Source organism: Aeromicrobium panaciterrae (assembly GCF_039537165.1).
GTDB lineage: Bacteria > Actinomycetota > Actinomycetes > Propionibacteriales > Nocardioidaceae > Aeromicrobium > Aeromicrobium panaciterrae.
On the sequence record NZ_BAAAZZ010000002.1, the window covers coordinates 2,748,044 to 2,970,341 of the forward strand.

221 protein-coding genes and 1 pseudogene (1 of these 222 only partly in view) are annotated in these 222,298 nt (G+C 66.7%); 144 read left to right on the forward strand and 78 right to left on the reverse strand.

Annotation, left to right across the window (positions count from 1 at the left end; translation table 11 throughout):
- The first annotated feature begins 16 nt into the window (after window positions 1-16).
- The 8 genes from ABD683_RS14365 to ABD683_RS14400 all read left to right on the forward strand — a co-directional run bounded on the left by ABD683_RS14365 (window position 17) and on the right by ABD683_RS14400 (window position 11,265).
- Window positions 17-1,291, forward strand: a complete 1,275-nt coding sequence (locus tag ABD683_RS14365; protein ID WP_344771607.1) for an ammonium transporter — start codon at window positions 17-19, stop codon at window positions 1,289-1,291.
- A 9-nt stretch (window positions 1,292-1,300) separates the two neighbouring features.
- On the forward strand, window positions 1,301-1,639 hold the full coding sequence (locus ABD683_RS14370) for a P-II family nitrogen regulator (protein WP_344770647.1): 339 nt from the start codon (window positions 1,301-1,303) through the stop codon (window positions 1,637-1,639).
- A gap of 4 nt (window positions 1,640-1,643) precedes the next feature.
- A complete protein-coding gene (locus tag ABD683_RS14375; RefSeq protein ID WP_344770648.1) occupies window positions 1,644-3,905 on the forward strand; it encodes a [protein-PII] uridylyltransferase in 2,262 nt (753 codons plus the stop codon).
- Window positions 3,906-4,067: 162 nt separating this feature from the next.
- On the forward strand, window positions 4,068-5,633 hold the full coding sequence (ffh, locus tag ABD683_RS14380; protein ID WP_344770649.1) for a signal recognition particle protein: 1,566 nt from the start codon (window positions 4,068-4,070) through the stop codon (window positions 5,631-5,633).
- 32 nt (window positions 5,634-5,665) lie between these two features.
- Window positions 5,666-6,175 carry a gluconokinase gene (locus tag ABD683_RS14385; protein WP_344770650.1) on the forward strand — a complete coding sequence of 170 codons (510 nt, stop codon included), beginning with the start codon at window positions 5,666-5,668 and terminating at the stop codon, window positions 6,173-6,175.
- Window positions 6,172-7,557, forward strand: a complete 1,386-nt coding sequence (locus ABD683_RS14390) for a GntP family permease (RefSeq protein WP_344770651.1) — start codon at window positions 6,172-6,174, stop codon at window positions 7,555-7,557. The genes ABD683_RS14385 and ABD683_RS14390 overlap by 4 nt, the downstream gene beginning before the upstream one ends.
- Window positions 7,558-7,618: 61 nt before the next feature.
- Complete coding sequence (locus ABD683_RS14395) at window positions 7,619-9,352, forward strand: ABC transporter ATP-binding protein (protein WP_344770652.1); 1,734 nt, start codon at window positions 7,619-7,621, stop codon at window positions 9,350-9,352.
- Window positions 9,349-11,265, forward strand: coding sequence for an ABC transporter ATP-binding protein (locus ABD683_RS14400; protein WP_344770653.1), 1,917 nt, complete (start codon window positions 9,349-9,351; stop codon window positions 11,263-11,265). Before ABD683_RS14395 ends, ABD683_RS14400 begins: the two co-directional genes overlap by 4 nt.
- Before the next feature lie 61 nt (window positions 11,266-11,326).
- Here ABD683_RS14400 and ABD683_RS14405 read toward each other — a convergent pair whose 3' ends face one another.
- The 3 genes from ABD683_RS14405 to ABD683_RS14415 form a co-directional block, all read right to left on the reverse strand.
- Window positions 11,327-11,857 (reverse strand): septum formation family protein, encoded by a 531-nt coding sequence (locus ABD683_RS14405; RefSeq protein WP_344770654.1) that lies wholly within the window; start codon window positions 11,855-11,857, stop codon window positions 11,327-11,329.
- Window positions 11,858-11,981: 124 nt separating this feature from the next.
- Window positions 11,982-12,710, reverse strand: coding sequence for a DUF4190 domain-containing protein (locus ABD683_RS14410; protein ID WP_344770655.1), 729 nt, complete (start codon window positions 12,708-12,710; stop codon window positions 11,982-11,984).
- Between the two features lie 61 nt (window positions 12,711-12,771).
- A complete protein-coding gene (locus ABD683_RS14415; protein WP_344770656.1) occupies window positions 12,772-13,125 on the reverse strand; it encodes an arsenate reductase family protein in 354 nt (117 codons plus the stop codon).
- Window positions 13,126-13,190: 65 nt separating this feature from the next.
- Here ABD683_RS14415 and ABD683_RS14420 point away from each other — a divergent pair, with 65 nt between their 5' ends.
- On the forward strand, window positions 13,191-14,102 hold the full coding sequence (locus tag ABD683_RS14420) for a sterol desaturase family protein (RefSeq protein ID WP_344770657.1): 912 nt from the start codon (window positions 13,191-13,193) through the stop codon (window positions 14,100-14,102).
- Here the strand turns inward: ABD683_RS14420 and ABD683_RS14425 are convergent.
- The 3 genes from ABD683_RS14425 to ABD683_RS14435 are packed head-to-tail and all read right to left on the reverse strand — an operon-like array spanning window position 14,089 to window position 15,229.
- Window positions 14,089-14,454, reverse strand: a complete 366-nt coding sequence (locus tag ABD683_RS14425; protein WP_344770659.1) for a zinc ribbon domain-containing protein YjdM — start codon at window positions 14,452-14,454, stop codon at window positions 14,089-14,091. The two genes, ABD683_RS14420 and ABD683_RS14425, sit on opposite strands and share 14 nt — an antisense overlap.
- A gap of 17 nt (window positions 14,455-14,471) precedes the next feature.
- Window positions 14,472-14,768 carry a transcriptional regulator gene (locus tag ABD683_RS14430; protein ID WP_344770661.1) on the reverse strand — a complete coding sequence of 99 codons (297 nt, stop codon included), beginning with the start codon at window positions 14,766-14,768 and terminating at the stop codon, window positions 14,472-14,474.
- Complete coding sequence (locus ABD683_RS14435; protein WP_344770662.1) at window positions 14,765-15,229, reverse strand: hypothetical protein; 465 nt, start codon at window positions 15,227-15,229, stop codon at window positions 14,765-14,767. Before ABD683_RS14435 ends, ABD683_RS14430 begins: the two co-directional genes overlap by 4 nt.
- A gap of 107 nt (window positions 15,230-15,336) precedes the next feature.
- Between ABD683_RS14435 and ABD683_RS14440 the strand changes: the two genes are divergently transcribed.
- The 13 genes and pseudogenes from ABD683_RS14440 to dprA all read left to right on the forward strand — a co-directional run bounded on the left by ABD683_RS14440 (window position 15,337) and on the right by dprA (window position 25,259).
- Complete coding sequence (locus ABD683_RS14440) at window positions 15,337-16,128, forward strand: crotonase/enoyl-CoA hydratase family protein (protein ID WP_344770663.1); 792 nt, start codon at window positions 15,337-15,339, stop codon at window positions 16,126-16,128.
- Between the two features lie 171 nt (window positions 16,129-16,299).
- A pseudogene (gene rpsP / locus ABD683_RS14445) lies at window positions 16,300-16,746 on the forward strand (30S ribosomal protein S16); the annotation flags it as partial.
- A gap of 170 nt (window positions 16,747-16,916) precedes the next feature.
- Window positions 16,917-17,168 carry an RNA-binding protein gene (locus tag ABD683_RS14450; RefSeq protein ID WP_344770666.1) on the forward strand — a complete coding sequence of 84 codons (252 nt, stop codon included), beginning with the start codon at window positions 16,917-16,919 and terminating at the stop codon, window positions 17,166-17,168.
- 3 nt (window positions 17,169-17,171) lie between these two features.
- On the forward strand, window positions 17,172-17,690 hold the full coding sequence (gene rimM / locus ABD683_RS14455) for a ribosome maturation factor RimM (RefSeq protein WP_344770667.1): 519 nt from the start codon (window positions 17,172-17,174) through the stop codon (window positions 17,688-17,690).
- On the forward strand, window positions 17,687-18,370 hold the full coding sequence (trmD, locus tag ABD683_RS14460) for a tRNA (guanosine(37)-N1)-methyltransferase TrmD (RefSeq protein ID WP_344770668.1): 684 nt from the start codon (window positions 17,687-17,689) through the stop codon (window positions 18,368-18,370). Before rimM ends, trmD begins: the two co-directional genes overlap by 4 nt.
- Before the next feature lie 146 nt (window positions 18,371-18,516).
- Entirely contained in the window at window positions 18,517-19,770 is a 1,254-nt protein-coding gene (locus tag ABD683_RS14465) for an ammonium transporter (RefSeq protein ID WP_344770669.1), read from the forward strand.
- Window positions 19,771-20,083: 313 nt separating this feature from the next.
- Window positions 20,084-20,434 carry a 50S ribosomal protein L19 gene (gene rplS, locus ABD683_RS14470; RefSeq protein WP_344770670.1) on the forward strand — a complete coding sequence of 117 codons (351 nt, stop codon included), beginning with the start codon at window positions 20,084-20,086 and terminating at the stop codon, window positions 20,432-20,434.
- A 43-nt stretch (window positions 20,435-20,477) separates the two neighbouring features.
- The gene (lepB, locus tag ABD683_RS14475; RefSeq protein WP_344770671.1) at window positions 20,478-21,143 is read left to right on the forward strand and encodes a signal peptidase I; all 666 of its coding nucleotides are present in this window, start codon (window positions 20,478-20,480) and stop codon (window positions 21,141-21,143) included.
- Window positions 21,140-21,793 carry a ribonuclease HII gene (locus ABD683_RS14480; RefSeq protein ID WP_344770672.1) on the forward strand — a complete coding sequence of 218 codons (654 nt, stop codon included), beginning with the start codon at window positions 21,140-21,142 and terminating at the stop codon, window positions 21,791-21,793. Before lepB ends, ABD683_RS14480 begins: the two co-directional genes overlap by 4 nt.
- Window positions 21,786-22,097 carry a DUF2469 domain-containing protein gene (locus ABD683_RS14485; protein WP_344770673.1) on the forward strand — a complete coding sequence of 104 codons (312 nt, stop codon included), beginning with the start codon at window positions 21,786-21,788 and terminating at the stop codon, window positions 22,095-22,097. Before ABD683_RS14480 ends, ABD683_RS14485 begins: the two co-directional genes overlap by 8 nt.
- An 89-nt stretch (window positions 22,098-22,186) precedes the next feature.
- Window positions 22,187-22,549, forward strand: a complete 363-nt coding sequence (locus ABD683_RS14490; RefSeq protein WP_344770674.1) for a YraN family protein — start codon at window positions 22,187-22,189, stop codon at window positions 22,547-22,549.
- Window positions 22,549-24,129, forward strand: a complete 1,581-nt coding sequence (locus ABD683_RS14495) for a YifB family Mg chelatase-like AAA ATPase (protein WP_344770675.1) — start codon at window positions 22,549-22,551, stop codon at window positions 24,127-24,129. The genes ABD683_RS14490 and ABD683_RS14495 overlap by 1 nt, the downstream gene beginning before the upstream one ends.
- Complete coding sequence (gene dprA, locus ABD683_RS14500) at window positions 24,126-25,259, forward strand: DNA-processing protein DprA (RefSeq protein WP_344770676.1); 1,134 nt, start codon at window positions 24,126-24,128, stop codon at window positions 25,257-25,259. The genes ABD683_RS14495 and dprA overlap by 4 nt, the downstream gene beginning before the upstream one ends.
- Here dprA and ABD683_RS14505 read toward each other — a convergent pair.
- Window positions 25,256-25,597: a hypothetical protein gene (locus tag ABD683_RS14505; protein WP_344770677.1), complete on the reverse strand. Its 342-nt coding sequence runs from the start codon at window positions 25,595-25,597 to the stop codon at window positions 25,256-25,258. The two genes, dprA and ABD683_RS14505, sit on opposite strands and share 4 nt — an antisense overlap.
- Window positions 25,598-25,686: 89 nt before the next feature.
- Between ABD683_RS14505 and ABD683_RS14510 the strand changes: the two genes are divergently transcribed.
- Complete coding sequence (locus ABD683_RS14510) at window positions 25,687-26,622, forward strand: tyrosine recombinase XerC (protein WP_344770678.1); 936 nt, start codon at window positions 25,687-25,689, stop codon at window positions 26,620-26,622.
- Here ABD683_RS14510 and ABD683_RS14515 read toward each other — a convergent pair.
- Window positions 26,619-27,509: a peptidoglycan DD-metalloendopeptidase family protein gene (locus ABD683_RS14515; protein WP_344770680.1), complete on the reverse strand. Its 891-nt coding sequence runs from the start codon at window positions 27,507-27,509 to the stop codon at window positions 26,619-26,621. The genes ABD683_RS14510 and ABD683_RS14515 overlap by 4 nt on opposite strands.
- A 298-nt stretch (window positions 27,510-27,807) precedes the next feature.
- On the opposite strand from ABD683_RS14515, the gene rpsB reads away from it, so the two are divergent.
- The 10 genes from rpsB to rlmN all read left to right on the forward strand — a co-directional run bounded on the left by rpsB (window position 27,808) and on the right by rlmN (window position 37,802).
- On the forward strand, window positions 27,808-28,863 hold the full coding sequence (rpsB, locus tag ABD683_RS14520) for a 30S ribosomal protein S2 (protein WP_344770682.1): 1,056 nt from the start codon (window positions 27,808-27,810) through the stop codon (window positions 28,861-28,863).
- Between the two features lie 37 nt (window positions 28,864-28,900).
- Window positions 28,901-29,716 (forward strand): translation elongation factor Ts, encoded by an 816-nt coding sequence (gene tsf, locus ABD683_RS14525; protein ID WP_344770683.1) that lies wholly within the window; start codon window positions 28,901-28,903, stop codon window positions 29,714-29,716.
- Between the two features lie 36 nt (window positions 29,717-29,752).
- The gene (gene pyrH, locus ABD683_RS14530) at window positions 29,753-30,502 is read left to right on the forward strand and encodes a UMP kinase (RefSeq protein ID WP_344770684.1); all 750 of its coding nucleotides are present in this window, start codon (window positions 29,753-29,755) and stop codon (window positions 30,500-30,502) included.
- A gap of 39 nt (window positions 30,503-30,541) precedes the next feature.
- Entirely contained in the window at window positions 30,542-31,096 is a 555-nt protein-coding gene (frr, locus tag ABD683_RS14535; protein WP_425548535.1) for a ribosome recycling factor, read from the forward strand.
- The gene (locus ABD683_RS14540) at window positions 31,086-31,952 is read left to right on the forward strand and encodes a phosphatidate cytidylyltransferase (RefSeq protein WP_344770686.1); all 867 of its coding nucleotides are present in this window, start codon (window positions 31,086-31,088) and stop codon (window positions 31,950-31,952) included. Before frr ends, ABD683_RS14540 begins: the two co-directional genes overlap by 11 nt.
- A 29-nt stretch (window positions 31,953-31,981) precedes the next feature.
- On the forward strand, window positions 31,982-32,425 hold the full coding sequence (locus ABD683_RS14545) for a nuclear transport factor 2 family protein (protein WP_344770687.1): 444 nt from the start codon (window positions 31,982-31,984) through the stop codon (window positions 32,423-32,425).
- Window positions 32,422-33,144 carry an SDR family NAD(P)-dependent oxidoreductase gene (locus ABD683_RS14550; RefSeq protein WP_344770688.1) on the forward strand — a complete coding sequence of 241 codons (723 nt, stop codon included), beginning with the start codon at window positions 32,422-32,424 and terminating at the stop codon, window positions 33,142-33,144. Before ABD683_RS14545 ends, ABD683_RS14550 begins: the two co-directional genes overlap by 4 nt.
- Before the next feature lie 80 nt (window positions 33,145-33,224).
- Window positions 33,225-35,678, forward strand: coding sequence for a circularly permuted type 2 ATP-grasp protein (locus ABD683_RS14555; RefSeq protein ID WP_344770689.1), 2,454 nt, complete (start codon window positions 33,225-33,227; stop codon window positions 35,676-35,678).
- Window positions 35,675-36,550 carry a transglutaminase family protein gene (locus tag ABD683_RS14560; protein ID WP_344770690.1) on the forward strand — a complete coding sequence of 292 codons (876 nt, stop codon included), beginning with the start codon at window positions 35,675-35,677 and terminating at the stop codon, window positions 36,548-36,550. Before ABD683_RS14555 ends, ABD683_RS14560 begins: the two co-directional genes overlap by 4 nt.
- A gap of 124 nt (window positions 36,551-36,674) precedes the next feature.
- Window positions 36,675-37,802, forward strand: coding sequence for a dual-specificity RNA methyltransferase RlmN (rlmN, locus tag ABD683_RS14565; protein WP_344770691.1), 1,128 nt, complete (start codon window positions 36,675-36,677; stop codon window positions 37,800-37,802).
- A 15-nt stretch (window positions 37,803-37,817) separates the two neighbouring features.
- Here the strand turns inward: rlmN and ABD683_RS14570 are convergent, their stop codons facing one another.
- Entirely contained in the window at window positions 37,818-38,243 is a 426-nt protein-coding gene (locus tag ABD683_RS14570) for a hypothetical protein (RefSeq protein WP_344770692.1), read from the reverse strand.
- 127 nt (window positions 38,244-38,370) lie between these two features.
- Window positions 38,371-40,047, reverse strand: coding sequence for a TIGR03767 family metallophosphoesterase (locus ABD683_RS14575; protein ID WP_344770693.1), 1,677 nt, complete (start codon window positions 40,045-40,047; stop codon window positions 38,371-38,373).
- A gap of 182 nt (window positions 40,048-40,229) precedes the next feature.
- On the opposite strand from ABD683_RS14575, the gene ABD683_RS14580 reads away from it, so the two are divergent.
- Both ABD683_RS14580 and ABD683_RS14585 read left to right on the forward strand, forming a co-directional pair.
- Window positions 40,230-40,949, forward strand: coding sequence for an enoyl-CoA hydratase (locus tag ABD683_RS14580; RefSeq protein ID WP_344770694.1), 720 nt, complete (start codon window positions 40,230-40,232; stop codon window positions 40,947-40,949).
- A complete protein-coding gene (locus ABD683_RS14585; RefSeq protein ID WP_344770695.1) occupies window positions 40,949-41,389 on the forward strand; it encodes an AMP-binding protein in 441 nt (146 codons plus the stop codon). The genes ABD683_RS14580 and ABD683_RS14585 overlap by 1 nt, the downstream gene beginning before the upstream one ends.
- Here the strand turns inward: ABD683_RS14585 and ABD683_RS14590 are convergent.
- Window positions 41,382-41,843, reverse strand: a complete 462-nt coding sequence (locus ABD683_RS14590) for an Lrp/AsnC family transcriptional regulator (protein ID WP_344770696.1) — start codon at window positions 41,841-41,843, stop codon at window positions 41,382-41,384. The genes ABD683_RS14585 and ABD683_RS14590 overlap by 8 nt on opposite strands.
- Before the next feature lie 96 nt (window positions 41,844-41,939).
- Between ABD683_RS14590 and ABD683_RS14595 the strand changes: the two genes are divergently transcribed.
- Both ABD683_RS14595 and ABD683_RS14600 read left to right on the forward strand, forming a co-directional pair.
- A complete protein-coding gene (locus ABD683_RS14595; RefSeq protein WP_425548513.1) occupies window positions 41,940-42,353 on the forward strand; it encodes a helix-turn-helix transcriptional regulator in 414 nt (137 codons plus the stop codon).
- Between the two features lie 16 nt (window positions 42,354-42,369).
- Window positions 42,370-42,771 (forward strand): VOC family protein, encoded by a 402-nt coding sequence (locus ABD683_RS14600; protein ID WP_344770697.1) that lies wholly within the window; start codon window positions 42,370-42,372, stop codon window positions 42,769-42,771.
- A 33-nt stretch (window positions 42,772-42,804) separates the two neighbouring features.
- Here the strand turns inward: ABD683_RS14600 and ABD683_RS14605 are convergent, their stop codons facing one another.
- A complete protein-coding gene (locus tag ABD683_RS14605) occupies window positions 42,805-44,184 on the reverse strand; it encodes an aspartate aminotransferase family protein (protein WP_344770698.1) in 1,380 nt (459 codons plus the stop codon).
- Between the two features lie 112 nt (window positions 44,185-44,296).
- Between ABD683_RS14605 and ABD683_RS14610 the strand changes: the two genes are divergently transcribed.
- Complete coding sequence (locus ABD683_RS14610; protein ID WP_344770699.1) at window positions 44,297-45,733, forward strand: gamma-aminobutyraldehyde dehydrogenase; 1,437 nt, start codon at window positions 44,297-44,299, stop codon at window positions 45,731-45,733.
- 1 nt (window position 45,734) lies between these two features.
- Window positions 45,735-47,075, forward strand: coding sequence for a flavin monoamine oxidase family protein (locus ABD683_RS14615; protein WP_344770700.1), 1,341 nt, complete (start codon window positions 45,735-45,737; stop codon window positions 47,073-47,075).
- On the opposite strand, the gene ABD683_RS14620 is transcribed toward ABD683_RS14615, so the two are convergent.
- The 3 genes from ABD683_RS14620 to ABD683_RS14630 are packed head-to-tail and all read right to left on the reverse strand — an operon-like array spanning window position 47,062 to window position 49,707.
- Window positions 47,062-47,886 (reverse strand): class I SAM-dependent methyltransferase, encoded by an 825-nt coding sequence (locus ABD683_RS14620; RefSeq protein WP_344770701.1) that lies wholly within the window; start codon window positions 47,884-47,886, stop codon window positions 47,062-47,064. The genes ABD683_RS14615 and ABD683_RS14620 overlap by 14 nt on opposite strands.
- A gap of 16 nt (window positions 47,887-47,902) precedes the next feature.
- On the reverse strand, window positions 47,903-48,556 hold the full coding sequence (locus ABD683_RS14625) for a response regulator (protein ID WP_344770702.1): 654 nt from the start codon (window positions 48,554-48,556) through the stop codon (window positions 47,903-47,905).
- Window positions 48,553-49,707 (reverse strand): sensor histidine kinase, encoded by a 1,155-nt coding sequence (locus tag ABD683_RS14630; RefSeq protein ID WP_344770703.1) that lies wholly within the window; start codon window positions 49,705-49,707, stop codon window positions 48,553-48,555. Before ABD683_RS14630 ends, ABD683_RS14625 begins: the two co-directional genes overlap by 4 nt.
- 129 nt (window positions 49,708-49,836) lie before the next feature.
- Between ABD683_RS14630 and ABD683_RS14635 the strand changes: the two genes are divergently transcribed.
- The 8 genes from ABD683_RS14635 to ABD683_RS14670 all read left to right on the forward strand — a co-directional run bounded on the left by ABD683_RS14635 (window position 49,837) and on the right by ABD683_RS14670 (window position 58,494).
- A complete protein-coding gene (locus ABD683_RS14635; protein ID WP_344770704.1) occupies window positions 49,837-50,751 on the forward strand; it encodes an ABC transporter ATP-binding protein in 915 nt (304 codons plus the stop codon).
- Window positions 50,748-51,536, forward strand: coding sequence for an ABC transporter permease (locus ABD683_RS14640; RefSeq protein WP_344770705.1), 789 nt, complete (start codon window positions 50,748-50,750; stop codon window positions 51,534-51,536). The genes ABD683_RS14635 and ABD683_RS14640 overlap by 4 nt, the downstream gene beginning before the upstream one ends.
- Window positions 51,537-51,685: 149 nt before the next feature.
- Complete coding sequence (gene dxr / locus ABD683_RS14645; RefSeq protein ID WP_344770706.1) at window positions 51,686-52,888, forward strand: 1-deoxy-D-xylulose-5-phosphate reductoisomerase; 1,203 nt, start codon at window positions 51,686-51,688, stop codon at window positions 52,886-52,888.
- Window positions 52,885-54,183, forward strand: a complete 1,299-nt coding sequence (locus ABD683_RS14650) for a M50 family metallopeptidase (RefSeq protein ID WP_344770707.1) — start codon at window positions 52,885-52,887, stop codon at window positions 54,181-54,183. The genes dxr and ABD683_RS14650 overlap by 4 nt, the downstream gene beginning before the upstream one ends.
- A 1-nt stretch (window position 54,184) precedes the next feature.
- A complete protein-coding gene (ispG, locus tag ABD683_RS14655) occupies window positions 54,185-55,330 on the forward strand; it encodes a flavodoxin-dependent (E)-4-hydroxy-3-methylbut-2-enyl-diphosphate synthase (protein ID WP_344770708.1) in 1,146 nt (381 codons plus the stop codon).
- A 47-nt stretch (window positions 55,331-55,377) separates the two neighbouring features.
- A complete protein-coding gene (locus ABD683_RS14660; protein ID WP_344770709.1) occupies window positions 55,378-56,220 on the forward strand; it encodes a GNAT family N-acetyltransferase in 843 nt (280 codons plus the stop codon).
- Between the two features lie 125 nt (window positions 56,221-56,345).
- A complete protein-coding gene (locus ABD683_RS14665; protein ID WP_344770710.1) occupies window positions 56,346-56,708 on the forward strand; it encodes a DoxX family protein in 363 nt (120 codons plus the stop codon).
- Window positions 56,709-56,745: 37 nt separating this feature from the next.
- Entirely contained in the window at window positions 56,746-58,494 is a 1,749-nt protein-coding gene (locus tag ABD683_RS14670) for a proline--tRNA ligase (RefSeq protein ID WP_344771609.1), read from the forward strand.
- On the opposite strand, the gene ABD683_RS14675 is transcribed toward ABD683_RS14670, so the two are convergent.
- The 3 genes from ABD683_RS14675 to ABD683_RS14685 are packed head-to-tail and all read right to left on the reverse strand — an operon-like array spanning window position 58,491 to window position 60,186.
- The gene (locus ABD683_RS14675) at window positions 58,491-59,300 is read right to left on the reverse strand and encodes an aminoglycoside phosphotransferase family protein (protein ID WP_344770711.1); all 810 of its coding nucleotides are present in this window, start codon (window positions 59,298-59,300) and stop codon (window positions 58,491-58,493) included. The two genes, ABD683_RS14670 and ABD683_RS14675, sit on opposite strands and share 4 nt — an antisense overlap.
- On the reverse strand, window positions 59,297-59,698 hold the full coding sequence (locus tag ABD683_RS14680) for a DUF4439 domain-containing protein (RefSeq protein WP_344770712.1): 402 nt from the start codon (window positions 59,696-59,698) through the stop codon (window positions 59,297-59,299). Before ABD683_RS14680 ends, ABD683_RS14675 begins: the two co-directional genes overlap by 4 nt.
- A complete protein-coding gene (locus ABD683_RS14685) occupies window positions 59,695-60,186 on the reverse strand; it encodes a hypothetical protein (protein ID WP_344770713.1) in 492 nt (163 codons plus the stop codon). The genes ABD683_RS14680 and ABD683_RS14685 overlap by 4 nt, the downstream gene beginning before the upstream one ends.
- A 199-nt stretch (window positions 60,187-60,385) precedes the next feature.
- On the opposite strand from ABD683_RS14685, the gene rimP reads away from it, so the two are divergent.
- The 9 genes from rimP to ABD683_RS14730 all read left to right on the forward strand — a co-directional run bounded on the left by rimP (window position 60,386) and on the right by ABD683_RS14730 (window position 71,012).
- Window positions 60,386-60,838, forward strand: a complete 453-nt coding sequence (gene rimP, locus ABD683_RS14690; protein ID WP_344770714.1) for a ribosome maturation factor RimP — start codon at window positions 60,386-60,388, stop codon at window positions 60,836-60,838.
- Window positions 60,838-61,929, forward strand: a complete 1,092-nt coding sequence (gene nusA, locus ABD683_RS14695) for a transcription termination factor NusA (RefSeq protein ID WP_344770715.1) — start codon at window positions 60,838-60,840, stop codon at window positions 61,927-61,929. Before rimP ends, nusA begins: the two co-directional genes overlap by 1 nt.
- A complete protein-coding gene (locus ABD683_RS14700) occupies window positions 61,901-62,206 on the forward strand; it encodes a YlxR family protein (RefSeq protein WP_344770716.1) in 306 nt (101 codons plus the stop codon). Before nusA ends, ABD683_RS14700 begins: the two co-directional genes overlap by 29 nt.
- Before the next feature lie 168 nt (window positions 62,207-62,374).
- Entirely contained in the window at window positions 62,375-65,089 is a 2,715-nt protein-coding gene (gene infB / locus ABD683_RS14705) for a translation initiation factor IF-2 (RefSeq protein ID WP_344770717.1), read from the forward strand.
- Window positions 65,090-65,091: 2 nt separating this feature from the next.
- Entirely contained in the window at window positions 65,092-65,529 is a 438-nt protein-coding gene (rbfA, locus tag ABD683_RS14710) for a 30S ribosome-binding factor RbfA (RefSeq protein ID WP_344770718.1), read from the forward strand.
- On the forward strand, window positions 65,526-66,398 hold the full coding sequence (gene truB / locus ABD683_RS14715; protein ID WP_344770719.1) for a tRNA pseudouridine(55) synthase TruB: 873 nt from the start codon (window positions 65,526-65,528) through the stop codon (window positions 66,396-66,398). The genes rbfA and truB overlap by 4 nt, the downstream gene beginning before the upstream one ends.
- Before the next feature lie 11 nt (window positions 66,399-66,409).
- On the forward strand, window positions 66,410-67,654 hold the full coding sequence (locus tag ABD683_RS14720) for a phospholipase D-like domain-containing protein (RefSeq protein WP_344770720.1): 1,245 nt from the start codon (window positions 66,410-66,412) through the stop codon (window positions 67,652-67,654).
- A 187-nt stretch (window positions 67,655-67,841) separates the two neighbouring features.
- A complete protein-coding gene (locus ABD683_RS14725; RefSeq protein ID WP_344771610.1) occupies window positions 67,842-68,762 on the forward strand; it encodes a bifunctional riboflavin kinase/FAD synthetase in 921 nt (306 codons plus the stop codon).
- Window positions 68,763-68,798: 36 nt separating this feature from the next.
- Window positions 68,799-71,012, forward strand: a complete 2,214-nt coding sequence (locus ABD683_RS14730; protein WP_344770721.1) for a beta-glucosidase family protein — start codon at window positions 68,799-68,801, stop codon at window positions 71,010-71,012.
- Window positions 71,013-71,020: 8 nt separating this feature from the next.
- Here ABD683_RS14730 and ABD683_RS14735 read toward each other — a convergent pair whose 3' ends face one another.
- Window positions 71,021-71,878 (reverse strand): SGNH/GDSL hydrolase family protein, encoded by an 858-nt coding sequence (locus ABD683_RS14735; protein ID WP_344770722.1) that lies wholly within the window; start codon window positions 71,876-71,878, stop codon window positions 71,021-71,023.
- A gap of 46 nt (window positions 71,879-71,924) precedes the next feature.
- A complete protein-coding gene (locus tag ABD683_RS14740; protein ID WP_344770723.1) occupies window positions 71,925-72,758 on the reverse strand; it encodes a class I SAM-dependent methyltransferase in 834 nt (277 codons plus the stop codon).
- Between the two features lie 162 nt (window positions 72,759-72,920).
- Between ABD683_RS14740 and ABD683_RS14745 the strand changes: the two genes are divergently transcribed.
- From ABD683_RS14745 to dapB, 10 genes are all read left to right on the forward strand, one after another.
- On the forward strand, window positions 72,921-73,616 hold the full coding sequence (locus ABD683_RS14745; protein ID WP_344770724.1) for a winged helix-turn-helix transcriptional regulator: 696 nt from the start codon (window positions 72,921-72,923) through the stop codon (window positions 73,614-73,616).
- A 130-nt stretch (window positions 73,617-73,746) separates the two neighbouring features.
- A complete protein-coding gene (rpsO, locus tag ABD683_RS14750; RefSeq protein WP_344771611.1) occupies window positions 73,747-74,001 on the forward strand; it encodes a 30S ribosomal protein S15 in 255 nt (84 codons plus the stop codon).
- 242 nt (window positions 74,002-74,243) lie between these two features.
- Window positions 74,244-76,460, forward strand: coding sequence for a polyribonucleotide nucleotidyltransferase (locus ABD683_RS14755; RefSeq protein ID WP_344770725.1), 2,217 nt, complete (start codon window positions 74,244-74,246; stop codon window positions 76,458-76,460).
- A gap of 172 nt (window positions 76,461-76,632) precedes the next feature.
- Window positions 76,633-77,832, forward strand: a complete 1,200-nt coding sequence (kynU, locus tag ABD683_RS14760) for a kynureninase (RefSeq protein WP_344770726.1) — start codon at window positions 76,633-76,635, stop codon at window positions 77,830-77,832.
- 133 nt (window positions 77,833-77,965) lie between these two features.
- The gene (locus ABD683_RS14765) at window positions 77,966-79,252 is read left to right on the forward strand and encodes an extracellular solute-binding protein (protein ID WP_344770727.1); all 1,287 of its coding nucleotides are present in this window, start codon (window positions 77,966-77,968) and stop codon (window positions 79,250-79,252) included.
- Between the two features lie 140 nt (window positions 79,253-79,392).
- Window positions 79,393-80,307, forward strand: a complete 915-nt coding sequence (locus ABD683_RS14770; RefSeq protein ID WP_344770728.1) for a carbohydrate ABC transporter permease — start codon at window positions 79,393-79,395, stop codon at window positions 80,305-80,307.
- A 1-nt stretch (window position 80,308) separates the two neighbouring features.
- The gene (locus tag ABD683_RS14775; RefSeq protein ID WP_344770729.1) at window positions 80,309-81,148 is read left to right on the forward strand and encodes a carbohydrate ABC transporter permease; all 840 of its coding nucleotides are present in this window, start codon (window positions 80,309-80,311) and stop codon (window positions 81,146-81,148) included.
- Entirely contained in the window at window positions 81,145-82,506 is a 1,362-nt protein-coding gene (locus ABD683_RS14780) for a GH1 family beta-glucosidase (RefSeq protein WP_344770730.1), read from the forward strand. Before ABD683_RS14775 ends, ABD683_RS14780 begins: the two co-directional genes overlap by 4 nt.
- Window positions 82,503-83,522, forward strand: coding sequence for a LacI family DNA-binding transcriptional regulator (locus tag ABD683_RS14785; RefSeq protein ID WP_344770731.1), 1,020 nt, complete (start codon window positions 82,503-82,505; stop codon window positions 83,520-83,522). The genes ABD683_RS14780 and ABD683_RS14785 overlap by 4 nt, the downstream gene beginning before the upstream one ends.
- Window positions 83,523-83,609: 87 nt before the next feature.
- Window positions 83,610-84,341, forward strand: coding sequence for a 4-hydroxy-tetrahydrodipicolinate reductase (dapB, locus tag ABD683_RS14790; protein ID WP_344770733.1), 732 nt, complete (start codon window positions 83,610-83,612; stop codon window positions 84,339-84,341).
- Here dapB and ABD683_RS14795 read toward each other — a convergent pair.
- The 5 genes from ABD683_RS14795 to ABD683_RS14815 all read right to left on the reverse strand — a co-directional run bounded on the left by ABD683_RS14795 (window position 84,338) and on the right by ABD683_RS14815 (window position 87,257).
- Window positions 84,338-84,643: an AzlD domain-containing protein gene (locus tag ABD683_RS14795; protein ID WP_344770734.1), complete on the reverse strand. Its 306-nt coding sequence runs from the start codon at window positions 84,641-84,643 to the stop codon at window positions 84,338-84,340. The genes dapB and ABD683_RS14795 overlap by 4 nt on opposite strands.
- The gene (locus tag ABD683_RS14800; RefSeq protein WP_344770735.1) at window positions 84,640-85,314 is read right to left on the reverse strand and encodes an AzlC family ABC transporter permease; all 675 of its coding nucleotides are present in this window, start codon (window positions 85,312-85,314) and stop codon (window positions 84,640-84,642) included. Before ABD683_RS14800 ends, ABD683_RS14795 begins: the two co-directional genes overlap by 4 nt.
- The gene (locus tag ABD683_RS14805) at window positions 85,311-85,844 is read right to left on the reverse strand and encodes a GNAT family N-acetyltransferase (RefSeq protein ID WP_344770736.1); all 534 of its coding nucleotides are present in this window, start codon (window positions 85,842-85,844) and stop codon (window positions 85,311-85,313) included. The genes ABD683_RS14800 and ABD683_RS14805 overlap by 4 nt, the downstream gene beginning before the upstream one ends.
- A complete protein-coding gene (locus ABD683_RS14810) occupies window positions 85,841-86,482 on the reverse strand; it encodes a slipin family protein (RefSeq protein ID WP_344770737.1) in 642 nt (213 codons plus the stop codon). The genes ABD683_RS14805 and ABD683_RS14810 overlap by 4 nt, the downstream gene beginning before the upstream one ends.
- A 274-nt stretch (window positions 86,483-86,756) precedes the next feature.
- On the reverse strand, window positions 86,757-87,257 hold the full coding sequence (locus ABD683_RS14815; RefSeq protein WP_344770739.1) for a hypothetical protein: 501 nt from the start codon (window positions 87,255-87,257) through the stop codon (window positions 86,757-86,759).
- A 50-nt stretch (window positions 87,258-87,307) separates the two neighbouring features.
- Here ABD683_RS14815 and ABD683_RS14820 point away from each other — a divergent pair, with 50 nt between their 5' ends.
- Both ABD683_RS14820 and ABD683_RS14825 read left to right on the forward strand, forming a co-directional pair.
- Window positions 87,308-88,102, forward strand: a complete 795-nt coding sequence (locus ABD683_RS14820; protein WP_344770740.1) for a thymidylate synthase — start codon at window positions 87,308-87,310, stop codon at window positions 88,100-88,102.
- Complete coding sequence (locus ABD683_RS14825; RefSeq protein WP_344770742.1) at window positions 88,099-88,575, forward strand: dihydrofolate reductase; 477 nt, start codon at window positions 88,099-88,101, stop codon at window positions 88,573-88,575. The genes ABD683_RS14820 and ABD683_RS14825 overlap by 4 nt, the downstream gene beginning before the upstream one ends.
- 54 nt (window positions 88,576-88,629) lie before the next feature.
- On the opposite strand, the gene ABD683_RS14830 is transcribed toward ABD683_RS14825, so the two are convergent.
- Window positions 88,630-89,550, reverse strand: coding sequence for a hypothetical protein (locus tag ABD683_RS14830; protein WP_344770743.1), 921 nt, complete (start codon window positions 89,548-89,550; stop codon window positions 88,630-88,632).
- Window positions 89,551-89,697: 147 nt separating this feature from the next.
- Entirely contained in the window at window positions 89,698-90,477 is a 780-nt protein-coding gene (locus tag ABD683_RS14835; protein WP_344770744.1) for a thioesterase family protein, read from the reverse strand.
- Between the two features lie 49 nt (window positions 90,478-90,526).
- On the opposite strand from ABD683_RS14835, the gene dapA reads away from it, so the two are divergent.
- From dapA to ABD683_RS14940, 21 genes are all read left to right on the forward strand, one after another.
- Window positions 90,527-91,441, forward strand: a complete 915-nt coding sequence (dapA, locus tag ABD683_RS14840) for a 4-hydroxy-tetrahydrodipicolinate synthase (protein ID WP_344770745.1) — start codon at window positions 90,527-90,529, stop codon at window positions 91,439-91,441.
- Window positions 91,442-91,447: 6 nt separating this feature from the next.
- Complete coding sequence (locus ABD683_RS14845; protein WP_344770746.1) at window positions 91,448-93,127, forward strand: ribonuclease J; 1,680 nt, start codon at window positions 91,448-91,450, stop codon at window positions 93,125-93,127.
- Between the two features lie 296 nt (window positions 93,128-93,423).
- Window positions 93,424-94,986, forward strand: coding sequence for an MFS transporter (locus ABD683_RS14850; protein WP_344770747.1), 1,563 nt, complete (start codon window positions 93,424-93,426; stop codon window positions 94,984-94,986).
- Between the two features lie 7 nt (window positions 94,987-94,993).
- Window positions 94,994-97,078, forward strand: a complete 2,085-nt coding sequence (locus ABD683_RS14855) for a molybdopterin oxidoreductase family protein (RefSeq protein WP_344770748.1) — start codon at window positions 94,994-94,996, stop codon at window positions 97,076-97,078.
- On the forward strand, window positions 97,075-98,547 hold the full coding sequence (locus ABD683_RS14860) for an FAD-dependent oxidoreductase (RefSeq protein ID WP_344770749.1): 1,473 nt from the start codon (window positions 97,075-97,077) through the stop codon (window positions 98,545-98,547). The genes ABD683_RS14855 and ABD683_RS14860 overlap by 4 nt, the downstream gene beginning before the upstream one ends.
- A gap of 45 nt (window positions 98,548-98,592) precedes the next feature.
- Window positions 98,593-101,169, forward strand: a complete 2,577-nt coding sequence (nirB, locus tag ABD683_RS14865; protein ID WP_344770750.1) for a nitrite reductase large subunit NirB — start codon at window positions 98,593-98,595, stop codon at window positions 101,167-101,169.
- Window positions 101,166-101,513, forward strand: a complete 348-nt coding sequence (nirD, locus tag ABD683_RS14870) for a nitrite reductase small subunit NirD (protein WP_344770752.1) — start codon at window positions 101,166-101,168, stop codon at window positions 101,511-101,513. The genes nirB and nirD overlap by 4 nt, the downstream gene beginning before the upstream one ends.
- The gene (locus tag ABD683_RS14875; protein ID WP_344770753.1) at window positions 101,510-102,625 is read left to right on the forward strand and encodes a uroporphyrinogen-III synthase; all 1,116 of its coding nucleotides are present in this window, start codon (window positions 101,510-101,512) and stop codon (window positions 102,623-102,625) included. Before nirD ends, ABD683_RS14875 begins: the two co-directional genes overlap by 4 nt.
- Complete coding sequence (locus ABD683_RS14880) at window positions 102,622-103,338, forward strand: sirohydrochlorin chelatase (protein WP_344770754.1); 717 nt, start codon at window positions 102,622-102,624, stop codon at window positions 103,336-103,338. The genes ABD683_RS14875 and ABD683_RS14880 overlap by 4 nt, the downstream gene beginning before the upstream one ends.
- A gap of 109 nt (window positions 103,339-103,447) precedes the next feature.
- Window positions 103,448-104,161, forward strand: a complete 714-nt coding sequence (locus tag ABD683_RS14885) for a sirohydrochlorin chelatase (RefSeq protein ID WP_344770755.1) — start codon at window positions 103,448-103,450, stop codon at window positions 104,159-104,161.
- A gap of 89 nt (window positions 104,162-104,250) precedes the next feature.
- A complete protein-coding gene (locus tag ABD683_RS14890) occupies window positions 104,251-106,692 on the forward strand; it encodes an FtsK/SpoIIIE family DNA translocase (RefSeq protein WP_344770756.1) in 2,442 nt (813 codons plus the stop codon).
- On the forward strand, window positions 106,689-107,132 hold the full coding sequence (locus ABD683_RS14895) for a hypothetical protein (protein ID WP_344770757.1): 444 nt from the start codon (window positions 106,689-106,691) through the stop codon (window positions 107,130-107,132). Before ABD683_RS14890 ends, ABD683_RS14895 begins: the two co-directional genes overlap by 4 nt.
- A gap of 22 nt (window positions 107,133-107,154) precedes the next feature.
- Window positions 107,155-107,775 carry a CDP-alcohol phosphatidyltransferase family protein gene (locus ABD683_RS14900; protein WP_344770758.1) on the forward strand — a complete coding sequence of 207 codons (621 nt, stop codon included), beginning with the start codon at window positions 107,155-107,157 and terminating at the stop codon, window positions 107,773-107,775.
- Window positions 107,772-108,245: a CinA family protein gene (locus ABD683_RS14905; protein WP_344770759.1), complete on the forward strand. Its 474-nt coding sequence runs from the start codon at window positions 107,772-107,774 to the stop codon at window positions 108,243-108,245. The genes ABD683_RS14900 and ABD683_RS14905 overlap by 4 nt, the downstream gene beginning before the upstream one ends.
- A gap of 68 nt (window positions 108,246-108,313) precedes the next feature.
- Window positions 108,314-108,607 (forward strand): helix-turn-helix domain-containing protein, encoded by a 294-nt coding sequence (locus ABD683_RS14910; RefSeq protein ID WP_425548536.1) that lies wholly within the window; start codon window positions 108,314-108,316, stop codon window positions 108,605-108,607.
- Between the two features lie 59 nt (window positions 108,608-108,666).
- On the forward strand, window positions 108,667-110,166 hold the full coding sequence (locus ABD683_RS14915) for a YncE family protein (protein WP_344770761.1): 1,500 nt from the start codon (window positions 108,667-108,669) through the stop codon (window positions 110,164-110,166).
- Between the two features lie 38 nt (window positions 110,167-110,204).
- The gene (locus tag ABD683_RS14920) at window positions 110,205-110,399 is read left to right on the forward strand and encodes a DUF3046 domain-containing protein (protein ID WP_344770762.1); all 195 of its coding nucleotides are present in this window, start codon (window positions 110,205-110,207) and stop codon (window positions 110,397-110,399) included.
- A 204-nt stretch (window positions 110,400-110,603) separates the two neighbouring features.
- Window positions 110,604-111,680 carry a recombinase RecA gene (gene recA / locus ABD683_RS14925; protein WP_344770763.1) on the forward strand — a complete coding sequence of 359 codons (1,077 nt, stop codon included), beginning with the start codon at window positions 110,604-110,606 and terminating at the stop codon, window positions 111,678-111,680.
- 2 nt (window positions 111,681-111,682) lie between these two features.
- Complete coding sequence (locus ABD683_RS14930; protein WP_344770764.1) at window positions 111,683-112,177, forward strand: regulatory protein RecX; 495 nt, start codon at window positions 111,683-111,685, stop codon at window positions 112,175-112,177.
- 3 nt (window positions 112,178-112,180) lie between these two features.
- The gene (locus tag ABD683_RS14935) at window positions 112,181-112,708 is read left to right on the forward strand and encodes a GNAT family N-acetyltransferase (protein WP_344770765.1); all 528 of its coding nucleotides are present in this window, start codon (window positions 112,181-112,183) and stop codon (window positions 112,706-112,708) included.
- Between the two features lie 47 nt (window positions 112,709-112,755).
- Complete coding sequence (locus tag ABD683_RS14940; RefSeq protein WP_344770766.1) at window positions 112,756-113,214, forward strand: hotdog fold domain-containing protein; 459 nt, start codon at window positions 112,756-112,758, stop codon at window positions 113,212-113,214.
- On the opposite strand, the gene ABD683_RS14945 is transcribed toward ABD683_RS14940, so the two are convergent.
- The gene (locus ABD683_RS14945) at window positions 113,211-114,137 is read right to left on the reverse strand and encodes an SPFH domain-containing protein (protein ID WP_344770767.1); all 927 of its coding nucleotides are present in this window, start codon (window positions 114,135-114,137) and stop codon (window positions 113,211-113,213) included. The two genes, ABD683_RS14940 and ABD683_RS14945, sit on opposite strands and share 4 nt — an antisense overlap.
- 96 nt (window positions 114,138-114,233) lie before the next feature.
- Between ABD683_RS14945 and ABD683_RS14950 the strand changes: the two genes are divergently transcribed.
- Window positions 114,234-115,256, forward strand: a complete 1,023-nt coding sequence (locus tag ABD683_RS14950) for an esterase/lipase family protein (protein WP_344770768.1) — start codon at window positions 114,234-114,236, stop codon at window positions 115,254-115,256.
- Here ABD683_RS14950 and ABD683_RS14955 read toward each other — a convergent pair.
- A complete protein-coding gene (locus tag ABD683_RS14955) occupies window positions 115,253-115,948 on the reverse strand; it encodes a VOC family protein (protein WP_344770769.1) in 696 nt (231 codons plus the stop codon). The genes ABD683_RS14950 and ABD683_RS14955 overlap by 4 nt on opposite strands.
- Window positions 115,949-115,985: 37 nt before the next feature.
- The gene (locus tag ABD683_RS14960; protein ID WP_344770770.1) at window positions 115,986-116,606 is read right to left on the reverse strand and encodes a TetR/AcrR family transcriptional regulator; all 621 of its coding nucleotides are present in this window, start codon (window positions 116,604-116,606) and stop codon (window positions 115,986-115,988) included.
- Between the two features lie 105 nt (window positions 116,607-116,711).
- Here ABD683_RS14960 and ABD683_RS14965 point away from each other — a divergent pair, with 105 nt between their 5' ends.
- From ABD683_RS14965 to ABD683_RS15010, 10 genes are read left to right on the forward strand one after another with little or no spacing between them, the layout of a single operon-like run.
- On the forward strand, window positions 116,712-117,644 hold the full coding sequence (locus ABD683_RS14965) for an SCP2 sterol-binding domain-containing protein (protein WP_344770772.1): 933 nt from the start codon (window positions 116,712-116,714) through the stop codon (window positions 117,642-117,644).
- A gap of 4 nt (window positions 117,645-117,648) precedes the next feature.
- On the forward strand, window positions 117,649-118,455 hold the full coding sequence (locus ABD683_RS14970) for an MlaE family ABC transporter permease (RefSeq protein ID WP_344770773.1): 807 nt from the start codon (window positions 117,649-117,651) through the stop codon (window positions 118,453-118,455).
- Entirely contained in the window at window positions 118,455-119,273 is an 819-nt protein-coding gene (locus ABD683_RS14975) for an ABC transporter permease (protein WP_344770774.1), read from the forward strand. Before ABD683_RS14970 ends, ABD683_RS14975 begins: the two co-directional genes overlap by 1 nt.
- Window positions 119,270-120,469, forward strand: a complete 1,200-nt coding sequence (locus tag ABD683_RS14980) for an MCE family protein (protein ID WP_344770775.1) — start codon at window positions 119,270-119,272, stop codon at window positions 120,467-120,469. The genes ABD683_RS14975 and ABD683_RS14980 overlap by 4 nt, the downstream gene beginning before the upstream one ends.
- Window positions 120,466-121,467, forward strand: a complete 1,002-nt coding sequence (locus ABD683_RS14985; RefSeq protein WP_344770776.1) for an MCE family protein — start codon at window positions 120,466-120,468, stop codon at window positions 121,465-121,467. The genes ABD683_RS14980 and ABD683_RS14985 overlap by 4 nt, the downstream gene beginning before the upstream one ends.
- Entirely contained in the window at window positions 121,464-122,420 is a 957-nt protein-coding gene (locus ABD683_RS14990) for an MCE family protein (RefSeq protein ID WP_344770778.1), read from the forward strand. The genes ABD683_RS14985 and ABD683_RS14990 overlap by 4 nt, the downstream gene beginning before the upstream one ends.
- On the forward strand, window positions 122,414-123,442 hold the full coding sequence (locus ABD683_RS14995) for an MCE family protein (protein WP_344770779.1): 1,029 nt from the start codon (window positions 122,414-122,416) through the stop codon (window positions 123,440-123,442). The genes ABD683_RS14990 and ABD683_RS14995 overlap by 7 nt, the downstream gene beginning before the upstream one ends.
- A complete protein-coding gene (locus tag ABD683_RS15000; protein WP_344770780.1) occupies window positions 123,439-124,545 on the forward strand; it encodes an MCE family protein in 1,107 nt (368 codons plus the stop codon). The genes ABD683_RS14995 and ABD683_RS15000 overlap by 4 nt, the downstream gene beginning before the upstream one ends.
- On the forward strand, window positions 124,542-125,621 hold the full coding sequence (locus ABD683_RS15005) for an MCE family protein (RefSeq protein WP_344770781.1): 1,080 nt from the start codon (window positions 124,542-124,544) through the stop codon (window positions 125,619-125,621). The genes ABD683_RS15000 and ABD683_RS15005 overlap by 4 nt, the downstream gene beginning before the upstream one ends.
- A gap of 2 nt (window positions 125,622-125,623) precedes the next feature.
- Window positions 125,624-126,103 (forward strand): hypothetical protein, encoded by a 480-nt coding sequence (locus ABD683_RS15010; RefSeq protein WP_344770782.1) that lies wholly within the window; start codon window positions 125,624-125,626, stop codon window positions 126,101-126,103.
- A gap of 4 nt (window positions 126,104-126,107) precedes the next feature.
- On the opposite strand, the gene ABD683_RS15015 is transcribed toward ABD683_RS15010, so the two are convergent.
- Both ABD683_RS15015 and ABD683_RS15020 read right to left on the reverse strand, forming a co-directional pair.
- Window positions 126,108-126,707 (reverse strand): TetR/AcrR family transcriptional regulator, encoded by a 600-nt coding sequence (locus ABD683_RS15015; RefSeq protein ID WP_344770783.1) that lies wholly within the window; start codon window positions 126,705-126,707, stop codon window positions 126,108-126,110.
- Window positions 126,704-127,687, reverse strand: a complete 984-nt coding sequence (locus tag ABD683_RS15020; protein ID WP_344770785.1) for an oxygenase MpaB family protein — start codon at window positions 127,685-127,687, stop codon at window positions 126,704-126,706. The genes ABD683_RS15015 and ABD683_RS15020 overlap by 4 nt, the downstream gene beginning before the upstream one ends.
- Before the next feature lie 103 nt (window positions 127,688-127,790).
- Here ABD683_RS15020 and ABD683_RS15025 point away from each other — a divergent pair, with 103 nt between their 5' ends.
- Both ABD683_RS15025 and miaB read left to right on the forward strand, forming a co-directional pair.
- Entirely contained in the window at window positions 127,791-128,552 is a 762-nt protein-coding gene (locus ABD683_RS15025) for a hypothetical protein (protein WP_344770786.1), read from the forward strand.
- Between the two features lie 30 nt (window positions 128,553-128,582).
- The gene (gene miaB / locus ABD683_RS15030) at window positions 128,583-130,046 is read left to right on the forward strand and encodes a tRNA (N6-isopentenyl adenosine(37)-C2)-methylthiotransferase MiaB (RefSeq protein WP_344770787.1); all 1,464 of its coding nucleotides are present in this window, start codon (window positions 128,583-128,585) and stop codon (window positions 130,044-130,046) included.
- Here the strand turns inward: miaB and ABD683_RS15035 are convergent.
- Together ABD683_RS15035 and ABD683_RS15040 are read right to left on the reverse strand one after the other, a co-directional pair.
- Complete coding sequence (locus tag ABD683_RS15035) at window positions 130,043-130,759, reverse strand: hypothetical protein (RefSeq protein ID WP_344770788.1); 717 nt, start codon at window positions 130,757-130,759, stop codon at window positions 130,043-130,045. The two genes, miaB and ABD683_RS15035, sit on opposite strands and share 4 nt — an antisense overlap.
- A gap of 40 nt (window positions 130,760-130,799) precedes the next feature.
- Window positions 130,800-131,504, reverse strand: coding sequence for a hypothetical protein (locus ABD683_RS15040; protein ID WP_344770789.1), 705 nt, complete (start codon window positions 131,502-131,504; stop codon window positions 130,800-130,802).
- Window positions 131,505-131,559: 55 nt separating this feature from the next.
- On the opposite strand from ABD683_RS15040, the gene ABD683_RS15045 reads away from it, so the two are divergent.
- A complete protein-coding gene (locus ABD683_RS15045) occupies window positions 131,560-132,117 on the forward strand; it encodes a DinB family protein (protein ID WP_344770790.1) in 558 nt (185 codons plus the stop codon).
- Window positions 132,118-132,163: 46 nt separating this feature from the next.
- On the opposite strand, the gene ABD683_RS15050 is transcribed toward ABD683_RS15045, so the two are convergent.
- Window positions 132,164-132,589 carry a hypothetical protein gene (locus tag ABD683_RS15050; protein WP_344770791.1) on the reverse strand — a complete coding sequence of 142 codons (426 nt, stop codon included), beginning with the start codon at window positions 132,587-132,589 and terminating at the stop codon, window positions 132,164-132,166.
- 662 nt (window positions 132,590-133,251) lie between these two features.
- Between ABD683_RS15050 and ABD683_RS15055 the strand changes: the two genes are divergently transcribed.
- Together ABD683_RS15055 and ABD683_RS15060 are read left to right on the forward strand one after the other, a co-directional pair.
- Entirely contained in the window at window positions 133,252-133,812 is a 561-nt protein-coding gene (locus tag ABD683_RS15055; protein ID WP_344770792.1) for a hypothetical protein, read from the forward strand.
- A gap of 56 nt (window positions 133,813-133,868) precedes the next feature.
- The gene (locus tag ABD683_RS15060; RefSeq protein WP_344770793.1) at window positions 133,869-134,453 is read left to right on the forward strand and encodes an HhH-GPD-type base excision DNA repair protein; all 585 of its coding nucleotides are present in this window, start codon (window positions 133,869-133,871) and stop codon (window positions 134,451-134,453) included.
- Here ABD683_RS15060 and ABD683_RS15065 read toward each other — a convergent pair.
- Both ABD683_RS15065 and ABD683_RS15070 read right to left on the reverse strand, forming a co-directional pair.
- The gene (locus ABD683_RS15065; protein WP_344770794.1) at window positions 134,426-135,019 is read right to left on the reverse strand and encodes a hypothetical protein; all 594 of its coding nucleotides are present in this window, start codon (window positions 135,017-135,019) and stop codon (window positions 134,426-134,428) included. The genes ABD683_RS15060 and ABD683_RS15065 overlap by 28 nt on opposite strands.
- Window positions 135,020-135,037: 18 nt before the next feature.
- Entirely contained in the window at window positions 135,038-135,625 is a 588-nt protein-coding gene (locus ABD683_RS15070) for a hypothetical protein (protein WP_344770795.1), read from the reverse strand.
- 42 nt (window positions 135,626-135,667) lie between these two features.
- On the opposite strand from ABD683_RS15070, the gene ABD683_RS15075 reads away from it, so the two are divergent.
- The gene (locus ABD683_RS15075) at window positions 135,668-136,309 is read left to right on the forward strand and encodes a class III extradiol ring-cleavage dioxygenase family protein (protein WP_344770796.1); all 642 of its coding nucleotides are present in this window, start codon (window positions 135,668-135,670) and stop codon (window positions 136,307-136,309) included.
- Here the strand turns inward: ABD683_RS15075 and ABD683_RS15080 are convergent.
- Window positions 136,306-136,530 (reverse strand): Rv0909 family putative TA system antitoxin, encoded by a 225-nt coding sequence (locus ABD683_RS15080; RefSeq protein WP_344770797.1) that lies wholly within the window; start codon window positions 136,528-136,530, stop codon window positions 136,306-136,308. The genes ABD683_RS15075 and ABD683_RS15080 overlap by 4 nt on opposite strands.
- A gap of 74 nt (window positions 136,531-136,604) precedes the next feature.
- On the opposite strand from ABD683_RS15080, the gene miaA reads away from it, so the two are divergent.
- From miaA to hflX, 3 genes are all read left to right on the forward strand, one after another.
- Window positions 136,605-137,519: a tRNA (adenosine(37)-N6)-dimethylallyltransferase MiaA gene (gene miaA / locus ABD683_RS15085; protein WP_344770798.1), complete on the forward strand. Its 915-nt coding sequence runs from the start codon at window positions 136,605-136,607 to the stop codon at window positions 137,517-137,519.
- 74 nt (window positions 137,520-137,593) lie between these two features.
- Entirely contained in the window at window positions 137,594-138,412 is an 819-nt protein-coding gene (gene dapF, locus ABD683_RS15090; RefSeq protein ID WP_344770799.1) for a diaminopimelate epimerase, read from the forward strand.
- Entirely contained in the window at window positions 138,409-139,785 is a 1,377-nt protein-coding gene (hflX, locus tag ABD683_RS15095; RefSeq protein WP_344770800.1) for a GTPase HflX, read from the forward strand. Before dapF ends, hflX begins: the two co-directional genes overlap by 4 nt.
- Here hflX and ABD683_RS15100 read toward each other — a convergent pair.
- The gene (locus ABD683_RS15100) at window positions 139,782-140,258 is read right to left on the reverse strand and encodes a GNAT family N-acetyltransferase (RefSeq protein WP_344770801.1); all 477 of its coding nucleotides are present in this window, start codon (window positions 140,256-140,258) and stop codon (window positions 139,782-139,784) included. The genes hflX and ABD683_RS15100 overlap by 4 nt on opposite strands.
- Before the next feature lie 62 nt (window positions 140,259-140,320).
- On the opposite strand from ABD683_RS15100, the gene ABD683_RS15105 reads away from it, so the two are divergent.
- The 3 genes from ABD683_RS15105 to galE are packed head-to-tail and all read left to right on the forward strand — an operon-like array spanning window position 140,321 to window position 145,297.
- The gene (locus ABD683_RS15105) at window positions 140,321-142,264 is read left to right on the forward strand and encodes an ATP-dependent DNA helicase (RefSeq protein ID WP_425548514.1); all 1,944 of its coding nucleotides are present in this window, start codon (window positions 140,321-140,323) and stop codon (window positions 142,262-142,264) included.
- 54 nt (window positions 142,265-142,318) lie between these two features.
- Window positions 142,319-144,313 carry a hypothetical protein gene (locus tag ABD683_RS15110; RefSeq protein ID WP_344770802.1) on the forward strand — a complete coding sequence of 665 codons (1,995 nt, stop codon included), beginning with the start codon at window positions 142,319-142,321 and terminating at the stop codon, window positions 144,311-144,313.
- An 18-nt stretch (window positions 144,314-144,331) separates the two neighbouring features.
- A complete protein-coding gene (galE, locus tag ABD683_RS15115; protein WP_344770803.1) occupies window positions 144,332-145,297 on the forward strand; it encodes a UDP-glucose 4-epimerase GalE in 966 nt (321 codons plus the stop codon).
- A 1-nt stretch (window position 145,298) separates the two neighbouring features.
- Here galE and lexA read toward each other — a convergent pair whose 3' ends face one another.
- Window positions 145,299-146,021 (reverse strand): transcriptional repressor LexA, encoded by a 723-nt coding sequence (lexA, locus tag ABD683_RS15120; protein WP_344770804.1) that lies wholly within the window; start codon window positions 146,019-146,021, stop codon window positions 145,299-145,301.
- A 73-nt stretch (window positions 146,022-146,094) separates the two neighbouring features.
- On the opposite strand from lexA, the gene ABD683_RS15125 reads away from it, so the two are divergent.
- Window positions 146,095-146,400: a hypothetical protein gene (locus ABD683_RS15125; protein ID WP_344770805.1), complete on the forward strand. Its 306-nt coding sequence runs from the start codon at window positions 146,095-146,097 to the stop codon at window positions 146,398-146,400.
- On the opposite strand, the gene ABD683_RS15130 is transcribed toward ABD683_RS15125, so the two are convergent.
- A complete protein-coding gene (locus ABD683_RS15130; protein ID WP_344770806.1) occupies window positions 146,383-147,201 on the reverse strand; it encodes a YihY/virulence factor BrkB family protein in 819 nt (272 codons plus the stop codon). The two genes, ABD683_RS15125 and ABD683_RS15130, sit on opposite strands and share 18 nt — an antisense overlap.
- 248 nt (window positions 147,202-147,449) lie before the next feature.
- Here ABD683_RS15130 and ABD683_RS15135 point away from each other — a divergent pair, with 248 nt between their 5' ends.
- The 3 genes from ABD683_RS15135 to ABD683_RS15145 all read left to right on the forward strand — a co-directional run bounded on the left by ABD683_RS15135 (window position 147,450) and on the right by ABD683_RS15145 (window position 148,920).
- Window positions 147,450-147,839, forward strand: a complete 390-nt coding sequence (locus tag ABD683_RS15135; protein ID WP_344770807.1) for a LysM peptidoglycan-binding domain-containing protein — start codon at window positions 147,450-147,452, stop codon at window positions 147,837-147,839.
- Between the two features lie 215 nt (window positions 147,840-148,054).
- A complete protein-coding gene (locus ABD683_RS15140) occupies window positions 148,055-148,729 on the forward strand; it encodes a type 1 glutamine amidotransferase (RefSeq protein ID WP_344770808.1) in 675 nt (224 codons plus the stop codon).
- Complete coding sequence (locus ABD683_RS15145) at window positions 148,726-148,920, forward strand: hypothetical protein (RefSeq protein WP_344770809.1); 195 nt, start codon at window positions 148,726-148,728, stop codon at window positions 148,918-148,920. Before ABD683_RS15140 ends, ABD683_RS15145 begins: the two co-directional genes overlap by 4 nt.
- A 93-nt stretch (window positions 148,921-149,013) precedes the next feature.
- Here the strand turns inward: ABD683_RS15145 and ABD683_RS15150 are convergent, their stop codons facing one another.
- Window positions 149,014-150,288 (reverse strand): choice-of-anchor P family protein, encoded by a 1,275-nt coding sequence (locus ABD683_RS15150; protein WP_344770810.1) that lies wholly within the window; start codon window positions 150,286-150,288, stop codon window positions 149,014-149,016.
- A 416-nt stretch (window positions 150,289-150,704) separates the two neighbouring features.
- On the opposite strand from ABD683_RS15150, the gene nrdR reads away from it, so the two are divergent.
- The 5 genes from nrdR (at window position 150,705) to ABD683_RS15175 (ending at window position 156,919) form a co-directional block, all read left to right on the forward strand.
- Complete coding sequence (nrdR, locus tag ABD683_RS15155) at window positions 150,705-151,196, forward strand: transcriptional regulator NrdR (protein ID WP_344770811.1); 492 nt, start codon at window positions 150,705-150,707, stop codon at window positions 151,194-151,196.
- 78 nt (window positions 151,197-151,274) lie between these two features.
- The gene (locus ABD683_RS15160; protein WP_344770812.1) at window positions 151,275-154,187 is read left to right on the forward strand and encodes a vitamin B12-dependent ribonucleotide reductase; all 2,913 of its coding nucleotides are present in this window, start codon (window positions 151,275-151,277) and stop codon (window positions 154,185-154,187) included.
- Window positions 154,188-154,825: 638 nt separating this feature from the next.
- Window positions 154,826-155,416, forward strand: a complete 591-nt coding sequence (locus ABD683_RS15165) for a hypothetical protein (protein WP_344770908.1) — start codon at window positions 154,826-154,828, stop codon at window positions 155,414-155,416.
- A 29-nt stretch (window positions 155,417-155,445) separates the two neighbouring features.
- Window positions 155,446-155,835: a very short patch repair endonuclease gene (locus ABD683_RS15170; protein ID WP_344770909.1), complete on the forward strand. Its 390-nt coding sequence runs from the start codon at window positions 155,446-155,448 to the stop codon at window positions 155,833-155,835.
- Between the two features lie 25 nt (window positions 155,836-155,860).
- Entirely contained in the window at window positions 155,861-156,919 is a 1,059-nt protein-coding gene (locus ABD683_RS15175; RefSeq protein WP_344770910.1) for a DNA cytosine methyltransferase, read from the forward strand.
- Window positions 156,920-156,932: 13 nt separating this feature from the next.
- Here the strand turns inward: ABD683_RS15175 and drmB are convergent, their stop codons facing one another.
- The 4 genes from drmB to ABD683_RS15195 are packed head-to-tail and all read right to left on the reverse strand — an operon-like array spanning window position 156,933 to window position 168,149.
- On the reverse strand, window positions 156,933-158,765 hold the full coding sequence (drmB, locus tag ABD683_RS15180; RefSeq protein ID WP_344770911.1) for a DrmB family protein: 1,833 nt from the start codon (window positions 158,763-158,765) through the stop codon (window positions 156,933-156,935).
- Window positions 158,765-161,929 carry a helicase-related protein gene (locus ABD683_RS15185; protein WP_344770912.1) on the reverse strand — a complete coding sequence of 1,055 codons (3,165 nt, stop codon included), beginning with the start codon at window positions 161,927-161,929 and terminating at the stop codon, window positions 158,765-158,767. Before ABD683_RS15185 ends, drmB begins: the two co-directional genes overlap by 1 nt.
- On the reverse strand, window positions 161,926-163,446 hold the full coding sequence (locus tag ABD683_RS15190; protein WP_344770913.1) for an NERD domain-containing protein: 1,521 nt from the start codon (window positions 163,444-163,446) through the stop codon (window positions 161,926-161,928). Before ABD683_RS15190 ends, ABD683_RS15185 begins: the two co-directional genes overlap by 4 nt.
- A complete protein-coding gene (locus tag ABD683_RS15195) occupies window positions 163,443-168,149 on the reverse strand; it encodes a DEAD/DEAH box helicase (protein ID WP_344770914.1) in 4,707 nt (1,568 codons plus the stop codon). The genes ABD683_RS15190 and ABD683_RS15195 overlap by 4 nt, the downstream gene beginning before the upstream one ends.
- 273 nt (window positions 168,150-168,422) lie before the next feature.
- Between ABD683_RS15195 and ABD683_RS15200 the strand changes: the two genes are divergently transcribed.
- On the forward strand, window positions 168,423-169,133 hold the full coding sequence (locus ABD683_RS15200; RefSeq protein WP_344770915.1) for a calcium-binding protein: 711 nt from the start codon (window positions 168,423-168,425) through the stop codon (window positions 169,131-169,133).
- A 398-nt stretch (window positions 169,134-169,531) separates the two neighbouring features.
- Here ABD683_RS15200 and ABD683_RS15205 read toward each other — a convergent pair whose 3' ends face one another.
- Window positions 169,532-170,104 (reverse strand): DUF2238 domain-containing protein, encoded by a 573-nt coding sequence (locus ABD683_RS15205; RefSeq protein WP_344770916.1) that lies wholly within the window; start codon window positions 170,102-170,104, stop codon window positions 169,532-169,534.
- Window positions 170,105-170,207: 103 nt separating this feature from the next.
- On the opposite strand from ABD683_RS15205, the gene ABD683_RS15210 reads away from it, so the two are divergent.
- From ABD683_RS15210 to ABD683_RS15220, 4 genes are all read left to right on the forward strand, one after another.
- Window positions 170,208-171,446: a hypothetical protein gene (locus tag ABD683_RS15210; RefSeq protein WP_344770917.1), complete on the forward strand. Its 1,239-nt coding sequence runs from the start codon at window positions 170,208-170,210 to the stop codon at window positions 171,444-171,446.
- A gap of 70 nt (window positions 171,447-171,516) precedes the next feature.
- Window positions 171,517-171,735: a hypothetical protein gene (locus ABD683_RS15215; protein WP_344770918.1), complete on the forward strand. Its 219-nt coding sequence runs from the start codon at window positions 171,517-171,519 to the stop codon at window positions 171,733-171,735.
- Complete coding sequence (locus tag ABD683_RS18570; protein WP_425548515.1) at window positions 171,728-172,069, forward strand: type II toxin-antitoxin system PemK/MazF family toxin; 342 nt, start codon at window positions 171,728-171,730, stop codon at window positions 172,067-172,069. Before ABD683_RS15215 ends, ABD683_RS18570 begins: the two co-directional genes overlap by 8 nt.
- Window positions 172,070-172,130: 61 nt before the next feature.
- Complete coding sequence (locus ABD683_RS15220; protein WP_344770919.1) at window positions 172,131-173,405, forward strand: histidine-type phosphatase; 1,275 nt, start codon at window positions 172,131-172,133, stop codon at window positions 173,403-173,405.
- A gap of 7 nt (window positions 173,406-173,412) precedes the next feature.
- Here ABD683_RS15220 and ABD683_RS15225 read toward each other — a convergent pair whose 3' ends face one another.
- The gene (locus ABD683_RS15225; RefSeq protein ID WP_344770920.1) at window positions 173,413-173,538 is read right to left on the reverse strand and encodes a hypothetical protein; all 126 of its coding nucleotides are present in this window, start codon (window positions 173,536-173,538) and stop codon (window positions 173,413-173,415) included.
- A 37-nt stretch (window positions 173,539-173,575) separates the two neighbouring features.
- Window positions 173,576-176,167, reverse strand: a complete 2,592-nt coding sequence (locus ABD683_RS15230) for a DEAD/DEAH box helicase (RefSeq protein WP_344770921.1) — start codon at window positions 176,165-176,167, stop codon at window positions 173,576-173,578.
- Between the two features lie 138 nt (window positions 176,168-176,305).
- Between ABD683_RS15230 and ABD683_RS15235 the strand changes: the two genes are divergently transcribed.
- The 4 genes from ABD683_RS15235 to ABD683_RS15250 all read left to right on the forward strand — a co-directional run bounded on the left by ABD683_RS15235 (window position 176,306) and on the right by ABD683_RS15250 (window position 180,147).
- A complete protein-coding gene (locus ABD683_RS15235) occupies window positions 176,306-177,421 on the forward strand; it encodes a serine hydrolase domain-containing protein (RefSeq protein ID WP_344770922.1) in 1,116 nt (371 codons plus the stop codon).
- 28 nt (window positions 177,422-177,449) lie between these two features.
- A complete protein-coding gene (locus tag ABD683_RS15240) occupies window positions 177,450-178,268 on the forward strand; it encodes a dioxygenase family protein (protein WP_344770923.1) in 819 nt (272 codons plus the stop codon).
- 113 nt (window positions 178,269-178,381) lie between these two features.
- Window positions 178,382-179,329: an EamA family transporter gene (locus ABD683_RS15245; RefSeq protein ID WP_344770924.1), complete on the forward strand. Its 948-nt coding sequence runs from the start codon at window positions 178,382-178,384 to the stop codon at window positions 179,327-179,329.
- Window positions 179,330-179,370: 41 nt separating this feature from the next.
- A complete protein-coding gene (locus tag ABD683_RS15250; protein ID WP_344770925.1) occupies window positions 179,371-180,147 on the forward strand; it encodes an MBL fold metallo-hydrolase in 777 nt (258 codons plus the stop codon).
- Between the two features lie 2 nt (window positions 180,148-180,149).
- Here ABD683_RS15250 and ABD683_RS15255 read toward each other — a convergent pair whose 3' ends face one another.
- The 3 genes from ABD683_RS15255 to ABD683_RS15265 are packed head-to-tail and all read right to left on the reverse strand — an operon-like array spanning window position 180,150 to window position 183,709.
- Window positions 180,150-181,745, reverse strand: coding sequence for a protein kinase domain-containing protein (locus ABD683_RS15255; protein WP_344770926.1), 1,596 nt, complete (start codon window positions 181,743-181,745; stop codon window positions 180,150-180,152).
- Window positions 181,746-181,794: 49 nt separating this feature from the next.
- Window positions 181,795-182,181: a thioredoxin family protein gene (locus ABD683_RS15260; protein ID WP_344770927.1), complete on the reverse strand. Its 387-nt coding sequence runs from the start codon at window positions 182,179-182,181 to the stop codon at window positions 181,795-181,797.
- 55 nt (window positions 182,182-182,236) lie between these two features.
- Window positions 182,237-183,709, reverse strand: a complete 1,473-nt coding sequence (locus tag ABD683_RS15265; RefSeq protein WP_344770928.1) for a protein kinase domain-containing protein — start codon at window positions 183,707-183,709, stop codon at window positions 182,237-182,239.
- 52 nt (window positions 183,710-183,761) lie between these two features.
- Here ABD683_RS15265 and ABD683_RS15270 point away from each other — a divergent pair, with 52 nt between their 5' ends.
- Both ABD683_RS15270 and ABD683_RS15275 read left to right on the forward strand, forming a co-directional pair.
- Window positions 183,762-184,865 (forward strand): PQQ-dependent sugar dehydrogenase, encoded by a 1,104-nt coding sequence (locus tag ABD683_RS15270; protein ID WP_344770929.1) that lies wholly within the window; start codon window positions 183,762-183,764, stop codon window positions 184,863-184,865.
- A gap of 71 nt (window positions 184,866-184,936) precedes the next feature.
- Window positions 184,937-185,107 carry a hypothetical protein gene (locus tag ABD683_RS15275; RefSeq protein WP_344770930.1) on the forward strand — a complete coding sequence of 57 codons (171 nt, stop codon included), beginning with the start codon at window positions 184,937-184,939 and terminating at the stop codon, window positions 185,105-185,107.
- 115 nt (window positions 185,108-185,222) lie between these two features.
- On the opposite strand, the gene cspE is transcribed toward ABD683_RS15275, so the two are convergent.
- Window positions 185,223-185,426: a transcription antiterminator/RNA stability regulator CspE gene (cspE, locus tag ABD683_RS15280; RefSeq protein ID WP_056214575.1), complete on the reverse strand. Its 204-nt coding sequence runs from the start codon at window positions 185,424-185,426 to the stop codon at window positions 185,223-185,225.
- 214 nt (window positions 185,427-185,640) lie between these two features.
- A complete protein-coding gene (locus ABD683_RS15285) occupies window positions 185,641-186,102 on the reverse strand; it encodes a CAP domain-containing protein (RefSeq protein ID WP_344770931.1) in 462 nt (153 codons plus the stop codon).
- Between the two features lie 391 nt (window positions 186,103-186,493).
- Here ABD683_RS15285 and ABD683_RS15290 point away from each other — a divergent pair, with 391 nt between their 5' ends.
- A complete protein-coding gene (locus tag ABD683_RS15290; protein WP_344770932.1) occupies window positions 186,494-188,737 on the forward strand; it encodes an immune inhibitor A domain-containing protein in 2,244 nt (747 codons plus the stop codon).
- 69 nt (window positions 188,738-188,806) lie between these two features.
- On the opposite strand, the gene ABD683_RS15295 is transcribed toward ABD683_RS15290, so the two are convergent.
- From ABD683_RS15295 to ABD683_RS15310, 4 genes are all read right to left on the reverse strand, one after another.
- Window positions 188,807-190,036, reverse strand: coding sequence for an APC family permease (locus ABD683_RS15295; protein ID WP_344770933.1), 1,230 nt, complete (start codon window positions 190,034-190,036; stop codon window positions 188,807-188,809).
- A 167-nt stretch (window positions 190,037-190,203) separates the two neighbouring features.
- The gene (locus ABD683_RS15300; protein WP_344770934.1) at window positions 190,204-191,019 is read right to left on the reverse strand and encodes an exodeoxyribonuclease III; all 816 of its coding nucleotides are present in this window, start codon (window positions 191,017-191,019) and stop codon (window positions 190,204-190,206) included.
- A 42-nt stretch (window positions 191,020-191,061) separates the two neighbouring features.
- A complete protein-coding gene (locus ABD683_RS15305) occupies window positions 191,062-191,454 on the reverse strand; it encodes a DUF1304 domain-containing protein (RefSeq protein WP_344770935.1) in 393 nt (130 codons plus the stop codon).
- A 16-nt stretch (window positions 191,455-191,470) separates the two neighbouring features.
- A complete protein-coding gene (locus ABD683_RS15310) occupies window positions 191,471-193,123 on the reverse strand; it encodes an FAD-binding dehydrogenase (RefSeq protein WP_344770936.1) in 1,653 nt (550 codons plus the stop codon).
- 144 nt (window positions 193,124-193,267) lie between these two features.
- On the opposite strand from ABD683_RS15310, the gene ABD683_RS15315 reads away from it, so the two are divergent.
- On the forward strand, window positions 193,268-193,756 hold the full coding sequence (locus ABD683_RS15315) for a hypothetical protein (protein ID WP_344770937.1): 489 nt from the start codon (window positions 193,268-193,270) through the stop codon (window positions 193,754-193,756).
- Between the two features lie 139 nt (window positions 193,757-193,895).
- On the opposite strand, the gene ABD683_RS15320 is transcribed toward ABD683_RS15315, so the two are convergent.
- A complete protein-coding gene (locus ABD683_RS15320; RefSeq protein WP_344770938.1) occupies window positions 193,896-195,146 on the reverse strand; it encodes a geranylgeranyl reductase family protein in 1,251 nt (416 codons plus the stop codon).
- A 43-nt stretch (window positions 195,147-195,189) separates the two neighbouring features.
- Here ABD683_RS15320 and ABD683_RS15325 point away from each other — a divergent pair, with 43 nt between their 5' ends.
- The gene (locus ABD683_RS15325) at window positions 195,190-195,915 is read left to right on the forward strand and encodes a queuosine precursor transporter (RefSeq protein WP_344770939.1); all 726 of its coding nucleotides are present in this window, start codon (window positions 195,190-195,192) and stop codon (window positions 195,913-195,915) included.
- Window positions 195,916-195,967: 52 nt separating this feature from the next.
- On the opposite strand, the gene tgt is transcribed toward ABD683_RS15325, so the two are convergent.
- The 4 genes from tgt to ABD683_RS15345 are packed head-to-tail and all read right to left on the reverse strand — an operon-like array spanning window position 195,968 to window position 198,886.
- On the reverse strand, window positions 195,968-197,158 hold the full coding sequence (gene tgt / locus ABD683_RS15330; protein WP_344770940.1) for a tRNA guanosine(34) transglycosylase Tgt: 1,191 nt from the start codon (window positions 197,156-197,158) through the stop codon (window positions 195,968-195,970).
- Between the two features lie 4 nt (window positions 197,159-197,162).
- Window positions 197,163-197,807 (reverse strand): M50 family metallopeptidase, encoded by a 645-nt coding sequence (locus tag ABD683_RS15335; protein ID WP_344771613.1) that lies wholly within the window; start codon window positions 197,805-197,807, stop codon window positions 197,163-197,165.
- A gap of 3 nt (window positions 197,808-197,810) precedes the next feature.
- Window positions 197,811-198,215, reverse strand: a complete 405-nt coding sequence (locus ABD683_RS15340) for a tetratricopeptide repeat protein (protein ID WP_344770941.1) — start codon at window positions 198,213-198,215, stop codon at window positions 197,811-197,813.
- A gap of 47 nt (window positions 198,216-198,262) precedes the next feature.
- Window positions 198,263-198,886: a hypothetical protein gene (locus ABD683_RS15345; RefSeq protein WP_344770942.1), complete on the reverse strand. Its 624-nt coding sequence runs from the start codon at window positions 198,884-198,886 to the stop codon at window positions 198,263-198,265.
- A gap of 72 nt (window positions 198,887-198,958) precedes the next feature.
- Between ABD683_RS15345 and ABD683_RS15350 the strand changes: the two genes are divergently transcribed.
- From ABD683_RS15350 to ABD683_RS15360, 3 genes are all read left to right on the forward strand, one after another.
- Complete coding sequence (locus ABD683_RS15350; RefSeq protein ID WP_344770943.1) at window positions 198,959-200,284, forward strand: DNA recombination protein RmuC; 1,326 nt, start codon at window positions 198,959-198,961, stop codon at window positions 200,282-200,284.
- A gap of 80 nt (window positions 200,285-200,364) precedes the next feature.
- On the forward strand, window positions 200,365-201,852 hold the full coding sequence (locus ABD683_RS15355) for an APC family permease (protein WP_344770944.1): 1,488 nt from the start codon (window positions 200,365-200,367) through the stop codon (window positions 201,850-201,852).
- 1 nt (window position 201,853) lies between these two features.
- Entirely contained in the window at window positions 201,854-202,267 is a 414-nt protein-coding gene (locus tag ABD683_RS15360; RefSeq protein ID WP_344770945.1) for a universal stress protein, read from the forward strand.
- On the opposite strand, the gene ABD683_RS15365 is transcribed toward ABD683_RS15360, so the two are convergent.
- The 4 genes from ABD683_RS15365 to ABD683_RS15380 all read right to left on the reverse strand — a co-directional run bounded on the left by ABD683_RS15365 (window position 202,260) and on the right by ABD683_RS15380 (window position 205,939).
- On the reverse strand, window positions 202,260-203,432 hold the full coding sequence (locus ABD683_RS15365) for a cystathionine gamma-synthase (protein WP_344770946.1): 1,173 nt from the start codon (window positions 203,430-203,432) through the stop codon (window positions 202,260-202,262). The genes ABD683_RS15360 and ABD683_RS15365 overlap by 8 nt on opposite strands.
- The gene (locus ABD683_RS15370) at window positions 203,432-204,805 is read right to left on the reverse strand and encodes a cystathionine beta-synthase (protein ID WP_344770947.1); all 1,374 of its coding nucleotides are present in this window, start codon (window positions 204,803-204,805) and stop codon (window positions 203,432-203,434) included. The genes ABD683_RS15365 and ABD683_RS15370 overlap by 1 nt, the downstream gene beginning before the upstream one ends.
- 25 nt (window positions 204,806-204,830) lie before the next feature.
- Entirely contained in the window at window positions 204,831-205,331 is a 501-nt protein-coding gene (locus ABD683_RS15375; RefSeq protein ID WP_344770948.1) for a hypothetical protein, read from the reverse strand.
- Window positions 205,332-205,522: 191 nt separating this feature from the next.
- On the reverse strand, window positions 205,523-205,939 hold the full coding sequence (locus tag ABD683_RS15380; protein ID WP_344770949.1) for a DUF6318 family protein: 417 nt from the start codon (window positions 205,937-205,939) through the stop codon (window positions 205,523-205,525).
- 227 nt (window positions 205,940-206,166) lie between these two features.
- Between ABD683_RS15380 and ABD683_RS15385 the strand changes: the two genes are divergently transcribed.
- Window positions 206,167-207,123, forward strand: a complete 957-nt coding sequence (locus ABD683_RS15385) for an aldo/keto reductase (protein WP_344770950.1) — start codon at window positions 206,167-206,169, stop codon at window positions 207,121-207,123.
- A gap of 140 nt (window positions 207,124-207,263) precedes the next feature.
- On the opposite strand, the gene ABD683_RS15390 is transcribed toward ABD683_RS15385, so the two are convergent.
- The 4 genes from ABD683_RS15390 to ABD683_RS15405 all read right to left on the reverse strand — a co-directional run bounded on the left by ABD683_RS15390 (window position 207,264) and on the right by ABD683_RS15405 (window position 210,658).
- Window positions 207,264-207,860: a hypothetical protein gene (locus tag ABD683_RS15390; RefSeq protein WP_344770951.1), complete on the reverse strand. Its 597-nt coding sequence runs from the start codon at window positions 207,858-207,860 to the stop codon at window positions 207,264-207,266.
- A 48-nt stretch (window positions 207,861-207,908) separates the two neighbouring features.
- On the reverse strand, window positions 207,909-208,739 hold the full coding sequence (gene efeU, locus ABD683_RS15395) for an iron uptake transporter permease EfeU (protein WP_344770952.1): 831 nt from the start codon (window positions 208,737-208,739) through the stop codon (window positions 207,909-207,911).
- A 66-nt stretch (window positions 208,740-208,805) separates the two neighbouring features.
- Window positions 208,806-210,071 (reverse strand): ribonuclease D, encoded by a 1,266-nt coding sequence (locus ABD683_RS15400; RefSeq protein WP_344770953.1) that lies wholly within the window; start codon window positions 210,069-210,071, stop codon window positions 208,806-208,808.
- The gene (locus ABD683_RS15405) at window positions 210,068-210,658 is read right to left on the reverse strand and encodes a DUF3000 domain-containing protein (protein ID WP_344770954.1); all 591 of its coding nucleotides are present in this window, start codon (window positions 210,656-210,658) and stop codon (window positions 210,068-210,070) included. Before ABD683_RS15405 ends, ABD683_RS15400 begins: the two co-directional genes overlap by 4 nt.
- A gap of 83 nt (window positions 210,659-210,741) precedes the next feature.
- Here ABD683_RS15405 and hemE point away from each other — a divergent pair, with 83 nt between their 5' ends.
- Genes hemE through hemQ form a run of 3 tightly spaced genes read left to right on the forward strand, consistent with a single transcriptional unit; the run spans window position 210,742 to window position 213,796 of the window.
- Window positions 210,742-211,782: a uroporphyrinogen decarboxylase gene (gene hemE / locus ABD683_RS15410; RefSeq protein ID WP_344770955.1), complete on the forward strand. Its 1,041-nt coding sequence runs from the start codon at window positions 210,742-210,744 to the stop codon at window positions 211,780-211,782.
- Entirely contained in the window at window positions 211,782-213,092 is a 1,311-nt protein-coding gene (gene hemG / locus ABD683_RS15415) for a protoporphyrinogen oxidase (protein ID WP_344770956.1), read from the forward strand. Before hemE ends, hemG begins: the two co-directional genes overlap by 1 nt.
- Window positions 213,089-213,796 carry a hydrogen peroxide-dependent heme synthase gene (gene hemQ / locus ABD683_RS15420; protein ID WP_344770957.1) on the forward strand — a complete coding sequence of 236 codons (708 nt, stop codon included), beginning with the start codon at window positions 213,089-213,091 and terminating at the stop codon, window positions 213,794-213,796. Before hemG ends, hemQ begins: the two co-directional genes overlap by 4 nt.
- Here the strand turns inward: hemQ and msrB are convergent.
- Genes msrB through ABD683_RS15435 form a run of 3 tightly spaced genes read right to left on the reverse strand, consistent with a single transcriptional unit; the run spans window position 213,793 to window position 215,435 of the window.
- A complete protein-coding gene (msrB, locus tag ABD683_RS15425) occupies window positions 213,793-214,203 on the reverse strand; it encodes a peptide-methionine (R)-S-oxide reductase MsrB (protein ID WP_344770958.1) in 411 nt (136 codons plus the stop codon). The genes hemQ and msrB overlap by 4 nt on opposite strands.
- Window positions 214,204-214,255: 52 nt before the next feature.
- Window positions 214,256-214,744 carry a hypothetical protein gene (locus tag ABD683_RS15430; protein ID WP_344770959.1) on the reverse strand — a complete coding sequence of 163 codons (489 nt, stop codon included), beginning with the start codon at window positions 214,742-214,744 and terminating at the stop codon, window positions 214,256-214,258.
- Entirely contained in the window at window positions 214,737-215,435 is a 699-nt protein-coding gene (locus tag ABD683_RS15435) for a pyrimidine reductase family protein (protein ID WP_344770960.1), read from the reverse strand. Before ABD683_RS15435 ends, ABD683_RS15430 begins: the two co-directional genes overlap by 8 nt.
- Before the next feature lie 37 nt (window positions 215,436-215,472).
- On the opposite strand from ABD683_RS15435, the gene ABD683_RS15440 reads away from it, so the two are divergent.
- On the forward strand, window positions 215,473-216,312 hold the full coding sequence (locus ABD683_RS15440; RefSeq protein WP_344770961.1) for a PPK2 family polyphosphate kinase: 840 nt from the start codon (window positions 215,473-215,475) through the stop codon (window positions 216,310-216,312).
- A gap of 139 nt (window positions 216,313-216,451) precedes the next feature.
- On the opposite strand, the gene ABD683_RS15445 is transcribed toward ABD683_RS15440, so the two are convergent.
- From ABD683_RS15445 to ABD683_RS15460, 4 genes are all read right to left on the reverse strand, one after another.
- Window positions 216,452-217,210, reverse strand: coding sequence for a sirohydrochlorin chelatase (locus ABD683_RS15445; RefSeq protein ID WP_344770962.1), 759 nt, complete (start codon window positions 217,208-217,210; stop codon window positions 216,452-216,454).
- Between the two features lie 175 nt (window positions 217,211-217,385).
- Window positions 217,386-219,071, reverse strand: a complete 1,686-nt coding sequence (locus ABD683_RS15450; protein ID WP_344770963.1) for a nitrite/sulfite reductase — start codon at window positions 219,069-219,071, stop codon at window positions 217,386-217,388.
- 293 nt (window positions 219,072-219,364) lie between these two features.
- Entirely contained in the window at window positions 219,365-219,988 is a 624-nt protein-coding gene (locus ABD683_RS15455; RefSeq protein ID WP_344770964.1) for a hypothetical protein, read from the reverse strand.
- Window positions 219,989-221,638, reverse strand: coding sequence for an acyl-CoA dehydrogenase family protein (locus ABD683_RS15460; RefSeq protein ID WP_344770965.1), 1,650 nt, complete (start codon window positions 221,636-221,638; stop codon window positions 219,989-219,991).
- 17 nt (window positions 221,639-221,655) lie between these two features.
- Here ABD683_RS15460 and ABD683_RS15465 point away from each other — a divergent pair, with 17 nt between their 5' ends.
- Window positions 221,656-222,298 carry the 5' portion of a YihY/virulence factor BrkB family protein gene (locus ABD683_RS15465; RefSeq protein WP_344770966.1) on the forward strand. The gene runs 242 nt beyond the window's last position, so only the first 643 of its 885 coding nucleotides appear in the window; it begins with the start codon at window positions 221,656-221,658; the stop codon falls past the right edge of the window.

Sequence of the window (222,298 nt, forward strand, 5' to 3'; positions counted from 1 at the left end):
CCCAGCCGGAGGCGACATGAATGCAGGCGACACCGCGTGGATGCTGGCCTCTTCCGCGCTCGTGCTGTTGATGGCTCCCGGCCTCGCCTTCTTCTACGGCGGCATGGTGCGAGCCAAGAGTGTTCTCAACATGATGATGATGAGCTTCATCGCGATGGCGATCGTGCCGGTCGCCTGGTTCGTGTACGCCTACAGCCTGGCGTTCGACGACGACGCGGCAGGCGGGTTGATCGGCGGTCTGGGCCATGTCGGACTTCGCGGAATCACCCCCGACAGCCTGACCGGCACGATCCCGTCGTACGTCTTCATCGTCTTCCAGCTGACGTTCGCGATCGTGACGGTCGCACTGGTCAGCGGCGCTGTCGCCGACCGCATGAAGTTCGCGGCCTGGGCCCTCTTCGTCCCCGTGTGGCTGACGGTCGTCTATGCGCCGGTCGCGCACTGGGTGTTCGCCTACGACGGTGACGACACCACCGGCGGCTGGATCGCCAACCAGCTCGGCGCCCTCGACTTCGCGGGCGGCACCGTCGTCGAGATCGGTTCCGGCTCCTCGGCACTCGCCCTCGCGATCATCATCGGCAAGCGGGTCGGCTGGAAGCGTGACCCGATGCGCCCGCACAACCTCCCCTCGGTGCTGCTCGGTGCGGGCCTGCTGTGGTTCGGCTGGATCGGCTTCAACGCCGGCTCCGCTCTGGGCGCCAACAAGCTCGCCAGCCTCGCCCTGATCAACACGGTCGCCGCCGGGGCCGCCGCGATGCTCGGCTGGCTCGCGGTCGAGGTGATGCGCGACAGCAAGGGCACCAGCTTCGGCGCGGCTTCGGGAGTCGTCGCGGGCCTTGTCGCCATCACGCCGTCGTGCGGCTCGGTCTCACCGATGGGCGCCCTCGTGGTCGGCGCGGTGGCAGGAGGTGTCTGCGCTTTCGCGATCGGGCTCAAGTTCAAGCTCGGCTACGACGACTCGCTCGACGTCGTGGGCGTGCACCTGGTCGGCGGCATCATCGGCACCCTGCTGATCGGGCTGCTCGCGAGCAACGCCGCGATCGAGCTGCTGGGCTTCGGCCAGGCCGGACTGTTCTACGGCGGCGGGCTGGGCCAGCTCGGCAAGCAGCTCGTTGCTGCAAGTGCGGTGCTCGTGTACGCGTTCACCTGTACGTACGTGATCGCCACCGTGATCGACCGGCTGATCGGCCTGCGCGTCGACGAGGAGCACGAGGTCACCGGCATCGATCAGATCGAGCACCTGGAGACCGCGTACGATCACGCGGGATCATCGACCGGTGGACTGGGATAGGAGTCTGGGATGAAGCTCGTCACGGCGGTGGTCAAGCCGCACAAGTGGGAAGACGTCCGGGCGGCGCTCGCCGACGCCGGGATCGCCGGCATGACGGTGACCGAGGCCAGTGGATATGGTCAGCAGAAGGGTCACACCGAGGTCTACCGCGGCGCGGAGTACGACGTGTCGCTGGTGCCCAAGATCCGTCTCGAGGTCGTCGTCGACGACGCCGACGTCGAGCTGGTCGTCAGCACCATCAGCGGTGCGGCCAAGACCGGCAAGATCGGTGACGGCAAGGTCTGGGTGATCCCCGTCGAGTCCGTCGTACGGGTTCGTACCGGCGAGACCGACGAAGCAGCGCTCTAGACCAGTGACCGACACGGCGGAGCTGGCGCAGCGTCGACGCGACCGCGCGATCGACGCGGACCAGGTGCTCGCCGAGCACTTCGCGAACGCCGTCGGAGACTCCGCGGGCTTCGCGCTCGTCGCAGTGGGAGGCTACGGCCGCAGCGAGCTGTCCCCGTTCAGCGACCTGGACGTCGTGCTCCTGCACGAGCCGGGGCTGCACGACGAGCACGTACGCGAGGTCGCCGAGGCGATCTGGTATCCGCTGTGGAATGCCAATGCCGCATTGGACCACTCCGTGCGAGACACCGTGCAGATGCGCGAGGCCGCAGCCGCCGACCACCGCGCGGCGATGGGGATGCTCGACGCCCGGCCCGTCGCCGGCGAGGCCGAGCTGGTCACGACGCTGCGCTCTGACGTCCTCGCCGACTGGCGCCGCGACGCGCGTACGAGGGTCGAGGAAGTACGCGAGGCACGCGCCGCCCGGATCGGGCGTTCCGGGTGGCTCGCGCACTCGGCGGTCCCGGACCTCAAGGAGTCCGGTGGAGGTCTCCGCGACACCGTGATCCTGCGGGCACTCGTCGCCACGTGGCTGATCGACGTACCGCACGCGGAGACGGAGTCCCTCCGCAGCTCGCTCCTCGACGTCCGCGACGCCCTGCACCAGGCCAGCGGACGACGGGTCGAGCGGCTCGACACCGAACTCGTCCCGGAGGTGGCCCGGCTACTCGACATGGAGGCCGAGGAGCTCGACCTGCACACCCGTCAACTCGGTCGCCGCATCGCGCACCTGTCGTCCCTGGCCTGGAAGCGCATCGACCGCGCCGTGGCTGCCCCGACCCGCAAGCCCAGGATCTCGCCGACCGGCCCGGTGGTCGCCCGGCTGGCCGAAGGCGTCGGGCTGCTCGACGGCGAGGTGATCGTCACGCAGCGTGCTGATCCGGCGAGCGACCCCGAGCTGGCTCTGCGAGCCGCTGCGGTCGCGGCCCGCGATGGCCACCCGCTCGGTGCTGGTTCTGCGGCCCGGCTCGCGGCGACGATGGGCGAGATGCACGTCCCGTGGCCCAAGTCGTCCAACCGGCTGATGGTCGACCTGCTCACCGCCGGGCCCGGACTCGTCCCGGTCTGGGACGAGCTGGACTTCGCGGGCGTGGTCGACAAGTGGCTGCCGGAGTGGGACGCCGTACGACTGCGTGGCTCGTCGTCGCCGGTGCACAGCTTCACGGTCGACCGGCACAGCCTGGAGACCTGTGTGTTCGCCGCCCAGGTGCAGCGGGACGTGGCGCGCCCGGACCTGCTCGCGGTGGCCGCGCTGCTCCACGACATCGGCAAGGGCGTGAACGGCGACGACCACAGCGTCGACGGTGAACCGATGGCCGTCGAGATCGCCGGTCGATGGGGTTTCGACGCCGAGGACGCAGCCGTGGTGGGGCGACTCGTGCGGTGGCACCTGCTCCTGCCGACAACGGCCACCCGCCGTGACATCGAGGACCCGTCGACGGCGGCGAACGTCGCCGAGATCGTGCAGACCACCGACTTCCTCGACCTCCTCGCGGCGCTCTCGGCCTCCGACGCACAGGCAACCGGCTCGTCGGCGTGGACGACGTGGCGCCGGGGGCTCATCGAGGGGCTGGTCGACAAGACCCGTGCGCAGCTGGAGGACGGTGTGAAGACGCCGGACCCGCGGGCGTACGAGGGGTGGCCCGCGAACGTGCACATCCCTGACTTCGGTGCCACCGGGCCTGCTGACTTCACGCTCGAGGTGGAGGCGCACCAGGACGGCTCGTTGCTGACCGTCGTCACGTCCAACCGCACGGGGGTGATGGCGGACCTCGCCGGGGCCATCGCCCTCGCGGGGCTCGAGATCCGATCGGCCCGCACCGTGACGCTCGGCGATGCCGCCGCGTCGCTCTGGGAGGTGTCTCGGCCCGATGTCGATGCCACCCGTCTCCGCGAACGCATCAGGCCTGCGCTGGCCGGCGAGCTCGACCTCTCCCGGCTCGAGCTCAGGTCGGCACAGGACGCCGCAGGGTCTCGCGTACGGATCCTCGACCGGCTTTCGGAGACCGCGACCCTGCTCGAGGTCCGGGCGCAGGACCGGCGCGGTCTGGTGTGGACCGTCGGACGCGAGATCGCGTCGCTCGGCCTGTCGATCCGCTCGGCGCACATGTCGACGTACGGCAGTGAGGTCCGCGACGTCTTCTACATCGTCGACGCCGACGGCGAACCCCTCGACGACGCCACGGGCACGGTGCTCCGCGATCGAGTCGCCGCTGCCCTCGGCTGAGCGGTGACTTACGCACCTTTCACCCGCGCCGAGAGGTGCATAGGTCACCGCACCCCGAAACGAAAGGTGCGTAAGTCACCGCTCCTGCGTCAACGCTCGGTGATGTCGGCTGGCTGACTCCGTTAGGCTTGGTACGCCCTCCGACACCTGATCAAGGACACCATGTTCGACACCCTGCAAGACCGGCTCCAGTCGGCGTTCAAGAATCTCCGCGGCAAGGGTCGACTGTCCGAGGCCGACATCGACGCCGTCACGCGGGAGATCCGTGTCGCGCTGCTCGATGCCGACGTCGCCGTCCCCGTCGTCCGCGAGTTCATCGCCAACGTCAAGCAGCGTGCAGCGGGGGCCGAGGTCAGCCAGGCGCTCAACCCGGCACAGCAGGTCATCAAGATCGTCAACGACGAGCTCGTCACGATCCTGGGTGGCGAGACGCGTCGCATCCGCTATGCCAAGACGGGTCCGACCGTCATCATGCTCGCGGGCCTCCAGGGCGCCGGCAAGACGACGCTCGCCGGCAAGCTCGGCGTATGGCTGAAGTCGCAAGGCAAGTCGCCGATGCTGGTCGCAGCCGACCTCCAGCGACCCAACGCCGTCAACCAGCTGCAGGTCGTCGGTGAGCGCGCCGGCGTCACGGTGTTCGCGCCGGAGCCGGGCAATGGCAAGGGCAACCCGGTCAAGGTCGCCAAGGCGGGCCTCAAGGAGGCGCAGCGCACCCTGCACGACGTCGTGATCGTCGACACCGCCGGACGCCTCGGTATCGACCACGAGCTGATGAAGCAGGCCGCCGACATCCGCAAGGCCGTCGATCCCGACGAGGTGCTGTTCGTCATCGACGCGATGATCGGCCAGGACGCCGTGTCCACGGCGCAGGCGTTCCTCGAGGGCGTCGACTTCACGGGTGTCGTGCTGACCAAGCTCGACGGTGACGCCCGAGGCGGTGCCGCGCTGTCCGTACGCTCCATCACCGGCCGACCCATCATGTTCGCCTCGACCGGCGAGAAGCTGACCGACTTCGACGTGTTCCACCCCGACCGCATGGCCGGGCGCATCCTCGACATGGGCGACATGATGACGCTCATCGAGCAGGCCGAGAAGGTGTTCGACGAGGAGGAGGCCAACAAGGCCGCCGAGAAGCTCATGGGTGGCTCGTTCACCCTGCAGGACTTCCTCGGCCAGATGGAAGCCATGGCCAAGATGGGCTCGATGTCCAAGCTGATGGGCATGCTCCCCGGCATGGGCGCCATGAAGGAACAGCTCGACAACTTCGACGAGCGCGAGGTCGACCGCATCAAGGCGATCATCCTGTCGATGACTCCTGCCGAGCGTGACAACCCCAAGATGATCGACGGCTCACGGCGTGCACGCATCTCCAAGGGATCAGGTACCCAGGTCAAGGACGTCAACCAGCTGGTCGACCGCTTCTTCGACGCCCGCAAGATGATGCAGCAGATGGCCAAGGGTGGCGGTATGCCCGGAATGCCCGGTATGCCGGGGATGCCCGGCCTCCCCGGACCGGGCAAGCGTGCCGGGGCCAGGCAGAAGCCACAGCAGAAGAAGGGCAAGCGCGTCTCGGGCAACCCGGCCAAGCGGGCGGCGCAGGCCCAGGCTGCCTCCAAGAAGCCCGACGGTGCGAGCGCCTTCGGCTTCCCGGCCGGCGGCAACGACCCTGCGGCAGGCTCAGGACAAGCCAAGTTCGAGCTTCCCAAGGAGCTCAAGGACTTGATGTAGCGCTCGCGCCCTCGCGGGCATACGGTCAGAGCATGTTGCCGCTCGTGGTCGTCATGGGTATCTCTGGCGTCGGAAAGTCAGCCGTTGGTCATGAGCTCGCCGATCGATTCGGGGTCGACTACGCGGACGGTGACGACTTCCACTCCGAGGCCAACATCGCGAAGATGTCCGCCGGTACGCCGTTGACCGACGAGGATCGCTGGCCCTGGTTGGCCGACATCGGTGCCTGGCTGGCCGCCCACGACACTGTCGGTGGCGTCATCAGCTGCTCGGCGCTCCGGCGTGCCTATCGAGACGTCCTCGTGCACGCGGCACCTCGTACGCAGTTCCTGCACCTGACCGGTGACCACGACCTGATCAAGTCACGGATGGAGCACCGTGACCACTTCATGCCAGCGTCGCTCCTGACCTCGCAGGAGAAGACCCTCGAGCCCCTGCAGCCCGATGAAAACGGTTGGGCCTTCGACATCACACCATCGCCCGCAGAGATCGTGGACGCCTTCGTCGCCCGCGCCGGGCAGCCAGAGGAGGAGACCGCATGATCGCCAGTACGCTCATCGCTGCCGCACCACCCGAGCCGGTCAAGGCCGTTGCAAGTACGGGAGTGCTGATCACCGCCGCACTCGTCGGCATCGCGGTCCTCGTCGTGCTGATCACGTGGTTCAAGCTCCACCCGTTTCTCGCGCTCATCCTCGGCTCGCTGACCGTCGGCGCGATTGCCGGCCGCAACATGCTCGACGTGGTGGCGAGCTTCAGCACGGGTGTCGGAGACACGGTCAAGGGCGTCGGCGTCCTGATCGCCCTCGGTGCGATGTTCGGCAAGCTGCTCGCCGACTCAGGAGGTGCCGATCGGATCGTCGACACCATCGTCGGGAAGTCGAGCCCGCGCATGCTGCCGTGGTCGATGGCTGCGATCGGCGCGATCATCGGCCTGCCGATGTTCTTCGAGATCGGACTGGTGCTGCTGATGCCGGTCATCTTCCTGGTCGCCAAACGCGCCGAGAGGTCGATCATCTCGCTCGGTATCCCCGCTCTGGCAGGGCTGTCGGCGATGCACGGGTTCGTACCGCCACACCCCGGGCCGCTTGCCGCCATCGACGTGGTCGACGCGGATCTTGGCCGCACCCTGGCGCTGGGCATCCTCGTCGCGATCCCCACCATCGTGGTCGCGGGACCGCTGTTTGCTCGGTTCGCCGACAAGTGGGTTCCCGTTCCAGCCGGTGACCTGTTCGAGGCGCCGACCGAGAAGCGTGAGCGTCGGCCCGGCTTCGGCATCACTCTTGCCACGGTGTTGCTCCCCGTCGTGCTGATGATGGGCAAGGCATTCGCCGACATCGCGGTCGACGAGGGCACGACGACGCGCAAGATGCTCGACTTCATCGGCGAGCCGTTCGTGGCGTTGCTGCTGTCGGTGCTCGTGGCGATCTTCACGCTCGGCCGGGGTTCGGGCATGGACAAGGACGAGATCTCGGACGTCCTGAGCAATGCGCTTCCCCCGATTGCCGGGATCTTGTTGATCGTCGGCGCCGGCGGCGGGTTCAAGCAGACGCTGATCGACACCGGCATCGCCGAGGTCGTGGCGGACTTCGTCAAGGACAGCGGCGTCTCCGTGCTGCTGCTGGCCTGGCTCGTCGCCGTGCTCATCCGGGTCGCCACCGGCTCGGCCACCGTCGCGACGATCACCGCGGCCGGCATCATGGCGCCGATCGCCCAGGACCTCGGCACCACGGAGGTCTCGTTGCTCGTGCTGGCGATCGGTGCCGGCTCGGTGTTCTTCTCCCATGTCAACGATGCGGGTTTCTGGTTGGTCAAGGAGTTCTTCGGGTTGTCGGTCGTGCAGACCATCAAGAGCTGGTCGATCATGGAGACGGTTCTGTCCGTCACAGGCCTTCTCGTGGTGCTCGGGGTCAACGCGATTGTCTAGGGCCCGCGAATGATGACATTTGTCGTGAAGGCCCGACGTGGGGGCGGGATAACCTGCAGTAATGCTCATCCCGCTCATGCGGACCTATCTCGCGCCCTACAAGGGTCCGCTTGCAGTGGTCATCTTCTTCCAGCTCGCCGGCACGATCGCCAACCTCTACCTCCCGGGCCTGAACGCCGACATCATCGACAAGGGCATCGTCGAGGGTGACACCGGCTTCATCCTGAGCACCGGCACGATCATGCTGGGCATCACGGTGCTGCAGGTGGTCTGCACGATCATCGCGGTCTACTACGGGGCCCGTACGTCGATGGCCGTCGGCCGCGACATGCGTGCCGGCATCTTCGGCAAGGTCGAGACGTTCGCGCAGCGCGAGATGACCCAGCTGGGAGCGCCGACGCTGATCACCCGGACGACCAACGACGTCCAGCAGGTCCAGCTGCTGGTGTTCATGCTGCTGACGATGCTGGTGGCGGCGCCGATCATGGGCATCGGAGGCCTGGTGATGGCGCTGCGTCAGGACGTCGAGCTCTCCGGCATCCTCGTGCTCGTCCTGCCGGTGCTGATCTTCTGCCTGGCAATGATCATCCGCCGGCTGCGTCCGCTGTTTCGCCAGATGCAGGAACGCATCGACGACATCAACGGCGTGATGCGTGAGCAGATCATGGGCATCAGGGTCATCCGGGCCTTCGTCAAGGAGGACTACGAGACCGAGCGGTTCCACGACGCCAACACGGCCAACATGGAGGTCGCGATCTCGGTCGGCAAGCTCACCGCACTGTTCTTCCCGCTCGTGATGCTGATCATGAACGTGTCGGTCGTCCTCGCGACGTGGATCGGCGGCTTCCGCGTCGGCAGCGGTGACCTCGACGTCGGCACCTTGACGGCGTTCCAGGCCTACATCACCCAGATCCTGATGTCGGTCATGATGGCGACGTTCCTGTTCATGATGTGGCCGCGTTCTGAGGTGTCGGCGGAGCGCATCACCGAGGTCCTCGAGACCGAGCCGAGCGTGCTCGCTCCCGATGACGCCGTCCAGGTGACGCTGGGCGAGGGTCGCATCGACATCGAGAAGGCGTCGTTCGCGTTCCCGGGTGCCGAGCAGGACGTCCTGCACGAGATCGACCTGATCGCGAGACCGGGGGAGACCACCGCGATCATCGGCTCGACCGGCAGCGGCAAGACGACGCTGCTCAGCCTGATCCCGCGACTGTTCGATGCCACGGCGGGCACGATCCGTGTCGACGGCCACGACATCCGTTCGCTGCGTCCCGAGAACGTCTGGACCGCGATCGGGCTGGTGCCGCAGCGCCCGTTCCTCTTCGGTGGCACGGTCGCCTCCAACCTGCGCTACGGACGACCCGACGCCACCGACGACGAGCTCTGGGACGCGCTCGAGATCGCACAGGCCAAGGACTTCGTCACCAAGATGCCCGAACAGCTCAACGCGCCGATCTCCCAGGGCGGCACCAACGTCTCGGGCGGCCAGCGCCAGCGGCTTGCGATTGCCCGTGCGATCGTCAAGCGTCCGCCGATCTACCTGTTCGACGACTCGTTCTCGGCGCTCGACTATGCCACCGACGCGGCGCTCCGCAGCGCGCTGCGCGAGGTCACGGCCAATGCCGCCGTCGTCATCGTCGCCCAACGGGTCTCGACGATCCGGGGCGCCGACCGCATCGTCGTGCTCGACGAGGGCCGCGTCGTCGGCACCGGCACGCATACCGATCTGATGCAGACCTGCGAGGTCTACCGCGAGATCGTCCTGTCCCAGCTCACCGAGGAGGAGGCGGCATGAGTGCCATGCGTGGGCCCATGGGGGCCATGGGCATGCCTCCGGCCAAGCCCAAGGACTTCAAGGCGACGTTCAACCGCCTCGCCGAGCGGCTCCTGCGCGACCGCATCCTCGTCTGGGGCGTCATCGCGTTCGGTGTCGTCGGCACCATCCTGACCGTCGTCGGGCCCAAGATCCTGGGCCACGCCACCGACATCGTGTTCACCGGCTTCCTCTCGGGCCAGTTCCCCGAGGGTGCGACCAAGGCAGAGGTCGTGGCGCAGCTCAAGGCCGACGGCAACGACAAGCTGGCCTCCCTGATCGGCTCCGTCGACCTGCAGCCCGGCACCGGCATCGACTACACCTCGCTGTCATGGGTGCTCGGCGGCGTGCTCGTGCTGTACGTCGTCGCGTCGGTGCTGACGTGGTTCCAGGGTGTTCTGACCACCACCGTCGTGCAGCACACGGTGGCGACGCTGCGCGACGACGTCGAGGCCAAGCTCCACCGGCTGCCGCTGTCGTACTTCGACAAGACCGACCGGGGCGAGATCCTGTCGCGTACGACGAACGACATCGACAACATCGCCCAGTCGTTCCAGCAGACCATGAGCCAGCTGCTCACCTCGATCCTGATGGTGGTCGGCACGCTCACGATGATGCTGATCATCTCGCCGCTGCTGGCGCTGGTCGCGGTGGCGACGATCCCGATCGCGTTCCTGCTGACCAAGGCCATCGCCAAACGCTCCCAACCGCAGTTCATGGCGCAGTGGGCCAGCACCGGCCGGCTCAACGGTCACATCGAGGAGGTGTTCACCGGCCACGAGGTCGTCAAGGTGTTCGGCCGCCAGGCCGAGGCCCGGCAGGTGTTCGACGAGCGCAACGACGACCTGTTCAGGTCGGCGTTCAAGGCGCAGTTCATCTCCGGCGTGATCCAGCCCGTGATGATGTTCGTCTCCAACCTCAACTATGTCCTGGTCGCGGTGATCGGCGGCCTGCGCGTGGCCTCCGGGTCGCTCAGCATCGGCGACGTCCAGGCGTTCATCCAGTACTCCCGCCAGTTCACCCAGCCGCTGACGCAGGTCGCCGCGATGATCAACCTCCTGCAGTCGGGCCTCGCGTCGGCCGAACGAGTGTTCCGTCTGCTCGACGAGCCCGAGGAGCCGGCCGACCAGGCTGACGCACCGTTCCCCGATCCCGTACGCGGTCGCGTCGTGTTCGACGACGTCTCGTTCGCCTACAAGCCCGACGAGCCGCTGATCGAGCACCTCAACCTCACGGCCGAGCCGGGACAGACGATTGCGATCGTCGGCCCGACCGGCGCCGGCAAGACGACGCTCACCAATCTCGTGCTGCGGTTCTACGACGTCCAGGGTGGACGCATCACGCTCGACGACGTCGACATCTCGCACATGGACCGGAGCCTGTTGCGTGACAACTTCGGCGTCGTCCTGCAGGACACCTGGTTGTTCAAGGGCACGATCCGCGAGAACATCGCGTACGGCGCCCATCGGGCCACCGAGGACGAGATCCGGGCCGCAGCCGAGGCCGCGTACGTCGACCACTTCGTGCGCACGCTGCCCGACGGCTACGACACGATCATCGAGGACGAAGGCACCAACGTCAGCGCGGGCCAGCGCCAGCTGTTGACGATCGCCCGCGCGTTCCTCGCCGACCCGGCGATCCTGGTCCTCGACGAGGCGACGAGCTCGGTCGACACCCGCACGGAGTCCCTGGTGCAGGGCGCGATGGAGCAGCTCCGGTCGGGCCGTACGTCGTTCGTCATCGCGCACCGTCTGTCGACGATCCGCGACGCCGACCACATCGTCGTGATGGAGGACGGTCGCATCGTCGAGCAGGGCACGCACGACTCGCTGCGCGCAGCCGGGGGAGCGTACGAGCGCCTCTACAGCGCCCAGTTCGCCGGCTCGACCGTGTGACCGCCATGAACGACAGCGGCCCACCGACTCGTCGAGTCGATGGGCCGTCAGGTCGAACGGGTCAGCGCTTGGCACCCTTGAACGAGCCTGTGGTTGCACCGTCGGCCATGACCATGCACGCGACGCCGCGGTCGACGTCCCAGGAATCCTCCAGCGGCAGGAGGTAGGTCATGTCGAGCGCGGAGTCGTCGTACGAGATGCCGACGAATGTCTCGAACCGGTCGTAACATCCCTGGCCCGCGAGCTCGTCGACCTGCTTGTCACCCGGGAAGTCGCCGTCCTCGAGCTCGAACGTCGCGTAGATCTCGGAGGAGTGCTCCTTGGCGCACGGGGCAACTTCGACTCGCGCGTACTCCTTCTCTGCGATGTTCTCGACCACGCAGTCGCCTGCCTTGAGCTCGTCGACGCTGACCTTGCCCTGCGACGTGACGTTGCCGTCCTTGTCGCGGTCGGCCTCGGTCAGCTTGTTGTAGGCGAACGTGCCGACGCTGGCGATGACGCCGAGCGCGAACACCACCGAGACGACCAGGCGGATGATGTGGCCGACGCCGTTCTTCTTCGGCTCTGTGGGACTGCTGGGTGTTTCGGTCATGAGAGCTCCCCTAGAAAATGCCCGCCGCTCGACGGGCCGACGAGAAAGATATCGGTCCGCGGGGTGATCCGTGGTGCAAACGAGGAGCTTTGGGTCACAAGTCGCCGCCGCCCGGCGGTGGGTGTCAGCGCTGGGCGTCCTTGAGGGATCCCGTCGTCTTGACGTCCTCGGTGAGCAGGCACGTCACGCCTTTGTCCATCGTCCAGGAGCTCTTTTGCGGATAGAGGTACGTGACGCCCAGCTCGGACTCCTCGTAGGCCGTGCCGACGTAGCTCTCGAATCGGTCGGCACAACCGTCCTCGGACAATGAGCTGGCCTTCTCGTCGCCCGGGTAGTCGCCGTCCGGCAGCTCGAAGTTGGCGTACGCCTCGTACAGGTGGGACTCGCTGCACGGCACCAGCGTCACGGTGTAGCTGGTCTCACCCTCGATGTCGTCATCCACGATGCAGTCGCCGACCTTCACGTCGGTCACGTCGACACGACCGCCGGAGCTCACCGAGCCTTCTGAGTCACGCTCGACTCCGGAGAACACACCGACGATGATGGCGACCGCGAGGCCGATGACGATCCACGCGCCCACGATGATGAGTGCCGCGATGGCGAACCCCCTGCCGTGGTCCTGCCCGTCCTTGCGCCGGGTGAGGGCGATGATCGCGAGCACGACGGCGGCGATCCAGGTGAACAGGCACGGGATGATCGCGAGCACCATGGCCCAGATCGCCTGGGGCCTGGCCGGCGTCTGGAGTGGGGGCTGGCCGTACGGGTACGGAGCTGTCACGGGTCCCGGCGGCGGCGCGGGAGGCGGCTGGGACGCCACGGGCTCGTCGGGCACGGGCGGCTGCTGGTCGGACATGGATTCCCCCTTGGACGGCGCGGACTCGCCGAGCCGAAACGCTATCGCAGCCGGTGGCCGCTCAGGCGAGAAACGCCGCGACGCGATCCTTGGGCCGGCCGATGATGGCGCGGTCACCTCGTACGAGCACGGGTCGCTGCAGCAGGCGCGGGTGCTCGACGATCAGGTCTGCCACGGCTTCTGGAGTCGTGTAGTCGTCAGGGTCGAGGCCGAGTCCCGTGAAGAAGCCGTCCTTGCGCACCAGGTCTGCCGGCGGGTCCTCGAGCTTGCCGATCAGGTCGAGCAGCTCGTCGCGGGTCAGTGGCTTCTTGAGGTACTGGATGATCTCGGGCTCGACCCCTGCCTCGGCCGCCTCGTCCAGGGCGTGCCGCGAGGTCGAGCAAGCGGTGTTGTGGAGGATCGTCACGTCAGCCATGCCGCCGAGCATACGGCCTGGCAAACCTGCTCCCGGCGACCCGAGACGCGTGCAACGATGTGCGGATGTGGGAGGCGTTTTCGCACAATCTGAAGGATCCGGCTGGCGCTGCGATCCCGTTCTTCCTGCTGTTCATGTTCATCGAGATGGCAGCCGTACGGAACGAGGCCAAGCACGACCGTGCGGCTGACGAGGCCTCCGGCAACGTGCTGGTCAAGGGCTACCTCAAGGAGGACACCCGGGCCAGCCTGACGATGTTCTTCGGCTCGATCGCCTTCTCGGCGGTGTTCCGTACGGCGGCGTTCCTGCTCTACACCGTGATCTACGTGCACCTCGCGCCGTGGCACCTGTCGGCCAAGAACCCGTGGACCTGGGTCGGCGTGCTGCTCGGCGTGGACCTGCTGTTCTACACGTATCACCGCTTCGCCCACCGCGTACGGCTCGGTTGGGCTGGTCATCAGGCGCACCACTCGAGCGTCTACTTCAACTTCTCGACCGCGCTGCGGCAGAAGTGGAACCAGTGGTTCGAGGTCGTCGTGTGGCTGCCGCTCCCGTTCCTCGGCGTACCCCCGTGGATGATCTACTTCGTCTTCTCGATCAACCTGATCTGGCAGTTCCACCTGCACACCGAGAAGATCGAGAAGCTGCCGCGGTGGTGGGAGCTCATCTTCAACACCCCGTCACACCACCGCGTGCACCACGGTTCGGATCCGATCTACCTCGACCGCAACTATGCCGGGATGCTGATCATCTGGGACCGGATGTTCAGGTCGTTCCAGCCCGAGCTGCACCGCCCGACGTACGGGCTGACGGTGCCGGTCGAGACCTACAACGTCTGGTCGCTGCAGTACGGCGAGTACAAACGCATCTGGCAGGACGCCCGCCGGGCCAAGAGGCTGCGCGACAAGCTGGGGTACGTGTTTGGCCCTCCCGGCTGGGCGCCGGGGCAGTCGGCCAAGAGCGTCAAGCCTTCTTGACCACGCTGGACTTGAGCTGCATCGGACCGAATCCGTCGACCTTGCAGTCGATGTCGTGGTCACCGACGCCGTCCACGAGTCGGATGTTGCGCACCTTGGTGCCGACCTTGATGGACTGCGCCTGGCCCTTGACCTTGAGGTCCTTGATGATCGTGACGGTGTCGCCGTCGTTCAGGACCGTGCCGTACGCATCCTTGACCTGCGCCTCGGCCTCAGCGGCTTCGGCTTCGGCTTCGGCTTCGGCTTCGGCTTCGGCAGGCGACCACTCGTGGGCACACTCCGGGCACACGAGCAATGCGCCCATCTCGTAGGTGTACTCGCCGGAGCATGACGGGCAAGGTGGCAAGGTCATCGGGCCAGCGTATTGGGTCAGTCATCCACGGCGCCCAGTACTTCGCGCAGCGCCGCGACGTGGCCGTCGAACGCCTTCCTGCCCGCAGCGGTCAGCCGTACGCGGACGCGGCGGCGCCTGTCCGACACCGGCCGCTCGACCTTGAGGTAGCCAGCCTCCTCGAGCGTCGCGAACTGCTTCGACAGTGCTGAGTCCGACAGCTTGAGGTGATCGCGTACGAACGCGAAGTCGATCCAGTCCGCCGGTGCGAGCAGCGCCACGATCGACAACCGGGTGCTCGGGTGGATCAGCTCGTCGAACTTCGGCTCGGTCACGCGATCCGCCGCCGGATCGAAGCCATCAGGGTCGGTCCACCGCACAGGATTGCGGTGGCGGCGAAGCAGGCCGCGATGGTCGATGCGTGCTCGGCGCCGTCGGCGTCCACGGCGAATCCCACGACGATCGAGGCCGCCGCGAGAAGCAGGATCGAGGCAAACAGGATCAACGGCAACCGTCGCCCGACCGTGCTGGCTCTGACGCTCAGCTGGCTCGACTTGTGGCGGCCCGAGAAAAGTCGTGACGCCACTGCCGCATGGAGTGCGCCGAACAGGAGGGTCGCCGCGCTGGTGATCCAGACGTTCCCGACATCTGTCGCGACGCCCAGCAGGATCCAGGCGATGGCAAGTCCCCACCAGTACCAGCGCGGCAGATCGACCTCGTCGATCACTCTCCGGCGCTCGTCCTCGACTGCTCGCAGCGCTTGTCGTGCGTCATTTGCACCGATGTGCTCGGTCATGCCCAGCCCCTTCACTTTCCTGGTAAGAAACTGAAACTACGCTTTCCGACCAGGAAAGTCAAAGACTCGCGTCAGCCATGATCCCGACGTGTGGAAAGAATGGGTGCATGAGCACAGACGAGAACCAGAACGTACGTCTCGACATCGACGACTCGATCTGCACGATCACGATCGACCGTCCGGATGTGCGCAACGCCGTCGACGGCCCCACGGCGCTGCAGCTGCGTGATGCGTTCGAGGAGTTTGAGGGCAATGACGACCTGGCCGTTGCCGTGCTCACCGGAGCCGACGGCACGTTCTGCGCCGGAGCTGACCTCAAGGCGTTCGACGACTCGAGCCGTCGCAACGAGCTCGATCCTGCCGGCGGGGGAGACGGGCCGATGGGCCCGACCCGCATGGAGCTCAGCAAGCCCGTCATCGCTGCCATCGCCGGCCACGCCGTCGCGGGCGGTCTCGAGCTCGCCCTCTGGGCCGACCTGCGGGTCGTCGAGGAGGATGCCGTGCTCGGAGTGTTCTGCCGGCGCTGGGGTGTGCCCCTGATCGACGGTGGCACCGTTCGCCTCCCGCGCATCATCGGCCAGGGCCGAGCGCTCGACATGATCCTCACGGGCCGCCCCGTCGGCGCCCACGAGGCGCTGCAGATGGGACTGGCCAACCGCGTCGTACCCGTGGGGGAGTCGCTCACCGCGGCGTTCGAGCTCGCCGAACAGATCGCCGCCTTTCCGGCGGCCTGCATGAAGGCGGATCGGGCGTCGGCCTACCGCCAGTGGGACCTCCCGCTCGACTCGGCTCTGCGGTCCGAAGGTTCCGCCGGCGTCCACATGCTGATGGCCTCCGGAGAGGCTGCCGAGGGAGCCAAGGCGTTCAGCGAGGGAGCCGGGCGTCACGGGGAGTTCTGAGCACGCACCGAATTGGAGCATGGGCGTGTGGTCTGGCAGAATGACTCCTTGCGTCCGGTACGCGTGAGGGCCCTCTCTCCCACATGCTCCGGCACACAGATTTCGTCGGCCGTGTCCCCACGCGGCACCGACAGGTCACCACATACAAGATTCTGAGGAGACACCACACTCGTGGCAGTCAAGATTCGCCTGAAGCGCATGGGCAAGATCCGCACGCCGTTCTACCGCATCGTTGTCGCCGACTCACGCACCAAGCGTGACGGTCGCGTGATTGAGGAGATCGGTACGTACAACCCCAAGGCCGAGCCGTCGATCATCAACGTCGATGGCGACCGCGCCAAGTACTGGCTCGGAGTTGGCGCACAGCCGACCGAGGCCGTCGCCGCACTGCTCAAGATCACCGGCGACATCGGTGGCAAGAACACCATGAAGTTCGCCGAGCCCAAGCGCGACAAGGAAGAGATCTTCCAGGAAGCGCTCAAGGAGCTCCACAGCGACAACAAGGCTGACGCCGTGACCCGCAAGGCCGCGGCCGCCAAGAAGGCCGCGGCCGACAAGGCCGACGACGACGTCAAGGAAGCCACCACCGCCAAGAAGAAGGCCGACAAGGTTGAGGCTGACGCCCCGGTCGAGTCGCCCGCCGATGAGGCACCTGCTGCTGACGCTGCGCCCGCCGACGAGGCAAAGGCTGAAGAGCCTGCCGCTGCTGAAGAGGCAGCTGCTGACGAGGCAAAGGCTGAGGAGCCCGCCGCTGACGCTGAGGCCACTGACGAGGCAAAGGCCTGATCGTGGCCGCGCCCATCGTCGAGGTCATCGAGCACCTGGTCGCCGGCATCGTCGACAATCCTGACGACGTCAACGTGCGAGCCAAGCAGACACGCAACGGTGAGCTGTTCGAGGTCCGGGTCAACCCGACCGACCTCGGCAAGGTCATCGGACGTCAGGGTCGTACCGCCACCGCCATCCGCAAGGTCGCTGGCGCGATCGCCGGCAGGGGCGGCGCGCGCATCGATTTTGTGGACGTCGACCGCCGGAACTGACTCATGCAGGTCGTCATCGGCCGCATTGGTCGAGCCCACGGCATCCGCGGTGAGCTCAACGTAGATATTCGCACTGACGAGCCCGAACGGCGTTTCGCCCCGGGCTCGTCAGTCGTCTGCGGCGACCGTACGCTCACGGTGGCCACCGCCAGGCATCACAGCGGCCGACTCGTCGTCGCGTTCAAGGAGATCCCCGACCGCACGGCCGCCGAGGCGCTGCACGGCACGATCCTCGAGGCGGTCATCGACCCCACCGAGGTGCCGGAGGATCCCGACGAGTTCTACGACCACCAGCTGGTCGGCCTCGAGGCGCGCAGCGGTGACGCCGTGGTCGGCACCGTCACGGGCATCGTGCATGGTCCCTACCAGGACACCCTGACGATCGACATCGACGGCCGCGAGGTGTTCGTACCCTTCGTGACCGCCCTGGTCCCTGAGGTCAGCGTCGCGGGTGGTTTCGTCACGGTCGCCGACATCGAGGGCCTCCTCGACCCTGACAAGGCCGAGAAGGCCGACGGATGAAGATCGACGTCGTCTCGATCTTCCCCGCCTACCTCGACGTCCTCCAGCTCTCCCTCGCCGGCAAGGCACAGGCCTCCGGGCTGCTCGAGATCGCGGCACACGACCTGCGCGAGTTCACCCGCGACAAGCACCGCAGCGTCGACGACACGCCGTACGGCGGCGGCGCCGGCATGGTCATGAAGCCTGAGCCGTGGGGCGAGGCGCTTGACGCGTTGACGACCGACGAGGCCGTCATCATCGTGCCGACCCCGTCCGGTGAGCTCTTCACGCAGCGCACCGCCGAACGCCTCAGCGCAGAGCAGCATCTGGTGTTCGCCTGCGGCCGCTATGAAGGCATCGACCAGCGCGTCATGGAGCACGCGGCCACCCGCTGGCGGGTCGAGGAGATCTCGCTCGGCGACTTCGTGCTCAACGGGGGAGAGGTCGCTGCGCTCGCCATGATCGAGGCCGTCGTACGACTCATCCCCGGCTTCATGAGCAACCCCGAGTCGCTCGCCGAGGAGTCGCACGGCGAAGACGGGCTCCTCGAGTACCCCGTCTACACCAAGCCGGCGTCGTGGCGAGACCTCGACGTACCCGAGGTGCTGCTCTCCGGCAACCACGCCGCGATCGCCGCCTGGCGACGCGAGCAGGCGGTCGAAAGAACTCACAACCGACGCCGGGGCGAGTCAGCCGGCTGACCGCCCGACACCCAGCTATTAACACGATCGGCCTTGCCGTAACACGAGCGTAATGCTGAGGTAAGGCCGAAATAACCTCCGCCCGTCAGGATGCAGATGCTTCCTCGGTCAGCAATGACGCTGCCTTGGTCCTGAATCTCCAACTGATGAATGAGGTAACTATGGAACCGGGAACTATTTGGCTGCTGCTGTGTACAGCGCTGGTCATCTTCATGACGCCGGGGTTGGCGTTCTTCTACGGCGGACTCGTCAAGGCCAAGAGCGTTGTCTCGATGATGATGCTCAGCTTCGGTGCCCTCGGTCTGATCAGCGTCCTGTGGATCCTCTACGGATACAACATGGGTGTCCTGAGCGACAGCGGCGACGACCTCATCCCAGGTGTCCTGGGCAACCCGTTCGGCGCCGACGGCAACGACTTCGGCCTCTACACGCTGGTGAAGTCTGACGGCAACGCGCTCGGCTGGGTTGCCTTCGGCGGCTCGTTCGCGATCATCACGACGGCGCTGATCTCGGGCGCGATCGCCGACCGTGCGCGGTTCTTCCCGTGGATGCTGTTCGCCGGCATCTGGGCGACGATCTGCTACTTCCCGGTCCAGGGCTGGGTGTGGGCGTTCAACGACGACGGCATGACCGGTTGGATCGGCAAGTTCGGCTTCGGTGACACGTCCACGCAGGACTGGGCCGGTGGAACGGCAGTCCACATCAATGCCGGAGCCGCTGCGTTGGCGCTGGCACTCGTCCTCGGCAAGCGCGTCGGCTTCAGCCGTGACCTGCAGAAGCCCCACAACGTCCCGCTCGTGCTCATCGGCGCAGCGATCCTGTGGTTCGGTTGGTTCGGCTTCAACACCGGTGCGGCAGTCGATGACACCGGGGCAAGCGTGATCTTCCTCAACACGCTGGGCGCTCCGGCCGCGGCCATCCTCGGGTGGATCCTGGTGGAGCATTTCAAGAACGGCAAGGCGACCTCGGTCGGAGCGGCTTCGGGTGCTGTCGCCGGTCTCGTGGCGATCACCCCGGCGTGTGCATTCCTGACGCCGCTCACGGCGATCCTGCTCGGACTGGTTGTCGGTGCGATCTGCGCGCTGGCGATCGAGCTGAAGTTCAAGCTCGGTTTTGACGACTCGCTCGACGTCGTGGGCATCCACCTCGTCGGTGGACTCGTCGGTTGCCTCTACCTGGGCTTCTTCTCGCGTGACACGGGGCTGTTCACCGGAGGTGGCAACCTCGACCAGCTCGGGACCCAGGCCGTCACGGCCTTCTCGGTCCTCGCGTTCTCCTTCATCGTTGCCTACGTCGTGGGCACGATCATCGAGAAGACGATCGGATTCCGCCTCAAGGAGCACGACGAGGCTGCCGGCATCGACTCGGTCCTGCACGGCGAAGAGGGCTACGCGCTCTAGTCGATCTCAGCTCGACAACGCAGCACGCGATGCGCCCGCCGGTACGTTCGGCGGGCGCATCGTTGTCCGCGTGTGGCGAGTCGACTCACGAGGTTCACAGTGGCGGCTTCGCCGCGAGACGTTCAACCCGCCTCAACGCTACGGCCGCGGGCGGCCTCCGGTTTCAGCGTTTTGGTCGGCACCGTGCCCGTATGGCAACATTGACTCTTGGCGCTGCATGGTTCTGCCGCAGGGGCACCATCACTGAGCGCCGTACGACTCACACTTATTCAGCAATCCGTGGGTGACCTGTGGCACCAGCGAGGAGACAGCAATGACGAACATCATCGACCAGGTCGCGGGCGAGTCGCTCCGCACCGACCTCCCCCAGTTTCGCGCCGGCGACACCCTCGAGGTCCACGTCCGTGTCATCGAGGGCAACCGCTCGCGCATCCAGGTGTTCAAGGGTGTCTGCCTCAAGGTCCAGGGTTCCGGCATCGGCCGCACCTTCACGGTCCGCAAGATCAGCTTCGGTGTCGGCGTCGAGCGCACCTTCCCGCTGCACACCCCGGTGATCGAGAAGATCGAGATCGCCACGCGCGGTGACGTACGTCGCGCCAAGCTCTACTACCTCCGCAACCTGCGCGGCAAGGCTGCCAAGATCAAGGAAAAGCGCGAAGACTGAGAGCCGAGGTCGACGCGTTGCGCACTACGGCTAGGCTCACCGCGTGACTGAGAAGAAGCGACAGCTCCCCGTGTGGCAGGAGTCGATCCTTCTGGTCATCACCGCCATGGTGATGGCGGTGATCGTCAAGACGTTCTTCCTCCAGGCCTTCTACATTCCGTCGGAGTCGATGGAGCCCACGATGCTCGTCGACGACAAGCTCCTGGTGCAGAAGGTGTCCTACTGGGGCGGTGAGCCCAAGCGCGGTGACATCGTCGTGTTCGACGATCCGGGAGGCTGGCTCGGCGAGGAGGAGTCGCGTCACGCGACCAACCCGCTGCAGCGTGCCCTCGAGACCGTCGGGCTCTTCCCGACGGGTGGGCACCTGATCAAGCGAGTCATCGGTGTCGGTGGCGACGAGGTCGTCTGCTGCACTGAGGCGGGCAAGCTCACGGTCAACGGCAAGACGCTCGACGAGCCCTACCTCCTCGAGCCCAACAGCCCGGCGAGCGAGCTGCGCTTCGACGTCAAGGTGCCCAAGGACCACCTCTGGGTCATGGGCGACAACCGTGGCAACTCGGCAGACTCGCGCTCGCACCTGGGCGATCCCGGCGGCGGGTTCATCCAGGACAAGGCCGTGGTCGGCAAGGCGTGGCTGCGCGTGTGGCCATGGAACCGTTCCGGCTTCATCCACAAGCCCGAGTCGTTCGAAGCCGTCAACGGAAAATGACGCGGTTCGCGAAGGGTTCGACGATCCGGCGCGACGCCGGGTTGTACGGCTTTGAGCGCGCCCTCGCCCGTCAGGGCCTCACGCCTGTCGCCGGCGTCGATGAGGCGGGACGCGGCGCGTGTGCCGGCCCCCTGGTTGCCGCGGCGGTCGTGCTCGACCGGCCCATACCCGGCATCGCCGACTCCAAGCTGCTCACCGAGGCGCGCCGCGAGACGTGCTTCGACCTGATCATGAAGCGGGCGACCGACGTCTCGGTCGTCGTGGTGTCGCCGCAGGACTGCGACCAGATGGGTATGCACGTCGCCAACATCTCGGCGCTGCGCCGCGCCCTTGCACGCCTCGCCGTACGCCCCGGCTACGTCCTCACCGACGGATTCCCAGTCGATGGTCTCGGCGTGCCGGGCCTCGCGGTGTGGAAGGGCGATCGGGTCGCCGCATCCATCGCCGCTGCCTCGATCGTCGCCAAGGTGACACGCGACCGCATGATGGTCGAGCTCCACGAGCACTATCCGCAATACGATTTCGCCACGCACAAGGGTTATTGCACGTCGCTGCACCAGGAGCGCATCGACGAGTTCGGCCCGTGCGTCGAGCACCGCAGACGATTCGTCAACGTACGAGCAGCGATGGAGGGAGCCGCACATGAGTAGCGAGGATCTCGAGCGCTACGAGTCCGAGATGGAGCTGGCGCTCTATCGCGAATACCGCGACGTCGTCTCGATCTTCAAGTACGTCGTCGAGACCGACCGACGGTTCTATCTCTGCAACGCCGTCGACGTGAAGGTGCGTTCCGAGACGGGTGACGCCTACTTCGAGGTCACGATGAGCGATGCCTGGGTGTGGGACATCTATCGTCCGGCGCGCTTCGCCAAGACCGTCAAGGTGCTGACGTTCAAGGACGTCAACGTCGAGGAGCTCCAGGAGTCCGAGACCCAGCTCCCGACGGCTGACTGACTGTCCACAGCCCTGCGGCATTCTCTCGGCGATCCACAGGTGCCCTGATGACTGTCGTGTAGGCCGTGTGTCCCCGCGAGGCTCGGGGGATGACGTACGAGCGCAACAAGGCCATGGGCGCCTACGGCGAGCGCGTGGCCGCCGAGCACCTCACGAGGCTCGGCATGGTCGTGCTGGCCCGCAACTGGACGTGCAAGTTCGGTGAGATCGACATCGTTGCGCGCGACGGGTCGACGCTGGTGATCTGCGAGGTCAAGACGCGCAGCGGCCACGGCTACGGAGGACCGTTCGAGGCGGTGACGGGTCACAAGGCCAGGCGGCTGCGCCGGTTGGCAACCCACTGGCTCGAGGTGCACGACGTCCACCCGCCGAGCCTGCGCATCGATGTGGTCTCGGTGGTGATGCAGGACCGGGGAGCGCCGGTCGTCGAGCGCATCACCGGTGTGGCCTGATGAGTGCGCCGACCCACTCGGTGACCCTCGACGGGTTGTCCGGGAGGCCGATCGAGGTCGAGGTCCACATCGGTGGTGGCCTGCCCCGTACGGTCCTGGTCGGGCTGGCCGACACGATGGTCAGTGAGGCGCGCGATCGGTGCCGGTCAGCGGTGGCCAACTCCGGCACGACCTGGCCCGATCAGCTGGTGACCATCAACCTTGCACCGTCGACCCTGCCCAAGACCGGCTCACACTACGACCTGGCCATTGCACTGGCGGTGTTCGCCGCCAAGCAGCTCGTCCCGGCAGAGCAGCTGGATGGTGCGGCGTTCCTCGGCGAGCTGGCCCTCGACGGGCGGCTTCGGGCGATCCGTGGTGTCCTCCCGGCGACGCTCGCGGCTGCCGAGGCAGGCTTCGAGCGCGTGTTCGTGCCGGAGGTCAACGTGCCGGAGGCTGAGCTCGTCACAGGCATCTCGGTCGTGGGTGTCCGGTCGTTGCGCCAGACCGTCGCTCTGCTGACCGGTGCAGAGGAGCCCGACGACCCGCCGGTGCCTCCGCTCGACGAGGTCTCGGGCATGTCGTGGACCTCTGCCGAACGGCTCGCCCACCTCGACCTTGCTGACATCGCGGGCCAGGAGGACGCGCGCATGGCGTTGGTCGTCGCGGCCGCCGGCGGGCACCACATGCTCATGACGGGTCCGCCCGGCATCGGCAAGACGATGCTGGCCCAGCGGCTGCCGGGTCTGCTACCCGATCTGACCCACGAACAGTCGCTCGCGGTGAGCGCGGTTCACTCGATCGCGGGCGTGCTGCCCAGTGACGCTCCGCTGCTCAGGCGTCCGCCGTTCCTCGACCCACACCACACTGCCAGCGCCGTGTCGATCGTGGGAGGTGGCAGCAAGGTCATCCGGCCCGGTGCTCTCTCGTTGGCCCACAACGGCGTCCTGTTCCTGGACGAGGCCCCGGAGTTCTCATCCAATGTTCTTGAGGCACTTCGCCAGCCGCTCGAAAGCGGCCACGTGGTCGTGTCCCGGGCCGCCCTGACCGCGGCCTATCCGGCACGTTTCCAGCTCGTGCTGGCGGCCAACCCCTGTCCTTGCGGCATGAGCAGCTCGGTCAGCGACCAGTGCCGCTGCTCACCGCTGAGCCGACGGCGCTACGCCGATCGGCTGTCGGGCCCCATCCGTGACCGCATCGACATCCACCGATCCCTGTCGCCGCTGGCCCGTCCCGAGCTGGTCAACGCCATGACCGGCGCTCGCTCGACTGCTGAGCTCGCCCTGACCGTGGTCGAGGCCCGCGCACGACAGGGCCGGCGATTTCGTGCGACGCCATGGCGGCTCAACAGCGCCGTGCCGGGCGTCGAGCTGCGCAAGCAGTGGCCGGTCAGCGAAGCCGGTCGCGTCATGATCGACCAGCAGCTGCGCACCAACAAGCTCAATGCCAGGTCGGCGGACCGCATCCTGCGCCTGTCGTGGAGCGTCGCAGACCTGCACGGTCATGACGTGCCGACCGGTGACGACGTCGACACGGCTCTCTCGCTGCGGCGGGGGACGCCGCTTGGCAGCGAGATGCGCGACATGGTGCAGGCCTCATGAGCGATCGCCAGGACCGGCTCGCCCTGAGCCTCATCGCCGAACCTGGAGACCCCAGGCTTCGCGACCTGTTGACGGTGCATGAGCCGGGGCGACTCGTTGCGGCAGCGCAGGGCCGAGGCTCCCTGCGGGTGCCGGCCGTCTGGCGCGAACGCGCACACGATCTGCCCCGCTCGGTCGAGACTGCCAAGGCGCGCGCGAAGTCGCAGCGCCTGCGTTGGCTGTGTCCAGGCGATGCTGCATGGCCGTCGGCGTTGTCGGATCTCGATCATCTGGAGCCTCTGCACAACACCACCGGTGCGCCGGTCGGGCTGTGGATGCGCGGTGCGGGGAACCTCGCGCAGATCAGTGCTGAGAGCGTGGCTGTGGTCGGTGCCCGCGCGTGCACGACCTATGGGGCTGAAGTCGCCTCCGAGATGTCGGCGGACTGCGCAGATGCCGGCTACACCGTGATCAGCGGTGCCGCGTTCGGTGTCGACGGGTGTGCCCACCGTGGTGCGTTGCTCATGAACAAGCCGACCGTCGCCGTGCTCGCATGTGGTGCAGACGTCGACTATCCCGTCGCCCACAGTGCCCTGATCGAGGAGATCGCCAAGACCGGGCTGGTGATCAGCGAGCAGACACCGGGTGCGCGCCCGCTCAAGGGCCGCTTTCTGTCGCGCAACCGCATCATCGCGGCACTCAGCCAGGGCACCGTCGTGATCGAGGCCGCGATACGCAGTGGCTCCCTCAACACGCTCCACTGGGCCGATCAGCTCGGCCGCACCACGATGGCGCTGCCAGGTCCTGTCACGTCGCGTCAGTCGTCGGGCACGCATGATGCGATCCGGACCGGCAAGGCCGTCCTGGTGACCAAGGGCAAGGAGGTCATCGAGGAGATTCGCGGGCTCGGTGCTGAGCCGTCGGAGCGCGACGTGGTGCCGCTGACGGAGTTCGACCGCCTGCCTGTGGCCGCGCGCAAGACGTTGGACGGACTCGACTGGAGTCGGGGTCGGTCGCTGACCGAGATCGCTTCCGGGGTGCGGCTCACTGCTCGCGAGGTACTCGTCTCGCTAGACATGCTCGAACGCCGCGGACTGGTATGTCGCCACGGCGTGGGGTGGATCCTCGCCCGGCGAGCCGACGTCGGCTAGATCTCGGGTCCGAGGACCGGTTCGTGCGGCGCGCCCGAGGCTTGTTCCTTGAGCTCGACGAAGATCGTGTGCGTCGCTGTCGTCCCGATGTTCTCGCCCGAATGCGTCTGAGCAGGTAGCCAGGTCGCCAGGCCCGCCTTGAGTGAGACCTCTCGTTGGTGGTCACCCACGCTGAGCCGGCGATCGAAGTCCGAGAGCGTGACCATGACGCTGTCCGGGTGGCTGTGAGGGGTCGTCCTGTCGCCGGGTTGATCGAGGTACTCGAGCACACGTACGCGCTCGTTCTCGAACACCACTGTGTAAAGGGTGTGATTGGTCGCCGCCGGATCGTCCGTCATGCAGTCATTTCAGTCCAGATTGCCGGCCACGTAAAGGTGTGCGGCGCGCCGACGCCGGCTGAGCGTCACCTCGCCGCACACTGGATCCGATGACCGAAACAGCCGAAGAGCAGCTCGGCGAGACGTGGGCGCGCGTACTCGCCGACTACGAGCGCCATCTGGTGTCCGAGCGAGACCTCTCGACCCATTCCGTACGCGCCTACGTGACCGACCTGCACGCCCTGGCCATCCACGCCGAGCGGCTGGGCGTGACCAACCCGTCCGACCTGTCGATCCGTACGCTCCGCAGCTGGCTGGCCAACCTGCAGACACTGGGCAAGGCCCGGACGACGTTGGCACGGCGCGCAGCCTCGGCCCGTGTGTTCACCGCCTGGCTCGTCCGCACGGGTCGCGCGACCGCCGATCCCGGCGCGCTGCTCGCGAGTCCGAAGGCACGACGCGAGCTTCCTGACGCCCTGACGCAGACCGAGATGCGTGCCGTGCTCGATGCCGCGGTCACCGATCTTGCCGACGAAGGACCGCGGGGGTTGCGTGACCTGGCGATGCTCGAGCTGCTCTACGCGACCGGCATCCGTGTCGGAGAGCTGGTCGGCCTCGACATCGACGACCTCGACCGTGACCGGCGCGTGGTCCGGGTGTTTGGCAAGGGTCGCAAGGAACGGTCAGTTCCGTACGGAGCGCCCGCAGCCGAGGCCGTCCAGCACTGGCTCACCACCGGCCGGCCGACCATGGTGTCGGCCGAGAGTGGTTCTGCGGTGTTCGTCGGCGTGCGGGGGAGCCGCATCGACCCACGCGCGGTCCGCCGCGTCGTGCACGAACGTCTCGGCGCGGTCGAGGGTGGACCCGATCTCGGGCCGCACGGGCTGCGTCACTCCGCCGCCACGCACCTGCTCGAAGGTGGAGCCGATCTGCGCAGCGTGCAGGAGATCCTCGGCCATGCCTCCCTCGGGACGACTCAGATCTACACACACGTCAGCAACGACCGGCTTCGCGCTGCCTACAAGCTGGCACACCCGCGCGCCTAGAGGAACTTCGCCGGGTCCACGGCGCGGTCGCTCTTGAGCACCATGAAGTGCAGGTGGCATCCGGTCGACAGCCCGGTGTTGCCCGAGCGCCCGATGACCTCACCGCGACCCACGTGCTCGCCCACTGACACCGACTGTCGGCTCAGGTGGTTGTAGGTCGTCTCGAAGCCCGGTCGATGACGTATCACGATCCGTTTGCCGTATGCGCTGCTCGACGAGCGCGAGACCACCGTCCCGCCGGCTGCCGCGTGGACGGAGGTGCCGCACGCCACGCCGAAGTCGGTGCCGTCATGGAGCTTGCGTACGCCGGTCACGGGGTGCACCCGCATCCCGTAGGGCGACGTCACCGGACCACCCACCGGCCGACCCAGCGAGCCTGAACCGCCCGCCGGAGGTGCAGGTGGCGTGCCGTTCGGGTCGATCAGACGGAATCGCCCGCGTGCCAACAGCTCGAGCGGGTCGAGGTAGTTGTCGCCGGCGATCCGGCCGAGGTGCAGGCACGGCCCGGCGCAATGGCTCGGAGAACCCAGCAGGGTGCCGATCGGCTCGCCGGCCGCCACGGCATCGCCGACGTGGAGCTTTGACGACACCGGCTGATAGGTCGAGCGCTCGCTGCCGTGGTCGATCGTGATCGCCGGCGTGCCCGCCACCGAGCCCACGAACGTCGCTCGACCGGCGGCCACGGCTCGTACGGGGTCTCCCGCAGACGCCGCGAGGTCGACGCCGCGATGCCCGGGGCCATAGCGGCTCTCGGGCTTGTCGAAGCGCTGGCTGACGTCGTGGCCCGGCAAGGGCCAGGTCCACGGCTCGGAGCCGGCCGCCGCCGCGGGGCGTACGGGAGCGAGCAGGAGGATCAGGGCGATGACGAGGAGTGTTCGACGGTTCATCACGCCAGCCAAGTCCCGAGACGACGGATGGTCGTCGACGGTCGTGTCCGCTGGGGACAGAGGGTGATGCGGGCTCACGTGTGGATTTCGCCGTCGACGTACCCGTGCCCTAGACTGGACCCATCACTTCGCAAGGAGTGAAATTCGCGCGCCTGTCTCCGTATGACGCGAAAGCCGAATGCGGATGCGGTCCTGGTCTCCCAAGGGGAGTGGGCCACACACGGCAGGCGCCAGGTCACCGTCAACCGGCGGTGAAGACAACCAGGAGTGGCACGCACGTGCCACAAGGAGAATCACCATGGCAGTAGTCACCATGCGCCAGCTGCTCGAGAGCGGCGTTCACTTCGGTCACCAGACCCGTCGTTGGAACCCCAAGATGAAGCGATTCATCTTCACCGAGCGCAACGGCATCTACATCATCGACCTGCAGCAGTCGCTCGCCTACATCGACGCCGGCTACGAGTTCGTCAAGTCGACCGTCGCCCGCGGCGGCACGATCCTGTTCGTCGGCACCAAGCGCCAGGCGCAGGAGCCGATCGAGGAGCAGGCCAAGCGTGTCGGCATGCCCTACGTCAACCAGCGTTGGCTCGGCGGGATGCTCACCAACTTCCAGACGATGCACCAGCGCCTTCAGCGCATGAAGGAGCTCGAGGAGATCGACTTCGACGACGTCGCAGGCTCCAACCGCACCAAGAAGGAACTCCTTCACATGAGCCGCGAGTACGCGAAGCTGTCGCGCACCCTCGGCGGCATCCGCGACATGGGCCGTACGCCGTCCGCCGTCTGGATCGTCGACACCAAGAAGGAGCACCTCGCGGTTGACGAGGCCAAGAAGCTCGGCATCCCGATCATCGCGATCCTCGACACCAACTGCGACCCCGACGACGTCGACTTCCCGATCCCGGGCAACGACGACGCCATCCGCTCGGTCGGCCTGCTGACCCGCGTCATCGCCGACGCCGTTGCCGAGGGCCTGATCGCCCGCGGTGGCAGCAAGACCGGTGAGGAGACACCCGGCACCGAGCTCGGCGCCGAGGAGCCCCTGGCTGACTGGGAGCGCGAGCTGCTGGAGAAGAAGGACGCCGAGGACAAGGCTGCTGAAGCCGCTGCGGAGGCGCCTGCCGCCGACGCTGCCACGGCTGACGACGCCGAGAAGCCCGCCAAGAAGGCTGCTGCCAAGGCTGACGACGCCAACAAGCCGGCCAAGAAGGCCCCGGCGAAGAAGGCTGCTGCCACGGCTGACGACGCCGACAAGCCCGCCAAGAAGGCCCCGGCGAAGAAGGCTGCTGCCAAGGCTGACGACGCCGACAAGCCCGCCAAGAAGGCCCCGGCCAAGAAGGCCGCCGCCAAGTAAGGCGTTCGACCAACACCTGAGAAGCGAGAACACGTACATGGCAATCACTGCCCAAGAGGTCAAGAAGCTCCGCGACGCCACCGGCGCGGGAATGATGGACGCCAAGAAGGCGCTCACCGAGACCGACGGTGACTTCGAGAAGGCGATCGAGGTACTCCGTATCTCGGGTGCTGCCAAGGCGGCCAAGCGCGCTGAGCGTGAGGCCACCTCGGGGCTCGTCGCCAACTTCGGAAGCGCGATCGTCGAGCTCAACTCCGAGACCGACTTCGTCGCCAAGAACGAGCAGTTCATCACCCTCGCCGAGGACCTCGCGGTGCTCGCCGACAAGACGAAGCCTGCTGACGCCGCTGAGTTCGCCGGCGCCACGCTCGACAACGGCAAGTCCGTTGCCGAGGCCGTCGCCGACCTCGCGATCGTCATCGGCGAGAAGATCGAGCTCGGTCGTGTTGCCAGCTTCGACGGCGCCGTCGTCACCTACATGCACCGTCGCGCCAGCGACCTGCCGCCGGCCGTCGGTGTGCTCGTGGAGTTCGACGGCGACGAGGGTCATGACGTGGCTCGCGGCATCGCAATGCAGATCGCCGCGATGCGTCCTCGCTACCTCACGCGTGAGGACGTCCCCGCGGACGTCGTCGCCAAGGAGCGTGAGATCGCCGAGGCGACCGCGCGCGAAGAGGGCAAGCCCGAGCAGGCCATCGCCAAGATCACCGAGGGACGCCTCAACGGCTTCTTCAAGGACAACGTGCTGCTCGAGCAGTCGTCGGTCCAGGACAACAAGAAGTCCGTCAAGGCAGTCCTGGACGAGGCAGGCGTGACCATCAAGCGCTTCGCCCACATCGAGATCGGCGCCTGACCCAACACGATCAACCGCTCGACCACGGAGGCTGAAATGGACAACGCCCAGCTCGTCAATGATTCAGCCTCCGGTCAGAAGTTCAAGCGTGTGCTCCTCAAGCTGTCCGGCGAGGTCTTCGGCGGCGGCAAGATCGGCATCGACCCCGACGTCGTCAGCGGCATCGCCCGGCAGGTCGCTGCCGCGGTCGCCGAGGGCGTCGAGGTCGCGATCGTGGTCGGCGGAGGCAACTTCTTTCGCGGCGCCGAGCTGAGCCAGCGCGGCATGGACCGTTCGCGGGCCGACTACATCGGCATGCTCGGCACCGTCATGAACTGCCTCGCGCTGCAGGACTTCTGCGAGAAGATCGGCATCGAGACCCGGGTCCAGTCGGCCATCACGATGGGACAGGTCGCTGAGCCCTACATCCCGCGCAAGGCGATCCGCCACCTCGAGAAGGGTCGCGTCGTGATCTTCGGAGCCGGCGCCGGTATGCCGTACTTCTCGACCGACACTGTCTCGGCGCAGCGCGCACTGGAGATAGGCGCGGACGCCGTGCTGATGTCCAAGAGCGGCGTCGACGGCGTCTACTCCGCCGACCCGCGCACCAACCCCGACGCCAAGAAGTACGACGAGATCACCTTCGACGAGGCGCTTCGCCTCGGCCTCAAGGTGGTCGACGCTGCCGCCTTTGCACTGTGCATGGAGAACAAGCTCCCCATGATCGTGTTCGGGATGGACGGCGAGGGCAATATCGCCCGCGTGCTTCGTGGTGAGAAGATCGGCACACTGGTTCACGCCGCCTAGGCTGACCTCGCACTCGCACAACGGAAGAGACTCCTCATGATCGACCAGACACTCCGCGACGCTGACAGCAAGATGGCCAAGGCCGTCGAGCACACCCGCGAGGAGTTCGCTGCGATTCGTACGGGTCGCGCCCACCCCGCGATGTTCGCCCAGATCACTGCCGAGTACTACGGCCAGCAGACGCCGCTCAACCAGCTCGCCGGCTTCCAGGTCCCCGAGCCCCGTACGGTCGTGATCCAGCCCTACGACATCGGCGCCAAGCCGGCCATCGAGAAGGCGATCCGCGAGTCCGACCTCGGCGTCAACCCGAGCGACGACGGCAAGGTGCTGCGCGTGACGCTTCCCGAGCTGACCGAGGACCGCCGCAAGGAATACATCAAGCTGGCCAAGACCAAGGCCGAGGACGGCCGCATCGCCGTACGCGGTGCTCGTCGCAACGCCAAGCAGGCTCTCGACAAGGCCGAGAAGGACTCCGAGATCAGCAAGGACGACAACGCCGGAGCCGAGAAGCGCCTCGACGGCATGACCAAGAAGCACGTCGACACGATCGACGAGCTGCTCAAGAACAAGGAAGCCGAGCTCCTTGACATCTGATTCGCCCACGGCTCCCGAGGAGTCTCCGGCGGAGGCAGAAAAGAAGAGCAGGGCGGGGCGCAACCTCCCGGCAGCGATCGGGGTGGGTGTCAGCCTCGGAGCGGTGGTCGTCGCGTCGCTGTTCCTGGTGAAGGACGTCTTCGTCGCGGTCGTCGTGATCGCCCTCGGCATCGGCCTGTGGGAGCTCGCCCGCGCGTTCGCCAAGGCCAACATCACGATCCCGTTCTTGCCGATCCTCGCCGGCGGCACGATCATGCTGGTCGGTGCGTTCTACGGCGGCATGGAGACGGCGGCCATCGCGATGGCGCTGACCGTGATCGGCAGCCTCGTCTGGCGGCTGGCTGAGGGTGCCGAGGGCTTCGTGCGCGACGTCAGCGCCGGCATCTTCTCGCTGTCCTACCTCTACCTCATGGGCGTGTTCGTCCTGCTGATGCTGATCGAGGACGACGGGCCGTGGCGCATCGTCGCGTTCATCGTCGCCACGATCGCGTCAGACACCGGCGGCTACATCGCCGGCGTCCTGTTCGGCAAGCACCCGATGGCTCCGACCATCAGCCCCAAGAAGTCGTGGGAAGGTTTCGCCGGTTCAGTCATCGTCGGCATCGCCGCTGGCGTCGGCACGGTTGTCTGGGGGCTCGACGGGCGTTGGTGGGTCGGAGTTCTGCTCGGCATCGCCGGTGTCGTCTTCGCAACGCTCGGTGACCTGTCGGAGTCGCTGATCAAGCGCGACCTCGGCATCAAGGACATGGGCGACCTGCTTCCCGGGCACGGCGGCATCATGGACCGCCTCGACTCGCTCATCGCGGTCGCGCCGATCGCGTGGCTGATCCTCCACACCCTCGTCGACGTCACCTGATCTCCCGTGAGAGCCGCTAGGTTTCTCCCATGCCACTGACCGACGGCGATCACATTCGCGGGCTTCTCGGGACCTATTGCCGATTGATCGACGCCGGTGACTTCGTCGGAGTCGGGCAGCTGATGGCCGACGCCGTGCTCATGACCGAGGACGGTACGGCGATCGCCACAGGCGCCGACGAAGTCGCCGCGCTGTACGCCGGCATCGTCACGGTGCACGACGACGGAACGCCCGGCACGCAGCACGTCGTGGCCAACACGTCTCTCGAGGAGCTCGACGGCGGTGCCATCCGGGCACGGTCTGCGTACCTCGTCTTCCAGGCCGTGCCGGAATTGCCCCTTCAACCCATCATCACGGGCTCGTACGTCGACACGTTCGCGCCCGCCGGCGGATGGCACTTCGTCGAACGCAGGTTCTCGATCGGCCGATCGGGCGATCTCACCCATCATCTAGCCCCAGGAGTCATCGGATGACCGAGTCCACACCCCGCGTCGTCGTCATCACCGGCGCCGCATCCGGCATCGGCTACGCCACCGCTGAGCTCTTCCGTGACCTGGGCGAGATCGTGTTCGGCCTCGACATCGCGTCGACCGTCCCGGACGGCGTGACGTACGTCGAGTGCAACGTTGCCGACCGCGCTTCGGTCGACGCAGCCATCGAGGTGTGCGCCCAGCACGGACGGATCGATGTGCTCGCCAACGTGGCAGGCATCGTGCAGTTCGGCCGCTTCGAGGAGATCGAGGAGGAGCTGTGGGACCGGGTGCATGCGATAGACCTCAAGGGTCCGTTCATGATGATGCAAGCCGCCCTGCCCCACCTCAAGGCGTGCCAGGGCAACATCGTGAACGTCTCCTCGGTGGCCGGCAATGCGCCTCAGCCGTACTCGGTGGCCTACGCCGCAGCGAAGGGCGGTTTGACGATGATGACGCGCTCCCTGGCCCTGGAGCTGACGCCGAGCAGCGTCCGGGTCAACGCGATCTGTCCGGGAACGGTTGCCACGCCGTTGGTGGACGCAGTGGCAGCCACGTTCCCGTCGGACCTGGAGCCACGCCTGATGGAGCGGATCTTCGGGATGCTTCCCGGCCCGCCCATCACGCCTGCTGAGCTCGGCTCGGCGATCGTCTACCTCGCCTCGCCGGAGGCTCGCATGATCACCGGAGCGGTCCTGGCCTTCGACGCGGGCATGAGCTGAGCCTCGTTTCACGGGGTGTCGCGTTCGTACGAAACATTGGCGTGCCAAGGTGATCCAGTGCTCCACGTAAGGCGGTTGCCGTGACTGCGCTGCAGGACTACTCCGCCGCCGTCACGCAACCCACGCTGACCGGCGACGCCTCGCGGTACGACGAGGTCGTCGCTCCGGACGGCAGCCTGCGTACGGCGTGGAAGGGCCTTGCCGAGCAAGCCGTGCAGCTGACCGAGTCCGATCTCGTACGCGTCACGGGTGACATCGAACGCATGCTCGCCGACGACGGTGTCACCTACACGCCGCCGGAGCAGTCGGTCGGCCCGTGGAAGCTCGACCCGATCCCGCTCGTGATCGACGCCGTCGAGTGGACCCCGCTCGAGGTCGGGCTGGCGCAGCGCACCGAGCTGCTCAACGCGATCCTGGTCGACCTGTACGGACCTCAGCGCCTCCTGAGCACCGGCGTGCTGCCGCCCGCCCTGGTGTTCGGGCACTCCGGATTCGTCCGGGTCGCCGCCCGGGCATCGGCGCAGGACCCGTGGCCACTCCTGCTCGCCGCCGCCGATCTTGGCCGCAACGCCGCGGGGGAGTGGCAGGTGATCGCCGACCGTGCCCAGGCGCCCTCCGGGATCGGCTTCGCGATGGAGAACCGCCGCGTCATCTCACGCGTCATGCCCGAGCTCTACCGCCAGGCCGGGATGCACCGGATCGCGCCGTTCTTCCAGGCGCTGCGTACCACCCTGATGGAGGCAGCGCCCAACAGCGATCCCGATCCGCGGGTCGTGGTGCTGTCGCCGGGCACGCACTCGGAGACCTCGTACGACCAGGCGTTCGTCGCGTCGATGCTGGGCTTCCCGCTCGTCGAGGGCAGCGACCTCGTGATGCGCGACGGCGCCGTCTGGGTCAAGGTGTTCGGCCGGCTCGAACGCGTCGACGTGATCCTGCGACGTGTCGACGCCGCCTGGAGCGATGCGCTGGAGCTGCGCAAGAACTCACAGCTCGGCGTCGCCGGTCTGTCGGAGGCGGTACGTCGCGGCACCGTGCGAGTCGTCAACGGGCTGGGCGCCGGCGTGCTCGAGAACCCCGGACTGCTCCCGTTCATGTCGGCGATGTGCGAGACCCTGCTCGACGAGCCACTGCGCATCCCGTCGGTGCAGACCTACTGGTGCGGCATCCCGAGGTCGCAGGCGTTCGTCGAGGACAACATCAAGGACCTCGTCATCAAGTCGATCGACAATCCCGTCGACCTCAGCCACCTGTCGCCCGAGTCGTTGCGTGATCTCGTACGCGCCGAGCCCCACCGCTACGTCGGCCAGGAGGCGCTGCCGCTGTCGCAGGCTCCGGCGTACGGCACGAGGGGCATCCGCCCGCAGCCGCTGACGTTGCGTACCTTCACGCTCCGCTACGGGTCCACCTATCGACCGCTGATCGGTGGTCTTGCGAACATCTTCGACGCAGGTGACGCCGCGTCGAGCAAGGACGTGTGGGTGCTGAAGGAGCGTCCTGAAGACCCGGACCAGGGCCTGGCCGAGGTGTTGCCGATGACACAGGGCCGGGCCACCGCGGCGATGGTGCCGCGCGTGCTCGAGGACATGTTCTGGTTCGGCCGGTACGCCGAGCGCGCCGAGGACATGCTGCGCCTCGTGCTGGCGACGCACGCCAGCGCCGAGGACAATGCGACGCGTCCCAACACCGCCGGCGGTGCGAGCCTGGCGGTGCTGCTGGGAGCGATCACGCGGCTCAGCGGGTCGCCCTTCGACGCCGACCGGCTCGATGCCAACTTCCGGTCGCTGCTGCTGGACCGTACGCGTCCCGGCTCGGTGGCGCAGTCGGTCGGCTCGCTGCGTGAGGCAGCCCAGAGCGTACGAGACCAGCTCTCGCCCGACGTGTGGCACGCGTTCAGCTCGACCGAGCGCGCCTCGGCTGCCCTCGCGACCTACCACTACAGCCACCAGGTGTCGGAGAGTGCCAGCCGGATGCTGACCGGGATCCTGTCGCTGCAGGGCGTGACGGGCAACATGATGCGAGATCCGGGATGGCGCATGATCAGCGCCGGACACGCCGTCGAGCGAGGACTGCAGCTGAGCCAGCTGCTGCGGGCCACCGCGACCGTGCGCCGCGGCATCGACGTCGACCGCGAGGTCAACACCGCCGTGCTGTCGATCGCCGAGAGCGCGGTCACGCACCGGCGCCGTTATCGCGGATACGTCCGACTCGCCGGCGTGCTCGACCTGCTCCTGATGGACGCCGACAACCCGCGGTCGCTGGCGTTCGGCATCAGCCAGCTGCGGGAGCACCTCGCCGCGATGCCCGGCTCCACCGGCGCGACGCGCCCCGAGCGTCTGCTCGACGACCTCGCCCACGAGCTGGCCCGCGCCGACATCGCCGCGCTGGTCGCGGTCGAAGGGGAGCGCCGTCCCAATCTCGAGCGGTTCCTCGACGGTTACATCGGTCAGCTCAGCCGCGTCGCCGAGGCGATCGGCGAGCTGCACTTCGCGGTGGGGCCGGCGCCGCGCTCCTTCGGGTTCGGAGGTGCGCAATGAGGTACGAGGTGTCGCACCGGACGACCTACTCGTACGACGAGGACGTCACCGACAGCCTCGGCATCGGCTATCTCGTGCCGCGTGAGCTCCCGTGGCAGCGGGTGCTGGAGCGTGAGCTCGTGATCGAGCCCGTGGCCAGCGATCGTACGGAGGACCTCGACTACTACGGCAACACAGCGACGTACTTCCAGGTCACCACGCCACACACATCGCTCGACATCCTGGCGACGAGCCGGGTCGAGGTCGACACGCCGGCGTACGCCGATGACGCACTTGCCGTTGCGTGGGAGTCGGCGAGACCTGCTGGGCGCGATGACGTCGAGGACGCCTGGCGGGCGCAGGACTTCACGCTGCCGTCCGCCCTGGCGAACCACACGGAGGACGTTCGGGCGTACGCCGCCGCGTCGCTCGTGCCGGGCCGCCCGATCGGTGAGGCGGCGACTGACCTGATGCACCGGATCAACACCGACTTCGCATACGACAAGACCGCGACCACCGTGACCTCGACGCTCGAGGACGTCATGGACAAGCGCGCCGGGGTGTGCCAGGACTTCGCGCACCTGACGCTCGCCTGCCTTCGCACGCACGGGCTGGCCGCGCGCTATGTGAGCGGCTACCTCGCGACGCAGCCGCCGCCGGGCAAGGAACGCGTGTTCGGCGCGGATGCGACCCACGCATGGGCTGCGGTGTGGCTGCCGGGTGGCGGCTGGCTGGCGATCGACCCGACCAACGACCAGTGGGCCAACGACCGCTACGTGACGCTGGCGTGGGGCCGCGACTACGGTGACGTACCGCCGGTCAAGGGCGTCATCTTCACCGAGGCCAAGACGTCGTCGCTCGCGGTGGAAGTCGACGTCGCTCCAGTCCCGTGACGCGCGAGTGGTGCGAATTCGGGAGACGCGCCGTCTCACTTTCCCGAATTCGCACCACTCGCGATCGCGTTTGCACCACTCGCGCGCGATTTCTTGGCTGTGGAGCTGAATGAGAGAATGGGGCGTGTCCTCCGTCAACCCCAACCCGCTGCCGCTCGTCTTCGAGCAGAAGCGCGGTCGCGTCAAGCCGCCGCGACACCTTGCCGACCTGAGCGGTGACGAGCGTACGGCGGTTGCCGAGTCGCTCGGCGAGCCGGCGTTCCGCGTCAAGCAGGTCGCCAACCACTACTACGCCCGCCTCGAGCGCGACCCGGCCAACATGACGGATCTGCCGGCCGCCAGCCGTGACCGCATCGTCGCCGAGCTGCTGCCGACCCTGCTCAACCCCGTACGCACGATGGAGGCCGACAAGGGCACCACCGTCAAGTCGCTGTGGAAGCTTTTCGACGGGGCGCTCGTCGAATCCGTCCTGATGCGCTACACCGATCGCGCCACGATCTGCGTCTCCAGCCAGGCCGGCTGCGGCATGGCATGCCCGTTCTGCGCGACGGGGCAGGGTGGACTCGAGCGCAACATGAGCTGTGCCGAGATCGTCGACCAGGTCCAGGATGCCGCCGGCAAGATGGCCCGCGGCGAGGTCGCCGGCGGTCCCGGCCGCCTCTCCAACGTCGTGTTCATGGGCATGGGCGAGCCGATGGCCAACTACAAGGCCGTCATCGGTGCAGTACGCCGCATGGTTGCACCGGCACCTGACGGCCTGGGCATGTCAGCGCGCAACATCACCGTCAGCACGGTTGGCCTCGTGCCCCGGATGAAGCAGCTCGCCACCGAGGGCATCCCCGTCACGCTGGCGCTCTCGCTGCACGCACCTGACGACGAGCTCCGCAACGAGCTCGTACCGATCAACACCCGCTGGTCGGTCCACGAGGCGGTCGAGGCTGCGTGGGAGTACGCCAAGACGACGAAGCGCCGGGTGTCGATCGAGTACGCCATGATCAAGGACATCAACGACCAGGCCTGGCGCGCCGACCTGCTCGGCGACGTCCTGCAGTCCTACGGCGACTGGGGCTGGGTCCACGTCAACCTGATCCCGCTCAACCCGACGCCCGGATCGATGTGGACCGCGTCGCGCCCCGAGGACGAGCGCGAGTTCGTACGTCGGCTGATCGCCAAGGGCATCCCGACGACGGTCCGCGACACCCGCGGCAGCGACATCGACGGAGCCTGCGGCCAGCTCGCCGCAGCGGAGTAAGCCAGCCCAGCTTGGTCAGGAGGCGGTAGGTTCCGCCGGGTTTAGGGCCGCGGGAAGCCGTATCGCGATGTCGTGCAGACGGGATTCAAGCGCGACGAGCCTGCCATCAACACGACCGATGTCAGTCTTGAGGTCGGCGTGAGAGCTGACGATCTGGGCTTCGAGGCGAGCGGCGTTGGAGTTGAGGTCGGTGCGTACGCCGTTGATCTCTGTCTTGAGGTCGGTGCGTACGCCGTTGATCTCTGTCTTGAGGTCGGTGCGTACGCCGTTGATCTCTGTCTTGAGATCGGTGCGTACGCCGTCGATCTCGGTCTTGAGATCGGTGCGCACGCCGCTGATCTCGGCCCTGAGCTCCCGTCGCATTGCCGCGAGGTAGCCCATGAGTGCCAGCCCAAACCCGGCGAACCCCACAAGGCTCACCCATGTCTGTTGCTCCAACACGACCACTCCCTCAGTGTGCCCGATCCGATCGACCGGATCCACCAGCGTATGAGCCGTCCACGACAGCGACAACAGGTCGGCGTTGTGCTGTGGACAAGGCGCGTACGCTGTCGAGCTTGTGAACGCCTCAGACCAGGGCGGGCTTCTTGGCCAGCAGCTCGACGTTGCGGTCCTCGAGCTTGCCGGTGGCGTTGGGATTGCGCTGGGGATCGTTGGCCGCGAGCTCGCGGGCGAGGCCGGCGAGCGCCGCGGTCGACGTGAGCGGGCCGGGGTCGCCGACCGTACCCGCGTGATCCAGCATCGTGGTGAAGATCGACAGCGAGCCGTCCTGGTTGTCGACGAGCTCGATGAGACGTGACTGCTGCGGGAAGTCGATGTGGGATGCGGTGTTGATCTCCCAGAAGCCGGTACCGCCGGTTGCGGCCTTGTGCGCCCACACCTCGTTGCGGTGGGTGTGGCCGTTGACCCACGCTATGACGTTCGGGTTGGCGAGCAGCACGGCGACGACCTCGTCGCCGAAGGCGCGATCCTGCAGGTCGAGGCCCGCCAGCACCAGACCGTTCTTCATGGTCTTGGAGGTGTGGTGGCTGAACACGACGACGTACTTGTTCGTGGACGCCGCCAGCGTGGTCTTGAGCCAGGCCAGCTGTTTGGCGTCGATCGAGCCCTCGGAGTAGCCGTTCGGGTTGACGGTGTCGAGCACGACGCCGCGGAAGCTGCCCTTGTCGAATGTGTAGTAGGCGGTGCCCTTGGTCTTGTTCTCCTCCGTGAAGCCGTGGCCGACCGGTCCGGGTGACGCGGGGGTGTTGAAGTGCTCGGCGACGACCTGCTTGCGGGTCAGGATCTTGCGCTTGCCGTCGGCGGTGACGAGGCGAGCACTGGCGAGGCCGAGAGCACCCGTGAGAAGGGCGGCGTTGCCCGAGGTGATCGCGGTCAGGAGGTCCGTCTGCGACACGCCCGGCGGCAGCGCGGAGAGCTTGAGCGGGCCGGTGGCGATGACGCCGAGCGGGAGCGTGGTCGGGAAGTTGCCCTGGACGAGTCCGTCGTGGTTGCCGAAGACGGAGTACCACGGCATCTTGATGCCCTCGGCCTGGAACGGGGCGCGCGCAGCGTTGAGCAGCCCGGTAACCTGCGGGAATCCGTACCGCGTCTTGTACGTGTCGGGCGCCTTGCCTGCGGGCGGGCTGTCCGGGTGCCAGTAGTGAGTGTCGTAGTCGACGTTGTCGGCGACGCCTTCGTACTTGGTGGGGCTTCCCGAGTTGGGGGTCACCGTCTTGCCGTCGAGGATGTCGATGTTCCAGCGGAACTCGTTGAGCTGGCAGTTGTCGGCGTTGTCACCGGTCTGGATCGCGAATGCCAGGGGTGCGCCGCTGACGGGACCGTACTTCGCCTTGTTGACTGCCTGCACCATCGCGTCCGCGGTCTGCAGCGTCAGCATCTCGTGCGCGCGGTAGCTCGACTGCAACAGGTTGGGCGTCAGGTTGAGGAGGTTCTCGTCGTACTTGTCCTCGAGCCGGTCGACGTACTCCAGGCGCATCGGCGACTGAGCGTCCACGAGGTGCACGTCGGTGAGGTGCGCGAACGCCGTGATCGGCTGGCGGCCCGAGGCGGGCGTGGTGCTGGCCGGTACGCCGAGGTCCGTACGGACGATGTGCGGCTCAGGGGATGCCTCGACGACGGGTGCATAGCCCTTGGAGTCGGGCGTGCCGCGGACCAGCGTGCCGGAGAGGGTCGTGACCGGGGGAGCCGTCTGGCCGCCCACGGCCCACGCGGCCGGCGACAGCGCCAGGTCCGTGAGGGCCATCGCCCCGCCGATGACAACGCCAGATTGGATCAACTTGCGACGAGACAGGTCCATGCTGGAGTAACGATTCAGCGTCGGCGAAGTGACGGCTGCGTGAGGCGCAGGTCACACGGGGCCGGCGGTTGTCGCCGGGCCCCGGCACGGGAGGATGTGGGGGACAGATTTCACCCGTTGGGAGAAGCATGCTGGGATCCACCACGGACGGCGACGTCGTCATCCTCGAGCTGCAGCGCGAAGAGCGCCGCAACGCGCTCAACCTCGAGCTGTGCCGCGAGATCCACGCCGGCGTCGACCAAGCGGTCAGTGACGGCGCGCGAGTCATCGTCATCACCGGGCAGGGCACCGCGTTCTGCGCAGGAGCCGACCTCGGTGGCGTCTACGGCGACGAGTTCCTGCAGGCGCTCTACGGGATGCTTTCGCGGCTGACCCAGGTCCCGGTTCCCCTGATCGCCGCGGTCAACGGGCCTGCGATCGGCGCCGGTACGCAGCTGGCGATGGCCTGCGACCTCCGCGTCGCCGACACGACCGCGAAGTTCGCCGTACCCACGGCCCGCAACGGCATGGCGGTCGACGCCTGGACGATCCGTCAGCTCGCCGCGCTCGCGGGAGGTGGCGTCGCGCGCCGCCTGATGATCGCCGCCGAGACCCTGCACCGTGACGAAGCGCTCACGGTCGGGCTCGCCGACCGCGCAGGCACGCTGGCAGACGCCCTCGCGTGGGCCCAGCAGATCGCCGAGCTGGCGCCGCTCGCGCTGGCGCACAACAAGCTCGTGCTCAACAGCTCCGCGGCTGACGACGCGGCGATCGAGGCCAGCTTCGCGGCCGTCTGGGCCAGCGAGGACGTACGAGAGTCCGCGGCGGCACGTGACGAGAAGCGACCGCCGATCTTCAAGGGACGATGATGAGCAGTCTCGTGTTTCGCGCCCTCGACCAGCACGTGATCGGTGGTCTCGCCGACGACACCGCCGTCATCGACGACCGGGGGACGCTGTCGTACGCCGAGCTGCTCCACGAGTCGGCCTGCATCGCCGGCGCCATCCATCACCTCGGCGTGCAGAGCGGCACCGAGGTGGCGATCGACCTCCCGTACGGCCGCAACCAGGTGATCGCCGTCCTGGCCTGCGCCCGGCTCGGCGCCGTGCCGATCGACGGTGCCGGCCATCGGTTCGAGGGCGAGACGTTTTACGCGCCGGAGACCGAGGTCCCCTGGGACCTGCTCATGCGTGCGGGGCGTTCGGAGCCGGCGCCGGCTCCCGATCGTGACCCGGAAGGCTACGAAGACCTCATGCGCTCGGCATACCCCGAGCTGTTCAGCGCATTGATCGCCGGAGGGACTATCTAGTTCCCCACGCGTACGTCTGCTTCTCCAGCTGGAGGTAGACGAACGTCTCGGTCATCAGCACGTTGTCGACGGCACTGATCTGGCCCGACACGATGTCGAGCAGCTCGTCGTCGCTCTCGGCGACGAGCTCGGCGAGGATGTCGAACCGGCCGGTGGAGATCACGATGTAGTCGATCTGATCCATCTTTGCGAGCGCTGCAGCGACCTCACGTACGTCGCCCGACACCTTGATGCCGATCATCGCCTGCCGGGCAAATCCCATCTGCAGGGGATCGGTGACCGCGACGATCTGCATGACGCCGCTGTCGATGAGCTTCTGCACGCGGTGTCGGGCCGCGGCCTCGGAGAGTCCGACCTGTTTGGCGATCGCCGAGTAGGACATCCGGCCGTCGGCCTGGAGAAGCTCAATGATCTTGCGCGCCTTGTCGTCGAGCGCGATCGCACGGTCCGTCATTCGGGTCATTGTGCCGTATTCGACGGATTCCGGTGCCGCGGGCAGCGCGTACGCCGGATTCCGCCGTATGACGGACCTGCGTGAAATACTCAGCCCGTGGAGACCTCCGACCTCGTGCTGCTGCGCAAGGCGCGCGACCAGATGGACCGTGAGTACGCCCGGCCCCTCGACGTCGAGGCTCTTGCCCGCACCGCACTGATGTCGCCGGGCCATTTCGCCCGCAGCTTCCGGGAGGAGTTCGGCGAGACGCCGTACAGCTACCTGATGACGCGTCGCATCGAGCGCGCCATGGCGCTGCTTCGCCGAGGTGACCTCTCCGTGACCGAGGTGTGCTTCGAGGTCGGCTGTTCGTCGTTGGGCTCGTTCAGCAGCAAGTTCTCCGAGCTGGTCGGAGAGAGCCCGAGCGCCTACAAGGCGCGGCCGCACGAGAAGGACGCAGCGTCGATCCCGTGCATCCAGAAGATCTACACGCGACCGATCAGGAATGGAGAAGCGCGGACGCTCGGGTGAGCTCTAGCGTGAGGTCATGGATATCAAGATCTCAACCAGCTATCTCAACGTCGACGATCCCGATGCGGCGCTCACGTTCTACCGTGACGTGCTCGGCTACGACGTACGCAACGATGTCGGCCAGGGCGACATGCGCTGGATCACCGTGGGCCCGCCCTCGCAGCCGGACGTCTCGATCGTGCTTGGCCCAGCGGCACCCGAGGCGCCTCCCGCCGAGCGCAAGCTGCTCGCCGACATGATGGCCAAGGGCATGATCGGCCTCGTGGTCTTCACCACCGACGACCTGGACGCGACGTTCGAGAAGCTCCAGGCTTCGGGCGCCGATGTCGTGCAGGAGCCCATCGACCAGCCGTGGGGTGTGCGCGACTGTGCCGTACGTGACCCTGCCGGCAACATGCTGCGCTTCAACCAGGCCTGACCCGTGTGCACGCCTGCCCTGTGGGCGGCGCGATCAGAGCAGGCCCTGCGCCTCCGTGAGCACGGAGCGCAGGATCTGCTCGATCTCGTCGAAGTGGGACTGGTCGGCGATCAGGGGTGGCGACAGCTGGATCACCGGGTCGCCGCGGTCGTCGGCGCGGCAGTAGAGACCGCCGTCGAACAGCGCCTTTGAGAGGAATCCGCGCAGGAGCTTCTCCGACTCCGCGTCGTCGAAGCTCTCCTTGGTGGCCTTGTCCTTGACCAGCTCGATGCCGTAGAAGAAGCCATCGCCGCGTACGTCGCCGACGATGTCGAGGTCGAGCAGCTTCTCCAACGTGCCGCGGAACGCTCCCTCGGTGTCGCGGACGTGCTCGTTGATCTTCTCGCGCTCGAAGATGTCGAGGTTGGCCATTGCGACGGCGGTCGACACGGGGTGGCCGCCGAACGTGTAGCCGTGCACGAAGCTCGTGGTGCCTTCAAGGAACGGCTCCATCATCCGGTCGGACGCGATCATGGCGCCGAGCGGCGAGTAGCCCGAGGTGAGCCCCTTGGCGCAGGTGATCATGTCGGGCACGTAGCCGTAGCGGTTGGCGCCGAACATGTCGCCCAGGCGTCCGAACGCGCAGATGACCTCGTCGGAGACCAGCAGCACCTCGTGGCGGTCGCAGATCTCGCGGACCCGCTGGAAGTAGCCGGGCGGTGGAGGGAAGCAGCCTCCCGCGTTCTGCACCGGCTCGAGGAACACCGCGCACACGGTGTCGGCGCCCTCGGCGAGGATCGCCCGTTCGATCTCGTCGGCAGCCCACCGTCCGAATGCCGTTTCGTCCATCGTCGGATCTGGCGCGCGGTAGAAGTTGGTGTTGGGCACGTGGATCGTCGACGGGACCAGTGGTTCGTACGGCTTCTTCAGTCCCGGGATCCCGGTGATCGAGAGCGCTCCGTGCGTCGTGCCGTGATAGGCGATCTGCCGGCTGATGACCTTGGTCTTGGCGGGCTTGCCGGTGAGCTTGAAGTACTGCTTGGCCGCCTTCCATGCCGTCTCGACCGCCTCGCCACCGCCTGTGGTGAAGAAGACCCGGTTGAGGTCGCCGGGTGCGTACGACGCGATGCGCTCGGCCAGCTCGATCGCGTTGGGGTGCGCGAACGTCCAGATCGGGAAGAACGCCAGCTCCTTGGCCTGCTTGGCAGCAGCCTCCGCGAGCTCCTCACGGCCGTGACCCGCCTGGACGACGAACAGCCCGGCGAGACCGTCAAGGTACTTCTTGCCGTTGGCGTCCCAGACGTACATCCCGTCGCCCTTCGTGATGATCGGGATGTCGTGGTCGGCGTACGAGCCGTGGCGCGAGAAGTGCATCCACAGGTGGCGCTTGCCGGCCTTCTGGAGTCGGGCGATGTCCTCGTCGGAGTAGGTCATGTCGCCATGATCGCAACAGCCGCAACGCCGTGACAAGGGATTTCGTCGCCCAATGCGTGATTTGCCGCGAAATCCGTTGCGACACGCTTGACGCATGGGGTTGGATGAGGTCATGGATCGCCCCATCACCAATGTCATCAACGGCAAGCAGGTCGCTGCCAGGAGCGGCAGGACGTACGACGTGATCGACCCGTCCACGGGTCAGGTCTACGCGTCGGCGCCACTGTCTGGCCCCGAGGACGTCGACGCCGCGCTCAAGGCCGCGGAGACGGCATTCGAGACCTGGCGTGACACGACCCCGTACGAGCGCCAGAAGGCGATGCTCAAGCTGGCCGCCGCGATCGACGAGCGCGCAGAGGAGATCGTCGCCGTCGAGTCACGCGACACCGGCAAGCCGATCGCGTTGACGATGAGCGAGGAGATGTACCAGGCGACCGAGGTGCTGACGTTCTTCGCGGGCGCAGCTCGAGTGCTGGAGGGCCGGTCGGCGGGCGAGTACATGAAGGGCCACACCTCGATGATCCGCCGCGAGCCGATCGGGGTCGTCGCGCAGGTGACGCCGTGGAACTACCCGCTGATGATGGCGATCTGGAAGATCGGACCGGCGCTGGCGGCCGGCAACACCGTCGTGCTCAAGCCCAGCGACACGACGCCCGCGTCGACGTCGCTGCTGGCCGAAATGGCGCAGGAGTTCTTCCCGCCCGGCGTGTTCAACGTCGTCTGCGGTGACCGTGAGACCGGCAAGGCGCTGGTGTCTCACCCGATTCCGCAGATGGTGGCCATCACCGGATCCGTACGGGCCGGCATCGAGGTGGCGAAGGCAGCCGCTGACGGACTCAAGAAGCCGCACCTCGAGCTGGGCGGCAAGGCGCCGGTCGTGGTGTTCGACGACGCCGACCTCGCCGCCGCCGCTGAGGGCATCGCCGGCGCGGGCTACTTCAACGCCGGTCAGGACTGCACCGCAGCGACTCGCGTGCTGGTCCACCCGCGCGTCGCCGCCGACTTCACGGCGGCTCTCACGGAGGCCGCCCGGGGCACGAAGGTTGGCATGCCCGACGACGACGAGACCTACTTCGGGCCCGTCAACAATGAGAACCAGCTGGCCCACGTCAGGGGGTTCATGGATGATCTGCCCGATCACGCGAACATCGAGACGGGCGGCCAGCGGGTCGCCGCACTCGGTGAGGGCTACTTCTACGAGCCGACCGTCGTCTCGGGACTCACGCAGGACGACCGTGCCAGCCAGGAGGAGATCTTCGGCCCGGTCATCACGGTCCAGCAGTTCAGCGACGAGGACGAGGCCGTGCGCTGGGCCAACGGCGTCGAGTACGGGCTCTCGTCGTCGGTGTGGACCAAGGACCACGGGCGTGCGATGCGCATGGCCAAGCGGCTCGACTTCGGTTGCGTGTGGATCAACACCCACATCCCGCTCGTCGCCGAGATGCCACACGGAGGCTTCAAGCACTCGGGCTACGGCAAGGACCTTTCGATGTACGGGCTCGAGGACTACACCCGCATCAAGCACGTCATGACCAACCTCGACGGCTGAAGTGGATCACTTCGACACCATCGTGGTGGGGGCAGGAGTCTCCGGCCTCATCGCGGCTCGCCTTCTTGCGAGCGCCGGCCAACGCGTCGTGGTGCTCGAGGCCCGCGATCGAGTCGGCGGCCGGGTGTGGACCGACCGCTCGGACGGGCACGTGATGGATCGTGGCGCATCGTGGATCCACGGCATCGACGACAATCCGGTCGCCGCAGCCGCGACGGCGTTCGGCATGCGGGTGCACGAGTACACGATCGGCAGCTACCAACCTGACGGCCGCCCCATCGCCTACTTCGGCCCAGGAGGTGAGCGGCTCTCCGGCGCCGATGCCCAGCGTTTTGCGGACGACGTGCATGCGGTGGATGCGGCGTTGCTGGGACTCATCGAGGCGTCGGCACCCGACACGTCGTACTCGCAGGTCGTCAGGACGGCCCTTGAATCGTTGGGCTGGGAGGCCGAGCGGGCCGACCGGGTACGCGAGTTCCTCAGCCATCGGACGGAGGAGCAGCTCGGCGCGTGGATCGAGGACCTTGCGGCGCACGGCCTCGACAACGACGAGATCGACGGCGACGAGGTGGTCTTCCCCGAGGGCTACGCACGCCTCCCCGAGCACCTGGCGGAGGGACTCGACGTACGTCTCGGGCACGTCGTCTCGCAGGTGGAATGGGCGGCTGACGGCGTGGCGGTCACGGTGGGCGACTCGGAGCTTGTGGCTGGCTCTGCCGTCGTCACGGTGTCGGTGGGAGTGCTGCAGAGTGACGACCTCGTCATCGAGCCGCCGTTGCCTGAGCCGGTGGCGGGTGCCCTGGGACGGTTGGAGATGAACGCCTTCGAGAAGGTGTTCCTGCGATTCCCGACGAAGTTCTGGGACGACGGTGTCTACGCGATCCGCCAGCTGGGGCCTCAGGGTGAGTGGTGGCACTCGTGGTACGACCTGACGGAGCTGGACGGCACGCCCACCCTACTCACGTTCGCGGCGGGACCTGCGGCGAAGGCAACGCACGGCTGGGACCAGTCGCTGGTGGCCGAATCCGTCCTCGTCCAGCTGCGGCGGCTGTACGGCGACCGGGTGGAGGAGCCGACGGCCGTGCACGTCACCAGCTGGCAGGACGATCCCTTCGCCCGCGGCTCGTTCGCGTACATGAGGATCGGCGCCTCGACGAATGACCACGACACCCTCGCGACGCCGGTCGGCGGGGTGCTGCACCTTGCGGGCGAGGCCACCTGGACCGACGACCCGGCCACCGTGACAGCCGCGATGTGCTCAGGTCACCGCGCCGCGGTCAACGTCCTGGGCCGGGACATCCCCATCGAGCACGCCTGGACGGCGCAGGTCACGCCAGCTTGACGGCTTGCAGCGTGTAGCTGTGGGGGAGTCGGTGCGGGCGGTCGCGGAGCCGCCACTCGCCATTGGGCAGGTGCTCCATCTGACCGTCGATCGCTTCCCACGGCACGCTGTCGTGCTCGACGAACCCGGTGATCGACAGTCCCGCCTCGAGCAGGGCCGTCATGATCTCGCCGAGACCGTGGTTCCACTCGTGCGTCACGGTGTGCGTGAACTCGGTGTCGGTCTCGACGTACGTGCCGGGTTCGTCCCACACCGTCGGCTCGTCCTGCTCGAAGTACGGGTGCTCGATCGCGATCAGACCGTCCGTACGGTCACCCAGTGACCAGAGCACGGGGTGCCCTTCGCGGATGAACAGTCGTCCGTCGGGTGCCAGCAGTCCGGCGACGACGCCGGCCCAGCGCTTGATGTCGGGCAGCCAGCCGATCGCACCGATGCCCGTGAACACCAGGTCGAACGAGTGCTCCGGCAGCACCGAAGTGGCGTCGTACAGCTCCGCCTCGACGAACTCGACCTCGTGGCCGAGCTCCTCGGCGAGGCTCCGGGCCTGTGCGATGGCGGCACCGCTGAAGTCGAGTCCCGTCATGTGTGCTCCGAGGCGTGTCAACGAGATCGTGTCGGTGCCGATGTGGCACTGCAGGTGCACGCCTCGTACGCCGGCGACCGAGCCGAGCAGCGGGAGGTCGAACCGGACGACGTCGGAGATGTAGGCGGGATCGGCGCGGAACTTGTCGACGGCGTACCCGGGTGAGTCGACGTGCGCGGGCGCACGCTCGTCCCAGTTGGCGCGATTGACGTCGCGGTAGTCAGCCATGCGCAGAATCTAGCGCTCAGATGAGTCCGGCGTCATGCATGCAGATCGCGACCTGCACCCGGTTGGTCACCTCGAGCTTGGTGAAGATGTGCGAGATGTGCGCCTTGACGGTGGCCACGCTCATGTGGAGGTCGGTGGCGATCTCGGCGTTGGACGACCCGGTGCCGATTGCGACGGCAACCTCCCGCTCCCGGGCGGTGAGCGATGCCACCCGGGCGAGTGCCTCCTCGCACTTGTCGTCAGGTGCGGCTTCCGTGACCTGGCGTATGAGCTGTGCCGTGATGGTCGGCGACAGCATCGGCTCACCCGCGACCACCTTGGAGATGGCCGCGACGATGTCGGCGGGCGGCGTGTCCTTCAGCAGGAACCCGTGAGCCCCCGCGGCCAGAGCGCGTACGACGTACTCGTCGGCGTCGAACGTCGTCAGCACGATGACCTTGGGGGCGTCCGGCAGGTCGAGCAGCTGGGATGTCGCCGCGATGCCGTCCATGACCGGCATGCGGATGTCCATGAGCACGACGTCGACGCCACCGCCACGCACCTTCTGCACGGACTCTGCCCCGTTGGCGGCCTCACCGACGATCGTGATGTCGGGCGATCCGCCGAGGATCAGCGCGAGACCGGCTCGTACGAGTGCGTCGTCGTCCGTCAGCAGGACTCGGGTCGTCATGCGTGCCACGGTATCCACGCCGACAGCACGAACTCGCGGTCGTCCGTCACTCGATGGGTCAGCCTGCCGCCGACGAGTGCCGTCCGCTCTGCGAGTCCGATCAGGCCCAGCCCGGACTCGGGGCTGCCTGGCGCCGTGGAGCCGATCGGGAGCGGGTTGCGCACCGTGGCACGCAGGCCGTCGTCAGGCCCGCCGCGCAGGATCACCGTGACGGCGGTGTTGGGCGCGTGCTTGCGGGCGTTGGTCAGCCCTTCCTGGATGACCCGGTAGGCAGTACGACCGAGGGTCTCCGGGATGTCGTCAAGGTCGACCAGCTCGGACTGGATGTTCATGCCTGACTCCTTGGCCTCGACGAGCAGCGCCGGAAGGTCGGCCGCTGACGGCTGTGGCAGCTCCGGAGCGGCATCGCCCGGACCCTCCCGGAGCAGGCCGAGCACCTCGCGGAGCTCGACCATCGCCTGGTGCGAGTTGTCCTGGATCACCGCCGCCGTCGCCCGCATCTCGTCGGCATCGAGGTCGGTCCGGTAGGTCAGCGCGCCGGCGTGCATCGTCACCAAGGAGATGCGGTGCGCCAGCACGTCGTGCATCTCGCGGGCGATCTGGGCCCGCTCGGCAGTACGAGCCGCCGCGACACGTGCGGCCTGCACCGCCTCGGAGGTGTTGGCGCGCTCGCGCAGCGTGGCGAGCAGCTCGCGGCGAGAGCCGATGTACATGCCCCACCCGACCGTGACGGCGATGATGGCGACGATGAACGGGATGGTGAACGCGAACTCGTCGTGGTTGACCGGGTTGATGGCCTCCAGCGCCAGTCCTCCGGTCAGCGACAGGACTCCGAGGGGGATGATCTCTCGCCAACGCCGCCGCGTCGCGACGGAGACCAGGGCGAGCGTTGCTGGGCCGGCGACCGAGAACGACACGAATGACAGCGCGTTGAGGACCACCGCAACGGGCACGGGGAAGGCCCGGCGCCAGGCGACTAGGACGTACCCGAAGAGCCCGATGCCGAGATCGGTCCAGAACCACCAGCGCTGGTTGTCCCACTGCCACTGCGCGGCCTCGGACCACGCTGCGGCCGAGATCGCGATCATGATCACGTAGCGCCAGGCATGGCTCCACCACCCGAGCGCGGGTTGGTAGTCGACGGCCTTCACGTCCCAAGGCTAGGGCCCCGCGCTGCGGGAGGCGTCGCCCAACAGGCTGCACATCCTCATACTTTCGGCTGAAGATCGCCGCCCTCTGACCGATGTGGGGCGCAACACTGCTGGGGCAGACTGAGTCGCATGATCAAAGTTGAGAACCTCTCAAAGACGTACGCCGGCTTCAAGGCCGTCGACAACGTCTCCTTCGAAGCCCGACCGGGCTCCGTCACCGGATTCCTCGGGCCCAACGGTGCCGGCAAGTCCACGACGATGCGCATCATCGCTGGTCTGACGCCCGCGTCGGCGGGTGAGGCGACGATCGGCGGCCTCAAGTACCGCGACATACCCAATCCCGGCACCCAGTTCGGCGTCCTGCTTGACGCCTCCGCTCAGCACGCGGGTCGTACGGGTCGCGAGATCCTCACGATCAGCGCGCTCACGATGGACCTGCCGAGCTCACGGATCGACGAGATGCTCGAGCTGGTCAGCCTCACCCCCACGGAGTCGAAGCGACGGGTCAAGAACTACTCGCTCGGCATGCGCCAGCGACTCGGCATCGCCAACGCACTGCTCGGCGATCCCAAGATCCTGATGCTCGACGAGCCCGCCAACGGCCTCGACCCGGCCGGCATCCACTGGATGCGCAGCCTGCTGCGGGAGTACGCCAACCGCGGCGGCACCGTCCTCCTCTCGTCGCACCTCCTGCACGAGATCGAGGTCATCGCCGACGAGATCATCGTGATCGGCCAGGGGCGCATCGTCGCCCAGGGCACCAAGGCGGAGCTGCTCAAGACAGCTGGAACGTTCGTCAAGGCGTCCGACGCGTCAGCCCTTGCCAACGCGCTGACGTCCGCGGGACTCGAGGCGTCGCCGTCAGGTGACGGCGGCCTTCGTACGGAAGCCGCGCCCGAGGTCGTCGGTCAAGCCGCCGCCAAGGCAGGTGTTGCACTCGTCGAGCTGAGGCCCGCCGAAGGCGCTGGCCTGGAGGAGATGTTCCTCGAGCTCACCGCCGAGACCCAGCGCGACACCACGACCGACGAAGGAGTCACCGTATGAGCACCGCAACCGTCGAGAAGATCGACACGGGCAAGCCGGGCGTTCCGCTCGGACGCCTGGTCAAGGTCGAGCTGCGCAAGATGTTCGACACTCGCTCAGGTTTCTGGCTCCTGATGAGTATCGCCATCATCGCCACGATCGCCACGATCGCCTGCATCCTGTTCGTGCCGAACGACGAGCTGAAGTATGACGTGTTCGGTCAGGCCGTCGGCTTCCCCATGGTGTTGCTGCTTCCAGTCATCGCGATCATGGCGGTGACCAGCGAGTGGAGCCAGCGAACCGGCCTCATCACGTTCACGCTGGTGCCTCATCGCGGCCAGCTCATCCTGGCCAAGGCCATCGCCGCAGTACTCGTCGGCATCGCCGCCATGGTGATCGCCTTCGGCATCGCAGCGGTCGGCAACCTCGTGGGCTCGGCACTGAACGGCGTCGATCCGGTGTGGGACATCTCCGCTGCTGACTACGGCTACATCATCCTGGCCAACGTCCTGGGGCTTCTGGTCGGCTTCATGCTCGGCATCCTGTTCCGCAACACGCCGGGGGCGATCGTGGCCTACGTCGCCTACTCGTTCCTGCTCCCGACGATCTTCGGGATCCTCGCGGCGCTCCAGGACTGGTTCAAGGACCTCCAGCCGTGGGTCGACTTCAACTTCGCGCAGACCCCGCTGTTCGACGGCGGGCCCAGTGGCGAGGAGTGGGCACAGCTGGCTGTGTCGAGCCTCCCGTGGCTCGTTCTCCCAATGGCGTTCGGCGTCTGGCGAGTGCTGAAGTCGGAAGTCAAGTAACGACTCCCGGGGCGGAGGGAGGGCAGTAGGACTACTTCTTGCTTCCGTCCTGGGACACTACAGGCGGTGGCGGCGCCCTCGGGGGGTGTCGTCGCCGTCGTGTTCCGGTCGATTGAGCGGCCGGCCCGTCCGTGCGAGAGAATGGTGACATGCGCAAGCGTGTCGCCATTCTCGGTTCGACGGGCTCGATCGGTACGCAGGCCCTCGAGCTGATCGCCGCCAACCCCGAACGCTTCGAGGTCGTGGCGCTTGCCGCCGGTGGGAGCAACCCGGCGCTGCTCGCGAAGCAGGCCATCGAGCTCGACGTGCCGGTGGTTGCCGTGGCCAGGGCCAGCGCCGCAGAGGACGTCCAGCTTGCGCTGTACGCCGAGGCCCAGAAGCACGGCTACGAGAACGGCGACCACCGCATACCCCGCCTCCTTGCCGGCCCCGAAGCGGCGAGCGAGGTCGCCCGCATCCCGTGCGACGTCGTGCTCAACGGCATGACCGGCTCGGTCGGCCTCCTCCCGACGCTGGCGGCCCTCGAGACCGGCACCACCCTCGCGCTCGCCAACAAGGAGTCGCTGATCATCGGCGGGGAGCTCGTCACCGGGGCGGCCAAGCCGGGCCAGCTCGTACCCGTCGACTCCGAGCACTCAGCGTTGGCCCAGGCGATGCGCGGCGAACGACGCGACGACGTGCAACGGTTGATCGTCACCGCGAGTGGGGGACCGTTCCGCGGTCGTACGCGCGCCGACCTCGCCGACGTCACGCCGGAGCAGGCGATGGCGCACCCGACCTGGGACATGGGCCCCGTGATCACGATCAACTCGGCGACGCTGGTCAACAAGGGCCTTGAGGTCATCGAGGCCCACCTGCTGTTCGACATCGGCTACGACCGCATCGACGTCGTCGTACACCCGACCTCGATCGTGCACTCGATGGTCGAGTTCACCGATGGTTCCACCATGGTGCAGGCATCACCGCCCGACATGAAGCTGCCGATCGCGCTCGGCCTCAGCTGGCCCGACCGCGTGCCCGGATCCGCGACTCCGTGCGACTGGAGCACCGCCGCGACGTGGGAGTTCTTCCCGCTCGACCACGAGGCGTTCCCGGCCGTGACCTTGGCTCGCAGGGCGGGGGAGTTCGGTCGTACGGGCCCCGCGGTGTTCAACGCCGCCAACGAGGTCTGCGTCGACGCGTTCGTCGCGGGGGACTTGGACTTCCTCGGCATAGTGGACACGGTGGGCGCAGTCCTCGACGAGCACCTCGGTGATCCCGACGCCGCCCGTCAGGACATGACCCTCGACGGCGTGCTCGGCGCCGACGCATGGGCCCGGACCCGGGCCTCACAACTGGTGGAGAAGCGATGAACACCCTGATCTACACGCTCGGCGTGGTGGTGTTCGTCCTGGGCGTCGTCATCTCGATCGCGCTGCACGAGGTCGGGCACATGTATCCCGCCAAGAAGTTCGGCATCAAGGTCACGCAGTTCTTCGTCGGCTTCGGCAACACCGTGTGGTCGACCAAGCGCGGGGAGACCGAGTACGGCTTCAAGTCGATCCCGCTGGGCGGTTACGTCAAGCTCGTCGGGATGCTGCCGCCCGCCAAGGACGCAGACCCGCACGAGGTGCGCAAGACCAACACCGGACTCTTCACCCAGCTCGTCTCGGATGCCCGCAACGCGGAGTACGAGCACGTCAACGACGACGACCTCGACCGGCTCTTCTACCGCAAGCCGTGGTGGCAGAAGCTGATCGTGATGGCGGGTGGTCCGACCGTCAACATCATCATCGCGGTGTTCCTGTTCTGCGTGGTGTTCATGGGCTTCGGCGCCATGACCCCGACGACCACCGTCTCGTCGGTCTCAGACTGTGCGATCAGCGCCGCCGAGGAGGGTCGCGCCTGCACGGCCGACGACCCCGTCGCACCGGCACGCCAGGCGGGCCTGGAGCCGGGCGACCGGATCCTGTCGTTCAACGGCACCAAGATCGATGAGTGGGACCAACTGACGACGCTGATCCGCGCCAACGGCAACCGTGAGGCGACGATCGAGTACGAGCGTGCCGGCGACACCAAGGTCGTCACGGTCGACACCTCGGTGACACCGCGCCTCGACGAGAACGATCCGACCAAGACCGTCGATGTCGGCTTCCTCGGCGTCGGTCCCACCGAGACGATGCAGCGCCAGGGTCCCGGCTATGTCGCCGACGTCATGGGTGACTACGTCAGCGGCACCGCCGAGGCGATCGTCCATCTCCCGCAACGCATGGTCGGCGTCGTCAAGGCGGCCTTCGGCGCCGAGCGCGAGGCCAACGGCCCGATCAGCGTCGTGGGTGCCAGCCGCGTCGCCGGCGAGCTCGTCACGGTCGACGACCCCAGCTGGGCCGAGCGGACGCAGCGGGTGCTCGTCCTGCTCGCCGGGCTCAACCTGTTCCTCGCGATGTTCAACTTCATCCCGCTGCTGCCGCTCGACGGCGGGCACATCGCCGGCGCGCTGTGGGAGGCCGTACGTCGCCCGATCGCCAGGCTGCGCGGCCGACCCGACCCGGGCTACGTCGACGTCGCCAAGATGTTGCCGGTCGCCTACGGTGTGGGCGCTCTCCTTATGCTGATGAGTGTGATCCTGATATACGCCGACATCGTCAACCCCGTGAAGCTGACTTGAGATGACCGATCTCGGCCTGCCGGCGATGCCGCCACCGGTGCTCGCACCCCGACGCACGTCCCGCAAGATCAAGGTCGGCACCGTCGACGTCGGCGGCGACGCCCCCGTGTCGGTGCAATCCATGACGACGACGCTGACGTCCGACGTCAACACGACGCTGCAGCAGATCGCCGAGCTCACCGCGGCGGGCTGCGACATCGTACGAGTCGCGTGCCCCAGCCAGGATGATGCCGACGCCCTGCCTGAGATCGCCCAGCACTCCAACATCCCGGTGATCGCCGACATCCACTTCCAGCCCAAGTACGTCTTCGCCGCGATCGACGCCGGCTGCGCTGCCGTACGTGTCAACCCCGGCAACATCCGCAAGTTCGACGACCAGGTCGGTGCCATCGCCAAGGCTGCGAAGGATGCTGGCGTCTCGATCCGCATCGGCGTCAACGCCGGATCGCTCGACAAGCGCATCTTCGACAAGTACGGACGGGCGACCCCCGAGGCGCTCGTCGAGTCCGCCGTGTGGGAGGCGTCGCTGTTCGAGGAGCACGACTTCCACGACTTCAAGATCTCGGTGAAGCACAACGACCCGGTGATCATGGCGCAGGCCTACGAGATGCTCGCCGAGCGCGGGGAGTGGCCGTTGCACCTCGGTGTGACCGAGGCCGGCCCGGCGTTCCAGGGCACGATCAAGAGCGCCACGGCGTTCGGCTATCTCCTCGGCAAGGGCATCGGTGACACCATCCGGGTCTCGCTGTCCGCCCCGCCCGTCGAGGAGGTCAAGGTCGGCATCCAGATCCTGCAGTCGCTCAACCTTCGCGAGCGCAAGCTCGAGATCGTGTCGTGCCCGTCCTGCGGTCGCGCCCAGGTCGACGTCTACACGCTCGCCGAGGAGGTCACGGCCGGCCTCGACGGACTGGAGGTCCCGCTGCGCGTCGCCGTCATGGGCTGTGTCGTCAACGGTCCCGGCGAAGCGCGCGAAGCCGATCTCGGCGTCGCCTCGGGCAACGGCAAGGGCCAGATCTTCGTCAAGGGCGAGGTCATCAAGACCGTGCCCGAGTCCAAGATCGTCGAGACGCTGATCGAAGAGGCGATGCGCCTCGCCGAGGGCATGGAGCCCGTCGAAGGCTCGTCGGCCGCCGTCACGGTGAGCTGATCGCCACCGGCAAGTAGGCTTGAAGCCTTCACTCCCCGGAGGCAGTCGTGCTCGAGACCACCACACAGCTACGTGCGCTGACGCCGCACGACCTTCCCGAGCTGCGTGCCCTCCTCGACCAGGACCCGCTGGTCAACCTGTTCGTACGCGGCCGCGTCGATGCGAGCCGCCTGCAGACCCGGTGGCTCGGCGGGGAGATCTGGGGCTACTTCGAGGACGACGAGCTCGTCTCGGCGTGCCACGCGGGTGCCAACATCGTGCCGGTCCAGGCCACTCCTCGCGCGATCGAGGCGTTCGCCGACAGAGCCCTGCGCGACAACATCCGCCCGTCGTCGATCGTGGGTCTCCGCTCGGCCGTCGAGCCGATGTGGGAGATCCTCGAGCCGCACTGGGGTCCGGCCCGTTCGCCGCGCCTCGACCAGCCGTTCATGGTGCTGGAGCACGATCCCGCCATCACGCCTGACCCGCGCGTACGTCCCGTGGCGATCGACGAGTTCGACCTGGTCTATCCGTCGTGCGTCGCGATGTTCACCGAGGAGGTCGGCGTCGACCCCGAGGCCGGCAACCGCAACGGTTACCGAGCCCGCGTCGCCCAGCTCATCACGCAGGGCTGGGCGTTCGCGATCATCGAGGACGACGAGGTGCTGTTCAAGACCGAGGTCGGGGCAGCCACGTCCTACGCCTGCCAGCTGCAGGGCGTCTACGTACGCCCTGACCTGCGCGGACAGGGCATCGCGGCTGGCGCGGTGGCCGCTGTCGTCGAGCAGGTACGCGCCTGCGTCGCGCCGTCGGTGACGCTGTACGTCAACGGCCACAACACCCCGGCGCGACGGGCGTACGAACGCGTCGGCTTCGAGCACACCGAGACGTTCTCGTCGATCCTGTTCTGAGCGGTGCACGTCCGCCCGCGAGTGGTGCAGATCCGGGTTCTTGAGACGGCGTGTCGCACGCATATGCGCCACTCGCGGGGCGGTCTGCACCACTCGCGGAGGACGCAGCGCCGTAGGCTCGCGGCATGAGACGTGATGTTGCGGCCCTTGCCGTCGGATTCGCCGCCTCCGGGGTGCTGCACCTGGTGAAGCCCGAGCCGTACGTCGCGATCGTGCCCAAACCACTGCCGTTCAAGGAAGAGCTGGTGGCCGGCTCAGGTGTCCTCGAGATCATCCTCGGCGCGATGATGCTTTACCCGCGTACTCGAAAGCTGGGCGGCAAGGGTTCCGTGGCGCTGCTCGCCGCGGTGTTCCCGGCCAACGTGCAAATGGCCATCGACGTGGTGCGTGACGAGAAGGCAGCCGGTTGGTTCAAGGCCGGCACGGTGCTCCGGCTGCCGCTGCAGGCTCCGATGATTCGTGTTGCGCGCAAGGCCGCCCGAGGCTGACGCAACCGACACCACCGATAGGCTCAAGGCCATGCGTATGTCCCGGATGTTCCTGCGAACCCTGCGAGACGATCCGGCCGATGCCGAGGTCCCCAGCCACCGTCTGCTGGTGCGCGCGGGTTATGTACGCCGGGTGGCGCCCGGCATCTACTCGTGGCTGCCGCTCGGCCTCAAGGTGCTGGCCAAGGTCGAACGCATCATCCGCGAGGAGATGGAGTCGATCGGCTCCCAGGAGGTGCGGTTCCCGGCCTTGCTGCCGCGCGAGCCGTACGAGATCTCGGGCCGCTGGACCGACTACGGCCCCAACGTGTTCCGGCTCAAGGACCGCAAGGGCAACGACATGATGCTCGGCCCGACGCACGAGGAGTTCTTCACGCTTCTGGTGAAGGACCTCTACTCGTCCTACAAGGACCTGCCGCTGAGCCTCTACCAGATCCAGACGAAGTACCGCGACGAAGCGCGTCCCCGCGCCGGCATCCTGCGCGGTCGCGAGTTCATCATGAAGGACTCCTACTCGTTCGACGTCGACGACGCCGGACTCGAGGCGAGCTATCAGGCGCACCGCGAGGCGTACGTTCGCATCTTCGAACGCCTCGGCTTCGAATACGTCATCGTCAAGGCCACGTCCGGCGCCATGGGTGGCTCGGCCAGTGAGGAGTTCCTCGCGGTCTCCGAGACCGGCGAGGACACCTTCGTACGCTCGCCCGGCGGCTACGCGGCCAACGTCGAGGCCGTCACGACGGTCGCGCCCGCGCCGGTCCCGTACGGTGACGCCCCCGCCGCGCACGCCGAGCAGACGCCCGACACCCCCACGATCGACACGCTCGTGGACCACCTGAACGAGAAATTCCCCCGCGACGACCGTCCCTGGGCGGCGGGCGACACCCTCAAGAACGTGCTCGTGATCCTGCGTCATCCTGACGGCACGCGTGAGCCGGTCGCGATCGGCGTGCCGGGTGACCGGGAAGTCGACGCCAAGCGGCTCGAGGCCCAGGTCGCCCCCGCCGAGGTCGAGCCGTTCGAGGAGAAGGACTTCGCAGCCAACCCGGGCCTGGTCAAGGGCTACATCGGCCCTGCCGTGCTCGGCACCGAGAGCAGCACCGGCATCCGCTACCTCACCGATCCGCGCGTCGTCGAGGGCACCCGCTGGGTCACCGGCGCCAACGTCCAGGGCTCGCACGTGATCGATCTCGTGGCGGGTCGCGACTTCACCTCCGACGGCACGATCGAGGCCGCCGAGGTGCGTGCCGGCGACGAGGCACCTGACGGCTCGGGACCGCTCGAGCTCGCCCGTGGCATCGAGATGGGTCACATCTTCCAGCTGGGTCGCCTGTACGCCGAGGCGCTCGGGCTCAAGGTGCTCGACGAGAACGGCAAGCTGGTCACGGTCACGATGGGGTCGTACGGCGTGGGCGTGTCACGCGCGGTGGCAGCCGTCGCGGAGTACGCCCACGACGAGCTGGGTCTCGTATGGCCCCGTGAGCTCGCCCCGTTCGACGTGCACCTCGTCGCCGCGGGCAAGGACGAGGCCGTCCTCGCCGCCGCCGAGGACGTCTATGCCGAGCTGATTGGTGCCGGCCTCGACGTGCTGTTCGACGACCGTGTCGGCAAGGTCTCGCCCGGCGTGAAGTTCAAGGACGCCGAGCTGATCGGTGTGCCCACGATCGTCGTGGTGGGCAAGGGTGTCGTCGACGGTGTGGTCGAGGTCAAGGACCGCAAGTCCGGCGACCGTGCCGACGTCGCGATCGCCGACGTCGTCGGTCACGTCCAGGGCGTCCTCAGCTAGATCACCTGCGTCAGGGCAGGCACGATGCCGTGCTCGTCGCCGTCCTCCAGCGCGTGCAGGATCGACCACTTCGCGGCGCGTACGACGTCAAAGCCGGCTGCCTCGCAGATCTGCAGGTGACGGGCCCGGATGCCCTCGTCGCGGTCGCCGGTGATCTCGTCGAGCCGGTCCCACAGCGGAGACACGGCCTCGAACGCGCGGTCGCCGGCGTAGCACTTGGGATCGATCGCCAGCCAGGGCTCGCGGTCGGCGCGCAGCACGTTCTCGTAGTGCAGGTCGCCATGCAGCAGGACGACCTCGTCGGTCTGCAGGTCGTCGGCGAGGAACGCCCACTCCTCGGGGATCCTGGTCACCCACTCGCGGGCGGCGTCGTTCGTCAGCACGGCGCCATCGAGTGGCCCGTGCCGGTGCATGCGCGACCACAGCTCGGCGATGATCACGATCGACTCGTCGACCGGATGCGTCACGAGCGACTCCGGCCCGGCGCGCTCCATCAGCAAGGCCTTGTGTCGACGGTCCTGCTCCAGGAGCCGTACGGCACCGTCGCCCTGCCAACCGGTAAGGACGTCTCCCTCGTGCACATTGTCCTCGTACGGATAGCTCACCTTGAGCGCCAGCTCCTGGCCGTCACGCTCCACGAGACACACGAGACCGACGTGTCCGGTGAGGACCGACTCGTCGACCGTCAGGCCCCACGCCGTCGCCAGCTCGTCGATCAGCGCCGGCAACGTGGCGATCCAGGCGCGTCCCGACTCGCCCTCGCGCGCGACGTACATCTGCGCGAAGTCGGTGGGAACTGCGATCACGGCAGTCCCGGGAAGGCGACCGGTTCCCCGCCCCATGCAAGGTCGGTCAGGGCGGCGCGCCGTAGCGCCGTGGTCGCGAGGCCACGCGTCGCGCCGGACGCCTCGCCGACCAGGGCGAGGGTGGCAGCCGCGATCCGGCCCTCGACGTCGCGCACGGCCTGGCGAGCCTCGTCCTGGGTCTTCAGCGGCCCCACGTCGTACGAGAGTCCTGTCGCCACCGGCTCGGCGCCCGCCTTGTGCAGGCGGTCCAGCAGGTCGTCGCGCGCCACCAGATGGGCATCGCGGGTGCGTCGTGCCTGGCCGGTCAGGGCGCTGAACCGGGCCCCGACGAGCGAGTAGAGCCAGACGGCCTCGTGCTCGACGGCCAGCCACTGCTGCATCGCGGAGACGGCGCTCATGCGAGTGCTCCCAGCCCGCGGGAACACTGCGCGAGTCCGGCCGACATGGATGACAACACCCGGGCGAGATCGGGGGACACCGCCTTCGCGGCGTCCTTGGCACGTGCCGTGGACGCTGACGACAGGGTCGTCGCGAGTGTCCGGAGCGCCACGACGGGGTCGGCGTCGACCGGCCGTGCCGGCGGCACGGTCGAGGGGCCGCCGACGGCGTTGACGTGTGCCTGCGCGATCGTGGCGAACGGCTCCAGCGAGGCACCCAGCCCGGTGTGCTTGGCAGCGGTCGACTCGATCGCCGACAGCACACGATTCTGGTCCTTCGCCACCGCGACGATCAACGCGTCGTCGCTGCGTACGGGACGCGCCTTCGGTCGCAGGCCGACAGCGTCCGCAGCGTCGTCGAGCCGGTGCGTGGCATCGGCGACCACGACGGCGCCCGCCAGGACGACAGCGCCGGCTCCGGTTGCGATGAGGGCGCGGCGGCTGATCACCACCTGAGGTTATCCCGCGCAGTGCTGCACGGCGGGATCGCGTGCGACGTGGCTCGTCCCACTGTCCGCAGCCCGGTGTCGCGCGTGCTGGTCCACGCTCGAGCTGGCGGGATCGGCCTCGGTTGTTCGGTAAGGTGGTCCAGACACCGAACGGGTGTCGACACACAGGCGTCACAACAGAACAGAGGAGGACGAGCCAATGACCGATCGGCTGGAATCCCTCGTCAGTGACTGTGTCGCGCCGTTGGGCATGGACGTCGAGGCCGTCGAGCTCCGCCAAGGTGGGCGTCGCAAGGTCCTCCGCATCGCACTCGATGCCGACGGCGGCATCGGCATCGACCAGATCACCACAGCCACCCGAGCACTCAACGAGGCTCTCGACTCGTCCGACGTGATGGGTGCCGAGCCCTACACACTCGAAGTGACGTCGCGGGGTGTCGAGCGCCCGCTCACGCTGCCACGCCACTGGCGTCGCAACACGGGTCGACTCGTACGCGTCACCTTGGCTGACGACTCGACGCTCGACGGCCGCATCGGCGACAGCGATGACACCGGTGTCGAGCTCACGACCAAGAAGGATGCGACGCGCATCCCCTATGACCAGATCACGACGGCGCTCGTACAGACCGAGCTGAACAGGAAGGACGCCTGATGGACATCGACATGGCAGCCCTGCGAGCTCTCGAGCACGAGAAGGACATCTCGTTCGAGGTGGTCGTCGAGGCCATCGAGACCGCGCTTCTCTCGGCCTACCACAAGACTCCCGGGTCCTACCCCCATGCACGGGTCGAGCTCGACAAGAAGACCGGTCACGTCGTGGTGTGGGCCAAGGAGCGCCTCGCCGACGAGCCGGTCGCCGAGCTCCACGACGCGACTGACCCCTCGCAAGGCTTGGAGGAGGGCGACAGCAGGCCGACGCCACAATTCACCGAGGAGTTCGAGCACACGCCGGACGACTTCGGACGCTTTGCCGCGACGATCGCCCGCCAGCTGATCATGCAGCGCATCCGCGACGCCGAGGACGAGGCGAAGTACGGCGAGTTCTCCGGCCGTGTCGGTGACATCGTGTCGGGCGTCATCCAGCAGAGCCGCCCCGGTGACGTCGCGCTCGACCTGGGTCGCATCGAGGCGATCCTGGTTGCCTCCGAGCGCGTGCCCGAGGAGAAGTACGCACACGGTGAGCGCCTCAAGGCCTACGTCTACGAGGTCGAGAAGGGCCTGCGCGGACCCAAGGTCAAGGTCTCCCGCACGCATCCCAACCTCGTCAAGCTGCTGTTCGCGCTCGAGGCACCCGAGATCGCCGATGGATCTGTCGAGATCGTGGCGATCGCCCGCGAGGCGGGTCACCGCACCAAGATCGCGGTACGCGCCAACGTCGCCGGCATCAACGCCAAGGGCTCCTGCATCGGTCCCATGGGGTCACGGGTGCGCAACGTCATGCACGAGCTGCACGGCGAAAAGATCGACATCGTCGACTACAGCGACGACCCAGCCGAGTTCATCGCCCACGCGCTTTCTCCCTCTCAGGTCAAGGGAGTCACGCTGGTCGACCCGGCGACTCGCTCGGCGCGGGTCGTCGTCCCCGACTTCCAGCTGTCGCTCGCGATCGGCAAGGAAGGCCAGAACGCGCGTCTCGCCGCGAAGCTGACGGGGTGGCGCATCGACATCCGTTCAGACACCGAGGCCCCGGCCACGGGGGAGGGCTCGGGAACCGATGACGCGCCCGCCTCGCGAAACGGGTAGACTGACCGAGGTCCTTCGTACGTGCATCGGTTGCCGAGAGCGTGCGGACAAGACCACTCTGGTGCGAGTCGTCGCAGCCCGGGAGTCAGACATCACCGTCGTGACACCCGATCTGAGCCGCTCGTTGCCGGGTCGCGGGGCGCATCTTCACCCCACGGCACGGTGTCTGGAGCTCGCGACACGGCGCAAGGCGTTCGGGAGGGCCCTTCGAGTCGAAGGACCACTCGATCTGACCAGGTTGAGCGCCATGATCGACGAGGCAACACCTGCTGAATGACCACGAGGAACGCACGCCGCGTTCCCAGACCACGAATCGGAGCACCCGCTCATGACGAACCGATGAGTACTCACCGATGAGTACTGACCGATGAGCCTGCACGTCACGCTGTTGATTGACAAATAGTGGTCTGATCCTCCTTTGGGTCGGACCCCCTGAAGGAGAAAAGTGGCTGTAAGAGTCCACGAGCTCGCACGCGAGTTCGGTGTCGAGAGCAAAGTCGTCCTCAACACCCTGAAAGACATGGGTGAATACGTGAAGTCGGCGTCCTCGACCGTAGAAGCGCCCGTCGTACGCCGCCTCACCGAGGAGCACGGCGAGGCTTTGCGCGCCCAAGGTGCCAAGAAGGGCGGCGGCAAGGCCGCTGCCAAGAAGGCTGCGCCCGCCGAAAAGGCTGCCGAGGAGGCACCCGTCGCCGAGGCACCCGAGCCGGCGGCCAAACCCACGGGTCCCACACCCGGCCCGCGCGTTCCCAAGGCGCCCGAGCCCGAGCCTGAGCCGGTTGCCGAGGCACCCGTCGAGGCGCCGGCCGCGGCGACCGAGGCCCCGGCGGCCCCCAAGCCCAGTGCCACTCCCGGCCCGCGTCCACCCGCCGCGGGTGGGGCACGTCCCGGCAACAACCCGTTCTCCTCGACGCAGGGCATGCAGCGCGCCCCGCGTCCGCCGGCAGCACGTGAAGGTGGCGCTCCAGCGGCACCCGGCGTGGCTGGCATGCCTCGCCCCAACCCGGCGATGATGCCGCGGCAGTCGGGCCTCGGCGGCCCGCAGGCGCGCGACTCGCGTCAGGGCGGCGGCGCACGTCCGGCTCCCGGCCGTGGCGGACCCGGTGGTTTCCAGGGTCGTCCGGGCGGCGGTGGCGCTCCCGGTCGTCCCGGCGGCGGTGCCCCCGGTGGCGGAGGCGGCTTCAGCGGACCCCCGCGCACGGGTGGTCCCGGTGGCCGCAACACCCGTGGCGGCACGCAGGGCGCGTTCGGTCGCGCCGGTGGCCCGGTGCGTCGCGGACGCAAGAGCAAGCGCGCGAAGCGTCAGGAATACGACCAGATGCAGGCTCCCGCGATCGGCGGAGTCCGCGTACGCAAGGGCGACGGCGAGAACGTACGCCTGACCCGTGGCTCGTCGCTGAGCGACTTCGCCGAGAAGATCGGCGTGGACGCAGCGTCGCTCGTCGAGGTGCTGTTCCACCTCGGTGAGATCGTCACGGCCACCCAGTCGGCCAACGACGAGACGCTGCTGCTGCTCGGAGAAGAGCTCAACTACAACGTCGAGATCATCTCGCCGGAGGACGAGGATCGCGAGCTGCTCGAGTCGTTCGACCTCGAGTTCGGCGAGCACGAGGGTGACGACGCAGACCTCGCACCCCGTCCGCCGGTCGTCACCGTCATGGGTCACGTCGACCACGGCAAGACCAAGCTCCTTGACGCGCTGCGCAACGCCAACGTCGTCGACAAGGAGGCCGGTGGCATCACGCAGACCATCGGCGCCTACCAGGTCGCGACCGAGGTCGACGGCACCGAACGTCGTATCACGTTCATCGACACCCCCGGTCACGAGGCGTTCACCGCCATGCGTGCCCGTGGTGCACAGGCGACCGACATCGCGATCCTCGTGGTCGCCGCCGATGACGGGGTCATGCCCCAGACGATCGAGGCGCTCAACCACGCCAAGGCCGCCGGTGTCCCGATCGTGGTTGCCGTCAACAAGGTCGACAAGCCCGACGCCGATCCGACCAAGGCTCGCGGTCAGCTGACCGAATACGGTCTGGTGCCCGAGGAGTACGGCGGAGACACCATGTTCGTCGACGTCTCGGCCAAGGCTGGCACGGGTCTCGACACGTTGCTCGAGTCGATCATCCTCACGGCTGACGCCTCGCTCGACCTGCGCGCCAACCCCGACCAGAACGCCGAGGGTCTCGTCATCGAGGCACACCTCGACCGAGGTCGCGGTCCCGTCGCAACAGTGCTCGTACACCGTGGAACGCTCAAGGTGGGCGACTCGCTGGTCGCCGGTCCGGCGTTCGGTCGCGTACGAGCCCTGCTCGACGAGCACGGCGAGAACATCGAGGAGGCCACACCGTCGCGTCCCGCGCTGGTGCTCGGTCTGACGGCTGTGCCCGGAGCTGGTGACAACTTCATGGTCGTCGCCGACGACCGTCTGGCTCGCCAGATCGCCGAGAAGCGTGAGGCGCGCGAGCGCAACGCGCTCCTGGCACAGCGCAGCGGCCGCCGTACGCTCGAGGACTTCATGTCATCGCTCGAGAAGGGCGAGACCGACGAGCTGCTCCTCATCCTCAAGGGTGATGGCTCCGGTTCGGTCGAGGCCCTCGAGGACGCGCTCGCACAGATCGACGTCGGTGAAGGTGTCGCCCTGCGCGTCATCGACCGCGGCGTCGGTGCGATCACCGAGACCAACGTCATGCTGGCCGCCGCGTCCAACGCCGTCATCATCGGCTTCAACGTCCGCCCGCAGGGCAAGGCGACGGAGCTGGCTGATCGTGAAGGTGTCGAGATCCGCTACTACTCGATCATCTACAACGCGATCGAGGAGATCGAGGCATCGCTCAAGGGGCTGCTCAAGCCGGAGTTCGAGGAGGCGCAGCTCGGCACGGCCGAGATCCGCGACATCTTCCGCTCCAGCAAGATCGGCAACATCGCCGGTTGCATGGTCACGGGTGGTGTCATCAAGCGCAACGCCAAGGCACGTCTGCTGCGCGACAGCGCGGTCGTCGCCGAGAACCTCGACCTCGGAAGCCTGCGTCGTGAGAAGGACGACGTGTCCGAGGTCCGTGAGGGCTTCGAGTGCGGCATCGTGCTCAAGGGCTACAACGACATCAAGATCGGCGATGTCATCGAGACCTACGAAATGCGGGAAAAGGTCCGGGCCTAGGCATGGCAGGTCCACGCAATGCCAAGGTCGGTGACCGGATCAAGGTGGTCGTCGCGCAGATGCTGGAGCGTCGGGTCAAGGACCCACGCCTCGGCTTCGTGACGATCACCGACGTCCGGATGACCGGCGACGGCCAGCAGGCCTCGGTGTTCTACACCGTCATGGGTGACGAGTCGGCCCGGGCGGAGACGGCGGCGGCGCTGAAGAGCGCCACCGGCCTGATCCGGTCCGAGGTCGGCAAGCAGCTCGGCACGCGCATCACCCCGTCGATCGAGTTCTACCTCGACTCGGTTCCCGAGACGGCCAAGGAGATCGAGGAGCTGCTCGCCAAGGCCAGGGCCGCTGACGACGCGGTTGCCGCGCAGTCGACCGGTGCGACGTATGCCGGTGACGCGGACCCTTACAAGAAGCCGCACGAGGACGAGGCCGACTCCGAGTGACGGAGTCGGGCCTTGTCGTCGTCGACAAGCCATCTGGGTGGACCTCGCACGACGTGGTCGGCCGTATGCGCCGGCTCGCCGGCACCCGCAAGGTCGGCCACAGCGGCACGCTCGACCCGATGGCGACAGGGGTCCTGGTGCTCGGCATCAACCGGGCCACCCGCCTGCTGGGCCACCTGACGCTGGCCGACAAGGAGTACGTCGCGACGATCCGCCTCGGCCAGTCGACGATCACCGACGACGCGGAGGGCGAGATCGTCGAGTCGACCTCGGCGAGTCACCTGGACGAGGAGTCCGTACACGCTGCGCTCCCGCCGCTGACCGGTGACATCCAGCAGGTCCCGTCGTCGGTGTCGGCGATCAAGGTCGACGGTGTGCGGTCGTATGCACGGGTCCGCTCCGGCCAGGAGGTCGCGCTCAAGGCACGCCCCGTCACGGTGTCGACCTTCGAGGTGACCGGCTCCCGGCATGATGGCGAGTGCTTCGACGTGGACGTCCGCGTGGTGTGCTCCAGCGGCACCTACATCCGCGCCCTGGCCCGTGACCTCGGCGCAGCGCTGGGCGTCGGCGGGCACCTCACGGCGCTGCGTCGTACGCGGGTCGGCGGCTTCGGCATCGACCGGGCCAGCACCCTCGAAGAGCTCGAGAAGCAGTTCACGCTGGTGCCGCTCGACGACGTGGCTCGCGCCAGCTTCGCGACGTACGAGCTCACCGACGACCAGGCAGCCGACGTGCGGTTCGGTCGCGCTCTTCCCGGTCTTGACCTCGGCGCACCGGGCCCCGTCGCGGTGTTCGCGCCGACCGGGGATTTCCTGGCGCTCTACGAACAACGCGGAGACGACGCGAAGGCCATCGCCGTCTTCATCTAGGGTTACCGACCATGAGCTTGAGGCCAGTTGCGCGCACGATCGTTCGCCGCGGCTTCCTGGCGATGGTGGCGCTGCAGGTCCTGACCATCGCGACGTTGATGATCGTCACCAAGGTCCGCAAGATCATCCGTGGCCGTGCTGCGACGCCCTTTCCCGTCACGCCGCCGCGCCCGATCCCGATCGGTGCCGAGGGCACGGCGACGACCTACACGTACGGCGCCGACCTCTACGAGGACATGCTCGCCGCGATCGACGGTGCCCGGGACCGCATCCTGTTCGAGACCTACATCATCAAGGGCGACGCGATGGGGGAGCGCTTCAAGGAGGCACTGATCCGCGCGGCCGATCGCGGTGTCGACGTCTACGTCGTCTACGACGCGTTCGCCAACCTCGTCGTACGCCCGAGCTTCCTGCGCTTCCCGCGGTCGGTGCACGTGCTGCGCTACCCGATCTACTCGGCGGGCCTGAAGTTCTTCAACGTCCGCAGCTATGGTCGCGACCACCGCAAGATCCTGGTCGTCGACCAGAGTGTCGGCTACGTCGGCGGGTTCAACATCGGCGCGCTGTATGCGACGGAGTGGCGCGACACCCACGTCAAGATCGTCGGCCCTTCCGTGTGGGACCTCGACAACGCGTTCGTCGACTTCTGGAACCTGCGCGACGACATCACCGCCAAGCCGTTGGCACCGCGCGGCGAAGCCAGCTGGGACCCGCAGATCCGTGCCCACCGCAACGTGCCACGCCAGCTGATGTTCCCGATCCGGGGCATGTACCTCGAGGCGATCGATCGCGCCAAGGACCACATCTACATCACCGCCGCCTACTTCATCCCCGATCGCGACATCCTGCAGGGACTCATCGAGGCAGCCGGTCGCGGCGTCGACGTACGCATCCTGATGCCCGAGGTCTCCAACCACGTCGCCACCGATGTGCTGTCGCGCGGCTTCTATGGCTCGCTGCTGCGGGGCGGCGTACGCATCCTCCTCTACCAGGACTGGATGGTGCACGCGAAGACCGCGACGATCGACGGTCGCTGGACCACGATCGGCACGGCCAACATCGATCGACTGAGCCTGACCGGCAACTACGAGATCAACCTCGAGATACTCGACGCCGCCCTGGCCGAGGAGATGGAGACGATCTTCGAGAACGACTCGTCGATCGCCCGCGAGCTCAGCCTCGACGAGTGGGAGTCGCGCCCGTGGGTGTCACGTGCGTGCGAGCTGATCGTACGACCGCTCCGACCTCTGCTCTGAACCCGCTCGTAGGCGGTGCCTGGCGAGCCTCCGCGCCGCCCGGACGCCGCCGCATCCCGGCCGCCCGCGTTCTCGGCCCTCGTGAGACGACCCCGGTATGGCTTGGGCCCTCGGCCGTGGCAGCTGGGCGCGGAGACGCCCGGTCGGCTACGCAGGCTCGTGAGGCACGGCCTAGGCTCATCCCGTGATGATGTGGCGTGAGGTTGCGGGTGCGACGACCCAGACCCGTACCCGACCCGCCGCTGTCACGATCGGCACGTTCGACGGTGTGCACCGCGGCCACCAGCACGTGCTGGCCCGCACACGCGAGCTCGCCGACGGCGCACCCGTCGTCGCCGTGACGTTCGACCCGCACCCGATGGCCGTCGTGCGTCCCGAGCACGAGCCGCGCAAGCTGACGACCCTCGAGCGACGGGTCGAGCTGCTGCACGAGCACGGCGCCGACGAGGTGCGGGTGCTGGCGTTCAGCACGGAGATGTCGGGCTGGTCTCCTGAGGAGTTCGTCGAGCGCGTCCTGGCCGACCAGCTGCACAGCGGCGTCGTGGTCGTCGGCGAGAAGTTCCGGTTCGGCCACAAGGCCGCCGGTGACGTCGCCTTCCTCGCCCGAGCAGGGGAGGGCCACGGTTTCACCGCCGTCGGCCTGCCGCTGGTCGGCGACGGCGAGATCCTGTCGTCGACCCGCGTACGCGCGCACGTCGCCGCGGGAGAGCTGCGGGAGGCCGCCGAGGTGCTGGGCCGACCACACGAGGTCAGCGGAGTCGTGACGCGTGGTGAGCAGCGTGGTCGCGAGCTCGGCTTCCCGACCGCCAACGTCCCGGTTGACGAGTCGTACGCCGTGCCGCCCGACGGCGTCTACGCCGGTTGGGTCGTCGCCGGTCAACGCCTTCCGGCGGCGATCTCGATCGGCACCAACCCCACGTTCGACGGTGTCGAACGACGCGTCGAGTCCTACGTCCTCGACCGCACCGACCTCAACCTCTACGACCAGGTGATCCGGGTGGAGCTCGTCGAGCATCTCCGCGGGATGGTCAAGTTCGAAGGCATCGACGCGCTCATCGAGACCATGAACGGCGACGTCGAGAAGACACGCGTGATCCTCGAGCTATAGGCAGAACACGTTCTAATTCCGTAGTATCCGAGCACCATGACTCCCGCTCGCATCCTTGGTGCCGTTGTTTCCGGCGTGCTCTTGATCCCGTTGCTGACCTTTTCGCCTGCCCCGGCCGTCGGCCGATGCGGTGACCACCCGTGGTGCGACACGTCGCTGAGCCCCGACAAGCGGGCTGATCTCCTGCTCGCCGAGCTGACGCTCAAGGAGAAGATCGACCTGCTCGGCGGCGACGACCTGATGGGTGGCGCGATCAGCAGCCCCGACACCCACACGGGCACCCAGAACGGCGTACCCCGGCTCGACCTGCCGACGATCTACTACAGCGACGGACCGGTCGGTCCGCGCCAGGGCAAGTCGATCGGCCTGCCGGCACCGCTGGCGCTCGCCGCGACGTTCAACGTCGATCTCGCCCGCTCGCACGGCACGGTTGCCGCGAGCGAGGCCAGGTCCAAGGGCAACGACGTGATCTTCGCGCCGACGGTCAACATTGCACGCACCCCGCTGGCCGGACGGACGTTCGAGGGCTACGGCGAGGACCCGTGGCTGACCAGCCGGCTCGGCGTCGCGTGGATCAAGGGCGCACAGTCCACCGGGGTGATCGGCAACGTGAAGCATTTCGCCGCCAACAACCAGGAAGGCGTCGACATCGATGTCACCGGCGGTCTGCTGACCTCGTACTCGCCGATCGGTCTCGGCGTGATCGGCACCCGCTACGCGCAGAACTCCGTCGTGGATGACCGTACGCTCCGAGAGATCTACCTCCCGCAGTTCGAGGCGGCGGTCAAGGAGGCCAAGGTCGGCACGATCATGTGCTCCTACAACCGGCTCAACGGCACGTACGCGTGCCAGAACCCGAACCTGCTGCAGGACATCCTGCGCAAGGACTGGGGCTTCACCGGCTACACGATCGCCGACTACATCGCGATGCACACCACGGCCGGTGGACTCAACAACGGTCTCGACTTCGAGCCGTTCCCGCCACTGGCCTACCAGCCGGCGCTGATCACCCTTGCCAACGCCCTGGGCCGCGTCTCGACGGCGACGATCGACAGTCACGTCCACACCATGCTCACGACATGGTTCCAGTTCGGTGTGTTCGACCGGGCGGCGTACGTCAACGACGACGCACAGATCGACAAGGTCGCCGACGGCAAGGCGTCACAGGCGATCGCGGAACAGGCGGCGACGCTGCTTCGCAACCAGGGCAACATCCTGCCGCTCGCCGCGTCCGTGAAGTCGATCGCCGTGATCGGCAAGCCCGCCACCGAGTTTGCCGTCGGCGGCGGATCCGGCGCCGTCGACCCGTTCCAGAACAACTCCATCCTGGACGGCATCAAGGACCGCGCCGGTTCGGGAGTGACCGTGACGTACGACGACGGCACGAAGGCCGATCGCGCTGCCGCCGTGGCAAAGGCTGCCGAGGTGGCGATCGTCGTGGCGAAGGACAAGTACGGCGAGGGTGCCGATCGTGCCTGCCTGTCGCTGAAGTGCCCGAGCATCGGCGGCAACCAGGACGCGTTGATCGAGGCCGTGGCCGCCGCCCAGCCCAGGACCGTCGTCGTGCTGGAGACCGGTGGCGCCGACCTCACGCCGTGGCGCAACAAGGTCGCCGCGCTGGTGTCGGCCTGGTACCCCGGCGCCCACGGAGGGCCCGCCATCGCCCGCGTGCTGTTCGGCGACGTCGATCCGGGTGGCCGGCTGCCCATCACGTTCCCCGAGAGCGAGTCGCAGCTGCCGACCGCCGTCAGCCGCACTCGCTACCCCGGGGGCGGTCTGCTCGGCCTCGACACCCGCTACGACGAGGGTGTCTTCGTGGGTTATCGCTGGTACGACGAGAAGAAGCTGACACCGGCCTACCCGTTCGGGTTCGGCCTGTCCTACACGTCGTTCGCGCTCTCGAACCTGAACGTCAGGGGCAGCGGCACGGGTGCGGTAGTCACGGCCGTGATCAAGAACACCGGCCAGCGCACGGGCTACGCGGTGCCCCAGCTGTATGTGGGCCTGCCGGACCAGTCCGCGACGGTTCAGCAGCCGCCGTCGGCACTGAAGGGCTTCACCAAGGTCAGGCTTGCGCCCGGCCAGTCCGTCACGGTCACGATGCCGCTGGACCAGCGGGCGTTGTCCTACTGGAATGCGTCAGCCAAGACATGGAGCCTCACCAAGGGCTGCGCCGCGATCAAGGTCGGGTTCTCGTCGCGTGACCTGCCGCTCCAGGGCTCGCTGCCCATCGGCGGCGGCAGCTGCTAGCGGATGGTCTAGGTGAGGTGGCGGGCGAGTGACTCGGCGACCGCCGCCATGCCGGCCTCGTTGGGGTGGAGGAACGCACCGTCGCCCGGTGACGTACGGAACCCGTTGACCCACGCGGCATTGCCGTAACAGGACTCGTGGCCCGAGCTGCTGGTGGCCATCGACACGTAGTCGACCTTGGCGCGCTTGGCGGCGTCAGCCAGCGCCGTGTCGAGCATGTCCTGCGCCAGGATCGCGGGGCCCGAACGTGCCGTCGTGAGCCCGGTGACGACGCAGCCACCCGGCTCCGGCAGCACCCGCAAGTAGCCGACCAGGACGATGCGTGCCTGGGGTGCCTTGGCGCGGATCGCCTCGAGCGAGGTTGCGACCCGGGCGGTGGTGCGGGCAAGAGCCGTCGTGAGGAAGCTCTTCACCGTGGGGGAGCACTGGGCCTGGGCGACACGCGTACCGGTGGCGCAGGCGAAGATCACCTTGCCGAACACGCCCTCGTCGTTGCCGCCGATGCCCACCGTGACGAGATCGGTGTGTGACGTGACGGCGTCGAGCTGCGGTCCGGGTGCGTCCGTCGTGGGCCGGCTCGTGACGATGTCGGCGGAGGTGGCGCCGCTGCAGCTGACGTCGCGCACCACCGTCACGTCGAGGGCCTTGGCGAGCAGCGACGGGTAGTTCCTGGTCGAACGCTGGCAGCCGACAGACATCGGGTCTTGGGGCGTGATGCCGGGACCCGAGGTGAAGGAGTCACCCATCGCGACGTACGAGCTGTACGTCGGCTTGGTGACCTTGGGGAAGTCGTCCTTGGTGGTCCCGCAGCCTGCCAACAGGCCGGCGGCGAGGAGAACGACGCCGGCGCGGCGTGCGAGAACCATGCGGAGAGGTTATAGGGCCGTGCCACGCTGCCGACCGACCGGGGACCTACACCTTGCGCGCCGTGTAGAGCAGATACTCCCATTCCATCGCGCCGCCGCCGAGGTCGTGGCGCGCAGCCAGATCGGCGAGCTCACGATCGAGCGCGTCGACGCGTTCGGCGTCGTCGCCGATGAACGCGTAGACCGAGATCGTCGGGCCGTAGCACGCCTTGAAGAAGTCGCGGAACTCATCGGGGGTGCCGAACGTGTCGACGGTGAGCTTCTCCCTTCGTGCCACGATCTCGGTCACGGCATCGCCGAACAGTCCTGTCACGTGCTCCTCGCTGCCCCAGAGCGGTGCGGGCTGCGCACCGGACGGTGGCGGGGGAGCGTACGGCTTCATCACGCCGAACATCTGGCCGATGAACCCTTCCGGCGTCCAGTTGAGCAGGCCGATGCGTCCTCCGGGTCGAAGGATCCGTACGAGCTCGTCGGCACTCTCCTGGTGGTGCGGCGCGAACATGATGCCGACGCACGAGATCGCCGCGTCGAACGAGGCGTCCTCGAACGGAAGCGCCTCGGCGTCCGCCTCGCGCCACTCGAGCACGACGCCCTGTGACTCGGCATCCGTGCGTCCGGTCTCGAGCAGCTCGGGTGTCAGGTCGGACGCGACGACGTCGGCACCTGCCTTGGCTGCCGGGATCGACGCGTTGCCTGAGCCGGCCCCGATGTCCAGCACGCGATCGCCCGCCGTGATCGCGGTGGCCTCGACGAGTCGTGGTCCCAGCGCCGCGATGACGTCGGCGGCGACCGACGGATAGTCGCCTGATGCCCACATGGCCCGGTGCTTGGCCTTCAGATCAGGTACGGAGATGTCTGCTGGTGCGGTGATGTCACTCATGATGAGCTCCCTCGGTGTCGTGGTGCCTCGAGGTTGCACCCGCGGGCGTACCGCCATCCAGTCACAGATCTGGACCGGTCGAGCGGTCCAGGATCTGTACTGGCGCGAGCGGGATTCGCGCGGTCTACTGAGGTGCGAGCTCACGATCAAGAGGAGAAGCTCATGACGTCATACGGCCAGTTCTGCCCGGTCGCCAAGGCCATGGAGCTGCTCGACGAGCGGTGGACGATGCTCGTCCTGCGCGAGATGCTCGCCGGCAGCACGCACTTCAACGACCTGCGGCGCGGCAACCCCAAGATGTCTCCCACCCTGCTGTCCAAACGCCTGCGCACGCTGGAGCGCGCTGGCGTCGTGAAGCGTTCCGTCGAGCGTGGCCGGACGAGCTACACGCTGACCGAGTGTGGTGAGGAGCTGCGTGGTGTGGTCGAGTCGCTCGGCGCCTGGGGAGTGCGCTGGATCGGCCAGCTCGGCGAGGAGGACCTCGACCCGCACCTGCTGATGTGGGACATGCGCCGTACGGTCCCGGTGGACGCCTGGCCCGCGCGGCGGACCGTGGTGGCGTTCGAGCTCACCGACGTGACCCCGAAGGCGGCACGCTGGTGGCTGTGCGTCAACGGCGGTGAGGCCGACATCTGCGACTACGACCCGGGATTCGACGTCACCGTGACCGTGACGGCCGAGCTCCGGACACTCACCGAGGTCTGGCGGGGAGACGTCTCGTGGCAGCAGGCCATCAAGGACGAGCAGGTCGAGCTCACCGGCCCGAGCACCGCCGTACGAGCCGTGCCCGGGTGGCTGGGGCAGATGCAGCTCGCCTCCGTTCCCCGACTGGATTCGCAGTTGGCCCATGAGCGCTGATACCCTGATAGCTGCCGTGTAACGGCCACGGATTGATAGTGCCCCGGTGGACAAGCCCGGGCGCGCCGTGCAACGGAACCCCTCGAGGAGAAAAGTGTCGAAGAAGACTGCTGCGCCCACGGTCGCAGACATGCCCAAGGACGAGATCATCAAGCAGTACGCACTCAGTGACGGCGACACCGGATCCCCTGAGGTCCAGATCGCACTGCTCACCGGTCGTATTGCTCACCTGACCGGTCACCTGCAGGAGCACAAGCACGACCACCACAGCCGTCGTGGTCTGCTCCTTCTCGTCGGCCAGCGTCGTCGTCTGCTCAACTACTTGCAGAACAACGACATCGAGCGCTACCGCTCGCTCATCGAGCGCCTCGGTCTGCGCCGCTAAGACCCCTGTGGCGGTCACTTCCTCGTGAAGTGACCGCCATCTTCACAACTACACACCGAAACACCCACGACGAGCTGCCCACGGCACACCATCTGGTTTCAAGACGTGTTCGGTCCTCGGTAGTGGCCCTCGGATCCGCTCCATGCGGTGCCCGCAGGCCTCGATCGAAGACCGACTGAGCTTCACCGCCGCCGCGCGGCTCGTCCCAAGTTGCAGGCCCATGGCCTGCGGAAGGGACTTCCATGTCGGAACTCCACACCGCCGAGACCGTTATTGACAACGGCACGTTCGGCAAGCGCACCATCCGTTTCGAGACGGGCATTCTCGCCCAGCAGGCGGCCGGTTCGGTCTCCGCATTCCTCGACGACGACACCATGCTCCTGTCGGCCACCACGGCCGGCAAGCACCCCAAGGACCAGTTCGACTTCTTCCCGCTGACGATCGACGTCGAAGAGCGCATGTATGCCGCGGGTCGCATCCCGGGCTCGTTCTTCCGCCGCGAGGGTCGTCCGTCCGAGGATGCGATCCTGACCTGCCGGTTGATCGACCGCCCGCTGCGCCCGACCTTCAAGAAGGGTCTGCGCAACGAGGTCCAGGTCGTGATCACGGTCCTGGCCCTCAACCCCGACACCCCGTACGACGTGCTCGCGATCAACGCGGCATCCGCGTCGACGCAGATCTCGGGCCTGCCCTTCAGCGGCCCGGTCGGCGCCACCCGCGTCGCCCTGATCGACGGCCAGTGGGTCGGCTTCCCGACTCACAGCCAGCTCGAGAACGCCGTGTTCGACATGGTCGTCGCCGGCCGCATCGCGGATGACGACGTCGCGATCATGATGGTCGAGGCCGAGTCGACCGAGCAGACCTGGGGACTCGTCCAGAGCGGTGTCCAGGCTCCCACCGAGGAGATCGTCGCTGGTGGCCTCGAGGCTGCCAAGGTCTTCATCAAGCAACTCTGCGAAGCGCAGATCGAGCTCGCGAAGTCCGCCGCCAAGCCCGTCCAGGACTTCCCGGTCTTCCTCGACTACGAGGACGACGTCTACGAGGCGGTCAAGGCTGCCGCCAGCGCCGACCTCGCCCAGGCGATGACGATCCTGCACAAGGCCGACCGCGAAGAGCGTGAGTCCGAGATCAAGGCTGACGTCCTCGACAAGCTGGGTTCGCAGTTCGAAGGACGTGAGAAGGAGATCGGCGCCGCAGTTCGCGCCGTCACCAAGTCCGTCGTCCGTGATCGTGTCCTTCGCGAGAACATCCGCATCGACGGCCGCGGCCTCGCTGACATCCGTGCCCTGAGCGCCGAGGTCGGCATCGTTCCGCGCGTGCACGGCTCCGCGCTGTTCCAGCGCGGCGAGACCCAGATCATGGGCATCACGACGCTCAACATGCTGGGCCTGGAGCAGAAGCTCGACACGCTGTCGCCCGTCACCTCGGTGCGCTACATGCACAACTACAACTTCCCGCCCTACTCGACCGGTGAGACCGGTCGTGTGGGTTCGCCGAAGCGTCGCGAGATCGGCCACGGTGCCCTTGCGGGCCGTGCGCTGCTGCCCGTGCTGCCGACGCGCGAGGAGTTCCCCTACGCGATCCGCCAGGTGTCCGAGGCGCTCAGCTCCAACGGCTCCACCTCGATGGGTTCGGTCTGCGCCTCGACGCTCGGCCTGCTCAACGCGGGTGTCCCGCTGCGCGCGCCGGTCGCCGGCATCGCCATGGGACTCATCTCGGGTGAGGTCGACGGCAAGCAGACGTTCGTCACGCTGACCGACATCCTCGGTGCCGAGGATGCGTACGGCGACATGGACTTCAAGGTCGCCGGCACCCGTGAGTTCGTCACGGCCCTGCAGCTCGACACCAAGCTCGACGGCATTCCTGCCGACGTGCTGGCGGGCGCACTGACCCAGGCCTACGGTGCCCGCCTCGCGATCCTCGACGTCATGGCCGAGGCCATCGACGAGCCCGACGAGATGAGCCCCTACGCTCCGCGGATCATCACGATCAAGATCCCCGTCGACAAGATCGGTGAGGTCATCGGCCCCAAGGGCAAGATCATCAACCAGATCCAGGACGAGACCGGCGCCAACATCTCCCTCGAGGACGATGGCACGGTCTACGTCGGTGCCGAGAACGGTGAGGCTGCCGAGGCTGCCCGTGACGCGATCAACGCGATCGCCAATCCGACGATGCCCGAGGTCGGCGAGCGCTACCTCGGCACGGTCGTCAAGGTTGTCGACTTCGGCGCCTTCGTGTCGCTGTCGCCGGGCCGCGACGGACTGCTGCACATCAGCAAGCTCCGTGAGCTCAACGGCGGCCAGCGCGTCAACAACGTCGAGGACGTCGTGTCGGTGGGCCAGAAGATCCAGGTCGAGATCGCCGAGCTCGGCGACCGCGGCAAGCTGTCGCTCGTTCCGGTCATCGAAGGTGGCGACACCGCCGCTGCCGAGGAGCCGGCAACAGCCGACGCCTGAGTCATACCGCACGAAGGGCCCCGTCGCAGCAGCGGCGGGGCCCTTCCGCGTCCGATGAGCGGTGGATTCTCAACCGTTTGGGCGACGTTGCCGGTGATCGGTGGACGATCAACCGAATGGGGCGCGTTTGGGTTGAGGATCCACCGCCACCGATCCGTGAGAGCATCACTCGGTGACGACACCCCCTGACGTCCTCGACGCAGCCGATCCGCTCGCGGACTTCCGCGATCGCTTCCTGATCGACGACGACGTGGTGGCCTACCTCGACGGCAACTCGCTCGGACGCCTCCCGAAGGCCACGGCCGATCGGCTCAGCACGTTCGTCACACGGGAGTGGGGCGGCCGGCTGATCCGTGGTTGGTCGGAGGGTTGGGTCGAGCTGCCGGTGACGGTCGGTGACGAGCTTGCGGCGGCCCTCCTCGGTGCGGCGCCCGGCCAGACCGTGATCGCCGACTCGACGTCGGTCAACATCTACAAGCTCTTGCACGCCGCCGCGTCCGTACGTCCTGGCCGCACTGAGCTCGTGATCGACGCGACGAGCTTCCCGACCGACCGCTATCTCGTCGAGTCAGTGGCGACGGCTCGTGGTCTCACGGTGCGCTGGATCCAGCCCGACCTGGTCGACAACGTCACTCCGGAGCTCCTGGCCGGAGCGTTGAGTGACGAGACGGCGGCGGTGCTGCTGGGCCACGTCGACTACCGGTCGGCGACGCTGCTCGACCTGCCGCTGCTGACGTCGCAGACGCACGACGCGGGCGCCGTCATCATCTGGGACCTCTGCCACTCGGCGGGCGCCGTGCCGATCGCGCTCGATGACAACGGGGTGGACTTCGCGGTCGGGTGCACCTACAAGTACCTCAACGCCGGGCCGGGCGCTCCGGCGTTCCTGTACGTCGCCGAGCGTCACCTCGACGCCGTCACCCAGCCGATCGCGGGGTGGTGGAGCGCCGCCGACATGTTTGCGATGGCCGAGACGTACGAAGCCTCACCGACGATCGCCCGCATGCTCAGCGGTACGCCACCGGTCGGCGGGATCATCGCGGTGCAGGAGGGAGTGCGGCTGATCGCCGAGGTAGGCATCGACGCGATCCGGGCCAAGTCGGTGGCTCTGACGACGTATCTCATCGAACGGCTCGACGAGGCCGGGCTCGAGGTCGTGACGCCGCGCGACGCCGACCACCGGGGCGGTCACGTGATCGTCCGTCACCCGCGGGCACGCGAGATCACGCTCGAGCTGATCGGCAGGGGAGTCATCCCGGACTATCGCGAGCCCGATTTCATCCGCCTGGGTCTGTCGCCCCTGAGCACGTCGTACGGCGAGGTCGACGCAGGAGTTCGTGCGTTGATCGACGTGGCGGGAGCCGCGGGATGACGTTGTCACGCACCTCGTGCAACGTCGGGTGAGAAATATGGGAACGCTCCCAAAAATCTATTGACGCTCGGTGTGACGCAGGGCACACTCGTGGGAACGCTCCCATGGTGGGGGCTTGGAGGAAAGGTACGACGTGAATCGCACACAGCGCATCGCCGCCCTCGCAGTCGCAGCCCTTGCCGCGGGACTACTCGCCGCAGGTTGTGGATCTGACGGCGGCGGATCTGACAAGAACGTGACGTTGCGAGTCAATCTGTTCGGGCAGTTCGGCTACAAGGACGTCTACAAGCAGTTCGAGAAGGACCACCCAGGCGTCAAGATCGTCGAGACGGCTGAAGGTGATCTCGGCAAGTACAACACCAAGCTGAGCCAGCAGATCGCAGCAAACGCCGCCGCAGGTGATGTCGTGGCGATCGAGGAGGGTCAGACCGTCAACTTCCTCCAGAGCGCTGACAAGTTCGTCAACTTCCAGGACGAAGGCGCCCTCGACCTCAAGGACAGCTGGCTCCCGTGGGTCTGGGACAAGGCAACAACCGCAGACGGCAAGACCACGATCGGTCTCGGCACGGACGTCGGCGGCCTCGCCATGTGCTACCGCCGCGACCTGTTCGAGAAGGCCGGCCTGCCGACCGACCGCGAAGAGGTTGGCAAGCTCTGGCCGACGTGGGACGACTTCGTCAAGACAGGCGAGAAGTTCCAGGCGGGCATCGGTGACAAGAAGGTTCACTTCATCGACGCAGCGACCAACACGTACAACTCGATCCTGATGCAGGGCGGCGACGTCACGTACTTCGATCGGGACGACAAGCTCATCGTGGACTCCAACCCCGCAGTGAAGAATGCCTGGGACGAGGCCAACAAGATGATCGATGCTGGTCTCACCGCCAAGCTGGCCGCCTTCTCGGATGAGTGGAACGCCGGATTCAAGAACGGATCGTTTGCGACCGTGGCGTGCCCTGCCTGGATGACGGGCTACATCAAGGGCCAGGCTGGCGACGACTTCACCGGCAAGTGGGACATCGCCACGGTCCCCGGCGGCGGAGGCAACTGGGGCGGCTCGTGGCTCGCAGTCCCCAAGAACAGCAAGCACGCCAAGGAGGCCGTCGAGCTGGTGAAGTACCTGTCCAGCAAGGACGGACAGCTCGGGGCCTTCAAGGCCGAGGGTCGACTGCCTTCGCTGCCGGCTCTGTATGACACGAGCGACCTGAAGGACGCCACCAACCCGTACTTCAACGACGCGCCTGTCGGCCAGCTGTTCGTGGCCGGTGCGGCGAACCTGAAGCCGGTCTACCTCGGCGCCAAGAACGTCCCCGTACGCGATGCGTTCGAGAACGTCCTGCGCAGTGTCGAGGGTGGTCAGAGGTCCGAGAGCGATGGCTGGAAGGCAGCCGTGGCGGCTGCCGAGAAGGCCGCCAAGTAGATCGACTGGCACCCCGGACGCCTGCTCACACAGGCCATGGGGTGCCAGGCGAACGGTGGAGCAGCAGCCCCACCGCACCGCCGGTGCCTGCGCCCGATCTCCAGCGAGCGCAGGCACCGGACTGACCAGGAGAGAATTCGTTGAGAATCCGCGATCGACTCAGCAGGGCAGATACCAAGCTCGCCCCCTACGCGTTCATGTCACCGTTCTTCATCGTGTTCGCGATCTTCGGGCTGTTCCCGCTTGGCTACACCGCCTGGGTCTCGATGCACGACTGGAGCCTGCTTGCCGGCGACCAGGGCTGGGTCGGTCTTGGCAACTATCGCGAGCTGTTTGGTGACCACGACTTCTGGAACGCGTTCATCAACACGATCGGCATCTTCATCCTCGCCACGATCCCGCAGCTCGTGATCGCGACCGTGCTGGCGCAGGTCCTCAACGGCCGTATGCGCGCGCGGACGTTCTGGCGGATGGGTGTCCTGCTCCCCAACGTCACCTCGATCGCCGCGGTCGGCATCATCTTCGGGCTGATCTTCGCCCGCGACTACGGCATCGTGAACTGGGCGCTCGGCCACGTCGGCCTCGACCATCCCATCGACTGGCAGGCGCACAAGTGGTCGTCCTGGCTCGCAATCTCGGTCATGGTGGACTGGCGCTGGACCGGCTACAACGCGCTGATCCTGCTTGCGTCGCTTCAAGCGGTGCCCAAGGAGCTGTACGAGGCTGCCCGCATCGACGGGGCATCCGCCTGGCGCCAGTTCTGGACCATCACGGTGCCGATGCTCCGTCCAACCATCATCTTCGTCTCGATCGTCGCCACGATCGGTGGCATCCAGCTGTTCACCGAGCCGCTGCTGTTCGGCTCGGGCGTCAACGCGATCGCCGGCGGCACGACCGGCCAGTTCCAGACCGTTGCGATGTATCTCGTGCAGCAAGCCTTCACGGGCCAGCGCTTCGGCTACGCCTCGACGATCGCGTGGGTGTTGTTCATGTTCATCGCGGTGTTCGCGATCATCAACGTCGCGCTCCTGCGCCGGATCAAGTCGGTGGACTGACATGGCGACGATGGCTCATACGCGTTCAAGGAGCTGGGCGCTCTATCTCGGACTGACCTTCGCCGTCCTGCTGTCGGCCGGCCCGCTGTTGTTCATGGCGATCATGGCGTCGCGCAAGAACAGCGAGATCCTCGGACTGCCGCCGCCACTCACCCTGGGTGGTGAGCTCGGGTCGAACATCGACCGGGTCTTCGCGAACGCCGACGTCACGTTTGGGCAGGCGCTCCTCAACAGCTTGATGGTGGCGACCGTCGCGACGATCTGTGTCGTCGTGACCTCGTCGCTGGCGGGATTCGCACTTGCCAAGCTGAAGTTCCGCGGCCGCAACGTGATGTTGCTGTTCGTGATCGGGACGATGATGGTGCCGGTGCAGCTCGGCCTGATCCCGCTCTACATGCTGATGTCGAAGCTCGGCTTCGCCGGCAAGCTCGAGTCGGTCACGCTGCCGTTCCTCGTCGCGGGCTTCGGCGTGTTCATGATGCGCCAGTACGCGGAGCAGGCCATCCCTGACGAGATGATCGAGGCGGCCCGCGTCGATGGGGCGTCCACGTTCCGGATCTTCTTCAGCATCGTCTTCCCGGCGCTGCGGCCAGCGGCTGCGGTGCTCGGCCTGCTGACGTTCATGGAGCGTTGGAACGACTTCCTGTGGCCCTATCTCACGCTGGACGCAGAGCACCCGACGGTGCAGGTCGCGCTGTCGCGGCTGTCGAGCGGCTACTACTCCGACCAGTCGCTCATCATGGCGGGCACCCTCATCGGGACCCTGCCGCTGGTCGTGGTCTTCATCGTGTTCGGCCGCCAGATCATCGGCGGAATCATGGAAGGTGGACTCAAGGCATGACAGTCGACATCTCGGCGTTTCCCGACGACTTCTCGTGGGGTGTGGCGACGTCGGCCTACCAGATCGAGGGCGCCGTGGACGAGGACGGCCGTACGCCGTCGATCTGGGACACCTTCGCCTCGCTGCCTGAGCGGGTGATCGGCGGTGAGACGGGAGCCGTCGCAGTCGACCACTATCACCGCTGGTCGGACGACGTCGACCTGATGGCGGAGCTCGGCCTCGGTGCCTACCGGTTCTCGATCGCGTGGCCACGGATCCAGCCGGACGGCCGGGGAACCGGCAACGCGGCCGGGATCGCGTTCTACGACCGGCTGGTCGACCGGCTCCTCGAGAAGGGCATCACCCCGTGGGCGACGCTGTATCACTGGGACCTCCCGGAGGCGCTCGAGCAGGCCGGCGGCTGGCCCGTACGTGAGACCGCCGAGCACTTCGCCGACTACACGTCGATCATCGCCGAGGCGCTGGGCGACCGGGTCAAGCACTGGATCACGCTCAACGAGCCGTGGTGCGCCGCCCATCTCGGCTACGCCAGCGGGATCCACGCTCCCGGCCGCACCGAGCCGGCTGCCGCCCTCGCGGCGTCACACCACCTCATGCTGGGCCACGGGCTGGCCGTCGACCGCCTGCGCACGGCTGTCCCGGATGCCCAGGTCGGTGTCACGCTCAACCTCTACCCGGTGAGCCCGGTCGACGGCTCAGGACGACACGACGACGCCGTACGCCGGGTCGACGGCCTGATGAACCGCTGGTTCCTCGATCCGGTTCTCAAGGGGAGCTATCCCAAGGACGTGCTCGCCGACATCGCCCCTGTGACGGACGGCGCGTTCATCCACGACGGTGACACCGAGCGGATCGCGCGGCCACTGGACTTCCTCGGCGTCAACTACTACACGCGGCACGTCGTGGGTGCGGGACTGTGGCCCGGCTCGTCCGACGTACGGTTCCAGGTCGAGAACGGCCTCGAGCGTACGGCGAGCGGATGGGACATCGACCCGCAGGGACTCGTCGACGTGCTGGCGAGACTGCAGCGGGACTACCTGCCGATCCCGATCTACCTGACCGAGAACGGCGCCGCGTTCGACGACGAGGTCGTCGACGGCGTCGTGCACGACGCCGACCGCATCGCGTTCCTGGACGCGCACCTGGCGTCGATCGCGACGATGCGCCGGCGTGGCATGGACATCCGGGGTTACTTCGCATGGTCTCTGCTCGACAACTACGAATGGGCCGAGGGCTATGCCAAGCGGTTCGGGATCGTGCACGTCGACTACGACACGCAGGTGCGTACGCCCAAGGACAGTGCCCGTTGGTATTCCGACCTCATCCGCGCCCATCGAGCCGCGATACTTGGGTCATGAGCACCAGAGGAGGCCAGCCGACGCTGGACGAGGTGGCAGCGCACGCCGGCGTGGGCCGCGGAACCGCCTCGCGCGTCATCAACGGGTCTCCGCAGGTGTCGGAGCGGACCAAGGCCGCCGTGCTCAAGGCCGTCGAGGAGCTGGGCTACGTACCCAACCAGGCGGCACGCACCCTGGTGACCCGTCGCACGGGGACCGTGGCGCTGGTGATCGCGGAGTCGGAGGAGCGCATCTTCGGTGAACCCTTCTTCGCCGGAGTCGTGCGCGGCATCTCCAACGCGCTCAACGAGGCGTCACGTCAGCTCGTCCTCTCGTTGGTGCAGGGTGACGAGCAGGTCAACCGCCTCGGCGCCTACCTCAGTCGCCAGCACGTCGATGGAGTGCTGCTGCTGTCGCTGCACGATGACGGTGCGTTCCCGGTGGACCTCGAGTCGCGCGGCATCCCGATGGTCCTCGGTGGTCGATCGCAGCTGTGGGACACCGCGTCGTACGTCGACGTCGACAACCGCGGCGGCGCCCAACAGGCAGTCTCCTACCTGATCAAGACCGGCAGGCGCTCGATCGCGACGATCACCGGCCCTCGGGGGATGGCCTCAGGTCGTGACCGCCACGACGGCTATGTCGACGCGTTGACCGAGGAAGGCATGGTCGCCGATCCGACCCTGGCCGAGGAGGGCGACTTCAGCGAGCAGAGCGGACGCGACGCGATGGAGGCCCTGCTGGCGCGCCATCCCGACATCGACGCGGTGTTCGCGGCGAGCGACCTGATGGCGATGGGGGCCATGCGGACCCTGGCCAGGCACGGCAGGGCGATCCCGGATGACGTGGCGGTGGTCGGCTTCGACGGCACGGCTGGGTCCGAGACGACCGATCCGCCGCTGACCACGGTGCGGCAGCCGCTGGTGCGACTCGGGCAGGAGATGGCCGCCATGGTGCTGCGCCGGATCGAGGACCCGGACCTGCCGACCGAGCAGCTGGTGCTCCCGGTCGAGCTGGTCGTACGGTCCTCCGCCTAGATGACTGATTCCAAGGGGTGCCGGTTAAGCGAGTCAGGCAACGTCCCTTGGAATCAATCATCTAGCCCCGCAGCTAGGCTGGGCGCCATGACACGAGTCGCGGTGCTGGGCGCCAAGGGACGTATGGGCACGGCCTCCGTCGAGGCGCTGACCGCCGCAGGCCTCGAGGTGGTCGCCAAGGTTGACGTCGACGACTCGATCGAGGCGATCGCCCACGCGGGCGCCGAGGTGGCGCTCGACTTCACCCAGCCCGGCGTGGCGCTCGACAACGTGAGGTGGTGCATCGAGCACGGTGTGCACGTGGTGGTCGGCACCTCGGGATTCGACGACGCCAAGATCGCTGAAGTCCGGGCGCTCGAGCCCAGCACGGGTGTGCTGATCGTTCCCAACTTCTCGATCGGTGCCGTTCTCATGATGAAGTTCGCCGCCACAGCTGCGCCGTTCTTCGAGTCGGTCGAGGTCATCGAGATGCACCACCCCGACAAGATCGATGCGCCGTCCGGCACGGCGACACGTACGGCGGAGCTCATCGCGGCGGCCCGTCAGGACGCTGGTTCGGCGCCGCTGCCGGACGCGACGAGCGACGACCCAGATGGAGCTCGCGGCGCCAGGGTGGCCGGCGTACCGGTGCATTCCGTACGCGCGCGTGGTTTCGTCGCCTCGCAGGACGTCGTGCTCGGCGGCGTGGGGGAGACGCTGTCGATCAGGCACGACTCGAGCAGCCGCGACTCCTTCATGCCTGGCGTCGTCGCCGCGGTGAAGGCCGTGAGCAGCAGGCCCGGCGTGACGATCGGCCTGGAGAGCGTGCTGGGTCTCTAGAGCTGCCGTACGAGCGCCGCGACAAGTGCGGCGATGAACACCATCGGCAAGAACGGTACGCGCAACATCAGCAGCACTGCTGCGACACCGAGCGCGAGCACACGTGCGTCGATGGTGAGCGACGAGCCGTCGCCGAACACCTGGACCGCGATCAGGGCGCCCAGGAGCGCCGCAGGGATGAGGTTGGCCGCGCGCACCGTCACCGGGTGGTCGAGCACGTGCTCGGGCACGGACAGCCCGGCGTACTTGAGGGCGAAGCAGCACACGATCATCACGATGATCCCCCACCAGAGCGCTGTCATGTGCGCTCCCTGGGCTGCCACAGCATGCCCAGCAGGACAGCAACCGCTCCGCCGATGATGATCGGGATGCCGGGAGATGTCAGCGGTATGGCGCCCAGCGCCACGGCCGCACCGACGAGTGCCACCAGCCTTCCTTGCCAGGTAGCGAGGCGCGGCCACAGCAGACCGAGGAATGCCGCACCGACCGCAGCGTCGAGGCCGTACGTCTTGGGGTCGCCGATGTTCTCCCCGGCGATCGCTCCGAGCAGTGTGGTGATGTTCCACAGCACGAAGATCGACAGACCCGTCCAGAAGAACCCGAGTCGGGCCTGACGGGTCGTGTCGCGGGTGACCGACGTCGCGGTGGACTCGTCGATGACGAGGTGCGCGGACGCCAGTCGAGCCGGGCCGGAGAGACGCAGCTTCTGGGCGATGCTCAGCCCGTAGAACAGGTTGCGGCTGCCCAGCAAGGTTGCGGTGAGGGCGCCGGCGACGGGGTTGCCGCCCGAGGCGACGGTGCCGATGAACGCGAACTGGGTGGCACCGGTGAACACGAACAGCGACATCACGCACGTCTGCAGCACCGTGAGCCCGGACGATGACGTCGAGAGGGCGCCGAACGAGACGCCGTACGCGCCTGTGGCCAGACCGACCCCGAGCGAGTCGACGATGACGGATCGATCGGACGTCACGCCAGGCTCGTGTGCAGCCGGATCTGCTTGATCGTGGTTCCGTCCTCCGCGGCCAGCTCGCGGTGCGCGCCGTCGGGTTCCCAGCCGGACTCGGTGACGAACGTGCGCAGTGCGTCGTCGGTCGAGCCGACCCACCACACGGCACGGGTGAACTTGTCGGCCTTGAGCGTGTCGACGGCGGCCTGCAGCAGCCGCGACCCGTGACCGGCTCGCTGGTGCTCGGGATCGATGATGAACTCGCCGACCTCACCGTCAGCCACCTGGTCGCTGTCGGGGTCGTACGACGGGTGCACCAGCGTGAATCCGCGTACGTCTGCCCGCTCCAGCGCCACCAGCACCCGCATGCGGGCGTCCTTGGGGGAGCTGATCGTGATGGACCACCGCTCGGCGAGCAGCGCAGGATCGAGGCCGTCGAGCTCGGCTGCCGGAATCAGCTCGGCATAGTTGGCTCGCCACGCAGCCACCTGGACGTGCGCCATCGCACTCGCGTCGTCCGGCCAGGCGAGCCGAGCGCTGACGTCTGCGTTCACGCGATGGGCCGCTCGATGATGACCGTGCCGCCGTGTGTCGCAGCTGTCTCGGCGAGACGTACCGCTGCCAGTGCGGGGTGGTCCTCGAGGACCTTGGCGCTGTTGGCGAGCGCGCGCAGCACGGCCACGTCAGTACGGGCCTGCTCCAGCGCGATGTGTGAGCGCTGACGCGTCGTCACCAGGTCCTCCGTGGCGCGTCGGATCTCGCCCGGGATGAGGACATCGCGCACGCCGAAGCCGGTGATCTCGAGGCCCACGGCGGCCGCCGCCGAGGCGACCTCGGTCGGGGTCTGGTCGACGGTGATTCCGGCAATGACCTCGTCGAGGTTCAGGGCGTGAACCGTGGTGCGGATCCAGGTCTTGACCGCGTCGTAGACGAAGCCATGAGGGTCCTCGGTGAACTCGTGGAACGCGACCGGGTCGACGACCTGCGTACGGGCCGACGCGCTGACCTTCACCGTGATGCCGTCAGAGGTCGGCACCTCCTGGGGCCGTACGTCGAACAGCTGCACACGCACGTCGACCGGCACGAGGTCGTGGCCAAGGCCCCAGAACCGGTGCTTGCCGGGTTCGAGGACACCATCCAGCTTGCCGTGGCGGTAGTGGACGCAGCGCTCGTAAGGCATCACGGTCACCATGGTGTGCTCCTTCTGGTTGTGGACCGTTCGCAGGTCGGCTCGAGCTCGGGGCGGGGGACCCGGAGTCCCGCAGAGCCCGTCACGCGATGCCCGAAGGCCGCCGACCTGCGAACAGCAAGATGGGGATTCGAACCCCGGCCGCCGAAGCGGATTACCGCATGGATTTCCATTTTTCAGATGGACTCCGCGAGGTACAACGCGTGGAGTCGTCGGGCTACCGCCCTCGGTCCACTGATCCCGCGGATCGCCATTGTGTCACGCGGGGTGCCGTGGCTCACAGCGCATTGAAGCCGTCGACGAGACCCGACGTGGTCCCCTTGGACTCGAGCATCACAGCCGCGCGGGCGACATTGCGCAGGGTCGGCCAGATCTCCCACGCCAGCAGCAGGATGCCGGGGAAACCGACGATCACGATGGGCCAGGCGCCGTACGAGCCGACGAACGCGACGATGACCGCCGGCAGCATGGCCGCCTCGACGTACAGCATCTTGCGCAAGGTCTGGGACGTGAACGCGTCGAGCGCGTCGGCTTGTACCTGGAATGCGTCGGCATCGGGACTGAGCGGCTTGCCCGACAGCCACACCCGCTCGGCGAAGAACGCAGCCAGGAACAGCGGCAGGACCAGCGCGATCGCCAGCCAGGTCGGCGGGTAGTCGGCGTCTCGGCCACCGCAGATCCAGAACAGCGCCACCAGGAAGGCTCCGGTGAGGCCGAGCTGCAGTGCCGCGAAGTTGCGGATCTCGCGCGGTGACGTGGACCTATCACGGCTCGGCATGCTCAGAGTTTCGCACACGATCCGTCGTCCCCGATTGATAGTCTGCGGTCATGCGGGCCTACCTCGATCTTGTCCAACGGATCCTCGACGAGGGTGTCGACAAGGGTGACCGCACCGGCACCGGCACCAAGAGCGTGTTCGGCCACCAGATGCGGTTCGACCTCCGCGAGGGATTCCCGTTGGTGACGACCAAGAAGGTCCACCTCAAGTCGGTCGTCGGCGAGCTGCTGTGGTTCATCGCTGGTGACACCAACACGTCATACCTCCGCGACAACGGCATCACGATCTGGGACGAGTGGGCCGACGACAGCGGCGACCTCGGGCCCGTCTACGGCTACCAGTGGCGTTCCTGGCCGGCACCCAACGGCGAGCACATCGACCAGCTCTCGCGGGTCATCGAGCAGATCAGGACCAACCCCGACTCACGGCGACACGTCGTGAGCGCATGGAACGTCGCCGAGCTCGACGCGATGGCACTGATGCCGTGCCACGCGTTCTTCCAGTTCTACGTCGCCGACGGCAAGCTCTCGTGCCAGATGTACCAACGCTCGGCCGACGTGTTCCTCGGCGTGCCGTTCAACATCGCGTCCTACGCGCTGCTGACGCACATGGTGGCGCAGGTCGCCGGCCTCGAGGTCGGTGACTTCGTGCACACGCTGGGCGATGCGCACCTCTACGTCAATCACCTCGACCAGGCGCGCGAGCAGCTCACCCGTGAGCCCCGAGCTCTTCCCGAGCTGTGGCTCGACCCGTCGATCACCTCGATCGACGACTTCACGCTCGACTCGGTCAAGGTCACCGGCTACGAGCCGCACCCGGCGATCAAGGCTCCGATCGCCGTATGACCGTCACGATCGTCGTGGCGATCGGTGCGAACGGTGTCATCGGCAATGACGGCGACATGCCGTGGCCGCGCACCGGCGACCAGAAGCAGTTCAAGGAGCTGACGATGGGTCATCCCATCGTCATGGGTCGCACGACGTACGAGTCGATCGGCAAGCCGCTGCCGGGTCGTACGTCGATCGTGCTGACCCGCAACACGGCGTGGGGTGCCGATGAGGGCGTCGTCGTGGTGCACACCCTGACCGACGCGCTCGCGCGTGGACTCGGCCGCGACGACGAGGTGTTCCTCATCGGTGGCGCGCAGGTCTTTGCCGAGGCGCTGGCCCATGACGTGGTCGACCGCATGGTCGTGACGCACGTACACCTCTCACCGGAGGGTGACGCATGGTTCCCCGAGGTCGACTGGTCGCAATGGGTCGAGACGGAGCGCGAGCCGTACGACGGCTACGACATCGCCACCTACGACCGCTCCTGACCCAGATTTGGCGGGTTTTGGCCCTTCTGGCGGCGAGATTTGGGCCAGATTCGATCACTTCTCGAACGACAACTGCCATTCCCGCCTGAAATCGGGCGCTGGGCCGTCATAGCCCCTCGACCTGAGCGTCTGGTGCACCCGATGCACGATCGCCCGGGGCTTTCCGAGCTGCGCTGCAGTGACGACGACGAACGTCCACCCGAGCCGCTCCATCGCCTCTCGACGCCGTATGTCGCGCTCGCGTTGTGCCAGGTCGAGACCGTGTTGTCGGCCGTCGTACTCGACAGCGACCTTCCATTCCACGTACGACAAGTCCAACCTGGCGAAGATCTGGGACTCGTCGCCGTACGAGACGTTGCATGCGGGTGCTGGTAGACCTGCGAGCACGAGCATCATGCGTACGAGCGACTCCCGGGGTGACTCGGATCCGTTGACCAGATGCTCGGCGACCCGGCGGCTCTTCACGACGCCGTCGAAGTGAAATGTGTGGACGAACTCGAAGAACGACTCGTACGTCATGTGACCGAGCCGGATGAGCCAGTCGCCTGCGATGACGAGGTCTGTGACCGTACGACGGGTGGCGGCGTCGACGAGGCACCTCTCCGGACAGAGGACTCGGCATCCGCCGACGTCAGCGACGGCACCGAGAACCAGGCACCGGTGCATCGTGATGCCGTCGACAACTGTCGGGCTGCGACGGTGAGTCGTGAGGTGCACCGACCCTCGCGTGCCGATGTCCACGCCCCAGACGAGGAGGCCGGACTCATGACTCGCGGCTGCGTGTGGGCCGACTGCCAGCTGCGCAGCCTTGACGAGATCAGCTCCACTGAGCTCGAGATCGGCTACTGCGTGCACTCCAGGAAACAGGCGTACGAATCGTGAACCGCGCAGGACCTTGCGCGAGACGCCAAGCTCAGCAGCCGTTGCAGTGGTGAACGGACCGCAGGCGAGGGCGGCGGGAATTGACGTGGTCACGGCTCAATTCAGCATTGCCACACGTCCCGAGATCGAGTGGCCAGCGTGTGCCTGTGCGAACCGGCCGAGTATCCACACCAGATTTGATGGATCTTGGCCCGTCGGCACCGCTGGGAAGGGCCAAAATCCATCAAATCTCGGTGGTGCTTAGAGCAGGATTGCTAGTTGGCGGCTCTGGGCGACGAGGTTGCCCGCCTCGTCCCACAGCTCGCAGTCCTCTTCGTGAAAGCCGTTGACGACGTGTCGGGTGGTGAGGCGCGTCGCGATCCAACCCGGCGCGGGGCGGCGGTGCAGGTGGACCGTCAGCTGGACCGTCATCGACTGCAGCTCACCGAGCTCGAGCACGGGCGGCGCGTAGGCGTCGCACAGGAACGCGAGTGCAGGCAGGTCGATCTCGCGGCCGCCGGTGAGTCGCTGCCACAGCTCGACCGTCGGGTCGCCGCTGGGGTTGCCATCGACCCAGCCCGGACGAGAGGCGAGGCGGTAGTCGACGCGGTCGAAGATCCCGCCGGCGAGGCCCTCGCCGCGCGGGTCGGCGCACTCGTCGGGTGGTGGCAGGTTGGGAGGCGTGCCGAGCTCGTGGGTACGTCCGCCGGTACGCGGCCCGAAGCTCGCCAGCAGCTCGGCGATGTGGCGCTCGCCCTCCCAGAGCGACGCTTCGCCGGTCTGCACGCGACGCCCGTGGCGCAGTGCCGTCGTGCGCAGCTCGGCCGCGCCGGTCTCGGGGGAGGCGAGGTAGGTGATCGCGGCGACCATCGGCTCATCGGCCTTCATCTCCTCGCCGAGACCCCGCAGCATCGCGGCAAGGATGTAGCCGCCATTGGGCTTGCCGAGGGGTGTGTTCCACCGATCGGTCAGCACGAGGTCGCGTACACCGTCTCCTCGGGCCACGGACGCGGTGTCGATGTCGTAAATGTCCTCGGTCACACGTACATCCTGCCCGTCGCCCGAGGGGCCGAAGCGGTAGCCTCGACGTATGACGTCACCGCTCGCCACCGAGGCCGCGCCGTTCGGGCGCGTGCTGACCGCCATGGTCACGCCGTTCACCCGCGACGGTGAGCTCGATCTGGCCGCTGCGCAAAAGGTGGCGTCCCATCTCGTCGACCAGGGCAGCGACGGCCTCGTCATCAGCGGTACGACCGGCGAGTCGCCCACGACGACGGTGGCTGAGGACGGACTGCTGCTCTCGGCCGTCATCGAGGCGGTCGGCGATCGTGCCACCGTCGTGGCCGGTGTCGGCACCAACGACACGCGGCACTCGATCGAGCTGGCCGAGCAGGCCAAGAAGGCCGGCGCCGACGGGCTCCTCGTCGTGACGCCCTACTACAGCAAGCCTCCGCAGTCGGGCCTGCTCTCGCACTTCACGGAGATCGCTCGCGCGGGCGACGACACGCCCGTGATGCTCTATGACATCCCGAGCCGCAGTTCCATCACGATCGCCGAGGAGACGTACGCCGCGCTCGCCGGCAACCCGCTGATCGTCGCGGTCAAGGATGCCGTCGGCGACCTCAACCGTGGCGCCTGGCTGATGCGCGAGACCGGCATCAAGATCTACTCCGGCGACGACGTCGTCAACCTCCCGTGGCTCGCCATGGGTGCCAGCGGTGTCGTCAGCGTGGTCTCCCACGCTGCGGCTCGTCAGTACGCCGACATGGTCGCTGCGGTCGACGCCGGCAATCTTCCCGAGGCGCGATCGATCAACGACCGCCTCCTTCCCGCCGTCAAGGCGATCATGAACTACACGCAGGGTGCAATCACCGCCAAGGCAGCTCTCGAGCTCCTCGGCGTTCTCGAGCACCGCACGATGCGTGCACCCCTGCCCGAGGCCACCGAAGAGGAAGTCGCGATCATTCGCGATGGACTGGTGGCGTCGGGCCTTCTCGAAAGCTAGGCCTGAATGAGCCACATGCACCTCGAACTCGATCCGCCGCCTGCTCTCCCACGCGGTGCGCTGCGGGTCATCCCGCTCGGCGGACTCGGTGAGATCGGCCGCAACATGACCGTCTTCGAGTACGACGGCAAGCTGCTGATCGTCGACTGCGGGGTGCTCTTCCCCGAGGAGCACCAGCCCGGCGTCGACCTGATCCTCCCCGACTTCGGCCCGATCCGTGACCGTCTCAAGGACGTCGTCGGCATCATGCTGACGCATGGCCACGAGGACCACATCGGCGGCGTGCCCTACCTCCTGCGCGAGCGCGGCGACATCCCGGTGATCGGGTCCAAGCTGACCCTGGCGCTGCTGGCGCCCAAGCTCAAGGAGCACCGACTCAAGGACGCGCCGACGCACACAGTGACCGAGGGACAGGTCGAGTCGTTCGGGCCGTTCGAGCTCGAGTTCGTCGCGGTCAACCACTCGATCCCGGATGCGCTCGCCGTCGCGATCAAGACGCCGGCCGGAGTCGCACTGCACACGGGCGACTTCAAGATGGACCAGCTCCCGCTCGACGGTCGCATCACCGACCTGCGCGCCTTCGCCCGCCTGGGTGAGCAGGGTGTCGACCTGTTCCTGACCGACTCCACCAATGCCGAGGTGCCGGGCTTCACGACGTCGGAGCGCAGCATCACGCCGGCCATCGACACGGTGTTCGCCAGCAGCAGCGGCCGCATCATCGTGGCGTCGTTCGCCTCGCACGTGCACCGCATCCAGCAGGTCATCGACGCGGCCCACAAGCACGGACGCAAGGTTGCGTACGTCGGCCGCTCCATGGTCCGCAACATGCAGATCGCTCGCGACCTCGGCTACCTCCACGTCCCAGACGGCGTGGTCGTCGACAAGATCGACGCGGCGCCGCCCAACAAGATGGTGCTGATGTCGACCGGTTCGCAGGGCGAGCCGATGGCGGCGCTGTCGCGCATGGCCAACAACAGCCACCAGCAGGTCAGCCTCGAGCCGGGTGACACCGTGCTCCTCGCCTCGTCGCTGATCCCCGGCAACGAGAACGCGATCTACCGCGTCATCGACGGTCTCACCAAGCTGGGCGCCAACGTGGTGCACAAGGGCAACGCACTCGTCCACGTGTCCGGCCACGCGTCGGCCGGCGAGCTGCTCTACTGCTACAACATCGTCAAGCCGAGCAACGTGATGCCGGTGCACGGCGAGATCCGTCACCTGCACTCCAACGCCAAGCTCGCCACGGCGACGGGTGTCCCCAACGTGATCCTCGCCGAGGACGGCTACGTCATCGACCTGGTCGACGGCCACGCCTCGATCGTCGGTGCGGTCGAGTGCGGTTACGTATACGTCGACGGCTCGTCGGTCGGTGACCTCACCGATTCCGAGCTCAAGGACCGCCGGGTCCTGGGCGAGGAGGGCTTCATCTCGGTCGTCGTCGTGATCGACTCGACCAACGGCAAGATCTTGTCGGGTCCCGAGATCCATGCCCGCGGCATCGCCGAGGACGACTCGGCGTTCGACGAGATCATGCCCAAGATCGTGTCGGCGCTGGAGGAGGCGCTCAAGGAGGGCGCGCACGACTCCCGGCAGCTCGAGCAGGTCATCCGCCGGGTGCTGGGCTCGTACGTCGGTCGCAAGCTCCGCCGTCGCCCGATGATCCTCCCGGTCGTCCTCGAGGCCTGACTTCACAGTCGCCAGCGCCGCACTGTGAGGACAGCGTTACCTCGCGCTCATACGAGCTCGTGGTGACTGAAACGTCGCCTGCCTAACGTCGAGCACATGGTGGCTCCCGGGCGTTTGGACATCCTCGTCGATGCTGTGCACGCTCGCGCCGTCGATCTCACAACCGTTGCCAGTCGACCGTGCAGAGAGTGTTACCCACTCCTGATCGCAGGACACCTTCGGCCGAAACACGCCGTCCATACGTTCAAGGTCACGAGATTCCGCACCGTGCGGGATCGCCGACCACGGAGCGTCCCATGACAAGCGTCGTCGCCAGTCCTCCCGACAACTCGTCGGCCCCACAGCCCGCAGCCACTCATCGCACCGGTCGTTGGATCGACGACTGGGAGCCCGAAAACCCCGCGTTCTGGGAGTCCACCGGCAAGAAGGTCGCGCGGCGCAACCTGATCTGGTCGATCTTCAGCGAGCACCTCGGCTTCTCGGTGTGGCTGCTGTGGAGCGTCAGCTCGGTGCTGCTGGTCAAGGTCGGCTTCAACTTCACGCCACAGCAGCTGTTCTTCCTCGTCGCCGTGCCCAACCTGGTCGGCGCGCTGATCCGACTGCCCTACACGTTCGCGGTGCCGAAGTTCGGCGGCCGCAACTGGACCATCGCCAGCGCCTTGCTGCTGCTCATCCCTACGTTGCTGTTTGCGTTCTTCGTTCAGCGTCCCGACACTCCGTACTGGGTATTCGTCGCGATTGCGGCGACGGCTGGTTTCGGTGGCGGCAACTTCGCGTCGTCGATGGCCAACATCAACTTCTTCTATCCCGCGAGGAAGAAGGGCGCGGCTCTCGGGCTCAATGCCGCAGGCGGAAACCTCGGTGTTGCGATCATCCAGCTGTTCCTGCCGGCCGTGGTCGGCGGAGCCGCGATCTTCGGCTTGGTCAAGGCCAGTGAAAGCGGCATCACCCTGCAGCGTGCGGGCTACCTGTACGCGGGCCTCGCCGTCATCGCAGCAGCGTGTGCGTACTTCTTCATGAACAACCTGACGTCCGCCTACTCCAAGCCGCGCGACCAGCTGGCCGTGGTGAAGTACAAGCACACCTGGATCATGTCGTTCCTCTACATCGGTACGTTCGGCTCGTTCATCGGCTACTCGGCTGCGATGCCGTTGCTGATCAAGATCAATTTCTTCCGCTCGCCGATCCCGACCGAGTCCATCGGCATCAACTTCGCCTATTACGCGTTCCTCGGTGCCCTGGTGGGCTCGATCGCCCGGCCGTTCGGTGGCTGGTTGGCCGACAAGTACGGCGGTGCGAAGGTCACGTTGTACACCTTCATCGCGATGATCATCGGCACGCTGACCGTGTTCTACACACTGACCCTGCTGAAGCCGGTTCCAGTCGCTCCGCCGGAGAAGCTGGCGGCCTGGGCGAAGGATCCGTCGACGTTCCCCGGCTTCACCCCCGAGGTCGTCTCCGCGGTCAACCACAACTCCGACATCTTCCCGTTCTTCCTGATCGCGTTCCTGTTCGTCTTCGCGGCGACGGGCATCGGCAACGGATCGACGTACCGGATGATCCCGCACATCTGGAAGAGCATGGCAGCCGACGCAGGTCCCGACGGCTCGCCCGATCGTGTTGCCGCCGAGTCCAAGGCGACCAAGGAGTCGTCAGCCGTCATCGGTATCGCCGGTGCGATCGGCGCGCTGGGTGGCTTCGTGATCCCGATCTTCTTCGGATCCCCGTGGGTCGACGATCCGGTGGAGGCCGTCAAGACAGCGTTCATCGTGTTCACCGGGTTCTACGTGGTGTGCCTCGCGGTGACCTGGTACTTCTACAGCCGCAAGTCGGCCACGATGGCAAAGGCAGGTGTGTGAACACCCGATGACTGACACCCACTGTCCGTACTGCGCACTCCAGTGCGCCCAGAAGCTCGGCGGCGATCCCATCGCCGCCGAGCCGCGGGCGTTCCCGACCAACGTCGGCGGCATGTGCCAGAAGGGCTGGACCAGCGCCGAGCTCCTGAGGGCCCAGGACCGCATCACGACGCCGCTCCGCCGTACGCCCGACGGCAGCTATGTCGAGGTGACCTGGGACGAGGCGCTCGACGACATCGCGGCACGGGTGCAGGCGATCCAGGCTGCGCACGGGCCGGACGGTGTCGCGGTGTTCGGCGGGGGAGGGCTGACGAACGAGAAGGCCTACCAGCTCGGCAAGTTCGCCCGGCTCGCACTGCGGACCCGGCTGATCGACTACAACGGCCGCTTCTGCATGTCGTCGGCCGCGGCGGCCGCCAACCGTACGCTCGGGGTCGATCGCGGGCTGCCGTTCCCGCTGACGGACCTCAACGATGCCGACGTCGTGGCGCTGTTCGGCAGCAACCTCGCTGACACCATGCCTCCGGCCGTCCAGCACCTGGGGAACGTACGAGAGCGCGGCGGGCTCGTCGTCGTCGATCCGCGCCTCAGCGCGACGGCCAGGCTCACCGAGGAGGGTGCGGGTGAGCATGCCCAGCTGGTGCCGGGCACCGATCTCGTCCTGGTCCTCGGACTGCTGCACATCGTGTTCGCCGAGTCGTTGGCCGACGACGACTACCTCACGGCCCGGGTGGACGGCGTCGACGCACTGCGCCGCAGCGTCGCCGAGTGGTGGCCCGAGCGGGTCGCCGCCACGACGGGAGTCTCGGAGACGCAGCTGCGCCGCATCGCTCGTACGCTCGCCGACGCCAGCCCGCATCGCGGCGGCCGAGGTGCGTTCCTGCTGACTGGCCGGGGATCCGAGCAGCACGTCGACGGGACCGACACCGTCACCGCCGTCATCAACCTCGCTCTGGCGCTGGGACTCGTGGGCGCGGAGCGCGGCGGCTACGGGGCCATCACGGGACAGGGCAACGGCCAGGGCGGCCGTGAGCACGGTCAGAAGTCCGACCAGCTGCCCGGCTACCGGATGATCGCCGACCCTGCGGCGCGCGAGCACGTCGCCGGTGTCTGGGGCGTCGATCCCGGGCTGATCCCGGGACCCGGGATACCTGCCGTCGAGCTCCTGCTGAGCCTCGGCGCGCCCGACGGCCCGCGGGCACTGTTCGTCCACGGGAGCAACGTCCTCGTCAGCGCACCCGATGCGACCGCCGTACGCCGCCGGGTCGAGGAGCTCGACCTGGTCGTGGTGTGCGACTTCGTACCGTCCGAGACCGCGATGCTGGCCGACTACGTGCTTCCGGTGACCCAGTGGGCTGAGGAGGAGGGCACCATGACGGGTCTCGAGGGCCGGGTGCTGCGGCGGCGCAAGGCGGTCGAGGCGCCCACCGGCGTACGGTCCGAGCTCGAGATCTTCGCCGAGCTCGCCGGGCGGCTCGACGCACCCAGCACTTGGTCCACCGAGCCCCGCGAGGTGTTCGACGAGCTCCGGCGCGCCAGTGCGGGCGGGCGCGCGGACTACGCGGGCATCTCGTACGAGCGCCTCGACGCAGGTGAGGCGCTCTACTGGCCGTGCCCATCGGAGGACCATCCGGGGACCCCGCGGCTGTTCTCCGAGTCGTTCCCGACACCGACGGGCCGGGCCACGATGGTGGCAGTGCGTCCGGTCGGTCCGGACGACGTGATCCGTGCTGAAGCGCCCGTGTGGCTCGTGACCGGGCGGGTGCTGCAGCACTACCAGTCGGGCGCGCAGACGCGCCGTGTCGCCAGGCTCAACGACTCGATGCCGCATGCGTACGTCGAGATCCACCCGTTGCTCGCCGCGCGCATCGGCGTGGAGGGCCTCGACGACATCCGCGTCTCGTCCACCCGCGGCTCGATGGTCGCCCAGGCGCGCATCAGCCCCGACATCCGGCCTGACACCGTGTTCGTCCCGTTCCACTTCGCCGACGCCGGAATGGTCAATGCCGTGACGAGCTCGGCGACCGACCCGGTGTCGGGCATGCCGGAGTTCAAGGTGTGCGCCGTCCAGATTGCGAGGGCAGCATCATGAAGGTGGTCGTGGTCGGAGCCGGCATGGTCGGCAACCGTTTCGTCGACGAGCTGGGACGCATCGCACCCGACATCGATGTCGACCTGCTCGGCGAGGAGTCGTACGAGCCCTACAACCGGGTGCTCCTGACCGAGCTGGTCGCCGGCCGGGTCGACCTGGCCGGGCTCGCCCTGCCGACGCCTGACCAGGGACACGTCCGCGTACGTCCCGGTGTCGCGGCCCTCGAGATCGACCGGGCTCGGCGCTGCGTCGTGACGGCCGATGGTGAGTTCGAGTACGACCACCTCGTGCTGGCAACCGGCTCCCGTGGACGGGTCATCCCGATCCCGGGCTTGAGGGACGGGTTGCCTCGCGGTGCCCACGTGCTGCGGAGCCTCGACGACGCCCGTGACATCTCGGCCGCAGCCCTGAACGTCGAGCGCGCGGTCGTGATCGGTGGTGGCCCGCTCGGGATCGAGCTGGCCTGCGGACTGCGCCATCGCGGCGTCGAGGTCACGGTCATGTCGATCATGGCGACGATGCTCGACCGTGACCTCGATCCCCACGTCGCCGAGATCGCCGAGCGCACCGCCCGCGACCTCGGCATCACGTTCGTGGGGGACGCGGCGATCGCCTCGGTCAGCGTCGCGGACGGTCGCGTCACGGCGGTCTGCCTCGCTGACGGGACGACCTATCCCGCCGGCCTGGTCGTGCTCGCCGCCGGCACCGTCCCCGAGACGAGCCTCGCGGGTGCCGCGGGTCTCGAGACCAACCTCGGCATCGTGGTCGGCGACGACCTGCGTACGACCCTCGACCCGCACATCTGCGCGATCGGCGACTGCGCCGAGACCTCAGGCGGGGTGAGTGGTCTCGTCGCACCGGGATGGGCACAGGCGCGGGCGCTTGCCCGCAGCATCGCGCACGGCAGCGACCTGGAGCTGCCGCCCATCGCGGGATCGGCGATGCGGCTCAAGGCCGTGGGGCTGAGCGTCGTGACGATGGGCGTACGGGCGTCGAGCGCGGACGAGCACGACCGCGTCGTCACCCTGTCCGATCCGCGTGAGCGTCGATTCATCGAGCTGGTCGCGCGCGGCGACACGCTGGCCGGTGTCACCTGTGTCGGCGCTCCAGATCTCGCAGCGCACCTGTCGACGCAGTTCGACCGGCCGGGCATGCTCCCCATCGACCCGATGCACCTGCTGATGGGCAGCGGGTCCACCGGCGTCGTCGAGAGCGCCTCGCCCACGACGATGCCGGCCGCGACCACGGTGTGCCGCTGCAACGGCGTGACCAAGGGCGACCTCGTGCATGCCTGGGACGGCGGCGCCACCACGGTCGAGGAGCTCGCCGGTGCGACGCTGGCGACGACCGGGTGCGGAGGGTGCACGAAGCTCGTCTGCGGCATCGTCGACTGGTTGACCGAGAGTGATCCGCCGAAGATCTCACACGACGCCACCTCCGTACGTGAGGCAACTGTTCCGTCGAGGTAACACGCAGACCCCGGACCTGAAATCTCGTGTTCCTACGTTCGAACCATGACCTCGAAGAAGAAGCTCGCTGTTGTCGGCGCCGGGATGGTCGCGCACCGTCTGGTCGAGGCGATGGTCGAGCGCGGGGCCGACGAGGTGTTCGACATCGAGGTGTTCGGTGACGAGACACGGCCGCCGTACGACCGGGTGGCACTGACGTCGTTCTTCTCCGACCGTGATCCGGAGGACCTGCTCCTCGGCGACGGCACGCTGTGGAAGCGCCCCGGCGTACGGCTGTATCGCGGATCCGTCGTGAGCCGCATCGATCGCGAGGCCAAGCAGCTCCACGCCCGCAACACGACGTTCGACTACGACCGGCTGGTGCTCGCGACGGGCTCGTACGCCACGGTGCCGCCGGTCGACGGCTCGGACCTGCCCGGCTGCTTCGTCTATCGCACGGTCGATGACGTCGCCGAGCTCCGTGCCTGGGTGACGGACCGCGAGGCTGCGCTTGGACGCACGGTGAAGGGCGCCGTGGTCGGGGGAGGCCTGCTGGGTCTGGAGGCCGCTGGCGCGCTCACGGCTCTGGGTGCCGAGACGACGGTGGTCGAGTTCGCCGACTGGCTCATGCCGCTGCAGGTCGACCAGGCCGGCGGTGGCGCGCTCCAACGGATCATCGAGCAGCTCGGTGTGACGGTCCGTACCTCCACCGCGACATCGAAGCTGCGCGCGGGTCGTGACGGCAAGGTCGCCCGCATGCAGTTCGCCGACGGCGACCGCATCGCTGCTGACGTGGTCGTGTTTGCCACCGGCGTACGGCCGCGTGACGAGCTGGCCCGTGACGCGGGCCTGGAGCTGGGGGAGCGCGGAGGAGTCCTCGCCGACGAGGCGTGCACGACGAGTGACGAGTCGATCTTCGCGATCGGCGAGGTGGCGCACATCGCGGGACGCGTGTGGGGCCTGGTGGGCCCGGGCTACTCGATGGCCGAGGTGGTGGCGGACCGCCTGCTGGGCGGCGACGCGACCTTCGAGGGAGCCGACCTGTCGACCAAGCTCAAGCTCCTGGGCGTCGACGTCGCGAGCTTCGGCGATGCGTTCGCCGCGACCAACGGGAGCCTCGAGGTCGTGTACGCCGACCCGACCGCCGGCATCTACAAGAAGCTCGTCATGAGCGACGACGCACAGACGTTGCTCGGCGGCATGTTGGTCGGCGACGCCAGCGCCTACACGAACCTGCGGCCCATGGTCGGCCGCGCACTCGGCAGCGACCCGACCGCGTGGCTGCTGCCCGAGGGCATGGAGCCGCCCAGCGGCGGAACGCTGCCGGACGACGCCAACGTCTGCTCCTGCAACAACGTCACGGCCGGCACGATCCGTGGCGCCGTCACGGACCACCAGTGCACCGACATCGCGGCCGTGAAGGCATGCACCAAGGCTGGTACGAGCTGCGGCTCGTGCGTCTCCCTGGTCAAGAAGCTCATGGAGACCCAGATGGCCGAGGAAGGGCTCGAGGTCGACAGCTCCCTGTGCGAGCACTTCACGTACACCCGCGCCCAGCTCTTCGACATCGTGCGGGTTGCGGGCATCACGACGTTCTCCGAGCTGCTCGAGAAGCACGGCACCGGTCGTGGCTGCGACATCTGCCGACCCGTCGCTGCCTCGATCCTCGCCTCGCTCGGCCACGGCCACGTGCTCGATGGCGAGAACGCGGCGATCCAGGACACCAACGACCACGTGATGGCCAACCTGCAGAAGGACGGCACCTACTCCGTCGTGCCACGCATCCCCGGCGGCGAGGTGACCCCGGCCGGCCTGATCGTGATCGGCCAGGTGGCGGCCGACTTCGGGCTCTACACCAAGATCACCGGCGGACAGCGCATCGACCTGTTCGGTGCCCGCATCGAGCAGCTTCCCGCGATCTGGAAGCGGCTCGTCGATGCCGGCTTCGAGTCGGGCCACGCGTACGGCAAGTCGCTGCGCACCGTGAAGTCGTGCGTCGGGCAGTCCTGGTGCCGCTACGGCGTGCAGGACTCGACGACTCTGGCGGTCGACCTGGAGCTGCGCTACCGCGGTCTTCGCTCGCCCCACAAGCTCAAGCTGGCCGTGTCGGGCTGCGCACGCGAGTGCGCCGAGGCGCGCGGCAAGGACGTGGGCATCATCGCCACGGAGAAGGGGTGGAACATGTACGTCGGCGGCAACGGGGGATTCACCCCGCGCCACGCCCAGCTGTTCGCCGAGGACCTCAGCACCGAGGAACTCGTACGCGCCATCGACCGCTTCCTCATGTACTACGTGCGTACGGCGGACCGCCTGCAGCGCACCGCGCCGTGGCTCGAGTCGGTCGAGGGCGGGATCGAGGCCGTACGCGCGGTGGTGCTCGACGACAGCCTGGGCATCGGCGCCGATCTCGACGCCGCGATGGCGTCACACGTCGACGCCTACGAGGACGAATGGGCGGCGACCCTGGCCGACGACGACAAGTTAGCGCGCTTCGCATCGTTCGTTAACGCGCCCGAAACACCCGACCCCGATCTTGTATATGTCGAGGAACGCGGTCAACGACGACCCGCCAACGACGACGAGCGGGCGGTGCTGATCGCCGGTTCGACCATTCCGGTGCGTGAGGTGGGGGTGACCGTATGAGCAGGTGGCAGCGGGTGTGCACGCTCGACGCACTGGTGCCCGATCGCGGCGCCGCAGCCCTGGTCGACGATCGCCAGATCGCCCTGTTCCGGCTCAGCGACACCGGCGACGTCCACGCGGTCGACCACCTCGACCCGTTCAGCCGGGCCAACGTGATGGCCCGGGGCCTGGTGGGCAGCCGCGGCGGTGTGGCCACGGTCGCCTCGCCGATGCACAAGCAGGCGTTCGACCTGCGTACCGGTGAGTGCCTCGACGACCCAACGGTGAGTCTCCGGGTCTGGGCGACGCGGGTGGCTGACGGCTGGGTCGAGGTCGAGCTGACCGACGGCACGGGTGAACCGTGACCCCGCTCGGACCCGTGCTCGCCGGCACCCAGATCCTCGTCACGGCACAGCGCCGCGCCGATGACCTCTCGCTGGCCCTGGGCCGGCGCGGTGCCGTCGTCACGATCGCCGCCTCGCTGGGGGTCGAGTCGCACATCGACGAGAACACCCTGATCGCCCAGACCCGGCAGATGATCGCCGCCGGCACCGACATCGTGGTGGTCACGACCGGCATCGGCTTTCGCGGCTGGCTCGACACCGCCGAGGCCGCCGGCATCGGCCACGAGCTGATCGAGGCACTGCGTTCCGTACGGCTCATCGCTCGCGGGCCGAAGGCGCGAGGTGCCCTCCAGGCTGCCGGACTGACGCCCGACTGGGTCGCCGAGTCCGAGACCTCCGCCGAGATCGCCGACTTCCTCACCGCCGAGGGCGTGCACGGCCTGTCGATCGCCGTGCAGCACCACGGCGCAGGTGACGACGGGCTCGAGAAGCGCCTGGCCGCGGCCGGCGGTCGCCCCTTCGGGTTGGTCGTCTATCGCTGGGGTCCACCACCCGACCCGGTCGCGGTCGACCGCTCGGTCCACGAGACGGCGTCCGGGATGTACGACGCCGTCGTGTTCACGTCAGCCCCGGGCGCCGCCGCGTGGCTCTCCGCCGTCACTGAGGCGGGCGTCGAGGACGCGATTCGCCGACTCGAGAAGGATCGCCGCCTGGTCCTCGCCGCCGTGGGCCCCGTGACCGCAGACCCGCTCCGGGCAGCGGGCTTCGACCCGATGATGCCGGAGCGTGCGCGGCTGGGTGCCTTGGTCCGGTCGCTCGTGATGTACCTCGGCGACGCGTCGGAGAACGTGCAGACCGCCGCGGGACAGCTCCGTATCCGCGCCACCGCAGCGACGCTGGACCACGTGATGCTCCCGGTCTCGCCGACCGGGCTGGAGATCCTGCGCCTTCTCGTGCGTGACCCCGGCACGGTGCGGTCACGCGGTGAGCTCCTCGCGGTGCTCCCGGGCGACTCCGACGACCCGCACACGGCGGAGGTCGCCGTGGCACGACTCCGCGAGGCCGTGGGGCAGCCGATCATCAAGACCGTCGTGAAACGTGGTTACCGCCTCGCGGTGACGGAGGCATCATGAGCATCCCGCTGGTGGCTGCGAGCCACGGTACGCACGCCGAGGAGGCGCGCCAGGCGATCACGGCGCTGGTCGATGCGGTACGCGCTGCTGCACCACACGTCGACGTGCACGAGGCGTTCGTGGACGTCCAGGACCCGCGAGTCCGCGACGTCGTCGCACGCATCGCGGAGCCGGCGGTCGTCGTGCCGCTGCTCCTGGCGCCCGGATTCCACGTCCACGTCGACATCGCGGAGGCCAGCGCCGGACCCGACCAGGTCGCCGCCCGGACGCTCGGGCCAGACCGGCGACTCACCGACGTGCTGCTGAAGCGACTTGCCGCCGCTGGTGCGACACGCGACGACGTGGTCGTGCTCGGCGGGGCAGGGTCGACCGACGAGGCCGCCCTGCGAAGCGTTGACGCGGCCGCCCGCCTGCTGGGTGCCGCCTGGGGTGCGCCGATCCGGGTCGGTCACGTCGGCGGCAGCAGCAACCCGATCGGCGATGTCGTACGTGAGGTCGCCCGGTCCGGACGTCGCGTCGTCGTGGCCAGCTATCTGATGGCACCGGGCCACTTCCACGACCGGATGACCTCGTGCGGCGCTGACGTGGTGACCCGCCCACTCCTCGACGGATCCGTGGCGGAGACCGACCTGGTCTCGCTGGTGATCGACCGGTATGCCGAGGCCGCAGACCTTCTCGATCGGGCTCATCGTGCCCGCGAACGATGGATGTAACCAAACCTCGGTTCCCCGTTAACCCGCGGGAAACACCGGGCAGCGACTGTGGACGTGTGCCTGCATCCGGTCGTGGTTTACGCAATTGCGGCCCTCGGGGGTGCAGTAGATGACGCGCAGCCTTCTTCTGTGCGCTCATGGCCCGCAGAGCACTCGTGGTCGTGCCGCCCTCGCCGGACTGGTCAACGCCGTCCGACGAGAGGCGCACGATCTCGACGTGATCGACACGTACGTCGACCTCCAGGAGCCCGAGGTCGCGCACACCGTCGAGACCACCAGCGGGCCTCGCGCCCTCGTGCCGCTGATGCTCGCGTACGACCGCGACGTCAGCGTCGACATCGTCCGGGCATCCCACCTCGATCCCTCCGTCACCGTCACCGCGCCGATCGGCCCTGACTGGGTCGTGGCGGAGGTCGGCGTGCGGCGCCTCTTCGAGGCGGGCGCGCGTTCCAACGACACGATCGTCCTCGCCGCCGACACCACCACGGATGAACGCGCACTCGCCGACATCTCGAAGGCGGCCCAGCTGCTCAGCGCGGTCTGGGGTGGACGCGTCCATGTCGGGGCACTCGGGGGTCCCGACACCGCGCTCACCGAGGCGGTCGACGTCGCGCGGGCGTACGGCCACCGCGTCGTCGTGTCGAGCTATCTCCTGACGACCGGCGACGCACACGAGGCGATGCTGGAGTGCGGCGCCGACGTCGTCACGGCGCCGCTGCTCGACAACAATCCGCCGGACCCGCGCCTCGTCAGCCTCGTGATGGCACGCGCCCGCCGCGACGCTGCGAACGCGATCGACAGCACCCGGATGGTCGGCAACTAGCTTCGATCTCGAGGGCTGATGGCCCGAAACAGTGGGGCATGCCGCTCAGGGTCCATCAAAACCCTTGAGTTCTGCTTTAGCCTTTCCCCATGGCGACCCGAACGTCTTCCCCGCCGCGCAAGCGGCCGTCCGGCAGCCAGGCCCGAAAGAAGCCGGCATCACGCAAGCCGCAGGCTAGGAAGCCAGCGACCCGCAAGCCGCGCAGCTCAGGACCTGGCCCGATTGGTGCTGCCTTCACCGGCTTGCTCAATCTCCTCCGCTCGCTGTGGCTCGGCCTCGCCGGGATCACCGGAGCCGTGGCCCGCAGCATCGGCAGCAGTGCCAGGGAGCTCGACCCCGCGCAACGGCGCGACGGTGTCGGCTTCGGCCTGCTCGGCGTCAGCATCATCGTCGCCGCGTCGGTGTGGTGGCAGATCCCCGGCCGAGTCGGCGGTGCAGTCCGTACGATCACGTCCGGCAGCGTCGGCATCCTGGCCTGGGCCGTGCCGATCCTGTTCGTCGTGATCGCGTGGCGCACGCTGCGCCACCCCGACCGCAACGGTCCGGCCGGTCGGCAGGTGCTCGGCTGGAGCGCAATCGTGGGCGGCACGCTCGGACTCGTCCACCTCTCGCACGGTGTGCCCCGCCCCAGCGACTCCAAGGCCATGCAGGACGCCGGCGGAGCGATCGGCTTCCTGTTCTCCGCGCTGCTGGACGACCTGCTCAAGAGTCCCTACGTCGTCGCGCCGCTGCTGGTGCTCGTCGTCGCGTTCGGCGTCCTCGTGGTCACCGGCACGCCGTTGCATGCCGTGCCCGGTCGCCTGACCGAGCTTCGCGACAAGGCCTTGGGCCGCGCCCCGGAGGAGGTCGAGGAGGAGAAGCCCAAGCGGGTCAGGCACCCCAAGACCGCCCCGATCGTTGACGAGGAGTTCGACAGCCCCCTGATCGACGGACCCGACGAGGACCGTACGGTCCCGGCACGGGTCTTCGAGGTCCACGAGCCGGAGCCCGACGACGAGATCACCGGTCCGATCCGGGCGATCGAGCCGATCCCGGCCTCGGCAGAGCAGCTCGCACTCGCCAGCGACGTCATCTACACGCTGCCGGAGCCGTCCGTGCTGCGCGAGGGCACGCCGCACAAGGCGCGCTCCGCCGCGTCCGACGAGGTCGTCGAGCGTCTCACCGAGGTGCTCGAGCAGTTCCAGATCGACGCGACGGTCACGGGCTACACCCGCGGCCCGACCGTCACCCGTTACGAGGTCGAGCTCGGCCCGGCCGTCAAGGTCGAGAAGGTCACGGCACTCTCGCGCAACATCTCGTACGCCGTGGCGTCCGCCGAGGTGCGCATCCTGTCGCCGATCCCGGGCAAGTCCGCGATCGGCGTCGAGATCCCCAACGTCGACAAGGAGATGGTCTCGCTCGGTGACGTGCTGCGCTCCAACAAGGCACGCAGCGACCACCACCCCATGGTCATCGGACTCGGCAAGGACGTCGAGGGCGGTTACGTCGTCGCCAACCTCGCCAAGATGCCGCACCTGCTGGTCGCGGGCGCGACGGGATCGGGCAAGTCGTCGTTCGTCAACTCGATGATCGGCTCGATCCTGATGCGCTCCACGCCCGAAGAGGTGCGGATGATCATGGTCGACCCCAAGCGGGTCGAGCTGACGGCGTACGAAGGCGTCCCGCACCTGATCACGCCGATCATCACCAACCCCAAGAAGGCCGCCGAGGCGCTGCAGTGGGTCGTACGCGAGATGGACATGCGCTACGACGACCTCGCCAACTTCGGGTTCCGCCACATCGACGACTTCAACAAGGCCGTGCGAGCCGGCAAGGTGCAGCTGCCCCCGGGCAGTGAGCGCGTGCTGGCGCCCTACCCCTACCTCCTCGTGGTCGTCGACGAGCTCGCCGACCTGATGATGGTGGCTCCGCGCGACGTGGAGGACTCGATCGTCCGCATCACGCAGCTCGCCCGCGCCGCCGGCATCCACCTGGTGCTCGCGACGCAGCGACCGTCGGTCGACGTCGTCACGGGCCTGATCAAGGCCAACGTGCCCAGCCGGCTCGCGTTCGCGACGTCGTCGGTCACCGACAGCCGCGTCATCCTCGACCAGCCGGGTGCCGAGAAGCTCGTCGGACAGGGCGACGGGCTGTTCCTGCCCATGGGCCAGAACAAGGCCATGCGCATGCAGGGTGCCTGGATCACCGAGGCCGAGATCGCCTCGATCGTCGAGCACTGCAAGAAGCAGCTTCAGCCGGTCTACCGCGAGGACGTGACGGCCCCGGCCGTGTCCAAGCGCGAGATCGACGACGACATCGGCGACGACATGGACCTCGTCCTGCAGGCGATCGAGCTGTGCGTGACGACCCAGTTCGGCTCGACGTCGATGCTGCAGCGCAAGCTCCGAGTCGGCTTCGCCAAGGCCGGACGTCTCATGGACATCCTCGAGAGCCGCGGCATCGTCGGTCCCAGCGAAGGCTCCAAGGCCCGTGACGTGCTCATCAAGCCCGACGACCTCGACCAGGTCCTGGCAAGCATCCAGGCCGGATGAGCGGGCTCGAGCCGTTCGAGATCCGTCGGCGCACCAAGCTTTTCATCGCCCTCGGGCTGCTGTCCCTGGCACTGGCCGCGGGCTTCGTGTGGCTGGCGTACGACCGTGACGAGCCCTACCTGTATGCGCCGGCGGCCCTGCTGGCACTGCTCGGCCTGGTCAACCTCTGGGCCCTGCGTGGTGCGCGGTCGCCGCTGTTCGTGGCCGACGACCACGGCGTACGCCTGCGGGGACGCGAGGGCTGGGTGGGGCTGCTCTGGGGCGAGATGGCCGAGATCCGGGTCGAGCGGCGCGTGGGCGTCCGGTACGACCCGCGGGTCAAGGTCGTCAGCAAGGACGGCAGCCGTTTCTACACGTCTCCGCTGGGACTGGCGACCAACACGTCGCCGGGTGAGGCCGAAGTCCAGTTGGCGCGGCGCCGACCGGCTGCCGCATACTGAGACTTCACAGCGAGAGGGACTCATGGAAACGGCGCACCAGCCGAGCAGGCTCAACATTGCCAACGTGCTGACAGTGCTGCGCATCGCCGGCGTCCCGCTGTTCGGCTGGCTCCTGCTGACGCAGGACGGTCAGTCCGTCGAGTTCCGGGTCTGGTCGTGGGTCGCATTCGGTGCGCTGATGATCACCGACAAGATCGACGGCGACCTCGCCCGCAAGCACAACCTTGTCACCAACTTCGGCAAGCTGGCCGATCCGATCGCCGACAAGGCGCTGACCGGGATGGCCTTCGTGGGTCTCGCGATCATCTTCACGGACACACGGTTTGGCTGGCTGTTCTGGACCGTCACGATCATCGTGCTGGTCCGCGAGTGGGGCATCACACTGATGCGTTTCGTGGTCAAGAAGTACGGCGTCATGCCGGCCGGCCAGAACGGCAAGATCAAGACGACGCTGCAGGCCGTGGCGATCGGCGGCTACCTCCTCCCGTTCGAGATCTGGGACAACACGATCTCCGACATCCTGCGCTGGATCACCCACGGCTTCATGGCCGCGGCGTTCTTCATCACGGTCAGCACGGCAGTCGCCTACGTACGCGATGCCCGCAAGCTGCGCCGCGACTCCAAGGCCGCCGCCGCAGCATGACCCTGGCCGACGAGGTCATCGGTGCACTGCGTACCGCTGGGGCCACCGTCGCGACCGCCGAGTCGCTCACCGGTGGGCTGGTGTGCTCGACGCTCGTCCGGGTGCCTGGTGCCTCCGACGTCGTGCTCGGCGGGATCGTGGCCTATGCGGCTGACGCCAAGATCGAGCTGCTCGACGTCGACCCCGACCTGATCGACGAACGCGGCACCGTGGATACCGACGTCGCCGCCCAGATGGCGTTCGGAGCCCAGGAACGGTTCAACGCGACGTACGGCATCTCGACGACCGGGGTCGCCGGACCGGGGGAGAGCGAGGGCAAGCGGGAGGGCACGGTGCACATCGCGATCGCGGGGCCCGACGGCGTACGTACGACCGCGTTGCAGCTGGTCGGCGACCGCGACACGATCCGCAACGGGACGGTCGACGCGCTGCTGTCGGAGCTGGTCGCTACGCTGAGGGAAGAAACCTGATCGTGTCAGGGTTGTAGGTTGAAGATCCTGATGGTTCTTGGCTACGGAGGAGGTGCCCGGTGACCGCAATGCGACAGCTGGTCGGCGAGGTCCTCCGCGCGCGCCGCATCTCGCAGGGGCTGACGCTCCGCGACGTGTCGGGCAAGGCCCGGGTGAGCCTCGGCTACATCTCCGAGGTCGAGCGTGGGCAGAAGGAGCCGAGCTCGGAGCTCCTCGCCGCCCTCGCCGCAGCGCTCGACGTCCCGTTGTCCAAGGTCCTGCTCGACGTGAGCTCGCTGCTCGAGGTCGAGGAAGCCGCTGAGGCCCATATCGCGAGCATCTCGTCGATCGCCCGCGGCGACGTGTCGGCCTCCGCAGCCTGATCCTTCACTCTCGCTGTTTCCCGGCGTGACCCCGGTGATGTAACTGTCGTTGACAGTGCATGCGCCGTGTTCGTCTGCTCAGCCTCGCCGGACTGTTCGCCGCAACCCTGGTTGCGGTCGACGCGGACCTCGACCGTACGGAGGCTGCTCCACCGCCTCTGCGCGACGTCATGCTGGTCGGCAACAACTGGGCAGGCACTGCCACGATCGTGGATGCCAAGACCCGCCAGCTGCTGCGCACCGGAGTCAATTTCATCCCGGACAGGGCGCAAGAGCTCGCCGACATCAAGAAGAACCCCGCCCAGTTGGCGTTCTACCTCCTGATCCAGCAAGGCCCGGGTGAGGGTCACGACCAATACGTCGACGACATGTTCACCACCAACGACGGCAAGTACGTCGCCGTGTCGCGTCCCAGCTTTGCCGACGTCGTGTGGATCGATCTCCAGAAGGCGGCCGCTGGCGGCGCTGACAGCATCGTGCGCGAGCAGCAGATGGACGGCTACCGCACCGATCACATGGGACTGTCTCCCGATGGCCGGCGACTCCTCGTCAGCGATTCCACGAAGGCTCAGGTCATCGAGTACTCGATGGTCGACGAAACCATCGGGGGCAAGCAGATCACGATGGGCGACAGACTCCGAAGCTTCCCGTCCGGTGAGACCCCGCACGAGAACAACTACTCGCCCGACGGCACGCGGATCTACCACGCGTCGATCGGCAAGGTCTACCTTCCGGGCGACCAGCACTCGATCGGCCCGATCAAGATCGGACCGCTGCACGACGCCATCAAGGGCGATCGGTTCTACCAGATCGTCAACACCGAGGACTTCTCCATCTCGCAGCGCTGGGACATGGGCAAGGAGCTCGCCGAGGCGGGCCATGACGGCATGAGCTCGGCCGTACGTCCGATGGCGGTCGCACCAGACCAGCGGTTCATCTATTTCCAGGTGTCCTACTTCCACGGGATCGTCGAGTTCGACACGCAGGCTGCTGACATCGACGGCGCGGTCACCTACACGGCGGGAGGCATCGCCGAGCCGCGCACCGGTGCGGTGACCCGGTTGATAGACCTCCCGAACCGTATTCCCGACGTACCTCTTGAGGACTACGTCAACGACTCGGCTCATCACGGCCTCTCGATGGACGGCGACGGGCGAACTCTCTGCGTCGCCGGCACGATGGACGACTATGCCGCTCTGGTCGAACGGGACTCGGGCGAAGCGCGCATCTATGACAAGGCCACCACGGGCCACGGCTATCTCAAGCCCTACTGGACGACCGAGGGACTCGGCGACACGTGCTGGGTCTCCCTCAGTGAATCCGATGCGGTGGCGGTGCTCGACTTCGAGACCGGCGAAGAGCTCGCCTACCTGCCAGTCGGGGACCACCCTCAGCGGGTCCGCCACGGATTCGTGCCTGAGTCGACCGTGAGCACGTGGGGCCCGGTGATTCCCGACACCGAAGGTGGAACCACCGGTAGCGGTGGCCTGATCAACCAGGTGTCGAGCGTCGTCGGCTTGGTGTTCCGCCTGCTCAACCCGTTCCTGCCGGTGCGCTGAGGCGGTGGGCCATCAGGTCGCCCCGCATACTGGTCCGTGTGAAGTACAGCGAGTTCTGGGTCCGCATGGAGCAGCAGTTCGGGAGTGGCTACGCCCGCGTGTGGGCCGACAACCACGTGATGCGCGAGCTGGGTGGTCGTACGGCCTCCGCGGCCCTCGACGACGGCGAGCAGCCCAAGACGGTGTGGCGCGCGGTCCACGCCACCCTCAATCTGCCTGCCAGCGAGCGCTGAGACCGACGAGCAGCACCCAGCGGAACTTTCTCGCGACACGCCGACATCGAACGCACTGATCGAACAGATGTTCGGATAATCTCGTGCACAGGTTGGACGTCAGAAGGACGGCTTCCACAGACGGGTCGATGAGGCCCAGATATGTCTGAGGGTTCTTCTAGCGTCGTCGATGACCCGCCGCCCACGAGCAGAAACGGACCCACCATGGCACAGCCCAACCAGACCCTCGCCAGCGACAAGGACAAAGGCAAGTCCCTCGAAAACGCGATGGCCCAGATCGACCGCGCACATGGCAAGGGTGCCGTGATGCGACTCGGCGACCAGGCCCGTGCACCGATCGAGGTCATCCCCACTGGAGCGACGACGCTCGACATCGCGCTCGGCATCGGCGGTCTGCCGCGCGGCCGCGTCGTCGAGATCTATGGTCCGGAGTCCTCGGGCAAGACGACGGTCGCGCTCCACGCGATCGCCAACGCACAGAGGGCCGGCGGGGTCGCTGCCTTCATCGATGCCGAGCACGCGCTCGATCCTGAGTACGCCAAGCGTCTCGGTGTCGACACCGACGCGCTCCTGATCTCGCAGCCCGACAGCGGTGAGCAGGCGCTCGAGATCGCCGACATGCTGATCCGTTCAGGGGCGCTCGACATCATCGTGATCGACTCCGTGGCGGCCCTGGTGCCCCGAGCCGAGATCGACGGCGAGATGGGCGACAGCCACGTGGGTCTGCAGGCTCGCCTGATGAGCCAGGCGCTGCGCAAGATGACGGGTGCGATCAACGGGTCCGGCACGACGGCGATCTTCATCAACCAGCTGCGCGAAAAGATCGGCGTCATGTTCGGGTCGCCCGAGACCACGACGGGTGGCAAGGCGCTCAAGTTCTACGCCTCGGTCCGCCTCGACGTACGACGTATCGAGACGCTCAAGGACGGCACCGACATGGTCGGCAACCGCACCCGCATCAAGGTCGTCAAGAACAAGCTCGCGCCGCCGTTCAAGCAGGCCGAGTTCGACATCATGTACGGCACCGGCATCAGTCGCGAGGGCAGCCTGATCGACGTCGGCGTCGACACGGGCTTCGTCCGCAAGGCCGGCGCCTGGTACACCTACGAAGGCGACCAGCTCGGTCAGGGCAAGGAAAACTCGCGCAAGTTCCTCAAGGACAACCCCGACCTGGCCGATGAGCTCGAGAAGCGCATCATGGAGCACATGGGCATCGGCGCACAGGCCGACAAGCCCGCCCTCGAGATCGTCGAGGAGCCTCCGACCGACATCGACTTCTGACGGTGACCGAGGAAGAGGCCGAAGCGCTGGCCAAGAAGGTCATCTACGACCGTCTTGCCGTGCGCGCACAAAGCCGCAGCGACCTCGCTCAGGCACTGGCCAAGAAGCTGGTGCCTGAGGAGGTCGCTTCGGCGGTGCTCGACAAGTTCGAGGCTGCCGGGCTGATCGACGACGAGGAGTTCGCCCGCGCATGGGTGCAGTCGCGTCAGCGCAGCAAGGGTCTCTCCTCGCGGGTGCTCGCGATGGAGCTGCGTCAGAAGGGCGTCGACGACGAGATCTCCAAGGAGGTCCTCGCCGACATCGATCCTGTCGACGAGCTCCAGGCGGCGCACCGACTCGTGCAGGGCAAGCTGCGCTCATTGGCACGGTTCGACGACACCACCAAGATCCGCCGGCTCACCGGCATGCTGGCGCGCAAGGGCTATTCCCCTCAGATCGCGTTCGACGTCGTACGACAGGAGCTCGGTGCCGAGGCGGCGGCGCTCGATAGCCTCTGACGTGTGATCACGTTTCGTCGCCTGACTGACGCTGACATACCGGCGCTCGTCGAGTGGATGGCCGCCGAGCACGCCCAGCCGTGGTTCGGCGACGAGCCCCGCACACCTGAGCTGGCTCGCACGCACTACGCCAAGGAGCTCGACGGCAGCAGTCCCACGCGGATGTGGATCGTCGAGCTCGACGGCCGCGACATCGGCTACGTCCAGGACTATCCCGTCATTGCCTATGACGACTACGCCGTGCGCGTGCAGGACCCGCACGCCATCGCGTTCGACTACCTCATCGGCATCCCTGACCTCGTGGACCGGGGGATCGGCACCGAGATGATCACGACCTACTGCCGCGACGTGCTGTGCCGCGACTATCCGGACGCCCCGCGGTTCGTCGCGAGTCCCGACGTACGCAACAAGCGATCGATCCGGGTGCTGGAGAAGTGCGGGTTCACCCAAGGTCTCTGGATCCAGCCCGAGTCGGTGACGCATCCCGAAGTCGTCTGCACCGCACCGCGATCGGCGTTTGTGCCGGTGTGACGACCGTGACGCTGACAGTGTCGGTGTAACGGTCCTACACTCACGGCATGCCTTCGACCCTCGAGCTCTACAAGAAGTTCACCGCGCTGCCGCAGGGCAAGCGTCTCTTCTCCGTGGCATTCAGCCAGAAGGCGCCCTACTTCGCGTCGATCCACCTCGAGGTGCAGGAGATGAAGCCGCACCTCGGCCAGATCCGCATCCCGAAGCGGCGGTCGGTCAAGAACCACATCGGCACGATCCACGCCATCGCGGCGTGCAACGGACTCGAGGCCGCGATGGGACTCCTCGCCGAGGCCACCTGCCCCGACGACATGCGCTGGTTGCCCAAGGGCATGGAGGTCAGCTACCTCGCGAAGTCGACGACGGCGCTGACGTGCATTGCCGAGACCACCGAGGCCGACTGGGCCGGTGCTCCCGACGTTCCCGTGAAGGTCAGGGCCATCACCAACGACGGGACCGTGACGGTCGAGGGCATCATCCACCTGTGGGTGACCCCGAAGCGTTAGCCCTTGGGCACGACGACGGTCGACGACGACCCGCCGGGCCAGCAGCTGAACCCGATCGGCACGGGCTGCTTGTCCTTGACCATCTCGTTGAACGTGTCGAGACACTGGCTGACGAGCACGTTCGGGTCGTTGTTGACGGACTTGCTGAGTCGCTCGTTGGCGCGGGCTTGCGCGATCGCCGTCTGCTCGCGCTGGGTTGCAATACGGGTGTTGGCGATCTCGGCCTGGTAGAGGTTGATCTTGTTCTGCGTCGGCTTGTCGAAATGGATGATCGGGATGATGACGTTCTCGATCTCGATCTGGTCACCGACCTGCTCGCGGAGTCGGTCAGCCACCTGTTCGGAGAACTCGTTGAGGTTGGGATTGACCGCGCCCTCGGCGTCGTTCTGGATCGCGCTCAACGGGTTGTAGTCCGACAGGATCTCGTTGAGCGCGGCAGTGAGCTCCCGCGTGACGAGAGACTTCCGGATGTTGTCCATGTCGCGGTAGTCCTTGTAGAGCGCTTCGCCGGCCTCGAGCTTGATGCGCCAACGCACCGAGTTGTCGACGCACGCGGTCGACTCGTTGCCGATGCGGATCGACGTACAGCCGAAGTCTCCACCTTCGAGGTACGAGTCGGTCTGGATCGCTCCGTCGAGGGTCTGCACCTTCTCCCAGGGAAGCTTGAGGTGGATGCCGTTGTCGAGACTGCCGACGGGCTTGCCGAAGCTGGTCTTGATGCCGATGTCACGGGTCGGCACCATCGTGACGGCAGACGCCAGAAACGTGAGTGCCGTCAGGACGGCCAGACCCGCTGCGATGTATCCCGGCACCCGGCTGCGCTGGAGGGCGTTTTCCCGCTCGCCTCCGCCTGAACGCGTCAGCACGACGAACACCAGGGTGACGACCAGAAGCAGGATCGCGAGGATGAGGGTGCCGGGCACGGGGGCCTCCTGGGGGTAGTGGCGGCGCTCACGATAGCGCCAGCGCAGGCTGCGCGGTGACGTAACGCGAGAGATCGCCGGCTCGTTGGTGGTGCCATGATCCGCTTGCGCACCCTTGTCGCCGCTCTCGTCATCGTCGTGGCGACGGGGACCACGGCCACGGCAGCCACCTCGCCGTACGCTCCGATCGACCGTCCGGGACCCAAGCTCACGGTCCCGACGGAGACGCTCAAGGCGGCGCTGCAGTGCAGCGGCGACTTCACGTCCACGCTGCAGCCGATCCTGCTCAACCCGGCGACAGGTGTGACGGTCGATGAGAACTACTCGTGGAACTACGAGCGCGCGTTCACGGCGCAGGGGCGGCCCTGGTGCGCGATCCACATGCCGGCACACACGTTGGGCGACATCCAGGTGTCGGGGGAATACCTCGTCCACGCGATCCGCACGATGCGGGCGATGTCCCACCGCAAGATCGCGATCATGGGGCACAGCCAGGGCGGTATGTCGATGCGCTGGGCCTTGAGGTTCTGGCCCGACACGCGCGCCATGGTCGACGACGTGATCGGCATGGCGGGGTCCAACCACGGCACCACGGCGCTGCCCACCTGCATCCCTGGCCTCACGACCTGCATGCCGGCGGTCTGGCAGCAGCAGGCGACGGCGGAGTTCATCAAGGCGCTCAACAGCGGCGCCGAGACGTTCGCGGGCATCTCCTACACCGAGATCTACACCAAGACCGACGAGGTCGTGGTTCCCGCGGCGTCAGCGGGGCTGCACACCGGGGCGGGTCGCATCACGAACGTCGCGACGCAGGACGTGTGCCCGCTCGCGATCTACGAGCACCTCACGGTCGGCACGATCGACAACGCGGCGTACGCCCTGGCGATGGACGCGCTCAACAACGACGGGCCCGCGATGCCGTCGCGGATCAACAAGGCCGAGTGCGGCAGGCTGTTCCACCCGGGCGTGAACCCGGCGAATGTCGCGATGTACCTCAGCCTGCTCTCTGCCCTTCCCGGGCTGGGCAGCGTCCCGCTGCCGAGCATCAACCTCGTGGGTGCACCGCAGCTGCCCAGGGAGCCGGCGCTGCGCTGCTACACCACGGTCAAGGGTTGCTAGTCAGTCAGGCAGAACGGATGACCGTCGGGTGTGGTCATCGCCGTCCAACCGGGTTGGCACGGTGCGTCGTCGCTCTGGTTGGCGCCGAGCGTCACGAGGCGATCGATCTCGGTGAGCCGGTCGCCGCTGGGGACGAGGTTGAAGTGCAGCCGAGTCCGGGTCGTCCGGACGTCCAACGGGGGACCTCCCCAGGAGATCTTGGAGCCGCCCGCCGGTGACTGGATGGCGGTCTCCTCGTCCTGGTCCCACACCAGGGGCCAGTCGAGGGCCGCACTCCAGAAGTAGCCCTCATCCTGCGATCCGTCGCTGGAGTAGGCGCCGATGCGAGCCGTGTCCTTGAGGAAGTTGTTGACCGGCTCGATGACGCAGAACTCGTTGCCCTCGGGGTCCTGCACGGGAACGTGCAGCTCCTCGGGTGGCAGGTCGAAGTCGAGGACGCTGCCGCCGAGGCTGATCACCTTGTCGACCCGCTGCTGCTGGTCGTCCCAGGAGACGGTCGTGGTGTCGAAGTGCATCTGGTTGGGCTCGACCTTCGGCTCGTCGTTGCGGATGAAGTGGATCGGGATCTCCTCGCCGTCGCTCGGCAGCACGACGGTCCCGTCCACGGGGCGATCGAGCACGTCGCCCCAGAACGTGGCGAGCCGTACGGGGTCGGTCGCTTCGAAGGTCAACGAGTGGAGTGAGGAAGGCATGCGTCAAACGTAGGTGGCCGCTCCGGGCGGCGCAAAGTCACAGCCAGCTGGTGAGCACCAGGTCCGTGACAGCCTCGGCGAGGTCGGCGGGATCCCACTCGCCGGGGTTCTGCAGCAACGTGGCGGCGTTGGACTCGGCGAGGGCGATGAGGTTCTGTGCGTAGAGCCGCGTGGTGCGTCCGGGCATCGGGCGATCGGTCGACGCGAGGTAGTGCGTCAGCAGTGCCGTCAGCTGGTCGGTGATGGCGGTACGAGCCGACGTCACCTTGGCCGCGATGACCGGATCTTGTACGTGGGGGGCATCGAGCACGACGCGCCACGACGCGGGGTGCTCGAGGGTTGCGCGGAAGAACGCCTCGTACGCGGTGCGCATCACGGCACCGACATCGTCGAGGTCGATGGAGTCGGGGAGGGCGTCCTGGGCGGCCCCGACGAGTCGTTCTTCCTCGCGGGCCATCAGCGCCCGCAGCGCCTCGTCCTTGTGCGCGTAGCAGGCGTAGAGCACGGGCTTGCTCACGTGGGCAGCCTTGGCGATGCGCGCCATCGTCGTACCGGCGTAGCCGTGCTCGATCCACACCTCGAGAGCCGCGTCGAGCACCATGGGGCGGCGCACCTCAGGTCCGAGATGCTCTGCGCGGGTGCGGATTTCGGCCGTCATGGAGCAACCATTCTCGTTGACACCCGTGAAGGGTGTCACTAGTGTTCACGGAATCCTACCGCAGGGTAGGAAACACTCCCTGGTCCGTTCTGATGAGGCGTGAGCATGAGCGAACTTCGTACGTGGCTCGACGGCATACCTGAAGACAGGCTCGATGAGCACTTCGCCGGCGTCGACGCCGGCGAGATCGCCAGGATGCTCGGCTCTGCGACGGATGCCGAGCTCACCGAGCTGATCGCCGACGAGCAGATCCGTGCCGCGGCGCTCAGCGCGGGCTTCGGCCGGTTCGCCGACTTCGCCGTGCCTTCGCAGCTCGCCACGATGAAGGGGGTCGTGCGCTTCGTCGTACGGCGTGACCGTCGTATCGACGAGACCTATGACGCGCACTTCGGCAACGGGACCGTGGAGGTGCAGCCGGCCGACGACGCTGCCCCCGACGTCACGATCAGCACCGACGCGCTCACGTTCCTGCGGCTGCTGTCCGGCACCGCGAGCGCCGCGCTGCTCGTGCTCGCGGGGACGATCAAGGTCAGCGGCGACGAGCAGCTGGCACTCCAGACCGGCGGCGTGTTCCGCGTGCCCGGTCAGGACGGGGTCGCCGTCGATCCCACTGCGCTCGACGCGGTACAGGTCGCGGGGGTCGTCGCGAAGGCCAAGGACTCGCACCTGCAGGACGTCATGAAGGGCGGCTTCCGCGGTGTCGTCCTCGACGAGATCTTCCGGCGCTTCCCCGAATACCTCGACCAGCGCAGCGCCGACAAGCTCAAGCTCGCCGCGTGCTTCAAGATCGGCGGCGGACCGAACGGCGACGATCGCTACCTCGTCGAGATCGACCATGGCGACGTCACGATCACTCCCGAAGGTGAGGGCAAGCGATCCGTGACGATCGCGCTCGGGGGCGCAGAGTTCCTCAAGCTGGCAACCGGCAACCTCAACCCGACGATCGCCTTCATGAAGGGCAAGCTCAAGGTCAAGGGCGACCTGGCCTCGGCACTGGCCCTGAGCGGCGCCGTACGCATCCCGTCGGCGAAGGGCTGACCAGATGGCGACGATCATCACCGCAGCGCGCTCCAAGACCGATGCCGGTCTGGAGACGTTCGGTGCGATGATCGTGCTCGCCATCCAGGCGAGCACCTTCACGGTCGTCGACATCGTGAAGCGCCGGTTCGCGTGGCACGAGTTCCTCGAGCAGGCATGGTTCATGACCCGGGTGTCGCTGCTGCCGACGATCCTCGTGGCGATCCCGTTCGGCGTGATCGTGTCGATCCAGGTCGGGGCGATCGCCGAGCAGATCGGCGCGGTCTCGTTCACGGGCGCCGTCAACGGCATCGGCATCCTGCGCCAGGGCGCGCCGCTGGTCACCTCGCTCCTGCTGGCCGGCGCGGTCGGCTCGGCGATGTGCGCCCAGCTCGGCGCCCAGGCGGCCCGCGAAGAGGTCGACGCGATGCGCGTCATGGGCCTCAACCCCGTGCAGCGCCTCGTCGCGCCCCGCCTGCTCGCCGCGGTGGTCGTCGGCATGCTGCTCAACGTCGTCGTCGCGGTGACCGCCATGACGACGGGCTTCATCCTCAGCGTCGGTGGTGGCACGGTGAGCTCCGGCGCCTACCTCGGCTCGTTCACCAGCTTCGCCCAGCCGACCGACTTGTGGCTCGCGATGGGCAAGGCCGCGATCTTCGGCTTCCTCGCCACGATCGTCGCGTGCCACAAGGGTCTGAACGTGGTCGGCGGGCCCAAGCAGGTCGCCGACGCGGTCAACCAGGCCGTCGTGCTCAGCGTCGTCACGCTTGCCGTCGTCAACGTCGCGATCACGCAGGCCTACGTGATGCTCGTGCCGCAGAGGATCGCCTGATGAACCGCGTGCTCGACCGGGCCCTCGACGGTGTCGCGGTCATTGGCGCGCAGGCGACGTTCGTACGCCGCACACTTCAGTCCGTCCCGGCGGCGCTCACGACCTACCGCCAGGAGACCTTCCGCGTGCTGGCCGACATCAGCTGGGGGTCGGGGGCGCTGGTGGTCGGTGGCGGCACGATCGGCGTGATGATCCTGCTCGCCGTCTCGGCCGGTACGTCGCTGGGCATCGAAGGGTTCAACGGCCTCGAGACGATCGGCCTCGCCCCGCTCACCGGCTTCGTCTCGGCGATCGTCAACACCCGCGAGCTGGCACCCCTGATCGCCGCGCTCGCGCTCGCCGCGCAGGTGGGCTGCCGATTCACGGCGCAGCTGGGCACGATGCGTACGAGTGAGGAGATCGACGCGCTGTCGGTCATCAGCGTGCCGCCGATGCAATACCTCGTCGCCACGCGCCTGGTCGCCTCGATGGCGGCGATCCTCCCGCTCTACCTGATCGGGCTGGTCGGCTCCTACATCGCCTCACAGGCCGCCGTGACGCTGCTGTTCGGGCAGCCCGAGGGCACCTATCTGCACTACTTCCAGACGTTCATCAGCTCCGGCGACATCCTGCTGTCGGTCGCCAAGGTGCTCGTCTTCGCGCTCGCGGTGACGCTGATCCACTGCTGGTACGGGTTCATGGCCAACGGTGGCGCCCAGGGCGTCGGCGAGGCGACGGGGCGGGCGATCCGCGCCAGCATCGTCATCGTGGTCCTGCTCGACATGGTCATGACCCTGCTGTTCTGGGGCAACGATCCCGGCGTACGGATCTCCGGATGATCGACGCGACGCTGATCGATCCGCGCCTCGACAACCGTGGCGTGCTGCTGCGCTACGCATTCGTGCTCCTGGTCGTCGTCGCCTTGATCGCCACGGTGCTGCTGGCGTGGGGCAAGGGGATGTTCCGCGACGACGTACGCGTGACGGCGCAGGTCGATGACATCGGTGGCGCCCTCGCGGCCGGTGCGGACGTCAAGGTCCAGGGTGTCCTCGTCGGCCGTCTCACGTCGATCGAGTCGCATGACGGCGGCGTACGCCTCGGGCTCACGCTCGACCGCGACTCCGCCGACGAGATCCCGCGCGACGTCACGGCGCGCATCCTCCCGGCGTCGGTGTTCGGCACGTCATACGTCGACCTCGCCCTGCCCGACACGACCGGCGCCACGCATCTCGCTGCGGGCCAGGTCATCCAGCAGGACCGCCGGGCCTCGACGCTCGAGCTCCAGGACACGCTCGACAGCACCTACCGCGTCATGACGGCGGTCAAGCCCGCCGAGCTGTCCATCACGCTGGGCGCGATCGCCGACGCACTCGACGGCCGCGGCGAGAAGCTCGGCACCACGATGGAGACGCTCAACGACTACCTCGGGCGCCTCGACACGCAGACACCGCTGCTGAAGGAGGACCTCGCCCTCCTCGCCAGCAACCTCGAGACGGCCGCCAAGGTCGCGCCCGAGCTGCTGGACGCGGTGGACGACGGCTTGGTCACGGCCCGCACGATCGTGGCCAAGCAGGCGCAGCTCACCTCGATCCTCTCCGGCGGCACCGCCCTCGCCGACGAGGCCGACCGGCTGATCGCCGACAACGAGCAGGCAGCCGTCGACACGATCCACCAGTCGGCGACCGTCGTCGACGCGATCTTCGACGAGCGCACCGGGCTCGCCTCGGGGTTTCGCAACTTCGTGCAGTTCGCCCGCAAGGGCCAGACGGTGTTCTCAGACGGGCCGTGGATGAACACCGATGTCGTGATCACGACCGGCAAGGATGCGCCCTACACGGCCGCGGACTGTCCCGTGTTTGGCCCGATCCGCGGTGACAACTGCGGGGGAGCGAAGGCCGGCAAGGCGACAGCGCAGGACGATGACGCGCTCCTTTCCCGTATCCAGGGGCTGCTCTCGGGCCTCGACGCCTCCGTGCCCAACGACGGCGGCGTGGGCCAGCTGCTCATCGGGCCGTACGTGGGTGATGCGCCATGAGGTCGACGCTGATCAAGTTCTCGGTGTTCGCGGTCGCTGCGCTGATCGCGTTCGTGGTGCTGGCCAACACGATGGGCAACCAGGTCGCGGGGTCGACCCACAACTACGCCGCCGACTTCAAGAACGTCAGCGGGCTCCGGGTCGGCGACGACGTCCGAGCTGCCGGCGTACGCGTCGGCCGGGTCGAGGGCATCGACCTGCGCGGCGGCAAGATCGCCCGGGTGAAGTTCACGCTGTCGGACGACCAGGGCCTGTTCGACACCACCAACATCGTGATCCGCTACCAAAACCTGCTCGGCCAGCGCTACCTCTCGCTGACCCCCGGCAAGGAGAAGGGCACTCGGCTCAAGAACGACAGCGTCGTACCCGTCGCCCATACGAGTCCCGGCTTCGACCTGACCGCGTTGCTCAACGGCTTCGAGCCGCTCTTCGCGACGCTCGAGCCGGAGCAGGTCAACCGGCTGTCGGAGTCGATCATGGCCGTGATGCAGGGCCAGGGCGGCACGATCGAGTCGCTCCTCGCCGAGACCGCCGAGCTGACCAATCACCTCGCTGACAAGGACGACGTGCTGGGGCGTGTGCTCGACAACCTCACTCCCGTGCTGGCTGACATCGGCGGCCAGGACGAGCAGCTCGACTCGACGATCCAGGCACTGCAGACCCTGATGACCCGCCTCGCCGCGGAGCGCAAGACGATCGGCGACACGATCGACGGCGTCACGCAGCTCGCCTCGGTGACGGCCGACCTGACGACGGACGCCCGGCCGTCGCTCGACGCCGACGTGGCCTCGCTGCGGCGTACGGCCAAGCTCTTCGTCGACAACCTTCAGACCCTGACCCACGCATTCGCCACGCTGCCCACGACCACCGACGCGTTCGCGCGGCCGATGTCGTCCGGTACGTGGCTCGACATCTACATCTGCAACATGGAGATGACCCTGCGGTCCGGCACGATCCCGCTCGGCCCCGAGGGTCCCTACTCGGCGGTGTGCCGATGAGCGCGCGTCGAGTCGGCATCGCGGGTGTCATCGGCGTGGTCGTCCTGGGCCTGGTGATCCTGGCGCTCAGCGTGATCCCGTTCGGCCAGAAGCACTACTCGGCGCTGATGGAGCACTCCGCGGGGCTGCGCGTCGGCGAGGAGGTGCAGGTCGCGGGCGTCGGCGTCGGCGAGGTGCGCGGCATCAAGCTCGAGGGCAAGCACGTACGTGTCGACTTCACCCTCGACAAGGACATCGAGCTCGGCTCGCAGTCCCGTGCCGCGGTCAAGGTCGCCACGCTGCTCGGCACGCACTTCCTCGAGGTGACAGCCAAGAAGGGCGGCGAGCTCAAGGACGACACGATCCCGCTGGCCCAGACGACGGTTCCCTACAACCTGCAGGACGTCATCGACGGCGGCACCGGAGCGCTCAACGAGCTCGACGGCGAGGGCATCAATGCGTCGATGAAGGTCGTGGCTGACGCCCTGCGCGGTACGCCGGTGGCGGCGCGTGAGGCGATCGATGGCGTCTCGCGGTTGACCACCCTCGCCGGCAAGCGGTCCGACCAGATGCGTGCCCTGCTCGCCGCGACGCGCGATGTCACGGGCGATCTCGTACGCAACAAGGAGCGCATCATCGACCTGCTCGAGCAGTCGACGCTGGTGCTGCACGAGCTGACGTCGCGGCGCGAAGCCATCGACCAGCTGCTCACCGACAGCCAGCGGCTGGCCCGTGCCGTGGTCGGCGTCCTCGACGACACCGACGACGACATCAAGCCGCTCATGGCCGACCTCACCAAGGCGCTCGACTCGATGAAGTCGCAGAAGGTCGCTTTGACCAAGTCGATCGACGGGCTCGGCACCATGGCGACCTACTTCGCCAATGCGACGGGCAACGGTCCGTGGCTCGACCTGCACGTGCCCGAGCCGGTCGGCGACAACCTCCTCTGCACCGCCAAGGGGGCGGCATGCTGAAGCGGCTCATGGTGATCGTCCTGCTCCTCACGCCGTTGACGGCGTGCGGCTCGTCGAGCCCGACGGTCGTGACGGCGCAGTTCAGCGACGCCGCCGGACTGTTCAAGGGCAATGACGTCGGTGTCCTGGGCGTACGCGTCGGCAGCATCACCGCGGTCAAGCCCAAGGGCGACCACGTCGACGTCACTCTCCGGATCGACGGTGGCGTCAAGATTCCCGCCAAGGCGGGCGCCGTGATCGTCTCGCGATCCGTGGCGACCGACCGCTACGTCGAGCTGACCCCGGTCTATGACTCCGGGCCCGTCATCGAGTCCGGCACGGTGCTGCCGATGGCCCGTACGCGCACTCCCGTCGAGTTCGACGACCTGTTGGGCTCCCTGACCGGCATCTCCGACCAGCTGGCCGTCTCGGCGCCCCTCAACGACCTGCTCGCCACCGGTGCCAAGACGCTGGACGGCAACGGCCAGAAGATCGCGGAGGGCATGCACGGTCTCGCCGACACCCTGGGCACCCTCGACGACGCGACGGGCGACATCACCGGCACGCTCGACAACCTCGATCAGCTCACCCAGACGCTGGCCGACAACGACGCCCTCGTACGCCGCTTCAACACCGAGGTGTCGAGCGCGGCATCCATGCTCGACGACCAGCACGAGGCGATCGAACGGACGTTCACCGTGCTGTCGGCGATGCTCCAGCGCGTGGCCGCCTTCTCCCGCGACCACCGCACCAAGATCGCCGCGGAGATCGCCGACATCACCGAGCTCTCCACCACGCTGCTCGAGCACCGCAAGGGCCTGGAGGAAGCCGTCTCGACGCTCCCGCTGATGATGCAGAACGTCGACCGCGCCATCACCGACGACCGGTTGACGATGCGTACGCGCCCCGGCGACCTGGTGCCCGCCGCCGACGTGCTCGCGCTGCTGTGCGAGTCCGTGCCGCCGGCGATCTGCGACGCCACCGACCTCGAGCACCTGTCGCTGCTGGACGTGCTCGCCGCGCTCGCGGGGGTGAAGAAGTGAAGCGCCTCATCCTGGCTCTGGCCGCGGTGCTGACGCTCTCGGCCTGCGGCACGTCGGCGTCAGACCTGCCCCTGCCGGGCGCGAAGCTGTCGGGCCCGAGCTATGAGGTCTCTGCCCAGATCGATGACGCCCTCAACCTCGCGGTCGGTGCGCCGGTCAAGCTCAACGGCGTCACCGTCGGCCGGGTCAGGACCGTCACGGCGCACGACTTCACGGCCCGCATCACGATGGACGTACGCACGTCCTCACCGTTGCACGACGGCGCCAGCATCCGGCTGCGCTCGACGACCCCGCTCGGCGAGCTGTTCGTCGATGTCAGCGACAAGACCGGCGGCACCCCGCTCGCCGACGGCGATGCGATCGACGCCAGCGACTCGAGTGCCGCGCCCACGGTCGAGGACACGTTGGCGTCCGCGTCGATGCTGGTCAACGGGGGAGGGCTCGGTCAGCTCCAGACGATCGTCCGCGAGGCCAACGAGGCGCTGGGCGGTCGCGAGGACACAGCCCGCGAGCTGCTCGACACGCTGAACCGTACGACCCACAGCGTCAACGAGAGCAGCGCCGAGATCGATGCGACGCTCGACGCCCTTGCCGACGCCTCCGAGGTGCTGCGCCGGCGCAACGCCACGATCGACCGCGCGCTTGTCGACGTGGCTCCGGCGGCACGCGTGCTGAGCGACAACACCGACGAGATCACCAAGATGCTGCAGGCGGTCGACGGGCTCAGTGGCACCACCACCCGGGTCGTACGTGAGACCCGCGCCGACCTGCTGACCACGCTCCAGGAGATGGGACCGGTGCTCGACCAGCTGGTGTCGCTGCAGGGCGACTTCGGACCCGGCCTCAACACGCTCATCTCGTTCGCGAAGGCGATCGACAAGGGCGTGCCCGGCAACTACCTCAACGTCTACCTGCGGTTCCAGGACAGCCTGGCGCTCGGCATGCCCAACCTCCCGATCGTGGGCGACCTCGGCGTACCCCGCCTCGACATCTCGGGTGACCTGATCGACAAGCTGCTCGTCCCGAAGGCGTTGCAAGATGCGGTCCAGCCCGACCTCGGCCTCGGCGCCCTGCTCGAGTCGCTGGGAGGTGGTGCGAGATGAAGCGACGCATCCACCGCAAGCACTTCGTCGCCGCGCTCGCCCTGCTCGGCATCTTCCTCGCGACGATCGGCTACCTCTACAGCAACATCCTCGACGGTTCGCTCACGAAGCGGCCGGTTCACGTCTCGGTCGAGCTCAAGGAGACCGGTGGCCTGTTCAGCGGCTCCGGGGTCACCTATCGCGGCGTCCACGTCGGCAAGGTCGAGAGCGTCAAGCTCGATGGCCGGCGCATCATCGCGTCCGTCACGATCGACCCGTCGACGCACATCCCGGCTGACAGCGCGGCGGCCGTACGCTCGCTGTCTCCCGCGGGCGAGCAGTACCTCGACTTCCAGCCGACCCGGCCCAAGGGCCCGTGGCTCGAGGACGGCGACACCGTCAAGGCGGTGACGACGCCGACGTCGATCGCCACGGCGCTCAAGTCGATCGACACGCTGATGTCGGAGATCGACGACAAGGACCTCGCCACCGTGCTCAACGAGCTGCACACCGCGTTCGCCGACACCGACGACCTCAACCGGATCCTGACCTCCGGCACGCACATCGTCGACACGCTCGACGCCAGCTGGCCGCAGACGCTCAGGACGCTCGAGAACGCCCGCACGGTGCTGCGTACCGGCGTCGACAGCACGGACCAGTTCGTCGAGCTGTCCTCGTCACTGCAGTCGCTCACGGCGTCGCTCAAGGCGTACGACCCGAAGCTCCGCACGATCCTCGACAAGACCCCGGCACAGGTGGCGCAGATCCGTGAGCTGACGGCGACGCTGTCTCGCGTGCTGCCGAGCTTCCTCGCCGCGACCGACGACGTGACTGACCTGCTCGACGCCCGTGAGCCGCACCTGCGGGCGCTGCTCACCGACTTCCCGCGCGGTCTGCAGCAGCTCGCCGACACGATCGAGGAGGGCTATCTGCGGGTCAGCATGCTGGTGTCGCCCGGCGAGGTCTGCTCGTACGGCGTCGAGCAGGAGTCGCCGCGCTCCACCGAGCGCCAGCCCGTTGTCACAGGTCGCGAGTGCTCCGCCGACGTCACCGGCCAGCAGCGCGGCTCGGCCCACGTACCGGCGCCCACGCGATGAGGATGGTCAAGACCGGCCCGGAGCGGTCGACCGTCGTCCTCAGCCTGCTGCTGGCTCTGGTCGTGGGGGCGCTGGCTTACGTCCTGCTGCGGCCCGGCAACGACGACACCTCGGCCCGGCGCGACGCCCTGGAGGCTGCGACAACGGCAGCGATCGACCTCACGACGTACGACCACGACCACCTGGACCGCGACTTCGCCTGGGTCGACGATCGTGCGACGGCGTCGTTCGCCAAGGAGTACGCCGCTGCCAACAAGCCGTTGCGCGCGATCATCACCAAGCTCGAGGCCCATGCGGTTGGCACCGTGGTCGAGGCATCGGCGACAATGCAGGACTCCAGCCGGGCAAAGGTGCTGCTGTTCGTCGACCAGACGATCACGAACGGTACGGACGACAAGACCCGAACCGAGCGCAACCGCGTCGTCATGTCGATGGTCAAGCGCGACGGCACGTGGCTCGTCGACGACGTCGAGCTCCGCTAGCCAGCTAAATCTTGAGCAGCCTCAAGGTGCCACGTGCGAAGGCGATGACACGGTCCGGTGTGTACGTGTCCGGCTCGGTGATCAGCTTGGCCGCGAGTCCTTCGGCCATGGCGAGCACGGCAACGGCTGCGACCTCGACGTCGAGGTCCTCGCCGTCGAGGTACTCGGTCAGCACGCCTCGGATCTGGCCCAGCACGAACGTACGACCCTCGTCGACGTGCTCGCGGACGATCTCGGGCGTGCCGTCCGCCGGGAGCAGCATCAGGCGCCAGGCGGCCGGCTGCTCGTGGATCGAGGTGGCCAACGTCGACGCCCACCCGATGAGTGCGTCCTCGGGGGAGCTGTCGGCGGACCGGGGTGGCATGGCGGCCGCGAGATCGGCGAAGGCACGCTGCTCCTGGCGTTCCATCAGCGCCATCAGCAGCTTCTGCCGGTTGCCGAAGGCGTTGTAGACGACGGGCTTGGCGATGTCGACGCGGCGGGCGATGGCCTCCATCGATGCGGCGGCATAGCCGTCCTCAACGATGATCTCGAGGGCCGCGTCGAGGACCTGCTCACGGCGTACCTCGATGCTCAGGCGCGGCTGGCGCGCTCGCGCGGTCATACGGCCTGCAGGGCCAGCTCGGCGGGGGAGGCGAGGCGGCCGTACTTCGCGCGAGCCTCCGCCGGCGTGATCACGACGGGGTTGATCGGCTCCTCGCCGGTGAGCGCGGGCCTGACCACCGCGAGCGTGGCGGGGGAGATGAGCTTGAGCACGCGCAACTTGACCGGCATCGGCGTCGCGAGGCGGGCAGCGATCTTGACCAGCGGGCGTACGGCCAGACGCGTCACCCACGACTGGTTGAAGCCGCTCATCTTCTGCATCCACTTCGGGAACGTCGAGATCGTCGCGGCGCGCATCACCTTGCCGATGACGGTCGTGAAGGGACGCAGCACGAGCTGTCGGGGCTGTACGAGGATCGCCGCGTCGAGGAGGTGGTCCATCATGTCCTGCGTCTCGGTGGTCACGCAGAGCCGCGGGCGTACCTCCTCGAAGTAGCGGCGGATGCCCTCGCGGTCACGCGGCACGTCGGCCGGGTCGCAGGTCTGCAGCTCGGCGGCTATGGCGCACTCGGCCCAGTACTGCTTCTCGTCCTCCTCCGACAACCGTCCTGGCCCGAAGGTCTCGTACACGTACAGGATCGAGTGCCATGCCGTGAGGTGGATCCACAGCTGTGTCTCGGGGTCGTTGGCGCTGTAGGGCTTGCCGCTGACCGGTTCGATGCCGGTCGCCTTCGAGTGCACGCGTACGAGGATCTCCGACGCCTCGATCGCGGCGCGGCTGTCGCCGAGCGCCATGGTCGCGAAGTAGACGATCGTGTTGTCGTAGCGGCCGGCTGGGTCGTATCGCACCTTGTCGGTGCCGACGACCGCTGCGAGCAGGAACGGGTCGAGCTCCTCGATCACGACGGAGCGCTGGAACCCCACCGTCAGTGATGTCGGGTAGCCCCACAGCCGCCACGTGACCGACCCGGGACCGAAGAACCCGTGGTCCTCGCGTTGGCGCTTCACGATCTTGCGCGTGTTGGGGCGGGTCGACGTCATGGGGAGCTCCTGGGAGTTAGTTACGCAGCCGTATGTATGGTTGCGTAACTACCGGTTCGCGTCAAGTACCCCGCTGAGACCGGCGCTGCAACATACTGGCGTCGTGATCGAGACCACCGAGAAGCCGCGCGTCGAGCAGACGCGGCACGAAGGCCGGGCGCTTGGCTGGCTGACTTTCGGACTCATCCTGGCCCAGCTGGGTGCATTCATCGGCGCGTATCTGGTGCTGCGGTCGAACGTCTGGTCCTGGCGGTCAAAGGTGGCGGCCCTGACCCTGCCGTTCGTGCTGGTGGCGATCGTCAGGTTGTTTCCCCAACGACTGCCCGATTCTGCCGGCATTCTTGTCTTGCTGGTCGTGATCGCGGTCGCCTCGGCAGCCGCACATGCACTACTCAGAACCGCCGAGCGCGAACAGATCCACGGCAGGCTCTCGGTCTTCTCGTCGCTGCTGGTCGCCCTCGTCGGCGTCGCCATCGCGTCAACCGTGCTGTCGCAGGTCCACGCCATCGGCTCGTACGACTTGCGTGACGACGCAATCGCCATCGCTCAGACTGCCAATGAGGCCGGTGAGGAATTTGGCGTCATCCAAGAAGACAACACGTGGCTCAACAGCGACGGGCCGACCGCACGGCAGCTCGCAGAACTCGTCGGACCGGGAAACATTCGGTTCGTCGACCTCTACGACGAGGCGATGTCGAAGGTTGACGAGGAGCCATGGGACGGTTCGCCGAAGGAGCTGGGCGCCTGCTTCGTGTTCCCCGTCGTGGAATCGAAGGACGCTGGCATCGACAGCGTCGAGGGCATCGCGCGGTTCTGCGACGGCACGTCAGAGTCGAGCAGCATGGTCACGCTCACTGATCGTTAGGCCGTAGCGTCCACGTACCATTGAGCGGTCATGACGAAGACGTATGAGGTGCGCACCTACGGGTGCCAGATGAACGTGCACGACAGCGAGCGGCTGTCGGGGCTGCTCGAGACCGCGGGCTACACCGCCGCGACCGACCAGACGCCTGACCTCGTCGTGTTCAACACCTGCGCCGTACGTGAGAACGCCGACAACAAGCTGTACGGCAACCTCGGCCACATCGCCTCGGTCAAGGCCGACAACCCCGGCATGCAGATCGCCGTGGGCGGCTGCCTGGCGCAGAAGGACCGCGACACGATCACGAAGCGCGCCCCGTACGTCGACGTCGTCTTCGGCACGCACAACATCGGCTCGCTCCCCGTCCTCCTCGAACGTGCACGCATCGCCGAGGAGTCGCAGGTCGAGATCCTCGAGTCGCTTGAAGTGTTCCCGTCGACGTTGCCGACCAAGCGCGACTCGGTGTTCGCCGCCTGGGTGTCGATCAGCGTCGGCTGCAACAACACCTGCACGTTCTGCATCGTCCCGAGCCTGCGCGGCAAGGAGAAGGATCGCCGCCCCGGCGAGATCCTCGCCGAGATCGAGGCACTCGTCGCCGACGGCGTCGTCGAGGTCACCCTGCTCGGCCAGAACGTCAACTCGTACGGCGTCGAGTTCGGTGACAAGCTAGCGTTCGGCAAGCTGCTCCGCGCCTGCGGCCAGATCGAAGGGCTGGAGCGCGTACGGTTCACCAGCCCGCACCCCAAGGACTTCACCGACGACGTCATCGCCGCGATGGCCGAGACGCCCAATGTGATGCCGCAGCTGCACATGCCGCTGCAGTCAGGCTCCGACCGCGTGCTCAAGGCGATGCGGCGCTCATACCGCCAGGAGAAGTACCTCGGCATCATCGACCGCGTACGCGAGGCGATGCCGCACGCCGCGATCACGACCGACATCATCGTCGGGTTCCCGGGCGAGACCGAGGAGGACTTCCTCGAGACGATCGACGTCGTACGCCGTGCAAGGTTCACCGGGGCGTTCACCTTCCAGTACTCCCAGCGCCCCGGCACGCCCGCCGCCGAGCTGCCCGACCAGCTGCCCAAGGCTGTCGTGCAGGAGCGCTACGACCGACTGATCGAGGTCGTCAACGAAGTCGCATGGGACGAGGCCAGGAAGCAGGAGGGCCAGGTCGTCGAGCTGCTCGTCGCCGACCACGAGGGCAAGAAGGACGGCGCAACGCACCGGCTCACCGGCCGTGCCCGCGACAACCGCCTGGTGCACTTCGTGCCCGGCGACCATGACGTACGGCCCGGAGACATGGTCGAGGCTCGGATCACGTACGCCGCACCCCACCACCTCGTCAGCGACGACGCACCGATCAGCTACCGCCGTACGCCCGCCGGCGACGCGTGGGAGTCGCGGCAGGGCAAGACGCAGGTGCTCAGCGTCGGACTCGGCATGCCCACCCTCGGCGCCCCCGAACCGCTGCCGCCCGCGCCGGCATGCGCGATTTAGTCTTCGTCGTACGCAGCGGCCACGTCGGCATCCAGGATTTCCACCCGAGCGGGCACCTCGCAACCCTCGGGCGACCCGTAGTACATGCGGTCGCTGATCGGTCGCGACCCTGTGGCGTCCGGCATCGAGTAGGCATTGGTGCCGCCGGCAGCAGCCTCGTCCGCATAGTCGTTCAGGCTGTCGGCGAGCAGGATCCAGTCATCACGCCACGCCTCTGCGTCGGCATTGGGGTTTGCGTCGTCGATCGCTGCCACGATCTTGTCGACACTCGCGGTGAATCGCTTCAGCGAAGTCACTGATGCCTTGGTGTCGCCGACCATCAGGAGAATGCTCGCCGCCTCATTCATGTCGGCGCACGGCTTGTCAACGGCTCGTTCGACGCTGACCTGGTCGACGACATAGTCGCCGTCCTCGTATGGGACCTCGTCGTCGGCAACGGAGAACAGGGCGTAGACGATCAGGCCGAGCAGGCCCAAGCCCAGCATCGAGGCCGCACCGGCGCCGAACCAGACCCAGCGACGCGGGGCCGTGAGCGCGGCGTACGGCGGGACGTACCTCTGCGCCGGCGGGTAGTAGTAGCCCGGAGGCAGCGGTGGCTGCGCTGGCGGGTAGGCCTGGGGCGGGCCGGCGACCGGCTGCTGTGGCGCCGGCTCCGCAGGGGTGCCGTGATCGGGCGCCGGCTGCCCCGCGTACGGGTCTTCTGGTGTGCTCACCGAGGGATTGTCGCAGGAGCCGAGGTCAAACCTCAGGCGTTTAGTAGTCGCCGTTCTCCATGAAGTACTCAGAGTTCGCAGGGTCCAGGTCGAAGATCGTCTGGGGGATCTCGCAGTTCGCGTCGCTGCTGCCCGCCATGCGGAGCATGATCGGCGCCTCGCCCGGCTCGGCGAAGGTGTCGAGCCACGCATCGTTGCCGACCTTCCTCAGGTCGGTCGCGAACGTGTCGAGCTCATGGGCGAGCTTCTCCCAGTCGGCCTGCCATTGCTTGCTGTCATTGTCGGGACTGGCCGACCCGATCGCGTCGGCGATTCCTCGCGCCGTCCCGGCGAAGGCGCTGATGCTGGCCGCTGCGGCGTCCGGCTCGGTGAAGAGCTTGATCTTGTCGCCGGCAGTCATCATCGCGTTGCACGGAACCTCGACGGCATCGACGACGGACTTCTGGTCGACGTAGTAGACGTAGCTGGACTCGAAGTCGCCCTCATCGAACTCGCCCTCGTCGAAGTCGGGGTCGCCCAGGCCCGCGAAGAAGATGAACGGGAACAGGAAGAACATCCCGAACATGCCGATGAGCCCCAGGGCGAACATGGATCCGGCGCCGATCGCGAACCACACGCCACGGTTGGCGGGCTGGGGTGCTGGAGGGCCGTAGTAGTACGGCGCAGCGGGTTGCGGGTGGTAGCCGGGCGGCGGACCGACGGGAGGTTGGTCGGGCTGGCCGGTGGGATCGTCTGGTGTGCTCACGCTGGATTGTCTCAGCCGGCAGGGTCGTGTCGGGGGCAAATGGCAGCATGACGGCATGGACATCAAGGGCGAGCTGCACGCCAAGCTGAAGGCGAGCCGAGCGGTCATGCTCGCGAGGGTCGAAGGCCTGAGTGAGTACGACCGCCGCCGCCCCATGACGCCGACCGGCACCAACCTCCTCGGCATGATCAAGCACTTGGTCGGGGTCGAGCACGTCTACTTCGGCGACTCGTTCGACCGCCCGCCGCCCGACACGCTCCCGTGGAACGAGGACGGCTCGGTCTGGGAGGGCGCCGACATGTGGGCCACCGCCGCCGAGTCGAGCGACTACATCCTCGGCCTGTACGCGCGGGCGTGCGCCCACAGCGACGAGACCGTTGAGACGCTCGACCTCGACACCCGCGGACGCGTGCCTCATTGGCCGTCACCCGACACGACGTTGGGCTACCTGTTGATCTGGGTGCTCGAGGACACCGCCCACCACGCGGGCCACGCCGACATCGTCCGTGAGCTGATCGACGGGCGTACGGGATCCGACACCGCGACGAGCGACACCGACTGGTCGACCTACGTCGACCACATCCAGGCCGCCGCCAACACCTTCGCCACCTAGCTGTCGGGCAGAGTGTTCACACCTCGACTCATCGCGGCGTCCAGGGCTACTCCCAGGACACTGTGCTTGCGACGAATTCCCCGATTACGGTCTGGCCATCCTTGGCATAGACCGGCAGCACGGTCTCTTCAGACTGGTCGCTCACCCTACGAACGAAGGCCGGGTTCTCGTCTCCATGCGCCATGTCGTAGGTGCGCAGGTACCCGGATCGGCCATCCTCAAGGTCGATCGGCATCAGGTCGGGGGCTGGTTTGCCCCTTACCCACCCGCCGATTGTCAGGTCGTCTCCGGGCTTCGGAGGTGCGGTAGGCGCTTCATCAAAGCCGAGGAGATCCTTTTCGTTTTTCAGCACCCCGCCGCTGTTGTCGTCTGGGGATTCGGCCCACGCGACGATGCCACCGCCAACGATCAGTCCGGATGTGATCGCGCAAGCAACAATCATCGCTGCCCGCTTGCGTGCAACTACCATCATGTGTTCTCTCCTGCTCAGAAGAAGGGATACGTCCCGGTGCCCAGACTCAGCGTTACCTGGTCCCCGTTGTCCTTGTAGCGGATGTGGACCGAAAGCCCCTGGTACGACCCCGTGACGGGGCAGTTCGCGCTGACGGCCAGCGGCGTGGTAACTGTGACGCTTGACGTGTACGGGTTCGCCTCCACGTTGCTACCATTCTTGGGGGCCGAGCACCACATGCTGTTGCTCGGGCGCCAGAGCCGCGTGGACGCGTGCAAGTAAGCTCCGGGCACGCCCACAGCCGCGTTGTTGGGGTAGCACCCGTGACGATTTATCGTCGAGGCACCTGATTTGTGCGTTGAATCGTTGACCGAACCTTGCCCCATCGCGCATGACGTGCTGTGGCCAAAGATGTACCAATATCCGGTCGTGTGGGATGTGGCGTACGCAGGCGCGACCAAGAGTCCAAGGAAGAATCCGCCAACGGCGACGACATAGAGCGCGCGCGTCTTCATGTTTCTCTCACCCCTCCGACTGATATTGCAACGGAAATCCGTTGCGCTCAAGAATCCTCACAATCGAACGATTGTCAATACGCAGTCGGGACTGTGCGGTCGATCATGTGCCCTGTGACCCGCCATCACCACTCGACAGGCCGCAGACTTGTGAGGACACTGAGATCAATGAAGCGGGCTTACGTGGTAGTCGGCTCCGCCGCAGTCGTAGTTCTGTTGACGGCGGGCGCGATTGTCGTTGCGAAAGGTGACGATCCGTCTACCGGCGCGTCGAAAACACTGACTCAGCGTGAGTTGCAGGCGGAGCAAATGGAAAAGGCCCAGAAGGAGTTGGCCCGACAGGCTACTGAGTTCAGCGAGCAACAGCGCAAGTCGGAGGCGCACCAACTGCTGGTGACCATGCGAGAGGAGAGTCCCTACGACGCCTACAAACCCGAGCCCGGAGGGGAAAATTGTGTCAGGGTCAGCGACGCTCCGTCCCAGCTGGTCGTCGAAGACGTGAGCGGCGAATACCCGGAGGTCATCGCTGAGCAAGAGATCCCTGGCACAGCAAAGTTGAAAGAGGACAGTGCCTGCGAGGCAACAATCGCCGTCGATGTTCCTTTCGCGGCTGAGTACCGGCTCGGAATAGCCATCGAAGGGCACGGCATGTCGCTACCGACGGACCCCGGCCCCCTCGAGGTGAAGGTCACTAATCGACACCCGCAGAAAGTCGTCGTGCTGCGATGAACTGCGGCAGCTGCGAGCACTTCGCCATCTAGCCGGGCCGGTGGCAGGATGGGCGCATGGCCATCAAGATTGCGCAGGAACCCCACGCCGACGAGGTGCTCAACTCGAGCCCGTTCGCCCTGGTGGTCGGCATGATGCTCGACCAGCAATACCCGATGGAGCACGCGTTCCGCGGCCCTGCCAAGGTGCTCGACCGGTTCGGCAACTTCGACCCCGCAGCCATCGCCGACGCCGAGCCGGAGGCGTTCGCCGACCTGTGCTCGACGCCGCCGGCGATCCACCGCTACGGCCGCTCGATGGCCGGACGCCTGCAGGAGCTCGCCCGCCACATCGTCGAGGAGTACGACGGCGACGCGTCGCGCATCTGGACCGAGCCGCGTACCGGCAAGGCTCTCTTCGATCGCATACGAGCGCTGCCTGGATTCGGCGAGCAGAAGGCCAAGATCTTCACCGCACTGCTGGCCAAGCAGCTCGACGTGAAGCCTCCGGGCTGGACCACGGTCGTCGGCGACTACGGCAAGAAGGGCTACCGCTCGGTCGCCGACGTCGTCGACGCCGAGTCCCTGCAGAAGGTCCGCGATTTCAAGCAGATCGCCAAGAAGAAGGCGGCCGCTCAGGCCGCCGAGATGTCTTCCGGGTAGGGATTGAGCAGCTCTTCCGGCACCTCGCACGCCTCCTTGGTGAGCCACACCTCGTCCATGCGCTGATAGATCCCGTCGCCGTCGGCGTCCTTGGGGATCCGGAGGTCCAGCTCGTATCCGCTGCTGCGCTGCTCGGCGAAAGCCTCCCGGGCTGCGACCAGTGCGTTCCAGTCGTCGAGCCAGTCATTGGTCGGCGGGTCCGCGGCGCGTACGTCCTCGTCGACCCCACGGATCGCGGCGAGCATGTTGAGGATCGCCTTGTCCTGGTCGCGGATCGTCGAGGCCTGCTCCTCGGCCGTGCCCTCGATCGGCATCGACTTCACGGTCTCGGTCATGATGTCGCACTCGCGGGTGATGACCGAGAGGATCTTGTCGTCCTGGATCACGCTCGGGAAGTCCTTGCTTCCAATCACCACGGCCCCGACGACCAGCCCGGCGCCGATGACCGTCGCCAGCGTGACGGCGAGTATGGGCGCCCAGATCCAGCGCCGCGAGATCGGCGGAGGCGGGTACTCCCACGCGTTGTGCTCCGGCGGGTATGGCGGCAACCCCCGGTCCTCGTTCACCGCCTCATCGTGTCACGTTCAGTACGTGGGAATCGGTGGCGGTGAAAGGTCAAGATCGACGATGACCTCGGGTACCGCGCAGCGTTCGTTGGCGACGTCCATGCGTCCCACGATCGAGAACTTGTCTGGTGTCTCAGGCGTCTCGTAGACGGCGTCCTTGTTGCTAGCGAGAGCGGTCGCGTATTGCTCGACCGCATCCATCAAGGTCGTCCAGTCGTTGCCCCAGTCCTCGGTGGGGTAGTCGTCGTCGAGCTGCTTCCTTGTGAACGGCTCAAGGGCTGCGGGGATTGCCCGACCGCCAGCAACGATCCGATTGAGCTGGTCCGGGGTGAGCGGCGCGTGCATCTCGTCCGTGAGCGCATCGAGATCCTTGCAGGCCGGCTCGACCGCAGACAGGAACTCGGGCTTGTCAATGAGCTCAAATGGGTCGTGGTCCTTGAACGCGAAGGCGACAAGCGCTATGTACGCGATACCGGCCAACGCAATCGCAGCGGCAGCTCCGGCGATCATCCACACCAACGTGTGGGAGCTGCTGTTCGGCATGCGGGGCGGCTTGTTGTAGTGCGCAGGCGGCGGCGCTTGCGGGAGGCCAGACGTGCCGCTCATGGATTCATCGTGACATCGAGACGGGCCAGATAGCCTCGCTTCGTGATCGTTGCTGCCGCGGTGTGCCCCTACCCGCCGATGCTGGTGCCCGAGGTCAACGCTGGTGCGGACGATCTCGCGGCGCTGCGCCAGTCGTGCGATGACGCCATCGAAGCGCTGCTGGCACATGAGCCCGAGCGGGTGGTCGTCATCGGTGCCGGCGACCTCACCACAGATCTCGACGAGTCGGCCGGAGGTACGTTCGCCGAGCTCGGCGTCGACCTGCACGTCGGCGGACACACCGACGAGCTGCCGCTGAGTCTCACGGTGGGGGCGTGGCTGCTCGCCCGTGCGGGCTGGGTCGGCCCCCGTACGTACTCGACCGGCACACCCGGCACCGAGGGACGAGTCGCAGTGCTCGTGATGGCCGACGGCAGCGCGAAGCGTACGACCGAGTCGCCGGGCTACTTCGACGAGCGAGCCGTCGCGTACGACGACAGCATCGCCACCGCGCTCGGCACGGGCGACGCAGCGGCGCTGGCCGCGCTCGACCTCGACCTGGCGAAGGAGCTCTGGGCCGCGGGAGCGCCGGCTCTCAGGACATTGGGCGAGATGGCGAAGGGCACCACGATCAGCGCGCTGTTGCGCGAGAGCGTGGCGCCCTTCGGTGTCGGCTACTGGGTGGCCGACTGGAGCCTCAGCTAGGCAGTGGGCTTGTCGCCCTCAGCCAGGTCGTCGATGGCGTCCTTGGCCTTGTCGGCGGCGGCGTCGATCTTGTCGTCGTACTTGCCGCCGGTCGCCTTGTCAGCGAGGTCAGCTGCCTTGTCGACAGCCTTGTCGATGTTGGCGTTCTGGGACGCGGCGAGGTCGGTGGCCTTGTCCTTGAGCTCGGCGCCCTGCTTCTTGAACTTGTCGAGAAAACCCATGATTTCTCTCCTTGAGAGTTTGATGTGGGCGGAGTGCCCCCCGTTGACTGCCACCGTACTGCGAGACTGGAAACATGGCACCCATCGACCGCATCGTGGGAGTTGTGGGGCCCACCGCCTCCGGCAAGTCACGCTTGGCGGTCGAGCTGGCCCAGCGGCTGGGGAACGCCGAGATCGTCAACGCCGACTCGATGCAGCTCTATCGCGGCATGGACATCGGCACGGCCAAGCCCACCGAGGCTGAGCGCAGCGTCGTCCCACACCACCTGTTCGACGTGCTCGATGTGACGGAGACGGCGTCCGTCGCCGAGTTCCAGCGGATGGCGCGCGCCACGATCGCCGCGTGCCACGGCAGGGGAGTGACCCCGATCCTGGTGGGCGGTTCGGCGTTGTACGTGCGCGCCGTGCTCGACCGGCTCGACTTCCCGGGCACCGATGCGGCGGTCCGCGACAGGTGGGCCGCCGAGCTCGACTCCCGCGGCGCGGCGGCCTTGCATGCCGAGCTCGAACGACGCGACCCCGCGGCGGCGGCGCAGATCCTGCCGAGCAACGGTCGCCGTATCGTCCGGGCGCTCGAGGTCATCGAGCTCACCGGCGAACCGTTCGCGGCGACAATGCCCGGATTCGAGTCGGTGTACGCCAATGTCACCCTGATCGGCCTCGACGTGCCACGCGACGTGCTCGACGTACGACTCGCCGAGCGCGTCGACGCGATGTGGGCGGCCGGGTTCGTCGACGAGGTGCGGGCCCTGCTGGGTGCGGGGCTGGCCGAGAGCCCGACGGCGTCGCGCGCACTTGGCTACCAGCAGATCCTGGCGTTCCTCCGCGGCGAGATGACCGAGGACCAGGCGCGCGAGGCGACGATCACGGGCACCCGCAAGTTCGCCCGCAGCCAGGACCGCTTCTTCCGCAAGGACCCGCGCATCACGTGGCTCCCGTACGACGCCGACAACCTGGTCGACCAAGCACTCCAACTTTTGAAGGCTTGACGGGGCAACGCACACCGCGTTTGCCCGCTAGGTCTTCAAAAGTTCGGCGACAGCCGACCACGTAGACTGGTCGAATGACGTTTCCATGGTTGAAGGGGCACGGCACCGAGAACGACTTCGTGCTGCTCCCGGACCATGACGGCACGATCCACGGCGAGCTGGAGGGTGCCTTCGTGGCCGCACTCTGTCACCGTGGCCGCGGCATCGGCGCCGACGGTGTGATCCGTGTTGTCCGCTCACAGGCGCTCGGCGAGCAGTCGGCCGGCGAGTGGTTCATGGACTACAAGAACTCCGACGGCTCCGTGAGCGAGATGTGCGGCAACGGCATCCGCGTGTTCGCCCTGCACCTGCGGCAAGAAGGACTCATCGATCCCGAGCAGCCGCTCGTCATCGGCACCCGCGACGGCGACAAGTCGGTCTCCTTCGTCGGCGACGAGATCTCCGTCGACATGGGCACGCCCGAGGTGCGCGGTGTCTCCAAGGTGACGGCTGACGGCCGTACGTGGGAGGCGCAGGACGTACGCACCGGCAACCCGCACGCCGTGGCGTTCGTCGAACGGCTCACCGACGCCGGATCGCTGCTCACCGAGCCTGACTATGACACGGCGACCTACCCCGACGGTGTCAACGTCGAGTTCGTCGTACGCCGGGGTGCCCAGCACGTCGCGATGCGGGTGCACGAGCGTGGCTCCGGCGAGACCCGCTCCTGCGGCACGGGTGCGTGCGCCGTGGCCGCGGCGATCGCGCACATCGACGATGCTGCGCGTCCCGTGACCTACCGCGTGGACGTGCCCGGCGGCACGGTCCACGTCACGTGGAACGCCGACGACCGCCTCATCCTCACCGGTCCGGCCGAGATCGTCGCCCGCGGTGAGATGGAATGGATCGCATGACCGAGCAGCAGGGCCTCGAAGGACTCGAGCTCGAAGAACGCAACTCGCTGCGCCGCATCGATGGGCTGCGCACCGAGCTCGAGGACATCACCGAGGTCGAATACCGCAAGCTCCGCCTCGAGCGGGTCGTCCTGGTCGGCGTGTGGACCGAGGGAACCGCTCTCGACGCCGAGAACTCGCTCGCCGAGCTCAAGCTGCTCGCCGAGACCGCCGGATCCGAGGTGCTTGACGCACTGATCCAGCGACGCCAGAAGCCTGACCCGGCGACCTACATCGGCACCGGCAAGGTCGACGAGCTCCGCGCCGCCGTCGAGTCGACCGGCGCGGACACCGTGATCTGCGACGGGGCACTCGCACCCAGCCAGCTCCGCAACCTGGAGGACCGGATCAAGGTCAAGGTCGTCGACCGTACGGCCCTGATCCTCGACATCTTCGCCCAGCACGCCAAGAGCAAAGAGGGCAAGGCGCAGGTCGAGCTGGCCCAGCTGCAATACCAGACCCAGCGTCTGCGTGGTTGGGGTGGCAACCTCTCCCGCCAGGCAGGTGGCCAGGCCGCCGGCGGTGAGGGCATCGGTGGTCGTGGACCCGGTGAGACCAAGCTCGAGACCGACCGTCGCCGCATCCAGATGAAGATGACCAAGTTGCGCCGCGAGCTCAAGGAGCTCAGCACGGCTCGTGCGACCAAGAAGAAGAGCCGTCAGGCACGCCAGGTTCCCTCGGTGGCGATCGCGGGCTACACCAACGCCGGCAAGTCGAGCCTGCTCAACCGCCTCACCGACGCGGGTGTGCTGGTCGAGGATGCACTGTTTGCGACCCTTGACCCGACGACGCGGCGTACGCAGACCTCCGACGGTCGCGTCTACACGATGTCCGACACGGTCGGCTTCGTACGCAACCTCCCGCACCAGCTCGTCGAGGCGTTCCGCTCGACGCTCGAGGAGGTCGCTGAGGCTGACCTCGTGCTGCACGTCGTCGACGGTGCGCATCTCGATCCCGAGGGCCAGATCCGGTCCGTACGCGAGGTGTTCGCCGATGTCGACGCCGACAAGGTGCCCGAGATCATCGTGATCAACAAGGCCGACGCCGCCGACCCGCTGGTGCTCAAGACGCTGCTGGTCAAGGAGCCGCACGCCGTGGTCGTCAGCGCCAAGACCGGCGAGGGCATCGACGAGCTGCTCAGCGCCATCGAGGCCGACCTCCCGCAGCCCGCGACCCGCGTCGACATCGTGCTGCCGTACGCCCGCGGCGACCTGCTCAACCAGATCCACACACAGGGCGAGATCGAGTCGCTCGACCACGAGGGCGACGGCACCCATGTCGTGGCGCGCGTCCACGGCCACCTGGCTGCCGAGCTCGAGCCCTACACGGTCTAGCGGACGCGCTTCTCATACCGGCGCACCGGCACGACGAACGGGCCGTCGGCGGTCTCCGCCGTGTAGTCGTACGCCCCGCGATCGACCCAGCCGCAGCGCTCGTAGAACCGACGGGCCCGGGCATTGCCCGCGACGACCGCGAGCCAGGCGGTGTCGTGCTGCTCGGCGATGATGCCCTCGCCGTACGTCAGCAGCGCCGCCGCCGCACCCGTGCCGCGCGCTGAGCCGTCGACGTACATCTCCTCGATCTCGTCGGCGCGCACCGTCACGAATCCGATGACGCTGCCGTCGAGCACGCCGACCGTGGTCGTGGCGATGCGTGACGCGACGAGGGCGGCGAAGTGGTCAACCTGACGGTGCGCGTACAGCCCCTGGGGCACGTGGCCCTCGTGTCCGTCGGCCCATCCGCGGTGCCAGGTGTCAGCTATCGCCGCAGCGTCATCGGCCGTCGCGGCCCTCAGCTCAAGTCCCATGACCAGACGCTACCGGTGGACGCCGACGGGCTGACGTCGGCGACGGCGGATAGCCTTCGCCTGTGTCCAAGACTCCCGATGTCCGCGCGGTGCTCCACGCCGCCGTCGAGGCGGTCGGGGGAGAGGAACGCCCGGGCCAGATCGAGATGGCCGAGGCCGTCCAGCACTCGCTCGTCAGCGGCGAGCACCTGCTGGTCCAGGCGGGTACGGGCACCGGCAAGTCGCTGGGCTACCTCGTGCCGAGCCTCCTGCACGGCAAGCGCGTCGTCGTGGCCACCGCGACGCTCAACCTGCAGCATCAGCTCGTCGAACGCGACATCCCCGCGCTCAAGGACGCCGCCCGCAAGACCATGGGGGAGGTGCCGCACCACGCCGTCGTCAAGGGACGCAGCAACTACGCCTGCCTGCACCGCGTACGCGAAGGTGCACCCGACGACCAGGGCACGCTCGTCGACGTACCCGAGGGTTCGCTGGGTGCTGAGGTCGTGGAGCTCCGTGAATGGGCGGAGGAGCAGGCCGCTGCGGGCCACAGCGGCGACAAGGACTCCGCGCCGTCCCACACCGAACGAGCCTGGCGGCAGGTCAGCGTCAACCACCGTGAGTGCCTCGGGGCTGCCAGGTGCGCCCACGCCCAGGAGTGCTTCGCCGAGCTGGCCCGCGAGGACGCCCAGGAGGCCCAGCTGATCGTCACCAACCACGCGCTGCTTGCGATCGACGCGATCGACGGCGTGCCGATGCTGCCGGAGTACGCCGCCGTGATCGTCGACGAGGCTCATGAGCTGGCGGCGCGGGTCACCCAGGCGTCGACCGACGAGCTCGACGCCGCCATGATCGAGCGTGCTGCCCGGCGAGCCCGTGCGCAGGCTGATGGCTCAAGCGTCGACGACCTCGCCGATGCTTCCGACGCGCTCAACGACGTTCTCGTCCGCATGGACGAGGGACGCATCGACACCGTCGAAGAGTCGCTGCAGGACGTGCTTGCCCTCGTACGTGACTCCGCCCGTGCCACGTTGTCCGACTTCCCCAAGGAGGACGGCAAGTCCGAGCCCGACGCCGCCCGACAGCAGGCGCGCGGGATGGTCGACGACATCCGCAAGATCGCCGATCGCATGGCCTCGAAGGGTGACACCGAGGTGCTCTGGATGAGCGCAGGTCAGCGCGAGAAGCAGCTCCACATCGCACCGATCGACGTGTCCGCGAGCCTGCGCGAGAAGCTCTTCGCCGACAAGACCGTCGTGCTGACGAGTGCCACCCTCAAGCTCGGCGGTGGCTTCGATCCGGTTGCCCGGTCGCTGGGACTCGAACCCGGCGACGAGTCGTGGAGCTCCCTCGACGTGGGCTCGCCGTTCGACTACCAGAAGCAGGGCATGCTCTACGTCGCCAAGGACCTCCCGCTGCCGGGCCGCGATGGCCTGGAGGAGACGCAGCTCGCGGAGATCACGGCGCTCGTCGAGGCGGCCGGTGGCCGTACGCTCGGGCTCTTCTCCTCACGCCGTGCCGCCGAGCGTGCCGCCGAGGTCGTACGCGAACGCCTCCCTGACATCGACATCTGGTGCCAGGGTGATGCCCAGCTTCCGGAGCTGGCACGGCGCTTCGCGGAGACTCCGAGCACCTGCTTGTTCGGCACCCTGAGCCTCTGGCAGGGCGTCGACCTGCCGGGCGACACGTGCCAGCTGGTGATCATCGACCGCATCCCGTTCCCGCGACCCGACGACCCGCTGATGAGTGCGCGCCAGCGACTCGTCGAGAAGCGCGGCGGCAACGGGTTCATGAGCGTCGCCGCCAACCACGCGGCGCTGCTGCTGGCGCAGGGGACCGGCCGACTCATCCGCCGGGCCACCGACAAGGGTGTGGTCGCGATCCTCGACCCGCGCATCGTCACGGCCCGCTACGGATCATTCCTTGCGGCGTCCCTGCCGGACATGTGGCGCACGACCGATCGCGATGTGGCGCTGGCCGCACTGCGCCGTCTGGACGCGGCCGCGGATGCAGCCCAGGCCCGCTGACTTTGGTAGCCTGTGCCAGACCCTTTTCGCCCAACGCTCTCGGGGAACTCCTTCATGACCTCACGTTTCTCCCGCCTGTCCGTGCTCGCGTGCATCACGGCGCTCGCAGGAGGCCTCCTCGTGGCGTCGCCCGCGGCCCAGGCCGCAACCGGCGGGGTCTCCGTCACGACGTCGAAGGTCGCCCAGTTCGCCGCCCCTGACCTGCGCACGGCCGTCCCGGTCAAGTGCACCGCCACGGCCACCTGCACCGGCGTCGTGCGCTGGTACAACGGCGCCACGGTCATCAGCACGCCGCTCTACTACTCGGTCGCCAAGGGCACCACGGCGTACGTGTGGACGAAGCTCAACGCGGCATACTCCGGTTCCTACACCATCAAGTTTGCCGAGACCGGACCTGACACGGGCTCCTACACCAAGACGATGACCATTGAGCCGCGCAAGTACTCCACGCCTGTGGGCGGCACGATTTCCGGCCCGGTCGGCGGAATCACCGACATGAAGGTCAGCCGCTGGGGATTCAAGTACGGCGTGATCACCAGGCTCGACTCGAAGGCCATTGCCTTCAACGGTTCAACGCCCTACTCGTTCGACGTCCCGCTTGGCACCAACAACACGGCCACCATCGACTACCGCTTCAGCATCAGCGCCAAGGTCAACGGTGTCACGCGTGAGTGGTACTGGCGTGGCAGCCCGACTGGCACGACCTACTCGGCCACCAAGACCCAGCACCACGCCAGCCCGGTCAAGGACGTCAACGGTCACTACAACTTCACGTTCGGCACGATCTCGGGCGGCGTCAGCGGTCCCGGCGCCTCGACCGCCAAGGTTCGGGTCATCGGTACTCCTGCTGTCATGCCGACGACCCAGACCGGTCGCAAGGACCTCGACGAGCCCTATTGCGGCGACGAGTACGGCACGGCCACCGGCAGCAGCTTCTCAATCCCGTTCATTCCGGTCAGCACTACTTCGTCCGATCCGCGCTACATCGTGGGCGTCATCCCCGACCCGGACGTTGCCGTTCCGGCCTGGAATGACTCGAAGGCCCCCGACAAGTACGGCAGCTGCCTCGCGGCCCGCAACTACTCCGACTCGAGCACGTCCGGACTGCTCAGCTTTGGCGGCGGCAACACACTGACCGGTGTCAACACGACGCTCACCACCGGCGAGACCGTTCACGGCGTCGTGACATTCCGCGGGTTTGGTGATCGTTTCACCGACCGCAAGCTCGACATCCGCCCCTACGTCCCGCACGGCGGCATCCTCAATCTCCCCATCGTCAAGCGGAGCGACGTCACGGGTGTCGTCAAGGTGGGCAGCGACAGAGCAGGCACCTACAGCATCGACAAGCTGCCGCCCGGAAAGTACTGGGTCTCCGCGGGCCGCCAACAGTCCTGCTCGTTCTGGTACCCGAGCTACTACTCCAACAACCTGACCTACCTCAGCGGTGAAGCCGACCGCGAGACCGAGATCTGGAAGTCGTTCAGTCGGCTCTCCTATCTTTCGGGCAAGTACTACAGCCCGGACGCCTCCGACAACCCGGTACCTGGGCAGATCTACGTCGACGGCCTTGAGGGCATCGCCTACGACCATGGTGCTCGCTACCAGAACGGCGGCGGCCTCTACTACGGCTCCCAGGCCCAGAACGGCTCGCCGGGTGGCGGCTACGCCGGCTGGATGTACCGCGACGTTTGCGTGACCGAAGGTGCCGGCGCCTACAAGTTGATTGACACCGAGAACCCCGCGATCAACGGCAACCTGCTCGACCTCAAGGGCGCCACGATCTCCGGCAAGGTCGACCGCGACGGCTCCAAGACCAACAAGGAGATGATGGTCACGGCGGTCTCGACGCAGGGCATCCTCGTCCAGCGTTCGGCCTACACCAGCAGCAGCGGCTCGTTCACGATCCGTGGTCTCGAGTCGGGCAACTACCGCATCATCGTCAACACCGACTCGTGGCGCGGTCTCGGCCGCAGCCACTCCGGCGTGCAGACCAAGCGCGTCACCCGTGGCGGCAGCTACAGCGTCGGCACGTTGTACGCACACTTCTGATCGGCGCCGGCCTCACCCGTGACTGTTCTCATCACCGGCGGGGCCGGCTACATCGGTTCGCACATCGTGCGGGCGTTTCGATCAGCCGGCCTCGACTGCCTCGTCGTCGACGACTTCTCCAGCGGTCACCGTGAGTTCGTCCCCGATGACGTGATCCTGGTCGACTCGTCGATCCTCGAGACCAAGATTCTCGCCAAGGCGATGGTGGAGCACGAGGTCGATGCGGTCGTCCACCTCGCGGGGTTCAAGTACGCCGGTGTCTCCGTGCACCGCCCGCTCCACACGTACGAGCAGAACGTGCAGGGCACCGTGAGCCTCCTGCAGGCGATGCACGAGGCCGACGTCGACAAGATCGTGTTCTCGTCGAGCGCCGCGGTCTACGGCACGCCCGACGTCGACATCGTGACGGAGCAGACTCCCACGGCGCCCGAGTCGCCTTACGGCGAGACCAAGCTCATCGGCGAGTGGCTGATGAGCTCGACCGCCAAGGCGCACCCGCTGCACCACACGTCGCTGCGCTACTTCAACGTCGTCGGCTCGGCGACGCCGGAGCTCTACGACTCGAGCCCGCACAACCTCTTCCCGCTGGTCATCGAGGCACTGCTCGAGGGTCGTACGCCGCGCATCAACGGCGACGACTACCCGACACCCGACGGCACCTGCGTACGCGACTACATCCATGTCGCCGATCTCGCTGACGCCCACGTGGTCGCCGCGCAGAAGCTGCTGGCGGGCACTGACCTGGAGCCGGTCTACAACCTCGGCAGCGGTGACGGTGTCTCCGTGCGCGAGATCATGACCGCGGTCGCCGAAGCCACCGGCATTGCGTTCGAACCCGAGGTCGGCCCGCGCCGTGAGGGCGATCCGGCCCGAATCGTCGCTTCAGGCGAGCTGGCCGCGCGTGATCTCGGCTGGGCGATGCGTCACACGGTCGCCGACATGGTCAGCAGCGCCTGGCAAGCCCGCTCCTTAGCGGGCGGGTGAGTTAGACCCGGCGGAGGACTGTCGTGACGATGCCGAGGATCGTGGCGTGGTCGCCGTCGATGGGGGAGTAGGCCTCGTTGTGCGGCAGCAACCACACGTGGCCGTCCTTGCGCTGGAACGTCTTGACCGTGGCCTCGCCGTCGAGCATCGCTGCGACGATGTCGCCGTTGTTGGCGGTCTGCTCCTGGCGTACGACGACATAGTCGCCGTTGCAGATCGCGGCGTCGATCATCGAGTCGCCCACGACCTGGAGCATGAACAGCGTGCCCTCGCCGACCAGTGACTTGGGCAGCGGGAAGATCTCTTCGACCTGCTCCGTCGCCAGGATCGGACCACCCGCGGCGATGCGACCGACCATCGGGACGTTGACAGGTGCCGGCATGGCGTCGCCGATGCCGGTCTCGTCGAACGTCGCCTCGGCTGCCGAACCCATCGAGCGGCGTGCCGCCATGACGTCGGGCAGGAAGATCTCGAGTGCCCGGGGACGGTTGGGGTCGCGCTTGACGTAGCCGAGGCCCTCGAGCGTACGAAGCTGGTGTGCGACGGACGAGGTGCTCGTCAGGCCGACCGCAGCACCGATCTCGCGCATGCTCGGCGGATAGCCGCGCTTGGCGATCTCTTCGTGCAGGAACTCCAGCACCTTGCGCTGTCGGGCGGTGAGCCCGGTGGAGTCGGCGGGGCCGTCCGGGAGCTCGGTGACTTCGGCTGTGCGATCGTCGCTCATGCAGGGAGCCTAACCCCGAACACCTGTTCAATTCAAACACCTGTTCGATAGCGTGTCGCCGTACGCTGAGGTCATGAGCTATCTCGTCGTGGGCACGAAGTCGGGCACTGCATGGGACGTTGAGGTCAGGGGAGTGGGTACGACGACATCGCCCGACCTCAACGGCGTCGAGGCTGCGGCGCGGGCTCTGCTGGCGGCCGAGGGCAAGACCGACTCGGCGACGGTCGACCTGCAGCTGCTCCTGCCGGACTTCGAGGCAGACCTCAGCGAGGAGCGTGTGCCACACGGCAACCGTCCCAACATCGAGCTCATCAGCGGTCTGATCCTGCTCGCCGTCGTCGTCGGTGCGGTTGCCTTCGTCCTAGGCCGCGTCCTCTAGCTCGGGGTTCACCCGGCCTTCCTCGAGGGCTTCGACGGTGGCACCGAGCAGCAGCGCGTACAGGCCGATCCAGAGCCACAGCAGCAGCACGACGACGCCGGCGAGCGCACCGTACGTCTTGCCGTAGCTGCCGAAGTTGTCGACGTACACCGAGAACCCGACCGACACGAGGATCCAGAGTGCGCTGGCGACGAGGACGCCCCTGCTGATGAGGTGGCCGTGCTCCCCGCGGCGGTCGGGAGCGATCCGGAACAACACGCCGATCGCCACGACGATCGCGCCGGTGAGCAACACCCAGCGCAGGCCGCCGAGCCAGGCGGAGTCGACCACCGCCGGCACGACCGCGACCAGGGTCACGACGAGCGCGAAGAACACGATCGCGGCGAGGGTGAGGCCCAGGGCCTTGGCCTTCCGCTCGATGACGTTGTGACGGTCGCGATGTCCGAACATCAGGTTGATCGCGGTGACCAGGTTGCCGACACCGCCCGAGGCGCCGTACACCGCGAGCGCGACGGCGATGACGAGGCCCACGCCCAGCGAGCCGGACGACGTCGACGTGAGCGAGTCGAGCTGCCCGTTGACGACCGACGCAGCGTCCGAGGGAAGCGCGTCGGCGATGTCCTCCGACTGCCTCTGCACCGTCTCCGGGCTGGCGACGAGCCCGTACAACGTCACCGCGGCGATCATCGCGGGAAACAGCGAGAGGAACGCATAGAAGGCGACGCCGGCGGCGAGCAGGGGAGCCTGTCGGGCGGAGGCCTGCTTCCATGCGGCGACGACGTGCTGACGAAAAGTGGTCACGGCTCGACGTTAGTGCGGGCGCGGCGTGCCCGCCTGTCGAACAAACTTTGTCTGCGATGACAGGGAAAACACGGGCTGTTCGAAATTCTGTTCGACAAATGCGTGCTTTTGTCGGACACCTCCTCTAGTGTCGTACATGTGTTCGATCGAACGCCTGTTCGCACCACTCGAATGACATCGAAGAGCAGGGTTCGCTCGAACGCACCAAGTCAAAACACACCGTCTCACTTCCCCCACGGAGGCACCCCATGAGCAGCATCGCATTCGATCACAGCCCGAGCCGCACGGCCGTACGACCGCCGCGCCACCTAGTCGCCGTTCCCGACCTGCCGACCCCGCCGGCCCTGCGCCTGACGCGCCGCGGCAAGGCGTTCGTCCTGGGTGTCTCGATCGCGATCATCGCGGTTCTCGTGGTGCTGTTCGGCTCGTCGTCCCTCGCGGGCGACACCCCCGGCGTCGCACCCCAGACCACCACGGTCACGGTCCTGCCGGGTCACACCCTCTGGGAGATCGCCGCTGACGCCAACCCCAACGGAGACATCCGTTCGACCGTCGACGACATCCTGCGCCTCAACTCCCTCCCCAACGCCTCCGCCCTGCAGATGGGATCGGAGATCGCGGTGCCGGTCTACCACTAGACGCACCACACAGAAGTCCGCGGCAGCTGCTGGGAATGGGGGTCCCCCCACGACCGTGCGAATCCTGGGAAGAGGTTCGCAAGCTCCCCAATAGGGGGCAGCTGACCGCGGTCTTCTGCGTTCGCACCCATCCGGCCCCTGGCTGTGAGGAACGAGCAGCGTGAGCGGAGCGCCAACCGTCAGGTCACCGATGAACGGGGTGGGAGGATGGACGCATGAGGATCCATGTCATTGCTGACGTCGTCGACTCCGACGGCGGCTACGTCGTCGAACGGCTCGAGCAGCGCGGCGGTGAGATCGTGCTGCTCGATCGTGACGCACTGCCGGCCTACGCGCGAGGCGCAGACCTGATCCTGCTGCTGGGCTCCGACCGTTCGGCGCACGAGCCCAAGTGGGTCGGCGTCGTGGAGGCGGAGTCGGCGTTCGTACGCGCAGCGCTGCGTGACGGCACGCCCGTGATCGGCATCTGCTACGGCGCTCAGCTGATGGCTCGGGCGCTCGGCGGTACGTCGTGGCGCGCCGACGCGGCCGAGGTCGGCTGGCAGCGCATCGACACGACCGACCCCGTGCTATGCCCTGAAGGACCGTGGGCGCAGCTGCACAGTGACGTGTTCGCGCCGCCGCCCACGGCTCGTGTGCTCGGCACGTCGTGGCGCGGCACCCAGTGCTTCATCGACGACTCGCTGGGCACCCGGGCGATCGCGTGGCAGTTCCACCCCGAGGTGACGCCGACGACGTACGAGCGCTGGGTCAACGAGGGCTACTACGGCGACGGGGGAGTCGACGAGAAGGACCTGATCCGCCAGGCGTACGACAACGCCGCACGCAGTCGCATCGCCGCCCACGAGCTCACCGACGCGGCGCTGACGTTCCTGGGCGTCGACGCGTGAAGCGTCCCAGCGGATTTGCGTGGGTCGTCCGTGGCAAGGAGGTCGTCATCTCCCACCATGGGCGTGAGGCGACGGTTCTGCGCGGCGCGAAGGCGATCACGTTCGTGCAGGATGCCGAGTCCGGCGACGAACAGCTGCTGATGGCGCGCCTGACCGGCAACTACAAGCACGGCAACGAGCGCCGCCGCTAGCCATCCGCTCAACCGCTGTGGGGCGACTCCAGACACAGCAAGGCCAGCGGGTTACCCGAGGTGCCCGCTGGCCTTGGTCTGTGCAGGGGGTTTTTAGAAGACGATCGACCCGGCGATGCCGACGTAGATCTCCGCGCCGACCTTGAGTCCGCTTCGCGGCTTCAGCAGCGTGACGTGGAGTGCGGTCACGGTGTTGGCGCGGGCGTCCTTGGCCTGCTCGTTGATCACGATCCGGGCGACGCCCGGAACCTCGATCACGGTGTTGGGCTTGAAGTCCAGCGTGAGGATCTTCTTGCCGTTGATGTAGAGCCCCACGATGTCGGTGTGCGGCGTCTGGGCACGGTCACCGTTCGCGAACTTCTCCGACTTCGCCGACACCTTGACGGCATCAGCCTTGATCAGGCCGTTGAGGATGTTGACCTTGCCGATGTTGTTGGTGTGCGTGATCTCGGCTGCTGTCGGCGAGGTGACGCCGTTCGCGGTCGAGGAGACAGCGGCCAGGCTGAGGATCATCGGGACGTTGACCGCAGCCGTGCTGTTGGTCAGGTCGTAGCCGAACGTTCCACCCGGGGGAGTGGCGACGTACGCGGTGGGACCGGTCACGGCCGTGACGGTGTCACCGGCGTTGATCGTCGCGTACGTGCCGCGGGCATAACCGCCGAGGCCGAGGTTGCCGGTGCTGGGTCCACGCGGGGCCAGGATGGCCGACGTCGGGTTGACGACGATCGTGGTGCCGGCCGGTGAGCCCGCGTACGCCTTGAGCAGCGTGACCTTGAGCGCCGAACCGGTGACGGTGACGCTCGGGCCCTGGATGTCGACCTTCTGCTCGTTGAGGACGATCTCAGCGACGCCGTAGATCTTGACGCCGAAGTTGTTGCTCGGGTTGGCGCCGATCTTCTTGCCGTTGATGATCAGGCCGAGGATCTCCGAGCTGCTCTTGCCGCTGAGGGCGACACCGTCACGCTTGGCCTGGGTGACCGTCTTGATCGCGTCGAGCTTGATCAGGCCGTTGAGGAGCGTGGCCTTGCCGGTCTCGGCGTTGGCGGTCGTGGTGGTGACGTCGCCTTCCTTGGTCGCGTTGACCTCGGTCTTGACGGCGTCCACGGTTGCGAGGCCGCCGACCTTGGCGCTGGCGATCGTGTTGGAGTTGGAGTTGGGGTAGACCTCGCCGGAGATGCCGGACTGGGACGTGAGGTCGGACACGACGGTGCCGTTGAGGGCGTTGGCGTACGTTCCTCCGGCCTTGGTGTTGTATGCGTACGGCGTGGTCGGGTCAGGCTCGGCCGCGTTGGCGACCGTGGTCAGCGTGAGAGTCGTTGCCAGCGCGGTCAGCGTGGCTGCCACTGCTGCAAGGGGGCGACGGGACATGGTGAGCTCCGGATGGTCGTTTGCCACTGGCGTTCGAGGGAATGTGTCCAGCTGGCGCTAGTGAGATCAACGAAAGTTCAAGCAGATCGTCACGTGTCGCAACGAATATGGCTCTTTCGAACCATGCGACACGCCGCGTTCTCGACGGCCGAAAGCGCCCTGACCTGCTGCTTTGTCCGCACGCAGAAAAAGTGTCACACGCGTCGTGGATGGTGTTGCACGGTCCACACCTGCGGCGTACAGTGGCACTAGATCTAGTAGTTACACCGATGTTGTTCGTCCACATCTAGTTCCACAGGCGTGGATGGGTTACACACCGAATACCAGGAAATCCACAACGGTTTCCACAATGTTCTCCCCAGTCCGGGAGGGCATACACGACTCGGATAGCCCTTTGTATGGGAAAGGAGCACGCGATGCATTGTCCGTTCTGCAAGAACACCGACACCAAGGTCCTGGACAGCCGTGTCGCTGACGAAGGTGGAGCCATCCGCCGGCGTCGTTCGTGCTCTGAGTGCAACAAGCGCTTCACCACGATCGAGCAGATGCAGCTCACCGTCGTGAAGCGTTCTGGAGCCACCGAGCCCTTCCTCCGTGACAAGGCGATCGCCGGAGTCCGCAAGGCCTGCAAGGGCCGCCCGGTCTCCGATGACGACTTGGCGCGACTCGGCCAGCAGGTCGAGGACACCCTCCGCGATTCGGGATGCGCTGAAGTGCCGGCCCACGAAGTCGGCCTCGCCATCCTCGAACCGCTCAAGAGCCTCGACGAGGTCGCCTACCTGCGATTCGCGAGCGTCTACAAGGCGTTCGAGTCCGCAGACGACTTCGCCGCCGAGATCGCCAGCATCATGTCGGCCACGGCCGATGGCGAGCTCGCCGAAGAGACCGCGCAACGCCGCAAGACCTAGACATTTCGCCGGCCAGGCCTGCGAGACAGCAACACCCACACACCTCCCCACCGCACACGCAGATTTAGGAGCATTCCCATGACGGAGACGGTCAACGGACCCACCGGGTCCTCGCGCAAGACTTCAAGCAAGAGCAAAGGCGCCGGCCTGAAGATCGAGCGTGTCTACACGACCGAAGGCGTCCACCCCTACGACGAGGTCACCTGGGAACGCCGCGACGTCGTGCAGACCAACTGGAAGACCGGCGAAAACGTCTTCGAGCAGCGTGGTGTGGAGTTCCCCGACTTCTGGAGCGTCAACGCCTCCACGATCGTCACCACCAAGTACTTCCGTGGCGCGATCGGCTCGCCGGAGCGCGAGCAGAGCCTCCGCCAGCTCCTCGACCGTGTCGTCCTGACCTACACGCAGGCCGGCCGCGACAACGGCTACTTCGCCGACGAGCAGCAGGCGACGATCTTCGAGCACGAGCTGACGCACATGCTCCTGCACCAGGTCTTCAGCTTCAACAGCCCGGTGTGGTTCAACGTCGGCACCACGAGCCCCCAGCAGGTCTCCGCCTGCTTCATCCTTGCGGTGGATGACTCGATGGACTCGATCCTCAACTGGTACCGCGAAGAGGGAATGATCTTCAAGGGCGGCTCGGGAGCCGGCCTCAACCTCTCGCGCATCCGTTCCTCCAAGGAGCTGCTGAAGTCCTCCGGCGGTACGGCATCCGGTCCCGTCTCCTTCATGCGCGGCGCTGACGCGTCGGCCGGCACCATCAAGTCCGGTGGCGCCACGCGTCGTGCGGCCAAGATGGTCGTGCTCGACGTCGATCACCCCGACATCGAGGAGTTCATCCACACCAAGGAGCGCGAGGAGGACAAGATCCGCGTCCTCCGCGATGCCGGCTACGACATGGATCTCGGCGGCGCCGACATCACGTCGGTCCAATACCAGAACGCCAACAACTCGATCCGCGTCAACGACGAGTTCATGCAGGCCGTCGAGCGCGGCACCGAGTTCGGGCTGCGCGCTCGTACGAACGGTGAGGTCATCGAGACCGTCGACGCCCGCAAGCTGTGGGGCGACATCGCCCAGGCCGCGTGGGCCTGCGCCGATCCCGGCATCCAGTACGACGGCGTGATCAACGACTGGCACACCTCGCCCGAGGCCGGCCGCATCACGGCGTCCAACCCGTGCTCCGAATACATGCACCTCGACAACTCGAGCTGCAACCTCGCCTCGCTCAACCTGCTGAAGTTCCTCAAGGACGACGGCTCGTTCGACACCACGACGTTCGTCAAGGCCGTCGAGTTCATCATCACCGCGATGGACATCTCGATCTGCTTCGCCGACTTCCCGACCGAGGCGATCGGTGACACCACGCGTGCCTACCGCCAGCTCGGCATCGGTTTTGCCAACCTCGGCGCGCTGCTCATGGCGTCGGGCCTGGCGTACGACTCCGACGGTGGCCGCGCTCTCGCTGCCTCGATCACCTCGCTGATGACCGGTACGTCCTACCGTCGCTCCGCCGAGGTCGCCGGTGTCGTCGGACCGTACGACGGCTTCGCGCTCAACGCCTCGGCGCACGAGCGGGTCATGCGCAAGCACCAGGCCGCCAACGACGAGATCCGCACGCTGCACGCGATCGACATCGCGGTGCACCGTGAGGCCGCCAAGCAGTGGAAGCTCAACCTCGAGATCGGCCAGAAGAACGGTTGGCGCAACAGCCAGGCGTCGGTGCTCGCGCCGACCGGCACGATCGGCTTCATGATGGACTGCGACACGACCGGCATCGAGCCGGACTTCTCGCTGGTCAAGTTCAAGAAGCTGGTCGGTGGCGGTTCGATGCAGATCGTCAACCAGACGATCCCGGCAGCGCTCAAGAAGCTCGGCTACGCCGGCGAGACGATCGAGGCGATCGTCGAGTTCATCGGCGAAAACGGTCACGTCGTCGACGCGCCGGGTCTCAAGACCGAGCACTACTCGATCTTCGACACCGCCATGGGCCAGCGCTCCATCGCTCCGATGGGCCACGTGCACATGATGGCCGCGTGCCAGCCGTTCCTGTCGGGTGCCATCTCCAAGACGGTCAACCTGCCGGAGTCGGCCACGGTCGAAGAGATCCAGGATGTCTACTTCCAGGGTTGGAAGCTCGGCCTGAAGGCGCTCGCGGTCTACCGCGACAACTGCAAGGTCGGCCAGCCGCTCTCGGACGGCAAGGAGGCCAAGTCCTCCGGTTCGACCGAGGCTGAGGTCAAGACGGTCATCGTCGAGAAGCCGATCCGTCGCAAGATGCCCAAGTCGCGTCAGTCGATCACGACGTCGTTCTCCGTGGGTGGCGCCGAGGGTTACATGACCTCGGGTGCTCACGAGGATGGTCAGCTCGGCGAGATCTTCATGAAGCTCGGCAAGCAGGGCTCGACCCTCGCCGGCATGATGGACGCCTTCTCGATCGCGATCAGCATCTCGCTGCAGTACGGCGTGCCGCTGGAGACCTTCGTGCAGAAGTTCACCAACATGAAGTTCGAGCCGGCCGGTCTGACCGATGACCCGGATGTCCGTATGAGCCAGTCGATCATGGACTACACGTTCCGTCGCCTGGCCCTCGACTACCTGGACTTCGACACCCGCTCGGCCCTGGGCATCCACTCGGCCGATGAGCGCCAGCGCTACCTCGACACGGGCTCCCACCAGCCCATCAGCGCTGGCAGCACAGCCGCCGAGCTGATCGAGGACGATTCGCCCGCCAGGGAGCGAAGCGACCGTGAGGCCGAAGGCCGAGGCGAGGCAACAGAAGCACCCAAGGTGACCGAGGCAGCAGCCGAAGTTGTCGCCGAGGCAGCGAAGCCCGCACCCCAGACGGCCCACACGAGCGCTGAGCTCCTGGAAGTCATCACCGGCTCCGCAGTCGACTCGCCGCTCTGCATGACCTGCGGAACCAAGATGCGTCCCGCCGGCTCCTGCCACGTCTGCGAAGGCTGCGGCAGCACCAGCGGCTGCAGCTGATCATTGCCGAACCTAGACCGGAGGCTGGCCCAGGGCCGCCCTCCGGTCTAGTTGTCGGCTCGGACGTTTGCCGGCGAGTAGTGTCCGACAATGACAGTTGGAGACATTGCAACTTGGGTTGGATCAATCGCAACAGTGTGCGCATTGGGGTTTGCTGGATGGCAGCTTCGTTCCTCCAGGCGAGCAGAGTTGGCTGTCAGGCAGGCAGAGATAAAAGGGGTCGCAGTCGAGTGGCGAGCGACCGTGGTGCCCCGCGTGCCCGACCCGGACGGTTCCGGAATGTGGGTGTACGAGATAACCGTCAACAATCCTGGCCGACTTCCAATCACATACGTTGAGGTCGAGGTGACATTTCCAGTGGATGTGAGGCGGCATCACCACGACGGTCACGTGGGTCGCCCGGTGAGGAGCTTCACTCTGAGCGCACCGGTCGTGGTGGCCGGTGGAAATCGGCCGTGGAAGCGAAGGCTCTATATTCCTTTTGAATCCCGGAACGAGCTGAAGCGCACGACGGCTGTTGTCACCTTTCAAGTGGCGGACGGCGGTCGTTACTCCAATAGGTGGCCGCGATAGCAGAGTGAATATGTCGATGGGGTGAAGACCGGACTCAGAAGCCCGACCTATGCGAGGCTTTCGCTATGAGCGCTAAGAATCGTCTCCGGATCTGGGTCGTCGAAGCCTTGGACGCTCTCGGAGGTTCGGCCCATCTCGTCGAGGTGTCCCGGACGATCTGGGAGCAACATGAAGCTGATCTGCGGGCATCCGGAAACCTGTTCTTCACTTGGCAGTATGACGTCCGCTGGGCGGCTCAGACTCTTCGAGACAAGGGAGTGCTTACGAGCATGGCAGGCGACCGTTCAGGCGTGTGGTCCCTTGTGAGGCCCGCTATAGGTGCGCCCTCCGTGGGCGGCACTGATTGGTCAGGTGCGGAGATCGAGCGGGTTGTAAGCACGTACATGGGAATGCTCGGCGCAGAGATGAAATCTGAGCCCTACGTAAAAGCCGTAGCCATTCGCTCCGTGAGCGACAGTACCGGTCGGAGTCGCGGGTCAGTCGAGTTCAAATTCGCGAATATATCGGCAGTTCTGGACGAGATGGGACTCCGATTCGTTGCGGGTTACAAGCCCCGACCGAACTATCAGGCGCAGTTGCGAGCCGGGGTAGCCGATTTTGTGAGGCGTGAATCGATGACGGCATTCGGAGATGGCCTTCTGCTGGTCGATCGTTGACGAGCTGCACTCCGGCAGTCTCCTCTCGAATGATTCGTCAAAGGTCGCGAGACACCCTGCCGGAGCTCGAATTGCGCCACGCACTTCATGGCATGGGCTATCGGTATCGTGTGAACTTTCCTGTTCCAGGCATGCCACGACGATCCATAGATGTCGCGTTCACGCGTTCCAAGGTGGCGGTCTTCGTCGACGGATGCTTTTGGCACGGATGCCCAGTTCACGCAACTTGGCCAAAGACGAACGCAGATTGGTGGAAACGCAAGATCTTACGGAACCGTGCGCGGGACTCTGAGACTTCCGAGCTGCTTCGCTCGCAGGGATGGACCGTTGTGCGAATTTGGGAGCACGTTCAGGTGAGCGCCGCAGTGCAGGTGATCGAATCGATAATCGATGCGCCGGCGCGTCGAATCAGGAGCTGAAAAGACTCCGCTTAGACTCGGGCTTATGCCGCTCCAACTCAGCATGATCGACCTGTTTGCTGGTTGCGGTGGTCTCACGGCCGGCTTCACGGCGACTGGACGGGTCGACCCGATCGCAGCGGTTGAGCTTGATGAAGATGCAGCAGCTACCTACGCTCAGAACTTTGGCGAACACGTCTACGTCGGTGATATTGCCGAATGGGTCGCTGGCGATTTGCCAGCAGCGGACATCATCGTTGGAGGCCCGCCTTGTCAAGGCTTTTCTCAGCTCGGGAAGAAGGATCCTAACGATCCAAGAAGCATCATGTGGTCGCACTACGTCGAGGCATTGATCAAGGTGAGACCGCGATACTTCGTGCTTGAAAATGTTCCCCAGTTCCTCAAGGCTCCTCAGTTCCTTGAATTCTCCGCTGAATTTCGGCGCGGTGGGCGGCTCGAGGACTACAAGATTGAAGTGTTCAAGGTCAACGCAGCCGACTACGGTGCCGCGCAGAACAGACGTCGAGCCGTCGTCGTTGGGTCGCCTCGCGCGTCCGCAAACGTCCGTCTAGAAGGACTCGTCGGTGCGCCGATATCGGTCGCTTCAGCGTGGAGGGACATGCCGACTACTGTGACCGAAACTGATCTGCCGACCAGCTCAACAGTATTGAACGGACGCATTGTCCCTGGGCCATTCAAACTCCAGGACATTCATGTCACCAGGCGCCCGACACAGTTGTCGAGATCGCGGTACGCGGCAATTCCGGTGGGAGGTGACAGGCGTGACTTGCCGGATGACCTGAAGGCACCATGCTGGATCAAGCACACATCTGGCTCTGCCGATGTCATGGGTCGCCTACATGCGGATCGTCCAAGCGTCACAATCCGGACGGAGTTCTATAAGCCTGAGAAGGGGCGCTACCTTCATCCCACGGCAAATCGCCCCATTACTCACGCAGAAGCCGCCCTGATTCAAGGCTTCGACGAAAAGTTCGGCTGGTGTGGAACCAAGGTTTCAATAGCCAAGCAGATTGGGAATGCGGTCCCGCCGCCCCTAGCGAGCGCAATTGCCCTTGCTCTGCTCGCACACCACGACGGTGGTTGAGGAATCGGCAGACTTACTTAGGTCTAGGTCTGAAGCTATTGGCTGGCCTGGCCGCCCGTCTCACCTCGCCAAGAACGCCGTCGAACAGTCCGGGAATGCCGCGACCGCCGAGCACAAGCTGACGGTCGAGCAGTCGATTGCCACACTCACATGACGTTTCGCTTACTAGAGCGCAGCCGTGGCACGCGGAAAGATTGAGGCTCGAGGACCCCTGGTGGTCGCTTTCGATGCAAACTGGGTCGTTTGAGCAGACGTCGGCTTCGTCCAAGGCTGCCACTAGAAGTGGGATCAACTTGCCGGGGTGGCCCAGACGCACGAGGCCACCGAGGGTGCCCTGTGCATCGCCAGCGGCGGTGTAGATGAGAATGCCCGCGGTCTTGTCAGCACGTTCGCTGTTCGCGTAGATGCGCTCCTGAAGCGATGCCGACGAGTACCCGCTTTCGAAGGCGAGTCTCCTCATTAGGAAATGCGACAGCGTGTGCAGCGCGATGAACCTCGGCTCAGGTACATCGAGCCGCTGAGCCCACGGTAACTCGCGACGCCGTTCGATCAAAATCTCCGCTCGAGCCTGCACCTCCGGGAGGTCCTCCCAGGCCGCAACTTGGCCTTCGTCAATGCGAAGAAAAATCCCTTCACCGAACATTTCGATTGCCGGGTAGGTGGGTTGGCGTTGATCGAGGCCGAGGTCGGCCCTCACCAGATCTGAGTCTGCGTCGTGTCGCCTAAACCCGAGTAGGGCACGTACCTCTCGCACCTTTCGCACCTGACCGACGCCGGCAATCAAGTCGGTGAGAGAGCGCGGCCACTCGGCTCTTTCGTTGACCGCAACACCATCGACGACGAAGTTTGTAACCGAGTCGTCGCGCCCTGACTGAAGTTTCTTCGCGAACGCCGACCACTCGCCGTCCTTCAATCCGAGCAACGGAGTGTCGTCCAAGTCAACATGCTGGGTGCCGACCGCCAAGACTTGATCCACGGTCATCCCAACGTCTCTTGCGATCCACTCTGCGATCATGTGCGCCTGCGGCCCACCGTTGTCGGCCACCATGCGATCAAAGTTGGGGTCGATGCGAACTCGATCGGCGAGCTCGACCGAATCTGGTCGCTCTTCAGGAATGTCAAGTGCAGACAGTCTCTCGGCTATGTAGTTGCCGGTCGCTCCTCGCTGAACTGCTAGAAGTTCATGCTCACAGGGCGTTGCCTGGTCTAGTTGGACCCAAGGCTGCTTGCCGCTACAGGAAATTCCGTCGCGCAGGAGAGCATTCGGAGTGACTAGCTCGGCCATTGAACGGGACCTGCCACAGGCGTTGCATTGGACACTTAAGGCTCGCAGGCCCTCGCCCAACTTGGCCGATCGAACAAACTTGAGTTCCTTGTAGGCCTTGCAGAATCGAACCTCGTCGGTCACATCTGAGTCGTGACCGCGGTGGGCCCACATGAACCACGGAATGTCTTGCATGTGACTGCCTTTGGTGCAGACGGCGACATAGCGCATCGGCACAAGCGCGCCACCACACTCGCACCTATTGACCCAGCGTCCCTTGGTGCTTCGAGTGACTTTCGACAGTTTCGTGCATCGCTCGCAGAAGCGCCACGCGGGAAACCGCCAATATGTCAGTCCAGGCGTTTCCTTTGCCGCTCTACCCGCGTGAGCAGGTGCCTGCCGCAGAACGCCAGCGCCTACTCGACTCATCAACCTGTCGCAGCTGATCTCATCTGAGTGCCGTTTGTCCCACCACGAGGTGTCCGGAGCGATCAATGATTCGCCGCGGATATCGATGATCGCACCGACCCCGAAGGGGGCAACGGTCTCGGAAAGGCGGATGTCGTGTCTGATCGGCTCCATCAGTTGCCGCCTTCCATAGGTTCCCGGACCTCAACCACGACACTTGGCTCGACGGATCGCATGGAATCTGCGACCATCCAACCTTCACCTGGTTGCTCGAACCGCTTGAGAAGTGATGCGTCGACGCCCGTCGTTCGCTCGTACGGGAGCTTCGTTCCCGCCTCGCGGGCAGCACTAGCGCGCCGGTTCCAATCGCGAAGCAGAGACCAAATTTGCGCCACGGTCTCGTCCAGCTCGTCATCATCCGAGTTTGCAACCTGCAGCTTCAGCCCTCCAACGAGCTGCTCAACCGACTCCTTGAACTGCGGGTCGTCGAGGCGGAAATTAAGTGCAGCGGAGTTGTCGGAGAGCGTCGCGTAGGAGTGTCTAACGAGAAGTACCAAAGCTCCAGCCAGGGATCGATCGCGGGAGGCGAGCGACCAAGGTGTCACGCTCGTCGGCTCAACGGTTCGATAGAGAGATTCGTGGTAGCTACGGAACGTTTCGAAATGCGAACGGTCACGTGCACGATTTGATCGGAACAGAGTTGTGACAATTCCCTTGACGTCACCTCGGCCGACTCGACTCGTGGCCTGGATGTATTCGGCAGTCGTCTTAGGCTGACCCACCATAAGCATCAGGGCGAGTCGTGGGACATCAATGCCCACCGACAGCATGTTGGAAGAGAGAACGACGTCAACCGCCTGCTCGCTCGTGTCAATTCCCCGGCCGAGCTCGCGAAGGTCATTTGGCAGATCCTCGGGCCGGCGACGACTTGTGAGCTCGAGTACACGATCTGGTCGGATGCGTCGGAACTGGATACCGAGGCGATCGGCTCGAGCCTCGAGCCTCGCATTGACGTCGTCGACCACGAGCGTGCCTGTGCGCCCCAGTTCGCGCAGGCTGTTGTGATACATGACTGCGGTCCAATACGCATCATTTCCAGCGGTCGCAGAAACTGCGATCTGGGGGAGCTCCAACAACGGAGCTGCCGCTGCGATAACTGCAGATGCTTGTGAGGTTGATTGCGGCATGAGGCCGACATACAGCCGGCCCTCACCAGAGCTGTCCGGCTTTGAGAAGAAGTTCCGATCGTCATCTAGGCCGGAAGGAGGATAGAGAGCTACGCGTCTACCGTAGAGACCTCGGACCTGGTCTTCGGAGGCCCGAATCGTCGCGGTAGACGCGATGATCTTCGGTGCTGACCCCTCGCGACTCAGGAGCATCTGGATCACGGCGTCGAACACGGCGACTGTCGTGCCCAGGGGACCAGACAGAAGGTGAAGCTCGTCTTGAATGATCAACGACGGCTGGCGAAACGGTGTGCCCAAACCGAGGAGTCGACCCGATTCCGGTCGAAACTGAAGGCGAGCGAACTTGTCCACGGTTGCGAGGAGGAATGTCGGTGGGTCCGCATAGATGTCCTCGTCGACCACCGAGACCGGTAGACCCTCCTGGAACTCGCACGTGGCGTTGGTGCACCGGAAATCGACGTCGTTTCCCATCCTGCGGATTCCGTAGTCGCTTTCATTGCCAGTGTGCTTGGTCGGGAGGAGGGAATGGCCGCACCATGGGCAACTCTCGATTTGGAACTGGTTGGCCTCTTCGGGCCGGGCAGCCTTGAGTAGGCGATCAAGTGCCTGTCGTGCTGCCGTACGCGTGCCAGGTGTCACCTCGTTTCCGACCCACAACCCGATAGTGAAAGGCGCCATACCTTGCGCACGTGGATCACCAATCCGATCCGGACGGCGCAGCAGTTCCATCGCGCAAATTAGCGAGGAGGACCGATGGAACTGTTGGGCCGTCAGAAGCCGCAGGGTGTACCGAGTGATTACGGCAGTCCCACCGCCCTTGGGACCGTACTCGAGCCTCCGCCGGAACATCTCGATTGCCGCGAGTCCGAGGTACGCCTCTGTCTTACCGCCACCGGTCGGGAACCAAATCAGGTCGACAAGCTCACGATCTTGATGGCGATCCTCCACGCTTGAGGCGAGCGCGACCAGAATAAATCCGAGCTGGAATGGGCGCCAAGTAGGCTCGCTAAGGGGGTGCCCTTGGCTGGCTTGTGCCTGTCGCATTTGGAGGCGCATCGCGGCCATAGCGAGGGCGAATGCCGTCCGAAGATTCTTCTGATCCTCCCGTTGGAGAACGATGAGCGTCTCGTTCATTCGACGGGCCGCATCCTTTGAGCGGCCGACAATATCCAGGGCTGTATCCGACGACTCACCGAAATTGGTTGCTCGAAGTTCCTGGGCCTGCACCCATTTGGCGAATGCGTCGACGAACGCTGCGAGCGCTGCGGTCACAACCTCTGGGTCGGAATCGATCTGAGCGAGCAGATCGAGGCGGAGGGCCCGACCCTCGACGGACGACGGGTCGAACGCAACCGTCTCGACGGCCGGAACAACGAACCAGGGGACAGGATTTAGGTACACGCGCGTGCAAATGTCCCCGCTCAGCTCCCAGTCCGCAGCCATTCCGTGTCCGACTGCGTACGCCTTGCGATCTCGATACCGCAGCCGTAGCTCGGCAGACTCTGGGTCAGAGTCAAGCGAACTCGTTGTGTCGTACTCGAGAAATCGGCCTTCCGCTGTTGCGCGCACGGAGAGGTCGACCTGGTAGAGGCAGAGACCTGCATCGAGTTTGGGATCTCCCGTTGAGCCTGACATCACTCGCGCGTGGACCGTGACGAGGTAGGCATCGCCGAATCGTCGCCAGCGCGAACCGATCTGCACCTCCGTATGCCCAAGCGTAAGCGCGACCGGTGGCCGATCAGGCGACAACTCCACGCCTTCGGATGAGAACGGAGTGCGCTGCCATTGAGGTGGCCCGTCGGTGTCGATGCTTTCGTAGGTGCCACCACGAAAATCGCACAGCACAGAGGGACCCGAGGTGACGAATGAGATTGCCGTGGAAGACGGCCGCCAATCTTCGGCTAGGGGGACCGAGGTTTCAGGGTCTTCGACCTCGCCCTCCGGCACCTCGGCCTGGATGACCTCCTCGGCTGCGTCCAGCACCTCAGTTTGGGCAGCAGTCAGTCCAGATTCAGATGGGAACAGAATGCCGACGCTGTACAGCAGATTGGGCCGCCCGTTGTACACGATCTCGTCAGCACCCTGCTCGGGACCGGCGTACGCAGAGCGAATGTGCGTGAGGGCGGTGGCTTGTGCATCGGTAAGAGTCACTGGTGCCCCAACTTGGTTCGGAGAAGAGATTTGAGCCGTTTTCGATCCGCGGCGTCAACCACGATATGTAGAGCGACGCGCGCTCGCGTGACGGCAACATAGAACGCGGCATTTCCGAGATCATCGAACTCTGAAGGGAGGCCGCAGACGATGACTCGATCTGCTTCGAGACCTTTCGCGTATTTCGGACTAGTTACTACGAAGCCACCGTCAGTCGTACGAGGGGGTTCATCCGAAGTGGTGTCGATGATCCAAATCGACTTCGGGTGGGTTCCATCTCGGATGAGTTGCTCGGCAACGTTGGTCGCCTCGCGTCGAGTGTCGGCCGCATCTGAGTCGTGCCAATTGAGCGGCTCGCCATGAACGATCCCTGGGTCACCGACGTCGGCTCCGAGATAGCTTTGGACAACATGAACGATTGGTCTTGTGTTGCGGACGTTTATCGGTAGCGCGAACGTGACGGCGTCAGCCAAGACGAGCTGGTAGACGTCGTCGTCGAACTTTCCATCGACGTTTGCTTGATTGTTCGGGTCGAGGAACATGCGCCAACGCCCTGACTCTCGACCGTCTTGGATCAGTTTGTCGAAGGTATCCATGTCTTCAGCGGTCATGAGGTCCTGAGCTTCATCGATGAAGACGACGTCGTAGGTCCGATCCGAGCGCAATCCGGTGAATGGCCTTACATCGATACTTGTGCCGTGCACCAGTGCAGAGAAGTAATCGAGCAAACCGGGAGATCGAAAGGTTATGAGAACAGAACGTCCTTGGTCGGCCTCTTGTTTCGCGCCCTCCGACAGTGCCAGTGATTTGCCGGTGCCAGCGCCGCCAACGACAAGGATCCGGGAATTGCGGGCCAGACCCTCGAGGTATCGCGCCTGTCCCGATGTAGCCCGGTTCTGCTCCTCAATCACAGCGCCGCGTTGAACGTCGATCCGAGGAAGTCTTGAAAACTCGCCGAATAGGCGTTCTCGGATGTCAGCCGCTCTTGCCAGTTTTGCGTTGCGGTTTGGAGAACTCGCTCGTTGGATGATCTGGTCAAGAGCCTCTTGGAGACCAACGACAGACATGTCTTCGCGCGAGAGCCAGTGTGTTCCGAACCAGCCAATCGCACTGTCGAGGTCGTCTATGTCGGGAGTGATCACGGCGTGCTGGTCCGGGTACCAACCGATTCCGTCTTCGTGGAGGATGTCGCGTAGGGCGAACTTGGCGCCGTCTGCTTGGTCCATCGGAGATTCCTTCAGCGGATTCCAGTCGCCGCGACGGTCGATGCTCCACCATTTGCCGTCGGCATGACGAACTCCTCCGCCCTTGACCTCGATAACTACCACGACTCCCTTCCACAACACGACGAAGTCAGCTTCGGCCTGACTCTTGCGGCGGTGAGACCTTAGCTTCACGGAATGGAAGGCCACAGCGTTGTCATCGCCGCCGACCCCGACGAGCAGTCGCGCCACGCGGCGCTCTGCATCACTTTGAGCGGTACGAAGAATTGTCGTGAGGTCGGGAGACAGGATCATGTTGGTTGCTCGCGCCAAAGGGGCTCGTACTCGCGGTACCCGAGGTACGAACTCATATCGCCGAAGTCGTCTGCCATGTCGACTATCAAGCACTCCTCTTTGCCGCCGTTCGCTGGACCCCTGAGTCCGCGACCTGCCATCTGAATGTAGGCATTCGGGCTGAATGTTGGGCGCGCGATATACAGAGCTCGAACACCTGGTGCGTCGAAGCCCTGGATAAGCAGGTCGCAGTTGGCAAGCACCTGGACATCGCCATTCTTGAATCGTTCGATCACATCTCGGCGCTGTTGACGACCGGTCTTTCCGCTGATCGATTCGGCCTTCACATCGCGGTATCGCAGTGATGCGGCCAGTACCTGCGCCGACAGGACATTCGGTGTGAAGACCAAGATCGGCCAATCCGAGTTCTGAGCCATGATGTGTTCGACGAGAGTCGCCATGCGTGCTTGGTCACGTCCGATTCGGTCCAGGACTGCAGGGTTGAGTCGTCTGAGTCTGCTTGCCTCATCTGCTTCCCCCGCGGTCAGCGACACCTTGACTCCTTTCAAGACGTCATGCTTTACCCGGGCGAGGACGCCGAGATCGGCGAGCTGTTGGTAGGCATTCCCTTCGAACGCGCGAATTATATGCCCGCCAAATCTGCGTGCCAGGGCGATGGTGGCAGATTCTGAGGTGCCCTTGAACGGGGTCGCGGACAAGCCGACGAGAGGACGCTCCCAACCCGTGCCAGCGATGCCTAGCCATTCGAGGATCTTCGTGTACATAGGAGAATCTCCGGCGCGATGTCCTTCATCGATGATCACAAGTGAAGCCTCGGTGAGCCATTCGTACTCAGCCTTCCCTCGAATCGCGTTCAACTTCGCATCTGTCGCGACGATCACGCTGAATTTCGTATCCGGCTCGTGCACTGTCTTGTTCTCCCAGAGGCGGCCGATCGTCAACGGTCGCTCGTCAGCCAGTCCGCGCCATACGGTGCTCCAAGTCTGCACAGCCTGCTCGCATAGCTCCTGCGATTGCGCGATCCACAAGACGGGTCCTCGCAGCTCGCCCTCTATGAAGAGTTGCAAAACAGTTTCGGACGCTACTCGCGTTTTGCCGGCGCCCGTTGGAAGTTCGACCATCGCCTTTCTAAAGCGACCGCTATCGTCCCTCTCGGTGATCACATGCGTGAGCTGTTGACTGATCGATACCTGAAACTCGTGAAGACGATTCAAATGAATAGCCCCTGGCACGACGAATTCATCCTCTTGGCGCTGATTGCGCTGCCCGGCGTACTGCGTCCCGAATCCCATCTTGCGAAGCCATGAAACCGTAGCGGCTCCTCCTGCCCACTCCTTAGGAACGTCAGGGAAGCCGAGTTGGCGAAAGTTCTCTTGCAGTTGTCTGATCGAGTCAGAGCCCCAAACGGTTAGGAATAGGGCAGCAACTGATGTGTCGTCACGAACGAGCTCCTGTGCTTCGAGTGCTCTCCAAAGGCCTGTAGGAAGGGCTTCACGTAGGTCGTCGTCCCCGAAGTACATCTCTAGCTTCGCCGGGTCGTCCTTTGCAGCCCGAGCTTCGAGCCGCTGCTGCTCGAGACGTTGATCAAGCCCTCGCTGCTCCACTGCAGCGAGCTCAGCGTTGTCTAGGGTCAAGCCAAAGGCGTCATTGATGCAGCGCAAGGCGCGGTTCTCATCAATAGCGGAGGCGACGAGCAAATCGACGCCATCGAGATGCGAATCCAGCGCTTGCTCCTCAACGCCATCCTCAGTGGTCACCCGTTTCGCAAGATGGGCGACCCGGGTAAGCGTTGCATTCTCGATTCGGTCGGCTCCCGTGATGGATCGCAAGCCAGGGAAAACGTCGATGATTCGGTCGCTCGATTGGCGACCTTCTACCTGAATTGAGAACGCGAAGCTGTCCTCAAACGTCTTGCAGCCCACGCGCGCGACGAACTCTGCTGCTTGCTCAGGAGCCACTCTGAGAAAGGGCCGCTGTCGCGAGGACAGAAAGTCCTGCTGTTCGTCAGAAGTGGCGACGTAAATTGCGCTCGGCTGCCGACTCTCAATCGCGCGATTCACCCGGGCGGGAACGCTAGTGGGCCTGGACTCGGGGAATGCAGCGCTACTGGCGGCAAGAATGAACTCGATGAGTGGTTCGTCTTTCAAGCCCGGCGGGAAAACTGTGGATTCCAGCCCTTCGCGCAGAACGCGGTCTGGCACGGTCTCCAACTTGTCAGGTAGGTCGAGTGCATCGGACACAGAGCTCGGCCCTTTGAACAGAGGAAGCAGGCCCTGATACCTCACGAGCGAGGGCGCAACGACCTCGCTCGGCGGCCTAAACCCGCGGTCAGAGCCAAGGAGTCCCGCATTTTCGACTGCCCACATCACGGGGGACTGCACCGCAAACGTGCGGCCCGTGTCGAGGTCCTCGCAGATCCATTCGCGGTCACCAAACTCGAGCAATCCCGTCGTCCAGGCCGCGCGGAGCTCACTCGGCGCATTGGCGCGTTCGAGTAGAAGGAGCATCGAAAATGGTCCGGGGCCAGCGCCTGGGTCGATATCAACCCTTTTCGTCGGTCGTTCTCCTGGTCCCCGCTGCGAGTTCAAGACTGCGAGCACGTGATCCCTGTATCTCCCGTACTCAGGTTCGTGATCGGATTTGTATTCCTTCACGGGCTGCCGAACAACCCCGAGGCGGTGAGCCAGTTCTGGCAAGCAACGGCTGCGGTCCAGCACATGCGCCGACAAGCTTGCATCCAGCGGATGATCGATATCGAAGACGCGCCGAGGTCGGTGCCATCCCCCATCAAGGGTCGGCACTCTGACCTTCTCGTAATGTTCTCGCATTAAGTCGAAGGCCACTGGTATCGGCAAATCGAATGCGGCATCCCAAAGTCGTGCGAATTCGTCCTCTGTGCTGTCGTCTGAGAGTTTCGCCAATCTCGCATTGAGAATCGCCTGCGGGTCAAGGTTCCGAAATCCAGCCTTGCGCAACAGGTCTTCGATCCCAGGTCGACCTAGAACTGATCCGTCGACGAAGGCGGCCCCTTCGATCTCGATCCCTGGTTCGCGTTGAAGGAACACCACATCCTTATCGGCGACTGACTTCAAACCCTCGTCGGTGGGAATGACTTTTGCGTCATTGATGCCGTCCAAAGACTGATTGCTGAGCACGACCTTGATCGCATGTTCCGATGAAGTTGGATCATCTCCACTCGACCACTCTCGCAACCACGTGAGCAGGCCACGTTTCGGGATGCTCTCGAGCGCTCGTTTCTCGTCTGCTCCGCCAGTTGCCTGATCTTCGATTGAGCTTGGGGCGAACAGTGAACGGAGCCGAGTTGTTCGCTGTCGGTTGGAATAGCATCGCCATCCCGGGACATCGGTTCCGGTGTTCGGAGATTCGATCCAGGCCTGATGCACCTCGGGCGAGAATGTCACGGCGAAGTCGAGCGGTTTGAGCTCCGATGCGTGCCGGAGTTGGCCGGTGGCATCAGGAATCAGTGGGCGGGCGGCGGCCAAGCCGGGAATGTGAGCGATCAGCATTTCGTCCCCGAAACCGTGAGTTTCGCGCCCTCGAGCGGGCATGTACTCCAGATGTGCGGCTGGGTCCTTGGCGGTACGTACTCGGGGTAGAACATCGACGAACATTTCTGCCAAGGATCGCAGGATTTCGCGGTTGTAGTTGTTCCTTAGAAGAGTTGTGCGGTCGTCATTCACGCTCCACGGAGCGTTAAAGAGGCCGGAGGCCGACGTGGTGTCCTGCAACGGAAAGTAGGACCAGAACGCGCCGGTTCTCAAGCGGGACGGTTCGGCTGGAAGTGCCACAGTCACCTTTACCTGCTTGCGAGAGACTGCTTCGCCGACTTCTTTCCTTGCCTCGGGCGATGGCTCATGCATCTGATCCAGAACGAACCACTCGTCGTCGTTGCCGTCGGGCCTTTCGATCCGGAGCACTCCGTCCCCGAGGTCTCGTGAGATGTGGCTTGTTGTGAACGAATCCTTGTCGATCACGCGGAGCTTGATCTCGCGTACCGCCTGGACGAAGAGAAGGAATTCCGATGAGAACGATTCGATTTCTTCGCGCAGTCGTTTCAGATTGGTGGCCTCGGGAAGTTTGACAATCGTGGTCGCCCAGGATGCGAGGTCGGCAAGGACCGGATCGTCATTGAACTGTTCAATCGGGTCGACAAGAGTCGCAGTGCGCAGCACTGGGAATCGCTTGACAGCCGGTCCGACTTGGCTGAGTTCACGTTGGGCTTCGGCAGAGTTGAACCCAAAAGCGACCGACCGGCTCAGGACCTGCGGCTCGCTCGAAACCGCGAGGACTGACTTGAAACCGAGTCCAAAGCGTCCGATCTCGTCGCCGCGTTTGCCACTGAGATGGGCCATCGTGATCGCGGTCAGACCGCTCTTGGAGAATGGGCGGCCCGAGTTCGCACAATAAAGGGTCTTGTTCGGAACGTCGAGCACAATTTCAATACGGCCGGTGGTCGGCGTGGGCAGATCCTCAGAACCCGCGATTGCATCGGCGGCGTTTTGCACCAGCTCCAGCAGCGTACGAGTTGCGTACCCTCCGGTGCGGATGGACTCTTCGTGATTGGCGTGCTCAGCGATGAGGTCTGGGTGAACACGGTACGACTCGATGGCTCGTTCGAACTGAGTTTGCACCTCCTTGACCAGACCCTTGTCAGCCGACCATGTCCCGCTCTCCATCCCCATGACCCGAGAGTAGTTACAGCTTGATGTCTGCGCGTCGACGTTGGAACAAACTCTGGGTATGGAGGAGTGCTCTGGTCGACCCGGCGCGTGGACTCAACGCGGCCGAGTCGCGAAGCCGCCAGATCATTCGGACCGACAGCGAACGCTCGGAGTGCCCTGACATCTCATCGCAAAAAGTTGATGTGGAAATAGTTGCAAGGATTTGTCAGGTCGGTGCTCTTACACGTGAGCCCGGCGAAGGTCCGGAGCTACCAACTAGCTAAGGACATCACCATGAAGACCAACACTCGCATCATCATCAACTTGGCCCTCGGCAGCTTCATCACCGTCGGCGGCGTAGTCGCCGCAAGCTCGTCGGCCCAGGCCGCTCCTTGCACCGACGGCAACGTCATCATCGCCAAGGCCGGCAAGGTCACCGTCGGCACCGACTGCGACGACAAGATCTATGGCACCTCTGGCAACGACACGATCGTCGGCTCCGGCGGCGACGACAAGATCTGGTCCGGCACCGGCGTGGACACCGTTTTCGGCAGCTCCGGTGACGACGATCTCTACAGCGGCGGCGGCGCCGACCACATCGACGGCGGCAGCGGCAACGACTTCATCATGGGCGGCACCGAGAACGACACCATCAACGGTGGTGGCGGCGACGACATCATGCGCGGTGAAGAAGGCAACGACAGCCTCTACAGCTACGCCGGAGCCAACGTCAACGACGGCTCCGACGAGCTGATCGGTGGAGACGGCAACGACAACCTCAACGGTGGTGAGGGTAGCGACTCGCTCAACGGCGACTCCGGCGATGACACTCTCGAGTCACACGAGGCCAACCCGGTCTACGACCACCTGGCGGGCGGTCAGGGCAAGGACAAGTTCGCCGTGAAGGACGTCATCGAGCACAGCCACGCGAACCGTGACGACGTGGACAACGACAACTTCGACTTCGCGGTCACCAACAAGAACGCGAACGACACGTTCCACTGATCCAGCTGAACGCCAATCCGGCCGCACACCGTCACGGTGTGCTGCCGGATCGCGTTTTCGCAGGTTGCTGCGGTTGATTGATCGTGAGCGCCGTGCGCTGCTAGTCTCCGAATGTCCCTCCGGCTCCGTGGACTTGAAAATGCGGGTGAGTCGGGCACATGAGTGCATACCGCCGTCGTGCCGTTCGGACTTTGAGCCGAGGCGCCACTCCATTCAGTCGAATCTGTGGAGGGCGCTATGTGCAACAAGAAACCGTATGCAAACCGGTGGGAAGCGGAACGAAGTCTTGCCAAACTGCAAGCTGTGGGGGAATCCGTTCGCTCGATTCATCCATGCTATTTCGAGCACAAGGGTGCTTGGCACCTGACACGCAAGAAGGGTCGCCGCTAGCGACTTGCCTAAGTCGAATGCTTCGCGTTCCGACCGACGATCAATGCAGCTACGAGTGCGCCCAGCGTGCCGAGCAGCTCGTCACTGAGGGTGTCCTCGTACGCTCCGTCCAGCTCCGTGCCGCGGCGGATGAAGGTGTACCACTCGCCGATCTCCCAGCCGACGGCCAAGATCGCGCCGAGGCCGGTGATGGTGAGGACGAGTCCCCACATCGGGCCGGTCCAGATCAGACGCAGGAGCAGCCCGCAGCCCCACAGGAGCAGCATCCAGTTGAAGAAGTGGTTGGCGTTGTCCCACCAGTCGACGGAGTCGTACAGGTCGAGCGTGTTGCCGGTGACGTCGACCAGGAACGGCGACATGATCAGCGCGAAGGCACCCCAGGGCAGATCGGCTGATTTCGACCTACGCCACCAGATGAGCGGCACGATCAGCATCAGGACCGGGTACGCGATCAGCCGGTAGCCGAACCCCTTGCCGTCGAACTGATCCAGTCCGCCGAAGGTGCCGACGGCGAGCTGGATGACCGTGAGGGCGAAGATCGCGACCGCGGCGATGAACCCGGCGCTCCTGGGAGTCGGCATGGCCAACACCCTCCCACGTCGGGGTCTGTTCGTTCGCCGTTTGTCTGCCGGTCGACGATGTGTCGACCTGGTCGTCGGCGACATACATACAGTGGTGATCGACATGGCCAACTTCATTGCTCTGCTGACGGCGATTCTCAGCACTCTCGTCACGTCGCCGGCGGCTCCGGTGGACGACCGCTACAACAAGGAAGTCCCGTACGGGAATGCGCTGACGTCGCCGATCAAGGCCCCGCCGGAGGGCTATGAGCAGATCTTCATCGAGAACGTCGGTCGACACGGTTCTCGTACGCTGACCAGCTCTGCGGGTGAGGAGCGTGCGCGCAAGATCTGGGAGAGCGCCAAGAATCAGAAGGTACTGACCGTCCGGGGCCAGTCCTTCGAGAGCGACCTCACGGCGTTCCAGGCGGCTGAGCGCAAGATCGGCTACGGCAACATGAGCAGCCTCGGCAAGGCGGAATGGACCGGCATCGGCCGACGTACCGCCGCCAACTACGGCGACTACCTCACGAAGGCCGCAGCAGACGGCGACACGATCGCGTACAAGGTCACCACGTTCCAGCGCACCGAAGAGAGCGCCGACGCGATGATCAAGGGGCTGAAGACGACCGTGCCGGGGCTCAAGGTCGCCGATCGCCACGTCGACGCAAGGTTGCTGATCATCCGTGGCTCGACGATCGACGCCAACCACGCGGTCAACCAGATTCTCGCGAGCAAGCCCGTGGTCGACGCGTCGAAGGAGCTGCTCCGGGTGATGTACACGCCGGCATATGTCGACAGCATCAAGGATCCCGTGCTCGCGGCACAGGACGTCTACAAGCTGTATGCGACCGCGGCGGGTATGCAGGGCGACACCGACGTGACGTTCGAGAAGTACGTGCCGCTCGATCTCGCCAAGGAGATGGCGTACGTCGTCGACGCACAGAATTTCTACGGGTTCGGTCCCGGAATCGCGGCTCAGGACTTCTCGTACCGGGCAGCGAGGCCGATCCTCGCCGACTTCTTCGACGAACTCGACAAGCGGATCGCGGGCGGGTCGACTGCGGCGGTGTTCAGGCCAGCACACGGCGAGACGACGATGCCGTTCGCTGCGCTGCTTCAGCTGCCCGGCAGCGAGAAGCAGGCCGCCAAGGGCGAGGTTTACACGTACGACAACAATCCGTGGCGGGGGAGCGTGGCCGGTCGACTCGCGGGCAACGTCGAGTGGGTCGCCTACCGCAAAGGCGAGAGCGTCCTCGTGACGATGCGATACAACGAGCAACCTGTCCCGTTCAAGGCCGACTGCAAGGCAGCGGCCCCGTTCTTCTACGAGGTAGCCGAGCTCAAGCGCTGCCTTCGCTAGCTGTCAGAGGGTGGGGCCATACCGTTGAGTTGCGTATGCGATTTCGCATACGCGACCTACAATGGAAGGCATGGCAACCACGGTGCGAGTAAGCGAGGCGACCCGTCGCCGGGCCGCGGCAATGGCAAAGGATGCCGACACGACGATCGGTGAACTCGTCGAGCGTGCGCTCGACACATACGAGTCGAAGCAGTTCTGGAGCGCGACGCAGAGCGCTCTCGCGGCACGCGGCACCCCCGACTCGGACGGCTGGGACGCAACGGACCGCGACGGTCTCAACCGTGAGTGATGCCCGTCGTGGTGAGATCTGGTTGATCGATCTCGGGGAGCCGATCGGCCATGAGCAGGGGTGGACCAGACCGGCATTGGTCGTGTCGTCTGATCACTGGAACAAGCACGCTCAGACCGTCACAGTTCTGCCGATCACTCGGACACGACACGGTTTCCCCACTCGGGTGGAGATCGAAGCCGATGCCGCGAACGGACTCGACGCCACGTCATACGCGCGATGCGAGGACATCAGATCAATCAGCGAACGGCGCCTCGTCCATCGCACGGGCCATGTCGACCCCGTGGTGATGGCAGATGTCGCTACCACCTCGCGTCGGTTCCTTGAGTTCTAGCCACACCGAGGTTCGAGCACGCCTTAAACTGCTCGGAGCCACTTCACGTCTCGGGGGACCCATGTTCAGGTTGTTCAAGGTCAGCGCGGTGCTGGTCGTGCTGGTCGCGTTTGCTGGGCCCGCGTACGCGGAGAGCCCGGACACGAAGTTCTACTCCAACCAGACGCCGTACGGGAATCCTGCGACCACCGAGATCAAGGCACCGCCAGCGGGCTACGAGATGCTCTTCATCGAGACACTGAGCCGGCATGGTTCGCGCTCCAACACCAGCGATGCCGCCGAGAAGCGTGCCCTCGCCGTGTGGAACACCGCGAAGAGCAAGGGCGGGCTCACCACGCTCGGCAAGAGCCTCTCGTCCGACATCACCTGGTTCCAGAAGGCCGAGAAGGCCGTCGGCTACGGCAACCTCAGCCCCGTCGGCAAGACCGAGCTCGCGGGGTTCGGGCGGCGTACGGCCGACAACTACAAGCCGTTCCTCGAGAAGGCGAAGGCGGACGGCGACTCGATCCAGTTCCAGACCTCGTCGGTCTTCCGCACGCTGCAGAGCTACACCGAGATGTACAAGGGCCTGAACGCCGAGGTCCCGGGCATCCCGTTCACTCGCACCGTCCAGCCCTTCGACATCACCAGCGGCTCGACCGTCTCGGGCAGGACGCTGATCGGCAAGGTCAAGGCCAGCGCATCGGTGCGGGCGTCGGCCATCCACGTGCTTCGCAAGATCTACACGGCCAAGTACGTCGGCACGCTCAGCGATCCCGTCGCCAAGGCGATGGACATCTACCTGCTCTACTGCACCGCGGCGATGATGAAGGGCATGACGGCGATCAACTTCGAGAAGTACGTGTCGCTCGCCGATGCCAAGCAGCTGGGCTACATGAAGGACGCCGAGAACTTCTATCGCTTCGGCCCGGGCGTGAAGTACCAAGACAACTCCTACATCAAGTCGAAGTTCGTCCTCACCGACTTCTTCGCCAAGCTCGATGCCCGCATCGCCGGAGGCAAGACCGCCGCAGTGTTCCGGCACGGACATGGCGAGACGACGATGCCGTTCGCCGCGCTGATCGCGGCGCGTGGAAGCGAGCAGCTGCAGGCAAAGTACACGTACGCGTACGACAACAACCCGTGGCGCGGCTACATCGCTGGCCGACCGGCGGGCAACCTTGAGTGGGTCGCTTACCGCAATGCGTCGAACAATGTCATCGTGACGATGCGCTACAACGAGGAACCGATCCAGTTCCGTACGCAGTGCACACCGACCGAGCCCGGCGGCTACTTCTACACCGTCGCCACGCTCAAGTCGTGCCTGCCGATCACCAACCCGCACGCGGCGTCCTGAGGCTGGGTCAATAACCGGTGGTCCCGGGGCCGCCGCCTCCACCGCTGGTGCCCGCGATCAACGCGATGATCGCGATGACCACGGCAACGACGACGATCACGATCCAGACCGTACTGATCCCGCGTTCGTTCATGCCCTCAGTGTGCGCCCCACGGATGCGAACGCAACCGCTACCTGCGGAGCTGGACGAGCTTGGCGAGCTCGGCGTCCGACAGCTCGGTCAGCGCACCTTCGCCGCCGTTGACCACAGCATCGGCGAGTGACCGCTTGGACCGGATGAGCTCGTCGATCGACTCCTCGATCGTGCCCTCGCTGATCAGGCGGTGCACCTGCACGTTCTTGGTCTGCCCGATGCGGTGGGCACGATCGGTGGCCTGGTCCTCGACGGCGGGGTTCCACCAGCGATCGAAATGGATCACGTGATCGGCCTTCGTCAGGTTGAGACCGACGCCGGCCGCCTTGAGTGACAGCACGAACACCGGCACTTCGCCGCCCTGGAACTTGTGCACCATCTTCTCGCGGGCCTTGATCGTGGTGCCGCCGTGCAGGAACTGGTTCTTGATCTTCTTCTCGTCAAGGTGCCGCGTCAGCAGCCGGCCCATCTGCGCGTACTGGGTGAACACCAGCACCGCACCCTCCTCGGCCACGATCTCCTCGACCAGCTCGTCGAACACCTCGAGCTTGCCCGAGCGACCCGGCAGGCGGCCTTCGGCCTCCCGCAGGAAGTGCGCGGGATGGTTGCAGATCTGCTTGAGCTGGGTGAGCAGCTTGACCACCAGACCACGGCGCTGGATGCCCACCGCGGCCTCGATCTCGGCGAGCGTGCTGCGGACCACCGCCTCGTACAGGCCGACCTGCTCGCGGGTGAGGTTGACGGTGTGGTCGGTCTCGATCTTGGGCGGCAGCTCGGGCGCGATGCCGGGATCGGACTTGCGGCGCCGCAGCACGAACGGCCGGATCAGCTGCGACAGCCCGGCCGCCTTGCCCGTGTCACGCCGCGCCTCGATCGGTCGCGACCACTGGCCGCGGAACTGCTCGTACGTGCCCAGCAGCCCCGGCGTCGTCCAGTCGAGGATGGCCCAGAGCTCCGACAGGTTGTTCTCGACCGGGGTGCCGGTCAGCGCGAGCCGCGCCTCGGCCGGGATGGTGCGCAGCGCCTGCGCCGTACGGGCGCGCGGGTTCTTGACGTTCTGCGCCTCGTCGGCGACGACCAGGCCCCAGCCGGGGGAGTGGAACCGCAGGAAGTCGGCGTCGGCGCGCATCGTCGCGTACGTCGTCACGACGAACCCGTCCTTGACGCCATCGAGCCGGCGGCCGGCACCGTGATAGCGGCGCACGTTGATGCCGGGTGCGAACCGCTTGATCTCGCGCTCCCAGTTGCCCAGCACGGAGGCCGGGGCAACGACCAGCGTCGGTGCCGTGGTCGTACGGGCGCGCTGCAGGTGCAGGGCGATGAGCATGACGGTCTTGCCGAGCCCCATGTCGTCGGCGAGGATGCCGCCGAGCCCGAGGTCGACCAGCTGCGTCATCCATTGCAAGCCTTGCAGCTGGTATTCGCGCAGCGTGCCGTCGAGCTCGTGTGGCTGCTCGGCGGGCATGATGTCGCGGTCCTGGGTGGCGAGCTTGCGGCGGAGGTCCTCGAGCCAGCCGATCGTGTCGACCTCGGTGGTGAGCCCGTCGACGACGAGCGTGCCCGACACGGCAGCACGCAGCGCCTCGCCGGAGGTGATCGTGCGTTCGCCACGCTCCAGCACGCGCTGCAGGCGGCGCGGGTCGACGAACACCCACTGGTCGCGGAGCTTCAGCAACCCGGTCTGCGACTTGGCGAGCTGGTCGAGCTCGGCCTGGGTCAGCGTATTGTCGCCGAGCGCGATCTGCCAGTTGAAGCTGAACAGCTGGTCGGCGGCGAACGACCGCGGACGCTCCGAGCCCGGTGCCTCCTGCCGGCCCACGACGGCCTTGGTCTCGAGGGTGCGTACGAGGTCGGGCGGCCACCGTACGTCGATGTGGGCCGCCATCAGGTGCGAGACCGTCCGGCTGTCGCCGAGCAGCGCCAGCTCGTCGGCGGTGACGCGAACCGTGCCCGTGGAGATGTCGGCGAGCAGGCGTCGCGCCGGCAGCCAGGTCTCGGCGGTACGGGTCAGCGTCATCCGAGTCGCCTGGCGTACACCCGGCCCGAGGTGGTGGTTGTCGTTCGACCACACCTCGCTGGCGCGGGCGGCGCCGAACGAGCTGTCACGCGGCTTGATGCGCAGCTCGATCTCGGCGATCAGGTCGCGCCCGTTGTCCTGCGGCACCGACTCGTACAGGAAGCTCACCTCGAAGATGAACGCGAACAGTCGGTCCTTCTGGCGCGGCTGCGCGGCACGCGGTGAGACGTACGCCTGGCGCTGCGGCGTCGATGCCGCAGCGGGGGCGTCGACCGCAAGCGCCTTGAGGAATGCGGCGACCTTGGCGCCACCGCTCGGGATCGCCGAGGCGGCCTGCTGCAGCTGGGTCAGCTCTGAGGCCTCGGGTGCGCCGAGGTTGCCCTTGGCCATGATGCGCAGTGCGAGGATCGCCGGCGTTGCCCACGCGCGTACGGACGGGTCGGCCGACATGGCGCGAATGCCCTGGCTCAGCGGCCCGATCGACTCGCTGGCGGTGGCACGCTGCTCGCCGTCAGGTGTCCGGAAGACGAAGCGAGACTCCGCGGGATCCTCGTGTACCTCGAAATCGACCGGATAGCGCAACAACAGGCGCAAATCCGTTGAAGTGGGCATCCCTCCATTGTCCCGCACTCAGCCAAACGCTCCAAAACGAGGTGTCTTGGGGATGCGCTCGGAGTGACGTCACCCCCGCCTCGCTTCGCTCACGCTCGGCCGCGGGCGGCCTCACTGGCGGGCGATAGGTTCGGTCCCATGCGGATCGTGGCTGCTGTGCTGCTGGCGCTGCTCGGCGCGTGCTCGAGTGATCCCAGGCCGATTGAGCCTGCGCCCACCACGCAGACTCCGACGCCCAGCCCAACGCCGACGTTTGCCTACCCCGGCACGGAGTGGGCGAAGCAGCCACAGGGTGACTTCAGGGCCCAGGATCGCTATCTCGGCGGCGTCAGGTCGACGTGCTTCGCCGTGATCAAGGACGGCAAGCTCGCCCACGACGCGTACTGGGGCGGTACGGGCGAACGCTCGGCGCGACCCGCGTACAGCATCACCAAGTCCGTGACAGCGATCCTGGTCGGCATCGCCGCTGATGAGGGCAAATTGACACTCGACGACAAGGCCGTGAAGTACATCCCGCAATGGAACGGCCCGGTCTCCCGACTCGTGACGATCCGCGACCTGCTGTCCAACATCAGCGGCAGGCACTGGGACTACGACACCGACTACAGCCAGATGATCCGCCGAGCACCGGACAAGACCGCGTTCGCCATCGGACTCCGCCAGGACAACAAGCCCGGCACCAAATGGGACTACAACAACTCCGCCGTGCAGACGCTCGAGGCCGTGCTGGAGAAGGCCACCGGCGAGGATGTCGCTGCGTACGCCAGGAAGCGACTCCTCGATCCGATCGGCATGCGCGACACCACCTGGGCGCACGACAATGCCGGCAACACCACGACGTACTCCGGCATCGACTCGTCGTGCCACGACCTCGCCCGCATCGGCTACCTGATGATGCGTGGCGGCAGGTGGAACGGCCAGCAGCTCGTCAGCGAGGAGTTCACCAAGGAGGCGACGAGCACCTCGAGCCAGCTGAACGCCGCGTACGGGCTGCTCTGGTGGGTCAACAAGGCCGGCCACATCGTCACGATCGACCGCGCCGCCGGGTTCCCGCAGGACAAGCCGCCGTACGAGGGCCAGCTCGCTCCGGGCGCACCCGACGACACCTACTGGGCGCTCGGATATGGCAACGAGTACGTCATGGTGATCCCGTCCGAAGGCATCGTCGCCGTACGTATGGGATCGCGCCCCAACACCCCCGATCAGCTCACCTTCGAGTCGTTCGCCGCGGGCGTGCTGGATGGGCTACACTAGTTGAAGCATCAACTACCGAGGATGAGCCATGACGTCGTACTCCATCTCCGACATTGAGGCTCGGCTGACGCCGAGCGAGCTGATGCCGGTGTTGTTCGTCGGCCATGGCAACCCGATGAACGCGCTGGCCGACAACGCCTACACCCGCGAGTGGGCCCAGCTCGGCGAGAACCTGCCGCAAGCGCAAGCGATCGTGGTGATCAGCGCCCACTGGCTCACCCCGGGGCAGACGCACATCACCGACGCACCCAAGAACCCGATCATCTACGACTTCGGCGGCTTCCCGGCCGAGCTCTCGCGCGTGCAGTACGACAGCGTCGGCGACGCCGACGTCGCCAGGCTGCTGGCGAAGCAGCTCGTCGAGTACGAGGCCGAGCTCGACAAGCAGTGGGGACTCGACCACGGCACGTGGAGCGTGCTCGTCCACCTCGCACCCAAGCCGACGGTGCCGGTGCTGCAGATCAGCATCGACTATGCGATGCCGTTGCCCCAGCTCTACGAGCTCTACAGCCGGCTGCGCGCGATGCGTCGGCGCGGAGTGGTCTTCATCGGCAGCGGCAATATCGTCCACGCCCTTGGCCGGGTCAAGTGGGATGGGGGAGAGGCGTGGGACTGGGCGACGCAGTTCGACATCGACACCGCGGCAGCGCTGCGTGATCGTGACATCGCCAAGCTGACCGATCCGTACGGCTCATGGTCGGAGGCGCGCATTGCCGTGCCGACAGATGACCATTACCGACCGATGGTGGCCTCACTGAGCCTCCTCGAGCCCGGTGAGGACATCCGGTTCTTCAACGACACGATCGACATGGGATCGATCGGCATGAGGTCCTTCATCACCGTCTGACCCAACGTCGCGCCCGAGTGGCGGCATCTCGCGCCGAGCTGGCCGAAACCCGCGCGACGGCTGTCCGACCGCAGCCCTAGGCTGACACCAGTCGACGAGAGGACGCGCACGCCGTGGCAGCACCACGCACAGGGCTGGTCGCCCTTGCTCTCGTCATCGTCTACATCGTGTGGGGATCCACCTACCTCGGCATCCGTGTGGTGGTCGAGGAAGCGCCGCCGCTCACCTCGATGGGCATGCGTTATGGCCTGGCGGGGCTGCTGCTGGGCGCCTTCATCGCCGCTCGTCGCGGAGTCAAGGCCATTGCGTTGACCCGCAAGCAGGTCGTCGGCACTGCATTCCTCGGATTGTGCCTCCCGCTGCTCGGCAACGGCATGGTCTCGGTCGCCGAGGACCACGGCGCCACCTCGGGCTTCACCGCGTTGCTGATCGCCGTGGCACCGTTGGTCATCGTCATCTTCCGGGCGATCGAGCACGACATGCCCAACGCCCAGACGCTCGCCGGCGTCCTGCTCGGCTTCACGGGTCTGGCAGTCCTGGTGCTCCTCGGCCGAGGAGCGGGTGACTTCGCCCTCGGACCCGCGCTGCTCATCTTGTTCTCGTCGTCGTGCTGGGCGTTCGGCTCCTACGTCCAGCCGCGGCTCTGGCTGCCCGCCAACCCGTTTGTCGTCGCCGTCTGGGAGATGGTCTTCGGTGGGCTGATGATGGTGATCCTCGGCCTGTCGGTGGGGGAGTCGTTCACCTTCGACTACGCTCCCAAGACCTGGTTCGCCCTGTCCTACCTCGTGATCTTCGGCTCGGTAGTCGCGTTCACCGCGTACGTGTGGCTGGTCGCCAACGCACCGATCTCGCTCGTGGCGACCTACGCGTACGTCAACCCGGTGATCGCGGTGTTCCTTGGCTGGCTGATCCTCGACGAAAAGATCACCTGGCCGATCGCCGCGGGTGGTGCGATCGTCGTCGCCTCCGTGGCCCTGGTCATCACCTCGGAGCGCAAGCATCCGCCGGCCGCAGCGGCCCCGGCCGAACCTCCCGTCGTCGAACAGATTGCGAAGCAGTGAAGTCGCTGCGAATGCAGCAGTTCTTCACGTAGGTTCGCCGCATGACGGATGCGACCATCACCCACATCGGCGGTCCGACCGCGCTCATCGAGGTCGGTGGGTGGCGCATCCTCACCGACCCGACGTTCGACCCTCCTGGCAAGCGCTACTTCTTCGGCTGGGGCACCATGTCGCGCAAGCTCGTCGGCCCGTCGATCACACCCGACGACCTCGGCTCGATCGATGCCGTGCTCGTCAGCCACCACCATCACGGCGACAATCTCGACCCCAGCGCCCAGGCGCTTCTCCCGACGTGGGGCACCACCTACACGACCAGGAAGGCTGCCAAGAAGCTCGGCGGCAATTCGGTGGGCCTCGCCGCGTGGGAGACCACCACGATGGAGGCGCCCGGCAAGCTCGCCATCACGATCACCGCCACGCCGTGCCGCCACGGACCCGTGGGTAGCGACCCGATCACCGGTCCCGTCATCGGCTTCTCGCTCAGCTGGGACGGCCAGGAGCACGGCGAGCTCTGGGTCACCGGCGACACGGTCCTGTATGACGGGCTCCGTGATGTGGGCAAGAAGCTCAAGATCGGCACGATCCTGCTGCATCTCGGAGCCGTACGCTTCCGCTACCTCTCAGGCTGGTTCCGCTACACGATGGACGCCAAGGAAGGCGCGAAGCTCCTCGACGAGATCATTCCGACCACCGTCATACCTGTGCACTACGAGGGCTGGTCGCACTTCCAGCAGGGCCGCGAACAGGCCGAGCGCGACCTTGAGCGCCACCGCATCACCTGGCTCGACCCGGGTGAGACCACGACGGTCACGGTCTAGCGTCAGCCACCCGATGTGGTCGCCGAGGACGTCGCTGTGGGCGTCGGCTCACTGGGTGGGGGGTCCGACGGGTCCGGGTCAACAGGGGTGGGCGTCGTGTCCTCGTTCTGCTTGCCCTTGCCCTTGTCCTCCTTCTTGTCGTCGCTGTCGTCACCGCCGCCGGGACGTGCCACGGTGAGGATGACGGTCGCGCCGGGCCGCGCGTGGGTCGAAGGGTCGACGGCGATCACCGTGCCGGCCGGCTTGGACGATGTCTGCTCGTCGCGCTCGGGCTGGAGTCCGAGCGCCTCCAGGATCTTCGCCGCGTCGTCGTACGACGTGCCAAGCAGGTCCTGGGGGATGGCGACGAGGCCGGTGGCGACGCCCAGGTCGACGACGGTGCCCTCGTCGACGCGTGAGCCCGGATCGGGGGACTGCGTGACGACCACGCCGGCCTTGTAGCCTGCGGCATCGACGTCGTGGGTCTTGACCTTGAGACCCTTGGCGGCCAGCGTCGAGGCGGCCTCGACGCTCGTCATCTTGCGCACGTCGGGCACCTCGATGTCTCCCCGGGACACGTACATGAAGGCGAGGACCACGGCGGCGAGGGCGAGCACTGCCGAGCTGATCAAGACGGTGCGCCGCGAGCCGCGACGTCCGGGGGTCGCTTCCGCGATGGTCGCACCAGCCAGTGTCGTCGTCGTGGCCGCGCCTGCCGTCTCCGCACCACCGGCTGTGGTCGCTGCAGCCCCGGGTTGCGTCGCATCCGGAGCCGTCGCCCGGCCGAGATCGGTGGGCACGGTCGTCGCGAGAGCGCCGGCGATGGCCGCAACCTCGCTCGCGGAGGGGCGCTGAGCCGGGTCCTTCGCCAGGAGGCTCCCGATCATCGGCCCGATGCCGGACGACTGGATCTCGGCCGGCAGCTCAGGTGGCGGCGCCTGGATGTGCGCCAACGCCGTGGCGATGTCGGTCTCCCGATGGAACGGCGGGGTCCCGGTCAGACAGGTGAAGGCGACGATGCCGAGGGCATAGAGGTCGGACGCGTACGTCGCCTGCTTGCCCGCCGCCTGCTCCGGGCTCAGGTAGTCGGCGGTTCCCAGCAGGGCTCCCGTCTGCGTCAGCGGCTCCGCGTCGAGCGATCGAGCGATGCCGAAGTCGAGGATCATGACCCGGCCCGATGGCGTGATCATCACGTTTCCGGGCTTGAGGTCGCGATGGACGATGCCCGCCTCGTGCGCGGCGGCGAGGGCCTGCGCCATCTCCGTGACGATCGACATCGTCTCGCCGACCGGCAGCGCCACCCGCGACTTCAGCATCGCGGCGAGCGAGACGCCGTCGATGAGCGGCATCACGAGGTACGGCGTGGTCTGCCCCGACTCGTCCTCGTGCTCGCCGTAGTCGTAGACGTCGACGATGTTCTGATGGTGCAGGGAGCCCGCCAGGTGTGCCTCGGTACGAAGTCGTGTACGCACCGACTCGTCATCGGCGAGGTTCTCGCGGATCACCTTGACCGCGACGTCGCGATCAAGCAGCTCGTCGTGGGATCGCCAGACCTCACCCATCCCGCCGCCACCGATCAACGTGTCGAGGCGGTAGCGATCACCGAGAACTACGGGCATTCCCTCAACATAGGTCCGAACGCGGCGGATCTCCTGTTGAGCGAAAGGCTCAGGCTTCGGCTTGGGCGGCCTCTGCTGCTTCGGCCTCGGCGACCTTCTGGCGTACGTCGTCCATGTCGAGGCCCTTGACTGCCTGGATCACCTGCTCGAGGCCGGCGGCCGGGAGTGCTCCGGGCTGTGAGAACACGAGGATGCCGTCGCGGAACGCCATCAGCGTCGGAATCGACGAGATGCGGGCGGCGGCGGAGAGCTCACCCTCCGCCTCGGTGTCGATCTTGGCGAACACGACGTCAGGGTGCTGCTCGCTGGCAGCTTCGTAGACCGGGCCGAACTGCATGCACGGGCCACACCAGGAGGCCCACCAGTCGACCAACGTGATTCCGTCTGCGGAGACGGCCTCGTCGATGCTGTCCTTGGTCAGGTTGATCGTGCTCATGTCTGCCTTCCGTTGGGTGCATCCAGTTCAACAAACTGGCCCAAACGAAGATTCCCTAGTCGTTCTTGCGGCGCTTGCGGTCGTCACCGCTGTTGTCGTCATCGTCGTCGTTGTTGCCGAAGTCGAAGAACGAGTAGGCGACCGTGACGGCGATCGTGTCTCCGGGCTTGGCCAGGTCGGTGGGGCTGATCGAGAGCACGGTGTCGGAGTCGACGTCGTTGTTGAACTCTTGGCTCCGGGTGGCCTTGAGCCCCAGTGCCTCGAGCTCGGCGACGGCGTCGTCGTACGACTTGCCGACCAGGTCCTGGGGGATCGGGAAGAGTCCGGTCGCCACCGTGAGCTCGACGACGGCGTCCTTGTCGACCTCGGTGCCGGGTGCCACCGACTGCTTGACGACCTCGCCGGCCTTGTGGCCCACGAGGTTGGCCTCCTTGGTCTCGACCGTGAGCCCGGCACGGCCCAGCTCGGTCGCGGCCTGGACGCTGGTCATGGTCGTGACATCGGGGACCGCGATCGTGGTGGGGCGGGTGGCATACATCAGACCACCGATCACCAGGGCAGCCACCGCGACGAGCGCCGCGAGGACGAGCAGCAGGCGGCCGGTGCGACGACGTCGTTCGGGCGGTTCGACGCTGATCGTGGCGGTGTCGTCGCGCCGGATCGGCTGCAGGTCGGTGCGTGTCTGCTCGGTGCTGGACGACGACGTGGTCGGCACGCGCGTCGCCATGGTCGCGGCGATCGCGGCCACGTCGCCGGCGGACGGCCGGTGCGTCGGCTCCTTCGACAGCAGCGACCGGACCAGGGGTTCGGCTGTCGTCAGCTCGGGCGGCAGGGGAGGTACGGGCGTGTGCAGGTGCGCCAGGGCCGTGCCGACGTCGGTGTCGCGGTGGAACGGAGGAGCACCCGTCAGGCAGGTGTAGGCGACGACGCCGAGCGCATAGAGGTCGGACGCGTAGGTCGCCGGGTGGCCCGCGGCCTGCTCCGGGCTGAGGTAGTCGGCCGTGCCCACCAGCCCGCCGGCCTGGGTCAGCGACTCTCCGCCGGCTGACCGGGCGATGCCGAAGTCGAGGATCATCACGCGGCCCGACCCCGTCAGCATCACGTTGGCGGGCTTGAGGTCGCGGTGCACGATGCCGGACGCGTGTGCCGTCTCGAGCGCGCTGGCCATCTCGGCGACGATCGACATCGTCTCGCCGAGGGGGAGCGCGGTACGCGATGCCAGGACCTGCGACAGCGTCACGCCGTCGACGAGGGGCATCACGAGGTAGGGCGTCGTACGGCCGTCGGCACCGACGTGCTCGCCGTAGTCGAAGACGTCGACGATGCCCGGATGACGCAGCGAGCCCGCAAGCTTGGCCTCCATGCGGAGCCGCTCACGTACCGTGAAGTCGTCCGCGAGATGGGGCCGGATCACCTTGACCGCGACCGTGCGGTCGAGCACCGGATCGTGGGCCTTCCACACCTCGCCCATGCCGCCGTCGCCGATCAGAGCGTCCAGGCGATAGCGATCCGAGAGTGTTGCAGGCATTGCCTCAGCATAGTTCGTGGGGACGAGGACATGCCCTTTGGCCAAACCGGGCATGATCGACCGCATGATCGGACGTCGTACGTTCCTCACCGGCATTGCAGGTGCCGGGGCCCTTGCCCTGGCCGGCTGCGGCAGCGACGACAAGCCGGCACCGCCGAAAGCTCCGACGGCCACGACCTCGACGACTCCCACCACGATCAACCCGAAGGTCGCCTCGACCGTCGCGACGGGTCTCAATGTGCCGTGGGGCATCGCCTTCCTCGCCAGCGGGGCCGCGTACGTCTCGCAGCGTGATGATGGTTCGCTCCTGCGCATCGACCCCGACGGCACAGTCACCCCGCTCGGCGGCGTCGACGGCGCCGACGCGGCCACCAGCGAGGGCGGGCTGATGGGCATCGCGCTCGATCCCGACGACGAGTCCGTGCTGTACGCCTACATGAGCACCCGCTCCGACGACCGTCTCGTACGGCTCGCCGTCACCGGCGACGCGGTCGGCAAGCCCGAACCGCTCATCACCGGCGTACGGTCGGCCGCCAACCACCACGGCGGGCGGCTGGTGTTCGACGACAGCGGACACCTTTTCCTGGCGATCGGCGACGGTGCGGTGCCTGACGACGCGCAGGACAAAGGCAGCCTGAACGGCACGATCCTGCGGCTCGACAAGGAGGGCAAGCCGGCGTCGGGCAATCCGTTCGGCAACGAGGTCTGGTCCTACGGCCACCGCAACGTCGAAGGTCTCGCGTTCGACGCCGACGGTCGCCTCTGGGCCTCAGAGTTCGGCCAGGACGCGTTCGACGAGCTCAACCTCATCCAGAAGGGCGGCAACTACGGCTGGCCGCAGGTCGAAGGCACGTCCGACGACCCCGACTTCGTCACGCCCAAGGTCACCTGGCACACCGATGAGTGCTCACCGGCCGGAATCGCGATCACCCGGTCGACCGCGTTCATGGCGGGGCTTCGCGGCGAGTGCGTGTGGATGATCCCGCTCGACGGCGAGTCCGCCGGCAAGCCGGTGCGGCTCTTCGAGGGGGAGTACGGGCGCATCCGCGACGTGGTCGTGGCCCCGGACGAATCGCTGTGGGTCTCGACCAGCAACACCGACAGCCGCGGTCGACCCGACGACAAGGACGACCGCATCCTGCGCGTCACCCTTTGACCCACCACCGGCCGAAACTACCGACAAGTAAGGGTTTTGCCGGGGTCGAACATGAGGATATCCTCGCGTTCATGGATGAGTCTTCGTTCGACATCGACCCCGCACAGCTGCGCGAGGCCGCTCAGCGCTTCCCTGCACAGCGTCTGAGCGCTCTCGACGGACACCCCGACAGCGACGTGAGCTACATCGCCCGTGCTGCCGAGTTCGGTCGTCACGCCTGGGACGAGGGCGGGCACATCTAGCCAGCTTCCCCGCAATGCAAAACCCCCGGAGCAATGCTCCGGGGGTTTGTGCGTTCTGAAGATTTCAGAGCGGGCGGCAAGCCGTCCCCAAGCTCTCGCGAGCCTGTTGTCAGACCTACAGGGGCCGGATGTTGGCTGCCTGCAGGCCCTTCTGGCCCTGCTCGACGTCGAACTCGACCTTCTGGTTTTCGTTCAGCGAACGGTAGCCGCTCGACTGGATCGCGCTGAAGTGCGCGAACACGTCTTCGCTGCCGTCGTCGGGCGCGATGAATCCAAAGCCCTTGTCAGCGTTGAACCACTTGACGGTTCCTGTTGCCATTTCGTACTCCTCTTGGCGAGTTGCCTCCCACGACTTTCGCGGGCGGCTGTCGCGACGTACATCCAACCTTGAGAAGAACTCGGCACCCCGGGAGGAACTCATTCATTCGTACGGCCAACGTCGTGCAACTGAGCTCAACCCTAGGGCACCCCACGGGGGTGAAAGCAAGCATTTCTCGTCATGTGATCGAACGGTCAATGAACGTCATCCCGTGTTAACGGAACGTGCCAAAGACCTGTGACACCCACCAACGACCGTACTTGTCCTGATACGCACCGACGCCGATCACGCGATATCCCGAGTTGAGGATGTTGGCCTTGTGACCCGCCGAACGCATCCACGCGGCCACCGTCAACGGTCCCGTCTGGTAGCCCCAGGCGATGTTCTCGCCGACGGCCCTGAGGCCGCAGAAGCTCATGATCGGGCGCATCGCCTGGTGTCGCAGCGTGCGGTTGATCGCCATCCATCGGGCGTGCGACTCGGCGAACTTGTCGACGCAGGCGTGCGGCGTCAGCTTGACGCGCTTGTACAGGGCGCGCTGCTGGTTGGTCGACGAGATGACCTGGGCCTCGAACGTGTCGGACGGGCTGATCACCACGGCGTTGGACTGTGCGGGCAGCGCGACCAGCGCGCTCCCCGCCATGACCAGGGTGGCCATGACTGTACGGATCTTCATAAGGGCTCCCTCCCTTGTGGCGAACGTACGCATGCGGGGGAGCCGAATTCGTGATCAGTTGGGACTAGTCAGTCCAGGACAAAGAACTAGTTCTTTATAACTAGTCACCACCTAAGTCAAGACTGCATATCCACCTGAAAATTGCCTAAGTTGAGGGCGTTGTGCCAACGCACACCCCACAAGGGTGTGCGCATCCATCAGTCGGACAACCGTCCGGCCACCATCAAGTTGCAAGGGGAGAACAGTGAAGCGTGTGACCTCAGGCCTCCTGGGCCTAGGACTCGCAGCCTCCCTCGGATTCGCATATGCGTCTCCGAGTTCTGCGTCGTCCGCACCACCCGTCTCAGGCAGCGACCATGCCCAGCAGAGAACCGATGAGCTCTCCAGCCCGATGGAGGACAAGCGTCGCGCCCTGCGCGAGTCGGCGATCACCGGCGTCCTCAACGGTGACCTCCAGACCAAGGAGATCAACGGCAGCACCGTCGTCAAGGTCGGCAAGGGCACGAGCCCGGCCGATGCCGCTGCTCTCGCCAACAAGAAGGCCCGCAAGACCTTCCGGGCCAAGCCCGGCAGTGCGACGCAGGACCAGTACGTCGAGCTCTCCCAGGAGCGCGCCGACAAGATCTTCGTGATCCTTGCCGAGTTCGGCAACCAGCGTCACCCGGACTACCCGGACGTCGACACCGATCCCGACACGCCTGGTCCGACGACGTTCGAAGGCCCCTTGCACAACAGCATCCCCGAGCCCGACCGCACCAAGGACAACTCGACGGTCTGGCAGGCTGACTTCAACCAGCAGCACTACCAAGACCTGTACTTCAAGAACTCGCCGGGCGCGGAGTCGCTGCGTACCTACTATGAGGCTCAGTCCTCGGGTCGCTACACCGCAGACGGTGAGGTCTCCGATTGGGTGAAGGTGCCCTACAACGAGGCTCGCTACGGACGCGAGGACTCCGGCACCTGGTACCTCATCCAGGACGCGGTCACCGCGTGGATCGCCGACCAGCACGAGGCCGGCCAGACCGATGCGCAGATCAAGACCGCGCTGCAGGCGTACGACAAGTACGACCGCTACGACTACGACGGTGACGGCGACTTCAACGAGCCCGACGGCTACATCGACCACTTCCAGATCGTCCACGCAGGTGGCGACGAGGCGGACGGCGACCCGCAGCAGGGTGAGGACGCGATCTGGTCGCACCGTTGGAACGCGTTCCTGACCGACGCCGGCATCACGGGCCCGGACTACAACCGTCTCGGCGGCACCCAGATCGGTGACACCGGCATCTGGATCTCCGACTACACGGTTCAGCCCGAGAACGGCGGCCTGTCGGTCTTCGTCCACGAGTACGGCCACGACCTCGGCCTGCCGGACGCGTACGCGATCGCTGGTGGTGGCGACAACTCCAACGAGTACTGGACCCTGATGGCCCAGAGCCGCCTCAACGCCAAGGGCGAGCCGCTCGGCACGCGCCCCGGCGACATCGGCGCGTGGGAGAAGCTGCAGCTCGGCTGGCTCGACTACGAGGTGCTGAGCACCCACCAGAAGAAGACCATCGACATGGGCCCGCAGGAGTACAACACCAAGAAGGCCCAAGGCGCCGTCGTGGTGCTCCCCAAGAAACAGGTCACCAAGGACAACGGTGCACCGGCATCGGGGGAGAAGCAGTTCTTCTCAGGTTCAGGCGATGACCTGGCCAACTCGATGACGACGGATGTCGACCTCACCGGCAAGACCGGTGGCGTGCTGACGGCCAAGGTCCGCTACGAGATCGAGGAAGGTTACGACTACGCCTACATCCAGGCCTCGACCGACGGTGGAGCCAACTGGACGTCGCTGGACGGCACGATCAATGGCACAGCCATTGGCGATGACACGTCCGGACGACCCGGCATCGACGGTGAGCAGGCCGACTGGGCTGACCTCAGCGTCCCGCTGAGCGCGTACGACGGCCAGAAGATCAAGCTGCGCATCTACTACAAGACCGACGGCGGACTCGCGCTCGCTGGCCTCTACGCAGATGACATCAAGGTGACGGCCGGTGCCGAGACACTCGTCGACGACGGCGCAGAGGGCACCTCGGTGTTCGCGCTCGACGGGTTCAAGATCCTCGGTGCGACGACGAGTCAGCTGTTCGACAACTACTACGTCATGGGTCACCGCTCCTACGTGTCCTACGACAAGTACCTGCAGACCGGCCCCTACAACTTCGGCTTCACCAACACGAAGCCGGACTGGGTCGAGCACTACAAGTACGGCCACGGACTGCTGATCTCCTACTGGGACACGTCGATGGGTGACAACAACACGAGCCTGCACCCGGGCTCGGGACGCAACCTGCCGATCGACGCCAACCCGACGCCGATCATCAACCTTGCAACTGGTGCACCGTGGCGCGCGAGGATCCAGATGTACGACGCGCCGTTCTCGTTGCACAAGGCCGACTCGATGACGCTGCACACCAACGGTGTCGCCAGCTACATCCGCGGTCAAGCGGCCAAGCCGCTCTTCGACGACACCAAGAAGTATTGGTTCGCTGAGCTCCCCAACCATGGCGTGAAGCTGCCTGCAGCCGGCGTCAAGGTCCGGGTGCTCTCGGAGGACGGAACCAGTCTGAAGGTCAGGTTCAACTGACCCTCACCACGGTCGGGGGCCGCGCATCAGGGGGTGCGCGGTCCCCTTCAGCTCCGCGATGTCAGGAGTTCAGGGGGTTCTTGAACCGCGGGCGACAGTACGGATCACGTAGGTGATCACGCCGATGCCGAGCACGACGCATCCCGCGCCGATGGTCGGCATCGGCACGTTCAGGGCAAGCACGCCACAGCCGATCAGCCCGAGCACGGGTGTGGTCCGGTGCCACGGCGACGTCGACAGCGTCCACGCCGACGCATTGGTGATGGCGTAGTAGAGCAGCACGCAGAACGACGAGAACGCGATGCTGGTGCTGAGGTTGCCGAGGAGCACCAGCGCGATGACGAGCGCGCCGACGAACAGCTCGGCATGACGGGGCACGTGTTCGCTCACCCGGGCCAGGGCGCGGGGGAGGTGCCGGTCGCGCGCCATGGCGAGCGTCGTACGGGACACGCCGAGCGTCAACGACAGCAGGGCGCCGGCAGCAGAGACCACGACGACCACCTGGAGGACGCGTGCTAGTCCTGGCTGGCCGACGGACTCGGCGGCATCGACGAAGGGCCGGGCCGAGTCGGCGAGTGCCTCGCCGCCGAGGGCATGAAGCAGGGCGAGGGCGGCGACGGCGTACACGATGCCCACGAGGACCAGCGAGAGAGCCATCGCCCGCGGGATCGTACGGCGTGGGTCGCGCACTTCCTCACCCAGCGTCGCGAGCCGGGCGTAGCCGGCGAACGCGAAGAACAGCAGCGCCGCACCGTGCAGCACACCACCGGCGGTCGGGTCGGCGACGTCTTCGGCCGGGGCTTTCGCCGACGACAGGAGCACGGTCGCGGTGACTGCGACGACGGTCACGACCACCGCGACGACCACGACCGCGACGAACGCGGACTTCTCGACGCCCGCGAGATTGATCGCGACGACCGCCGCCACGGCGATGACCGCAAGGGCCTGCGCGTGCTCGGGTGCGACATAGGTGCCGATGGCGTAGGCCATCGCGGCGCAGGAGGCCAGCTTGCCGGCGATGAAGGCCCAGCCGGCGAGATAGCCCCAGAACGGTCCGAGGCGCTCGCGACCGTAGACGTACGTGCCACCCGCGCTGGGGTAGCGGGCGGCGAGCCGAGCCGACGATGCCGCGTTGCACGCCGCGACCACGGCAGCGATCGCCAACGCGATCAACACATCGTCACCGGCAGCCGCGGTCGCCGGCCCGAAGGCCACGAACAGGCCCGCACCGATCATGGCGCTCATCCCGATCGCGACGGATCCGGTGAGTCCGAGACGTCGATCCAGGGCGCCGTTCATGGCTAGGACATCCCTCCCAATTCGATGGTCAGCTCGCGCGGCCCCGCATCCCGCCTGGCGGCGTTGTCGTCGGTCGACGGCCAACCCCGGGCCGCCTCCCTCCTGTGCCTTGCCAGCCGGGCGCGGATGCCCCGCTCCCTGATCGGCCACCACTGGAGAGGCATGCCCTAGAGGTCGTAGTCGACGACGAGGGGGGCGTGGTCGGACCAGCGCTCGGCCCAGCTGATCGCCCGGTCGACGGTCGCCGTACGCGCCGCCGCCGCGAGCTCAGGCGTGGCGATCTGGTAGTCGATGCGCCAGCCGGTGTCGGTGTCGAACGCCTGGCCGCGCATCGACCACCACGTGTAGGGGCCGTCGACGTCGCCGGCGAGGCGGCGGTGCACGTCGACCCAGCCGAGCTCGTCGAAGAAGCGGTCGAAGTAGGCGCGCTCCTCGGGCAGAAACCCGGCCTTCTTGACGTTGCCCTTCCAGTTGCGGATGTCGCGCTCGGTGTGGCCGACGTTGAGGTCGCCGGTGAGCAGGCCGTGGCTGCCGGAGTCACGGATCTGCTCGAGGCGTACGTGCATCTGGTCGAAGAACCGCAGCTTTTCGACCTGGCGGGGTGTGCCGGCCTCGCCGGAGTGGGCATAGGCGGAGATCGCCGTGAGCGTGGACCCGTCGGCCAGTGGGATGTCGGACTCGATCCAGCGTCCGGAATCGTCGAAGTAGTCGTCGCCGTTGCCGATGCGTACGGCAGACGGCTCGGTGCGGCTCAGCACTGCGACCCCCGCGCGTCCCTTGGCAGCCGCCTCGGCGTGCACGACGTGGTAGCCGGACTCCGCGGTGAGCTCGTGCACGATCGCGTCGGGTGCGCGAACCTCCTGCAGCGTCACGATGTCGGCGCCGCGGCCGGCCAGCCATTCGGCCATGCCGCTCGTCTGCCCGCGGTTCTTGTTGTAGGCGGCACGGATGCCGTTGATGTTGACGGTGGCGATACGGAGCACGCAGCAACCCTATGCAGGGAGGCCGACAGATCGACGTCCGGCCTAGTTGGCGGCGATCAGCGCCGCAACCACGGCGACGAGCGCGGGTCCACCCTGGATCGCGGCGGCGCGTGCGTACGACCTGCCCGTGGAGATGAGCACGAGCGACGCCGCGAGCATGCTGGCGCAGGCGAAGATGATGAGCGTCCAGCCGATGTCGTCGTGCGTGTCGGAGAACAGCACCAGGTCGATGCCGACGTTGGCGCCGATCGCGAGAAACAGGTTGTAGAACCCCTGGTTGTACGCCAGCGATGCCGTGGTGTCGGCGTCAGCCTGTGACGCGAGGCCGAACGTCTTCCACGTCGTGGGCTTCCTCCACGCGATCGACTCGAGGTAGAAGAAGAACACGTGCAGCACGGTGGCAATGCCGGCGAAGATCACGGCAACAGCAGTCATGGATGGAGCCTAAGCCTTAGGCCGTCTGCTTGGCGGCTGCTCGGCCGGCGGCGCGGCCGCTGAAGATGCAACCGCCGAGGAACGTGCCCTCCAGCGAGTTGTAGCCGTGTACGCCACCGCCTCCGAAGCCGGCGACCTCGCCCGCGGCATACAGGCCGTCGACGGGTGAACCGTCCGTGCCGATCACGGCGGAGTCGAGGTTGGTCTCGAGGCCGCCCAGCGACTTGCGGGTCAGCACGTGCAGTCGTACGGCGATCAGCGGGCCCTTCTTGGGGTCGAGGATCTTGTGCGGCGTCGCCACGCGGATCAGCTTGTCCCCGCGGTACGCCCGCGCCTGGCGCATTGCGGCGATCTGCAGGTCCTTGGTGAACTCGTTGTCGAGCTCGCGGTCGCGCTCGGTGACCTGGCGGCGTACGTCGTCAAGGTCGAGCGGCGCCTCGGGCGTCAGCTCGTTCATGCCGGCGACGAGCCCCTCGATCGTGTCGGCGACGACGAAGTCCTCGCCCTTGTCCTTGAACGCCTCGACCGGGCTCGTGGCTCCCTTGGAGAGTCGCTCCTTGAGCAGCGTCCTGACGCTCTTGCCAGTGAGATCGGGATTCTGCTCCTGGCCGGAGAGGGCGAACTCCTTCTCGATGATCGCCTGGCTGAGCACGAACCACGAGTGATCGTGTCCGCTCTGCCGCAGCAGCTTGAGCGTGCCAAGGGTGTCGAAGCCCGGCAGTCCCGGGATTGGCAGGCGCTGCCCGCCACCGTCGAGCCAGATCGACGACGGTCCGGGCAGGATGCGGATGCCGTGCATGGGCCAGATCGGGTCCCAGTTCTTGATGCCCTCGACGTAGTGCCACATACGGTCGCGGTTGATGTGGCTCGCGCCGGCCCTCTCGGCGATCTCCAGCATGCGGCCGTCGACGTGCGCGGGGACGCCGGAGATCATGTGCTTCGGCGGGGTGCCGAGGCGGTCGGGCCAGTTCTTGCGTACGAGCTCGTGGTTGCCGCCGATGCCACCCGACGTGACGATCACCGCCTGGGCGCTCAGCGTGAACTCGCCGATCGACGTACGGGATGTGGGTGCTGCTCGTTCCGCGTTGTCGGGCTCGAGCACCGAGCCACGTACGCCTGTGACGGCGCCGTCGGCGACGATCAGCTCGTCGACCTGGTGGCGGAACGCGAACTGCACGAGACCGTTCTCGTGGCCCTCGCGGACGATCTTTTCGAACGGCTCGACGATGCCGGGGCCGGTGCCCCACGTGATGTGGAAGCGGGGGACGGAGTTGCCGTGACCGCCGGCGAGTCCTCCGCCGCGCTCGGCCCAGCCGACGACGGGGAACACGCTGTGGCCACGCTCCTTGAGCCACGAGCGCTTCTCACCCGCGGCGAAGTTGACGTACGCCTCGGCCCACAGGCGCGGCCACTTGTCCTCGTCGCGGTCGAACTGTGCGCTGCCCATCCAGTCCTGCATCGCCAGCTCGACGGAGTCCTTGATGCCCATGCGGCGCTGCTGCGGGGAGTCGACGAAGAACAATCCGCCGAACGACCAGAACGCCTGACCGCCGATGCCCTGCTCGCCCTCCTGGTCGACCACGATCACCTTGCGGCCCGCCTCGACGAGCTCCGCGGTGGCAACCAGCCCGGCCAGCCCGGCCCCGACGACGATCACATCTGCATCCATGCCCGAGATTGTGTCCTACGCGCGGGCAGTACCAGCATGCGGGACGGGCGACGCGCTAGGTAATTACCGCGTGAAATGTCTGTCCGGAGGCGCGTTTGAGGTCTAGATTCAAAGCGTCAAACTTCATCGTTGGGAGAAAAACACATGGCCGTGGACTTCAAGTCTTTGGGCAAGAACGATCAAGGAGCCCTGATCTCGGGCGCGCTCGCCGTGATCTTCACCTTCATCGGTTCCTACATCACCGTCAGCGTCAAGGTCTCGAGCATCAGCTCGTCAGCCGGGCACAACGCCTGGGATGGTTGGAGCACCCTGGGGTCGCTCCTTCTCATCGCCGCACTGGCACTGGTCGCGATCCGCATCTTCGCGAAGGACACCCTCCCCGCGGGCGTCCCGTGGAATCTCGTCACGTTTGCCGCGGCAGCGCTCGGCACCGTCATCATCGTGCTCAAGGGCCTGACGTTCGGCGCCCCGGACGGCATCCCGAGCGCAGCGGTCGACGCCGGCATGGGTTGGTCGGGTTGGGTCCTGTCCATCCTCGCCATCGTGTTCACCGTCTTCACGGCTCTGTTGTTCAAGGAGTCCGGCGAGGAGATCCCGGAGATCAACAAGAAGGACACCCCGCCTGCGGCGTGACCTCTTCAGCACCGAACGAAAGGCCCGACTCCGGTCGGGCCTTTCGTCATTGCCTCGACGTTGGAGCGGTGAGTTGGCGTCCACCGAAAGGGGTCAGGTGGACGCCAAGTCACCGCTCACGCTTCGGACGGCGCGGGTGTCAGGACGTGAAGGGCGGACGGTTGTCGAGGCGTACGGACTGGCGGCCGGCCCAGCGCCAGAGGCGGGCCGTGAAGTCGCGGTCCTCGTCGGTGACGAAGTTGCCCATGACGCGCAATGCGAACGTCATCAAGGTGTGCGAGCGCATGCCGATCGGGCCAGCAGTCGGCAGCAGGTGCGGCACCGTGATGAGGCCGGCCAGGCGGCGGGCGATCGAGAACGCCTCGCCGTAGTGGTGCGTCAGCAGCGCGGGCCAGGCGTCCTGGACGTCGGTCTGTGCCCTCATCAGCTCAGCGCCGACACGGCCGGTCTCCATGCCGTAGTCGATGCCCTCGCCGTTGAGCGGGTTGACGCAGCCGGCCGCATCGCCGATGAGGATCCAGTTGGGACCCGCAACGCCGGACACGGCGCCGCCCATCGGCAGCAGCGCGCTGGTCGGCATACGGAGCTCACCGCTGAGGTCCCACTCCTCACGGCGGAGCGTGGCGTAGTACTCCATCAGCGGGCGGATCTGCAGGTCAGCGGGCCTCTTGGAGGTCGCGAGCGCGCCGACGCCGAGGTTCACCTCGCCGTCCGAGAGCGGGAAGATCCAGCCATATCCCGGGAGCAGCTCGCCCTCCTCGCCACGCAGCTCGAGGTGCGACGAGATCCACGGATCGTCGCTGCGCCCCGACTTCACGTACGAGCGGCCCGCGACTCCGTACGCGGTGTCGCGATGCCACTCGCGGCCCAGGACGCGGCCGAGCGGTGAACGTACGCCGTCAGCGACGATCAACCGGTCGCAGGCGATCGTGTGGGGAGTCTTGTCCTTGCCGAGGTGAAACGTCACCGAGATGACCTTGCCGCTGGCATCGCGCTCGGCGTCGACAGCACGGGCGCCCTCGAACGGGGTGGCACCAGCCTCGACGGCGACGCGGAAGATCTTGTCGTCGAGCTCGGTACGCGGGACGGCCGAACCGTAGTCGGGCAGCGATCCGCCGGGCCAGGGGAGCAGCAGCTCCTGGCCGAAGCCGGCGGCGCGGAGTCCGCGGTTGGTGCCGTGGCTGCGTACCCATTCACCCAGGCCCAGGCGTTCCATCTCGGCGATGGCGCGCGGCGTGAGCCCGTCGCCGCAGGTCTTGTCGCGCGGGAACGTCGCCGCGTCGGCGAGAACTGTCTCCATGCCGAAGCGGGAGGTCCACGCGGCGGCGGCTGCGCCTGCGGGCCCAGCACCGACGACGAGCACGTCGGTACGGGTGGGCAAGGCGCTCATGTCGCAATTCTCCCATCGGCACGGTGACTGGCACGATGGACCCATGAGTTCACAGGCAACCTCACCAAAACCTGAAGCCGAGATCCACTACGCCTCACGGGGATCGTCATACTTCGACATCCTCCTTGCGGTGTTCTGCGTCGTGCTGGTCGTGTCCAACATCGCCGCGACCAAGGGCACGCAGTTCTTCTCCGGTGACGTGTCGATCGGTCCGGTACAGGTCATCCCGGTCTTCTCCGACGGCGGCGCGGTGCTGTTCCCGCTGGCCTACATCATCGGCGACGTCATCTCCGAGGTGTACGGGCTGCGCGCGGCTCGGCGCGCGATCATCGTCGGCTTCGGCACGGCTCTGATGGCGTTTGCCACCTTCCTGGTCGTCATCCAGCTGCCGAGTGCGTCGTTCTACGAGAACCAGGAGGCGTTCGAGAGTGTCGTCTGGTCCGGCGTGCAGATCGTCGCGGCATCGTTGGTCGCGTACGTCGTGGGTCAGTTCCTCAACTCGTACGTGCTGGTCCGCATGAAGGCCCGCACCGCCGAGCCCGGGCTGTGGCGCCGGCTCGCCGGTTCGACCGGCGTCGGCGAGGCGGCTGACACGTTCATCTTCTGCGCCATCGCCGCGTCGGCGATCGGCATCTCGACCGGTGGCGACTTCGTCAACTACTTCGTCGTCGGCTTCATCTTCAAGTGCGCCGTCGAGCTGCTCGTCATGCCGCTGACGATGGTCGTCATCCGCTTCCTCAAGGACCGCGAAGCGTCCTACTGGGCCTAGATTGCGCGCCAGTGAGGCCCGCCTCACGCTCGCTCCGCTCCCTGGCGAGCGACTACGTGTAGAACCTGGCCAGCCAGTCGGCCTTGAAGTCCTTGAAGGTGCCGTCGTCGATCGCGTCGCGCATCTGGTCGACGAGCCTGACGATGAACCGTTCATTGTGGATCGTCGCCAGCGTCGAGCCTGCCATCTCGCGGGTCTTGATGAGGTGGTGGAGGTACGCGCGCGTGTAGTGCGTGCAGGTGTAGCAGTCGCAGTCGTCGTCGATCGGGATGAACTCACGCTTCGAGGCGGCCCACGTGAGGTTGAAGTGCCCCGTCGGGGTGTAGACGCGGCCGGACCGTGCGACGCGGGACGGGTTGACGCAGTCGAACGTGTCACATCCGGCCTCGACCCCGGTGAACAGGTCGTCGGGCTCGCCGATGCCGAGCAGGTGGCGCGGCTTGTCGACCGGCAGCTCCTCGTTGACCCAGCTGACGATCGTGCCGAGCCGCTCCTTCTCGATTGCACCGCCGACCCCGAACCCGTCGAAGCCGAGCGCCACCAGGCCGCGGGCGGCCGTACGGCGGAGGTCCTCGTGCTGCGCGCCCTGCACCACCCCGAACAGCGCCTGGTGGGGCTTGCCTGCGCGTGACTCGGTGAGGCGCTCGTGCTCGGTGACGCAGCGCTCGGCCCACGCCTGCGTACGGGCGATCGACTGCTCCTGGTAGCCCCGGGTGTTCATCAGCGTCGTGAGCTCGTCGAACGCGAACATGATGTCGGCGCCGAGCTGGTGCTGGATCTGCATCGACACCTCAGGGGTGAACCGGTGCCTGGTGCCATCGACGTGCGACTTGAACGTGACACCGTCGTCGTCGACCTTGGCGAGCCGGTCCTTGCCGGGCGCGATGACGTCGTCGGCCTCGACTCCGGTGGCATCCATCGACAGCGTCTTCTTGAACCCGGCACCGAGCGACAGCACCTGGAAACCGCCCGAGTCGGTGAACGTCGGACCGGGCCAGTTCATGAACGCGCCGAGACCGCCCGCCTCGTCGATGATGTCGGCGCCGGGCTGCAGATAGAGGTGGTAGGCGTTCGCCAGCAGCGCCTGGGCGCCGAGCTCGGCCATCGACTCGGGCAGCACTCCCTTGACCGTGGCGCGGGTGCCGACCGGGATGAACGCCGGGGTGCGGATCTCGCCGTGCGGCGTGGTGATCGTGCCGGTACGTCCGAGGGCGCCCTCGAGCTCCTTGCCGACCGTGAACACCTGACTATCCAACCAGCCATACGGCGGTGCCGAGCGCGCCCCCGGTGAGCAGCAGGAAGAGCAGGTTCCACACCGCGGCGGGCAGGTGCGTGAGCCGGGCGAGCACGTCGGCGTCGCTCGTACGAGAGCGGACGCGGCGGCGGTGCGACCACAGGTCGAGCACCGTGCGGGGAGCGGCGATCAGCAGGAACCACGCGAATGTCAGCGCGGCGAAGTCCTGCACGCGGTGATCGGCCTTCCACACCAGCGCAGCGACGGCGACGCCGCTGATGCCGACGACGAGCAGGCCGAACCAGTTGCGGATGAACACCAGCATCAGCGCCAGCACGCCGAGACCGACGTACAAGGCGATGCCGGTCTCGTCAGCGCGTACGAGCACCACCGACACGAGGCCCAGCGCGGCCGGTGCGAGGTAGCCCGCCGCGGCGGTCGCGATCATGCCCGGGCCGCGAGGGCGTCCGGTCGACAGCGTCAGCCCGGAGGTGTCGGTGTGCAGCCGGATCGCATTGAGGCGACGACCCGTGAGCACCGCGACGATCGCATGGCCGGCCTCGTGCACGAGCGTCACGAGGTGCCGGGTGAACCGCCACGCGGGCGGAGCGACGGTCAGCGCAAGGGCCAGGGCCGCTGCCGCCCACGTGGTGTCCAGGGGTCAGCCAGCCGACTGGTCGACGAGCTGGACGCGGGTCGTACCGCGCTCGGGCATGCCCATCGCGGTGGCGAGACGGTGGTGCACGGCGCCCTCGTCGCGTCGGTTCTGCCGGTCGAGCGACAGTCCGAGCGCGGTCTGGGCCCACGCGTACGTCGGGTCGAGCTCGATGAGCCGCCGAAACGCCTGCTCGGCGGGCACGAGCTGGGCCGCCGCGAAGTGTGCGCGGCCGATCAGCTCCCAGGCGGAGGCGTTGCCGGGCTCCGCCGCGACGACCTTGCGCAGGACGCGTACGGCATCACGCGGGAAGCGGGACTCCAGGAGCTCTTCGCCCTTGCGGAACGCGTCGAAGACGTCCATCTGCTCGATCTGCTCGTCGCTGATGTTGGGGGTCATGTAGATCGTCATGGTGTCTCCTTTCGCGGGACCTTGCTTCAACACCGCGGGTCGGGCGTTCATTCCGTGGTCTGGGTGGGTGTCGGCGTCGGCGTGGTCTCGCTGGGCGTCGGAGTCGGCGTCGGGGTGGTCGCGGTCGGGGTCGGCGTGGTCGGCACGGTCGTGGTGGCGGTCGTCGGCGGGGGAGTCGGCGTCGTACTCGGCTTGTCACGGCCGCCGCCGAGCGAGTCGCCTATCGTCGTACCGCCGTCGCCGTCGAGCGTCCGCCCGGTGACCAGCTCGACCGTGGAGATCGCCGCGAGCGCCAGCGACAGCACCACGATCGCGGTGACGATGATCGTCTTCCAATGCAGGCGTGGCGTGTCGTCGACGAATTTCGCGCCACGGGCGGCCGAGTCGATGTCGGCCGCCTCATCGAGTGCTGCACGGACATCGCCTTCCTCGACCTGGCGCTCGATGACCGTGCCGGACTCGGTCTGGATGAGCAACGTACGCGTGTGGTCGAGCGTGCGGCTGTAGAGCGCTGAGCTGATCGTCACCACGAAGCTGCCGAGGGCGGCTCCGATGAGCGTTCCGGCGACCCCGAGGCGTGAGGCGATCCAGGCGGCGGTCACGGCGGCCAGGACACTGGCGGTCAGCTGGAGCCAGGAGATGTCTCCCAGCAGTCCGCGACGTCGTGACATGTCCACAAGCCTAGAGGGGCAGCCCCGGCCTGCCTCCGCAAAGTTGTCAGTCCCAGTTGCCACACTGGCCACATGGAACTGATTGTGGTGCTCGTCTGCGGTCTGCTGCTCGGCCTCGTCGTCGGCTGGCTGATCGGTCACGCGCCCGATCAGCGCTCCGAGCCCGCGGTCCTCGAGGCCCGGCACGCCACGATCATAGCCGAGCTCCGGCACGAGGAAGGCGTCAAGCGGGCCCAGATCGAGCAAGACCTCGCAGAGGTGCGTGCCACCGCCAACGGTCTGCGTGAGCAGCTCGACGGTGCGCGTACGCAATATGCCGAGATGATCGAGCGGCACCGCAGGGACGCCGAGAAGCGTACGGCCGCCGAGCAGAACGAGAGCAAGGTCCTGCAAAAGCTGGCACCCGTCGCCGAGCAGCTCAAGGACATGCAGCAGAAGGTCCTCGACCTCGAGAAGCAGCGCAGTGAGCAGCACGGCGACCTCGCCGCCCAGATCCGTGCCACCCGGCAGAGCGCCGAGCAGTCCAAGATGGCTGCCGAGACGCTGTCGGCCGCACTGCGCAACAATTCCGTGCGCGGCGCCTACGGCGAGCTCCAGCTCAAGACCCTGGTCGAGTCCGCCGGACTGATCAACCGCATCGACTACTCCATGCAGGAGTCGATCACGGCCGACACCGGTGCGCGCCGTCCCGACATGGTCATCAAGCTGCCGGGCCGCAAGCAGGTGGCGATTGACTCCAAGGTGCCGTTCAGCGCGTTCATCGACTCGTTCCGCGACGACATCAGCGAGACCGAGCGCAAGGCGTTCCAGACCCAGCACGCCAAGCAAGTACGCGGCCACGTCGACGCCCTGGCCGGCAAGGAATACTGGACCGGTCTCCCGGTGAGCCCCGAATACACCATCGCGTTCATCCCCAGCGAGGCCATCCTCAACACCGCGCTGGAGGCCGATCCGACCCTGTTGGAGTATGCCTTCAGCCGCGGCATCGTGCTCGCCACACCGGTCAACCTCTGGGCGACGCTCAAGACGGTTGCGCTGACGTGGAAGCAGGAAGACCTGGCCGACAACGCCCAGGAGCTGGTCGACCTGGGGCGAGAGCTCTACAAGCGCCTCGGCAAGCTGTCTGACCACGTGTCCAAGCTGGGCCGCTCGATCGAGACCACGGTGCGTTCCTACAACGAGTTCGCCGGCACTCTCGAGGGTCGTGTGCTCGTCACGGCACGCAAGCTCGACGGAATCGACGAGGCCAAGATGCTCGGCGAGGTCAAGCAGATCGAGGCTGATCCGCGCCGCCTCACCGCCTCGGAGTTCTCCGTCCTCGCAGACGTCGAGCGCCCCGAGATCGATTTCGAGCAGATTTCGATCCCTGTTGCGATCGATGAAGAAGAGACCGCCTGACGACGGATTCCTGCCTTATTGCTGGACGTCGCGCCTGATTCACGGTTTCATGTGCGTACGACGAGGCGAAAGGCGCGTGCATGACACAGCTGGACGAGAAGCCCGAAGAAGGACTCAAGGCCGGAGCGATCGGCTTCGTCGACGCGCTGGTGATCGGGCTCAACGCCACATCGCCGGCATACTCCATCGCGGCTGTGATCGGTGCGCTCGTCGCGATCGCCGGAGTTCACGCACCCGGCATCATGCTGGCCTCATTCGTCCCGATGCTGCTGATCGCCTCGGCGTTCTTCTACCTCAACAAGGTCGACCAGGACTGCGGCACGACCTTCTCGTGGGTCACCCGGGCGATGGGTCCGTGGGCCGGCTGGCTCGGCGGCTGGGCGATCACGATGACAGGTGTCCTCGTCGTCGGCTCGCTCGCCGATGTGGGTGTGAGCTTCGCGCTTCGCGGAGTCGGCCTGGACTCGTGGGCTGACAACGCCTGGGTTCGGCAGCCTCTCGCCGTGCTGCTGATCATCGTCATGACCGCGATCTGCGTCGCCGGTACGGAGGGCTCGGCGAGGCTGCAGAACGTCCTGATCCTCGCCCAGGTCGTGTTCTTGCTGATCTTCGCCGCCGTCGCGATCTACAAGGTCTATGCCGACACCAGCACGCTCGACTCGATCAAGCCGGCCTTCGACTGGCTCAACCCGTTTGCGGCGGGCGGAGCAGCCCTGACGTCGGGACTGCTGCTGGGCGTGTTCGCCTATTGGGGTTGGGAGTCAGCGGTCAACCTCACCGAGGAGACGGAGGACTCCGAGTCGGCACCGGGCAGGGCAGGCGTCTGGTCGACCATCATCCTGCTGATCACCTACGTCGGCGTGGCGTTCGCCATCGTCGCCTACGCCGGCACGAAGTTCCTGGTCGAGAACAAGGACGAAGAAGAGTTCATCTTCCCGCTGCTCGCGCACGAGGTGCTGGGCAACTGGGACTGGATCGTGTTCTTCGCGGTGGCCACGTCAGCCGTCGCCTCGACGCAGACGACGATCATCCCCGCATCCCGTACGGCGCTCTCCATGGCGCGTCGCAACGCACTGCCGTCGACGTTCGGCCACATCCACCCGCGGTTCCGCACGCCAGATGTGAGCACCTGGTGGGTGGCCGCGATCGCGATCGGCTGGTACCTCATCGTCAACGCCATCAGCGAGAACGCACTGTTCGACTCGCTGACGGCCCTGTCGCTGCTGATCGCGTTCTACTACGCGCTGACGGGAGTCGCGTGCGCGATCTACTACCGTCGCCACCTCACCGAGAGCATCAAGAACTTCTTGTTGATCGGGCTGGGCCCGGTGGTGGGCGCGACCATGCTGGCATGGCTCCTCGTCGAGTCGATCCGGGACATGTCCGATCCGGACAACTCCTACAGCGGTGTCTCGTGGTTCGGCCTCGGCCCGCCGCTGGTGATCGGCGTGGGCATCGCGCTCGCCGGCGTGCTGATCATGCTCTACTGGCGCGTGGTCGCCCCACGGTTCTGGGACGAGCGGGCCGGTGTGGCAGATCCTGACCTCGTACACGGCAAGGAGTCCTGAGATGGCTGTCGTTCTCGGATATGACGAGTCACCCGGTTCTGTGAAGGCCCTGGACGCCGCGATCGAGGTGGCGGCGGCGTTCGGTGAGCCGCTGGTGCTGGTCTATGGCGCCGGCGCGCCGGGCGGTGTCGGCGAGGAATACCGGTCGCACGCCGAGGCGCTCCAGGAGATCGGCCGCAAGGCGCTGGCCCACGCGGTCGAGACTGCTGACGAGGCGGGCGTGCCCACCTCGGTCGAGATCGTCGACGCCAAGCCCGCCCAGGCGATCCTCCAGGTGGCCGACCAGCACGACGCGCGGGTGATCGTCGTCGGCAACTGGGGTGAGAGCCCGATCAAGGGCGCGATGCTCGGCTCGACGCCGCACAAGCTGCTGCACCTGTCGACCCGGCCGGTCCTGTGCGTGCCCGCTAGCTGAGCGAGTTCTCGAGGTCGCCGATCAGGTCGGCGACGTCCTCGATGCCCACGGAGAGTCGTACGAGATCGTCGGGCACCTCGAGCAGCGAGCCGGCGGTCGACGCGTGCGTCATGGCGCCGGGGTGCTCGATGAGTGACTCGATGCCACCCAGGCTCTCGGCGAGGGTGAACAGCTCGGCACGGGCGCACATGTCGAGCGCGGCCTGCTTGCCACCCTTGAGCCGGATCGAGATCATCCCGCCGAATCGCCGCATCTGCCTGGCCGCGACCTCGTGCCCGGGGTGGCCGTCGAGCCCGGGGTAGAGCACGGAGCTGACCGCCGGGTGTCCGACGAGCATGTCGACGATGGCCTCGGCGTTGTCGCAGTGCTTGTCCATGCGTACGGCGAGGGTCTTGGCGCCGCGCAGCGTGAGGTAGGCGTCGAACGGACCGGGTACGCCACCCGCGCCGTTCTGCAGGAAAGCGAAGGCGGTGTCGAGCTCTTCGTCGTCGGTGACGAGCACGCCGCCGACGACGTCGGAGTGACCGCCGATGTACTTCGTCGTCGAATGGAGCACGACGTCGGCGCCGAGCGTGAGCGGCTGCTGGAGGTAAGGCGACGCGAAGGTGTTGTCGACGACGAGCTTGGCTCCCGCGACGTGGGCGATCTCGGAGATCGCCGCGATGTCACCGACGTTGAGCAGCGGGTTGGTCGGCGTCTCGATCCAGACCGCCTTGGTGGCGGGGGTGACCGCGGCCTTGATGGCGTCGAGGTCGTTGACCGCAGCTGGCGTGTAGGTCACGCCCCACTGGCTGAACACCTTGTCGATCAGCCGGAACGTGCCGCCGTACGCGTCGTTGGGGATGACCAGGTGGTCGCCGGGACGCAACATCGAGCGCAGAGCGCAGTCGGTCGCCGCCATGCCGGAGCTGAACGCGCGACCGTACGAACCGCCCTCGAGCGCGGCGAGGTTGCCCTCGAGCGCCGTACGGGTGGGGTTGCCGGTGCGGGCGTACTCGTAGCCGCTGCGCATACCGCCGACGCCGTCCTGCTGGAACGTCGAGCTGGCATAGATCGGCACGTTGACCGCGCCGTTCTCTGCATTGGGCTGGTAGCCCGCGTGGATCGCGCGCGTGGCGAAGCCCTGCGTCGAACCCTCGTCGGCCTTGCTCTTCTTCTCGCTCATTAGACGTGGACTCCGAGGAGGTCGTGGCGAGTGAGGACGCCTAGCGGTTTGCCGTCCTCGATCACCATGACGGCATCGCTCTCGCTGAGGGCCTTGAGCGCATCATCGAGGCTCTCGCCGGAGCCGAGCAGGGGGAGCGGCGGCTCCATGTGCTCGGAGACGGCGTCGGTGAGCTGGGCGCGACCCTCGAACACGGCGCTGATGAGCGCGCGCTCGTTGACGCTGCCCGCGACCTCGCCGATCACGACCGGCGGTTCGGGGCCGACGACCGGCATCTGCGAGACGTTGTACTCGCGGAGGATCTCGATCGCATCGCGGATCGTCTCCGACGGGTGCGTGTGCACCAGCGCCGGCATACCACCGGTCTTGCTGCGGAGCAGGTCGCCGACGGTCATCTCGTGGACGTGACCATCGAGCGGCTCTCGGAGGAACCCGTACGACGCCATCCAGTCGTCATTGAAGATCTTGGAGAGGTAGCCGCGGCCACCATCGGGCAGCAGCACGACGACGACAGCGTCAGGGCCCTCGCGCTCGGCGACCTGGAGTGCGGCGACGACGGCCATCCCGCAGGAGCCACCGACGAGCAGTCCTTCCTCGCGGGCGAGGCGTCGGGTCATGTCGAACGAGTCGGCGTCGGAGACGGCGATGATCTCGTCCGGGATCGCCGGGTCGTACGCGCTGGGCCAGAAGTCCTCGCCGACACCTTCGACGAGGTAGGGGCGACCGGTGCCGCCGGAGTAGACCGACCCTTCGGGGTCGGCACCGATGACCTTGATCTCCGGGTTCATCTCCTTGAGGTAGCGGCCGACGCCGGTGATGGTGCCGCCGGTGCCGACGCCGGCGACGAAGTGCGTCACCGTGCCGTCGGTGTCGGCCCAGATCTCGGGGCCAGTGGTCTCGTAGTGGCTCTCGGGCCCGGCGGGATTGGAGTACTGGTCGGGCTTCCAGGCACCTTCGGTCTCGCGTACGAGACGGTCGGAGACGTTGTAGTAGCTGTCGGGGTGCTCGGGCGGGACGGCGGTCGGGCACACCACGACCTCGGCGCCGTAGGCCTTCATGGTGTTGCGCTTGTCCTCGCTGACCTTGTCGGGGCACACGAAGATGCACTTGTAGCCGCGCTGCTGGGCGACGAGGGCGAGGCCGACACCGGTGTTGCCGGAGGTCGGTTCGACGATCGTGCCACCAGGCTTCAGCAGTCCGGCGGCTTCGGCGGCGTCGACCATCTTGACCGCGATGCGGTCCTTGGCGCTTCCACCGGGGTTGAGGTACTCGATCTTGGCGGCCACCGTCGCAGATCCTGCGGTGGTGACGGACGTGAGCTTGACCAGCGGGGTGTTGCCGATGAGCTCAACGATGTGTTCAGCGATTCGCATCTGGCCATTCTCGCACTCGTGCAAGTCACGGGTGGGTGAGGACCGGCGCGGCTTCCTTGACCTCGAGTGCTGCGGTGGGGCCGGAGGCGGTCAACGTCTGGTCGATCGTGCTCCACGCACCCCCGTCGACGCGGTAGCGCACGCGGTAGACGACGTCGACTCGGGGATTGACGGCCTCGGCTGGTCGCCGGTAGCGGTGGGTGACCTCGGTCGACGGGTAGGGCTTGCCGGGCCTGGTCGTCGTGGACGCGGTGCCGTCGCCGTGCAGCCACCGGTAGCGCACGGGAGTCGCGACCAGGTCGATGTCGTAGCCCAGCAACGTCACGCTTCGGTTGAAGACCTCGGGCTCGGTGTAGAAGATCGTCGGCACGTTCACCAGCGTCGAGGTGCCGGGCTGGATCTGCACCTCGAGGCTCGGCAGCCCGATCTCGCGGACGGCCCGAAGGATGTCTCCCTCAGTCAGCTGCGGCTCATCGTCGGCGGGAAGGTACGTCCGGCATCCGTACTTGAGCACGACCTCATCCACCCGACAATCCATCCGAGGCCGGGGTCTCGGCTTGGTAGACACGTTGTGACTGCCAGGCACAGTGGATCGTTCTTGAACACGCTCGGCTTCCCAAATCGTGTTAGGACCTTGGTGGCCGGGCTTGACGTCTGCGCTGGCCGTGTTTGAAGTTGCGACGATCGTGACAATCGTCAAACAGGCAACAATGATTCTCATTTCGGCTCTCCCAAACCGGCTTGAGTCACGACCCACGGGTCCCCAGCAATCCCAAACGAGACTCTTGCACTCGACGCGGGCTCGATGGATGACACACCGTGACTGTCGGTGTACTTGCTCTCCGATATCGCGACCGTGGTCGTCACGTACGTTTCGGGCTCGCCGAAGTCCAGCTTCATTTCTCCGGGTGACCATTCGCCTCCGCTGAAGCTCCCACCTTCTGCATAGGTGTCGCGGTACAGCTTGATGTATTTCTGGCATCCCGAGCAGCTCGAATCTGACAAATGCGACAACTCTGTGACGTCCCCGGTCTTAGAGGCGTAGTTCAGAACTTGGATATAGTGGTCGACGAACGCAGCGGCGCCTTCTGGGGTGTTTTCCTTGGCCTGGGCCGGCATGGTCGGCGCGGTCACGCTGGGTGACGCGGACGCAGTCGGTGTGGGTTCCTTGGGCTCTGGATCTGATGAGCACCCGGCGACAAGCACCAGCAGGGACGCGGCAACGACAACTCTCAACATTGATCCCCCCGAATCGGATGCGAAAAACCTATCCAAACCGCCGCAGGGTTGTCAGCACCCACAGCGACCCTGTGGACGGATGCAAGAGGCGTCACCCTTCGCGGGCTGCCTACGCTGGAACCATGACTCGTACTCTCGGCCCCAGTGACGTCAAGGTCTCCACCGTCGGCATCGGCTGCAACGCCTTCGGCACCCGCATCGACCAGGACCAGACAACGGCTGTCGTCGACGCATGCTTCGACCACGGGGTGATGTTCTTCGACACCGCTGACGTGTACGGGCTCGGCCAGAGTGAGACGCTCCTCGGCAACGCGCTCAAGGGCCGCCGCGACGAGGTGGTGATCGCCACGAAGTTCGGCATGGACCTGCAGGGACTCAACGGCGACGACGGTGGACGCCGGGGGAGCGCTGCGTACGTACGCACGGCGATCGATGCGAGCCTGAAGCGGCTCGGCACCGACCACATCGACCTCTACCAGTTCCACACGCCGGATCCGGGCACGCCGATCGAGGAGACCCTCGGTGCGCTGGACGACCTCGTCACCGAGGGCAAGGTGCGCGCGATCGGCAGCTCCAACCTGCAGGCGTGGCAGGTCGTCGACGCCGACTGGGTGTCGAAGACCAAGGGGTATGCGCCGTTCGTCACGGCGCAGAACGAGTACTCGCTCTACAACCGCACCGCCGAGACCGAGCTGGTCCCGGCGTGCCTCGAGCTCGGCGTCGGCATCCTGCCGTACTTCCCGCTGGCGTACGGGTTGCTCACCGGCAAGTACGCCCGTGGCCAGAAGGCTCCCGAAGGCTCGCGGCTCTCGGCGCAGCCCCACCGGCTTGAGGCCGCCGACTGGGACACCATCGAGGCGCTGGAGGCGTTCGCCGCCGTACGCGACATCTCGATCCTTGAGCTCGCCATCGGCGGGCTCGCCGCCCAGCCCGCGGTGGCCAGTGTCATCGCCGGTGCGACCAAGCCCGAGCAGGTCGCGGCCAACGCCGCGGCAGGCGAGTGGACGCCATCAGCGGGCGACCTCGAGGAGCTCGCGCTGATCGGGAAGCCGGCGCACTCGTACACGACGTTTGCCTAGGTCGCGGGCCAAGCTGAGCGCCGGGCTGGGAAGCGCCTCACGGCGCGTGGCCGCTCGAAGCGGCTGATTTTAGGTCCCGGGGCTACCACAGCCCGACGCATCAACAAGCCTAACGGACGGACCCTCAAGGTCCATCCACATCAGTGCAGGCGTGCCGCGCGCTCGAGCTCGGCGCAGCGGCGCAGATGCATCGCGGTGTCGACCAGCTTGGCTGCGCTGTGCGGGTCACCCGTCTCGAGCTGTGCGCGTCCGACGCCGACGATGTGGGCGAACGCGGCGGCCCGGTCGAGCGTCACGTCGAAGTCTTCGCCGACCACACCGCGTACGCAGGTGTCGACGAGCGACATCACCTCATCGGGGCCCGGCGGGTCGACCACTCCCGCGAGCACTTCGTGCACGGGCGCAAACGCCTTGCCCGCCGCGTACTCGCGCGCCGCCTGCTGTGGCGAGCGATAGACCCAGGTACGGAGGAGGTAGAGCCGCCACAGCGACCCCGCGACCGTGTCGGCCGCAGCGTGCGACCAGAGATCGGCGATCACGCCGAGCCCTTCGGCATCGGCCAGGTGGAGCACCCGGTCGACGAGTCCCTTGTCGGCCTCGTTGCGCGGACCGCGTACGAGGAGGTTGGCGATCCGGTGACCCGCCGCGGCCATCTCGGCTGGGTCTGATGTGCCGTCGGCCTGCGCCTCGAACAGCTCTGCGCCGGGAAGAGCCGGCTTGTTGAACCGCTCCGTCATCGGAGGACCCCTCGTTTCATGCGACAACCGTAACCGGCCGCACCTGAACTACGAGGTCGCGACGCTCTCGGGCTCGGCGTTGGCCGCAGCCGGCTTGGGCTTGCGGAGATAGAGCCACAGCACCGGGATGATGTAGCAGACCCAGGCAATGACCTGCAGCCATGACGGATCAGGCTGGAAGTTGATCGTGCCCTTGAGCAGGGTGCCGTACCAGCTGTCCGGCGGGATGGTCGACGAGATGTCGAAGACCCGGTCGCTGAAGCCGGGCAGTACGCGGGCCTCCTGCAGGTCGAAGATGCCGTATGCGAGAACACCGGCGGCGACGACGATCAGCAGCGCACCGGTGATCGTGAAGAACGTGCCGAGGTTGATGCGGATGGCTCCGCGATAGATGAGGAAGCCGAGGACCGTCGAGACAAGGATGCCGAGTGTCGCGCCGACGAACGGCTGCGCCGTCGTGCTGCCGATGATGGTCGACCAGATGATGGCCGCCGTCTCAAGGCCCTCGCGCCCCACCGTGACGAAGGCGACCGTGGCGAGGGCGAACGGGCCGAGTGCCTGGGACATCGCGCCCTCGAGCTCGCCCTTGAGGTGCCGCGCCGTACGGCGCATCCAGAAGATCATCCAGGTGACGAGCAGTGCGGCGAGGATCGACATGGTGCCGCCGACGATCTCCTGAGCCTTGAACGACAGCTGGTCGAACACGGCGGTGACCACCGAGAACACGGCGACGACGAGGACCAGGGCGGCGCCAACGCCCGCCCAGACGTACTTGATCTCGCTCCTGCGGTGGGACTTCACGAGGTACGCGATGAGGATGCTGACGATCAGCGAGGCCTCGAGGCCTTCACGCAGACCGATCAGGAAGTTGGCGAGCATGACTCCACTCTACTAAGGCATACCTCACCTCGGTGGTGCGGCACCTCAGGAGTCACTGAGGGGCGCTCAGCCCTCTGCGGGCGCTTCGTCGGGTGTGTCGAGGGCTTCGGTCAGCGGCTCGGCCGTCAGGGCGATCTGCCACGGGCGGGCGCCCTGCACGGCCAGCAGGTCGGAGACCGTCGCGACCGTCAGCTCGGCGGGCGGCTCCCACGCGAGGTTGCGTACGAGCTGTGGGCTGATGAGGTTCTCCGGCGGCAGGTCGTGCTGCTCGGCGAGGGCCGTGACGACCTCGCGGGTGCGCCCCAGGCGTATGGCGGCGACCGGGTTCTTGTCGGCCCACGCACGCGGCGGCGGGGGACCGTCGACCTTCTGGCCGGTGGTCGGCAGGAGCTTCTCGTCGAGGGCGAGGCCGCGCTCGACGGCGTCGAACCATTCGCTGACGAAGCGACGCGGCCCGCGGTTGCGCATGACCTTCATCGACTTGAGGGCGTTGAGGTCCTGGGGCGCCGTCACGGCGATCTCGAGGATCGATGCGTCGGGCAGGATGCGGCCGGGAGTGATGTCGCGGTTCTCGGCAATGGCGTCGCGGGTCTCCCACAGCTCGCGGACGATGGCCAACGGTCGGCGGCCGCGGGCCTTGTGGATGCCGGACGTACGACGCCACGGCTCCTTGCGCTCCGGCGGACCCTGGAACGTCAGCAGCGCCTCGAACTCCTCGGCGGCCCACTCACGCTTGCCGGCCTCGACCAATTCGGCGTCGATCAGGTTGCGGAGCTCGACGAGCACCTCGACGTCGAGTGCGGCGTAGACCAGCCAGGGGTCAGGCAACGGTCGCGTCGACCAGTCGGCGGCGGAGAACTCCTTGGCGAGGCTCAGCCCGAGGTAGTGCTCGACGAGTGCGGCGAGACCGACACGAGGCAGGTTGAGGAGCCGTCCGGCGAGCTCGGTGTCGAACAGCTTCTCGGGATAGAGGCCGACCTCGGCGAGACACATCAGGTCTTGCGTCGCGGCGTGCAGGATCCACTCGTTGCCGTCGAAGGCGGTGTCGAGGGGTACGAGGTTGTCGAAAGGGATCGGGTCGATCAGGTGCGTGCCGGAACCCTCACGGCGAACCTGTACGAGATAAGCGCGCTGGGAGTAGCGGTAGCCGGAGGCGCGTTCGGCGTCGAGGGCGATCGGTCCCGTGCCGGCGGCAATGCGCTCGCACGTCTCGGCCAGCGCGGCAGGCGTGTCGACGACCGGCGGGAGCGGGTCGCGCAGCTGAAGTCGGGGAGCCTCGGGCTTGACCGGTTCGGTCAGCTCTGGTGTCTCCGACAGCTCGGCATCGGTCAACGAACGCCACGCTTGCGCTGGAGCCTGATCACACCGGGGGCGAGCGGCGGCAGACCCGCGATGGCGCAGAGCAGGTCGGTCCAGGCACTCGCATGCGTCGCCATGGTCGACGAGTCGTCAACCACGGGAGTCCACGATGCGCGTACCTCGATCTGCGCGCTGGATCCGTCGGCATCCATCTCGCCGAAGCCCTCGGAGCGTACGACCGTCACGCTCCCGCTGGCGGCGGCATGACGGCTCCCCTGCGAGGCGAGCGCATCGGTCAGCCAGCTCCACCCGACACTGGCGAGCATCGGGTCGGCGGCCATGTCGGCCTCGACCTCGGCGCGGGCGAACGTCACGCAGCGGAACGTGCCGCCCCAGGCGTCGTTGCCGGCTGGGTCGTGCAACAGGATGAAGCGACCCGTGGCGAGCTCGTCGTCTCCGACGACGACGTCACCGCTGATCGCGTAGGAGTGCGGCGCGATGCGTTGGGGCGCGGGCATCTCGTCCACCACGACCTCGGGTCGCAGCGTCGCATGTCGCACCTCGTCGACCGCAGCCGTGAACAGTGCGGGGGTGCGGTCGATTTCGCTTCGGGCTCCCACACTGTGATCGTAGGCGCGATCGGGTCACCTCAAGATCCCGACACTCCGCACGGCGGCAGAGACTGCCCTGAGACAATGGGTGCGTGACCACTACTTTGACCGACAGCGCGTTTCTCCAGGCGTGCCGTCGAGAACGTCCCGACCACACGCCGGTGTGGTTCATGCGCCAGGCGGGCCGCGCACTTCCTGAGTACCTCGCCCTCCGCGAGGGCGTCCCGATGCTCGAGTCGTGCTTCCGCACCGACATGGTCGTCGAGATCACGATGCAGCCCGTACGCCGCTACGGCGTCGACGCAGCGGTCTTCTACTCCGACATCGTCGTGCCGCTCAAGGCGATCGGCGTCGACCTCGACATCGTGCCGGGTACGGGCCCGGTCGTCGCTGAGCCGATCCGCTCGACCGGTCAGCTCGATCAGCTCCGCGACCTCGAGCCCGATGACGTCAGCACGATCACAGATGCCGTAAAGGCGCTGGTCGGCGAGCTCGGCTCGACTCCGCTGATCGGCTTCGCCGGCGCGCCGTTCACGCTGGCCTCGTACCTCGTCGAGGGTGGCCCGTCGAAGGATCATCGCAAGACCAAGCAGCTGATGTACTCCGACCCCGATCTGTGGCACGCCCTGCTCAGCCGCATCGCGGCGATCGCCGGACAGTTCCTGCGGCTCCAGGTCGAGGCAGGTGCGTCGGCGATCCAGCTGTTCGACTCGTGGGCCGGCGCGCTGTCGCTCGCCGACTACGAGACCTACGCCAAGTCGCACTCGGCCGCGGTGCTCGCCGCGGTGGCCGATCTCGACGTACCGCGCATCCACTTCGGCGTCGGCACCGGCGAGCTGCTGCACGCGATGGGCGAGGCCGGGGCCGATGTCGTCGGTGTGGACTGGCGGGTGCCGCTCGACGAGGCCGTACGCCGGATCGGGCCGGGCAAGGCGGTCCAGGGCAATCTCGACCCGGCCGCAGTGTTTGCGCCGACCGAGTTCCTGCATGCCAGGGCTGCGGAGGTCATTGAGGCCGGCCGTGCCGCGGAGGGCCACATCTTCAACCTCGGGCACGGCGTGACGCCGGCGATGGATCCCGACGCGCTCACGAGGCTCGTCGACTTCGTGCACGGCTACGAGCCTCGGGCCTGATGCGCGTAGCGGTTGTCGGTGGCGGCATGGCCGGGCTCGCCGCGGCCCACGAGCTGTCGACCGGGGGTGCCGATGTCCTCGTGCTCGAGGGATCGAGCCGCATCGGCGGCAAGCTGCTGCTCGGTGAGGTCGGCGGGCTGACGCTCGACCTCGGCGCGGAGTCGATCCTGGCCCGACGTCCTGAAGGCCTCGACCTCATGCACGCGGTGGGTCTCGACGATCGCGTGGTCAACCCGCGTACGACTGACGCCGCGATCTGGACCCACGGCTCGCTCCGCCCGATGCCACCCACGGTCATGGGCATTCCTGCGAGCAATGACCTCAACGGGATCGCCGTGGTGGATCCTCATGTCGTCGACGTGCCCGACGGCGATGTCTCCGTCGCCGAGTTCGTGTCGGCTCGCCTCGGTGCCGACGTGGTCGACCGCCTCGTCGAGCCATTGCTCGGCGGGGTCTACGCGGGTCACGCCGACCAGCTCTCGCTGCAGGCGACGGCACCGCAGATCGCCGCGCTCGGGTCGGACCTGCTGACGGCCGCGACCACGGCACGTGCCGGGGCCACGGCGTCCGGCCCGGTGTTCGCCGGTCTGGTCGGCGGCGTGGGCCGGCTCCCCGGTGCCGTCGCTGACGGAATCGAGGTGCGCCTCGACGCGACCGTACGAGAGATTGCCCGGATGGGCGACGCCTGGCGGCTCTCGGTCGGGCTGACAACGGATGTCGAGTCGGTCGACGTCGACGCCGTGGTCGTCGCCGCCCCGGCACCTGCTGCTGCTCGGCTGCTTTCCGAAGCTGCCCCTGACGCGGCGTTCGCCCTCGCCGCCATCGACTACGCGAGCGTCGCGATCGTCACCTACGTCTTCGACGACGGCCCGTCGTTCGACGGTTCGGGATTCCTCGTGCCGCCCGTCGACGGCACGTTCATCAAGGCCGCCACCGTGTCGTCCAACAAGTGGGGCTGGGTCCGTGACACCGGGCGTACGGTCATCCGCGCCTCGGTGGGCCGTGCCGGCGAAGCGACGTTGCTGCAGACCAACGACACCGACCTGACCGCACGGGCCTTGGCTGATCTGCGCAGTGCCTTCGGCGCCCTGCCGGAGCCGATCGACTCGCTCGTGCAGCGCTGGGGCGGGGGACTCCCGCAGTACGCAGTGGGCCACCTCGACCGCATCGACACGATCGAGCGCGACATCGCCACAGTGTCGGGTCTGGAGGTCTGTGGCGCCGCCTATCGCGGTGTCGGCATCCCCGCCGTGATCGCCTCCGGGTGGGCTGCTGCGCGACGACTGCTCGATGGGACAATGGACGCATGAACACCGTCCCCAACAAAGGCAAGCTCGCCAAGGAGATCAACGACACGATCCGCTACACGATGTGGTCCGTGTTCAAGCTCGAGCGCGTCCTCGGGGACGCCGACCGGCAGGCCGAGGCGGCCGAGGTCGAGGCACTCATCGCCAAGCTCGCCGCCGACGACGTCGTGGTGCGCGGCACGTACGACGTCAGCGGCCTCCGCGCCGATGCCGACCTGATGATCTGGTGGCACTCACCGACCAGTGAGGCGCTGCAGGCGGCCTACAACGCCTTCCGTCGTACGGCTCTCGGCTCGCGGATGACTCCGGTCTGGTCGCAGATGGCGCTGCACCGTCCCGCGGAGTTCAACCGCTCGCACATCCCGGCGTTCATGGCCGAAGAGGAGACGCATCCGTTCGTCTGCGTCTACCCGTTCGTGCGGTCGTACGACTGGTACCTCCTGCCCGACCAGGAGCGGCGCGACATCCTCAAGGAGCACGGCATGGCGGCGCGCGACTATCCCGACGTACGCGCCAACACCGTGGCGTCGTTCGCGCTCGGCGACTACGAATGGATCCTGGCGTTCGAGGCCGATGAGCTGCACCGCATCGTCGACCTGATGCGTGAGCTGCGTGCCACCGAGGCACGCCGCCACGTGCGCGTGGAGATCCCGTTCTACACCGGCCAGGCCCACACGGTCAGCGAGCTCGTGACCCTCTGGCCCTAGCTGGAAGCCGGCTCCAGGGTCAGCGCGATGCCGTTGATGCAGAAGCGCTCGTCCGTGGGCGTGCCGAAGCCCTCGCCCTTGAACACGTGGCCGAGATGCGAGCCACAACGCGCGCACCGTACTTCCGTACGGGCGTGACCCGGGATCGAGCGGTCCTCGATGTATTCGACGCGATCCTCCGCGAGCGGCTCGTAGAACGCCGGCCACCCGCAGTGCGCGTCGAACTTGGTGTCGCTGCGGAACAGCTCGGCGCTGCACGCGCGACATGAGTAGACACCGACCGTCGGATCGGTCTCGAACGGGGAGCTGAACGGCCGTTCGGTGCCGGCCTTGCGCAGGACGTCGTACTCGGCCGGACTCAGCTCGGCCTTCCACTCTTCTTCGGTCTTCTCAACGTCGTAAGCCATGCCTCAAGCGTACGTCGCTGCCCACGCTGCAGGGGTGACGAATCCGTGACGATCAGCGTTGAGCATCGAAGGGGACGTGCTCGAGCAGGTGGATGCTCGGGATCTCCAGCTTGCGCTGGGCGCGTGAGGTCCAGTCGATCTGGAGGAACTCCTTCACGATGTGTGGCTCGGTCAGGATGATCGCCTCGTCTGATCCGGTGTCCTTGACCATCGCGATCAGTGCGTCGATGGGGTCGTCCTCGGTCAGCTGTGCCGAGACCTCAGCACCTCGTGCCGTCAGCAGGGCCGCACTGGCGTCGAGCTCGGACTGGCCAGCCTTCACGATCTCGTCCTGCACGTCCTCGAGGGCTTCGGGCTCGGTCATCGGGATCATCTGCCCGCCGAACGCACCCATCGACGAGGCGAGCAGTGCCGACGACGGCTCGACGGGGAGGAGCAGGTGGTAGTTGACGGTGTCGTCGAGCCCTTCGTGCAGGGCGATGATCTGGTCGGCATCGAGCTCGTTGAGCTGGCGTTCGATCAGTAGTGCGACGTCATACATGGTGCGAGCGTACCCAACGGGTGAGCAGCACGCCGTCGGCGTCGATCACGTGGGCGCGTTGCATGTGGGTCGTGACGGCTTCGGGCCCGTGCGCGATGCGCGGCGCGGCGCCGGCGGCGAGCACCGGCGCGATCGTGAGGCAGAGGTCGTCGATGAGGTCGTGGCCGACGAGAGTGCCGTGCAGCGTCGGTCCACCTTCGCAGAGCACCCGGCGGAGCCCGCGCCGCGCCAGCTCGGCCAGCACGGCGGGCCAGTCGATGACGCCTTCGCCGTACGCCAGCACGTCCATGTCACCGCTCAGGGTGTCGAGGCCCGGAGCATCCGACGTCGTGATGAGCAGCTGGCCGCCGGAGCGGAGCACGTCGGGGATGTCGAGCCGTCTGCTGACGACGGCGATGGGCGGCACTGGTGCGAGCCCGAGGCGTTCGCGCAGGTCGGCGTCGACGTCCTCGGCGCGTACGGGTTCGTAGCCCTCCGTACGCGCGGTGCCGACGCCGACCACGATGACGTCGGCCAGCGACCGCAGGAGGGCGAACACGCGGGTGTCGACGTCGCCGCCGAGTGACCCCGACATGCCGCTCTCGTCGTACGCGGCACCGTCGAGCGTCGAGACGAAGTTGCTCCGGACCCAGGCGGTCTCGCCCGCGGGATAGGCGTACAGCTTCTCCAGCTCAGCCTGCTCCGGAATCATTCATGCATCGTATGCATGGCTGAGTCATACTCCGATCATGGCCAAGTCCCTGAGCGAACATCTCACCGTGAGCGGGCCGATCAAGCTCGCCGATCACGACTCCCGCGCCACGACCGGATTCGATGGCGACAAGGACGACTCCGCGAAGTCGATGACGCTGCTGGCTGAGGATCTCAGCGAGCAGCAGGAACGCCTGTTTGCGAACGGGCAGGCCGAGACCGGCAGCTCCCGGGTGCTCCTGCTGCTCCAGGGGATGGACACCTCCGGCAAGGGCGGGATCATCCGTCACGCCGCGGGCCTCGTCGATCCGCAGGGTCTGTCGATCTATTCGTTCAAGAAGCCCACACCGGAGGAGCTCGAGCAGGACTTCCTCTGGCGCATCGAGCAGCGCCTTCCTGCTCCAGGCAAGATCGGGGTTTTCGACCGGTCGCAGTACGAGGACGTGTTGATCGCACGCGTACGCCAGCTCGCCGAGCCGGCGGAGCTCGAGCGGCGCTACGACGCGATCAACGCGTTCGAGAAGAGGTTCACCGACTCCGGCGGCGTGCTGATCAAGTGCTTCCTGCACATCACGTCCGACGACCAGAAGGAGCGCCTCGCCGCCCGGCTCGACGATCCGACGAAGCACTGGAAGTACAACCCTGGTGACATCGACGAGCGGATGCTCTGGGACGACTACCAGCGCGCGTACGAGATCGCACTCGAGCGCTGCAGCACCGAGTGGGCGCCGTGGCACCTGATCCCGAGCGGTCGCAAGTGGTACCGCAACTGGGCGGTCGCGGCGCTCCTCGCCGAGAAGCTGCGCGGTCTCAACCTCGAGTGGCCTGCGGCCGACTTCGACGTCGCCACCGAGAAGGCCCGCCTCGCCGGTACGTGACTGCCGCTCGCCAGTGTGGCCGAGGTGCGCTCCCAGGGTTGGGAGCACACCTCACCACGCCTCGCAGATCGGCGGCTTCGCCGCGTGACGCCCACGCTTCGCTGGCGCGCCTTCACGTTCGGCCGCAGGCGGCCTCAGCTCAGGCGAACAGTGCGTCCAGGGGGACGAGGTCGACGGCGCCCACCGCGTAGCGGGCCAGGATGACCCGGGCCACCTCGACGTCGGCACCCAGCGGCTCGGCGACCGCCACGGCTCCGGCCTCGAGGGCAAGCTCCGCGACGCGGTCGGGCAGGACACCCGGTGCGAGGAAGAGCATGCCGACCGCGATGTGACGGCGACCGTCGGCACGGTGCTGGCGTACGGCTTCACCGGCGGCCGGCGGGACGCTCGACGCGAACGCGGCGATCGTCGGCAGCTTGTGGTGAGCGCCCCAGGCGCGGGCAGCCCGTGAGATCGCCGCGTTGGCGATCGGGTCGGACGAGCCAGCGCCGGCGAGCACGAGGGCGTCGAGCTCGCGTACACGGTTCTTGGACAGGGCCTCACGCAGTCGCTTGTCGAGCACGTTGAAGAACGCCGACTCCATGCCGAGCACACGCGTCGCGTGCACCTGGATGCCGTCGTGACGCTTGACCGCCGCCTCGATCGCAGCGGGTACGTCGACCCGTGCGTGGTAGGCCTCGCTCAGCAGCAGCGGTACGACGACGATCTCCTGGTGTCCTTCGGCGACCAGGCGGTCGACGGCCTGGTCGAAGCTCGGCTCCGCCAGGTCGAGGAACGCCGTCTCCACCCGGAGGTCGGGACGCATGCATGCGACCAGCTCCGTGAGGGCGTTGATGGTGGCGGCAGAACGCGGGTCGCGGCTGCCGTGCGCAAGAGCAATGAGTGCTGGTGCGGTCATGATGTGTGCCTCCTTCCGGGTGATGCAGGGTTGGTTGTTGCGGGGTGTGCGAGCTGGCCGATGAAGCTGAGCTTGAATGCCCTCAGACAGGAGCGGCACTCCCACTCGCCGTGGGTGTCGCCGTGCGGACGAAGGTCCTCATCAGCGCAATAGGGGCAGTGAAAAGGAACGGCTCTCAACGGAGCACCTCCTCGTCGACTCGGGACACCCAGCGGGCGAACGACTCGGCGTCCTCGCGCTGCTCGAGGTACGTACGCGAGAGCTTCTCGACGTAGCCCGGCAGCTGCTCGCCGGTGACCTTGTGGGCGCGGAGCTTGCGGCCGAAGCCGGCCTCGAGCCCGAGAGCGCCACCGAGGTGCACCTGGAAGCCCTCGACCTGCTGGCCGTGCTCGTCCATGACGAGCATGCCCTTGAGGCCGATGTCGGCGGTCTGGATGCGGGCGCACGAGTTGGGGCAGCCGTTGACGTTGACCGTGATCGCGGTGTCGAGCTCGGGTACGCGCTGCTCGAGCTCGTCGATGAGGTCGGCGGCGCGCTGCTTGGTCTCGACGATCGCGAGCTTGCAGTACTCGATGCCGGTGCAGGCCATCGTGTTGCGGCGCCACTGCGATGGACGCGCGTGCAGGCCGATCTCGTCGAGTGCGGTGATCAGCGACTCGACCTTGTCCTCGTCGATGTCGAGGACGACGAGCTTCTGCATCGGTGTCGTGCGTACGCGGTCACTGCCGTGTGCCTCGACGATGTCGGCGACCTGGTTGAGCAGGGTGCCTGAGATGCGTCCGACGGTGGCGGCGACGCCGACGTAGAACTTGCCGTCGAGCTGCGGGAACACTCCGACGTGGTCGGCGGGCGTCTCGGGAGCACCGGGTGCGTCGAGGTCGTCGAGCTTGCGCTCGAGGTACTCGGTCTCGAGGACCTCGCGGAACTTCTCGATGCCCCAGTCGTCGACGAGGAACTTCAGCCGTGCGCGGGCGCGGAGTCGGCGGTAGCCGTAGTCGCGGAAGATGCTGACGACGCCCTTCCACACCTCGGGAACGTCCTCGAGGGACACCCAGACACCGACGCGCTGGGCCAGCATCGGGTTGGTCGACAGTCCGCCGCCGACCCACAGGTCGAAGCCTGGTCCGTGAACGGGGTGCACGGCGCCGGTGAAGGCGACGTCGTTGATCTGCGGAACGACGTCGTGCCCGGGGTGGCCACTGATCGCGGTCTTGAACTTGCGCGGCAGGTTGGAGAACTCGCGGTCGCCGATGAACTGGCTCTCGATGGCATCGATCGCCGAAGTGCCGTCGATGATCTCGTCGGCGGAGATGCCGGCGACGGGGGAGCCGAGGATGACGCGTGGGCAGTCGCCGCACGCTTCCTGGGTCGAGAGGCCGACGGCCTCCAGCCGGTTCCAGATCGTGGGGACGTCGCGGACGTCGATCCAGTGGTACTGCACGTTCTGGCGGTCGGTGAGGTCAGCGGTGTCGCGGGCGTACTCGACCGAGATGTCGGCGACGGTACGCAGCTGCTCGAGGTTGAGCTGTCCGCCGTCGATGCGGACTCGCATCATGAAGTGCTCGGCATCCAGCTCTTCGGGCTCGAGCGTCGCGGTCTTGCCGCCGTCGATGCCTTCCTTTCGCTGCGTGTAGAGACCCCACCAGCGGAAGCGTCCACGCAGGTCGCCGCCGTCGATCGAGGCGAAGCCACGGTGCGCATAGATGTTTTCGATGCGGGCGCGGACGTTGAGCGGGTTGTCGTCCTTCTTGGACTGCTCGTTGGCGTTCAGCGGCTCGCGGTAGCCCAGTGCCCACTGACCCTCGCCGCGCTTGGGGCGCGGGCGACGAGCGGGGGTGTCGGTGCCAGGAGCGGGTGCCATGAAAATTCCCTAGGAGAAGGGCATGCGGCGGGCGCTGGGGCCGTTGTCGCCGCGCGCCGTGAAAAAGTGCAAAGAGGGGCGCGTAGTCAGCGACACATCATGTTGCGGGCACGACCGAGGTCAACGTGGATGCGTCCCACGAGCCAGAGAGTCTGTGCCGAAAGCATGAGGTTGAGTCTGCGGGACCGAGCCGCCGTACGACAAGCATTCGTCCTACGATGTGGGACGGCTGTCCGCATTCTGAAACAAGCAGATGCTTGTCCCGTGTGAAACCGGGGCTGGTGTGGCCCGTGTCACTCCTGCGGAACGAGCAGCGTGACGGCATAGGCGCCGGCCGCCGACGCTGCGAGGACGACCCCGGCAGCCACCAGTGCGACGTCCCACGGCACCAGGCCGGCGGTTGCGAGACCCACCATCGCCGCGGGCTGGAACGCAGTGATGAGACCGAGCGGGAGCACGGCGCCACCCACGATGACGGGTATGGCACCCAACGCCTCGTGACCCCCACCGTCGATGCTCAGGGTGACCCAGGCACCGATCAAGCCGACCAAAGCGGCGCCGACCGCCGTGACGACGAGCCCGGGCTGCGTGAACACGAGCGTGTCGCCGAGCTTGTCCTCGAGCGCCAGGGCTGCGAGTCCACCGACGACGGCGCCGATCGTATGAGCGGCGAGCACCGGAAGGAGCGTGCTCCACGGGCGACGGCCGACGACGGCGAGCGTGACCGCGGAGGCGGGATTGGCCAGGCCAAGGGTGCCGCGCTCGTCCGTGGAGTGCAGCTGGGCGTACCACGTGAACAACACCGCGACCGCGGAGACTGCGGCGACCGCGAGCGTCGCGTCGGCGGCTCGCAGGGCCATGGCAGCCGTGAGCGTGAGGAGCGCCGAGAACAACGCTCCGAGTAGTGGCTTGCTCATCTATGACTCCAGGTGTGGCGTGGTTCGGGCAACGATGCCCGCGAGGTCGAGACCCCGGGGGAGTGTGCCGAACGTACCGCCCCAGTCGCCGGCGAGGCGGGAGGCGCAGAACGCGTCGGCGACGCGAGGGTCGCCGTGCTTGATCAAGATTGCGGCCTGCAGGCAGGTCGCCATGCTGGCGGCGATGCGGCGGGCCCGGACCTCGACGTCGGTCAGGTCGGCGAGCTCGGTCAGCACGCCGTCGACGGCGGTGTCGAGTCGTGCGTCCTCGCCACGTACGCCCGCCATCTCGGTGATCCAGGCGTCGAGCGACTCCGGCTCGCGGCCGAGGGCACGCAGGACGTCGAGGGCGTTGACGTTGCCGCTGCCCTCCCAGATCGAGTTGAGCGGCGACTCGCGAAACAGCAGCGGCATGCCGGACTCCTCGACGTAGCCGTTGCCCCCGAGACACTCCAGCGCCTCCGCGACCATCATCGGCGTGCGCTTGCAGACCCAGAACTTCTCGAGCGCCAGGCCGATGCGGCGCAGCGCCTGCTCGTGCGGGTCGTTGGGCTTGTCGACCGCCGACGCGAGGCGGATCGCGACGAATGTCGCGGCCTCGGTCTCGACGGCGAGGTCGGCGAGCACGTTGGTCATGGCGGGCTGGTCTGCGAGCGTCGCACCGAAGGCCGCACGCTGTGAGGCGTGCCAGGCGGCCTCAGCCAAGGCCTTGCGCATCAGTCCGGCCGAGCCCAGCACGCAGTCCATGCGTGTCGCCGACACCATCTCGATGATCGTGCGGATGCCGCGTCCCTCGTCGCCGAGGCGGGTCGCATACGTGTCGTTGAACTCCAGCTCGCTCGAGGCGTTGGAACGGTTGCCGAGCTTGTCCTTGAGCCGCACGATCGACAGCGAGTTGCGGGTGCCGTCGGGTCGAACGCGGGGGACCACGAAGCAGGTCACGCCCTCGGGTGCCTGCGCGAGCACCAGGAACATGTCGTTCATCGGAGCCGAGGTGAACCACTTGTGGCCGGTCAGCAGGTATTCGCCGTGGGTGTCGGTCGGCCGGGCGACGGTGGTGTTGGTGCGCAGGTCGGAGCCGCCCTGCTTCTCGGTCATGCCCATGCCGGCGAGCAGCCCCGCCTTCTCCTCGGGAGGACGGAGCCCGAAGTCGTACGTGCGCGAGGCGAGCCCGGTGGTCCACTGCTTGGCGAGTGCGTCGTCGGCGCGCAACGCAGGCACCACGGCGTACGTCATCGTGATGGGGCACATGTGGCCACCCTCGGCCTGGCCCCACGTGAAGAAGCCTGCAGCGCGCTTGAGGTGCGCGACGGGGCTCTGCGAGGTCCACGGCTCGGCGGTGAGGCCGAAGCCGACGCCCTGCGTCATCAGCCAGTGCCACGAGGGGTGGAACTCGACCTCGTCGATGCGGTTGCCGTAGCGGTCGTTGGTGCGCAGCTTGGGCTCGTTCTGGTTGGACAGGTACCACGCCTCGCGGGCCTGCTCCGAACCCGACAGCGTGCCCATCGGTGTGATCGCGTCGACGATCTCGTCGGTGTGCTCTCCGCCGTACGCGCGTACGGCTTCCATGAGCGCGTTGTCGCTGGTCGCGACGTTGTAGCCGACGAGTGGGGTCGCCTGGTTCTGTGGTGCACGCTGCAGGGGATCCATGTCGCTACGGTAGAGCCATGGCGGTGGAACCGGTAGACCGACCGGGCGGCGCTGCATCCTTCGGCACGCTCGTCAAAGAGCTCATCGCCCGCACCTTCAGCAGCTGTTTTCGCTACCGCGTGACGGGCCTCGCCGCCGAGGCTGCATTCTTCGCCATCTTGTCCCTGCCGCCGCTCGTGTTCGGCCTCGCAGGGTCGATCGGCTTCATCGCCGAACGGTTCGATGTCGACAAGGTCGACGTGCTCAAGGACCGGATCCTCGACCTGTCGTCGCAGGCGCTGACGCCCGACACGGTCGACCAGGTGATCGCACCGACGCTCGACGACGTCCTCGGCAGCGGGCGCATCGACGTCATCTCGATCGGTTTCGTCCTCGCACTGTGGTCCGGCTCGCGGGCGCTCAACGTCTTCATCGACACGATCACGATCCTCTACGGGCACGGCGGCAAGCGCGGCATCGTCAAGACCCGGGCACTGTCGTTCGCGCTCTACATCGTGGCGCTGATGGTCGGCATCGTCCTCGTACCCCTCGTCCTGGCTGGTCCCCAGGTGGCGGCCGACATCTTGTCCGACAGCTGGAACTTCCTTCGCTACTTCTACTGGCCGGCCGTGCTGATCCTGTCGGTCGGATTCCTCACCACGCTCTATCACCTGGCCGTTC

What these genes read in the sequence shown, in the direction of transcription:
- ABD683_RS15370 (WP_344770947.1), bottom strand. Translation starts at nt 204,805, where the DNA reads ATGCGAATCGCTGAACACATCGTTGAGCTCATCGGCAACACCCCGCTG.
- ABD683_RS15240 (WP_344770923.1), top strand. Translation starts at nt 177,450, where the DNA reads ATGACGTCGTACTCCATCTCCGACATTGAGGCTCGGCTGACGCCGAGC.
- ABD683_RS15195 (WP_344770914.1), bottom strand. Translation starts at nt 168,149, where the DNA reads ATGGGGATGGAGAGCGGGACATGGTCGGCTGACAAGGGTCTGGTCAAG.
- ABD683_RS14625 (WP_344770702.1), bottom strand. Translation starts at nt 48,556, where the DNA reads ATGACGACCCGAGTCCTGCTGACGGACGACGACGCACTCGTACGAGCC.
- ABD683_RS14820 (WP_344770740.1), top strand. Translation starts at nt 87,308, where the DNA reads ATGCGGGCCTACCTCGATCTTGTCCAACGGATCCTCGACGAGGGTGTC.
- ABD683_RS15170 (WP_344770909.1), top strand. Translation starts at nt 155,446, where the DNA reads ATGATTCGTCAAAGGTCGCGAGACACCCTGCCGGAGCTCGAATTGCGC.
- ABD683_RS15110 (WP_344770802.1), top strand. Translation starts at nt 142,319, where the DNA reads ATGACCTCACGTTTCTCCCGCCTGTCCGTGCTCGCGTGCATCACGGCG.
- ABD683_RS14740 (WP_344770723.1), bottom strand. Translation starts at nt 72,758, where the DNA reads ATGAGTGACATCACCGCACCAGCAGACATCTCCGTACCTGATCTGAAG.
- ABD683_RS14465 (WP_344770669.1), top strand. Translation starts at nt 18,517, where the DNA reads ATGAATGAGGTAACTATGGAACCGGGAACTATTTGGCTGCTGCTGTGT.
- rplS (WP_344770670.1), top strand. Translation starts at nt 20,084, where the DNA reads ATGACGAACATCATCGACCAGGTCGCGGGCGAGTCGCTCCGCACCGAC.
- ABD683_RS14425 (WP_344770659.1), bottom strand. Translation starts at nt 14,454, where the DNA reads ATGACCTTGCCACCTTGCCCGTCATGCTCCGGCGAGTACACCTACGAG.
- hemQ (WP_344770957.1), top strand. Translation starts at nt 213,089, where the DNA reads ATGAACACCGTCCCCAACAAAGGCAAGCTCGCCAAGGAGATCAACGAC.
- ABD683_RS14385 (WP_344770650.1), top strand. Translation starts at nt 5,666, where the DNA reads ATGTTGCCGCTCGTGGTCGTCATGGGTATCTCTGGCGTCGGAAAGTCA.
- dprA (WP_344770676.1), top strand. Translation starts at nt 24,126, where the DNA reads ATGAGCGATCGCCAGGACCGGCTCGCCCTGAGCCTCATCGCCGAACCT.
- ABD683_RS15345 (WP_344770942.1), bottom strand. Translation starts at nt 198,886, where the DNA reads ATGTCACGACGTCGCGGACTGCTGGGAGACATCTCCTGGCTCCAGCTG.
- ABD683_RS15215 (WP_344770918.1), top strand. Translation starts at nt 171,517, where the DNA reads ATGGCAACCACGGTGCGAGTAAGCGAGGCGACCCGTCGCCGGGCCGCG.
- ABD683_RS14795 (WP_344770734.1), bottom strand. Translation starts at nt 84,643, where the DNA reads ATGACAGCGCTCTGGTGGGGGATCATCGTGATGATCGTGTGCTGCTTC.
- ABD683_RS15275 (WP_344770930.1), top strand. Translation starts at nt 184,937, where the DNA reads ATGGATGAGTCTTCGTTCGACATCGACCCCGCACAGCTGCGCGAGGCC.
- ABD683_RS15150 (WP_344770810.1), bottom strand. Translation starts at nt 150,288, where the DNA reads ATGTCCCGTCGCCCCCTTGCAGCAGTGGCAGCCACGCTGACCGCGCTG.
- ABD683_RS14510 (WP_344770678.1), top strand. Translation starts at nt 25,687, where the DNA reads ATGACCGAAACAGCCGAAGAGCAGCTCGGCGAGACGTGGGCGCGCGTA.
- ABD683_RS15235 (WP_344770922.1), top strand. Translation starts at nt 176,306, where the DNA reads ATGCGGATCGTGGCTGCTGTGCTGCTGGCGCTGCTCGGCGCGTGCTCG.
- ABD683_RS14400 (WP_344770653.1), top strand. Translation starts at nt 9,349, where the DNA reads ATGAGTGCCATGCGTGGGCCCATGGGGGCCATGGGCATGCCTCCGGCC.
- ABD683_RS14485 (WP_344770673.1), top strand. Translation starts at nt 21,786, where the DNA reads ATGAGTAGCGAGGATCTCGAGCGCTACGAGTCCGAGATGGAGCTGGCG.
- cspE (WP_056214575.1), bottom strand. Translation starts at nt 185,426, where the DNA reads ATGGCAACAGGAACCGTCAAGTGGTTCAACGCTGACAAGGGCTTTGGA.
- ABD683_RS14720 (WP_344770720.1), top strand. Translation starts at nt 66,410, where the DNA reads ATGAGCTTGAGGCCAGTTGCGCGCACGATCGTTCGCCGCGGCTTCCTG.
- ABD683_RS15160 (WP_344770812.1), top strand. Translation starts at nt 151,275, where the DNA reads ATGACGGAGACGGTCAACGGACCCACCGGGTCCTCGCGCAAGACTTCA.
- hflX (WP_344770800.1), top strand. Translation starts at nt 138,409, where the DNA reads ATGACCGAGCAGCAGGGCCTCGAAGGACTCGAGCTCGAAGAACGCAAC.
- ABD683_RS15310 (WP_344770936.1), bottom strand. Translation starts at nt 193,123, where the DNA reads ATGGATGCAGATGTGATCGTCGTCGGGGCCGGGCTGGCCGGGCTGGTT.
- ABD683_RS15435 (WP_344770960.1), bottom strand. Translation starts at nt 215,435, where the DNA reads ATGATTCCGGAGCAGGCTGAGCTGGAGAAGCTGTACGCCTATCCCGCG.
- ABD683_RS15450 (WP_344770963.1), bottom strand. Translation starts at nt 219,071, where the DNA reads ATGGCACCCGCTCCTGGCACCGACACCCCCGCTCGTCGCCCGCGCCCC.
- ABD683_RS14735 (WP_344770722.1), bottom strand. Translation starts at nt 71,878, where the DNA reads ATGGTTCTCGCACGCCGCGCCGGCGTCGTTCTCCTCGCCGCCGGCCTG.
- ABD683_RS15320 (WP_344770938.1), bottom strand. Translation starts at nt 195,146, where the DNA reads ATGAGCGCCTTGCCCACCCGTACCGACGTGCTCGTCGTCGGTGCTGGG.
- ABD683_RS14755 (WP_344770725.1), top strand. Translation starts at nt 74,244, where the DNA reads ATGTCGGAACTCCACACCGCCGAGACCGTTATTGACAACGGCACGTTC.
- ABD683_RS14415 (WP_344770656.1), bottom strand. Translation starts at nt 13,125, where the DNA reads ATGGCTGACGTGACGATCCTCCACAACACCGCTTGCTCGACCTCGCGG.
- ABD683_RS15050 (WP_344770791.1), bottom strand. Translation starts at nt 132,589, where the DNA reads ATGATGGTAGTTGCACGCAAGCGGGCAGCGATGATTGTTGCTTGCGCG.
- ABD683_RS15250 (WP_344770925.1), top strand. Translation starts at nt 179,371, where the DNA reads ATGACGGATGCGACCATCACCCACATCGGCGGTCCGACCGCGCTCATC.
- ABD683_RS14855 (WP_344770748.1), top strand. Translation starts at nt 94,994, where the DNA reads ATGACTGACACCCACTGTCCGTACTGCGCACTCCAGTGCGCCCAGAAG.
- nusA (WP_344770715.1), top strand. Translation starts at nt 60,838, where the DNA reads ATGGACATCGACATGGCAGCCCTGCGAGCTCTCGAGCACGAGAAGGAC.
- ABD683_RS14885 (WP_344770755.1), top strand. Translation starts at nt 103,448, where the DNA reads ATGACGCGCAGCCTTCTTCTGTGCGCTCATGGCCCGCAGAGCACTCGT.
- ABD683_RS14810 (WP_344770737.1), bottom strand. Translation starts at nt 86,482, where the DNA reads ATGGTGACCGTGATGCCTTACGAGCGCTGCGTCCACTACCGCCACGGC.
- ABD683_RS14550 (WP_344770688.1), top strand. Translation starts at nt 32,422, where the DNA reads ATGACCGAGTCCACACCCCGCGTCGTCGTCATCACCGGCGCCGCATCC.
- ABD683_RS15455 (WP_344770964.1), bottom strand. Translation starts at nt 219,988, where the DNA reads ATGAGCAAGCCACTACTCGGAGCGTTGTTCTCGGCGCTCCTCACGCTC.
- ABD683_RS14590 (WP_344770696.1), bottom strand. Translation starts at nt 41,843, where the DNA reads ATGACGGACCGTGCGATCGCGCTCGACGACAAGGCGCGCAAGATCATT.
- rimP (WP_344770714.1), top strand. Translation starts at nt 60,386, where the DNA reads ATGACCGATCGGCTGGAATCCCTCGTCAGTGACTGTGTCGCGCCGTTG.
- dapF (WP_344770799.1), top strand. Translation starts at nt 137,594, where the DNA reads ATGACGTTTCCATGGTTGAAGGGGCACGGCACCGAGAACGACTTCGTG.
- ABD683_RS15225 (WP_344770920.1), bottom strand. Translation starts at nt 173,538, where the DNA reads ATGAACGAACGCGGGATCAGTACGGTCTGGATCGTGATCGTCGTCGTT.
- ABD683_RS14605 (WP_344770698.1), bottom strand. Translation starts at nt 44,184, where the DNA reads ATGACCTACTCCGACGAGGACATCGCCCGACTCCAGAAGGCCGGCAAG.
- ABD683_RS15230 (WP_344770921.1), bottom strand. Translation starts at nt 176,167, where the DNA reads ATGCCCACTTCAACGGATTTGCGCCTGTTGTTGCGCTATCCGGTCGAT.
- ABD683_RS14495 (WP_344770675.1), top strand. Translation starts at nt 22,549, where the DNA reads ATGAGTGCGCCGACCCACTCGGTGACCCTCGACGGGTTGTCCGGGAGG.
- dxr (WP_344770706.1), top strand. Translation starts at nt 51,686, where the DNA reads ATGCGCAAGCGTGTCGCCATTCTCGGTTCGACGGGCTCGATCGGTACG.
- ABD683_RS14860 (WP_344770749.1), top strand. Translation starts at nt 97,075, where the DNA reads ATGAAGGTGGTCGTGGTCGGAGCCGGCATGGTCGGCAACCGTTTCGTC.
- ABD683_RS14995 (WP_344770779.1), top strand. Translation starts at nt 122,414, where the DNA reads ATGCTGAAGCGGCTCATGGTGATCGTCCTGCTCCTCACGCCGTTGACG.
- ABD683_RS14670 (WP_344771609.1), top strand. Translation starts at nt 56,746, where the DNA reads ATGTCCCGGATGTTCCTGCGAACCCTGCGAGACGATCCGGCCGATGCC.
- ABD683_RS14435 (WP_344770662.1), bottom strand. Translation starts at nt 15,229, where the DNA reads ATGACCGAGCACATCGGTGCAAATGACGCACGACAAGCGCTGCGAGCA.
- ABD683_RS14665 (WP_344770710.1), top strand. Translation starts at nt 56,346, where the DNA reads ATGAGACGTGATGTTGCGGCCCTTGCCGTCGGATTCGCCGCCTCCGGG.
- ispG (WP_344770708.1), top strand. Translation starts at nt 54,185, where the DNA reads ATGACCGATCTCGGCCTGCCGGCGATGCCGCCACCGGTGCTCGCACCC.
- ABD683_RS15390 (WP_344770951.1), bottom strand. Translation starts at nt 207,860, where the DNA reads ATGACGGAGCGGTTCAACAAGCCGGCTCTTCCCGGCGCAGAGCTGTTC.
- ABD683_RS14910 (WP_425548536.1), top strand. Translation starts at nt 108,314, where the DNA reads ATGCGACAGCTGGTCGGCGAGGTCCTCCGCGCGCGCCGCATCTCGCAG.
- ABD683_RS15305 (WP_344770935.1), bottom strand. Translation starts at nt 191,454, where the DNA reads ATGACTGCTGTTGCCGTGATCTTCGCCGGCATTGCCACCGTGCTGCAC.
- ABD683_RS14815 (WP_344770739.1), bottom strand. Translation starts at nt 87,257, where the DNA reads ATGCCGAGCCGTGATAGGTCCACGTCACCGCGCGAGATCCGCAACTTC.
- rimM (WP_344770667.1), top strand. Translation starts at nt 17,172, where the DNA reads ATGCAGGTCGTCATCGGCCGCATTGGTCGAGCCCACGGCATCCGCGGT.
- ABD683_RS15190 (WP_344770913.1), bottom strand. Translation starts at nt 163,446, where the DNA reads ATGATCCTGTCTCCCGACCTCACGACAATTCTTCGTACCGCTCAAAGT.
- ABD683_RS15020 (WP_344770785.1), bottom strand. Translation starts at nt 127,687, where the DNA reads ATGACGTCGACCCGCCCCAACACGCGCAAGATCGTGAAGCGCCAACGC.
- ABD683_RS14440 (WP_344770663.1), top strand. Translation starts at nt 15,337, where the DNA reads ATGAGCACAGACGAGAACCAGAACGTACGTCTCGACATCGACGACTCG.
- ABD683_RS14635 (WP_344770704.1), top strand. Translation starts at nt 49,837, where the DNA reads ATGATCAAAGTTGAGAACCTCTCAAAGACGTACGCCGGCTTCAAGGCC.
- ABD683_RS15350 (WP_344770943.1), top strand. Translation starts at nt 198,959, where the DNA reads ATGGAACTGATTGTGGTGCTCGTCTGCGGTCTGCTGCTCGGCCTCGTC.
- ABD683_RS15165 (WP_344770908.1), top strand. Translation starts at nt 154,826, where the DNA reads ATGAGCGCTAAGAATCGTCTCCGGATCTGGGTCGTCGAAGCCTTGGAC.
- ABD683_RS14960 (WP_344770770.1), bottom strand. Translation starts at nt 116,606, where the DNA reads ATGACGGCCGAAATCCGCACCCGCGCAGAGCATCTCGGACCTGAGGTG.
- ABD683_RS14420 (WP_344770657.1), top strand. Translation starts at nt 13,191, where the DNA reads ATGTGGGAGGCGTTTTCGCACAATCTGAAGGATCCGGCTGGCGCTGCG.
- ABD683_RS14900 (WP_344770758.1), top strand. Translation starts at nt 107,155, where the DNA reads ATGGAAACGGCGCACCAGCCGAGCAGGCTCAACATTGCCAACGTGCTG.
- rbfA (WP_344770718.1), top strand. Translation starts at nt 65,092, where the DNA reads ATGGCAGGTCCACGCAATGCCAAGGTCGGTGACCGGATCAAGGTGGTC.
- recA (WP_344770763.1), top strand. Translation starts at nt 110,604, where the DNA reads ATGGCACAGCCCAACCAGACCCTCGCCAGCGACAAGGACAAAGGCAAG.
- ABD683_RS14845 (WP_344770746.1), top strand. Translation starts at nt 91,448, where the DNA reads ATGAGCCACATGCACCTCGAACTCGATCCGCCGCCTGCTCTCCCACGC.
- ABD683_RS15045 (WP_344770790.1), top strand. Translation starts at nt 131,560, where the DNA reads ATGGACATCAAGGGCGAGCTGCACGCCAAGCTGAAGGCGAGCCGAGCG.
- ABD683_RS15360 (WP_344770945.1), top strand. Translation starts at nt 201,854, where the DNA reads ATGGCTGTCGTTCTCGGATATGACGAGTCACCCGGTTCTGTGAAGGCC.
- ABD683_RS14610 (WP_344770699.1), top strand. Translation starts at nt 44,297, where the DNA reads ATGGATCGCCCCATCACCAATGTCATCAACGGCAAGCAGGTCGCTGCC.
- ABD683_RS14955 (WP_344770769.1), bottom strand. Translation starts at nt 115,948, where the DNA reads ATGCCTTCCTCACTCCACTCGTTGACCTTCGAAGCGACCGACCCCGTA.
- ABD683_RS15070 (WP_344770795.1), bottom strand. Translation starts at nt 135,625, where the DNA reads ATGAGCGGCACGTCTGGCCTCCCGCAAGCGCCGCCGCCTGCGCACTAC.
- ABD683_RS15080 (WP_344770797.1), bottom strand. Translation starts at nt 136,530, where the DNA reads ATGGGTTTTCTCGACAAGTTCAAGAAGCAGGGCGCCGAGCTCAAGGAC.
- rpsO (WP_344771611.1), top strand. Translation starts at nt 73,747, where the DNA reads ATGCCCAAGGACGAGATCATCAAGCAGTACGCACTCAGTGACGGCGAC.
- ABD683_RS14580 (WP_344770694.1), top strand. Translation starts at nt 40,230, where the DNA reads ATGCTGGGATCCACCACGGACGGCGACGTCGTCATCCTCGAGCTGCAG.
- ABD683_RS14905 (WP_344770759.1), top strand. Translation starts at nt 107,772, where the DNA reads ATGACCCTGGCCGACGAGGTCATCGGTGCACTGCGTACCGCTGGGGCC.
- ABD683_RS14725 (WP_344771610.1), top strand. Translation starts at nt 67,842, where the DNA reads ATGATGTGGCGTGAGGTTGCGGGTGCGACGACCCAGACCCGTACCCGA.
- ABD683_RS14990 (WP_344770778.1), top strand. Translation starts at nt 121,464, where the DNA reads ATGAGCGCGCGTCGAGTCGGCATCGCGGGTGTCATCGGCGTGGTCGTC.
- ABD683_RS14850 (WP_344770747.1), top strand. Translation starts at nt 93,424, where the DNA reads ATGACAAGCGTCGTCGCCAGTCCTCCCGACAACTCGTCGGCCCCACAG.
- ABD683_RS14505 (WP_344770677.1), bottom strand. Translation starts at nt 25,597, where the DNA reads ATGACGGACGATCCGGCGGCGACCAATCACACCCTTTACACAGTGGTG.
- ABD683_RS14980 (WP_344770775.1), top strand. Translation starts at nt 119,270, where the DNA reads ATGATCGACGCGACGCTGATCGATCCGCGCCTCGACAACCGTGGCGTG.
- ABD683_RS15285 (WP_344770931.1), bottom strand. Translation starts at nt 186,102, where the DNA reads ATGAAGATCCGTACAGTCATGGCCACCCTGGTCATGGCGGGGAGCGCG.
- ABD683_RS15055 (WP_344770792.1), top strand. Translation starts at nt 133,252, where the DNA reads ATGAAGCGGGCTTACGTGGTAGTCGGCTCCGCCGCAGTCGTAGTTCTG.
- ABD683_RS14700 (WP_344770716.1), top strand. Translation starts at nt 61,901, where the DNA reads ATGACGCGCCCGCCTCGCGAAACGGGTAGACTGACCGAGGTCCTTCGT.
- ABD683_RS15100 (WP_344770801.1), bottom strand. Translation starts at nt 140,258, where the DNA reads ATGGGACTTGAGCTGAGGGCCGCGACGGCCGATGACGCTGCGGCGATA.
- ABD683_RS15385 (WP_344770950.1), top strand. Translation starts at nt 206,167, where the DNA reads ATGACTCGTACTCTCGGCCCCAGTGACGTCAAGGTCTCCACCGTCGGC.
- ABD683_RS14825 (WP_344770742.1), top strand. Translation starts at nt 88,099, where the DNA reads ATGACCGTCACGATCGTCGTGGCGATCGGTGCGAACGGTGTCATCGGC.
- ABD683_RS15290 (WP_344770932.1), top strand. Translation starts at nt 186,494, where the DNA reads ATGGAGGACAAGCGTCGCGCCCTGCGCGAGTCGGCGATCACCGGCGTC.
- ABD683_RS14965 (WP_344770772.1), top strand. Translation starts at nt 116,712, where the DNA reads ATGAGCGAACTTCGTACGTGGCTCGACGGCATACCTGAAGACAGGCTC.
- ABD683_RS15340 (WP_344770941.1), bottom strand. Translation starts at nt 198,215, where the DNA reads ATGACGATCTACATGACCCCCAACATCAGCGACGAGCAGATCGAGCAG.
- ABD683_RS15125 (WP_344770805.1), top strand. Translation starts at nt 146,095, where the DNA reads ATGAGCTATCTCGTCGTGGGCACGAAGTCGGGCACTGCATGGGACGTT.
- ABD683_RS15005 (WP_344770781.1), top strand. Translation starts at nt 124,542, where the DNA reads ATGAAGCGACGCATCCACCGCAAGCACTTCGTCGCCGCGCTCGCCCTG.
- ABD683_RS14365 (WP_344771607.1), top strand. Translation starts at nt 17, where the DNA reads ATGAATGCAGGCGACACCGCGTGGATGCTGGCCTCTTCCGCGCTCGTG.
- ABD683_RS14560 (WP_344770690.1), top strand. Translation starts at nt 35,675, where the DNA reads ATGAGGTACGAGGTGTCGCACCGGACGACCTACTCGTACGACGAGGAC.
- miaB (WP_344770787.1), top strand. Translation starts at nt 128,583, where the DNA reads ATGACGAAGACGTATGAGGTGCGCACCTACGGGTGCCAGATGAACGTG.
- ABD683_RS14370 (WP_344770647.1), top strand. Translation starts at nt 1,301, where the DNA reads ATGAAGCTCGTCACGGCGGTGGTCAAGCCGCACAAGTGGGAAGACGTC.
- ABD683_RS14390 (WP_344770651.1), top strand. Translation starts at nt 6,172, where the DNA reads ATGATCGCCAGTACGCTCATCGCTGCCGCACCACCCGAGCCGGTCAAG.
- ABD683_RS15015 (WP_344770783.1), bottom strand. Translation starts at nt 126,707, where the DNA reads ATGACCGCGCGAGCGCGCCAGCCGCGCCTGAGCATCGAGGTACGCCGT.
- ABD683_RS15175 (WP_344770910.1), top strand. Translation starts at nt 155,861, where the DNA reads ATGCCGCTCCAACTCAGCATGATCGACCTGTTTGCTGGTTGCGGTGGT.
- ABD683_RS14880 (WP_344770754.1), top strand. Translation starts at nt 102,622, where the DNA reads ATGAGCATCCCGCTGGTGGCTGCGAGCCACGGTACGCACGCCGAGGAG.
- dapB (WP_344770733.1), top strand. Translation starts at nt 83,610, where the DNA reads ATGACACGAGTCGCGGTGCTGGGCGCCAAGGGACGTATGGGCACGGCC.
- ABD683_RS15260 (WP_344770927.1), bottom strand. Translation starts at nt 182,181, where the DNA reads ATGAGCACGATCAACCTGACCAAGGACAGCATCGACGAGGCCGTCTCC.
- trmD (WP_344770668.1), top strand. Translation starts at nt 17,687, where the DNA reads ATGAAGATCGACGTCGTCTCGATCTTCCCCGCCTACCTCGACGTCCTC.
- ABD683_RS15010 (WP_344770782.1), top strand. Translation starts at nt 125,624, where the DNA reads ATGGTCAAGACCGGCCCGGAGCGGTCGACCGTCGTCCTCAGCCTGCTG.
- ABD683_RS15220 (WP_344770919.1), top strand. Translation starts at nt 172,131, where the DNA reads ATGTTCAGGTTGTTCAAGGTCAGCGCGGTGCTGGTCGTGCTGGTCGCG.
- pyrH (WP_344770684.1), top strand. Translation starts at nt 29,753, where the DNA reads ATGGACAACGCCCAGCTCGTCAATGATTCAGCCTCCGGTCAGAAGTTC.
- nirD (WP_344770752.1), top strand. Translation starts at nt 101,166, where the DNA reads ATGAGCAGGTGGCAGCGGGTGTGCACGCTCGACGCACTGGTGCCCGAT.
- efeU (WP_344770952.1), bottom strand. Translation starts at nt 208,739, where the DNA reads ATGCTCGCCAACTTCCTGATCGGTCTGCGTGAAGGCCTCGAGGCCTCG.
- ABD683_RS15365 (WP_344770946.1), bottom strand. Translation starts at nt 203,432, where the DNA reads ATGAGCGAGAAGAAGAGCAAGGCCGACGAGGGTTCGACGCAGGGCTTC.
- ABD683_RS15295 (WP_344770933.1), bottom strand. Translation starts at nt 190,036, where the DNA reads ATGAACGGCGCCCTGGATCGACGTCTCGGACTCACCGGATCCGTCGCG.
- ABD683_RS14730 (WP_344770721.1), top strand. Translation starts at nt 68,799, where the DNA reads ATGACTCCCGCTCGCATCCTTGGTGCCGTTGTTTCCGGCGTGCTCTTG.
- ABD683_RS14410 (WP_344770655.1), bottom strand. Translation starts at nt 12,710, where the DNA reads ATGTCCGACCAGCAGCCGCCCGTGCCCGACGAGCCCGTGGCGTCCCAG.
- hemG (WP_344770956.1), top strand. Translation starts at nt 211,782, where the DNA reads ATGCGCGTAGCGGTTGTCGGTGGCGGCATGGCCGGGCTCGCCGCGGCC.
- ABD683_RS14745 (WP_344770724.1), top strand. Translation starts at nt 72,921, where the DNA reads ATGACGTCATACGGCCAGTTCTGCCCGGTCGCCAAGGCCATGGAGCTG.
- ABD683_RS15265 (WP_344770928.1), bottom strand. Translation starts at nt 183,709, where the DNA reads ATGCCTGCAACACTCTCGGATCGCTATCGCCTGGACGCTCTGATCGGC.
- ABD683_RS14940 (WP_344770766.1), top strand. Translation starts at nt 112,756, where the DNA reads ATGCCTTCGACCCTCGAGCTCTACAAGAAGTTCACCGCGCTGCCGCAG.
- ABD683_RS14620 (WP_344770701.1), bottom strand. Translation starts at nt 47,886, where the DNA reads ATGGCTGACTACCGCGACGTCAATCGCGCCAACTGGGACGAGCGTGCG.
- ABD683_RS14895 (WP_344770757.1), top strand. Translation starts at nt 106,689, where the DNA reads ATGAGCGGGCTCGAGCCGTTCGAGATCCGTCGGCGCACCAAGCTTTTC.
- ABD683_RS15060 (WP_344770793.1), top strand. Translation starts at nt 133,869, where the DNA reads ATGGCCATCAAGATTGCGCAGGAACCCCACGCCGACGAGGTGCTCAAC.
- ABD683_RS15200 (WP_344770915.1), top strand. Translation starts at nt 168,423, where the DNA reads ATGAAGACCAACACTCGCATCATCATCAACTTGGCCCTCGGCAGCTTC.
- ABD683_RS14395 (WP_344770652.1), top strand. Translation starts at nt 7,619, where the DNA reads ATGCTCATCCCGCTCATGCGGACCTATCTCGCGCCCTACAAGGGTCCG.
- drmB (WP_344770911.1), bottom strand. Translation starts at nt 158,765, where the DNA reads ATGGAGCCGATCAGACACGACATCCGCCTTTCCGAGACCGTTGCCCCC.
- ABD683_RS14480 (WP_344770672.1), top strand. Translation starts at nt 21,140, where the DNA reads ATGACGCGGTTCGCGAAGGGTTCGACGATCCGGCGCGACGCCGGGTTG.
- ABD683_RS14970 (WP_344770773.1), top strand. Translation starts at nt 117,649, where the DNA reads ATGGCGACGATCATCACCGCAGCGCGCTCCAAGACCGATGCCGGTCTG.
- ABD683_RS14780 (WP_344770730.1), top strand. Translation starts at nt 81,145, where the DNA reads ATGACAGTCGACATCTCGGCGTTTCCCGACGACTTCTCGTGGGGTGTG.
- ABD683_RS15205 (WP_344770916.1), bottom strand. Translation starts at nt 170,104, where the DNA reads ATGCCGACTCCCAGGAGCGCCGGGTTCATCGCCGCGGTCGCGATCTTC.
- ABD683_RS14915 (WP_344770761.1), top strand. Translation starts at nt 108,667, where the DNA reads ATGCGCCGTGTTCGTCTGCTCAGCCTCGCCGGACTGTTCGCCGCAACC.
- ABD683_RS14890 (WP_344770756.1), top strand. Translation starts at nt 104,251, where the DNA reads ATGGCGACCCGAACGTCTTCCCCGCCGCGCAAGCGGCCGTCCGGCAGC.
- ABD683_RS14985 (WP_344770776.1), top strand. Translation starts at nt 120,466, where the DNA reads ATGAGGTCGACGCTGATCAAGTTCTCGGTGTTCGCGGTCGCTGCGCTG.
- ABD683_RS15325 (WP_344770939.1), top strand. Translation starts at nt 195,190, where the DNA reads ATGAGTTCACAGGCAACCTCACCAAAACCTGAAGCCGAGATCCACTAC.
- ABD683_RS15355 (WP_344770944.1), top strand. Translation starts at nt 200,365, where the DNA reads ATGACACAGCTGGACGAGAAGCCCGAAGAAGGACTCAAGGCCGGAGCG.
- ABD683_RS15270 (WP_344770929.1), top strand. Translation starts at nt 183,762, where the DNA reads ATGATCGACCGCATGATCGGACGTCGTACGTTCCTCACCGGCATTGCA.
- ABD683_RS14775 (WP_344770729.1), top strand. Translation starts at nt 80,309, where the DNA reads ATGGCGACGATGGCTCATACGCGTTCAAGGAGCTGGGCGCTCTATCTC.
- ABD683_RS15460 (WP_344770965.1), bottom strand. Translation starts at nt 221,638, where the DNA reads ATGGATCCCCTGCAGCGTGCACCACAGAACCAGGCGACCCCACTCGTC.
- nrdR (WP_344770811.1), top strand. Translation starts at nt 150,705, where the DNA reads ATGCATTGTCCGTTCTGCAAGAACACCGACACCAAGGTCCTGGACAGC.
- ffh (WP_344770649.1), top strand. Translation starts at nt 4,068, where the DNA reads ATGTTCGACACCCTGCAAGACCGGCTCCAGTCGGCGTTCAAGAATCTC.
- ABD683_RS14785 (WP_344770731.1), top strand. Translation starts at nt 82,503, where the DNA reads ATGAGCACCAGAGGAGGCCAGCCGACGCTGGACGAGGTGGCAGCGCAC.
- ABD683_RS14600 (WP_344770697.1), top strand. Translation starts at nt 42,370, where the DNA reads ATGGATATCAAGATCTCAACCAGCTATCTCAACGTCGACGATCCCGAT.
- ABD683_RS14575 (WP_344770693.1), bottom strand. Translation starts at nt 40,047, where the DNA reads ATGGCCCTCACGGACCTGGCGCTGTCGCCGGCCGCGTGGGCCGTGGGC.
- ABD683_RS15445 (WP_344770962.1), bottom strand. Translation starts at nt 217,210, where the DNA reads ATGACCGCACCAGCACTCATTGCTCTTGCGCACGGCAGCCGCGACCCG.
- ABD683_RS15255 (WP_344770926.1), bottom strand. Translation starts at nt 181,745, where the DNA reads ATGCCCGTAGTTCTCGGTGATCGCTACCGCCTCGACACGTTGATCGGT.
- ABD683_RS15315 (WP_344770937.1), top strand. Translation starts at nt 193,268, where the DNA reads ATGGCCGTGGACTTCAAGTCTTTGGGCAAGAACGATCAAGGAGCCCTG.
- lexA (WP_344770804.1), bottom strand. Translation starts at nt 146,021, where the DNA reads ATGAGCGACGATCGCACAGCCGAAGTCACCGAGCTCCCGGACGGCCCC.
- rpsB (WP_344770682.1), top strand. Translation starts at nt 27,808, where the DNA reads ATGGCAGTAGTCACCATGCGCCAGCTGCTCGAGAGCGGCGTTCACTTC.
- ABD683_RS15140 (WP_344770808.1), top strand. Translation starts at nt 148,055, where the DNA reads ATGAGGATCCATGTCATTGCTGACGTCGTCGACTCCGACGGCGGCTAC.
- ABD683_RS15440 (WP_344770961.1), top strand. Translation starts at nt 215,473, where the DNA reads ATGGCCAAGTCCCTGAGCGAACATCTCACCGTGAGCGGGCCGATCAAG.
- dapA (WP_344770745.1), top strand. Translation starts at nt 90,527, where the DNA reads ATGACGTCACCGCTCGCCACCGAGGCCGCGCCGTTCGGGCGCGTGCTG.
- ABD683_RS14975 (WP_344770774.1), top strand. Translation starts at nt 118,455, where the DNA reads ATGAACCGCGTGCTCGACCGGGCCCTCGACGGTGTCGCGGTCATTGGC.
- ABD683_RS14640 (WP_344770705.1), top strand. Translation starts at nt 50,748, where the DNA reads ATGAGCACCGCAACCGTCGAGAAGATCGACACGGGCAAGCCGGGCGTT.
- ABD683_RS14950 (WP_344770768.1), top strand. Translation starts at nt 114,234, where the DNA reads ATGATCCGCTTGCGCACCCTTGTCGCCGCTCTCGTCATCGTCGTGGCG.
- msrB (WP_344770958.1), bottom strand. Translation starts at nt 214,203, where the DNA reads ATGGCTTACGACGTTGAGAAGACCGAAGAAGAGTGGAAGGCCGAGCTG.
- ABD683_RS14680 (WP_344770712.1), bottom strand. Translation starts at nt 59,698, where the DNA reads ATGAGCGCCGTCTCCGCGATGCAGCAGTGGCTGGCCGTCGAGCACGAG.
- ABD683_RS14490 (WP_344770674.1), top strand. Translation starts at nt 22,187, where the DNA reads ATGACGTACGAGCGCAACAAGGCCATGGGCGCCTACGGCGAGCGCGTG.
- ABD683_RS14585 (WP_344770695.1), top strand. Translation starts at nt 40,949, where the DNA reads ATGAGCAGTCTCGTGTTTCGCGCCCTCGACCAGCACGTGATCGGTGGT.
- ABD683_RS14650 (WP_344770707.1), top strand. Translation starts at nt 52,885, where the DNA reads ATGAACACCCTGATCTACACGCTCGGCGTGGTGGTGTTCGTCCTGGGC.
- ABD683_RS15430 (WP_344770959.1), bottom strand. Translation starts at nt 214,744, where the DNA reads ATGTATGACGTCGCACTACTGATCGAACGCCAGCTCAACGAGCTCGAT.
- ABD683_RS14405 (WP_344770654.1), bottom strand. Translation starts at nt 11,857, where the DNA reads ATGACCGAAACACCCAGCAGTCCCACAGAGCCGAAGAAGAACGGCGTC.
- nirB (WP_344770750.1), top strand. Translation starts at nt 98,593, where the DNA reads ATGACCTCGAAGAAGAAGCTCGCTGTTGTCGGCGCCGGGATGGTCGCG.
- ABD683_RS15210 (WP_344770917.1), top strand. Translation starts at nt 170,208, where the DNA reads ATGGCCAACTTCATTGCTCTGCTGACGGCGATTCTCAGCACTCTCGTC.
- ABD683_RS15135 (WP_344770807.1), top strand. Translation starts at nt 147,450, where the DNA reads ATGAGCAGCATCGCATTCGATCACAGCCCGAGCCGCACGGCCGTACGA.
- ABD683_RS14515 (WP_344770680.1), bottom strand. Translation starts at nt 27,509, where the DNA reads ATGAACCGTCGAACACTCCTCGTCATCGCCCTGATCCTCCTGCTCGCT.
- ABD683_RS14545 (WP_344770687.1), top strand. Translation starts at nt 31,982, where the DNA reads ATGCCACTGACCGACGGCGATCACATTCGCGGGCTTCTCGGGACCTAT.
- miaA (WP_344770798.1), top strand. Translation starts at nt 136,605, where the DNA reads ATGGCACCCATCGACCGCATCGTGGGAGTTGTGGGGCCCACCGCCTCC.
- tsf (WP_344770683.1), top strand. Translation starts at nt 28,901, where the DNA reads ATGGCAATCACTGCCCAAGAGGTCAAGAAGCTCCGCGACGCCACCGGC.